We start from the raw sequence: 226019 nt of genomic DNA on the forward strand, positions 1-226019 counted from the left end.
CCTCCGCCGCTGGCTGGGCACCAGCGCTCGCACCGGCGAAGACCACTTGCCGAAGGCCACCACAGCGCCGGCTCACACAGACCGGGGCACGAGTGGTTACCAACTCCACGACGTACTCGTCGACTTCGACCTGTTCCGACGACTCCGCGCCCGAGGCCAAGCCCGCGGCTGCGAGGCATGACCGATCTCGTCACCGCCCTCGACCTGGTCACTGGCGAGCCCTTCACTGCCCTGCGCAGGGCAGGGTGGACCTGGTTGCTCGACGACGAGCGCCTCCACGAGACCGCCACCCTCGCGGTGGTCGACGTTTCGCACGTGGTCGTCACTGACGCACTCTCACGTGGAGATATCGCAGGAGCTCGTCGTGCGGCCGAGATAGGTTGTCTGGCCGCACCGTACGACGAGATCTGTCGACTGGATCTGGCCAAGGTCGCAGAGACCGACGGCCACGAAACTCTAGCGGGGCGGATTCTTAGGGAACACGTCTTCGACCGGAGCGACGACTACCTCGCTCCGGTGGACTTGTCAGAGCGCACCGAAGCAGTCAGGGGTCAAGGCTAGCCAGTCTGGGCGGTGGCGCCTCGGGACAGGCAGCCGATCCGATCACCCACGGAGCAGTACAACGCGGATGAGACCTCCCCCCGTGATTAGCGAGGAGCGATGTGACCCAGCCGCCTCGCCACACTCGTGAAGATGCGTGCTGCGTCTTGAAGGAACTCCCTGGCGTGACCGTCATAGTTGCTCGGCACGTCGACCCCCACGAGCACAGTTGACAGTCCTTCGAGCGCATCGGCAGCTGCGTGGATGTGGTCGGGGAGTTCGTCGTCGCCTTGTAGTTCTTCAGGAGTCCGCCTGAGCCAGTTGGCGAGTTCTCGGGGAGGTAGGTAGGTGAGGTGCTTCCTAAGCATCCCAGCCGCGCGCATGAATGCAGTCGCCGCCTCCATCGTTTGAACGTTGAGCGCGGTGGTCTCTTCCGACAGGGGAATCAGGTCTTGGTCCGCCCCGATGAGATCGCTGACAAGCGATGGGCCGGAAGGCGCCGGGGGTATCCGACCCTCGACAACTTCGGTATGAATCCCCCTGAAGGTCTCGATGATCTGTCCAACTGTCTGGCCCCGACGAGCCTCGTGTTCGGCCCACGCGGTAAGCGCCAGCGCGACCGGCGACCTCCCAACGAAAGAGATCTGCGAAGGGGGGAGGCCAGTCTCTCCGATGATCCACACGGCAGGAGTGGCATGTGTGGGGTCGTTTGCCAGTGCCGGTTGGTCACTGAACAGGATGGTATGGATGCTCGCGACTTCGGTGGCCGACATGTCTTCAACCGGGACCTTGGAAACGGATTCGCCCTCGGGCGCAGAGCGCCTAGACGCGACGCGCCTTTGCGAAGATCGAGTCGTGTCTCGTGCCGCATTCTGTCGCTCCGCTGCTGCATTCGCTGGCAACAGATAGCAGGAACCTCCGAAGCGGAGGCCGAGTTCTCTCGGAGTGAGCGGACCTTCAGACAGGTGTTTGAGTGCGTCTTCATGCTCCCAACCGGGGAGCCCTACGGGCTCGACCTCGATGACAGCGTCGGACAGACTCCGAGCGGTTAGTCGGAGGAACGGCTCGGGTGTTGGGGCGTCGCTCTCGTAAGCCCTGTGGTCGTAGGGGCTCGGACCCCACGCAAGGTAGTAGGCGGGCACGTCCGCCTTGGTTCCTTCGGTCATTATGTCGGTCCTGTCGGTTGTCGTGGGCCGTTCCAAAGGGGACGGATGAGGTGTGGTTACAGGCAGACCGGCGAGGTGTTTCCGATAGCCGAGCTCTGCCAGGGTGGCCGTGTCGATGCCTCGCTCGTCGGCGTACTGCAGGACATCGTGAGGGAAGCCATCAGCGACCAGCAGGCCGCGGAGAACACCGTTTGCGAGACCTAGAGACCGGAAAGCGTCCAGGTATCCCACGAGTTGGTCTACGGCCTCCAGATAGCCGCCAGTCGCTTTCAACTCGACGATCAGCGTGCCTGGCGACCCGTCGCTCTCGACCAGGTCGAATACCAGGTCGGGTCGTCGCCGGTCAGGCAGGACGAACTGTTGCCGCTTCAGCTGCACGTCGTACCCGATGGCAAGGAGGCACTCGGTGTGGTGGACAACCCAAGCCTCAAGATCGCGTTCCAGCCCGACACTGCTCAGTCGGTAGCGGCGTTCCTGCGCGAAGGTGTCGAACCATGCCTCGGCGATCGCAACGGCCTCCATTCCTTCTGGGCCGTCAGCGTCGTCTATGCCGAGCGCGTCGAGAAGGTCGATGAGCACCCGTAGGTCGCTGGCAACAGGGTGGCGCAGGTAGACCGGGAGCGGGATGCCGAGCCACTGCGCTGTGGCTTCCATATCGCCTAGGTTCCACGCCTCGATGTCGGCATCTGACGCGTCGTCGATGCGCGCGGCAAAGACGGGAGCGACGGGGTCGCTTGCGTAAGTCAGGCTGAACGGCGGAGCGAAGATCGTGTACCCGTCAAGAAACAAGCCGTCGATGGCGTCGCGCAGTGCAGCGACCACGGTAGCCGTCCTCTCCCGTGATGCGCCGGTCACCGCTTCGATGGTCTGGAGAACTGCAATGTCTTCTTCGATGCGTCGCATGGCGTTCTCCGTGTCCTCCAGAGACACCCTCGGTCTCCCTGCTAAGACGTATACGTATCAGACGTCACCGACACAGATGTGGCCATGACCTCGTTTGGTGGACCTCGGGTTATGCGGATTCTTGAACGGTCGCAGTCTGGTTGGAGTGCTGCATCTCGACGGCCACGGGACTGATCTGGCCACCCGAGGAGTGCCTTCGTCGGCGGTTGTAGCGGTCCTCGATCGAGGCCCCGACATGGCGCAACGCAGTTCCCTAACCTAACGCTCCAGCTCGGCGGTCGCTCTCCCGATCGCTCGCTCCCGAAGCTCGTCGGTACCTCGTCGGGTTCGCCCACGACTTCATCTGCCGTGGAATGTGGGCCTCCATCACTGCCGGCGCGCGACAGCCGTCTCAATACCCTGGGCCCGGCTGCGACTCGCCACCGCTGGTGTCGGCTCGCCCGTGGTGACCTCTACGCGCCCGTGGGCGAGTGACCCGAGACCCGTCAGGCGGCCACGGGCGAATTTTGGTGCCCCCCGAGGCGCACGCTCGGGGCATGGAGCACACAGCACAGCGGCGGCCCGCGATCTCGCGGTGGGATCCGATGCTGCCAGTCCAGTTGTCCGAGGCACCTGACCTCGTCACCGCGTCCACGATGCTCGCGTCGCGCGACATCCCCGTCTTCCCGTGCGTGGCTGGCGGCAAGCAGCCGCTGACCAGGCACGGGTTCCACGATGCGAGCGCCGACCTCGCCACGGTGCACGAGTGGTGGAGTCGGTGGCCGGACGCGAACATCGGCATGCCGACAGGGATCGCGTCGGGGGTCGACGTGGTCGACATCGACGTCCACGCAGGCGGCAATGGGTTCGACTCATTTGAACGGGCCCGCGGGGAGGGCCTGGCCGAGGGATGGGCCTGGCTCGTGCGCACCCCATCCGGTGGCGTGCACGCCTCCTACCTGCGGGACACCTCCGCCGACGCTGCCGCCACATCGCTGACCGAGCAACGCTCCTGGCAGGCACCCTCACGGCACATCGACTTCCGCGGCGACGGCGGCTACGTGGTGGTCCCGCCCTCCCGGACGACGGCCGGCGCCGACGAGGCGGGGAGGTACCGGCTGCTCGCTGTCTCCCAGCATCCGATCTCGCCGGTGGACGCTGCAGCACTGAGGGCGTTCCTCGAGCCACCTCGGGCGGATCTCCCGTCCCCTGCAGCGGCGCAACTCCTGACGCGGCCGGACCGTCTGGCGGCGCAGGTCGAGCGGCTGCAGCAGGGCGAACGCAACCGCGGATTGTTCTGGGCTGCCTGCCGTATGGTCGAGGACGGTCACGCGTTCGACGCGACCGCCGACGCCTTGGGCCCCGCCGGACGCACCATTGGTCTGGAGGACCGCGAGATCCTCGCCACGATCCGATCGGCCTACCGCAGCACCTCACCCCGACCCACCTCTGCCACGAGGACGTCGCGGCTGTCTGAGGTGGTGGCGTTGTGAACACTCTCCACAGCTACCGGCACCACGACCACCGTGTGCTCCCCCGGCCCGACCACACGTCATTCCAACCCAGCTCTGGGGTGGCGTGGGTGCGTCCCACCGAGCTGGCCACCCTGGCGGGGTCGAGAGTGGCCGGACGTGGGATCGACCTGCAGGCCGACCTGGCCCGACGAGCGCGGCGAGCCCCACTGACCGCAGCCCAAGCGGTGCGGCGAGCGACGCGGACGCCCGCAGATACCCCCGACGTCCCCTCACCTTCATCACGCGGACAACGGCCAAACCACGGGGTGTCACTGTGAACGCCGTCGTGGACACCCCGGTGGACTTCACCACCGCGGAAGGGTTGCGGTTGATGTTGGTGCGGCTGCGCTACTGCTCCACCGGTTGGGCTCAGGACCCTGAGGCGTCGGAGTTGATGCAATACGTCATGGACAAGTACGCCGCCTTGGCCCGCAAGTACGGCTACGAACCAGTGGAGGCCGCGGTCGCTGCCTTCGAGGCCATGCACGCGCGAGCTGTGCGTGTCGCGGATGACCCGTGGGCTGTCATCACCCACGCCGTCGAGCTCACCTTGATCTACGACCGGCGCGCTGATGGGTTGCTGTGCTCGAACCACCAGGCCCGACGCGAGACTGGAGTGGAGCGTCACGACGCCGACCGGTTCTGCGACCGCAGAGGACATCCTCGACTACCACCCGGCCTTCGCGATCCCGGCACCGCAGGACGCGATCGACTTCGATGCCATCGACAGGGCCCGCGGCAGCGGTTCCGTCGACGGCCTCGGCTCCACGGACGACGAGGATGAGCCCACGAACGCGTGGGACGCGGTCGATGACGCGGTCGCGGTGTTCGTGGCGTTCGACTGGCCTGAGGACGTCGCGCGATCCGCGATTGAGTACATCTGTACGCGGCTGATGCGCGCCGGCAGCCGGCGTACGGCCTTCGAGGCCCTGCGTCGCGACCGCAGCGTGGAAGCGCTGATGGATGTTGACCACCGCGCGTGGCTGGTGATCCTGCGGGTGGTGCTGGGCAACCCACACCCCGACCGGCAGCACACCACCGCGGGTCGCGGCATGCTCCTGCGTCTCGTGGTGGGCGACTTTCCCGAGGACCTGATCCATGACCCGGCGCTCGCGGCCGAGATCGCGAGCATCAGGCACCCCCGACGGATGTGGAGGGGAGACGTCCATGTCTGAACACGACGGTCACATCGAGCTGGAGCGCAGCGTCAACTCCATCCGCGTCGGGGCCCGCCACCGCCACCACCCCGACGAAGGGGTCGAGTCCTTGATGGCGTCGATCAAGAACCTCGGCCTGCTGCAGCCGATCACCATCACGCCTGATGGAGTCCTGGTCTGCGGAGCCCGTCGATTGGCGGCGATCAAGCAGTTGGGGTGGCGCACCGTAAAGGTGTGGGTGCGCTCGGGGATCTCCGACGACCTGTCGCGGCTGCTGGCCCAGCAGGACGAGAACACCGAACGCAAGGAACTCACCCCCCGGGAACAGGCCGCCCTCTTCACGGAGCTGCGGCGACTGATGAGCGAGGACGCGGCACGCCGCCAGGAGGCTTCGCGTTTCGGCGCCAACACCACGGTCACCGACGGCGCGGAGCCCGGCGACGCAGGCGGGGTCCCCGGTGCTGCCGAATCGGCAGCACCGCGCGGACACCTCACCAGTCGCCACCAAGCCGCACTGGAGGTCACGGGGAAGGCTTCGTACTCGTTGCTGGAGCAGATCTCCAAGATCGAGCGGGTCGCCGCCGACCGGTCCTTGCCGGAAACGTTGCGACGCCTCGCCGAGGCCGAGCTCGAAGCCATCGACGACGGGGCGGCCGTGAACCCGGCCTACCAGCGGCTGCTGGCGGCCCACGACCTCCTCGCCGTCGGCAACGCCCGGCCCGGGCCTTCCACTCCAACGGAGAAGGATCAGCTCGACAACAAGGCGGCCGACACGTTCGTTCCTCACAGCCAAAAGCGCGCCAGGATCGCCCGTGGCCCTGGGACGTCGAGGCGGTCTCTGCGGGCCTTCGTGTTGACCTGGAGCGATCTCGACGGCTGGTCGCGGTTCTACGACCCGCGCGAGATCGCTGCCCAGCTCTCCGCCGAGAACTGGCAGATGTTCGAACGCGTCCTCGCCGAGACCATCACGTTCGCCGACGAGGTCCGGACTCTGCGCGCTGCCCGCGTCTCCGCATGAGCACCGGGGGCACGCGTACGCACCTGTCCGATGTCCCCTCACATCTGGGAAGCCACGATGCCCACTCTCTCTCCCCTTCGCTCCCCCACCCGCCGACTGCTGGCCATCGCCCTGGCCATCTCCGCGGCCGCAACGACGTTGATCGCGTACGCCGTGTGGCGCGGCGCGTCCGGGCCTTCGGGGTCGCCGTCCCCTCCCCGCTCCGACCAGACGATCCCGCTCCTTGTCGAGGCGCCGGCCGCGCGTACGCCCCAGCAACTTCGCTCCTTGAGCCGCACGGATGACCCCCAGGCTTTCGTCCGGGAGGTCGCGTTGGCCCTGTTCGGCTTCGACACCACCACGGTGATCACCCGCGCCGACCACCTCGCTCAGCTCGTGGAGGTGGCGGACCCGACCGGGGAGTCCGCCCCCGGCCTCGTCTCGGACCTCGACAACTACCTCCCCACCCCGCAGGCGTGGACGCAACTGGCGCAGTACGAAACCCGGCAGTGGCTCGCGATCGACTCGATCACCACACCGTCAAAGTGGTCAGAGGCCCTGGCGCAGGCCGGCGACGAACTGCTGCCCGGTACGACCGCGCTCACCGTGCGCGGTGTCCGTCATCGCGAGGGCGTCTGGGAAGGCGAGCACGTCGCCTCCGACCACGAGGTGGCGTTCACGGTGTTCATTGTCTGCGCCCCGGCCTACCCCCAGTGCCACCTGCTGCGGTTGTCCCTGCTCGACCGGCCGCTCGAGTAGCCAGGGGCAAACATGCTGAAGGTCGTGTTCACCGGGCTTCTTGCCCTGCTCTTCGGTCCCGCGATCCTCCTGATCTCGATGGGGACGGTGCTCAACCCTGCGGCGCAGGCCAACTGCCTGCCCTCGGCCGCCGCCTCTGGCACGGACGCAAGTGACGCGGCGAGTGTTCCGGAGTCCGCCCGGGTGGTGTTTCCCCTTCCCGCGGGTACGTGGGTGCGCACCAGCGGCTACGGCATCCGGGTGCACCCGATCACGGGGGAACGGAAGCTGCACAGCGGTGTGGACTTCGCCGCCACCGTCGGGACCCCCATCGTGGCGGCAGCCGATGGGCGAGTCGTATTCGCCGGCCCCGCCACCGGATACGGGCACTGGATCGTCATCGAGCACACCGTCGCCGGGAGGCGCGTGGCCACGGGGTATGCCCACATGTACGCCTCCGGCCTGCACGTCGCGGCGGGTGAGACCGTCACCGCCGGCCAGCACATCGCGGACGTCGGCAGCGACGGCTACTCCACCGGCGCCCACCTCCACTTCGAGGTTCGCCCCGGCGGCGCGGGCGCAGACCCAGCTGACCCGGAGCCGTGGCTCGCCGCCCAAGGTGCAGACGCCGCGGCCGTCGATGTCGAGGCAGTGGCCGCGGGGTGCGCGTCGCCGACTGCGGGTCCGGCGGCACCGTTTCCCGGCCAGGATCCCGGCGCCATGGTTGACGACCCCACCAGCGACGGGCGCATCACCGCCCGTACCGCCCACGTGCTGGCCCAAGTCCGCACCCGCTTTCCTGCCTCGTCGTGGGCGTGCTGGTCGCTACGTTCGGGACCGTCCGAACATCCGCTGGGTCGTGCCTGCGACGGCACCTTCGGCAACGCCATCGGGATTCCGGCCACCGGACGTTCCCTGGACCTGGGGTGGAGGGTGACCAACTGGTTGAAGACCAACGCTTCCGACCTCGGGGTGGAGTACCTGATCTGGCAAGGCCGGATCTGGTCTCTGGCCCGCGACGGCGAGGGCTGGCGGTCCTACAACGGCGGCGGGATGCACGACCCCGGCAACGTCACCGGCGGGCACTACGACCACCTGCACTTCACGGTCGCCGTCTGACGACGACCTGGCTCCCGGACCAGCCCCTGGCCTCTCAGCGGCGACGCGGCCGCACCTACCGGTCGTGAACCTCTCCCAACTCCCGCTCCCCGTCGTACGCCCGACTTCGGCGCCGTGGGTGGCACCAGTGAGCTCAACGCCGTCGTCGGCGCGCTGCTGACCTACGGGCTGATCGTCGCGGTGCTCATGGTCATCGTCTGCGCGACCGTCTGGGCGTTCGGCTCGGCCCAGGGCAGTTGGCAGGCAGCCAGCCGCGGCAAGACCGGGCTGCTGGTGGCACTCGCCGGCGCGGTCCTGACCGGCGGCGCGCTCGCCTGGGCCAACTGGCTGATCGACCTCGGAGCAGGACTCTAGGGACGGGACCCACACCTGACCCACAGGGCCATCCGGTCCATTGATTCAGGAGGAACCCGCGATGCAATTCACCGTCTCGAGCTTCGCCGCACACGCGGTGACCGTGCTTCCCCACGAGGTCACCATCAGCCCGAACTCCAACGGGCTTCCCGGCATCAGCCAGCTGCGCTCGATCGTCGGGGCATCCATGACCGTCGGGTTAATCCTCGCGGTCCTCGCGCTGATCATCTCCGCGGTCGTGTGGGCCCTCGGTGCCAACTCCTCCAACCCGCACCTGGCGGGCCGTGGGAAGGTCGGCGTCCTCGTCGGTCTGGGGGCCGCCGTCGTCACCGGGGCGTCGGTGGCGCTCGTCAACTTCTTCTGGAACGTGGGCCAGCAGGTCTGAAACCGACCTGACGAATCCGAGCTAGGAGGTAGCGACGATGGCCGATGTCTGCGAAGTTCCCGTCATCTCCGGGGTGTGCGAGAAGGCCGGCGAGGCCGCCGGAACCCTGGTCGCAGCCCCCTTCGACTGGTTAGCCCAGTCCCTCGCACACGGTGCGGGCTGGATGTACCAGGCCGTGTGGTCGACCATCGACTCGACCACCATGGTCGATGCCACCAGTGGGGAACTGACCGGGTCTACAACATCCTCTTCGGCGTCGCGGTCTTCGTGATGCTCGGCTTCTTCATGCTCCAAGTCATCGGCGGCATGATCCGCCGCGAGCCCGCCGCCCTCTCACGCGCCGCGCTGGGGTTGGGCAAGTCGATCCTCGGTTCGTTCGTCGCCCTCACCCTGGTCGCCGCCGCCCTCGAGATCACCGACCAGCTCTGCGTCGGCATCGTCCACGCCAGCGGCACCACCATGAGCGAGATGGGTGAACGCGTCGAACTCCTGGCCCAGGGCCTGCTGACGCTTCACATCGCAGCGCCCGGAGCCGGCGCGATCATCACGATCTTCGTTGCCGGACTCGCGATCGCCGCGGCCGTCATCGTGTGGATCAGCCTTCTCGTGCGTAAAGCACTGCTGCTGGTCGCGATCGTGTTCGCCCCCATTGCCCTGGCCGGGGCGAGCTGGGACCACACCGCGGCTGGGTCAGCCGATGGGCAGCGTTCGTCCTGGCACTGATCCTGTCCAAGGTCGTGCTCGTGGTGATCTTCCTGATCGCCACCACCCAGGTCTCCGCACCCATCGACAGCGATCTGCAGTCGGTCAGCGACCCCATCGCCGGAGTCGTGCTCATGCTGGTCGCCGGCTTCGCGCCGTACCTGACCTACAAGGCCATCAACTTCATGGGCTTCGACACGTACCACGCGATGTCGAGTGAGCAGGAAGCCAAGTCCGCGCTCAACCGCCCTCTGCCCATCCCCCTGAACCGACGCGCCGGAGCCGAACCCAGCAAGGTCCTCAACGGCGCCTTCGGCAACAGCAACGGAGCAGGTGACGGCAGCACGGGTGCTCCACGGCCCGTGCCCACACCTCCGGTGTCCCCCACATCAGGCGCCGGCGCCCGCACAGCAACCGGTGCAGCGGGGGCCGGCGGCGCCACTGCGGCCGCCGGCGCTGCCACCGGCGGCCTCGCAGCTGGCGCGGCCCTTGCGACCGGGGCCGCAAGCGCGGGCGTACGCACCACCCAGAGCATCGGCGGAGCTGCGGCCGCGCAGGCTGACGCCGCCCAGTCATCGGCTCCCCCGCGATCTGGTCCCGTTCCCTCCCACGTGCCGGACGCCGTGCCCCCGGTGTCCGTCGCCGACCGGAGGAGGTGAGTCATGGCCAGCCACGCGCCCAGCGCGGAACACGAACTCGCGCCGGTGAAGTTCTCTCGTCTCGCCCGCCGCGGCATCCTGCTCGGACTGTCGGGTACACAGCTCGTGGTCGTGGGTGCCGCGGCAGTCAGTGTGGTCGCATCCCTGTACAGCGGTGGCGGCGCCTCCCTCGCCTACGTCACTCCGCTCGTCCTGGGTGCTGCCGTCGTGACCTTCGTCGGGATCGGCGGCCGCAAGTTGATCGAATGGCTCCCCATCCTGACGCGGTGGGCGTGGCGAACGGGCGGCGACCAACGCGTCTACCGGCGCCGCGTTGTGACTCCACGCCCCGCAGGGACCCTCGCCCTGCCCGGCGATGCCGCCCGACTCCGTCAGTGGTCGGATCCCGACACCGACGCAGTCATGGTGCACGACCCCCACGCCGGGACCCTGACCGCGATCGTCGGTCTTACCCACCCGGCGTTCATCCTGCTCGATCCCCTCGAGCAGCAGCGCCGCGTCACCGCCTGGGGACGGGTCCTGGCCACGGCATGCCGCTCTGGACGCCTCGCCTCCGTGCAGGTGATGGAGCGGACCTTGCCCGACTCCGGCAAGGGTTTGGCGCAGTGGTGGACCGAGCACGGCCAGCACGACGGCTCCTGGACCTCGAGGACCTACGCCGAGCTCATCGAGCGCGCCGGCCCCGCCGGCGAGCGGCACGCCAGCACCATCTCGATCTCCCTGGATATGAAGGCTGCCCGTCGCGCGATCCGTGCCGCAGGTGGCGGTCATCGCGGCGCCGCCGCGGTGCTACGCCAGGAGATGTCGACCATGACCGCCGCGCTCCGCGCCGCCGACCTCGCCCCCGGCGACTGGCTTTCCCCCGGCGAGTTGGCCGTGATCCTGCGCCAGCGCCTACGACCCGGTCGTCGCCGGTGCGCTGGAGCGCCACGGCAGCCTCGGCAGTGACCTGGCCACCGCCGGCCCCGTCGCCGTCACCGAGACCTGGTCGTCGCTGCGCAGCGACTCCGCCCACCACTGCGTGCTGTGGATCAGCGAGTGGCCGCGTTCCCTGGTCTACCCCGGTTTCCTCGCACCCGTCCTGCTCTCCTCAGGCGTCCGGCGCGCCTTCACCCTGCTCTACACACCGATGCGTACCGACCAAGCCGCGCGCGACATCCGCAGGAAGAAGACCGAGTACCTCTCCGACGCCACCCAACGTCAACGGATCGGCCAGATCGAAGACGCCCAACAGTCCGCCGAATACCACGACGTCCTCCAGCAGGAAGCCGACCTCACCGCCGGCCACGGCATCCTGCGCGTGACCGGGTTCCTGACCGTGAGCGCGACCGATCCCGAGGAACTCGAGCGAGCCGTGGCGGACATCGAGCAGGCCGCCATCCAGACCTCGTGCGAGACCAGGCGGCTGTGGGGTCAGCAGGCTCAGGCGTTCACCGCGGCCGCGCTGCCACTGTGCCGCAGGCTGTGAGTGGCGAGACTTCGCCCCTTGGAGCGATCCGCGCGGCCGGAATCATGCGTTCTGGACTCTCCTGTCGGTGCGCGCTGCCACACTCGTCGCCATGACCGAGACCATGGACCCCATCCGGACGGAGTTGGAGCGGCACGACTGCTGGTTCCCCAGCACCGACAGGGTCGCACGCCGTCCTGACGTGACCGCCTTCAAGCAGACCGCCCGTCTGCAGCAGTCGAAGTGGCGCGAGGCCCAGGGCTACCCGAAGGGCCGGTCCCAAGGTGGCGGACGCCTCTCCGACAATGGCTCGCGACTCGCACCGGTCGAGCCCTTGGGCGGAGACTTCCGCAATTTCCTGTCCAGCCCTGCGATCCGGGCTGCCGTCACGCATCGCTCCTCTTCCGAGGCGAAGGCTGCCGAGCGCGGGCAGCAGTTCAACGAGACCAGGCTGCGTCAGGACCTTCTCTCCTCGATGCCGATGTGCTTCAACCTCTTCGGTGAGCTCCACGGCGATCCCGAGCGACTGACCCGCTTCGGCAAGGAACTCGGTCTCGATCGGCCGGGACTGGAGGTGAGGTTCGAGCACTCCCCCGGACGACGCGTCCTCGAGTTCACCAACGACGGCACCGCATTCGACGTGGCGCTGTTCTTCGGCGAACCCGACGGCCCCCGCACGGTGGTCGGGATCGAGACCAAGTTCCACGAACACGCCCTCAAGGAGTCTGCCCCTGACGCTGTCTCGCGGATGCCGCGCTACGCGGAGATCTCCGAGCGTGCGGTGGCCGACGGGATCCTCAAGCCGGGCTGGCAAGGACTGCTCAACACCGAGCTGCAGCAGATCTGGCGTGACCACCTTCTCGTTCTGTCCATGCTCCAACACCCCAGCGGCCTGTGGGATGAAGGGCTCTACGTCCTGGTCCACCCTCAGGGCAACCCCTCGTTCGCGGAGGCCGGCGCACGCTACCGCGACGAGTTCCTCGCCGACGACAGCACCTTCGCGGTCAAGACCGTCGAGGAGCTGCTCGACTACGGGGTGCTGCACTCGCCCGAGGTCGAGCGCGAGTTCCGCAACCGCTACCTCTGGTGACCCTTGGCATGCGTGCACTGCCACCGGCCGCTCTGGTCGAGGCCGCCTCGTGGGCTCTGGCCCGGGACCTGACACGGCGTCACCCCGAGTTGTCGATCCTCAAGTACCACCCCGGCGGTGGACAGTACGACTGCTTGGCCATCCGTTCCGCGTCCGGCCTGCACATCGATCTGAACCGTGTCGGCCGGATTCATGTCCACGCTGACCACACTGGCGACAGCGTCCGCACTGAACCCGTCGAGTGGAACGACTACCTCAAGACAGACCCTCGTGAGTTCGTGGAACGTCTCGAGCGGATCGTGGGCCTGCCACACGTGACGTCCATCCCCGTCACCACCCCTCGGGTGCTGACCTACCGGGTGCTGGCCGCGTTTTCCCACCTCCACGCGTTCGGTCGCCACGCCGACATCTCCATGAGCACTCTCGACTCCTCCGGCGGCATGGGCGGCGGCCCCGCAGCTTGGCCGTCCGACTACCCCACTGTCCTACGTGCCATGGACGCTGACCCGTTCGGCTTCTGGCGGGCAACGTCCACGACTACCGAACTCGTCCTCGAAACCGAGGCCGCGACCCTGCATCGACAGGACGGTTCGACGGCGTCTCCCCGGGATCTACGCCACACATGAGCGCGACTTCGGCCGGCTCTTCGGTCACCTGTTGGCTGGGATCTGACGCCTCAACTGGGTCACCTGCAGACACCTCCTTCTCATCCCGCGAGCAAGGAGACCGTCGATGTACGACAACCCCTCAGTTGAGGCCCACCAGGTGCAGGACGCCACGCGCGCTCTCGCTCACGCATCCCGGAGCGTTGAGGATCCACGTCAGATCTACTCGGTACTCGGGTCTCTGACCGCGGCAGTGGCGTCGTTGAGTCAGACACTGCACCAACTCGGCGCCGCGCACGACAGCCCAACCCTCCACGCCACGTGGGAAGCCGACGGGTCCCGCCGCGACCGCGCCACCACGTACCGGGTGTCGTGGGAACTGCATCGTGCCGCCGAGATGCTCAACCAGGTCGGTGAGGTCATCGCACGCGCCCACAACGCCGAAGCCACCATCACCTACGCTCCCTGCGACCCACTCGCCGCGCCCCGGCGCGTCGCGTCGGGTCGACGACCCTGGGCTCTCACTGTGAGCGGCCCCGACCAGACACGCTTGCACAGCACAGCGCTGGTCTCCCCCGGGCGGGAGAAGCGCCGCGACCGGCGTACGCGTCGCGCAGCTGCAGCAGCGCGCATCGCGGCCGACCGCGACGCCCGCAAGACCATGGAACGGACCAAAGCAGAAGCGTTGCAGGCCGAACGCCGCGCCACCGTGGTCCTGCCGAAGGCCGGCGAACCCGGGCCCGCGGCACTACGCACCCCGGGACGACTCCGTATCCCCAAGCACCAGGACACCTCGGCCACGCTGGCGGGGGCCTATCCGTTCCTCGCCGAGGGTGGCCTCGGGAGCGACGGCGTGTTCGTCGGACAAGACCTGTACTCGGGGTCCTCGTTCGTCTACGACCCCTGGGTGCTGTACGCCCGCGGCCTAATCACCGCACCCAACATGGTGCTGGCCGGGATCGTCGGCTCCGGGAAATCCGCACTCGCCAAGAGCCTCTACACCCGATCCATCCCGTTCGGGCGTCGCGTCTACGTCCCCGGCGATCCGAAGGGTGAACACACCGCCGTGGCGGAGGCAGTCGGCGGCAAGGCCATCGCACTGGGCCACGGCATGACCACGCGCCTCAACCCGCTCGACGAGGGCCACCGCCCCCGCGGGCTCGACGACGTCCAGTGGGCCGCGCAGGTCAACGCCCGGCGTCGCGACCTCGTTGGTGCGCTCGCCGAGACCGTCCTCGACCGCCGTCTCACTCCGCTGGAGCACACCGCTGTCGACGTTGCGCTGGCCGACACGGTCCGTACCTGCCAGGTACCGGTCCTGCCGATGGTCGTGGACCGCCTGCTCGCACCCGACACCACCGCCGACATCGACGGACGGCTGACTGACGACGGACGGCTCGTGGGCCACGCTCTCCGGCGACTGGTCGCGGGTGACTTGGCGGGCCTGTTCGACGGGCCCTCGACGGTGCGGTTCGACCCATCGCTGCCGATGATCGCCCTCGACCTCTCCCGGGTCACCGAGAACGCCACGCTGATCAGCGTGCTGATGACGTGTGCCTCGGCGTGGATGGAGTCCGCGCTGCTCGACCCCGACGGCGGCCAACGCTGGGTCGTGTACGACGAAGCCTGGCGCCTCATGTCTCACCCGGCGTTGCTGCGACGCATGGACGCCCACTGGCGTCTGGCACGCCACTACGGCATCGCGAACATGCTGATCTTCCACAAGCTCTCCGACCTCGACAACGTCGGCGACTCCGGCTCCGCGATGCGCGCTCTGGCCTCCTCGCTCCTCGCGAACGCCGAAACCCGTGTGGTCTACCGCCAGGAGTCCGACCAGCTCGGGGTCACGGCGGCTGCCCTCGGACTCACCGGCACCGAGCGCTCGCTCCTGCCAACCCTGGGAACCGGACAAGGGCTGTGGCGGATCAAGGACCGCTCCTTCGTGGTCCAGCACCAACTCCACCCGGCTGAGCTGGGGTTGTTCGACACCACCACTCGGATGACGGCTGCTCGTTAGAAGTTCGCGCGAATTTTGACGGTTCTGCGACGAACTTGAGCATACGCAACGTCCTCGAGCCTGTGCGGACACTCAGGTTCAGAGAAGCCGCGATGGGAAGCTGTCGCGTGCCGGATGGGGAGCCGTCACCGAGAAACTCACCGGACGGGCTATCTGGAACTCTTGAGCGGCGGCGAGCGCGCCGGGCCGCAGCTTCACCATTGGAGGTTCGGCTCTCGGAACGACCAGGTCGGAGAGCGTATGTGCGGTGCCACTGAGGGACAACGACCTCAACGCTCCCTTCCAGCGACGTCGCGGATCTTGTCGGTATGGGCTGGGGTCAGGGAAGGGCCAGTTCGATGTGCTGGTCGGGTTCGAGCTGGAGGTTGGCGGGGTCGCCGGGCACGGGGGTGCCGTTACTGGTCACCGTCACCTCCTCACCGGCGTTTGCCTTGGCGCCACCGATCTGGGTCGGCGTGAGGGCGACGCCCCACTGGGTGAACAGCTGACCGAGGGTGAACTTCTCCCCGATGGTGTGCGCTTCGATGTGGATGGTGCCGTCGCCTTCGTGGGTGTGGAGCGCGGACATGGCTCCGGTATCGGGATCGACGCCGATGTTGGGCGGGACGGGGACTGGCTGGCCGTCGATGGTGATGGCGAGCGTGGGGTGGTAGTGCTCGGCGGTGCCCATCGGGCCTAGGTCGAGTCCGGCGGCGGCGACTCTTGCGGGAACGTCGCCGGGTGCTGGCCATGGCGGGAGCGACGTGTCGTCGGGTACAACGCCGGAGGAGCTCGAGATGGTGTCGCTGGTGTCATCGGTGGCTGTCGGCTCCGTGCCGCATCCGGTGGCGGTGAGGGTGAGGGTTGCTGTGATGGCGGCGGCCGCCGGCCGAGCGGGGGTGGGTGTCTTCACGGGGTGTTCCTCTGCTGTGGTGGCGTGCCTCGCGCCTCGGTGCGGTCCCTGGGGCGTGCCGGACGTGGGGCGCACGAGCAGGCGGACGCCACCGGCGCGGTGGCGTCCGCCCGCGCTGCGGGTTCAGGAGTCGAGGAGGCCCTGCATGGTGTCGATCTCCTGCTGTTGGGCGTCGATGATCTGGCCGGCGAGGTCGACGGCGTCGTTGAACTGGCCGTCTTCCTGCTCGGTCTCGGCCATTTCGATGGCGCCCTCGTGGTGCTCGATCATCATCTCGAGCCACATGTCCTGGAACTCGGCGTCGGAGGCGTTCTCGAGGGCTTCCATGTCCTCGGAGGTCATCATTCCGGGCATGTCGTCGTGGCCCATGTCGTCCATGGTGTCGGACATGTCGCCCATGTCGTGGCCGGAGTTGACGTGGTCGCGCATGGTCGCAGGCACGTCTTCGCCCCACTGGGTGAGCCAGTCGGCCATGGTCTCGATCTCCGGGCCTTGGGCGTCGCGGATGTCTTCGGCGAGGGCCTGGACCTCGGGGTCGAGGTCGCGGTCGAGGGTCAGGTCAACCATCGACAGCGCTTGGGCGTGGTGGGTGATCATGTCGCTCGCGAAGGCGACGTCGGCGTCGTTGTGCTCGGTGGTGCTGACCTCGGTCTGGCTGGCCGAGTCGGGGGTGTCGTCGCCGCAGGCGGTGACGCCGGCGCCGAGGAGGAGGGTGAGCGCGACGGCGCCGAGGGCGCGGGTACGGGTCTTGGTGTCGGTGTGCATGTGAGTTCTCCTGGAAGTCAGGTAGTCAGGTGGGGTGTTGCGGGCAGGCGGGAGCGACACCCGTCCGGGACGCTGGTGTCGACCTCGCGGTCGAGGTCAGCGGTGGCGGGTGGTCGCAGGGCCTGTCAGCACCTGATGACGGAGAATTGCCATTCATGGGGTGGCCCGGTGCCACGCACCCAGCGCAGGGCCCGTTCGCGGAAGGCTGCGGGCTTGAACGCCTTCGGCTGCAGCCGCCGGAGGAAGCCGGTGGCGAGGAGCGTCAGCAGGGTGAGTGCTGCAGCGGCGAGCATGACGACGCACAGGATCACCATGCTCGCCATGCCGTGACCCGAGCCGGAACCAGGGTCAGCACCGGCCTCAACGCTGGACCCGGGGGGTGCCGTCGAGGACTGCGTCGCGGTGGAGTGGGTGTGTCCGTCGTGCGAGTCTCCCGAGGCCATCGCCGCCTCGTGAGCAGAGGTCGCGGCCGCCGCACCCGTCATGCTCATCGTGCTCGAGGCAGTCACGAGAGGTGCGGGAGCGCCGTGGTTGGCAAGGGCGTGCATGCCGAGGATGCCGAGGACCAGGGCCGCTACGAGGACGGCCACTGCGCCGCGGCCGGTGACCTGCGCAGCCATCCGCACCCCCAGGGAGTTGCGGGTGCGTCGGCTGGTCGCGGGCACGGGGCTCATCGGCTTCGATGGTACGGAGACGCTGGTGTCAGCCCAGCTTCTGGGTCCGCAGTCTGAGCGCGTTGATGATGACGCTGACCGAGGAGAGAGCCATGGCGGCCGCGGCGATGACCGGGGACAGCAGCCACCCGAACACCGGGTACAGCACCCGGCGGCGATGGGGATGCCGGCGGTGTTGTACCCGAACGCCAGCACCAGACCGCGGCGGACGTTGCCCATGACGGCGTGGGAGAGCGCGCGGGCGTGGGCGATGCCGTTGAGGTCGCCGCGGAGCAGGGTGACCCCGGCGGATTCGATGGCGACGTCGGTGCCGGTGCCCATCGCGAGTCCGACGTCGGCTGCGGCGAGCGCTGGGGCATCGTTGACGCCGTCTCCGGCGAACGCGACCACGCGGCCCTCGGCACGGAGTCGGTTGACGACGTCGGCCTTGTGGTCGGGCAGCACCTCGGCCTCGACCCGGTCGATGCCGAGGTCGGCGGCGACCGCGGCGGCGGTGATCTGGTTGTCGCCGGTGAGCATGATGACCTCGATGCCCTCCTTGCGCAGCGCCGTGAGCGCGGCCGGGGTGGTGTCCTTGACCTGGTCGGCGATGCCGATGACGCCGGCTGGGGTGCCGTCGATGGCGACGAGGACGGCGGTCGCGCCGGTGCGGCGCAGCTGGTCGGCCCGCTCGGCCAGGGCGGCGGGATCGATGTCCTGGCTCGTAAGGAACCCGGCGGTCCCGATAAGAACCTTGCGGCCCTCGACGACGCCGAGGACGCCCTTGCCGGCGGGTGCGTCGAAGTCAGCGACCTCGGGCAGCCTGGCACCCTCAGTTGCGTCGCCGGTGGCCTTGTCGACGATGGCGCGAGCCAGCGGGTGCTCCGAGGCGTTCTCCACCGCGGCCGCGAGCCACAGCAGCTCTTCGGCCGTGTGGCTGGTGTATCCGTCGGCGAGCTCGAGGGCGACGACGGCGGGTTGGCCCTCGGTCAGGGTGCCGGTCTTGTCGACGACGACGGTGTCGACCTTCTCCATCCGCTCGAGCGCTTCGGCGTTCTTGATGAGGACACCCATCTGGGCGCCGCGTCCGACGCCGACCATGATGGACATGGGTGTGGCCAGGCCCAGCGCACATGGGCAGGCGATGATCAGGACGCTGACCGCGACGACGAGCGCGTGAGCCAGCTTCGGGTCGGGGCCGACGATGGCCCAGATGATGAATGCGAGCACGGCGACGCCGATGACGGCGGGTACGAACACCGCTGAGACGCGGTCGACGGTGCGCTGGATGGGTGCGCGGGAGCGCTGGGCTTCGGCCACCATGTTCACGATGCGGGCCAGCATGGTGTCGTGGCCGACCGCGTTGGCGCGCACCAGCAGCGCGCCGGTCTGGTTGAGGGTGCCGCCGATGGCGTTGTCGCCGACGTTCTTGGTGACGGGCATGGACTCGCCAGTGACCAGCGACTCGTCGACAGCTGACTTGCCGTCCTCGACGAGCCCGTCGACGGGGACCTTCTCGCCGGGACGGACGCGCAGCAGGTCCCCGATCTGGACCTGGTCGAGGGTGACTTCCTCCTCGGTGCCGTCGTCGCGGACGCGGCGTGCGGTCTTGGGCGAGAGATCCAAGAGGGCCTTGATGGCGCCGGAGGTCGCTTCGCGCGCGCGGAGCTCGAGGACCTGCCCGAGAAGAACGAGGGTGGTGATGACGGCAGCCGCCTCGAAGTACACCTCGACCGCCCCGCCCTCACGGAACGCGGCAGGGAAGATGCCGGGCGCGACGGTGGCGACGACGGAGAACAGCCACGCGACGCCTGTGCCCATCGCGATGAGCGTGAACATGTTGAGGTTCCGGGTCCGCACCGACGCCCAGCCGCGGACGAAGAACGGCCACCCGGCCCAGAGCACCACCGGGGTCGCAAGCACGAGCTGGGTCCACGCCGACGCGGTGGCGGAGATGTTGTCGTGCAGCCACGGGACCAAGTCGCGGCCCATGCCGAGGATCACGACCGGGACCGACAAGACGACGCCCACCCAGAAGCGGCGAGTCATGTCCCGCAGCTCCTCGGACGGGCCGGTATCCGCGGTGACGATGACGGGCTCGAGGGCCATCCCGCAGATGGGGCAGGTTCCCGGGCCGTCCTGCCGAATCTCGGGGTGCATCGGGCAGGTGTACTCGACCGCCTCGCCCTCACTCGGGGTCGGCTGCCCATGTCCGGGCTCAGTTGCATGCCCGGCGTGGTCACCTTCGGCGTGGTCTGAGAAGCCACGGTCGATGTATCGGTCAGGGTCGGCGAGGAACTTGCCCTTGCAGCCAGCTGAGCAGAAGTAGAACTGCTCACTGCGGTGCTCGACCGTGTGCTCGGCCACTGCGGGGTCGACCGTCATGCCGCACACCGGGTCGGTGACCTGGTCCGTGGTGGCCGCGTCCGAATGATGGGTGTGCGTGTTCATGCCTTCACTATACCCCCCTGGGGTATCCGGTCAAGGAAGCTCTACGCCGAGCAGGGCCAGCATGGCAAGGGCATCGCTGACGTCTTCGAGGTTGCCGGCGGCGGTTCCCTCAAAGTCCGGGACGGGACGCTGCTCGGCTTCTTCCTGAGTGGTGGCCGGGCCGTTCTTCTCGATGTCCTCGATCAGCCAGTCCATTTCCTTGATCTCTTTGCGCTGGGCCTTGATGATCCCGTCGGCGAGCTCACGAACGCGAACGTCGTCGATGTCGGCCCGCTCACTGGTCAAGATGGCGATCGAGTGGTGCGGGATCATGCCCTTCATGTACGCCTGGTCATCGACCAACGCCTGGGAACGCGAGAGGTACAGCCCACCTGCACCCAGCAGCATCGCCAGCCCCACGAGCACGACGTTGTAGGCGCGGTTCTTGTACATCATGCTGCGCATGAACGCGAACATCACCAGCGCCATGGCGCCGCCCATCAACAGCGCCATGTAGAAGCGCTCCTCGCTCCACCGCACGTGGTCGAAGGCGAAGACATTGGAGTACATCAAGACGAACATCACCACCGTGGAGGTGGCGATCATCAGCCCGAAACGCAGGTACATCTGCCGCTCGTGGGTCTTGTGCTCCTTCTGCTGGTCGGGCTCCTCCTCCCGGCTGCTGGGCTTGCTGGCACCGGACGGCTCCTGCGTGTGATGCGATGACATTGGGGATCGTCCTTCCCGCGGGTGTTGGGTAGCGGTGGTTGGTGTCGCTCAGAGTGGCGTCAGCTGTCGTCGTCCTCGATCGGAGCGCGAGACATCTCGATGAGCTGACGTAGGCAGTGCTGTCGAAGTGGCTCGGGAAAACCCTCTGCGAGCCGGTAGAACACGATCCGGCCCCCTTGCGTCGCGTCACCAGCCCGGCGGTACGCAGCACCCGCAGGCCGTAGGAGACCGCGTCCTCGCTCACCGACAACGCAATGGCGAGGTCGCCCACACAAAGCTCCTCTACCACGTCGAGGGCGTACAACAGTCGAGCACGAGTGGGATCTGCCATCAACGACAGCACGCTGGTGAGCCGATCCCCCTCCTCTGCCGATGGCAGGCGCTCGCGGGCCATGGCAACCCGTCTCGCGTCGACCGGGTGTTGGTGCCGATCGCCGCCACCGGTGATCTGGTCGGGTTCGTTTCCGCGAGCACGCACCGGGTGGTCCTCAGTCACCCCACAAAAGTACCCAATATCCGTGCGGCTATGCGGATGACGCTGTGTCGGGTGGGTACAAGCCGGTAGCAGAGTGGCGGATTTCAGGGTCACCAGCCGGATGACCCGCTGCCGTAACCAAGAGGAGGAATCATGGCTCACACCAAAATGCTGGAGGCTTACCCGAAGGACCTGGGGAACATCGACAAGGAGAAGCTGGCCGAGTGCATCGCAGCCTGTTTCGAGTGCGCCCAGGTCTGCACCGCGTGCGCCGACGCGTGCCTGTCGGAGGACATGGTCGCCGAGCTGGTCAAGTGCATTCGTACCGACCTTGACTGCGCCGACATCTGCCTCGCCACCGGGAACGCGTTGTCACGCCACACCGGGTACGACGCGAATGTGACCCGAGCGTTCCTGGAGGCTTGTGCCACTGCCTGCAAGGCGTGCGGCGACGAGTGCGAGAGCCATGCCGACATGCACGCTCACTGCCGCATCTGCGCCGAAGCCTGCCGACGCTGCGAGCAAGCCTGCCGCGACCTCCTCGCCAATCTGGGGTAAAGGCCGGTTCGGTGACCTTCTTGGCCATCGCTCCGCAGCGACCGGTGGGTGCGTTCGTTCCAAGCTTGGCACAAGGGGCCGACGCGCAGATCAGCGTGGCTCAGTCGGTCGAAACTGCGACACACAGCACTGGCGCACAGAGAGCTCGGAATTATGGTCGACGACGCGGGCTCCGGCTGACCTGGGGGGTCCGCGTCGCGTCCTCGCGCCGCACTCTTGGCCGGTCACTTAGCAGTGGGAGCAAGCCGACGATGCTTGCGGTCGCGGCAAACTGGTGTCGCTCTTACAACATGATCGCGGTGACGCCTGCAGCCCGAGGCCACGGGCCCCATCACCCCATGGGAACCCTTAGTTGGCGAGGCGCCCTTCAAGCCAGGTGCGTGACCTGACTCAACGAGCGCCTCAGGCTCACTATCCGACACGGAGCTCGCGGTGTCCACGGTCTCGGCCATGCCCGCCACCGATCCGTGCTGGTCACGTGGCCGGTGACCGATCCGCTTGCGGGCTCCTCCTTCACCGTCCGAGCGACCAGGTCTCAGGGATTTCCCTGGTTTTTGGGGGGACGCTGTTTGACCTGCGCAAACGTGGCGCAGGCTGCCGCGTCCCCCGGGCTTGGACGGCCCGGGGGACGGATGGGGGGACGCTGAGCCGCCACGCTGCGGCCCGTGACAAAAGTCAGTGGCGTCAAGGTTTCCGATTCGTGCGCGTCGCGGTTGCTTATCCGTGGCGTGAGGATGTTGCGAGGACTCTCTGGCCGCGCCGCGCGGTCCGAAAGGACATGGTCATGGTCGCTTGCCGGGGTAATCCTTGTTCCTCAGGTCGGGGTGCTCGATCGTCTTGAGGTAGCGGGTGGCGCCTTCGACGCTGAGTCCGAAGAGGTCGTATATGCGGCGTACGTCGCCGCCGGTGGCGTGGATCTCGTGCAGGATGCGGTCCTCTCGCAGGGCGCGCGGGCGGACGCGGCTGTCCCTCCAGGGAAAGGACGGGCCGCCGGGGACGAGACGCGGCGCGGTGCGTCGGTTGATGAGCAGGTGCGGGTTCGCGGTGGCCGGCCAAGTGCGGTGGGGTGGTCCAGCCAGGCGCTCAGCCGTGTCCTCACGGGTGCGGCGAGTGGGATGTCGCGGCCGCCGAGGTGGAGCCGGCCGTCAACGATGTCGCTCAGCTGCAGCTCACGGACCTGCTTGCCGGTCAGCCCGTGAAAGGTCACCAGCGCGACCGCGAGCGCGACGGCCGGGTTCGGCGAGTCCAGTTCGGCGCGGATCAGGGGGGGTCGAGCGGCAGCGGAAGGTTCGTGGCGATGCGGGTCAGGTCGATGCCGCGCATGGGGTTGGTGAAGACGAGTCGGCGGCCTTTGAGGATCTTGAACAGCGACTTCAGGCCGTTCTCGGCGAAGTGGCGGTGGCTGGTGCCGGCGGGCAGGGCCGTGAGGGCGGCCAGGATGTCGTCCTCGCTGATCTCGGCGAACGACTGGCGCCCCGCTTCGACCCATGCCTGTACGACGGGCGCGAGACCTTGGATGTGGATCTCGACGGTCTCGGGTTCGCGGGGCAGCTGGCGTGGTGCGTGTCGAGATCCGCCGAGCATGATCTGAAGCCACAGCTGGAGGTGCTCCCGCATGGTGTCCGGGAGGGCTCCGGACTCGATGAACTTGGCGTTGAAGTACCGCTCAACCCGGGTCGGGACGTCCTCGATCAGGAGCCCAGCTTCGGCGAGGACGTCGAGGGTGGAGGTGATGGTGCCGTCGTAGCGGCGCAACGACACGACGTCACTGGCGCGGACTTTCGCGGTGGGAGTAGGCCGCAGGATCTGCAGCACCCGCAGGGACTGGATCACGGCATTGCGCTGCCTGACGCTCCAGCCGTAGCGGCGGGCGTGGTCGGCGACGATGGCCGCGCAGTACCGGGTCAGTTCGCTGTCCTCGACCAGGAGGCGTTGGCGCAGCGCCTCCGGTTCGGGGTCCATCTCAAACAGGGTCAGCTGTTCGAGCGCGTGGGCGTCGAAGCTTGCGCCGGGTTGGTTGGGCAGCTGGTTCTTGTTCTTCTTCGACCACCGGCGATCCCTGCGGACGTAGTCGGGCAGCGGTGTCACGCGCCGCTTGAAGACCATGTTGGCGAAGAACAGCTGCTGGCTGTCGTTGTTGGCGCTGGCCAGGTCGGGGGCACGGGCGGGCTCTTGTTCGAGTCGGGCGTTCTCGAGGCAGAGGCGACAGGCTTGTCGGTCGCTGACGTGGCCTGTGCGGCCGCAGTAGGCGCAGGTGCCCTTCGGGTAGTGGCTCTGCCACCAGCGGCAGGACCAGCAGGTCCAGTTGTGGCGCGGGTAGACGCCCCAAGCCAGGCAGCCCTTGCACGATCCGATGTGCTCGGGGCTGCGGGGATGGCACCGGCTGCACAACTCCTGACTGAAGTAGTCGGTGCGGGCGCGGCAGCGGTTGCACGGTGGAGCTACGAAGGGGCCGCCGGGCAGGCACTGATAGCAGAAGTCGACCCGGGGGCTCGTCCACGCGACCCGGTTGCTCTGGCAGGCGCTGCACTTGGGCGGCAGCCGCAAGGGCGCGTCGGGGCCGGCGCGGGCATCCTGATCGTCTCGTGCTCGTCGTGTCGTGGGCGATGCGGGTGCGGACTACAGCGGTGGGGTCGAGCGGGGCTTGCCGAGCCGCGGTGTGACCGCCCGCGGCGTGCCACCGTTGCCGTTCGGATCCCCCTCCGCGTCGCCGCCATTGCCGCTGGCTGCGTCGGCGGTGCGGCGACGCCGCGCAGCGACCTTGTCCGGCTCGGGTGTCATCAGGTCGTTCGGGGTGCACTCGAGCACGACGCACAGCACGTCGAGCTCTTCGAGGCGCATCGTCGGCGGGACCCCGGCCCACCACGACGACATCTTCCCGGCCGAGATCTCGAGCCCGGCATCTGCCAGCATCCGCCGCAGTTCTGCGGACTTCCAGATCCCTCGTTCGGCGGCCCGTAGCCGCAGACTCCACTGCATCTGGATCCTCTCCTTCGGTTCGTCGGTCGGGTCAGTCGCTACGAAGGCCCAGGCGGGCTTCAACGCGGTCGCTCGCGCTGTTCCACGCCCGCTCGATGTGGTCACTGCGGACGTGGAGGTAGCCCGAGGTCGTCGCCAGCCACTGGTGGCCGAGCAGTTCCTGGAGCGCCTTGATGTCCATCCCGGCCGCGTACAGCGACGAGGCGCAGTAGTGCCGCAGCACGTGTGGCGTCATTCGCCCCGACCACGCCGGCAACCACTCCTCGACGTGGATTCCCAGCGCGCGGCGCAGCGCGTTCGCACCGACACGTCCACAGCGGTCCAGGTCCTGTCGAACCGCTCAGAGGGCAGCAACGGCGCGTCCGGGTCGGCCCAATCCTCGCCGTACTGCGGACGGGCCTCGGCCAGCCACCAGTCGAGCAACTGGTTCGAGCCGTTGATCGCCGGTACCAGCCGCGGCTTGGGTCCGCGGCCGCCCGAGCCCTTGCCGTGGCGGACGTGGAGCTTGCCGAACTCACCCAGATCCGGGCGCCAGTCGCGGATGTCGAGCATGACGGTCTCGTTGATCCGCAGCCCGAGCCGACGCCACAACGAGGCAGCGAAGTAGTCGCGGGCCGCGGGACGGTACTTGCGCGCCTGTGCGACGGACCCGCGCCAGGCGGTGAACAGCGAGTCGATCTCCTCGTCCGACGGCGGCACCCGGACCTTGCCCAGCGATGCCCCCGACTGGCGATTGAACTCATCGATCGGCTGCTCGACCAAGACACCGGTCGCGCGGCGGATCGTGCCCTCGTAGCGGGCGATCACGAAGTCGTAGAAGCCCGCCAGCGCGCCCGCCTTGCCTGCGCGGGTCGACACGCTGAGTCCTCGCCGGCGCTGATGGGCCAAGAAGGCGTCCGCGTCCGCACAGGTGGCCTCCCACAGGGGAGTCGACAGCGAACGAGCGAACTCGATGACGATCGCCCTGGTCGAGCCGATGTGGCGGTCAGTCAGACCTGCCGCGGACATCGCCAGCGCGTACTGGTCGACCAGCTCCTGCTCGAAATCCGCGGCCGCCTGCGCACCTATCAGTGCCGGATCAGCAGCGTTGCCACCCGGCAACGCCACCAAGCCCATCAGACACCAACTTCAAGCGAGGCGATCGTGGTCGACACTACAACGAAACCGGCAGCTACAGTGACGTGGCATCATCTCAGGGCCTATTGAAGGCTGAACCGACGCCACCTGCACAAACGCGGATCGGACCGCATGGACGCCCGATCGAACCTGAGTTCCTAGAGATTGCCGACCCGGGCCGCTCATGAGGCTCCGACGGCGTCACCGGTGCACCTGTCCTCTGTAGAGACAGGAGACCAGCCATGAGGACCCAGACCCGCGATGCCGCCACCCGTGAGGCGAAGCTGCAGGCAGTGCACACCCAGCTGACCGCCGCGGTGTCGGCTCTGGTGTCGGGCGAGGACTGGAGACGTGCACTCGAGTTCGCGGCCCGGTTTCGTTCGCGCTCGTTCAACAACACGATGTTGATCCACGTCCAGCACCACGCCGCCTTCCAACAGGGCAAGGTGCCGGACCCTATGCCGACATACGTCGCAGGGTTTCGCCAGTGGTTGTCGTTGAACCGTCTGGTGATGAAGGGGCAGTGCGGGTACGCGATCCTGGCCCCGGTCACCGCCCGCTACGCCTCCTCCAGTCCGGGCGACCCGGCGTCGTGGCGTCGCCTCGGACGCGGCGAGAAGCCCCGCGCGGGTGAGGCGGTGCGCACGAAGCTCGTCGGGCTCAAGCCCGCGCACGTGTGGGACGTCTCCCAGACCAGCGGGGACCCGATCCCCGAGCCACCCCGGCCCACGCTGCTGCGTGGTCAGGCACCCGAGGGGTTGTGGGACGGGCTCGCCGACCAGATCACCGCACGCGGCTACGGCCTACGGTTGGTGTCCACCGCGGCCGCGATCGGTGGCGCCAACGGCCTGACCGACTTCACCACCCGCGAGGTCTCTGTGCGCGTGGACATGGACGACGCGGCCCAGGCCAAGACGTTGGCCCACGAGCTCGGCCACGTGATGCTGCACGGCCCCGACGTCGAGGATGCGACGCTCCACCGTGGGATCGCCGAGGTCGAGGCCGAATCCGTCGCCCTCATGGTCGCCGCCGCCCACGGGTTGTCGACCGAGGACTACACCATCCCCTACGTCGCCACCTGGGCCGCGTCCGTGCCCGACAAGACCCCGGTCGAGGTGGTGCAGGCCACCGCCGAACGCGTCCGTGGCGCCGCGGTCACCATCCTCGGCGGCCTCGACACCACCCAGGTCCCCCACGGCAGCCCACCGGGACTGGACGCAGTCGTGCCGCACCGGCGGCGCACCCCACCCGGCCTCCCGAACCTGCCTGCCCCGGCACGACCGGTCGAGGTCCTGGGGCTGGGACGAGGCACGGGGCGATGACCATGCACCACACCTCCCTAGCCTCTGGGCGCCCCTATCGACGCGAGGACCGTCGCCCGGTCCGTGTGCCCGTGGTCCTGCCCATCGTCGACGTCACCGTCGACGACTACGGGTCCCTGACCGTGACTCTGGACGGGGACCCGTGCACCGCTGATGACACCCTGGGACGCAGCGACCTCCGGGCACTGGTGGACACCATCGCCCACGACCTCGGCTCCCCGGTCCGCGTCGAGGTCCACGAACACGACGGCAGCTCGTTCACCGACATCGTCACCCCCGCCCCCGTCGAGCCGGCCCCGCAGAGACCCGGGCCTGCCCGCGACGCCGCAGCCGACGAGCCTCCCCCACCGGTTCGCAGCGGGACGCCTACCGCGTTGGCCTCCGTCTTCGGGATCTCCGGTGAAGGGTTCACTGCAGGCGAGGAGGTCGAGATCTGCCTCGTGTTCGCACGCCAGGTCGCCGACGAGCACGGCACCACCCAACTCCGCCTCCCTCCCGCCGCCCTCGCTGCCCACCCTCGGGTAACACTCATCGGCCGAACCTCCGGGGTCATCGCCATCAGCGAGACCGCGTCATGAACCTGGCATCCGGATGAACTCCCAGACCGGGCGGGTGGACGACTCACTGGTCAACCTCGGACTCATCGGCATCGCCGCCCTCGCGCTCCTGGCTGCAGTGCTGCGAGGAGCCGGCGCCCTCACCGCCTGGGTCACCGGCGCCACGGCCCCGCGGACGGGCTGGGCCGGCGGTCTCGCAGTGTTGCGCCATCCCGGCGACCCGGCACACGCCCTCGACGCAGAGCACCTCAACGTCTGGGTCTACTGGAGCGTGGTGGTCGTCCTGCTGGGCGTCACCGTGACGTCGGTGGTGTGGGGGTGGGCCCGGTTCAACTCCACGGGGCGTGTCTCACGGCCCGACCCGCGGCGCCTCGCCGGAGTCGCGACCCGCAGCGACGTGCGTACGACAGCCTCCCGACGAGCACTCTTGGCCCGCGGCCGCACCCTGCGGCCCTCCCTCATCCATCCGCGCGCCGCCGACGTGGGCTATCTCCTCGGACGCTCGCAGGGACACGAGGTGTGGGCCTCGGTTGAGGACTCGATGCTGCTGCTCGGACCACCTCGTTCCGGCAAGGGCTTGCACGTGGTGATCAACGCGATCCTCGACGCCCCCGGGGCGGTCATCACCACCGCGACCCGCCCCGACAACATCGCCGCACCCTCACCGCCCGCCAAGCCAGAGGGCCCGTCGCGGTGTTCGACCCCCAACGCCTCGCCGAAGGCCTGCCCGCCGGCCTGCGCTGGTCCCCCGTCCGCGGCTGCGAGGACCCCCTCACCGCGATGATCCGCGCCACGGGCCTCGCGTCTGCCACCGGACTTGGGTCCGGGAGCGTGGAGTCCGGCGGGTTCTGGGAAGGCAAGACTCGCACCGCCCTGCAAGCGCTCCTTCACGCAGCTGCGTTGGACGGACGTACGCCCCGCGAACTGTTCGGCTGGACTCTCTCACCGTCCTCAGCAGCTGATGCAGTCGCGATCCTCTCCAGCCACACGGGCGCGGCCGCCGGGTGGGCTGACTCGTTGGAGTCGATGATCCACGCCGACCCACGCACGCGCGACTCCATCTGGATGGGCGTCTCCCTGGCGTTGTCCTGCCTGGCCGACCCCCGTGTCATCGAGACCGTGTCACCGCGCGAGGGCGAGGAGTTCGATCCCGTCGAGTTCCTCACCGAGCACGGCACGCTCTACCTGCTGGCCACCGGCGCCGGCGCTGGGGCGTCGTGGCCGCTGGTCGCTGCCTTCATCGAGGACCTCGTCGAAACCGCCAGACACCTCGCCGCCACCTCACCCGGTGCCCGCCTCGACCCACCCTGCTGATGGCACTCGACGAGATCGGGAACCTGTCACCACTCCCCTCGCTGCCGGTCTTGATGGCCGAAGGCGGAGGGACCGGGATCACCACCATGCCGGTGCTGCAGTCCCTGTCCCAGGCCCGCGACAAGTGGGGGGACCACGCCGCCGGAGCGATCTGGGACGCCTCCATCGTGAAGGTCATCCTCGGCGGCACCTCCTCCGCCCGCGACCTCCAAGACCTCTCCGCCCTCATCGGGAACGCGACGAGACCACCGACACGACCTCCATCGGTGACTACGGCTCCCGATCCCTGCAACGCTCCACCCGCCGCGTCCCCGTGATGCCGCCCGAGACCATCCGGACACTGCCGTTCGGCACCGCGCTGGTCCTGCTGCGCAGCGCACCACCCCTGGTCACCGACCTCCGCGCCTGGACCAGGCGCAAGGACGCCGACCTCATCGCGACCCAACGGGCGGCCGTCGAGGCATCACTCCGCCGCCGCTAGGTCGTCGACAGTGGGCGCAGGGTCCTCAGGACGATGACGCGGTACGCCGCCCCGCCTTCCGGTTGGCGAACGGGCGTGCACCCCAGGCATCGACGAAGCGACCGATCAAGTCGGACTCGACGTCCTCAGGGTCCGCCTCGGGGGTCTCCAGCCAGGCGACGAGCAGATCCCCCGCGTCCTCCAGGTGCCACAGGTAACGGCCACCCCAGTGACCCACCGGCCGCCTCCGTGACGCCGGAACTCGTCCAGACGTTTCGCCAAACCCCGCCGCCCGGTGGCCCCGGCCGCGGCCTTCCCGATGTAGAGCACATGCGCGCCCTGCACCCACGCGGCTTCCAGCAAGGCGCCGGTGACCGAGGGGTCCTTGCCCTTGAACCACCCAGCCGGACTGACGTCGAGGAACACCGGGTCCCCAACGTGCTCGCGGATCACCACGTAGACACCGGGAGCCCGCGGCACCCCCGCGGTGGGTAGTGCCGAGAACGGCACGAATCCGGTAAACCCCACTGCTTCGAGACCCTCACGCGTCCACTCCATGACGCGAGTCTGCCCGAGCCCACCGACAACGACGCCGAGCCCAGACGAGACGCAACTGCCCCGGTCTCCTGCGCACACCTGACATGTACCGGCGGTCGTGATCCACACCAATCGCCCCAGCACCAGGAGCCAGTCATGACGATCCCCCCAGATGAGCCTGCACGGCTTCATCGCCACCACCCCGCAACTGCACTTCACCAGCACCGGGCAGGCCCGCTTCTACGCCCGCGTCGGGGTCGAGCACTACCGCCGCGAGGCCGACCACACCTTCACAAAGCTCGACTCGACCTTCCACGACCTCGTGGCCTACGCCAAGACCGCCGAACGTGCCTACGACCGGTTCCGGGTCGGCGACAACTTCCTCGCCTCGGCTACATCACCGAGTACGAGGTCGAACGGCACGGCGACGTCACCACCCGCGAGGAGTTCGTCGCGCGCCGCATCGGCCACGACCTCGCACGCACCACGTACACCGTCGAACGCGCACCCAACCGCCAGCTCGACGCTCCCCCTGCAGACCTGACCAGCACACCCGACGTGCCTACCCAGCCGTCGAAGGCTGCCGCCAACCAGGCACTGGGCATCTAAGCGGCAGGCCTCCGCGATGGACGCACCAGACCCCTCCCACGCCACGGCCGGACAGAACCCCGCCACCGAATCCGGCAGGGTCAGTTCCTGTTCGCCGAGCCCGACGACGACCTGCCCGCACACCGCGGCCCCCAGCCGACGGACGCCCTCGGCCTCGGGGAGCCACCGCCCGGGCCGGTGAACTGGAACCTGCTCACCGCAGCCGAAGCCGCCGCGGAATGGCTCGACCTCGACGCCTGGGTCGACTGGCTTCGCCACACCTACGGCCTCCCAGCCACCGTCGTGCCACCGCTGTGGCATCGCCACGACGAACTGGTGTGGGAACTCTCCGCCCTCCACATCGCCTGGCTCGCTGCCTACGACCCGAAGGCCACCCCCGGCCCGCTGAGCTGGCACCGCGAGTTCACCGAAGCCCGCCACCGGCTCCGCGAATGGGTCTCCACCTGCGGCACCCGCCTCGACCGTGACCGCCCCACCCGCACCACAGCCTGGCCCGGCGACCCCCCCCGCCGTACCTCGAGAACCAGATCACCGACCGGCGCGCCGACTTCCTCGAGTTCGTCCACGACGACATCGCCACCCGCCGCCACATCGAAGACCAGGTCCTCGACACCGCCTGAGCGGACGTCCGCGCTCGGCACTCAGACGGACCGAGCCATCCACAACGCCGCCCCCGTCACGACCCGAGGCGCCGATTCCAGTCATCGTGAACACGACCCCAGCCCGGAGCCCGCTGATGCTGATCGCCCACACCCACACCCTCGCACTGGCTCGCTCCTGCATCGCCGAGCTCGCCGACACCGCGTTCACTGCCGACGCCTCCAGCGCCTACGAGCAGGCCCTCGCCGCGCTCGATCTGATCCACGCCGACCATGTCCCCGCGATCGACACCACGCTGGTCTGCGCCGAGACCGAGCGGCAATTGTTCGTCGATGCCCTCGAAGCGGTCACCCGGCTGCGCGCCTACGGCCTCGACGTCCTCCACATCGACCTCGTCCTGGCCATGCTCGGCACCGCCCACGAACTGGACCACTGTTGATGTACGGCGAAAACACCCACCTCACCCGCAGCCACCTCGACGAGCTCCTGCGCCACCACCGCCACGCCCAACACCTCGCCGGCGCCCCCAGTCCTGGAAGGCCCCGTCCCACACCCGACGAGACCGCAACCTTGGTCCAGCAGTGCGTGCGGTACCGCAACAACGTCCTCACCTGGTGCCTTCAAGCCATCGAAGCCGTCGCCCGTACGCCGTCCCCGCCGCCGCGACACCCCCACCCGACCCGTTCAGCCCGTACGCCCCCACGCACGGCGCACTCATCGCACTGCGCTACGCCCTCACCCAGGCCGTAGCTGCCGCCGGTGCACGCGCGGACCTTGACCAACTCACCACGTCGCAGGACCACCGGCTGGTCGAGTGCTGGCGCAACGCCGCCCGCGGCGCCGCCCTCGCCGAGCACGACCACGCCGCCGACCTCACCAGCCTCCACCTGACACCCGCAGCAGCAGACCCTCATCGGTGATGTCGCCGCCGTCACCCAAGCGCTCGTGATCCTCGACCGTCGAAACCACCGTCAGTCCGGCTGGACGGCGCTACCCCAGCCGCAGCGGCTCGGGTGGGCGGCCCTGGCCTGCGCCCTGGATGCCGCCATGGGGCCAGCCGACTACTCCATCGACATGCGCGGCTGGAAGCCCCGCGCCCGCATCCTCAGAACCGCAGCCCCACCCGGACTTCCTGGCGTGATCCACGCCCAACACAACCTGCTGGTGCGGCTCAACCAGTTCCCTACCGCCCTCAACCTGCGCCTCATCGCCGACGGCCAACACCAGCTCTCGACCACGCTCGCGGGCCTCGCCGACCGTTACTCCCCCACGCTCGCGGCGCGGTGGACCACCCGCGCAGCCACGTACCGCGACCTCCAGCGGCTACTGCGCGACATCGGCGGCAACCTCGGCACCGGCCATCACGCCGCCACCGAAGCAGCGAACGCCCTCACCCGCGCACGGGCACTCTCACCCAACAGCGAGATCCAGCTGCGGTTGCTTCACTCCCTCGATCACCTCTTCGACCTCACCGACACCCACATCAGCGACCTGATCGACGAGGGCCTCCGCCGCCACGCCTACCTGCCCCGCCACACACTCGACGAACTCGAACACCGCGACGGCAACGTCATCGCAACACCCAAGACGGCGTACGCCCCCGCCCTGACCACCGGGACCTCCCCGTCATGGAGCTCATCGAGAACGGCCTACGCCCCGCGCCCGCTGCCCAGGCCTCCGCGAGCCCATCCGCAGTCGCGCAGCACTGCACGCCAGCCTCGTCCACTTCCCCTACGACCAGACGGATCGTCGGCCCTCCATCTGAGCGGCTGAAGAAGCACGAAGGCCAGCCGGCCACTCGATGCACTCCACCCAGACTGCAGCAGCTTCCAACGTCATTGGTCTGGCTGAATGCGGCCACGAACCGTGAGAAGGATGGCCCACCCCGCCAGGGCACCCGACAAGCCCATGTGTGCTGCTGGTCCGTTCCTTCCCCGCAACGACACCGCGAGTGTCATTCGTGTATACGCTTTCTGGCCTGACGATTCGGCGCGATGTTGAACGCTGGTGTGAAACTCATCCTTACCTCTTTCACGAGGACTCGATCCGCGTCACGCGCCACGAAGGTAATGCCACCTTCGGCTTTCCTGCTCGCCAGTGTTGACGCCAGCGCCGCCCTCTGGCCTAGCGTGACGTTATGACCCGGGTCGGAGTGCTGTTCGTCCACGGGATCGGCAACCAGGCACCAGGTTCAACCTTGCGCTCGATGGGTGACGCCCTACTGGACACGATGAAGCGTTGGGAGGCCGCCCGCGGCGGGTCGATTCGGATCCACGCAGTGGCAGCCGATACGAATGGGCCAACCCGGCTGAACCTAGACTGGCTACGCCACGACCGAACGGCCATACAGGTCACGCTTGCCGAGAGTTGGTGGGCGGACTGCTTCACTCCTCCGTCCCTGGGCCAAATGCTGCGGTGGGCGCCCGTCGTAGCATGGCGTGCGCTGTTTCGGCTCTGGCTGTTCTTCGGTCTGACCCTCGCCGTTCTCCTTGTGTTCTCGTTGATCTTCACACCGGCAGCCCTGGTGGCCATGGCGACGCTCGCCGCGCTTGCGATCCTCTCGGTCGTCCTGCCGATCCTGGTGGTCGCGTTCTACGTTGTGGCGAGGGTCGTGCCCGGCCTGCGCGGAATTGCCAAGTCCATGTCCGGCTGGCTCATCCTCGCCGACGGCGACGCTTACGCACTTGTGCGCAGCCCGGTCAGCTTCAATGCGATGCGGTCACGCCTGGTGGCGGATCTCGAGTGTCTTTCGTCCGAGTGCGACCAGATCATTCTGGTGGCCCATTCCCAGGGCAGCGTTATCGCTTTAGAGACCGTGATCGCAAGACCCGACCTGCAGCCCCATACGATGTTCACGCTCGGCAGCGCGATCGGCCTGTTGCGGCTGTCCCGAGAGGATCCGTCGGCGCGCGTTAAGGCCGCCTGCCCTGAGCTCCGTTGGTTCAACCTCTACAGCCAGCTCGACCCGGTCAGCGCCGGCCCCATCGATGCGGACGGCATCCACCCCGTCGAGATTATCGTCCAGAACGGTGGCGAGCCCTGGTCAGCGCACACAACCTACGTTTCCAATGTCGACCAGGTGATTGTCCCGATCATGGCAGCGATCGGGTTTGCGGCAGATGGCGAACCTTTCTTCTCCACTGATGACGTAGGGCTGATGCACCATGCCATGCTCGATCGTGAGCATCGCAGTGTCCGGCTCGGCGAGCGTCTGATCGAACTCGCCGCGATGGTCGCGGCCTCGTGGGTGCTGTGGCGCTGGGGCGATCTCACCTCCTCCGCCGCTTGGGCGGCCCGCACGGCGCACCTTCCCGACTGGCTGCGCCACGAGGTCGCTTCGACAAGTGACGAGACTTGGCAACGCGGGACGCTGGCAGGCGTTGCTGCGGTGGCCGGGGTAATCGCGTACGCAGTCGTGGTCCTCACCCCGTTGCACTCCGCGTTGCATCGTCGTGGGGAACGACGGCTGCTGGAACGAATGGCCCCGCCACGACGACTCGATTTAGCTGCGCTGCCCTATGGACTCGCTCAACTGCCGCTCCTGGCACTCATCGCGTGCGTTGCTATACACGCCAACCACGAGCGGGATCAGGTGATCGCTCTACTCGCCACCTGTGCCGGTGCGGTCATGATCGGATTCTCGCTCGTGCGCCCCGTCGAGACCGGCTTGCCGGCAGCGGCTGCGACGCCGCTGTGGCCGGCGTACCGTCACCGCCTGGCCCGCGGTGCACATAATGCCGCGAACTGGGAGGCCACCCAGCACCAGCTCGCATTCTTGAGCTGGGTAACCGAGCAGATCTGCGCTGGCCGTTCCGACGCAGCGCTTCAGATCATCGAACGACCCAGGTACGCGGACCTCGTGGCCGAGGACGTGACCGTTCTCCGCGTCTTCGCACTTCATCGCCACGACGCTGCGACCACATGGGAGGGAGGATACGAAGCGTTCGTCACCCAGGACCGGGACACTCCGACTCCGCCGCGAGCGCTAGCCTTCCTCCTTTGCGCCGACGCGGACTTTCCACCTCCCGACGCCGAGGCATTGCTCATCCGCCCCGAGAATTTGCCCCCGCCCACGTCAGAATTGGATGAGTGGATGGGACGGATTGTCCCTCTTAATTTCCTCGCCGAGCACTGTCAACGGTCCTCGCTAGACGAACTGCTGTTGACGGTCGAGCGGCTCGGATCCTGATCCTGACCCGCTGGAGCTTGCGTCACTGCTGACATCCGACACACGCAATCCGGTGGGCTCGTCTTTCTGCTGAAGGCGCGCACATGCCACTCGCCCATGATCCCGGAGAGCGGAGTCAGGAGCTGGCTCCAGTGTCGCCTAGGTGTGATGTCCAGGGAGGTTGTTCAGCCAGGCGCGGTGAGTCGACCTGACAGGTGAAGGCCTCCGGTTGTGGAGTGGAGCTGTCTAGTTCACCGCTCCCGCAACCTGGAGGCCTTCGTGTCCCACGCTAACGCTGCCCTGACCCCGCGCGCCCGTTTGCGACTCGCTCGACTCGTCGTCGACACCGCGGTTGGACCTACGGCGCCGCTGCGAAGATGTTCATGGTGTCCCCACGCACCGCGAAGAAGTGGGCCGTCCGCTACCGCACCGAAGGCCCAGCGGGCATGGGTGACCGGTCATCGCGGCCACACTCTTGGCCAACCAGAACCAGCCCTGCGGTCGTGCGCCAGATCGTGCGCCTGCGGTGGCGTCACCGCCTCGGTCCGGTCCAGATCGCCGGCCGTCTGGGGATGCAGGCATCGACTGTGTACGCAGTGCTGGTGCGGTGCCGCATCAATCGGCTGTCCCACATCGACCGCGTCACCGGGGAACCCCTACGCCGCTACGAACATCCGCATCCGGGGTCGCTGATCCATGTCGATGTCACCAAGTTCGGCAACATCCCCGACGGCGGTGGCTGGCGCTACGTCGGTCCTCAGCAGGGCAACAAGAACAAAGCCGCCACGGCCCTGAGGACCGGCCGCACAGTCAAGGGACACCCCAACATCGGTACCGCCTTCGTGCATACCGTGATTGACGACCACTCGCGCGTGGCTTACGCCGAGATCCACCCTGACGAAAAGTCGGCCACCGCGGTCGAGGTCCTGCACCGCACGGTGGCCTGGTTTGCCGAGCGAGGAGTCAACGTCGAACGGGTCCTGTCCGACAACGGCAGCTGCTACCGCTCCTTCGCGTGGCGCGACGCCTGCGCTGCCCTCGAGATCACACCCAAACGGACCCGCCCGTACCGGCCACAGACCAACGGCAAGATCGAACGGTTCCACCGCACCCTGGCCGACGGCTGGGCCTACGCCCGCCTGTACGAGTCAACCGAGCAACGCAACAACGCGCTACCGGGCTGGCTCCACTTCTACAATCATCATCGCGTCCATTCCGCCATCGGAGGCCGTCCGCCCATCACCCGGCTGACCAACGTGCCTGGACATCACACCTAGGCACTCCAACGGTCCCGCTCGCGGCCAAGCACTCACGCGTATCCCAGAAGACGATTCTCTGCACTGGCGCGCCCCGCGAGCCGATTCGGGGGAACCTCACCCTGTTATTTGTGGCCAGCGAAGAGATAGTAGACGCCTTGTAAATTTTCATTGCGCAGGTCGGCGGACCCCTGTTGTATAGCACCGGAGAAGATCCGGCTGCTGGATTCTCGGGCCGTTTATGGGGGTTAGGAATGAGTGGTGTACAACGTGCGCTGACCGCGGTGGCGACTGTGGCTGCGCTCGTGGTCTCGACGATGGGCGTGACTACCTCAGCAGTCTCCCTGGACTCATCCAGCGTGGTTGGTGGGAGCGCAGCCTCGGCGCGGGCAGGCAAGAGTTTCCTCCTGTCTCCGACATCGACTGCACCGGGGGGGACGGTCTCGGTCAAGGGAAAGGTGCCCGGCAAGGTCAAGCGGCCGGTGATCGTGCGGGTCGCTTTGGGCAAGAAGTGGACCACGGCTGCGAAGGCCAAGACCACCAAAAAGGGCACCTACAAGGTGTCGTTCGCTGCCCCTGCCAAGGCCGGGGTGGAGGGTCGGCATCACCGCGCCGAAGACGAAGGTCAGGGGCAAGCGGTACAAGAAGTTCACCACCAAGACCCGGACCCTCACCGTCACCACGCCCCCCACGCCGACTCCGCCGCCGACGCCCACCCCGACGCCCACGCCGCCCCCGATGCCGGACACCACGCCTCCGCCTGTGCCGGCGTCTCTCGATGCGTCTGCGGGTGACACCTCGGTGCATCTGACGTGGGCGGCGGTGAGTGCGGCCGACTTGGCTGGTTACAACGTGTATCGGGCGACGTGGTCGGATGGTCCGTGGACCAAGCTCACGGGCTCGACCATAAGCGCCAGGTCGTACGACGCGACGAATCTCACCAACGGGTCGACCTACTTCTTCGCCGTGACGTCGGTAGACACCACGGGCAACGAGTCAGCGAAGTCCACAGCGGCCAGCGCGACGCCTGCCGCCGCAGATGACACAAGGCCGCCACCCGTCCCGAGGGACCTCGATACGACACCGGGCGACACCTCGGTGCATCTGGCCTGGGCGGCGGTGAGTGCGGCCGACTTGGAAGGTTACAACGTCTATCGGGCGACGTCGTCGGGTGGCCCGTGGACAAAGTTGACGGGTTCGCCGATCAGTGCGAATTCGTATGAGGCTACGGAGCTGACGAACGGGACGACCTACCACTTCGCCGTGACATCGGTGGACAACGCTGGCAACGAGTCGGCGAAATCCGCTTCCGCCACAGGTTTGCCGACGGCAACCCGCCCAGGGGTCTCAGAACACTGCGGCCAGCTTGGCGGCGATCAGACCTGGTCGCAAGACGGAGGCGTCCACCGATTGACCTGCGACGTCGTAGTTCCCGCCGGAGCCACCCTGACCATATCTGCCAAGACGATCATCAAGGCCGACGCCAACACGCGTCTGTACATCCAAGGCTCGTTGGTGGCGGTGGGTGCCGAGAATGCGCCGGTGGTGTTCACCACGACTCTGGATGACTCGGTGGGGGTCGATCTCAGCGGGAATTCTCCCGAGGCGCCAACCCCGTCGTCTTGGGGTGGCATCCACGTGGCCGATAGCGCGTCGGCGACCTTGGAGCGAGTCGAGGTGCGGTATGCCGATCGTCTGTACGTCAACGGTGGCAGCTTTCAGCTGGTTGATTCGCTGGCGTCGACCCGGGCCGGGTTGGATGTGACTGTGGGGTCTGCTGACCTGCGAGTATCGGGCTCGGCGGTGAGCGCGGTGAACCGCGGCACGGCCATCGCGGTATCGCGGGGATACACCGGCACCGACGTTGGTGATGTGGTGGTTTCAAACAACGAGCTGGTGGGCGGCCTCTACTACTACTCCGCGAATGAAACTTCTGCCGCAACGGCAGATCTTCGAAACAACCAGGTATCGGGTGCGGCGCGGCCGTTCCAGTTCTGGGATAAGAAGTTACGACCTACGTCGTGGACTGGTAGCTCATTCACTGACGCGACGTATCCGGCGTTTTATGTGGCCGGCGAACTGGTTGAGGACTGGCGAATCTCGGCGGAAGGGCCTACGTACACCGTGGGCATTACGACCTCCGGGAGCGGGGGTGACGGTCTATCCGTGCCGTCTGGCCGGTCTCTGAAGTTGGATCAGGGCGTCGTCTTGAAGTTCCACCGGGCTTATAACAACTACGCAAACCTGCACATCCAAGGCTCGTTGGTGGCGGTGGGTGCCGAGAATGCGCCGGTGGTGTTCACCACGACTCTGGATGACTCGGTGGGGGTCGATCTCAGCGGGAATTCTCCCGAGGCGCCAACCCCGTCGTCTTGGGGTGGCATCCACGTGGCCGATAGCGCGTCGGCGACCTTGGAGCGAGTCGAGGTGCGGTATGCCGATCGTCTGTACGTCAACGGTGGCAGCTTTCAGCTGGTTGATTCGCTGGCGTCGACCCGGGCCGGGTTGGATGTGACTGTGGGGTCTGCTGACCTGCGAGTATCGGGCTCGGCGGTGAGCGCGGTGAACCGCGGCACGGCCATCGCGGTATCGCGGGGATACACCGGCACCGACGTTGGTGATGTGGTGGTTTCAAACAACGAGCTGGTGGGCGGCCTCTACTACTACTCCGCGAATGAAACTTCTGCCGCAACGGCAGATCTTCGAAACAACCAGGTATCGGGTGCGGCGCGGCCGTTCCAGTTCTGGGATAAGAAGTTACGACCTACGTCGTGGACTGGTAGCTCATTCACTGACGCGACGTATCCGGCGTTTTATGTGGCGGCGAACTGGTTGAGGACTGGCGAATCTCGGCGGAAGGGCCTACGTACACCGTGGGCATTACGACCTCCGGGAGCGGGGGTGACGGTCTTTCCGTGCCGTCTGGCCGGTCTCTGAAGTTAGATCAGGGCGTCGTCTTGAAGTTCCACCGGGCTTATAACAACTACGCAAACCTGCACATCCAAGGCTCGCTGGTGGCGGTGGGTGCCGAGAATGCGCCGGTGGTGTTCACCACGACTCTGGATGACTCGGTGGGGGTCGATCTCAGCGGGAATTCTCCCCAGGTGCCAGGCCCGTCCGCTTGGGGTGGCCTCTACGTGGCCGACGGCGGGGAAGCTGTCCTTCGGGACACGACGATCACGTACGCCGCCACGGGTCTGCACACAAGTTCCGACGGCAACGCCGAGATTCACGGCGCAATTCTCAACAGCTCAAGCGGGCTCGTTGCTCATGGCTTCACCGATGCCACAGACGTGGACTGGGGATCCGCAAGCGGTCCGTCGCCGTTCGGGACAGGCACATCGGTCTCTGGGACCGGGGCTGTCGTCTTTCCGTGGCGCGGCTACGTAGCTCCGCCACGACCGCCCGCAGCGCCGGCGCAGCCAGCACCAGCCGACAATGGGTGCAAACAACTAGTGATCTACGGGCTCCGGGGCTCCGGCGAATTGCCACAGGGCCCGAACGAGACGACCTTGCCGACCTTCGGTTCCGACACGTCTGGATTCGGCCTCGACAACCTTGTGATTGCGGGCGCCATACGTGACCGAGTGCTTGAGCTCAAGCCGTCCGCCACGACCAAGTTCGTCGCGATTCAATACCTGGCCCTTCCGGTCCCCTACCTCGAGCCCCGAGTGTCCGGCGAGGAGTTCATCGACAGCATCTGGCAGGGAGTGGACAAGTTGCTCGCAGCGATGCGTGCCGAGTCAGCACTCTGCCCAAGCTCCCAGTTCGCGCTCGTGGGCTACTCACAGGGGGCGTTATCGATCAACATAGCCCTGCGGAACATGGACTCGTCTGAGAGGAGCCGGATTGGTGGAATCGCGCTGCTAGCTGATCCCGGCAAGCTAGCGAATCCCACCGAGACACTCTGGGAAGGTGCATATACCCCTGCGGTCGACGGAGTGCGCGACAAACCGGGCGCGTATGTTGCGCTCAATTTCGCTGGTCATGGCCCGATACCGTCCGACGTGAGTGGACGCACGATCTCCATGTGCCACCAGCGAGACATCGTCTGCGCTCCAAAATGGAACGCCAGGATCGCCTTCCACGAGAACTACACCTACGAGGAAGACCAAGCGATGGGCGTCTTCGTGGGTACTCGAGCCGCAGCGCTACTTCCGTAGTCAACGCGGAATCCGAGTGACTCCGACGTGGACACGGAAGGGTGCCTTGCCGCCGGGGGTGCAGATGACCGTCTCGAGGAACGGCAACATGGTGAAGTTCTACGGCAAGTCGAAGCGTGCAGGTCGCTACGCCGTGACGGGGTCTGCCCCCAGTTGAGTTGACACCTGACCTCTGAGGTTTCGGCCTCAGGCGGAAGGATGTCCCCCGTGGCAAAGCCCTACCCCCAAGAGTTCCGCGACGACGTCGTGGCTGTGGCCCGGCAGGGCCAGTCCTCGTTGAAGCAGATCGCGAAGGACTTCGGGATCTCCGAAGGCTCCCTGGCGAACTGGATGAAGCAGGCCAACATCGAAGACGGCCGGCGTTCCGGTCAGACCGACGCCGACCGTGAGGAGCTGCGGGCGCTGAAGCGGCGCAACAAGCTGCTGGAGCAGGAGAACGAGGTCCTGCGACGAGCTGCCGCCTACCTGTCCCAGGCGAACCTGCCGGGAAAATAGTCTTCCGCTCGTCCGAGAGATGGCCGCGGCCGGTGCCCCGATCAGGGTGCCTGTCGCGGTGGCGTTGCGGGTCCTGGGCTTGTCCAGGCAGGGGTACTACCAGTGGCTCAAGGACCCCGTGAGTCAGCGGGACTGGGACGACGCGCACGTCATCGACGTCCTGTACGACCTGCACACCGACGACGCGACGCTGGGGTACCGGTTCCTCACCGACGAGCTTGAGCTCGAGCACGGCATCAGGGGCGGTGAGAACCGCGTGCACCGATTGTGCCGCATCGCCGGCATCACCGCCAGCCACCCCAAGAAGCGCAGCAAGCCCGGCTCGACCGGCCCGGCGCCGCACGACGACCTGCTCGCGGTCGTCGACGAGCACGGGGTCGTGCGGCACGCTTTCGCCGCTACTGGCCCCAACCAGCTGTGGCTCTGGGATATCTCGGAGCACCCGACGCGGGAAGGGAAGCTCTACATCTGTGCGATCAAGGACGTGTGGTCGAACAAGATCGTCGGATACTCGATCGACACCAGAATGAAGTCGTCTCTGGCACGTGCTGCGATGCGCAACGCCATCGCCCTACGCGCCCCCGTCGGCACCGTGTGTCCCAGCGACAGAGGCGGCCAATTTCGCGCCAACCGCACCCAGCGGCTCCTGGCCAACAACGGCCTGGTCGGCTCGATGGGCCGCTCCTACGGAGCCGGCGACAACGCCAGCATGGAGAGCATCTTCTCGCTGTTGCAGAAGAACGTGCTGAACACCCGCCGCTGGGACACCCGCGACGAGCTACGCCTGGCGATGGTCACCTGGATCGAAACGAAGTACAACCGCCGCCGTCGCCAACGAGCCCTCGGCAAGCTCACGCCGGTCGAGTTTGAGATGATCTACGCGGCCGCAGACGCGGCCTGACTACTGCAATCCCCGAGTGTCAACAAGACCGGGGGCAGACCCTATCCTGCTGCACCTCTAGGTTGCCGCGCAGGGAGCACCCGCTGAGGCAGCCACCCATGATTACCGTCACGGCGCCGCACCCCCTCGGCTCCGCGGTCCGCGTCGTACCCCCGAGAAAGCCGCGCGGCCCGACTACAGACGCTGGCGCCCACCTACAGGGCATGAAGTTCTCCGTCCGCTCCCCTGATGAGCTGATCAGCGTCATCCCGCACGTCCTGGGCTTCACACCACAGGACTCACTCGTACTCGTACCCCTGAGTTCTGAACTACCGGCTGCCCGAGTCGACCTACCGACGTCGGCTCGGGAACGTGAACAGGTCTGGGAGTCGATCGGCGGTGTGTACGCCCGGCACACCCGCCCCGGTGCGCAGATCGGGCTCTTCTCCTTCTCCGCTGACCGCGACTACGCGGACAGGCTCGGCCAGGACTTCGCCATTCGACTCCAGGCCATCGGTGTGGACGTTCCCATCCGGCTCTGGGCCAGCGACACCCAGTGGGCCGACCTCGACACCGGGGCTGCCGGTCCCCTCACGCCCGAGACGCGCCAGATCGTCGCCGCACAGACCGTCCTGAACGGCCTCGCGCAACCCGCCCCCAGCCGTGAAGCGCTCGCCGCTTCGCTGGTGGGCGACGACAAGTCCATCGCGGCACTCCTCGCGGACGCCCGCACCGCGACAGCAGCCAGCACCACCCACGTCGATGCCACACTCGCGCTGGACCGGCTCGACACCTTCCACTCCACCGGCATCCGCCTCGACGACCCCGAGGCGGCTCGGCTCCTCGTGTCGGTGAAGTCCATCCCGATCCGCGACCAACTCTGGCACGACATGAACGCTGAGAACGCCACCTCGCACGTGGCGCTGTGGAGCGACCTGACTCGCCGGGCACCGGATTCTGTCCGGGCTGCCCCGGCCACGATGCTCGCGTTCGCCAGCTGGCTCAAGGGCCACGGCGCCCTCGCCTGGTGCGCCCTGGACCAGGTGCCGCAGGGCCAGCCCTACCCAGCAGCGGAGCTCGTGACCGCCGTCGTACAAAACGGTGTGCGCCCCAGCAGATGGCAAGCCATCAAGACCGCCGTCGCCACCGAAGGCCACACCCGCGGCCTCGACGGGCTTGCCTCGTGGGCTAAGAACCCGCCCGTCCCCCGCCCGCCGACGATCTGAGACACGTCATGCACAACGGATACCGACGCCACCCCACACCACGGAGCCAGATCGAGCAGCTGCTCACCCGACTCGCCGGCCGGCGGCTCGAACTTCCGGCTCCGTGGCAGGTCGACGTCATCCCGGACGTCCAGGCCTCGATCGACCACGGGGACGCCTGACCCCACGGGCTGAACGCGGGATGGGAGTCACACCTATCCAGCACGGGACACGGAGCACCAGACCCGGCCTCGCCCCGACCTACCCACCTCGCGCCTAGGAGCAACGCCATGACCCAGCACAGGAACCTCCCGACCTACCTGAGCATCGAGGAGGCCGCAACCGTCATGTCGGTCTCGACCAAGACGATCCGACGCCGGATCAGCGACGGCACGATCCCCGCCTACCACTGCGGGAACCGACCGATCCGCATCAAGCTCGACGACCTCGAGGCGGCCCTCGAACGCATCCCGGCCGTCAACTGGTGACCCGAGGACCACGAAACGCCGAGGATTCTGAGGACTACGTAGGGACTACGCCGGCGAAAATGAAAACCGCCTCCGACCCGTGTTTCCGCAGGTCAGAGGCGGTTTAGCATGCGGTGGGCGATACTGGGTTCGAACCAGTGACCTCTTCGGTGTGAACGAAGCGCGCTACCACTGCGCCAATCGCCCGCGTGGTACGTCGCGAAACATTAGCGCATGACCCACCGCGACACACATCGGGGGTTCATCGTGGCATCCCTGGCAGCTCGGGGACGACCCCGGAGAGCCCCTGCACCCAGTCCCAGCCCTCGACGGCGAAGTGCGGCCACCCGTGGGCGTCGATGACGGCGTACACGAGCAGCCCGACCAGCAGCGCGGTCATCGCGAGCACCGCGACGCGCTTGCGGCGTACGACCGGGTCCATCTCGCGGGCCTTCTCCGCGGCCCGGTGCGCGGCGTCGCGCGCCGCGTCCAGCCACCGGTCGGCCCACCGCCACTCGGTCGACAGGATCGCCAGGCCGAAGATGAGGCCCAGGATCCCAGGGCCGGGGGCCACCATCATCACGACACCGGCCAGGATCACCAGGACGCCGACCGTGGTGACCACGATCTTGGTCAGGATGCTGGTCACCGGGTTCTGGTGGAGACGCGCATGGATCCGGGCGAGGAACCGCGGGCCGAAGTACTCCTGCTCGGCCCGCTCGAGGTCCCGCTCGGTGTCATCCATCACGTTGCTTCCCGCCACCCCGCTGAGCCTAGCCAGAAGGGGCAACAAAACTTTCCCCAAAATAGTTGATGAGAAACCGCGTCATGGCACATTGGCACCTGCGTCTCTTCACCAACAGAGACCAAGTTGGAGGGGTCACCATGGGCAGTCGTCACGACCGCGTCACCGAAACCGTCGTCACGCACGACATCACCATCCAGTGCATCGACACGTCCGGTCGCACCCACGACCTCGACACCGTCTTCTCGTACTCGAAGACCGACCCGTTCGCGGTCACCGTCACCTTCCTGACCCCCGAGGGCGACCTCCCCTGGACGTTCAGCCGCGACCTGCTGCTGCGCGGCCTCACCGCCCCCATCGGCGACGGCGACGTCCACGTGTGCCCGAGCATCAACGACCACGGCCGCGCGGTCGTGATCATCGAGCTCAGCTCCCCCGACGGCCACCTCGTCACCGAGGCGCGCACCGACGCGGTCTTCACCTTCGTCCAGCGCTCGCTGGCGCTCGTCCCCGAGGGCGAGGAGTCGCAGCACCTCAGCATGGACGCCATGATCGAGCAGCTGCTCGCCGTCTGATCTCTCGTTCCCGGTCCTACGGATCGAGCTGCGCGTCCCGACGCGCAGCGAACGTCCGCACCACCTCAGTGGTGAGCGGCCCCGGCGCGGCGTACGTCCACGCGTCGCACGACGCGACGGCCTGCACCTCGCGCGTGCTCGACGTCAGGAAGACCTCCTCGGCCTCCTCCAACACCCCGAGCGGCTCCTCGACCTCGCGCGCACCCACCCACTCCAGCACGAGGGCACGGGTGATGCCGGGCAGGCAGCCGGTGACGAGCGACGGCGTACGCAGCTCTCCCCCGACGACGTAGAACACGTTGGTCGCACTCCCCTCCGCCAGGTTTCCCCCGCTGTCGGCGAGGAGCACCTCGTCGGCGCCCGCGGCCACGGCCTCGCGCAACGCCACCAGGTTGTCGACGTAGTCGGTCGACTTGTGACCTCCGGCGCCCGCACCCCGGCTGCGGCGCCACGACGTCGTACGCACGTGCAGCGCTCCGTCGGCCGGCGGCAGCTCGCTGTGCGCCACCTGCAGACCGCCAGCGCTCCACAGCAGCCGCAGCCGAGCGACGGGGGCAACCCCTCCCCCGGCCTCGGCCACCTCGCGCAGCACCTGCTCGCGAACGTCGTCCACGACGACCTCGGGCAGTCCCAGGGCTGCGGCCGAGTCGGCCATCCGTCGCAGGTGACGGGTCAGGGCGAACGGCACCCCGTCGACCATCCGCAAGGTCTCGAAGACCCCGTCCCCCGTACGCATGGCGTCACTGTAGAGGGGCCTCCGCCGCGGAGCGGCATCCCCGTGTGGGCCCCTGCGGCACCCCTACGACACCCCCGCGACACCCCCGGTTTTGCATCACTCGACCCATCGGCTAATGTTCCTTTCGCAGCAACCGACCGGGGCAACTCGGGCGGAAGTCGCAGTGCGGACATAGCTCAGTTGGTAGAGCGCAACCTTGCCAAGGTTGAGGTCGCGAGTTCGAGTCTCGTTGTCCGCTCGGTCAGGTCTTTCCACCGGGTCCTTCCATGGGAGGACCACCACGGTGGGTTGGCCGAGAGGCGAGGCAACGGACTGCAAATCCGTGTACACGGGTTCAAATCCCGTACCCACCTCGAGCACCACAACTGAAGAGCACCACCACGGGCGATTGGCGCAGCGGTAGCGCGCTTCCTTGACACGGAAGAGGTCACTGGTTCAAACCCAGTATCGCCCACCACCACGAAGGCCCCGGTCAGTTGACCGGGGCCTTCGACGTGTACCCCGGGCCTGGCCGATGCGCCCCGGAGGGCTCACCAGGGGCCGCCCCCAGCCACCCTGACAGGGTCGCTGCCAGAAAACCGACCCCCCGTTTCGGACCCACCTGCACCATCCGTTACTGTTCTTCTCGCACCACCGGCCGGATCACGGCCGAGGGAGCAGTGCGGACATAGCTCAGTTGGTAGAGCGCAACCTTGCCAAGGTTGAGGTCGCGAGTTCGAGTCTCGTTGTCCGCTCCAAGGGCCTCACGGCCCAGCTCCACCGCCGTGGGCCTCGCAGGGTGGGTTGGCCGAGAGGCGAGGCAACGGACTGCAAATCCGTGTACACGGGTTCAAATCCCGTACCCACCTCGAACGACAACTCCACATGCACCACCCCGGGCGATTGGCGCAGCGGTAGCGCGCTTCCTTGACACGGAAGAGGTCACTGGTTCAAACCCAGTATCGCCCACCGAGCCTCGTGACTCCCGCTCCGCAGCCTCCAGCTGCACCGGCCTCAACCGCCGCCCTCCGCGCTCCACCGCCGGCCCACACGCAAACGACCCGCCGGCCCAGCCGACGGGTCGCCTCCTCCGAGGTCAGCGGAGGATCGGGTACTTCTGGACCACGGGCACCTTCTCCCAGTAGCTGCCCAACCCCAGGTGGCGTCCTGCTCCCATCAGGGCCAGCAGGCCCAGGACCAGCGCGTAGACCAGGTGGTCGTCCATGAAGGGGTTGTTGTCCAGCGGAAGCACCGCGGCCCACATCAGGACCAGCATCACAGCACCGCTGGCTGCCGCCAGGTTGGTGAAGACCCCCAGCATCAGGGCCACTCCGATGCCCAGCAGCCCGATCATGAAGAGCCAGTCGGCCCATGCCTGCCCGGCCATCGAGTTGAAGGTGCCGGCGAACGGCCCCTCGACCCCGCTGAGGAAGCCGCTGGTGGGGCTGCCGCCCTCGAGCCATGCCCGGTCGGCGGGCGTCGCGAAGCCGAGGCCGAAGGTCTTGTCCAGGAACGCCCAGAGGAAGACCCAGCCGATGGCCAGTCGGGTCAACCCCGCGGCGATGGCCACACCGACGGGGTGCCGGCGGGTCGTGGGCTCCTCAGCGGAGTCACCGACGGTGAGGTGGGCGACGATCTCGCTGAAGGCGTGGTGGTTCTGTGCCTCTCGTGTGCTGTGGGTGGCGTTCATGACGGCCTCCGGGTCGGTGTGCACCCGATCTCGGAGGGCCCTGTGTCCTCCACGGGAACACGTTTTCTTTCACTTCCACGATGCGCCTGCGGGGGCCCGGTGACTAGGCCGAAAGGCGTCTCTCGCGTCACACAGGCAGGCTGTCCTGAGAGGCCTCCGTGCGCTGGGACCCCACCTGCCGCACCCGGCCGGGCCACCTAGACTGGCTCGGTGACTGTTGCTGCTCCCGACCCCCATGTCCGCGCCGACGCAGAGGCCCGCCTCCTCGGGCTGGCCACCCCTCCCGGCGCGCTGGGTCGACTCGGCGAGCTGGCCTGTTGGTTCGCCGCCACCCAGGGGCAGGTCCCGCCGCCCGAGCTGACCAACGTCCGCCTGGTCATCTTCGCCGGTGACCACGGCGTCGCCGCCCACGGCGTCTCCGCCTTCCCGTCCGAGATCACCGGCGCGATGGTGGGCACGTTCCTGGCGGGCAAGGCCGGGGTCAACGCCCTCGCCTCCGCCCACCAGGTCGCCGTCCGCGTCCTCGACCTGGGCGTCGACTCCGACCTGGGCGAGGTCCCGGCCGACGTCGTCGCCCACAAGGTCCGCCGTTCGAGCGGCGCCATCCACCTCGAGGACGCGCTCACCGACGCCGAGCTCCAGCGGGCGTACGCCGCAGGTCGCGCCGTCGCCGCCGAGGAGATCGCCGCCGGCGCGCAGATGCTGATCTCCGGCGACATGGGCATCGGCAACACCACCCCCGCCTCCGCCATGGTCGCCGCCGCGCTCGGGCTCCCCGCCGTCGAGGTCACCGGGCCGAGGCACGGGCATCGACGACGCGGCGTGGCAGCACAAGGTCGCCGTGGTGCAGCAGGCACTCGACCGCGTCGGGGAGCGGACCGACGACCCGATGGAGACCCTGAAGGCGCTCTCCAGCGCCGACCTCGCTGCCACCACCGGCTACCTCGTCGCGGCGGCCGAGGCGGGCGTACCGGTGCTCCTCGACGGCCTCATGTCCGTCGCCTGCGCGCTGACGGCCGAGCGCATCGCCCCGGGCGCCTCTGCGTGGTTCGCCGCCGGCCACCGCTCCACCGAACCGGGTCAGTCGCTGGCCCTGTCGAAACTGGGTCTCGAGCCGCTGCTCGACCTCGGGCTGCGCCTCGGCGAGGGCAGTGGCGCCGTGGCCGCCGTCCCGGTGCTCCGCAGCGCCATCGCGGTGCTGCGCGACGTGGCCCTGCTGTCGGAGATCATGGGGTGATCCGCGACGGCTGGCGGCTGGCGCTCGGCACGCTGACCGCCCTGCCGACGGCGCCGCCCACGGTGGTCAACGGCGCGAGTGCGCGTGCTGCCGTCCTGCTCGCACCCTTGGCAGTCCTCCCCCTCGGCGCGGGCGTCGTGGCGCTCGGCTGGCTCGGTGAGCGTCTGCTGCTCTCCGGCCTCACGCTGGGCTTCCTGGCGCTCGGCTGGCTGGCGCTCACCACGCGCATCCTGCACTGGGACGGCCTCTCCGACACTGCGGACGGCCTCACCGCGTCGTACGACCGAGAGCGCGCGCTGCAGGTCATGAAGTCGGGCACCTCCGGCCCCGCGGGCGTCGTGGCCACCGTGGTGGTCGCCGGGCTCCAGGTCGCCGGATTCGCCGCCCTGCTGACCTCGGTGCGCGGCGCGGTCGCCGCCGGCCTGGCTGTCTGCCTCTCGCGCCTCGCCCTCTCGATCGCCTGCCTGCGCGGGGTGCCGCCGGCCCGTCGTGACGGACTGGGCAACCCGATGTCGGGCGTGGTCGCCCCCTGGCAGGCCGCGATGCTGTGGATCCTCTGGGCCACCGGCGCCACGGCGGTGGCGTGGTGGCTCGACCTGCCGCTGGCCGTGATGACCCCGGGCATGGTCCTGGCCGCCGCGACCGTCACCGCCCTCGTCGCACACTGCGTACGACGTCTCGGCGGCGTCACCGGCGACGTGTTCGGCGCCGGGATCGAGCTCGCCCTCGCGGCGGCCCTGCTGGGGACCACCGCGGCGCTCTAGAGCACCAGGACGCGACCGGCCACCACCAGGTGCACCTCGTCGCACACCTGCCCCACCCGTTGGTTGACCGTGCCAAGCAGGTCACGGAAGAGCCGGCCGGAGCGGTGCACCGGCACGACACCGAGCCCCACCTCGTTGGTGACCAGGACGACGGGGCCGGGGTGGCTGCGTACGGCCTCCACCACGCCCTCCAGCGCCTGCTCGACGAGTGCCTGCACGTCGTCCGACGGCGCCTCCCACGCCTGGGCGACGTCGATCGTGCTGGTGAGCCAGGTGCCCAGGCAGTCGACCAGGACGGCGCTGGGCGCCTGCGCGAGCGCGGCGGCCAGGTCGTGCCCCTCGACGGTGGCCCAGTGGGCGGGGCGCCGGGCGCGGTGGGCCTCGATCCGGGCCGTCCAGTCAGGGTCCTGCTCCACGTCCGGCGTGGGGCCGGGCGCGACGTAGGTCACGTGCCCGGCGTCGGCCAGCAGCTCCTCCGCGTGACGGGACTTGCCCGAGCGGACTCCCCCGGTGACCAGGACGGCGCGGGCAACCATCAGACGTGCACCTCAGGCGTCCTCGGCGAAGTCCTCGTCGGCGTGCGTGCCGGGACGCGGTGCCCACGGCAGCTCCTTCGAGGGTCGCACCACGATCAGGCGGTCGCCGCGGGCGAGCTGGGTGACCACCGGGTCGTAGTAGTGGTAGGTCTTCTCGTCCCGCACGACCGCGATCACCTGGTCGGAGACTCGCTGTGGCTGCATGCCGACCTCGCTCAGGAGCAGGTCGCGCTCCCCCACCTCGAGGCCGGCGCCGGAGGTGAGCAGGTCCTCCATCACGTCACCGAGGTCGGGCGAGAGGGTCGAGAGGCCGAGCAGCCGGCCCACGGTCTCGGCGGTCGTGATCACGGAGTCGGCGCCGGACTGCTTCATCAGCGGGACGTTGTCCTCCTCACGCACCGCGGCGACGATGTGGACCTCGGGGTTCAGCTGACGCACCGTGAGGGTGGCCAGCACGTTGGTCGCGTCCTGGTTGGTGGTGATGATGACCTGCTGCGCCTCGTGGACGTCGGCCGTCAGCAGGATGTGACGACGCGTGGCGTCACCGGTGACCACCGCGAATCCGTCGGCGTGGGCGTCCGCCAACGCCGTGGGCGAGGGGTCCACCACGACGATCGAGCCGCGGTCGAGACCGTTCTTCACCAGCGTGAGGGCGGCGCTGCGGCCCTTGGTGCCGTAGCCGATGACGACGACGTGGTCTCCCATGTACTTCCTCCACCGGGCAACCCGGAACATCTCGCGGCTCTGGCTGGCCAGCACCTCGAGGGTGGTCCCGATCAGCAGCACCAGGAAGGCGATGCGCGCCGGGGTGATGATGAACGCGTTGATCATGCGGGCCCGGTCGGAGACCGGGACGATGTCGCCGTAGCCCGTGGTGCTGAGCGTGACGGTCGTGTAGTAGATCGAGTCCAGCAGACTGACCTCGCCCGTGGGGTCGTTGCCGTCCTTGTAGCCCGAGCCGTCGAAGTAGACCAGCAGCACGGTGCCGACCAGGATTGCGACAGCTGCGAGCAAGCGCTTGCCGAGCGCCGCCCACGGCGACTGCTCCGGGTCGGGAAGCCTGACCGAGGCACTCCCCCCGACCGGCCCCACTGGGATGTCACTCACGCGGCCGAGTCTTTCACGCCGATGCGGACCTTGACGCGTTGCACGAGGTCACGTCGCGCACGCGTCGTGGCCGACTGCGGGAAGACGCTGTCGAAGGCAGCGTTGACCGCGGCTCCGACGAGCACCGCGATGGAGAGCAGGTAGAGCCACAGCAGCACCGCGATCGGCGCGGCCAAAGGCCCGAAGACCGAGCTCGACTCCGACGCCGTCTCGGTGAGGATCCAGCGCAGCAGGTAGGAGCCGGCGATCCAGCTGACCAGGGAGAAGACCGCCCCCGGGAGGTTGAAGCTCCAGTTGGTCCGCACCGGGACCGACACGTGGTAGAGCGTGGCCAGGAAGAGGACGCAGAGCAGGATGACGACGGGCCAGTAGAACTGCAGCAGAGCGTCGAAGGAGTCGGGCAGCCACTTGTTGAGCAGCCCCGGCCCGGCGACGACCAGCGGCAGCGCCAGCGCCCCCATCAGCATCGCCAGCAGGTAGAGGGAGAAGGAGAGCGCCCGGGTGCGCACGATCCCCCGGTGCCCACCGAGCCCGTGCATGATCGTGATGGTGTCGACGAAGACGTTGAGCGCGCGCGAGCCCGACCACAGGGCCAGGAAGAAGCCGAGCGACATCACGTCGAAGCGGCCCTCCCTCAGCACCTCGTCGATCGTGCGCTCGATGACACGCACCGCGTCCTCGGTCAGTGCCCGCGAGGCGAGGGACAGGATCGAGTCCTGGAGGTCGGCCACCTGGGCCGGCGGGTAGCGCTCGGAGATGAAGCCGATGCCCCCCACCAGGGCGAAGATCAGCGGCGGCACCGAGAGGATGGCGAAGAAGGCGGCCTCGGCCGCGAGACCTGTCACCCGGTACCGCAGGCAGGCGCCGAAGGTGGTGACGACCAGGCGCCACACCACGTGCCCCCAGCTCGACACCCGGCCACGAACCCACGGGATCACACGATCCCACTGGTTCTGTGACGGCATGCGCCTACGGTAGCCACATGCGCGCCGATCTCCGGACACCTGCGAACCAGACACCCGCATTGGTCGGGCACGACGTGGTCTCGTGTGACGCAGCCCTCAGCGAAGGGGTGCTCCGCCACGGCGGCGAGGACGTGCTCGCGAGCCTGGTCGACCTGGGTCGCGAGGCGGGCAGCGAGGAGGCGCGCGAGCACGGACTGGCAGCCAACGAGCACCCGCCGCGACTGGTGTCGTACGACCGGCACGGGCACCGCGTCGACGAGGTCGCCTTCCACCCCTCGTGGCACTGGCTGATGGACCGGGCCGTGCAGCACGGACTCCAGGCCGCGCCGTGGGTCGCCGGCGACGACCATGCGCACCTGCGCCGCGCCGCCGGCTTCCTCGCCTGGTCGCAGACCGAGCCGGGCCACGGCTGCCCGATCTCGATGACGTACGCCGCCGTCCCCGCCCTGCGCGTCGACGAGGCGATCGCCGCCGAGTGGGTGCCGGGGCTCGCTGCGACGTCGTACGACTTCGGGGTGCGCGACCCGAGGAGCAAGCGCGGCCTCCTCGCCGGGATGGGGATGACCGAGAAGCAGGGCGGCTCGGACGTCCGCACCAACGTGACGCAGGCCGTGCCGACCGGCGAGGACGGCCTCTACACGCTGCACGGGCACAAGTGGTTCACCTCGGCGCCGATGAACGACGTCTTCCTGGTGCTCGCCCAGGCGCCCGGCGGCCTGACCTGCTTCGTGATGCCCCGGGTCCTGCCCGACGGCACGCGCAACGCCTTCGACGTGGTCAGGCTCAAGGACAAGCTGGGCAACCGGTCCAACGCGTCGGGCGAGCTCGAGTTCGACGGGACCCTCGTACGACGCCTCGGCGACGAGGGTCGCGGCGTCCGCACCATCATCGAGATGGTGGCGGCGACGCGGCTCGACTGCGTGATCGGCTCGGCCGCACTGATGCGTCACGCCCTGGCGGAGGCGTCCTGGCACGTCGCGCACCGCAGCGCGTTCGGTGGGGTCCTGGCCGACAAGCCCCTGATGCGCAACGTGGTGGCCGACCTGGCCCTGGAGTCCGAGGCGGCGACCGCGCTCGCGCTCCGACTGGCGACCGCGGTCGACCGGACTGACGACCCGCACGAGGCCGCACTGCGTCGGATCGCCCTGCCACTGGCGAAGTTCTGGGTCTGCAAGCGGACCCCGGCCATGGTCGCCGAGTCGTTGGAGTGCCTGGGCGGCAACGGGTACGTCGAGGAGTCCGGCCTGCCGCTGATGTATCGCGAGGCGCCGCTCAACTCGGTCTGGGAGGGCTCCGGCAACGTCAATGCGCTCGACGTGCTGCGGGCGCTGGGCCGCGAGCCGGAGACCCTGGGGGCCTGGATGACCGAGGTCGGTGCGGCGCGCGGCGCCAACGCCCACCTCGACCGGGCGGTGGATGAGACACTGGTCCTGCTGGGCGAGTCGGGGGCCGTCGAGGGCTCGGCCCGCCTGCTGGCCGGACGGATGGCGACCTGCCTCCAGGGGTCGCTGCTGGTGCGCTTCGCCCCTGCGGAGGTATCCGACCTCTTCTGCGCCTCCCGCCTCGCCGCCGGGCACCACGGAACCTTCGGCATGCTGACGGGTGGCGACCAGGCGTACGTCGTGGAGCGCGCCACGCCCGTCATCGACTGACGTCTTCTGTGTGCGCGAACCGGCCCGAACACCGGCGTGGCGGGCCAGTTCGCGCACACAACCTCCGGGCGCTCCCCAGCAAATGACCCGGCGCTGATTCTGCGGACCGTTCACACGCCACGCTGCTGCCATGGACGGACGACGGACACGGGTCACCCCGGCGCCTACCGACGGGTCGACGCGGCCGACGCCGACCACGCCATCCTCAGCGCCTGGCTGGGAGTGCTGCCTGCAGGGACCGCCTTCACCCACGTGACGGGCCCCACCTGCTTGGACTGTGGCTGCCACCTCTCCCGCCCCAGCCCGTCGTGGTGGTGCAGCTGCCCCCGGGCGCGCACCCGGTCCGCCGTCGTGGCCTACGGGCGTTGCGCAGTGAGTCCGAGGGCCCGTCCCGATGGGCCGCAGGCTTGCCGGTGGCCCCGGTGACCGACGTACTGCTCGGGCTCTGCCGGGACCTGGACGACCTCGGTGCCCTGATGGCGGTGGACTCCGCGCTCCACCTAGGTCTGGCCAACACCGACGAGCTGGAAGAGGCCAGCAGGTCACGACGGCACGGGGCCCCACGGCTGCGTCGACTCCTGCCCAGGGCCGACGCACGCACGGAGTCACCGTGGGAGACCGTGCTGGGCCAGTTCCACCGACAGGTCGACGCACCGGTCACGCCGCAGTTCGAGGTCAGGTGCACCCAGGGGCAGTTCGTGGCACGAGGCGACCTGCGGGTCCGCGATGCGCGCGTCCTGCACGAGTACGACGGTGGCGTCCACCGCGGTGTCGAACAGCACCGGACCGACCTGCAGCGGGACAGGCGACTGGAGGAGGCCGGATGGAAGCGCCGGGGCTACACCTCTCGTGACCTCGTCCACCAGCCAGTGGGCCTCCTCCGGGACGTGGATCGGACGCTGGGCCGCACCCATGACCCCGAGCGGCTGGCCGCGTGGAACGCGACGCTGCAGGCGTCGACCCTCACCAGAGCCGGACGCGCGCTGGACTGGCCCCGCCTCATGCAGTGAGCCGGGGTTGTGTGCACGAATCCGCCACCACGACGGCGTGTCGGGCCAGTTCGTGCACACAACGCACGAGGCCCCTGCCGCAGCGGCAGGGGCCTCGTGGTCGGACTCGGCTCAGGCGAGCTCCAGACCCGGGTAGAGCGGGTTGGCGTCGAGCAGCTCGGCGCTCGCGGCGCGCACGCGGTCGGCGACACCGTCGGCCACGACGTACGACGCCTTCGACGGCTCCCCGCCCTTGGTGGTGCCGGGCTTGGTGTTGGACAGCACCTCGACGATGAGCTCGGCGACCTTGTCGAACTCGGCCTGGCCGAAGCCGCGGGTGGTCAGCGCCGGGGTGCCGAGCCGGATGCCGGAGGTGTACCAGGCGCCGTTCGGGTCGGCCGGGACCGAGTTGCGGTTGGTGACCACGCCGGCGTCGAGGAGCGCCGACTCCGCCTGACGACCAGTGAGGCCGTAGGAGGAGACGTCGACCAGGACCAGGTGGTTGTCGGTGCCGCCGGTGACCAGGTTGGTGTCGCGCTTCAGGAAGCCCTCGGCCAGGTGCTGGGCGTTGTCGGCGACCTGCTGCGCGTACGACTGGAACTCCGTGGTGCGCGCCTCGGCGAAGGCGACGGCCTTGGCGGCCATGACGTGGCTGAGCGGGCCACCGAGGACCATCGGGCAACCGCGGTCGACGGAGGGGGCGTACTCCTCCGTGGCGAGGATGAAGCCACCGCGCGGGCCGCGCAGCGACTTGTGCGAGGTGGAGGTGACGACGTCGGCGTAGGGAACCGGGTTCTCTTCGCCGGTGAAGACCTTGCCCGCGACCAGACCGGCGAAGTGCGCCATGTCGACCATCAAGGTGGCGCCGACCTCGTCGGCGATCTCGCGCATCTTGGCGAAGTTCACCCGACGCGGGTAGGCCGAGTAGCCGGCCACGAGGATCAGCGGCTTGAACTCCTTGGCCTTGGCGCGCAGCGCGTCGTAGTCGATCAGGCCGGTGGCCGGGTCGGTGCCGTACTGGTTCTGGTGGAACATCTTGCCGGAGATGTTCGGGCGGAAGCCGTGCGTCAGGTGGCCACCGGCGTCCAGCGACATGCCGAGCAGGCGCTGGTTGCCGAGCTCGTGGCGCAGCTTCTCCCAGTCGGCCTCGGTGAGGTCGTTCATGTTCTTGACGCCGGCGTCCTTGAGCCACGGGCCCTCGACGCGGTGGGCCAGGATCGCCCAGTACGCGGTGAGGTTGGCGTCGATGCCGGAGTGCGGCTGGACGTAGGCGTACTCCGCACCGAACAGCTCGCGGGCGTGCTCCGCGGCGAGCGACTCGACGGTGTCGACGTTCTGGCAACCGGCGTAGAAGCGGTGACCGACCGTTCCCTCGGCGTACTTGTCGCTGAACCAGGTGCCCATGGTGAGGAGCACGGCCGGGGAGGCGTAGTTCTCGGAGGCGATGAGCTTCAGCGAACCTCGCTGGTCGGCCAGCTCCTGGCGGGTGGCCTCGGCGATGCGGGGCTCGACGGAGGCGATCACCTTCAGGGCGGAGTCGTACGCAGCGCTCGCGGTGGCGGCAACAGAGTCGGTCATGGGGCCAGCCTAATTCGGTCCCGAGCCCTTCCCGCTCTCGGGGAGCGAGGGGGATGTGACCTGCGACTCACAGCCCCTCGGCGCCCCGCGTGCAGTACCCCATTTGGGGTCCACATGTTGATACAACGTTCCGCGATATGAGATTCGAAGTTGTGGCAACCCTGTCCGCACGATGAGACTCGGTCGGGTGATCAGCCGAGCAACCCACATCCACCTCGTGGCACGACGCCACGTGGACCTGATGCGCATCGGCAGCATGACCTGTTGGCCCCGCTGACCTTTCGACGACCCGACGCCTCGCCCGCGCCCCCTCAGCGAATCTAGGACCACGTAATGACTGCCACCCCTGCTCCCGCTCGTCCACGCCGCAAGCGCGGTGAAGGCCAGTGGGCCCTGGGTTACACCGAGCCGCTCAACAAGAACGAGCAGAGCAAGAAGGACGACAACCCCCTCAACGTCCGGGGCCGCATCCTCAGCACCTACTCGAAGCGCGGCTTCGACTCGATCGACCCGGCCGACCTGCGCGGCCGCTTCCGCTGGATGGGCCTCTACACCCAGCGCGCGCCCGGCTTCGACGGCGGCAAGACCGCGACGCTCGAGGAGGAGGAGCTCGACGACCGCTTCTTCATGATGCGCGTCCGCACCGACGGCGCCATCCTCGACGCCGCCGCGCTGCGGGCCCTCGGCATGATCTCGGTGGACCGCGCCCGCGGCACCGCCGACATCACCGACCGCAAACAACATCCAGTACCACTGGATCCAGATCGAGGACGTCCCGGAGATCTGGGAGCGTCTCGAGGCCGTCGGGCTGACCACGCTGGAGGCGTGCGGCGACTCGCCGCGCCCCTTCCTCGGCTCCCCCGTCGCCGGGATCGCCAAGGACGAGATCATCGACGGCACGCCTGCGATGGACGAGATCAAGCGCCGGGTGCTGGACAACCCCGAGTTCTCGAATCTGCCCCGCAAGTTCAAGACCTCGGTCAGCGGCCACCCCAGCCACGACGCGGCCCCGGAGATCAACGACGTCTCGTTCGTCGGCACCGTCCACCCCGAGCACGGACCCGGCTTCGACCTGTGGGTCGGCGGAGGCCTCTCCACCAACCCGATGCTCGCGGTCAAGCTGGGCGTGTGGATCCCGCTCGACGAGGTGGCCGACGCCTGGGAGGGCGTCTGCGCGATCTTCCGTGACTACGGCTACCGTCGCCTGCGCTCCAAGGCCCGTCTGAAGTTCCTGGTGGCCGACTGGGGCAAGGAGAAGTTCCGCGAGGTCCTCGAGACCGAGTACCTGCAGCGCGCGCTGGTCTCCAACCCCTCGCCGGGCGTCCCCACCCGCCAGGGTGACCACGTGGGCGTCCACGAGCAGAACGACGGCAAGTTCTACATCGGCGCCGCCCCGGTCGTAGGCCGCGTCAACGGGGAGCTCCTCGTCGCCCTGGGCGACCTGGTCGAGAAGTACGGCGCCCGCGGCGTACGCCTCACCGCGTGGCAGAAGCTCGTGGTGATCGGCGTCGACGGCGCCGACGTGGAGTCCTTCGTCGCAGACCTTCGTACGATCGGCCTCGACGCCCGCCCCTCGAACTGGCGCCGCAACACATGGCCTGCACGGGCATCGAGTTCTGCAAGCTCGCCATCGTCGAGACCAAGGCACGCGCCGCCGACCTGATCAAGGTCCTGGAGCAGCGCTTCCCCGACCTCGACACCCCCATCACGGTCAACGTGAACGGCTGCCCCAACGCCTGCGCCCGCACCCAGGTCGCCGACATCGGCCTCAAGGGCCAGCTGGTGATGGACGCCGACGGCCAGCAGGTCGAGGGCTTCCAGGTGCACCTCGGTGGTGCGCTGGGCCTGCAGGCCAACTTCGGCCGCAAGCTGCGTGCCCACAAGGTGACCAGTGCCGGCCTGGACGACTACGTCACCGCGGTAGTCACCAACTACCTGGCCGACCGCACCGAGGGCGAGCAGTTCGCCGAGTGGGCGGCCCGCACCGACGAGGCCAACCTGCGGGGCGACCTCGTGCTGGAACGGGCCTGACATGACCGAGCGATCGCAGCCCAACCACTGCCCGTACTGCGGCGACGACAACCTGTGGCCGCGTGAGGCCGAGCAGGGCCTGTCGGCGTGGGAGTGCCGCTCGTGCCTGCGCTCCTTCGGCCTGAAGATGCTGGGCATGATTCCCCGACCTGAGGTGAAGTCATGACGACCGAGACCACGAGTGCCGCGCGTGCCTTCCGCGGCACGCACACCGAGGGCCGCTCCCCCGAGGAGCTGCGCGAGCTCGTCTCCCACATGGGAGCGGAGCTCGAGCTGGCCCCTGCCGAGCACATCATCGAGTGGGCCTTCGCGACCTTCGGCGAGCGGTTCTGCATCACCTCCTCGATGGGCGACTCCGTCCTGGCGCACCTCGCCTCGCGGGTGGCCCCGGGCATCAACGTCGTCTTCCTGGACACCGGCTACCACTTCGCCGAGACCATCGGGACCCGCGACGCGGTCGAAGCCGTCCTTGACGTCAACCTGATCACGATCAAGCCGCCGCTCACCGTCGAGCAGCAGGACGCCGAGTACGGCAAGGACCTCTACCGGACCAACCCGGACCTCTGCTGCAAGCTGCGCAAGGTGCAGCCGCTGCAGGAGACCCTGGACGGCTTCGACGCCTGGGCCTCGGGCCTGCGACGCGCCGAGACCTCCAACCGGGTCATCGCCCCGGTCATCGGGTGGGACGCTCGCCGCGGCAAGGTGAAGGTCTCCCCCATCGCGCGCTGGAGCGACGAGCAGGTCGAGCAGTACATCGCCGAGAACGGCGTCCTGGTCAACCCGCTCGTGTACGACGGCTACCCCTCGATCGGCTGCTGGCCCTGCACGCGACGCGTTGCCCCAGGTGACGACCCGCGGAGCGGTCGTTGGGCCGGCACCAACAAGACGGAGTGCGGAATCCACTCCTGAGCACCACACAGCACCACCGGCACCACACAGCAACACCTGCACCACCCAGCACCACCTGTACGGCACCACCACACCCAATCGACAACGGCGTCGATGCACGGCACACCACTGGAGAAATGGGAGGTCTCTGATGGCTGCTCCTGCGTTGGTTGCACTCGCCCACGGAAGCCGCGACCCGCGGTCCGCGGCGACGGTCAAGGCACTCGTCGAGGAGGTCCGCCGCATGCGGCCGGACCTCCGTATCGACCACGCGTTCCTCGACCTGGCCAAGCCCTCGTTCACCACGACGGTGGACAAGCTCGTCCGTGCGGGACACGACGAGATCGTCGTCGTCCCCCTGCTGCTCACCGAGGCCTACCACGCCAAGGTGGACGTCCCCGAGGCCGTCGCGGAGGCCATGAGCCGCCACGCCGGCCTGCAGATCCGCGCCACGTCGGTGCTCGGGCTCGAGTCGACCTTCCTCGACGTGCTCGACATCCGGATGCGTGAGGCGCTGAAGGAGAGCCGCGTACGCGAGCTGGACGCACTCGTCCTGGCCTCCGCCGGCTCCTCCGACCCGCTCGCCAACCAGTCCGTGGCGCGCCTGGCTCGACTGTGGGCGCGCGGCACAAGCTGCCCGTCACGGCGGCGTTCGCGTCGGCCGCTCCGCCGGCCACGGGAGAGGCCGTCCGGCAGTTCCGCGCCCAGGGGCGACGCCACATCGCGGTCGCCTCGCTCTTCCTCGCGCCGGGCTTCCTGCCCGACCGGGCAGCCGAGCTCGCCCTCGAGGCCGGCGCGGTCGCCGTCTCCGAGCCGCTGGGCGCCCACCCCGAGGTGGCACGCACGATCCTCGCCCGGTACGCCGTCGGCGCGGTCGAGCTCGTCCCGGTCTGACCGGCCTCGCCCCACCGGGCTCCGGCACGACACAGCACGCCCCACGCAGCCCCCGGTCGACGACCGGGGGCTGCGTGCGTACGCCGGTGCCTGACGCCCGGGCCTGCCTCACCCCACCAGGTGGGAGCGCAGGCGGGTCAGTGCCGCTGCGGGGTCCTCAGCGACGCCGCCGTGAACGGGCCCGGGCTGGACGACCGTCGACTTGGGGGCCTTGAGGAAGCCGAACCGTTGGCTCAGCGAGCGGGTGGAGGCCTCTCCCCCGCGCTCGTCCCCCGCGCAGACGCCACTGACGAACTCCAGGGCCGCGCAGACCGGTCAAGGTCCAGCCCCGGGGCGAAGGCAGCGAGCCGGACGCGGTCGACGTCCCACTCGACGGCGAGGAAGTCGATCTCCTGGCTGTAGAGGACGACGCCGACGTTGACGAACTCCTCGCGGTCGGGGCGCGGCACGCAGCGCAGGACGACGTACTGGTAGGTGTGCGCGCTCATCCCTCGACCTCCGGGAGCCAGGCGGTGCTCTCGAGCCGTGCGGACAGGAAGTCGACGTAGGCGGCTCGCAGCTCGTCGGGCGTCACGTCGGGTGTGGAGTTGAGCCACTCGTCCGGCACCTCGGCCACGACCTCCTCGAAAACGGCCCGCGAGAGCACCTGGCGGGCGCGGACGTCCGCTCCCCCCACCTCGGAGAGGTGACGACGCAGGACGTGGTCGGAGGAGTCCCAGGGCTGCGCGGCGAAGCGGGCAGGATCGGTGACACCGCGGCTCCAGGCGTGGTGGAAGTAGAGGGACGCCCCGTGGTCGATGACCCAGACGTCTCCGTGCCAGACCAGCAGGTTGGGGTTGCGCCAGCTGCGGTCCACGTTGGCACAGAAGGCGTCGAGCCACAGGATCATGCCGTGGTCGGTGGCCGACGCCTCCACGTCGCCGTCGAAGCCGAACGAGCCGGGCAGGAAGTCGACGCCCAGGTTGAGCCCGACGCTGGCGACGAGCAGGTCCTGGACCTCGTCGTCCGCCTCGTACCGTGCGATGGCCCGGTCGAGCTCGAGAGGCGACGAGCCGCGGCGTACGCAGCCCGAGCCGGGTGGCCAGACCGCTCGCGATCACACCTCGGCCACGAGCACGCGCACTCCCTGGCCGGCACCGGCGAACTTGCACACGTACGTCCCGAGGTCGTCGGCCTCGACGATCCCGGGCAGGCTGCCGCCCTCGCGCAACGGCGTGACGTACCGGGTGACCTCCACGCGCGGGATCACTCGACCACCAACGCCTCGAGGCGGGCGCGCTCGCCTGCACGTCGAAGTCCGCCTCCGGCCACTGCAGGTCCATCCGGGCGAGGGTGTCGCCAGCAGCGCGGCCACCGCGAGGTTGCGGTACCACTTGCGGTCGGCCGGGATCACGAACCACCCGGCGTCCGCGTGGTTGGTGCGCTCGAGCGCCACCTCGTACGCCTCCTGGTACTGGGGCCAGAGCGCCCGGTCGTCGACGTCACCGGGGTTGAACTTCCAGTGCTTGTCGGGGTTGTCGAGGCGCGCCATGAGCCGCTTGCCCTGCTCGGCGGCGCCCACGTGGAGCATGCACTTGAGCACGGTGACCCCCTCGGAGACGAGCTCCTGCTCGAACGAGGTGATCTCGTCGTAGCGGCGCTCCACCTCCTCGGGCGAGGAGAGCCCACGTACGCGGTGGATCAGGACGTCCTCGTAGTGGCTGCGGTCGAAGACGCCGATGTGCCCGGCAGCCGGCAGCGCCTTGCGGACGCGCCACAGGAAGTCGTGCTCGAGCTCCTCCGCCGTCGGCGCCTTGAACGCCTTGATCGACAGGCCCTGCGGGTCGACGAGCCCCAAGGCCTTGCGGATCACGCCACCCTTGCCGCTGGTGTCCATGCCTTGAAGGACCAGGAGGATCCGCCGGGTCTCGCCGCCCTCACGGCTGGCCCACAGGCGCTCCTGCAGGTCAGCCAGCTCGGGGGCGACAGCCGCCAGCGCAGCCTCGCCAGCCGCCTTGTCCCCGGTGAAACCGGGCGTGCCGTCCGTCGGGATCGAGGTCAGGTCGACCGGGCCGGGCGGCAACGCGAGCTGCGTCGTGTCGAACGTCTTCTCGTCACCCATGCCCCCATCATGGCTGACCGTCGTCGAGCTCCTCCTCGCGCTCCCCCAGCGCGTCGCGCACCACCGCGTACGCCAGGCCGCTGGAGTAGCCCTTGCGCGCCAGCATCGAGACCAGTCGTCGGGTCGCGGTCTGGTGGCCCACCGACCGCAGGGAACGCATCTTCTTCGCCACCAGGGCCTCCGCCGCGGCACGCTCGTCGTCGGGGTCGATCTCGCCGATCGCCTCCTTGACGATCTCGTCGTCGACCCCCTTGCGTCGCAGCTCCTGGGCGAGCGCGCGCCCAGCCAACCCCTTGCCGGGCTGTCGCGAGGCGATCCACATGCGGGCAAAGGCCTCGTCGTCGATCAGCCCGACCTCCTCGAAGCGGTCGAGCAGTCGGGTCGCGATCTCCTCCGGCACGTTGCGCTGGGCGAGTTTGTCGGCCAGCTGCCGGCGGCTGCGCGCCTGGCCCGTCAGCTGGTCGAGCAGGATCTTGCGCGCCACCTCTTCGGCGTCCGCAGGCGGACCGGTCTGGACCGGGTCGACGGGGATCTCCCCGGTCCAGGCGGCCACACACCCGCGTGCACGTCACCGACCCACGGGTCGTTGGCGTGCGGCTCAGAAGTCATCGACCCCGATGGGCTCGTCGGACAGGTCGTCCGCCGGAGCGTCCACCTTGGCGCCCACGCCGAGCTTCTCGAGGATCTTCTTCTCGAGCTCGTTGGCGAGGTCAGGGTTGTCGCGCAGGAAGTTGCGGGCGTTCTCCTTGCCCTGGCCCAGCTGGTCGCCTTCGTAGGTGTACCAAGCACCGGCCTTGCGGACCAGGCCCGCCTCGACACCCACGTCGATGAGGCCACCCTCGCGGCTGATCCCCTTGCCGTACATGATGTCGAACTCGGCCTGCTTGAACGGCGGAGCGACCTTGTTCTTGACCACCTTGACGCGGGTGCGGTTGCCGACCATCTCCTGGCCGTCCTTCAGCGTCTCGATGCGACGCACGTCCAGACGCACCGACGAGTAGAACTTGAGCGCGCGACCACCGGTCGTGGTCTCGGGCGAGCCGAACATCACGCCGATCTTCTCGCGCAGCTGGTTGATGAAGATCGCGGTGGTGCCGGAGTTGTTCAGGGCACCGGTCATCTTGCGGAGCGCCTGGCTCATCAGTCGCGCCTGGAGGCCGACGTGGCTGTCTCCCATCTCGCCTTCGATCTCGGCGCGGGGCACCAGCGCCGCCACGGAGTCGATGACGATGAGGTCGAGCGCACCCGAGCGGATCAGCATGTCGGCGATCTCGAGGGCCTGCTCACCGGAGTCGGGCTGGGAGACCAGCAGGGCGTCGGTGTCGACGCCGAGGTTCTTCGCGTACTCCGGGTCGAGCGCGTGCTCGGCGTCGATGAAGGCCACGATGCCGCCGGCCGCCTGGGCACTCGCCACGGCGTGGAGCGCGACGGTCGTCTTACCGGAGGACTCCGGGCCGTAGATCTCGACGACACGGCCGCGCGGCAGGCCGCCGAGGCCCAGCGCGACGTCGAGCGCGATGGCGCCCGTGGGGATGACCTCCAGCGGAGCGCGGGTCTCGTCGCCGAGACGCATCACCGACCCCTTGCCGAAGGACTTCTCGATGTTGGCGAGAGCGGCGTCGAGGGCCTTGCCGCGGTCGCCGCCGCCACCCTTGTTCGTGTTCTTCGGTGCAGCCATGGTGTTCGTTTCCCATCCGGTCGTCGGTGATGCAGGTACGTCTCCGACGCTAGAGCGAGCCACCGACAAAAAGCCTGATCAGCCTGTCGAGCTGTGGACTACCTCGCCCTGCGTCGTACCTGTGGAGACGACAGTACCCGAACAGGTGTTCGACACGGATCAGTGGTGCCGGGCGTGTCGCAACCCGGCAACACCCGCCAGCAGGACCGCCAGGGCGAGCACCGCCGCGTACGCGTTGAGGGCCCCGTAGCCCCACGTCCCGACGATGACGCCGGCGAGCGCGCTCGCCGCGGCGGCGGCCAGGGACATGGTCATGTCAGCGGCTCCCTGAACGTCGGCGCGCACCTCCAGCGGCGCGTGCTCGGCGAGCAGGGTCGAGGCGGCGATCGTCGAGATCGACCACCCCAGCCCCAGCAGGAAGAGCCCGGAGAAGATCTGCCACGAGCTGCCCTGCGGCGAGAGGCCACTCAGCAGCAGCGCCAGCAGCAGCACCCCCGCCCCCACGACCAGGAGCCTCGCCCGCCCCCACTGGTCGGCGGCCCACCCCGCGACGGGCGCAAACGCGAACATGCCCAGCACGTGGAACGAGATGACGAAGCCGATCACCCGCAGCTCCGCACCGCCGTGCTCCATGTGCAGCGGCGTCATGACCATCACCGCGACCATCGTGGCGTGCGCCCCGGCCAGGCCCAGGGTGGCGGCGACCAGCAACGGGTGGCTGCGCAGCGCCTTCCACACCTCGCCCAGGGAGGGCGCGGTCGGCACCTGCCCGACACGCGCCGAGGAGTCGTCGCTCAGTTGGCGCGCCAGGACGAGCGGGTCCGGGCGCAGCAGCAGGGCCGCCAGCAGCGCTGCCGCCGCGGTCCCCAGCGCGCCGAAGACGAACGGCCCGGTCAGCTCGGGCACGCGCAGCGCGTCAGCGACGTCCGCGGCAGGCCCGGTGAGGTTGGGGCCGACCACGGCACCCAACGTGGTGGCCCAGACGACCACGGAGAGGGCACGCGCCTTGTGCGCCGGCGCGGCCAGGTCGGTCGCGGCGTAGCGCGCCGCGTTGTTGGAGGCGGATGCCGAGCCGAGCAGGACCATCCCGACCAGCAGCAGCGTGATGGAGCCCAGCGTCCCGGCGAGCACCGCCAGCAGGGCGCCACAGGCCGCGGTCAGGTAGCCCGTCACCAGACCGGTCCGGCGACCACGGCGTGACATCAACCGGGCGATCAGGAAGGCGGCGACGGCAGTGCCGAGCACCTGGAAGGTCTGCGCCAGCCCGGCCATCTCCTCCGACCCCGAGAGGTCGCGGGCGAGCAGCGACGAGGTCGCGATGCCGATGGTGATGCCCAGTGCGCCGGTCGCCTGGACGGCCACGAGGCTGCCCACGGTGCGGCGTTGGACCGCCGCGACGTCCAACGGCGCCTCGGTACGAGGAAGCGTCACCGCAGGCGCTCGGGCAGCTCGAGGGTGCGCCACACCGCGCGCCAGACCTCCTTGGGCGCCACGCCCGCGGCCAACGCCTCGGAGGCCGTGCGGGAGCCGAGCTCAGGGATCACGAACAGCTCTGCCCAGCTGCGGGAGGAGGCCTCACCCAGCGCCTCGTCCATCCGCGTCCAGAACTCCGTGTGCCTCATCGTCCGTCGCCCTGGGCCCGCGGGACCGGGCGACCCACGTCGTGGAGGTGGTGGAGCACGTCGTGGAGGTGGTACTGCCCCAGGGTCCTCACCGTGAAGAGGCTGCCGTTGCTGCGGCGTCCGGGACGGTCGTACGCCTCGGGGGTCACGCTGGCCCACAGCCCGGCGGCGTGCCCCGCGGCCTCCACCAGCTCCACGTCGACGACGGCCGGGTCCTGCTCCCAGTAGCGCTCGGCCACCGCGGTCTCGTCCTGGTCCCAGTTGTCGAAGACCGGGTCGTCCTGCTCCAGCATCAGGTCGAGTCGGGCCGCCATGGTGCGGTGCACGTCGCGCACGTGGCAGGCGTACTCCAAGGCCGACCAGGTGGTCGGCGCGGGCCGCTGGGTGGCGTCCGGAGCCCTGAGCGCCTCACCGAACTCGAGCGCGGAGTCGTGGAGCAGGCCTGCGAGCGCAGGGACCTCGAGGTCGCCGGAGGCGACGCCGCACTCCTCGCACGGGCGCTCCAGCACCCACGTCCAGTCCTTGGTCTCGGGGGTGATCGCCTGGGGGTCGGGGGTGGGGCGCTCGTCTGCCATGGCCACATGGAACCAGCCCGCGGTCGTCCGGGACAAACAGGTTCCCCCGCGCGACCAGGTGTAGGTGTCGGACCTCGGTGACAAGATGACGCCGTGCCCGCGCTCGACGCCTTCAGCGCCCCGACCCGTGAATGGTTCGAGGCTGCGTTCGCCGCGCCCACCCCCGCCCAGGAGGGTGCGTGGGACGCGATCAACCGCAGGCAGCACGCCCTGGTGGTGGCGCCGACCGGTTCGGGCAAGACGCTCAGTGCCTTCCTCTCCGCGCTCGACCGGGTACTGACCCAGGAGCCGGAGGCCGACGCACCGGCCTGCCGCGTGCTCTACGTCTCGCCGCTCAAGGCGCTGGCCGTCGACGTCGAGCGCAACCTCCGCGCTCCGCTCGCCGGCATCCGGCACACCGCGGACCGCCTCGGCGTCCCCGTCCGCGACGTACGCGTGGGGTTGCGCTCCGGCGACACCGACGCGGCCGAGCGTCGTCGTCAGGCCACCAAGCCACCGGACATCCTCATCACCACCCCCGAGTCGCTGTTCCTGATGCTCACCAGCCAGGCGCGCGAGGCGTTGCGGGGGGTCGACACGGTGATCCTCGACGAGGTCCACGCCGTCGCCGGGACGAAGCGCGGTGCCCACCTGGCCATCAGCCTCGAGCGGCTGGACCACCTGCTCCCCCGCCCGGCTCAGCAGCGGATCGGCCTGAGCGCGACCGTGCGCCCGATCGACGAGGTCGCCCGCTTCCTCGGCGGCGCGGCACCGGTCGAGGTGGTGGCCCCGCCGAGCCACAAGGAGTGGGACCTCAAGGTCGTTGTGCCGGTCGAGGACATGACCGCCCCCGGCGAGGTCGGCGGTGCCGACGACCCGGACGCCCCCTCCTCACCCTCCCTGTGGCCGCACGTAGAGGAGCACGTGGTCGACCTGGTCGAGCAGCACCGCTCGACGATCGTCTTCGCCAACTCCCGGCGGCTGGCCGAGCGCCTCACCGCGCGGCTCAACGAGATCGCGACGACCCGCGCCGGCGGCGACCTGACCGAGGGGCACCGCCCCGCCAGCCTGGTGGGCGGATCGGGCGTGGCCCAGGGCGGCGCGGAGGTCGTGATCGCCAAGGCCCACCACGGTTCGGTCTCCAAGGAGCAGCGGGCCCTCATCGAGGACGACCTCAAGAACGGGCGCCTGCCCTGCGTGGTGGCGACCAGCAGCCTCGAGCTGGGCATCGACATGGGTGCGGTCGACCTCGTCGTGCAGATCGAGTCGCCCCCCTCGGTGGCCAGTGCCCTGCAGCGCGTCGGTCGTGCCGGGCACCAGGTCGGCGAGGTGAGCCGGGGCGTGCTGATGCCGAAGCACCGCGGCGACCTGGCCCAGACGACCGTGGCGGTCAGCCGGATGCGCTCCGGTGGCATCGAGGCGCTACGGATCCCTGCGAACCCCCTCGACGTGCTGGCCCAGCAGGTGGTCGCGGCCGTCGCCATGGACGAGTGGGAGGTCGATGACTTCTACACGCTCGTCCAACGCGCCGCGCCGTACGCCGCCCTGCCGCGCAGTGCGTACGAGGCGACGTTGGACCTGCTCAGCGGCCGCTACCCCAGCGAGGAGTTCGCCGAGCTGCGCCCCCGTCTGGTCTGGGACCGGGTCGCCGACACCTTGACTGCCCGGCCCGGCGCCCAGCGACTGGCGGTGACGAGCGGTGGCACCATCCCCGATCGCGGTCTCTTCGGCGTCCACCTCGTCGGTGAGGGGTCGGGTCGTCGGGTCGGCGAGCTCGACGAGGAGATGGTCTACGAGTCGCGGGTGGGTGACGTCTTCGCGCTGGGCGCCACCAGCTGGCGGATCGAGGAGATCACCCACGACCGGGTGCTGGTGTCGCCGGCGCCGGGCATCCCGGGGCGCCTGCCCTTCTGGAAGGGCGACACGCTGGGTCGCCCCGCCGAGATGGGCGCGGCGATCGGTGACCTCGTCCGCACCCTGACGACGCTCTCGCCCGAGGCCGCCCGGCAGCACGTGCGCGACGAGGGGCTCGACGCGTACGCCGCAGACAACCTGGTGCGCTACATCGAGGAGCAGCGCGAGGCCACCGGGGTCGTGCCCACCGACTCCCACGTGCTCGTCGAGCGGTGCCGCGACGAGCTCGGCGACTGGCGCCTGGTCCTGCACTCGCCGTGGGGCACGTCGGTGCACGCGCCGTGGGCGCTGGCGATCAACGCCCGGCTGCGCGAGCGGTACGGCGTCGAGACCCAGGCGATGGCGAGCGACGACGGCATCGTGATCCGCGTGCCCGACACCGACGCCGAGCCGCCCGACGCCTCGCTCGTGGTCTTCGACCCCGAGGAGATCGAGGCCATCGTCACCACGGAGGTCGGTGGCTCGGCGCTCTTCGCGAGCCGCTTCCGCGAGTGCGCCGCGCGTGCGCTGCTCCTGCCGCGCCGCGACCCCGGACGCCGCTCCCCGCTGTGGCAGCAGCGCCAGCGCAGCGCCCAGCTGCTCGAGGTGGCCGCCCAGTACCCGTCGTTCCCGATCGTCCTGGAGGCGGTGCGCGAGTGCCTCCAGGACGTCTACGACCTCCCCGCCCTGGTGTCGGTGCTGCGCTCGATCGAGCGGCGCGAGGTCACGGTCACCGACGTCGAGACCCAGCACCCGTCCCCGTTCGCCGGGTCGCTGCTCTTCGGCTACGTCGCGCAGTTCCTGTACGAGGGCGACTCGCCGCTCGCCGAGCGGCGCGCCGCCGCCCTGTCGCTCGACCCGGCCCTGCTGGCCCAGCTGCTGGGGCGCAGCGAGCTGAGAGAGCTGCTCGACCCCGCGGTGATCGACGAGGTCGAGAGTGAGGTGCAGTGGCTGGCCGAGAGCCGCCGCGCGAAGGACGCCGAGGCGGTCGCCGACATGCTGCGCCTGCTCGGCCCGCTCACCACCGAGGAGGTGGCGCAGCGCAGCACCGAGCCTGACTCCGCCCTCGGGTGGCTGGAGTCGCTGGCCGGGTCGCGCCGCGTCGCCCGGGTCCGGATCGCCGGTGTCGAGATGTGGTGCACGGTCGAGGAGGTCGCGCGCCTGCGCGACGGGCTGGGCGTGCCGGTGCCCGCCGGGGTCCCCGCCGTCTTCACCGAGCCGTCGGAGGACCCGCTCGGTGAGCTGCTCGGTCGCTACGCGCGTACGCACGGCCCCTTCACCCCGTCGGAGCCCGCGACCCGCTTCGGCCTGGGCGTGGCGGTCGTACGCCAGACCCTCGCCCGCCTGGTCGCACGGGGCCGGCTCGTCGAGGGCGAGTTCCGACCCGACGGCGAGGGGCAGGAGTGGTGCGACGCCGAGGTCCTGCGCCGCATCCGCCGACGTTCCCTGGCCGCGTTGCGGCAGGAGGTCGAGCCGGTCTCCCCCGAGGCGTTGGCGCGGTTCCTGCCGGTGTGGCAGAAGGTGGCCGGGAGCGCGACCCGCGTCGGGCTCTGGGGCATCGACGGCGTCCTGACCGTGGTCGACCAGCTGGCCGGCTGCCCGGTCCCCGCGAGCGCGCTGGAGTCGCTGGTCCTGCCCGCGCGTGTCCGCGACTACGAACCCTCGTACCTCGACGAGCTCACCGCGTCCGGGGAGGTGCTGTGGGCCGGCCACGGCGCCCTCCCCGGGACCGACGGATGGATCAGCCTGCACCCGGCCGACCAGGCCCACCTCACCCTGCCGCCGCCCGACGAGACCGAGCTCGACCCGCTCGCGCTCTCCGTGCTGGAGGCGCTCGCCCCCGGCGGTGCGTGGTTCTTCCGCCAGCTGTCTGACCTGGTCAAGAGCACTGACGACCGGGCGCTGAGCACGGCTCTGTGGAGCCTCGTGTGGAGCGGGCACGTCTCTGGTGACACCGTCGTGCCGCTCCGCGGCCTGCTGCGCGGCGGCTCCACGGCCCACCGCTCGCGTCGCAAGCCACCGCGTGCCGCCCGGATGCCGTCACGCACCGGCCCACCGGAGACGGCAGGACGCTGGTCGCTCCTGCCGCAGCGGGAGACCGACCCGACGCGGGTGGCCCACGCCCGGGCCGGGCTCCTGCTGGAGCGGCACGGCGTCGTCACCCGCGGGGCGGTCGCCTCCGAGCGGGTCCCGGGCGGGTTCGCCGCTGTCTACCGGGTGCTCGGCGCCCTGGAGGAGAACGGGCGTTGCCGACGCGGCTACTTCGTGGAGGGTCTCGGCGCCGCACAGTTCGGCACGGCCGGCTCCGTGGACCGGCTGCGCACCTTCGCCGACGCGCCCGAGGAGCGGGCCGCTGAGCCGGTGGCCCTGGCCCTGGCTGCGACCGACCCGGCCAACCCCTACGGCGCCGCGCTGCCGTGGCCGGAGTCCACCGGCCACCGCCCCGGACGCAAGGCCGGCGCCGTGGTGGTGCTGGTCGACGGCCGCCTGGTCCTCTACGTGGAGCGCGGCGGCAAGACCCTGTTGACCTGGGGCGAAGAGGAGCACGACCTCCGCCCTGCGGCCGCTGCCCTGGCCGACGCCGTACGACGCGGCACCCTCGGCCAGCTGACGGTGGAGAAGGCCGACGGGGAGCCCCTGCTCGGCTCGGGCGAGTCGGCGCTGCGCACGGCGATGAACGAGGCCGGCTTCGTCACCACGCCACGGGGGCTGAGGATCCGTGCCTGAGGGCGACACCGTCTGGCGGGCCGCCCGCGCGCTGGAGACGGCGTTGGCCGGCCAGACGCTGGTGCGATCGGACTTCCGGGTGCCTGACCTGGCGACCGTCGACCTGGCGGGTGGCCTCGTGGCCAGCAGCGTCGCCCGCGGGAAGCACCTGCTGATGCGGCTCGACCACGACCAGCAGTGGACCCTGCACACCCACCTCAAGATGGAGGGCGCGTGGCGGACCTACCGCCCCGGCGAACCGTGGCGGCGCCCTGCCCACACCGCCCGGGTGGTGCTGGAGACGGCCACGACGACGGCCGTGGGCTTCTCACTCGGGATCGTGGAGCTCGTCCCCCGCACCCGGGAGTCGGCACTCCTGGCGCACCTGGGGCCGGACCTGCTGGGGCCTGACTGGGACGAGCAGGAGGCGCTGGCCCGGCTCGTCGCCGACCCGGCCACGCCCCTGGTGCAGGCGCTCCAGGACCAGACCCTGATGGCCGGCGTGGGCAACATGTACTCCTGCGAGCTCTGCTTCCTCGCCGGTCGCTCCCCCTTCACCCCCGTGGGGGAGGTCGAGGGGCTGCCGCGCCTGGTACGACGGGCGCACCAGGTGCTGATGCTCAACAAGGAGCGCGCCGTTCAGTCCACGACCGGGGACCTGCGGCCGGGACGGCGTACGTGGGTCTACCGGCAGCGCGCGTGCCGACGCTGCGGAGGCATGATCGAGGTCGACCAGGTGGGCAAGCAGATGCAGGAACGCACCACGTACTGGTGCCCGCGCTGCCAGACCTGACCCGCGGGCCCTCCCACCGTCAGGCGGCGGAGGCCACGACCTCGGCGGCGGAGGAACGAGCCGTCTCGAGGGACGCCATGCGGCCCATCGCCTCCTCGCGGGCGACCACGTCGCTGGCCTCGCGCAGGACGTAGGAGAGCGGCATGTCGAGGGCTGCGCACAGCGAGGCGAGGAGCTCGGAGGAGGCCTCCTTCTGGCCTCGCTCGATCTCGGAGATGTATCCGAGGGAGACACGGGCCTCGGCCGACACCTCGCGCAGCGTCAGACCACGCTCCATCCGGGCGGCACGCAACACCTCGCCCAGCGTCCGGCGAAACAGCACCATGCGTCCTCCTCGATCAAGCAGTGGTTCGACGTGGGGGCAACGCTACCCGACGGCTGGTTCTTCCCTGCGGAGGATTCCCAGCAACAGGTCCAGGACCGCCTCGACGGTGGCGCGCTGGATCTCCGGACGGCCGCCGTCCAGGGCCAGCTGTCGGGAGACCACCCCCTCGGGGGAGGCGACGGCGACGTGCACGGTCCCCGCTGCTTTGCCCTCCTGCTCGTCGGGCCCGGCGACCCCGGTGGTCGCGACGCCGTACGTCGTGGCGAGCAGGCTGCGTACGCCCTCGGCCATCGCCTCCGCGCACGGCGACGAGACCACGCCGTGGTGGACGACGACGTCGGACGGTACGCCGAGGACGTCGACCTTGACGCGCGTCGCGTAGGAGACGACCCCTCCGACGAACGTCCGGGAGGCGCCCGGCACGCCCGTGACCGCGGCAGCGACCTGTCCCCCGGTCAGCGACTCCGCGGCTGCCAGCGTCGCGCCGGCGCCCACGAGCTCGGCGACCACCTCGGCCGCGCGGTCGGTCAGCTCCGCGTCGATGGGCGACGACTCCACGGTGCCTCCAGCCGGGTCAGGGGCGCGTCAGGACGGGGTCAGGACTTCAGTGCGGCGCGCTGGCGCCAGACCTCACGGTAGAACTCGTAGCCCGACCACACGGTCATCACCACGGCACCGGCCAACGCGGCCTGACCGAGGTAGAAGACGCCCTCGCCGACGATGCCGAGCCCGTCGAAGGCTCCTCCGTGGGCGCCACCGTGCGGGAGCGGCATGACCAGCAGGCCGAGGGCCAGGCCCTGCAGCGCAGTCTTCACCTTGCCCGACTGGGCGGCCGGCATGACGACCTTCTTGAGCACCGACAGCCGCAGGATCGTGACGCTCCACTCGCGCAGCAGCACGACGATGGTGACCCACCACCAGATGTCCCCGGTGACCGAGAGGCCGATGAAGGCCATCCCGGTGATCGCCTTGTCGGCGATCGGGTCGGCGATCTTGCCGAAGTCGGTGACGAGGTTGTACTTGCGCGCCAGGTCACCGTCGATCTTGTCGGTGATCATGGCGCCGGCGAAGATCCCGAAGGCGATCCAGCGCCACATGGTGGAGTCCCCACCGTCCATGAGCAGCGCCCAGCCGAAGACCGGGACGAGCAGGATGCGCAGCGTGGTCAGTGCGTTGGGCACGTTCCAGTTGCTGGGCTTGGTGACCACCTCGGTCATCGTGTCTCTCCGTTCTCCGCCTGCGCGACCAGGTCGACGCCCTGGCTGTCCACGACCTCGGCCCACAGCAGGTCTCCGATGCGTACGTCGTCGGGAGCACCCACCAGCTCGGTGGTGCCGTCGACCTCCGGGCCCTGGTGTTGGGCACGTCCTTCGACGACACCGTCCTCCAGGCGCTCCACGAGCACCTGCACGCGCTCCCCGATGCGCTCCTCGGCGCGCTGCGTCGTCAACTCCTCGACCAGGGCGTTGACGTGCGCGACGCGGGCCGCGACCTCGTCGGGGTCGAGCTTGCCGTCGTACGTCGCCGCCTCGGTGCCGTCCTCGTCGGAGTAGCCGAAGACGCCGGTGACGTCGAGGCGAGCGGCCTCGAGGAAGTCGCAGAGCGTCTCCAGGTCTTCCTCGGTCTCACCGGGGAAGCCGACGATCACGTTGGAGCGGATGCCGGCCTCGGGTGCCTCGGCGCGCACCTGCTCGAGCAGGGTGAGGAAGCTCTGCGGGTCGCCGAAGCGACGCATGCGGCGCAGCACCGACGCGCTGGCGTGCTGGAAGGAGAGGTCGAAGTAGGGCACGACGCCGGGCGTACGCGCCACGGCCTGCACCAGCCCGGGCCGCGTCTCGGCCGGCTGCATGTAGGAGACGCGCACCCACTCGATGCCGTCGATCGCGGCGAGCTCCGGCAGCAGGGTCTCCAGCAGGCGCAGGTCGCCGAGGTCCTTGCCGTAGGAGGTCGAGTTCTCGCTGACCAGGAAGAGCTCCTTGACGCCCTGCGTGGCGAGCCACTGCGCCTCGTGCAGCACGTCGCTGGGACGGCGCGAGACGAAGGAGCCGCGGAAGCTGGGGATGGCGCAGAAGGAGCAACGACGGTCGCAGCCGCTGGCCAGCTTGAGCGGGGCCATCGGTCCGCCGTCGAGGCGGCGGCGCATGGCACGGGGGCCGCTGGCCGGCGCCGACGCGGCGTCCAGGTCGGGGGCCTGGATCACCGGAGCCTCGACCAGGGGGGCGTGGCCGGGGACGCTGATCGTGCTGGCGTCACGGTCGACGGGCGAGATCGGCAGCAGGGCACGGCGGTCGGCCGGCACGTGCGGCTCGTGCTTCTCCCCACCCAGGATCGAGCGCAGGCGCGCGGCGATGTCGGGGTAGTCGTCGAAGCCCAGGACGGCATCGGCCTCGGGCAGCGAGTCGGCGAGCTCCTTGCCGTAGCGCTCGGCCATGCAGCCGACGGCGACGACGGCCTGCGTACGCCCCTGCTCCTTGAGGTCGCTGGCTTGGAGCAGCGTGTCGACGGAGTCCTTCTTGGCGGACTCCACGAAGCCGCAGGTGTTGACCACGACGGTGTCGGCCAGGTCGGGGTCGTCGACGAGCCGGAAGCCGTCGGCCTCGAGGCGACCGGCCAGCTCCTCGGAGTCGACCTCGTTGCGGGCGCAGCCGAGGGTGACCACGGCGACGCTGATCGGCCCGGCGGAGTCGGGGGAAGTAGGCGTGTCCATCGGGAGACGAGTATGCCCGCCCGGCCACCGAACGGCCGCATCCCCAGGTGGGGTGTGCGACACGTCCGGAGCCGGACGGGCAGGGCTCGGGCAGCGGGCTGTCCCGGGCGGGGTCTCAGTCGGCGTAGGTGCCCTGGGCGGGCTCGCCGGCCTCGCCGACGGCGCCACGCTTCTTGCCGGCGACACTCACGGTGACCGACCCGTCGCTGGCTTGGACGCGGACGGGCGGGGCGGCCTTGACCTCGGTGCTCTCGCCGATCGCCAGGTCTCCCTGGAAGACGATGGAGCCGCCGGCGTCGCGGACGACGACCTCGGCACCGCTCGTCGGGGCCGCGACCTTCACCTTCACCGGGTCGGCCAGCGAGTTGCCGACACCACCCGGGCCACCGGATCCGTTGAGCACCGGGGTGCCGTCAGTGCCCTGCGGGGCGTCCATGACGAGGCGGGCCACCGACCAGGCGAGGACCAGGGCCATCACCACGGCGACCAGGATCGACCAGTTGGGGCCGCCCTTGGTGCCGCGGATCGAGCCGTGCGACCCGGTGGCCAGCTCGGCCTCGAAGACGCGGCGCGGGTCGATCGGGGCGTTCGCGTAGCGCTCGTCGTAGGAGACCAGCAGCGGTGCCACGTCGATGCCGAGCACGCGGGCCAGCGTGCGCAGGTGGCCGCGGGCGTAGAAGTCGCCGCCGCACGGCACGAAGTCGTCGACCTCGATGGCCTCGATGACGTGCGGACGGATGCGGGTGCGCTCGGCGAGCTGGTCGGTGGTGAGACCCAGCCGCGTCCGGGCGGCGCGCAGCTCGGGGCCGACGACGGGGTCCTGGGCGGGCTCGACCACGAAGTCGTCGACGACCACCGGGGCGACCGGCTGACCCTCGCGGGCGATCGGGCGGACCCGCTCACCCCAGGTCTGGTCCTCCTCGAAGAAGTCGACCTCGGCGCTCTCCATGAGCTGGGTGTCGTCGGAGGCCGGGGCGGACACGCTGCTGACGGCCTCGCTGCGCGACGGCGCGACGATCGAGCGCACCGGGGCCGGGGTCTCACTCGGCTCGACGTCGCGGGCGAGGACGTCCTCGACGGGCCCCTCCACCACGACGGCCTCGACCGGCTCGACGTCGGACCCGGAGTCGTCACGGCCGCGTCGGGTGACCAGGGCGGTCACGCCGGCGCGGGCACGGTCGAGCAGACCCGCCGAGCGCGTACGCGGTGTGGTCGCGCTCGCCTCGTCGTCCGACCGCTCGACCGGCTCGAGGGACTCAGCCGGCTCGTCGACGTACGTCGGAGCGAGCTCCTCGGCCGCCGCCGGGGCGTCGACGGCGCCGACGGTGTCCTGGCTCTCCCAGGTCTCCGACGTGGTCTCGTCCTCCACGGGGGCGGCCTCGCCCACGACGACGACCTCCGCACCGCGGCTGGCCAGTCGGTCGAGACCAGCGGTCAGGTCGTCACCGGCGCCGACGACGCGGGTGCCGAGCCCGAGCGGCAGGGCGAGCGGGCCGCCGTACATCCGCGGCGGCGACGCGCGCGTGCCGGGCGGCCGCGGGGCCGACCTCGGCGAGCAGGCGGTCGGGGTTGTGCGGGACGACGTTGAGCACGCCGTCGCGCAGCAGCCCGCGCCGGGGACGGTGCTCGACCCGCTCCACGGCCGACCAGGGCAAGCCCACCCAGGCGCGGCCCAGGCGCAGGCGCACCCCTGGTCGTCGGCGACGAGCAGTGGCGTGCGCGCGTCCACCAGGGTCGCCAGCCAGAGCGCGCCGAGGCCACCCATCAGGGCCACCAGGATCCAGTCGCCGACCGAGGCGGAGCTGATCGCTCGCCCGAACCAGGCGATGGCGACGCCGGAGGCGAGGGTGCCGACCACGGCGGCGACCGCGGAGTTGCGGCGCACCTCCACGATCTCCCCGGCCAGGCTCAGCCCGGGCGTGTCCTGGACGACGTGGTCGTCGTGGAGCTGCTCGGCCGTGTTGTCTGCAGTGTTCATCGCTCCCCCTCGAGCGTCGCGATCACTCCGTCGATCTCGTCAGGCTTGACCAGCACGTCGCGGGCCTTCGATCCCTCGCTGGGTCCGACGACGCCGCGGCTCTCCAGGATGTCCATCAGGCGTCCGGCCTTGGCGAAGCCGACGCGCAGTTTGCGCTGCAGCATCGAGGTCGAGCCGAACTGGGTGGAGACGACCAGCTCGATGGCCTGGATGACCAGGTCGAGGTCGTCGCCGATGTCGTCGTCGAGCTCGCGCTTGGCGGCCGCCGGCGCGGTGACCTCCTCGACGTACGTCGGCTCGAGCTGGTTCTTGCACGCCGAGACCACCTCGTGGATCTCCGCCTCGGTGACCCAGGCACCCTGCACGCGGATCGGCTTGGAGGCACCCATCGGCAGGAAGAGGCCGTCACCCTGGCCGACGAGCTTCTCAGCGCCGGGCTGGTCGAGGATGACGCGGCTGTCGCCGAGGCTGGAGGTGGCGAAGGCGAGGCGCGAGGGCACGTTGGCCTTGATCAGGCCGGTCACGACGTCGACGGACGGACGCTGGGTGGCCAGCACCAGGTGGATGCCGGCCGCGCGCGCCAGCTGGGTGATGCGGACGATCGCGTCCTCGACGTCGCGCGGGGCGACCATCATCAGGTCGGCGAGCTCGTCGACGATCACCAGCAGGTAGGGGTACGGGGTCAGGACCCGCTCGGAGCCCGGGGGCACCTCGACCTTGCCGGCGCGGACGGCCTTGTTGAAGTCGTCGACGTGGCGGTAGCCGAAGTTGGCCAGGTCGTCGTAACGCATGTCCATCTCGCGCACGACCCACTGCAGCGCCTCGGCGGCCTTCTTGGGGTTGGTGATGATCGGGGTGATCAGGTGCGGGATGCCCTCGTAGGCGTTGAGCTCCACGCGCTTGGGGTCGACCATGATCATCCGGACCTCGTCGGGCGTCGCGCGCATCATGATCGAGGTGATCATCGAGTTGATGAACGACGACTTTCCGGAGCCGGTGGCACCGGCGACGAGCAGGTGGGGCATCTTCGCGAGGTTGGCCACGACGAAGCCACCCTCGACGTCCTTGCCCAGGCCGGCCACCATCGGGTGGTGGTTGTTGCGCGCCACGTCGGAGCGCAGCACGTCACCCAGCGACACGATCTCCTTGTCGGCGTTGGGGATCTCGACGCCCACGGCCGACTTGCCCGGGATCGGGCTGAGGATGCGCACGTCGGCCGAGGCGACCGCGTACGCGATGTTGCGCTGGATGTTGGTGATCTTCTCGACCTTGACGCCGGGGCCGAGCTCGACCTCGTACCGGGTCACCGTCGGGCCACGCGTGTAGCCGGTGACGGCCGCGTCGATGCCGAACTCGTCGAGCACCTGGGTGAGGCGTCCGACGACGTCGTCGGAGGCCTTCGTACGCGCCTTGTGCGGCGAGCCGGGCTGCAGGACGGTGCTGGCGGGGAGCGTGTAGGTCACGTCGCCGGACAGGGCGAGCTGCTCCACGCGCGGCGGCAGCGGGGTGTGCGGCGGCGGCTCGACCACGGAGCCGGGGCTCGGCGCGTCGGCCACCACGGGGGCGAAGATGCCGACGCCGGCGTCGGTCTGCTCGGCGTCCTGCTCGAGGGCGACGTCGATCGGGTCGGGGCGCCGGCGCCGCTTGGTGATCTCGCGGTCCTCGACCAGCGGGGTGTCGTACGCCGGGTCCCCCATGTCGGGGTCGATCTCGTCGTCGGCACGCCGGCCGCGACGACGGCTGGTCGGCTCGTCGGACTCGTCCTCGTCGTAGTGGCGACCGAGCAGGCGGTCACGCAGCTCGGCGAGCCGGGTCGGCACCTGGTAGATCGGCGTTGCGGTGATGACCAGCACGCCGAAGACGGTGACGAGCACCAGGATCGGCACCACGACGAAGGGGGTGCGCAGCAGGTCCAGCAGGAGGCTGGAGACCACGAAGCCGACCGCTCCCCCGGCCTGCTGCAGCTCGCGGGCGTCGCCGAGGCTGGGCTGCGGGTTGCCGTTGGCGATGTGGACCAGGCCCAGGACGCCGAGGAGCACGGCCGTCCAGCCGATGACCTGGCGTCCGACCGGACCGTTGCGCTCGGGGTCGCGCAGCGTGCGCCACCCCAGGTAGGCGAAGGCGAGCGGCACGGCCCAGGCGACCTTGCCGACGGTGCCGGCGGTGGCGGAGCGGACCAGGTCCATCACCCCGCCGGGTGGCTGCCACCAGACGGCACCGGCCACCACCATCGCCAGGCCGAGCATGAAGAGGCCGACCCCGTCACGCCGCACCTCCGGGTCGAGGTCACGGGCGCCGTGGCCCAGGCTGCGCGCGACCGCGCCCACCCCGTGGGCCATGCCCATCCAGGTGGCGACCAGCGCGCGCCCGAGGGCGGCGAAGGTCCTGCTCACCGGTCCGGGGCCGTTGCGGACGGCTCGAGGTGCCGGACGTCGCGCCGCCTGGGCGGGGCGCGACGAACCACGTCCTGCCGACTTGGGGGCAGGACGTGAGGCACTCTTGCCGGCTCCGCTCGAGCCAGTACTCCGTGATCGGGTGTTCGAACCCTTGCCTGAAGTGCTCGAACTCCGCGACCGCGGCGGGGAAGACGTACGGGTCGCCATGCTGCGACCCTAGTTGATTCGCCTCACCAGTCACATGAACCACAGGTGCGTGTCGCTGCCCGCCCGCCTCGGCGCGGCGGGCTGACACTCGGATCGGGACACGGTCCAGAACTCGGAGTTGAAGGATCTTCGCGCTCACCCTTTACGCCCGAACATTTCTCTCCTTAGGGTGACGACACCCACACAATCTCGGGTGGCGTAGACACAGTTGTTCTCGGAAGGACACGACGTGAAGCTCCTCTCCCAGGGGCTTGCGCTGGTGGTGATCGGAGCCGGCCTCGCAGCCGCTCCCCTGACCGCGGCCCAAGCCCGCCCCGTCACACCCACACCCCCGGGTGTGCAGTCCATGAAGTCACAGGCCCAGGGCACCACCGCGGTCTCCGCCGAACCGGCCACCGGCCGTGTCGGCTTCATCCGGGTCAAGGGGTCGGGCGACCTCCTCCCCGCCCGTCCCGGCAAGGGCAAGGACGCCGCCGTGGCCAAGGCCGAGGCGTACGTGGCCCAGCACGCCACCGCCTTCGGTGCCCGCGCCGCCGAGCTCGAGCGCACCGGCGTCATCTCGTCGAAGACCGGCTGGACCGTCGACTTCGAGCAGGCCTACAAGGGCGTCCCGGTCTTCGGCTCCAAGCTGCGGGCCCACGTCGACGCCCAGGGCGACCTGGTCTCCGTCAACGGCTACGCCGCCCCCGACCTCAACCTCTCCGTCGAGCCGCGCTTCACCGCCGCCCAGGCCGCCGAGCGCGCCGTCACCACGGTGCGCCAGCAACCTCCCGGTGAGAACGGCAAGGCCGACACCACCGGCATCAAGGCCGCCTCCAACGACCTGGTCGTCTACCGCGTCGGCTCCACCCGCGGCGTCAAGGGTGAGGCCACCCTGGCGTACGTCGTCGAGGTCAGCAACGAGCGCAACGTGCGCGACGCCGTCTTCGTCGACGCCACCACCGGCAAGCTGCTCAACCGCTACTCGATCATCCACGAGGCGCTCGACCGTCGCCTGTACGAGGCCGACGAGGACCGCAACCTGACCCTGGTGTGGAAGGAGGGCGACCCGCTCCTGCCGGACCCGGCCGCCACCGTCAACGAGGACCAGGACTCGATGGTGAAGAGCACCGGCGAGAGCTACTGGCTCTTCCGCAACGCCTTCGGCCGTGACTCCTACGACGGCGAGGGGCGCGGATGAACACGATCAACAACGACCCGTCCATCTCCTGCCCCAACGCCAACTGGAACGGCGTCACCACCAACTACTGCGACGGCGTCTCCTCCGACGACGTCGTGGCGCACGAGTGGGGCCACGCCTACACCGAGTACACCTCCGGGCTGATCTACCAGTGGCAGTCGGGCGCGCTCAACGAGTCCTTCTCCGACATCTGGGGCGAGACCGTCGACATGGTCAACGGCCGCATGGACGAGGACGAGGGCGACCTCACCACGCCGCGTACGCCCGACCAGTGCTCGGCCTCGACCCGCGGCGACATCACGATGACGATCGACGCCCCCGCGGCGATCGCCGGTCCGTGCGCCGACGCCAGCCCGGCGGCCTTCGGCCCGACCTTCAGCCAGAGCGGCATCACCGCCGAGGTGGTCGTCGCCCAGGACGCCGTCGAGGGTGACGGCTACACCGCGACCGACGCGTGCTCGCCGTTCTCGAACGCGGGAGCGGTCTCGGGCAAGTTCGCCTACGCCGACCGTGGCTCCTGCACCTTCGCGGTCAAGGCGGCCAACGCCGAGGCCGCCGGCGCCACCGGCATCGTCGTCGGCGACAACGCCCCGGCCCGCCTGCCCATCCAGATGTCCGGCACGGCCGACATCTACGGCGTCATGGTGCGCCAGGAGGACGGCGCGAAGATCAAGTCCGCGACCGCGCCCGTCACCGTGACGGTCAAGGACGCCGGCACCACCCCGAAGGAGGAGAGCCTCCGCTGGCTCGTCGGCGAGGACTCGTCGGCCTTCGGCGGCGCGATCCGTGACATGTGGAACCCGACCTGCTACGGCGACCCGGGCAAGGTCACCGACGCCGAGTACCACTGCGACACCTCCGACGCCGGCGGCGTGCACAGCAACTCGGGCGTGCCGAACCACGCCTTCGCGCTGCTCACCGACGGCGGCACCTACAACGGCGTCACGGTCGAGGGCATCGGCCTCGACAAGGCCGCCGCCATCCACTGGCGGGCCCAGTCCAACTACCTCACCCCGGTCTCCGACTTCGTCGACCACGCCGACGCCCTCGAGGCGTCGTGCACCGACTTGGTCGGGTCCAGCGTGAACAAGTTGACGACGGCTCCCGACGCGACGCCCGTCGTCTCGGGCCAGCTCACCGCCGGCGACTGCACGCAGGTCGCCAACGCCGTCGCGGCGACCGAACTGCGTACGCCGCCGGAGCAGTGCAACTTCCAGCCGCTGCTCGACTCCGACACCCCGTCGCTCTGCGGCGACGGCCTGACCACCGACACCGTGTGGAGCGAGGACTTCGAGGACGGCCTGGCCGGCTGGGAGACCTCGCAGGAGATCGTCTACGAGGGCGGCTTCGGCGCACCCTGGGAGTCCGTGGCCGACGCGCCCGGGGCCAACGCCACCAAGGTGGCCTACGGTCCGGCCCCCGACCGCGGCGACTGCCAGGGAGGAGCCAACGACTTCTCCAGCCGTGACTCGATCACCAGCACCACGATCGAGCTCCCGGGCGCCGCGAACCGCTTCCCGAAGCTGTCGTTCGACCACTACGTGGCGACCGAGTCCGGCTACGACGGCGGCAACGTGAAGATCAGCGTCAACGGGGGTGGCTTCGCGCCGATCCCGGCCGAGGCCTACGTCTTCAACGCGCCCCCACGCTGGCCACCTCGGCCACCAACACCAACCCGCTCGCCGGGCAGCCGGGCTTCACCGGCACCGACGGCGGCGAGCTGACCGGCTCGTGGGGCACCTCCGTCGTTGACCTCGCCGCAGCCGGCGCCGGGGCGGGCGACTTGGTGCAGTTCCGCTTCGACATCGGTCGTGACGGCTGTGGTGGCGTCGACGGCTGGTACGTCGACAACGTCAAGGTCACCACCTGCCTGGTGGCGGTGGACGTCGAGGCCACCCACTCCCCCTCCCCGGTGGAGCAGGGCAAGCCCTCGAAGGTCACCGTGAAGGTCTCGCGTGACGGCACCGCCGGCTCCACCCCGACGGGTGAGGTCAGGCTGACCGGTCCGGGCGGAAAGGGCTTCGGCACCAAGACGGTGAAGAACGGCAAGGCGACGTTCGACCTGCCGAAGAACCTGCCTCTGGGCAGCCACACCTTCACGGCCGCCTACCTCGGCGAGGGGCAGTTCGCCCCCGCCAAGGACCAGGTCAAGGTCATCGTGAAGGCCAAGGCGAAGGCCGGGTCGACGACCCGCGCCAGCGTCGCGCCGAAGTCCTTGCGACCCCGTCAGGACTTCAAGGTGACGGTCACCGTGAAGTCGCGGGCCGTGAAGACGGTCAACGGTAAGGTCGTCCTGCGCGTCAAGGGCGCGAAGGTCGGCCAAGGCACGTTGCGCAATGGCAAGGTGGTCATCAAAGTGACGCGCAACTTCAAGCCCGGCAAGTACTCGCTGGTCGCGGCCTACATGGGCTCGGCGAAGGTGAAGGCGAGCCGGACGACCGTGAAGTTCACGGTCCGCAAGAGGTGAGGCCCAGCGTGAGCTGAGCTCCCACCCGCCGACAGGCACAGCGCGGGGCCCCGTCGACCACCCGGTCGGCGGGGCCTCGCACGCGTAACGGCGCCTCGTCGCCCGTCTACAGCTCGTTGAGCCAGGGCGCGACGACCAGCGCGGTCGGGGCCACCAGGAGGGCCCACGACGTCGCCAGGAGCAGGAAGACCTGCAGCGGTCGCGGTCGCAGCTCGCCGAGGACCCGGACCCGCTCGACCAGGTCGACGGTGCCGGCCCCCATCGCCCCCTCAGGGGCCCGGCCACCAGCCATGGTCAGCAGCGCGTGGCCGAGGTCCTTCGCGCTCCCCACCTTGAGGGCGGCGCGGTCGGCGAGGATCTCCACGAGCAGCTGGACCTCGCGCAGCGCGGCGCAGGAGGAGACCCACGTCGGGAAGGCGCGGTGCAGCACCGTGAAGGCCTCCAGCACCAGGTCGTGGCGCGCCTTGAGGTGGGCGCTCTCGTGCGCGAAGACGGCGTTGAGCTGGCGTTCGTCCAGGCGTTGGAGCGTCGCACCGGAGACCACCACGCGCGGGTTGCCCACCCCGGGCACGCAGTAGGCGACCGGCACGTCGTGGTCGAGCACGCGTACGCGGCCGTGGGCACCGAGACGCTCGGCGACCAGGTCGAGCTGCTCGCGGTGGCGCCTGCGGGTCGCGCGCAGGGAGGTGCCGACCCGGTGGCCCGAGAGCAGCAGGCGTACGACCACCGACACAGTCAGCAGCCCGGCCAGCACCGCGGCCGCGAGCTCGAGCGGTCCGTGGTCCTTGTTCCAGGTCGAGTCGGTGATCAGCGAGAGGCCGGCACCGACGGCCGAGAGCACGGCAGCCAGGGCCACGGCCTGCCACAGCACCATGGCCGTGAAGGGCGTGTGGTGCAGGCGCCGCCAGCGGGCCAGGAGCGCGGGCACGGGGCCCGCCAGCAGGACCGCGGTGGCCCCGAGGACGAAGGGTGTCATCGGCGCCGGGTCAGCTGGCGTCCAGCGCCGCGAGCGCACGACGCAGTGCTGCCAGGTCCTCGGCGGAGGCCTCCTCGACGAAGGCGACGAGGGCGGGCTCCCGCTCACCGGAGCCGAGGTCCGAGAGGGTGCCCCGCATCAGGTCGGCCGTCATCTCCGCGCGCGTGGTGCGGGCGAGGTAGCGGTAGGCACGCCCCTCCTTGTGCTGGATCGTCATCCCCTTGCGGGCGAGGCGATCCATCACCGTCATCACGGTCGTGTAGGCGACGTCCCGCGTCTGCGACAGGGCGGCGTGCACCTCGCGGACAGTGACCTCCTGGCCCTCGTCGAGGTCCCAGAGCACGTCCATCACGGCACGCTCCAGGTCGCCCAGCTGCGCCTTGCCGGCGGTGCGGGTGGTGGTCGTGGAGCGTGCGGCGGAGAGCTTCTTCTTCACTGTCACCCCCCAAGTGTACCTACGAGTCAACACGTACTACTCTCCGTAGTAATTCGTACTACCGTGTGTAGTAGTTCGGGCGGACCGACGAGTGCCGAACCGCCCCTGAGTCCCACACCTGTTGGAGGAACCGTGGAAGTCCTGGACATCGCGAGATGGCAGTTCGGCATCATCACCGTCTACCACTTCCTGTTCGTGCCGCTCACCATCGGACTGACCATGCTGATCGCGGTCATGGAGACGATCTGGGTGCGCACGCGCAAGGAGGAGTACCTGCGCCTGGTGAAGTTCTTCGGGAAGCTCTTCCTGATCAACTTCGCACTCGGCCTCGTCACCGGCATCGTGCAGGAGTTCCAGTTCGGCATGAACTGGTCGGACTACTCGCGCTTCGTGGGTGACGTCTTCGGGGCTCCCCTGGCCGTGGAGGGCCTCCTCGCCTTCTTCCTCGAGTCGACCTTCCTCGGACTGTGGATCTTCGGCTGGGACAAGCTGCCGCGTGCCCTGCACGCCGCCTGCATGTGGCTCGTCCACCTCGGCACGCTGGCCTCGGCCTGGTTCATCCTGGCCGCCAACAGCTGGATGCAGCACCGGTCGGGCACACGTACAACCCGGAGACCGGGCGCGCGGAGCTCGTCGACTTCGCCGCGGTGATGTTCAACAAGGTCCAGCTGGTCACCTTCCCGCACGTGGTGCTCGCCGCCTACATGACCGCTGGCGCGTTCATGGTCGGCGTCGCGGCCTACCTGTACGTCTCGAAGCGGCACCAGCACGACCGCGCGCTCTACCACAAGGCGATCCGCATCGCGCCGTCGCGGCACTGGTCGGCGGCCTGGGGGTCGCGGTCTCGGGCGACATCCAGGGCAAGATCATGACCGAGGTCCAGCCGATGAAGATGGCGGCCGCGGAGGGTCTCTACGAGACCACGACCACCGCGCCCTTCTCGGTGCTGACCATCGGCCGCCTCGACGGCTCGGAGGCACTCGGCATCATCGAGATCCACGGACTGACCTCGTTCCTCGCCACCGGGTCGTTCAACGGCACCGTCGAGGGCATCAACCCGCTGCGTGAGCGCTACATCGAGACCTACGGCCAGGACCCGGCGCGGCGTACTACAGCGCCACCGACTACGTGCCGGTCATCCCGATCACCTACTGGTCGTTCCGCTTCATGATGGGTCTGGGCATCTGGGTCGCCCTCGGCGCTGCGGTCCTGCTGTGGGCCACCCGCAAGGGCCGGGTGCCGCACGGTCGGCGCTGGCCGGCCGTCCTCGGCCTGTCGCTGCCGATCACCGCGGTCGCCGCGAACTCGTTCGGCTGGATCTTCACCGAGATGGGTCGTCAGCCCTGGGCCGTCTACGGCCTGATGACCACCGAGAACGCGGTCTCGCCCGGCGTCAGCGTCTTCGAGGCGGCCACCTCGCTGATCGTCCTCACGCTGCTCTACGCCGTGCTCGCGGTCGTCGAGGTCGCCCTGCTCGTCAAGTACGTGAAGCTCGGCGCCGAACCGTTCACCGAGCCCCCGGAGGTCCCTCTGGGCGGCCACGACGACGACCGCCCCATGGCGTTCGCCTACTGAGAGGAGAGGGACCATGGAACTCACCACCGTCTGGTTCGCGCTCATCGCGATCCTCTGGATCGGCTACTTCACCCTCGAGGGTTTCGACTTCGGCGTCGGCATGCTGCTGCCCAGGCTCGCGACCAACGAGAAGGAACGACGCGTCATGTACAACACCGTCGGCCCGGTCTGGGACGGCAACGAGGTGTGGGTGCTCGTCGCGGGCGGCGCGACCTTCGCCGCCTTCCCCGAGTGGTACGCCACGCTCTTCAGCGGCTTCTACCTGCCGCTGCTGCTCATCCTGGTCGCGCTCATCGTGCGCAACCTCGCCTTCGAGTACCGGCACAAGCGTGACGACGACACCTGGCGCAAGCGCTGGGACATGGCGCTGATCGTGGGCTCGTGGCTCCCCGCCGTGCTGTGGGGCGTGGCCTTCGCCAACATCGTGGCCGGCGTGCCGATCGACGCCGACAAGGAGTTCACCGGCACGCTCTTCACCCTGCTCAACCCGCTGGGCCTGCTCGGCGGACTCGTCACCGCGAGCCTCTTCGCCACCCACGGTGCCATCTTCGTGGCGCTGAAGACCGATGGCGAGATCCGCTACCGGGCCCGCGAGATGGCGACGAAGCTCGGTGTGGTGGCCGCCGTCCTGGCGGTCGTCTTCATGGGCTGGATCCAGGTGAAGACCGGCGACACCGCGTCGGCCGTCGCCTTCGTCCTGGCCGCCCTGGCCCTGGTCGGCGCACTCGTCGCCAACCTCCAGGGCCGCGAGGGCTGGGCCTTCATCGGCACCTTCGCGACCATCGCCCTGGCGGTCTCGGGGCTCTTCCTGGGCCTCTTCCCCGACGTGATGCCGTCGACGACCGACGCGGCCTTCTCGTTGACCACCACCAACGCCGCGGCCACCGCGTACACGCTCAAGGTGATGACGTGGGTGGCGGTGATCTTCACGCCGATCGTGCTGATCTACCAGGGCTGGACCTACTGGGTCTTCCGCAAGCGCATCACCGTGGCGCACATCCCGGACCACGTCGAGCACACCCTCCCCACCCACGAGATCGCGGAGAAGTGACCTGAGATGAAGCCCTTCGACCCTGCGCTCGTCCCGCACCTCCTGCCCGCACGCCGACCCCTGGTGGTCGGGCTGGTGGCCGGGACGGCGCAGGGTCTGCTGGCCGTCGCCCAGGCGTGGGCGGTCGGTGTGCTGATCGTCCGGCTGGTCACCGACCCCACCGGCGACGACTGGCACTCCCCCGCCCTCTGGCTCGCCGGCGTCGTCGTGGCGCGGGCCCTGGCGACGTACGTCGTCGACGTGAGCGGGGCGCGAGCCTCGGCCATCGTCTCGACCACCCTGCGGCGCCGGCTCCTGACGGCCGCCTCGCAGCTGGAGGCCGTCGACCTCTCGCGCCGTCGCACCGGCGAGATGACCGCGCTGGCCACCCGCGGCATGGCCGCGGTCGAGCCCTACCTGACCCGCTACCTGCCCTCCCTCGTGCTGGCCGCCGTGCTGCCCGCGGCGACGGTCGCGACCATCTTCTGGCTCGACTGGTTCTCGGGCCTGATCGTGGTGCTGACGCTCCCGCTGGTGCCCGTCTTCGCGATCCTCATCGGCCTCAACACCCGCGACCGCGCCGACCGGCAGTGGCGCGAGATGGCGACGCTGTCGGGGCACTTCCTCGACGTCGTACGCGGCCTGCCCACCCTCGTCGCCCACCGTCGGGCCGGGGCCCAGTCGCGCAGCATCCGAGCGGTCACCGACCGCTACCGTCGAGCGACGCTGGAGACCCTCAAGATCGCCTTCGTCTCGTCGGCTGCGCTGGAGTTCATCGCGACGATCTCGGTCGCCCTGGTCGCCGTCGTGGTCGGCCTGCGGCTGGCCGCCGACGGGCTCGACTTCGAGACCGCTTTGATCGTGCTCCTGCTGGCGCCGGAGGCCTACTGGCCGTGGCGCCGGGTGGGCGCGGAGTTCCACGCCGCCGCCGAGGGCACCGCCACCTTCGAGGCGGCCTCCGCGCTGCTCGACGGCGCGGAGCCGACGCTCCGCCCCGGGACCACCCCCGCTCCCCTGCCCCTGGGTCGCGGCCTGGAGGTGCACGGAGTCGGATTCACCTACCCCGGGCGCCAGGACCCTGCCCTCGCGCCGCTCACCGCCGACCTCGGCCAGCGCGGGCTCGTCGCCGTGACCGGCCCCTCGGGTGCCGGCAAGTCGACCCTGCTCGCCCTGCTGCTCGGCGAGCTCACCCCGACCGCTGGCGCGGTCACCGTCGACGGAGACCCGCTCACCACCGACCAGCTCGCCGCCTGGCACGCGAGCGTGGCCACCGCTCCCCAGCGGCCCTGGCTGACCGCCGGGTCGATCGCCGACAACCTGCGACTGGGGCGACCCGCCGCGAGCCGCGGAGCTGTGGGCCGCCCTCGACGCGGTGGACCTGCGTACGGTCGTCGCCGCCCTCCCCGCTGCCCTCGAGACGCCGCTGGGCGAGGACGGCGCCGGACTCTCGGCCGGGCAGCGTGCCCGTCTGGGTCTGGCCCGCGTCGTCCTGGCCGCCCGGCCGGTCGTGCTGCTCGACGAGCCGAGCGCCCACCTCGACGCCGAGTCGGAGGCCGTGCTGCTGCGCACGCTGCGCCGCCTGGCTGAGCAGTCGCTGGTCGTCGTCGTCGCCCACCGCGACACCGTGGTGGCCGCCGCCGACCGCGTGGTCGAGGTCGCTGCTCCCGTCCGTGGCGCCGACGCCGAGCCAGCGGCCGCCATCGACGCCCCGGCGCGCGCGGTGGTCGCCCCGCCCCCGTCGAGCTCGACGACGAGCCGGCCCGCTACGGGCTGCGCACCGGCATCGTGCTCGGGGCGCTCTCGGTGGCCTCGGGCGTCGCCCTCACCGCCACCGCGGCGTGGCTGATCACCCGCGCCTCGGAGCACCCGCCAGTGATGTACCTGATCGTCGCCATCGTCGGTGTCCGCACCTTCGGCCTGGCCCGTCCGGTGCTGCGCTACGTGGAGCGGCTGGTCTCGCACGACGCCGCCTTCCGGCTGCTGGCCGAGCGTCGCGCCCAGGTGTACGACGCCCTGGTCCCGCTGGTGCCGGGCCGCCTCGGCGTCCGCCGGGGTGACCTGCTGACCAGCGTGGTCGACGACGTGGACGCCCTGGTCGACGAGCAGCTGCGGGTGCGCCAGCCGCGCTTCACCGCGGCCCTCGTGGTCGCCGTCGCGCTGCTCTTCACGGTGCTCGTGCACCCCGCGGGTGCCCTGGTGGTCGCCGGCCTCTGCCTCGCCGGCCTCCTCGCCCACGTGGTCCCCCTGGTCGGCGTGCGCTCGGCCGAGGGCGACTTCGTGGCCGCCCGCGCCGCGGTGTCGACGCAGGTGGAGACCTACCTGCACAGCCTGCGTCAGTGGGTGCTGTGGCAGGCACGCGACCGCGTCCTCGACGACGTGGACACCGCCTCTGACCGACTCGGTCGAGCCGCCCTCCGCTCGACCCGGGCCAGCGCCCTGGGCCACGCCCTGGTCGTCCTCGTCTGCGGCCTCGGCCTGGTGCTGATGGCCCGGGTGATGGCCGGGCCGCTGGCCGACGGAGCCCTGTCGCCGGCCATGACCGCCCTGCTGGTGATGCTGCCACTGGCGCTGGCCGACGTCTTCGTCCCGTTGGTAGACGCGGCCCCGGTGGCCGTGCGTACGCAGGCCGCCCGCGAACGGCTCGACGCCCTGACCGGCATGGCGCCGGCCGTCGTGGTCACCGCCGCGGCCTCGACCGCGGAGCTGAGCGCGCACCCCGACGGCGGCCTCGAGCGGGTCTCGCTGGCCTGGGGCGAGACCCCCGCCGTGGTCGACCTCGACCTCGCCCTGCCGGCCGGTGCCCGCGTCGGCATCGTCGGCCCCAGCGGTTGCGGCAAGTCGACGGTCGCCGCGGGCCTGCTGCGCTTCCTCGACCCCAGCGCCGGACGCGTGGTCTGGGACGGCACGGATGCCCGCAGCCTCCACCCGGACACGATCCGCGAGCGGGTCGGACTGGTCGACGACGACCCGTACGTCTTCGCCTCGACCGTGCTCGAGAACGTACGCCTCGCGCGGCCCGAGGCCGACGACACCGAGGTCCTCGACGCGCTCACCCGGGCGCACCTCGGCCCGTGGGTGGCCGCGCTGCCGCACGGCGTCGAGACGATGGTCGGCGAGGGGCACGCCCACGTCTCCGGCGGTGAGCGCGCCCGGCTGGCGATGGCCCGGGCACTGCTGGCCGACCAGCCGGTGCTGGTGCTCGACGAGCCGACCGCCCACCTCGACGCCGAGACCGCCCGAGCGGTGGCCGGCGAGCTGCTCGACGACGCGGGGCGCACGGTCGTGTGGATCACCCACGGGACCATCGGGCTGGACGCGATGGACCGGGTCCTGGAGCTCGGGAGCGGGGCGCCTGCCGACCTCACGTCGGCGCGCTGACCCGCCGCTCTCCCGGCAGGACGCCAGCGGCCCCGGACACCTCAGGTGTCCGGGGCCGCTCTCCGTACGTCGTGGGGCTCAGGCCTCGATGACGACGGGCACGATCATCGGGCGGCGGCGGTGGGCCTTGTTGACCCAGCGGCCGACCACCCGGCGCACCACCTGCTGGAGCTGGTAGGTGTCGACGACCCCCTCCGACATCGCCGTCTCGATGGCCTTCACGATCTGCGGCTTGACCGAGTCGAAGGTGGAGTCGTCCTCGGCGAAGCCGCGGGCGTGCATCTCCGGCCCGGAGGAGACCTTGCCGGTGACCGAGTCGACCACCGTGATGATCGAGATGAAGCCCTCCTCGGCCAGGATGCGGCGGTCCTTGAGCGAGGTCTCGGTGATGTCGCCACCGATCGTCGTGCCGTCGACGAAGACGTAGCCGCAGTCGACCTTGCCGACGATCCGGGCGCGACCGTCCTCGAGGTCGACGACGACGCCGTCCTCGGCGATCACGATGTGCTCGTCGGGGACGCCGGTGTCGCGGGCCAGGTCGGCGTTGGCACGCATGTGCCTGATCTCGCCGTGCACCGGCATCACGTTGCGCGGCTTGACGATGTTGTAGCAGTAGAGGAGCTCGCCGGCGCTGGCGTGACCGGAGACGTGGACCAGCGCGTTGCCCTTGTGCACGACGTTGGCGCCGAGCTTGGAGACGCCGTTGATGACGCGGAAGATCGCGTTCTCGTTGCCCGGGATCATCGACGAGGCGAGGATGACGGTGTCGCCCTCCTCGAGGTGGACGAACGAGTGGTTGCGCTGTGCGATGCGGCTCAGCGCCGAGAGCGGCTCACCCTGCGAGCCGGTCGAGATCAGCACCTGACGCTCGGGCGGCAGCTTCGCGAGCTCCTTGGCGTCGACCAGGACGTCCGGCGGCACGTTGAGGTAGCCGAGGTCCTTCGCGATCTGCATGTTGCGCACCATCGAGCGACCGACGTACGCGACCTTGCGGTCGTGCGCCACGGCGGCGTCGAGGGCCTGCTGCACGCGGTGCACGTGGGAGGCGAAGCAGGCGACGATGATGCGCTGCTTGGACTTGTAGAACGCACGGTCGAGGACCGGGCCGATGTTCTTCTCGTGCGTGGTGAAGCCGGGCACCTCGGCGTTGGTCGAGTCGGTGAGGAAGAGGTCCACACCCTCCTCGCCGAGGCGGGCGAAGGCGCGCAGGTCGGTGACGCGGCCGTCGAGCGGCAGCTGGTCCATCTTGAAGTCACCGGTGTGCAGGACCATGCCGGCGCCCGTGCGGATCGCCACCGCGAGCGCGTCGGGGATCGAGTGGTTGACCGCGACGAACTCGAGGTCGAAGGGGCCGAACGCGATGCGGTCGCCCTCACGGACGACGTGGTGCACGGTCTCCTTCAGACGGTGCTCGCGCAGCTTGGCGCCGAGCAGCGCCAGGGTGAGCTCCGAGCCGACCAGCGGGATGTCCTCACGCTCGCGCAGCAGGTAGGGCGTGGCGCCGATGTGGTCCTCGTGCCCGTGGGTGAGGACGAGCGCCTCGACGTCGTCCAGGCGCCCGCGGATGGCGTCGAAGTCCGGGAGGATCAGGTCGACGCCGGGGTGGTGCTCCTCGGGGAAGAGAACGCCGCAGTCGACGATGAGCAGGCGCCCGTCGTACTCGAAGACGGTCATGTTGCGGCCGACCTCGCCGAGGCCGCCCAGGGCGATGACACGAAGGGCTCCCTCGGCGAGCGGGGGAGCTTCGTCGAGTTCAGGGTGGGGATGCGACATGCAGTTCCTCAGATCAGGCCTGCGGCGGTGAGTCCTTCGCGCAGGGCTTCGTACTCGGTGTCGTCCAGCGGCACCAGCGGGCCACGGACGTTGCGGTTGTCGAGGACACCTGCGAGCTGCAGGGCCCCCTTCGCGGTGGTGGCGCCATAGTTGGCGACGCCCATGACGGCGTCGAAGGCCGGCGTCAGGCCTCGGAAGATGTCGAGGGCGGCAGCGTGGTCGCCGCCCAGGAAGGTGTCGATCATGGTCGCGAGCTGGCGGCCCGCGACGTGGCCGACGACGGAGACGAGCCCGCAGCCACCGTGGGCCAGGAAGCTCAGCGTGGCGACGTCGTCGCCGGAGTAGACCGCGTATCCCATGTCGGCCAGGCGCGTCGTCCGGACCATGTCGCCGTGGGCGTCCTTGACGGAGATGACCTTGTCGGACTCGAAGGCCCGCTCGTAGGTCTCCATGGCGACGGTGATGCCGGTGCGGCCGGGCACGTCGTAGAGCATGACCGGCAGGTCGGTCGCGTCGGTGACGGTGGTGAAGTGGTGGAGCACGCCACGCTGGGACGGCTTGTTGTAGTACGGCGCGACGAGCAGGACGCCGTCGACGCCGATCTTGGCGGCGTTGCGGGCGAGCTCGACGGAGTGCTGCGTCGCGTTGGTGCCGACGCCGGCGATGACGGTGGCGCGGCCACCGACCGCGTCCTTGACGGCGCGGAGAATCTCCGCGTCCTCCTCGACCGTGGTGGTGGGTGACTCGCCCGTCGTGCCGGAGACGACGACACCCTCGTTGCCGTTGTCGACCAGGTGGGCGGCGATCCGCGCGGTCCCGTCGAGGTCCACCGACCCGTCGTCCTTGAACGCGGTGGCCATGGCGGTCAGCAGACGTCCGAAGGGGGCGATGGGTGCGGTGCTCATGGAGGCAAGGCTATCCCGGCCCGGTCCGCGGTCCGCGACAGGTGAACCGGTGTGGTCACCTGTCGCGTCCGCGGAGGCGTCAGCGCACGTGCGGCATGACCTGCTCGGCCACCAGCGCCAGGTGGTCGAGGTCGGCCAGGTCGAGCACCTGCAGGTAGAGGCGCTTGCTGCCCAGGGCGGCGAAGCGCTCGATCTTCTCCACCACCTCTTCGGGGGTGCCGGCCAGGCCGTTGGCGCGCAGCTCGTCGGCCTCACGGCCGATCGAGGCGGCCCGGCGGGCAACCTCGGTCTCGTCCTGGCCGACGCAGAGCACCAGCGCGTTGGACCAGGTCATGGTCGCGGGGTCGCGGTCGATCTTCTCGCAGGCGGCAGAGACGCGGTCGAACTGCTCGCGGGTCTCCTGCTCGTCGACGAAGGGCAGGTTGAACTCGTCGGCGAAGCGGGCCGCGAGCGCCGGCGTACGACGCTTGCCGCGACCGCCGATGAGCACCGGGGGCTTCTCCTGCGTCGGCTTGGGCAGCGCCGGGGAGTCGGTGAGCGTGTAGTGGTCACCCGCGAAGGAGTACGTCTCCCCCACCGGCGTGCCCCACAGGCCCGTCACGATCTCGAGCTGCTCGGCGTAGCGGTCGAAGCGCTCGCGGGTGTCGGGGAACGGGATGCCGTAGGCCGTGTGCTCCTCGGTGAACCAGCCGGCTCCCAGGCCGAGCTCCACACGGCCACCGCTCATCTGGTCGACCTGCGCCACCTGGATGGCGAGCACGCCGGGGTGGCGGAAGGTCGCCGACGTCATCAGCGTGCCGAGGCGGATGGTGCTGGTGTCGCGGGCCAGGCCGGCCAGCGTGGTCCAGGCGTCGGTCGGACCGGGCAGGCCGTCGCCACCCATCGTCAGGTAGTGGTCGGAGCGGAAGAACGCCCCGAAGCCGAGCCGCTCACTCGCTCGGGCGACAGCGAGGAGGTCGTCGTAGGTGGCGCCCTGCTGGGGTTCGGTGAAGATGCGGAGTTCCATGCCTTTACCTTGCCGCACCCGTCCGCGCCTGGCACCCCAGGGGCCACGGCCGCGGGAGCTCGGTGCGCCGATGGTCACATCACGCTGCGGCCAGCTGACAGGCGAGCTCGCGCCTGCAGCGACCCCGCCGTACCGGCCCCGCCTAGGCTTGTGGCGTGACGGTCTCCCTCAAGCACCACTTCGTCGACGCCCTCCCCGAGCTCGCAACCCCCACGCAGGCGCACCCGTTCGCCGAGCCGCAGCTGGTCGTGCTCAACGAGCCGCTGGCGGCCGAGCTCGGCCTGGACGCCGAGTGGCTGCGTACGCCGGACGGCACCCGGTTCCTCGTCGGCCAGGGCCTCCCCGACGACGCGAAGCCGGTGGCGCAGGCCTACTCCGGCCACCAGTTCGGCGGCTACTCCCCACGCCTGGGCGACGGCCGTGCCCTGCTGCTCGGTGAGGTCGAGACCCCGCAGGGACTCCGCGACATCGCCCTGAAGGGCTCCGGCCCGACGACGTACGCCCGGGGCGGCGACGGGTTCGCCGCGCTCGGGCCGATGCTGCGCGAGTTCCTCGTCAGCGAGTCGATGCACGCCCTGGGCATCCCGACCACCCGTTCGCTGGCCGTGGTCGCCACCGGTGAGCCGGTGCTGCGCGAGGAGGGCGCCCTGCCCGGCGCGGTCCTGGTCCGGGTGGCCGCCAGCCACCTGCGCGTCGGCACCTTCCAGTACGCCCGTGCGAGCAACCAGATGCGGGTGCTGGTGAAGCTGGCCCGCTACGCCCTGGAGCGCCACCACACCGACGACCTGCAGCCCGAGAACCCGCCGCTGGCGCTCTTCGAGCACGTGGTCGACGCCCAGGCGCGGCTGGTGGCCCAGTGGCTGACCGTCGGCTTCGTGCACGGCGTGATGAACACCGACAACGTCGCGATCTCGGGCGAGACCATCGACTACGGCCCCTGCGCCTTCCTCGACTCCTACAACCCCGGCGCCGTCTTCAGCTCCATCGACACGGGCGGCCGCTACGCCTACGGCAACCAGCCGACCGTGACCCAGTGGAACCTGGCCCGCTTCGCCGAGGCGCTGCTCCCGATCATCACCGACGCGGAGGCGGAGGCCGTGGAAGCGGCGACCGCCGTCCTGGACACCTTCCCGGCGCGGTTCAACCAGGCCTGGATGGCGGCGATGGCCGCCAAGCTCGGCCTCGCCCCCGACACCGACGGCCTGGTCGACCTCGTCACCGAGCTCCACGGCTACCTCGAGGCGAGCGGGGTCGACTTCACCACCTTCTTCCGTGACCTCGCGACGGCGGCCCGCGGCGACCGGGAGCCGGGTCGCGGTGCCACGCTCGAGCTGCAGCAGCTCGACGCCTGGCTGGAGAAGTGGCTGGCCCACTCCCCCGACGCCGACGCGATGGACCGGGTCAACCCGGTGCACATCCCGCGCAACCACCTCGTCGAGGAGGCACTGGCCGCATCGCTCTCCGGTGACCTGGCTCCGTTCGCGGCGCTGCTCGACGCCGTACGCCGCCCCTACGACCCGATCCCGGGTGGCGAGCGCTTCACGCAGCCCGCGCCGGCCGGCTTCGCCGAGACCTTCCGGACCTTCTGCGGGACCTGAGGCGTCAGGCGGTGCGTCGCTGCCGCGCCCGCAGCAGCGGCATGACGTTGAACTCCAGCATCGGGGCCAGGTCGTCGTACGTGCCGTCGAGGTCGGTCCAGCGCAGCTCGGCGATCTCGCCGGCCAGCACCGGCTCGCCGGGCAGCTCGGCGGCGTAGACCGTCGAGTGCAGCTGGTGGCCGGGCTCGTTGGCGGCCTCGGAGGTGAACTCGCCGAGCAGCTCGAGGTCGGTGATCGTCAGCGACACCTCCTCGGCGGTCTCCCGCACGGCGCAGTCGAGCGCGCTCTCGCCCGGCTCGGGCTTCCCACCGACCAGCATGAAGCGGCTGGTGCCCTGCTTGCGGACGGTGAGCACGGCGCCGTCGCGCACGAGCGCGACGGCTGAGACGACGATCTGGGGAGCCACGCCGCCATTGTGCCGGGTGGCGACGTCAGCCCAGCGCGCGACGTACGTGGGCCAGCACCTCGTCGTCGGAGAGACCGAGGTGCCGCGCCTGCACGACGTACGCCGCCGTTGCCGCCCGCGCTGCCTGCTCGGTGCCGAAGCCGAGGACGACGGTGCCCGCACGGCCGCGGGTGGCGACGAGCCCGGCCGACTCGAGCTCCTTGTAGGCGCGGGCGACCGTGTTGGTGGCCAGCCCGAGGTCGGTGGCGAGGGTGCGCACCGGTGGGAGCTTGTCGCCGGGGACGAGCACCCCCTGGGTGACCGCCTCGCTGACCTGGCGGCGCACCTGCTCGAACGGGGGCTCCTCGCCCCCGTGGTCGACGACCAGCTCGAACGGGAGCGTCACGTGCGGTCCCACCAGACCCACGAGAGCGGCGGGTCGAGGTCGGGGCGGGAGATTCGGCGGACCTCCACCCACTCGTCCGCGTCGAACTCGGGGTAGTGCGCGTCGCCGGGGACGTCGACGTCGACCTCGGTGAGGATCTGCCGGTCGGCCAGCGGCAGCGCGGCGGCGTAGATCTGGGCGCCACCGGCCACGAAGACCTCGTCGTCACCGGCCATCGCGATCGCCTGCTCGATGGAGTGGGCGACGTCGACGCCCTGGTCGCGCCAGGCGGGGTCGCGGGTGACCACGATGGTGCGACGGCCCGGCAGGGGGCGCCCGATCGACTCGTGGGTGACCCGGCCCATCACCAGGGTGTGGCCCAGCGTGGTGGCCTTGAAGTGGCCGAAGTCCTCGCTGCTGTGCCAGGGGATGTCGGGCCCGTCGCCGATCACCCGGCCCCGCGAGTGCGCCGCGATGAGGGTGACCCGGGGCTGTGCGGCGGCGCTCATACCGCGATCGGCGCCTTGATCACGGGGTGCGGGTCGTAGCCCTCGACCTCGATGTCCTCCAGGTCGAAGGCGTCGAGCTCGGTGACGGCCGGGTTCAGCCGGAGCGTCGGCAGCGGTCGGGGCTCGCGGGTGAGCTGGAGCCTGGCCTGGTCGAGGTGGTTGGAGTAGAGGTGCGCGTCACCGAACGTGTGCACGAAGTCGCCGACCCTCAGCCCGGTCACCTGGGCGACCATGTGGGTGAGCAGCGCGTAGGAGGCGATGTTGAAGGGCACGCCCAGGAAGACGTCGGCGGAGCGCTGGTAGAGCTGGCACGACAGCTTGGCGGGCCCACCGTCGTCGACGGGCTGCACGTAGAACTGGAAGAGCGTGTGGCACGGCGGCAGGGCCATGTCGTCGACGTCGGCCACGTTCCACGCGGAGACGATGTGCCGCCGCGAGTCGGGGTTGGTGCGGATCCCCTCGACCAGCTTGGCGACCTGGTCGACGTGGCGGCCGTCCGGCGTGGGCCAGGAGCGCCACTGGTAGCCGTAGACCGGACCGAGGTCGCCGTTCTCGTCGGCCCACTCGTCCCAGATCGAGATCCCCCGGTCCTGGAGCCACTTCACGTTGGTGTCGCCCCGCAGGAACCACAGCAGCTCACCGAAGACCGACCGGGTGTGCACCTTCTTGGTGGTCACCAGCGGGAAGCCCTCGGAGAGGTCGAACCGCATCTGGTGGCCGAAGATCGAGCGCGTGCCGGTGCCGGTGCGGTCCGACTTGTCCGTGCCCTCGTCGAGGATGCGTTGCAGCAGGTCCAGGTAGGCGCGCATGCGCGTCACCCTATCGCCGGCAGCGCCGGCCCGTCCGGCCGCTGGGCACTTCTCGGTGGCTGGGCCGTGTCCTGCGCGTCAGGGCGGCCCACGCCGTCGCCCGGAAGCAAGTCACTCAGGAGCGCGGCGTGCCGGCGGGACGAGCTTCGCCTCGGCGGGGACGCTGACCTTCCTGGTGCGGATCGGCGGGTCCAGGACGGAGAGCGGCCGCCCCACGGTGCGCTCGAAGAACTGCCGCCACCACGGCAGCTCCTCCCACTTGTGGACCAGGGCGGCGAGCCCGAGCGCAGCTGCCACGGTCAGCGGGTAGACGATCCACTTGTTGGCGTCGGTGATGAGGAACGACATGGCGACGTACCCCATGCGCGCGTGCACCAGGTAGAGGGGATAGGTGAGCGCCCCGGCCAGACGAGCCTTCGGCAGCCGCAGGGCCGCCACGCGTGGGATGAGCATGGAGGCGACCAGGGCCACCCACAGCAGCACGACCCCGAGCAGGATGGCCTCGTTGAAGGTGGTGTCGTCGAGCTCACCCTCGGCGCGCCCGCGGACCACGGCCCAGCGCAGCACCACCCCGAGGCCGACCAGGAACCCCGTCGCCTGCAGCGCGTTCCAGCGCCCGGTGTGGCGCACCTCGGCCAGGATCGCGCCGATCGCGAAGTAGCCGTAGAAGTTGCCCAGGAAGGGCCCCGCCTGGAGCTGGGGCGCGACGAGCAGGACGACCCCCATGCCGATCGCCCAGAGCGGGATCAGCGTCGGGATGCGAGGGCCGAGGCGCAGCACCATCAGCACGAAGACGCCCGCGTAGAAGAGCAGCTCGTGCACCAGCGTCCAGTAGACGCCGTCCACGGCCGGTTGCCCCAGCAGCGTCGGCACCATGGTCAGGTTCACCAGCACCTGTCGGGGCGTGACGCTGAGGTCGACGCGGTCGCCGAAGAGGGCGATGACCGCCGCGGTGACCAGCATCGCCACCCAGAAGGCCGGGAGCAGCCGCCGGGCCCGCGAGACCGCGAAGCGGCTGGGCGCCTTGCCGCGGGCTGAGTTCATGATGACGAAGCCGCTGATCAGGAAGAAGAGGTCGACACCCAGGTAGCCGTACTTCACGACCTCGGCGAGCGGGGTCAGCGTGACGTCGATGCGGTCGAACTGGATGCCCCAGAAGAGGTAGTGGAAGAGCACGACCATCATGGCCGCGGCGAACCGCAGGTAGTCCAGCAGGTCGAGGCGGCCCGACCCTGCCGCATCCTGAGCAGGTCCCATGGCTGTCCCCCGTCCTCGGCCCGCGCGGCGTTCAGACTAGCCCGTCGGCCGGGTCCCCGACCAGTGACTCCTCAGGCGTCAGCTGTCCGGATGACCGCCCGGTCAGGCGCCGAACGAGACGGTGCCGCGCACCGACGTGCGGGTGGTGCCACCGATCCAGAGATCACCGTCGCGGCGCTGCACGTGGACCCGTCCCGAGCGGCCGATCGCGGTGCCCTGACGGGCGACGTAGGAGTCGGGCAGCACGCCCGCCCCCACCAACCACTGCGCCAGGCCTGCGTTGAGGGAGCCGGTGACCGGGTCCTCGGTGGTGCCGAAGAGGGCGCGCACCTCCACGGCGTACTCCCCTCCGGCGGGGTGGAGCCCGGCCAGTCCCACTGCGAGGCCGGAGAGTGCGGCCACGTCGGGGCGCACGGCCAGCACGGCGTCGGCGTCGCGCAGCAGCACCCCGATCCAGCCTGGCCCGTTGTCGACCCACTGCATGGCCTCGACGTCGTCGGTCTCCAGCCGGAGCGCCGCTCGCACCCCTCCTGGGTGGAGGCGTCGACGTCACCGCTGCGCAGCAACGGCGGCGCGGCGAACGAGAGCACCTCGCGGCGGCGTACGGTCACCAGCCCGACGCCGCACTCCTGCACGACGTCGTCGCCGGCGGGCGCTCCCCCGGCCTCGAGCCAGGCGTGCGCCGAACCGAGCGTGGGATGACCGGCGAACGGCAGCTCGCCGTCGACCGTGAAGATCCGCAGCCGGTAGTCGGCGCCCGGGTCACGGGGGGTGAGCAGGAAGGTCGTCTCGCTCAGGTTGGTCCAGCGGGCGAAGGCAGCCATCTCGGCGTCGTCGAGGTCGTCCGCGCCGTGCACGACGGCGACCGGGTTGCCGCCCCACAGGTCGGGCGAGAAGACATCAACCTGGGAGAAGTCGTGCTCCCCGGACCCAGCGCCCACCTCAGGCACCGAGGGCCTTCAGCGCCTCGGTGTCGAGGCGGTAGGTCGTCCACTCGTCCTGCGCCACTGCGCCCAGCGACGCGTAGAAGGCGATCGACGGGGCGTTCCAGTCCAGGACCCACCACTCCAGACGGGTGTAGCCCCGCTCGAGGCAGACCTGGGCGAGCTGGCGTAGCAGGGCCTTGCCGAGGCCGGTGCCGCGGTGCTCGGGAAGCACGAAAGGTCCTCGAGCCAGATGCCGTTCTTCCCGGTCCACGTGGAGAAGCTCAGGAACCACACGGCGAGACCGACGACCTGCCCGTCGACCTCCGCCACGTGGCAGAAGGTCGTGGGTGAAGCGTCCTCGAAGAGCACCCGGCGGAAGTCGGCCTCGGTCGCCTCGACCGCGTCGGGCTCCTTCTCGTACTCGGCCAGGGCGTGCACCAACGCCAGGATCGCCGGGACGTCGCCCTCGACGGCCGGACGGATGCGGGGGTCGCTCATGCGTGCAGCGACATCGGGCCGTAGACCTCGCGCCCGCCCTCGAAGAGGGTGACGGAGTCGACGCCCTCGGCAGCGAGGTCGGCGAAGAACTCCCCCACCCACGCCTCGGCCTCGGCCTGGTCGGCGAAGGTCCGGTCGGCGAAGTCGGCCGAGACCTGGACCGGCGCACCGGAGGCGTCGTTGAGCGTCCAGTACCACGCGTTGCCTGCCATGATCAGCCCTCCCGGACGGACGTGTCGACGAACGGCGGCTTGACCACCGTGAAGATCTCGCGGCGCCCACGGACGTCGACGCCGACCTCGGCGCCGACCTCGATCGAGGTGGGCAGCAGGGCCAGGCCGATCCCCTTCTTCAGCGTCGGGCTGAAGGTGCCGGAGGTGACGTCCCCGAGCGGCACGTGCTCGGTCAGGGTCACCGACATGCCGGGGCGCGGGATGGCGCGGCCGGTGGAGAGCAGGCCACGCAGCACGCGCGGCGCGCCCTCCTCCTTCTGGGCGGCGAGCACGTTCTTGCCCCAGAAGCGCTCCTTCGACCAGCCGACCGCCCACCGGACACCGCCCTCCAGGGGCGTGGTCTCGAGCGAGATGTCCTGGCCGTGCAGCGGGTAGCCCATCTCGGTGCGCAGGGTGTCGCGGGCACCCAGGCCGCAGGGCACGATGCCGTGGTCGGCACCCGCCTCGAGCAACGCGTCCCAAACGGCCAGCGCCTGGTCGTTGCGCACGATCAGCTCGTAGCCACGCTCGCCGGTGTAGCCGGTGCGGCAGACCACGACCAGGGAGTCCGGCGACGCGACCTCGCCTCCCCCCACGCGGCCTCGACGAACGACATGTAGCCGTGGCCGGCGGGCAGGCCAACGGCCGTCAGCACCTCGTCGGACTTCGGCCCCTGGACGGCCAGGACCGCGTAGTCCTCGTGGTGGTCGGTGAGCTTCACCCCGTCGGGCAGCTCGGCGGTGAGACGGCGTACGACCTCGGCGCTGTTGGCGGCGTTGGGCACGAGCAGCACGTGCTCGTCGTCGCTGAGGTAGGCGATCAGGTCGTCGACGATGCCGCCGGTCACGTCGTCGCAGCAGAGCGTGTACTGCGCCTGGCCGGGCTCGATGCGGCCGAGGTCGTTGCTCAACGTGGAGTTCACGAAGTCGGCCGCGCCCGGGCCGCTGACCAGCACCTTGCCGAGGTGCGAGACGTCGAAGACGCCGACCGCGTCGCGCACGGCGGTGTGCTCCTTGACGATCCCGGTCGAGTACTCCAGCGGCATCGACCAGCCGCCGAACTCGGAGAACTTCGCACCCAGCGCCGCGTGGCGCTCGTGCAGCGGCGACTGCTTCAGACCCTCGTCGGTGGACATGGGGCGACCTTAACGCAGCGCAGCCGCCCACCCGCGTGCCGCACGCATCGCTATCCTTCCGGGGTGACGACGACGTACACCCTGCGCACCGCCAGCCCTGCCAAGACCCGCACCGACGCCGTGGTCGTGGGGGTCCTCCTCGACCGACCAGGGGCGACGCTCGCTCCCGGGGCAGAGGACGTGGCCACGGCGTACGGGCGCAAGCTCCGTCCGATGCTGGAGACGATGGGGTGACCGGCAAGACCGGTGAGGTGGTCAAGGTGCCGACGACCGGCACGATCACCGCGCCGCTGCTCGTCCTGGTCGGCCTCGGCACCGAGGTCACCCCGGTCTCCGTACGCCGTGCTGCCGGTGTCGCCGCGCGCAACATCCCCAACGCAAGCTCGGTGGCGCTCGCCCTGCCCGCCACCGACGAGGCCCTGGTCAGCGCGACGCTCACCGGGTTCGTGCTCGGCGGCTACACGTTCACGACGTACAAGAAGCCCGGCAAGGACACCCGACCCAGCGAGGTCGGCGTGCTCTCCCCCGTCGCGCGGAGCGAGGCCGCGAAGGCCGCCTTCGAGAGCGCCCGGGTCGTCGCCGACGCCGTGCTCTCAGCCCGCGACTGGGTCAACGAGCCGCCCGGCGACTTCACCCCCGAGCGTTTCGCCGAGGCCGCCACGGCCGCCCACGCCGAGGCCACGAAGGGCCGCGGCGCACCAGAGGTGACGCTCGAGGTCTTCGACGAGAAGCAGCTGGCCGAGATGGAGTGCGGCGGGATCCTGGGCGTGGCGCCGCCTCGGCCGCTCCCCCGCGCCTGGTCAAGCTCACCTACGCTCCCCAAGGGGCCTCCACGCACCTCGCGCTGGTGGGCAAGGGCATCACCTTCGACTCCGGCGGCCTGACCATCAAGCCGGCCGGCTCGATGGGCACGATGAAGTCCGACATGGCCGGGGCCGCGGCCGTCGTGCAGTCGATCCTCGCCATCGCCCGCCTGGGCCTGCAGGTCAAGGTCACCGCCTGGGCACCGCTCGCCGAGAACATGGTCTCGGGCAACGCCACCCGGCCCGGCGACGTCCTGACGATCCGCGGCGGCACGACCGTCGAGGTGCTCAACACCGATGCCGAGGGCAGGCTGGTGCTGGCCGACGCGCTCGTCCTGGCCGTGGAGGAGGAGCCGGACGTGGTCCTCGACGTGGCCACCCTCACCGGCCACATGGTCCTGGCGCTGGGCGACAAGGTCACCGGCGTGCTCGGTGACGACGAGACCGTCGCAGCCGTCGTCGCAGCCGGCGAGCGGGCTGGTGAGGCCCACTGGCCGATGCCGATCCCCGAGGAGATGGACGAGCGCATCCGCAGCAGCAAGATCGCCGACCTCGCCCAGCACGACTGGGTCCGCTGGGGCGGAGGGCTGTACGCAGCCGCGTTCCTGCGCGAGTTCGTCGGCGACGTGCCGTGGGCCCACCTCGACATCGCGGGCCCGTCGTTCAACTCGGGCGGACCGTTCGGCGACTGGACCTCCGGCGGCACCGGCGTGTCGGTGCAGACGCTGGTGGAGTACGCCCGCACCCTCGCCGAGGGCTGACCCAGAGCCTCAGCTGGTCCGGAGCCCGGGTCAGACCTCGCCGGCCTTGCGGCGACGGTTCCACTCGCGCATCCGCTGCGGCACGCCGACGACGGCGGCGTCGTACGACGGGATGCCGTGGTGGTTGCAGAAGTCGTGCGCCCACTTGACCGACGGGACCCGGCGTCGGGTCCACTCGCCGTCGTGGGCGACGAGCAGCAGGGTCACGTCGTTGACCGCCGTGCGCGGCTCGACGAACCCCTCCACGCCGCGGCGCTGGACCACCCACTCGTTGAGGTGCCTGGCGTCGGAGGAGGAGGCAGCACGCACCGTCGTGGAACCCGTGCGCGACGCGTCGCCGGCAGGTCGACGCATGCGCGCGGAGCCGCCGCTGCGGAACCGATCGAACAAACCCATGGACACAGTGTGACGGGTGGGTGGCGACCGGGTGCTGCGCAGTCCGGGTCGAAGTGAGAAGATGACAGGAGAAATCACGATCTCGACCTAGCGAGGGATTGACCACAGTGGCGGTCGCCGAACACGACGCACCGGTCCTCCGGACCAGCTTCGACGGTGGTTCCTGTCAGGGAGCCGTCGGAGGCCGTGGCCGCCCGGTCCCGCGTCGACGTGGCCCCTCGCCCGTGGTGCATGCTCATCCCACCGGCACCACGTCGCTCGACCAGGCACCCCTGGTCATCCCGGGCGACCCCCAGCACCCCCTCTCCTGACCCCGACCCACACCTCACGAGACGACAGGACACCCATGGCCTCCGAAGTCACCCTCCCCGCACTCGGCGAATCCGTCACCGAAGGAACCGTCACCCGCTGGCTGAAGCAGGTCGGTGACACCGTCGCCGTCGACGAGCCGTTGCTCGAGGTCTCCACCGACAAGGTCGACACCGAGATCCCCTCGCCCATGGCCGGCGTGCTGCTCGAGATCCGTGCCAACGAGGACGACACCGTCGAGGTCGGCGCCGTGCTGGCCGTCATCGGCGAGGAGGGCGAGGGTGGCGCGTCCGCCGAGGCCCCCGCCGAGGAGGCCCCGGCCCAGGAGGCGCCCGCCGAGGAGGCCCCGGCCCAGGAGGCGCCCGCCGAGGAGGCTCCGGCTGCCGAGGCTCCGGCCGCCCAGGAGGCTCCGGCCGCCGAGGCTCCCACCGCTGACACGTCCAACGCCACGTCGGTCACGCTCCCCGCGCTGGGCGAGTCGGTGACCGAGGGCACCGTGACCCGGTGGCTGAAGCAGGTCGGTGACGAGGTCGCCGTCGACGAGCCGCTGCTCGAGGTCTCCACCGACAAGGTCGACACCGAGATCCCGTCGCCCGTCGCCGGCACCCTGCTGGAGATCAAGGTCTCCGAGGACGAGACCGTCGAGGTCGGCGCCGAGCTCGCGCTGGTCGGCTCGGGCTCGCCCGCCGCTGCCCCCGCAGCCGAGGAGAAGCCCTCCGCTCCCGCCGCTCCCGCAGCCGAGGAGAAGCCGGCCGCTCCCGCGGCACCTGTCGCCGAGGAGAAGCCCGCAGCGCCTGCTGCCGAGGAGAAGCCCGCAGCTGCTGCCGAGGAGAAGCCGGCCGCACCCGCCGCTCCCGCCGCTCCCGCCGCCGAGGAGAAGCCCACCGCTCCGGCCCAGCCGGCTGCCCCCGCCGAGTCGAAGCCGACCCGCGACGAGGACCAGAGCGCCTACGTGACCCCGCTGGTGCGCAAGCTCGCCGCCGACAACGGCGTCGACCTCTCCACCCTCACCGGCACCGGTGTCGGTGGGCGCATCCGCAAGCAGGACGTCCTCGACGCCGCTGCTGCCGCCAAGGCCCCGGCTGCCCCGGCCGCCGAGTCCGCCCCGGCCGCTGCAGCGCCGAGCGCCCCCGCCGCCGCGGCCCCGTCGCCGCTGCGTGGCCGCACCGAGAAGCTCAGCCGCCTGCGCAAGGTCATCGCCTCGCGCATGGTCGAGTCGCTCCAGACCGCCGCCCAGCTCACCACGGTGGTCGAGGTCGACGTCACCGACATCGCCCGCCAGCGCGACGCGATCAAGGCCGACTTCGCCGCTCGCGAGGGCGTGAAGCTCTCCTTCATGCCGTTCTTCGCCAAGGCCGCGATCGACGCCCTCAAGGTGCACCCGGTCCTCAACGCGCAGATCGACCTCGAGAACGGCGAGGTGACCTACTTCGACAAGGAGAACCTGGCGATCGCCGTGGACTCCGAGAAGGGCCTCCTCACCCCGGTCATCAAGGACGCCGGCGACCTGTCGGTGGCTGGTCTCGCCCGCAAGATCGCCGACGTGGCCGACCGCACCCGCAACAACAAGATCGGTCCCGACGAGCTCTCCGGCGGCACCTTCACGCTGACCAACACCGGCAGCCGTGGCGCGCTCTTCGACACCCCGATCCTCAACCAGCCGCAGGTCGCCATCCTCGGCACCGGTGCGGTCGTGAAGCGCCCGGTCGTCATCGACGACCCCAAGCTCGGCGAGACCATCGCGGTGCGCCAGATGGTCTACCTCGCGCTGACCTACGACCACCGCCTGGTCGACGGCGCCGACGCGGCTCGCTTCCTGAGAGACGTCAAGCAGCGCCTCGAGGCGGGTCAGTTCGACATCTGATCCACCTGTTCCACCACGACGCACGGGGCCAGCCGACCAGTCACCTGACAGGCTGGCCCCATGCGCGTCGTGATCGCCGGTTCGTCCGGCTTCCTGGGCACTCACCTCCTCCGACTGCTGCGCAGCCACGGGCACCAGGTGAGTGCCCTCGTGCGTCGTCCGCCCGGCCCTGACGAGATCCAGTGGGACCCGTACGCCGGCCCGCTCGACCCGGCCGCGCTCCAAGGGGCGCACGTCGTCGTCAACCTCGCCGGCGCGCCCACGATGGGCAACCCGCACTCCGAGAAGTGGGCCCGGGCGCTGCGCGAGAGCCGGGTCACCACCACGGCCGTGCTGGCCGAGGCGATCGCCGCGTGCGAGCGCCCGCCGGCCTTCCTCGCCGGCAACGGCATCTCGTGGTACGGCGACCACGGCGACGACCCGGTCACCGAGCAGTCCGACAGCCGTGGAGACGCGCTCCTGACCCGCGTGACACGGGAGTGGGAGGCCGCGACGGCACCCCCCTCGAGGCTGGCGCGCGGGTCTGCCTGCTGCGGACGGCACCGGTGCTCGACCGCCGCTCCGCTCCGCTCAACGTGCTGGCGCCGCTCTTCCGGACCGGCCTGGGAGCCGGCCTCGGCTCGGGCCAGCAGTACTTCCCGATCATCTCGCTGCGCGACTGGACCGCTGCGGCCGCCTTCCTGGCCGAGTCGCGCGACCTCTCCGGGCCCTTCAACCTCTCCTCCCCCGTGACTCCGACGAATGCCGAGTTCACCGACGCGCTGGCCGCGGCCGTCGGACGGCGCGCCTTCCTCCGTGTGCCCGCCTTCGCCCTCAAGCCCGCGGCCGGCGCGATGGCTCCCGAGGTCCTCGGCTCGATCCGCGCCGTCCCGGCCGCGCTCGAGTCGGCCGGCTTCGACTTCTCCGACCACACGGTCGCCGACGTCCTGGCAGCCGGTCTGGCGAAGTGACGCGGGTCCCGCCCCCCGGCTCCGGTCAGGTCTCCCCGCGGGCGGTGCGGTGGACCACCTTGGCGACGCGCCACGTCCCGTCGCTGCGTCGCAGGGTGACCCTTCGCCGCGAGGGCGCGTCGCGGGGCAGTGCACGTCGTACGTCCGGGCCGACGACGGTGCCGGCGTACAGGCGGTCGGTCACGTCGAGCACGACGAGGTCGGCCTCGACCCTGAGCTCCTCGACCTCGAGCAGCTGCGTGGTCATCCCCTCGACGACGAGCCCGCGCTCGACGTACGCCCGGAGCATCGCCGCGTCGGTGCGCCCGACCCGCGCACCGTCGACGTAGAGGCGGCGCAGGGCGTCGACGTCCCCCTCGCGCCACGCCTGCGAACGGGCCTCGTCCCAGGCGTGGAGCAGCTCGACGGGCGTACGCGGCTGCTGCTGCGCGGGTGCCGCAGGCGAGACGTCTCGCTCCCCCGCCAACCAGATGACGAAGGTCCCGACCACGCACAGGACCGCCGCCACGAGACCTGCTGCTGCCACACGAGTGAGTGCCATGGATCCACCCTGCCCGCATCGGGGCCCGGACGTCGGCCGTCATCCACAGGGTTACATTGGCCACATGACGCTGGAGTTCGTGGAGGCAGGATTCGGCGAGGCCGCAGTGCCCTACCTCGAGGCCTGGGAGCTGCAGCGCGACGTGCACGCCGGCGTCGTCGACGGCTCGCGGCCGCCGACGGTGCTGCTGCTCGAGCACCCTCCGGTCTTCACGGCCGGCAAGCGCACCGACCCGCACGAGCGCCCCGCCGACCCCGGTGGCGCCGACGTGATCGACGTCGACCGCGGCGGCAAGATCACCTTCCACGGACCGGGCCAGCTCGTGGGCTACCCGATCGTGGGGCTGCCCGACCACGTCAAGGTCGTCGACTACGTACGACGCGTCGAGGAGGCCCTGATCCACGTCTGTGCCGACCTCGGTGTCGCCACCGCCCGAGTTCCGGGGCGCAGCGGGGTCTGGCTGCAGGCCGACGCCCGCGGCCCGGAGCGCAAGATCGCCGCGATCGGCATCCGGGTCAGCCGCGGCGTGACCATGCACGGCTTCTCGCTCAACTGCGACGTCGACATGTCCTGGTACGGCCGGTTCGTGCCCTGCGGCATCGCCGACGCCGGCGTCACGTCGCTCAGCCAGGAGCTGGGCCGCGACGTCACCGTCACCGACGTCCTGCCGCTCGTACGCCGCCACGTCACCGACTACCTCGCGTGGGCGCCGTACGACGCCACCCCCGACTACGAGCCGCGGCCGGAGCCCGGGCGTACGCCGCGCATCGAGCTCGTCACGCCCGGCGCGTGAACCCCGGGGCCAGCGCGGTGTGACCGTCGCGACGTCCCACGATTGGGCCGGACCCACCCGCGGCGTAAAGTTGCCCCCGTGACGTCACCTCTTCCTGATGGCCGCAAGCTCCTCCGCCTCGAGGTCCGCAACGCGGAGACCCCGATCGAGCGCAAGCCCGAGTGGATCAAGACGCGCGCCAAGATGGGTCCGGAGTACACGGCGCTCCAGAGCCTGGTGAAGTCCGAGGGCCTGCACACGGTGTGCCAGGAGGCCGGGTGCCCCAACATCTTCGAGTGCTGGGAGGACCGCGAGGCCACCTTCCTCATCGGCGGTGACCAGTGCACCCGTCGCTGCGACTTCTGCCAGATCGACACCGGCAAGCCCATCGACCTCGACCGCGACGAGCCCCGCCGCGTCGCCGAGTCGGTGCAGAAGATGGGCCTGCGCTACGCCACCATCACCGGTGTGGCCCGCGACGACCTGCCCGACGGCGGCGCCTGGCTCTACGCCGAGACCGTCCGCGTCATCCACGAGCTCAACCCCGACACCGGCGTCGAGAACCTGATCCCCGACTTCAACGGCAAGCCCGACCTGCTCCAGGAAGTCTTCGAGTCGCGTCCCGAGGTCCTCGCCCACAACGTCGAGACCGTCCCGCGCATCTTCAAGCGGATCCGTCCCGCGTTCCGCTACGAGCGCTCGCTCGACGTGATCACCCAGGCTCGAGACTTCGGCCTGGTGACCAAGTCCAACCTGATCCTCGGCATGGGCGAGACCCGCGAGGAGGTCACCCAGGCGCTGGAGGACCTGCACGGCGCCGGGTGCGAGCTGGTCACCATCACCCAGTACCTGCGCCCGTCGGTGCGCCACCACCCCGTCGAGCGCTGGGTCAAGCCCGAGGAGTTCGTCGAGCTCCAGGCCGAGGCCGAGGAGATCGGCTTCTCGGGCGTGCTGTCCGGCCCGCTCGTACGTTCGTCCTACCGCGCAGGACGCCTGTACCGTCAGGCCATGGACGCCCGGGCGTCCGCGACCGCCTGAGCGGTCCCCCGTCACGTTCCACCACCCGGCCCCGGCCGTCGAGTCAGCAGAGGCACCACATGTCTACCCCCGTCACCACCGACCTCTCCCGTCGCCAGCAGCTGGTGCGCTCGTACCAGATGGCGAAGAAGTCCGACCCCCGCCTGGGCCTGTTGACCCTCGGCGCCGGACTCTTCGGTGCCCTCATCGGCTTCTTCGGCGTCGCGGCCCTGCCCGGCGGCGGCCCGCTGTCGTGGATCATCGCCGTGGTGACCGGCATCCTGCTGGGCCTCCTCCTCGCCATGATCGTCTTCGGCCGTCGCGTGCAGCGCGCTGCCTACGACCAGATGGACGGCCAGGTGGGCGCCGCCGCAGCAGCCCTGGGCATGCTCCGCGGCAAGTGGAAGGTCGACCCCGCCGTCGGCTTCACCAAGCAGCAGGACGTCGTGCACCGCGTGGTCGGCCCTCCCGGCATCGTCCTCGTGGGTGAGGGCTCCAGCCCCGCTCGCCTGAAGGCCCTGATGAGCACCGAGCGCCGCAAGCACGAGCGGGTGCTGGCCGACACCCCGATCCACGAGGTCGTCTGCGGCAAGGGCGAGGGCCAGGTGCCGCTGGACAAGATCCTGCGCCACGTCCAGAAGCTCGGCCGTCAGGTCAAGCCGGCCGAGATGACCGACATCCTCAACCGCCTGCGGGCGCTGGACGCCAACCGCTCCAACATCCCGCTGCCGAAGGGCCCCGTGCCGACCAGCATGAAGGGCATGCGCGGCCAGATGCGCGGTCGCTGAGCGGCAACCCACGACGTACGACGAGAGCCCGGGCACCTGCCCGGGCTCTTGTCATTGTGGGGTGCGGCGTCACCGCCGACGGGGGTCAGCCCTGTGGCGAGTCCGGCATGTCGGGGCGCTCGATGACGTCGCTGGCCGGCGGGGCGGTGATCTTCACCGGAGCGCCCCAGGCGTCGTAGGTGACGGTGGTGCCGCCGAGCTTGCCGATCTTCATGGCGATCTGCGGACCAGCCTCTCGTCGTCGAAACCAGATGTCGTAGTCGATGGTCTTGGGGTACTGCGCCAGGACCGACTTGTCGATCTTCATGCGGGCCGGGTCCAGCTTCATGGAGTAGCGGTGGAACGCGTCACCGTCGACGTCCTCCTGGCCCGCGTACTCGATGCTCTTCGCGGCCTTGGTGAAGACGTCCACGGTCGAGGAGGGGTCCAGCGCGCTCAGGTCGAGACCCATGCCGGCGGTCTGCTCGGCGGGGATCTTGACGAACTTGCCGCCGCTCATCCCGGTGTTCATGTAGAGCGCACCGTCGACCAGGCGTACGTCGCCCTCGGTGCCGTCGGGCAGCGCGCCGCCCGACATCGTGATGGCGAGCTCGGGCTCGTCCTGGGTGAAGTCGATGTCGCCCGAGAAGCTGGTGGAGAACTGGTCGGACTCGGTCGTCATCGCCACCTTGGCGGTGGTGGCCTTGTCGAAGGCGGCCGCGAGCAGCGCGCCGAACTCCTTGGCGCTGATGCTGGCGCCGGGCTCGGAGGCACCGACCGCGGGCCCCTGCGACGGCGAGGAGGTGCTGGTGTCGTCGCCGTCGCTGCTGGCGGTGGGCGCGGGGGCCTCGCTGGCGTCGGCGTCCGGGGACTCCGTCTGCTGGGAGGCCGACGCGCTCTCGGCGTCCGACTTCGAGTCGTCGTCGCCCCCGCAGGCGGCCAGGCTCAGCGCCAACGGCAGGGCGAGGGCTGCGCCGGTGCGGCGCAGGGTCATGGTTCGACGCACGGGAGGGCCTTTCGAGCGTGGGCGGCGGTCGCCCCCGACACTACTGGGCGGGGGAAGTCAGGTCCTCGAGTCGTACGACCGCTGACCCGACCGCCAGGTCGTGCAGTCCGCGACCGTCCGGTCGGAAGACCAGCGGCGGGATGACCAGGGCGACCAGCACCTGGCGCAGCAGTGCGGGCAGCAACGTGATGGGGCGCGGGGTGCCGTCGAAGCGCACCACCCGCAGGCGGGTGACGAGCTGGCCGAAGGAGCCGCCGGCGAGCGCGACCAGGAAGCCGGACTGCAGGACGAAGACGCCGAGGGTGTAGAGGCCGGAGGACGGGTTGTCGAGCCATCCCTGCCAGCCCAGGAGGAGCATGACCACGCCGATGCTCGCGAACCAGTCGACGAGGAGGGCGAGGATGCGGCGGGTCCACGAGGCGGTCTGCACCGGGCAAGGCTACCGAGGGCGTGCGTACGCTCCTGAGTGCGGGCGGTGTTACGTCGTTGAAACAATGGGGATACGGTCAAGAAACTGCCCCCGCATAGGTTGCGGGGCACCTCGGTGCACCGTCGCACCGACTGCCACTCCCCGGATCTGGCGGCCACCACCCGAGTGGATGGCCTAGGAGGATGAATGTTCGCGAATAGCGATGAGCTGCTCAAGTACATCAAGGACGAGGGCGTCGAGATGGTCGACGTCAGGTTCTGTGACCTTCCCGGCATCATGCAGCACTTCACCGTGCCGGCTTCCTCGTTCGACGAGTCCGTCTTCAAGGACGGGCTGGGCTTCGACGGGTCGTCGATCCGTGGGTTCCAGGCGATCAACGAGTCGGACATGAACCTGTTCCCGGACCCGTCCACGGCTTACCTGGACCCGTTCCGCGCAGCCAAGACGCTGGTCGTGAACATGTTCATCCACGACCCGATCACCGGCGAGCAGTACAGCCGCGACCCGCGCAACATCGCGAAGAAGGCTCTGGCCTATCTCGCCTCCACCGGCATCGCCGACACCGCGTACTTCGCCCCCGAGGCCGAGTTCTACATCTTCGACCAGGTCCGCTACTCGACCGGCGTCAACGAGTCGTACTACCACATCGACTCCGTCGAGGGCTGGTGGAACTCCGGCAAGGAGGGCGACAACCTCGGCTACAAGACCCGGCTCAAGGGTGGCTACTTCCCCGTCGCGCCGTACGACCACTACACCGACCTGCGCGACACGATGGTCAAGAACCTCGAGGCGTCCGGCCTGCAGGTCGAGCGTGCGCACCACGAGGTCGGCACCGCCGGCCAGGCGGAGATCAACTACCGCTTCGACACGCTGCTCAAGGCCGCGGACGACGTGATGAAGTTCAAGTACATCATCAAGAACACCGCATGGGAGGCCGGCAAGTCGGTCACCTTCATGCCGAAGCCGATCTTCGGCGACAACGGCTCGGGCATGCACGTGCACTCCTCGCTGTGGAACGGCGGCCAGCCGCTCTTCTACGACGAGACCGGCTACGGCGGCCTCTCGGAGATGGCCCGCCACTACATCGGCGGCATCCTGAAGCACGCCCCCTCGCTGCTGGCGCTGACCAACCCGACGGTCAACTCCTACCACCGCCTGGTGAAGGGCTTCGAGGCCCCGATCTCGCTGGTCTACTCCTCGCGCAACCGCTCGGCGTCGATCCGCATCCCGCTGACCGGCACCAACCCGAAGGCCAAGCGTGTCGAGGCCCGCTTCCCCGACCCGTCGGCCAACCCCTACCTCGCCTTCTCGGCGCTGCTGCTGGCCGGCATCGACGGCATCAAGAACAAGATCGAGCCGCCGGACCCGATCGACAAGGACATCTACGAGCTGCCGCCGGACGAGATGGCCGAGATCGAGCAGGTGCCCACCTCGCTCGGTGCCGTCCTCGACGCGCTCGAGGACGACCACGACTACCTGACGGTCGGCAACGTCTTCACGCCCGACCTGATCGAGACGTGGGTCGACTACAAGCGCACCCAGGAGATCGAGCCGGTGCAGGCGCGTCCGCACCCGCACGAGTTCGAGCTCTACTACGACATCTGATTCGCACAGTTGGCTGACCAGTGGTTTTGCGGCTACTGGTCAGCTGACCAGCGGAAACGTCGTTCGACGCTTTCCATCAGTTTCCATCCGTGAGCGCCGTCTCGTGCGCCCAGGGTGCGCCAGTGCTAGACGCGGCCGCGTCGGGCCTCCGGCCCTGTCCGAGGGCCGTGTCTAGCGCTTGCCGCGCCTTGTCACCAGAGCTCGGCATCACATGGGTGTAGACCCTGAGCGTGAAGCCTGGATCGGCGTGGCCCAGGTACTCAGACACCGCCTTGATGCTGACGCCGTGCTCCAACCACAACGATGCACAGGTATGCCGTAGCGCATGCATCCCGTTGTCTCGCTCGGCAACGAGTCCGACGGCCTGTTGAGCAGGACGCCACACGGTTTGGTTGAAGTAGTTCCGGTTGAGCGGCTTGCCCTCACGACTGTAGAAGACCAAGCCCCGAGGGAGGGCGTGGTCCTGCGCTCCCCCGAGAGAGGCTGCAGCGACCCGAGATGCCGTTCGAGGTGTTCCAGGACCCAACCACCGACTGGAACCGAGCGCACACGTTGGTACTTCGGCAGAGCTGGAACCGGCTTGCCCGCCTCCAAGCGAATCTGTTGCCTCACATGGAGCGTTTCTGCAGCAGAATCAATGTCATGGACCCGGATACCGAACGCCTCCCCCTGGCGGAGTCCGCAACCTGCTGCGACAGCTACGAGGGCGCGAAAGCGCTCCGGAACCGCGTCCACCATCCCGAGAACCTGCTCTGGGGTCCACGGCCGGACCGCCCGCGTGGGACGCGAAGGCAAGCGCACAGACGCGGATCGAGCAGGGTTCCGAGGAATCAAGCCGTCATCACACGCGCCTTGAAGAATTGCGCCGAAGTTTGTCAGGAGAAGCTGCACGTACCGAGGTGCCAGCTCGTCGCTCAATCGCCTCAACCACCCCTGGATATCTGCTGGCCGGATCTGACGCAGCTCCCAGGCGCTCCACTGAGGCAGCAGGTGGACCCTGAGCCGCACGTCCATCGCCTCGCGGGTGGTGGGCGCAACGATCTGACGCTCCATCCATGTCACGGCATAGTCCGAGAAACGAGAGCGACCCGCGTTCACGTCGATGTACTCACCGCGGTTGAGTTGCCGCTGGAGCTCTACAGCGAAGCGGTCGGCGTCCACCTTGCGCTCGAACGACCGATTCCGCGATGCGCCTTCAAGATCCCGGTACCGCACTTGCCACCGCTGCCCCCGGCCGTAGCGCGGAGTCTTCGTTCGCTCCCCCGTCGCTTTGTCAACCGCCCACCAGCGGTCAGCCACCGACGCCACGAGTCAGCCCACCGCGCGGCACGCGGGGCTTTGGAGCCACGCAAGCACCGCTCGCGGGTCGTAGCGGCAATGACGGCCAACGCGAAAGAACGGCGGTCCCGTGCGCTTGTGATTCAGCTTGTAGAGAGTCGCCACCGGGATAGCCAGGAACTCAGCCGTCTCTTCCAAGGTCCACAGCCTCTCCGGAAGACCGCGGGTCATGCCATCACCCCGAGGCGCTTCTCTTGGAGCAAGGCAGCGAAGGCGCGCCCCGTCTCTTCTTCGTCCAACGCCAACTGTCGACCAACTCGCCTCATCGTCTGTTCGAGGTCCTCCGCTCCCAGCAGGGCGCCGCCCTGGCCACGTAGCCACGGAGTGCAGGCATGATGCGTCGCAGATCGCCTGCCACTGCGCCAGCGCGGACACGGTCAAGGCCGACAGCGCCTCCGCGCAGGGAGGCCTGTTGCACCTGTTGCCATTCCGCCGCAACGGGCCATCGGCTACGCGTCTCGTCTTCAGTCGGGATGCGGCAGGAGAGCCACTTCTCCGTGAGGTAGCCCCACAGCTCAGGCGCGTGCTCCAACGCCTGCTCGGGTTTGTCGATGCCGCATTCCTTGAGTACCTGGCGCCCAACCTGAAACTCAACCCGAAGTACCCGAGTCCCAGGGCGATAGGCGTCCCCCCACACGGACGGCCACCAGTCGGTGCCCTTCTTGGCAATCTCCGCCGTCTTGTCGTAGATCCGTGCCTTCACGGGCGACTTAGCCGACCCGAACATCAGCGTCTGCATCTCCGCGTCGTTCTCGTACATGACCGTCTGAGCGGATCTGGCAACGAAAGCGGCTCGATCCTCGGAGCTCAACAGCCACCCCTGAGAGTCCATGTAGACATCCAGCCGGGAGACCTTCCACTCCACGGCGCCAAGCAGCAGCTCCACAAGGTCGCGCCACCAGGACAGGGCCGCCTCCACGCCGACGGCGTGCAAGAACGCCGCTCGCGGCTGAACCTGAACCGTCGGAAGCGCGGCGCTCGTCGTGAGCCCCAGGAGTCCGTGCTGGTGCTCCAACCTAAACGGATAGCGGTTCAGGGACGTGCCGGACACCTGCAACAACACTCCCCCGGCGTCCAGCAGCTCAGGCCTGCGAGTCTCGCGGGCCACTGCCTTGCTCTGTTCGAGGTCAGCGAGCAAGCAAGGCCGCAGAGATGACCCCGCGGCCAGAGAAGTACAACGAGTCAATCCCGGAGGCCAGCTCCGTCACTGTAGTCACATCATCCCGAAGTCCCATATCTGAGACTTTAGACGCGCCCCATTCTGTTGTCCAAGATTTGCGACTAGCCGGTCTAGTCCTCTTCCTGGCTCTGGGTCAAATACTCCGCAACGTCGATAGAAACCCCTGGCAGCGTGAACTCGTCAGGATGCTGTTTGAAGACCTTCCGGAAGGCAGCGACCTTGCGGAAGATCGATGAGCGGCTCATGCCTAGGCTCAGCAGACCCTCGAAGCCTCCGTGAAGCTGCCAGACCAGCCAGAAGCCAAGAAGGTCCGCGACGCTGTTCGCTGAGATGCTTCGAAGCCCGTCACCCACCGGCGTCCGCTCGATCAGCGGCTTCGTGATCACAGTGTTGACGGCCTTTGCGTACGCGTCCCAGGCGGCACGTGCCATCCCTTGACCTTCAGCGGACGGCATGCGCTCGGATCGGAAATCGTTCACCGGGACACGGTATCGACTTCCACCGACACTGACCGCATGACGGTCCAGACCGCTAGCGTTCGGCCCATGAGCCTGAAGGACATTACCCAGCCAAGAGCCGTCACGCAGGCGCTCAACGAGGCGCAGAAGCTTGGCCGCGCAGGGTTCCTCTCGAAGTACGGCTTCGGGAAGGCTCACAGGTACTTCGTCCTGTGGCAGGGCAGACACTTCGACTCGAAGGCGATCCTCGGAGCAGCCCACGGCTACCAGCACGGGACGCCACTCAAGCCGGCCGATTTCAGCGGCGGAGAGGACACCGTAGCCTCGCGTTTGCGAGCTCTCGGTTTCACTGTAGCTACCGACTCAGACTGGGTATACGACGAGGGTGACGTGACTCTTGGCAGCAACATTGCTCAGCGCTACGGGGGCAGCGACCAAGGCGGGATCCGTCCGTCCACCTCCACCCCGAACATCTTTCTCTTCACCGACCCTGAAGAGGGCGTGAAGAGCGGCTACAACTTTGACCGCTGGGACGACGCGAATCCTGATCTGTTTCACTACACCGGCGGCGGCCAATACGGCGATCAGAGCCTGAGCCATCGAAACGGATCCATCCTCAACCACGCGGAGGCCGGCCGTACCCTTCGCCTGTTCCACACCCTCGACTCGAAGAAGCGGCGGGGCGGCAAGCGCCAGGAGTACCTAGGTGCCTTCTACGTCGATCCATCGAACCCCTACCGCGGGGAGGACGCCGTCGGACGGGACGGCCTCATGCGCAAGGTGGTTGTCTTCCACCTGTTGAAGGACTCGGCCGCTCCAACGCCCGGCAAGAACACCGCTGGCCCCGAGCTCGCCAGCACGGCACCAACGGATCAATCCCTAGAGTCCGCGCCTGACAACACGCCAACGGGAATCCTCCCACCGGGAACCACTGTGGAGCCAGGACCGAACGCGACCAGGGGCGCGGACATCACCGTAATCGACTCCGAGAACCACAAGGAGATGGAGTTTCTGGTCCCCGCTCAGGAAGCGACCATCGCCAAGAAGGTTGAGGCTGAGCTGGTGGAGGACTTCCAGTCTTGGCTTCAGGACCAGGGACACGCGACGCGTCGCGTGAGGATCAAGGTGGCTGGCGAGAAGTACACGCTCGTCACCGACACCTATGACGTGACTGCCAACCACCTCTTCGAGGCCAAGGCAAACGCGGACCGCAACTCTGTGCGCCTGGCCATCGGCCAGTTGATGGACTACATGCGCTTCATGCCCGAACCAGAACCCGAGGGCTACATCCTCCTGCCGGAAGCTCCCATCATCGATCTGGAGAAGCTGATCTTCGTGGCCGGCTTCGGATACGTGTACCCAGAGGGTGACGAGTGGATCTACGAAATCTGACCAATGCAGTTTGAGGGTGCTGTGTTACAGCGAACGCACCCCACACGGAGGTAACTGATGTACGAGCACAACCCGCCACCCACACCTCAACGCTTGCACGCTCTTTCCCTCACGCAATGGCGCCAGTTTGAAGACTTGGAGCTCGACCTAAGTCATCGCGTGACCATCTTGACGGGCGAGAACGGGACGGGGAAGACAACTCTGCTTAAATTGATAGGGAAACACTTCCAAGCCCCGTCAAGCTTTATAGCTTCCCCCAGACGGGAAGCCGATGGGACCATGAGTTGGCTCGCGGACCCGGACTCCAGATCAAACGAGCGCTCCGTGGGAACCTTCACCTATGGAACGGAGTCAGGACAACTAATTTCCGCGCCCGCTTTCATTCATTCAGCTGGAGTAAACCACAACGCCAACGTTCCCGCATTGCTTCCCGGAATCTTTATCGCGTCACACAGTCGCGTTGGAGCACACCACGGATACGGGGCAATTCCCCTAACTTTTCCCTCCACATCGGAGATCTTAGAACGCGGCAGAGGAGCTGCCGCCGTCCTCTTAGCAGGCGATTCGTACGGCGGCCCTACGATTCAATCGACCATCAAGGAAACGCTCATTTCAGCCGCGATTCTCGGCTACGGGAATCAGGCGATGCAGCCAGATCCGAGGGCACTCGATATTTGGGTGAACTTCCAGGAGGTCCTCCGCTCTCTCCTGCCTTCGACGCTCGGATTTAAGCAACTTGCAATTGCACTTCCGGAGCTCATGATTGAGCGCGACGAAGGAGAGGCATTCCTACTCGAAGCCAGCTCCGGTGGAATAACGAAACTGATAGAGATCGGATGGCTACTTTATCTCCAAAGTCTGGAAACCCCTGAGTTCACCGTGTGCATTGACGAACCAGAGAATCACCTCCACCCGAGCCTTCAACGCACCCTGCTGCCAGGACTACTCCGGGCCTTTCCAGGGGCACGCTTTATCGTCGCGACACATAGCCCGTTTGTAGTAACCGCCTCACCCGACGGGCATGTATACGCCCTCGAGTACGAGGAGGGGTCGGTGCAAGCAAGATCCCTTGACTTCCGCGGCAAAGCTGCCAGTGCCGACGCCACATTGCGCAGAGTCCTTGGCGTGCAAAGCACCATGCCAGTCTGGGTAGAGCAGCGTCTGTCCGAGGCCCTTAACAGGGCGGCCACACAAGGCTCGACACAATCGCTCCTATCCCTTCATCGCCAAATGAATGAGCTGGGCCTCAACGACGAATTCCCCGCTACCCTAGAATCTCTCAAAGAAATCGCTGAGGCTCGCGATGAGGAAGATTGAGCGGTCATCCAAGCCGGCCACGTTGGTCAAAAACTCAGACCTTTGGACTGAGAATTATCTTAACGCCGTCAAAGGTGCGAAGAAAGATCTTCCCACCCCATGGAAGCATCCGGAAATAAGGTCGGCCCTAGAGGGCGACACGTTCAAAAAGTGCGCTTACTGCGAAGTGCTTATCAGCGACTGCGCGTACGCCCACATAGAGCATATCGAGCCCAAGTCCAAAGTCCCATCCAAAGTGGTCGAGTGGGAGAATCTCACACTGGCGTGCCCGCGGTGCAACCAAAACAAGTCAGACTATTATGAGCCTCAGGAACCACTACTCAACCCCTATGCTGATGAACCCAACGAGCACTTGGAGTTCTTAGCCGGCGGCGTGTACGCGCGCCCAGGGAGCTTGCCCGGTCGAAGAACCGTACTTCATCTGGATCTCCAACGTGCCGATCTTCTGTGGTCACGCATGACTGTCTTTGAGTCCTTCAAGCGACTTCTTCGCCTTTGGGAGGAGGCCGACGGCGAAGACAGGCAACTGGCGGCACTAGAAGTTGGCCGAATGCTTCACCCAACAAATGAGTTCAGCGCCTTCCTAGTAGCCGAAGCCCGACGGGTCAACTTCCCCGTTACTTAGCCACGGGGTGGGCGGGAAGCGCCCCTCCACACTTCGCTCCGCTCAGCGCGGAGCCTCTGCGCACCCGAGAATCCCACCCACCCCTCCCGTGCGCCCACCGTGCGCCGGCGAGTAGGGACACCAGCCATCGACGCAGCTCAGGACGGCAATCAACTCAGTCTCTCCCCCTACTACGACATCTGATCCACGCCTGAACCACGAAAGGGCCTCTGACCTGCAGGTATGCATGATCAGGGGCCCTTTCGCTTGGGCTCTGGAGGCCCAAATACCGCAGGAATACCGCAGAAGATCCGCGGGAGCGATCTTCGACGGCTCCTGACGGTTCTGCGCGCACCCGCCGTGGACATGAATAGGCTCGCGCCGTGGTCGATATCGAGGCGAACCTCAACAGGTTCCTGGGTACGCGCGAGCCGACGCTGCGCTATGCATCGTTCGACTACTGCTTCAACTACTTCCAGTCCCACAGTCAGGACCCGGGCCGGCTGGTCACCTCCGGAGGCTTGGAGACAAGTTGCCTCCAACTTGGCTTCTACCTCGCAAGTTGGGGCATGCTGCGTGGATCCTCGGCCCTGCTCTGGCGTAGTTCGAAGCACCTCGTGCCGCTCGTCGATCTGATCGCCAACGACCTCGACTACCTCTGGGGGTTGGATGTCGATGGATACGACGCAGAAACGATCGCCAAGCTGTCGGTTGCTGGCGAAGGTAAGTGAGCGACCGTGCGCGTGACGCTGCCCTCTTCACATCCGATCTCGCACATCAAGCTCATCGCGATTGACTACGATTCCGGGCACTGCTCGATCGTCGCGGTGGACGGACGCATCCTCACCGAGCAGATCCCGGTCCCGAGCAAGCGCGGCCTGGTGTCACGATGCACCTTCATCCCGGTCGACTCCCTCCTGGAGATCGTGGCCGGTGGAGAGACGATCACCATGAACATCGGGACGGTTCTAGAGACCATCTCAGTGCCGGTGATCTATCTCGACCAGAACCACTGGATTGATTTCGCGAGATGGCGAAAGAATCCGGAGGCGCTTGAGGCAACCAAGAGACCGTTCTTCGACTTGCTCGCTCAGGCCGCCACCGCCGAGCGTGTGATCATCCCGCTCTCGAGCGCCCACCTGTCGGAATCGTCGAAGCGCGGGGGCCCGAGTCGGCTCGAACTCGCCGCAACGATGCTCCAGTACTCGCGCGGATGGCAGCTTCGGTCCGTCCTCGGCCTTCGCCGGGCAGAACTGAGGGCCCTGTTCGGCGGGACGCCCTTAGTCAAGCAGGACGCAATAACGCTCGCGCCTGAGGCGATCCTAGACAAGATGCCCGACAGAACCATCGGCCAAAAGTTGGGGCCCGAAGTCGCCGGACTCATACGACGCCAGGTCTGGGCCACCGTCTTGGTAAGCCTCCTGCTAGACCCCGAGGCCCGTGAAGATGCTGGTAGCGAACTAGCGACCCGTTGGGCGATGTCCTTCGCCCCTCTGGCCAACCACATGAGAACCAACCCCAAGGCGAAGGCCTGGTCTCGCGACCTGACCCGCACGAGGTTCTTTTCGGACCTGGGCACCGACCTCCCCGCTGCGGCCAACGAATCTGGAATGAGCCCGGAGCGATTCGGCGAGTGGCTTCTGCACGACGCTGAGGCCGCGATCTCGACAACTCCTGGGTTGGGTCGCCTTCGTGAGGTACTGCACCTGCGCCTGTCGAACGCCGATGACAAGTGGGAGCCCAACGACCTCAATGACTGGCTGCACCTGTCCTACGCTGCCGGCTACAGCGACCTGGTTCTTGGAGAGAAGAAGACCATCAACTACCTACGGCGGTCGGCGCACCGGGTCCCGCCGGGGGCCTTGCTGCACCGCCGCGCAAGCGAAGCCATCGGCGACCTCGCGGCACTGCTCGACGGCGCGCCCGCCGAAAAACCGGTGGCGTAGGCCAGTCTGCTGCCCCCACCAAATACCGCAGGGATACCGCAACGAGCTCTACTACGACATTTAGTCACTTGTGCACGTAGAGCTCGAGCTCAACTGATTCGAGTACGAGGGCTCCGGCGTCGCCGGAGCCCTCGTCGCATCCCGGGCACGGCGAGAGGTACAGGCGCCGGCACTCCCCCGCGGCCGCTTCCCTTGTGCACGCTCATGACGATGAGCGGGCGGGGTGTGCACTGGGTGAACAGGGAAGGTCTTGTTGATCCATACCTCAACCTACGCTTGCCCTTGCCAGTCGGCTGCCGCGCACAGAAGGACCCGTGGATGCTACGTCGAATGGATCGGGAGCCTATTGCTGTGGCTCACCCAGGCGCGCCCCCTGCTCGAGCTCGGCGGCGAGACCTTCACCCGTCGCGGCTCGGGCGAGAGCGCGCCCCAGCGCAGGTGCCTGCTTGAACAGATTGTGACCGGCCACGAACAGGACAGAGCCTGCCTCCCACACGGCCACGCCGTCCTCGCTCCATGGGAGGTCGGTCACCCAGCAATGAAGGAAGTCGCGCGGCTCTGGGTGGAGACCGGGCAGCGCCCGTGTCACGTATTCGCGCGCGCGTTCGTCCAGCGATCGAATCGCCGCAGGGTCGATGAACGTTCCGTCGTCGCGGACGCCGACGGTCTCGCTGAGTCCGACCGAATAACTGCTGTTGCCCGGTAGCGGCGTCGCGTACACGCCGACTTCGCCGAAGACGCCGCTGCTGTCCTGCAGGCACGCGACTCGTGCCGGGGCGGCGGCTTTCACGTCGAAGGTCAGCCGGACGTGCGCGGCAAGGCGAACCGGCAGCGACAGGCCGACGCTGCGGGCCAGGCGGGCGGTTTCGCGGCCGGCGCACACGACCACTTTGGAGTAGACAGCCCGCTCGGTGACGCTGCGCACCTCGACCGTCCCATCGGCGCGGGGATCGATGGAAATGACCTCTGCGGTGGTGACGGCATCTGCGAGGGCACCCGCGAGTGCCGTGATCGCGGTGCGGGTGCGGATCGCGCCGCCCGACTCGTCGAGCACCGCTGGCCCCGAGTACCCAGCGAGCAGCGGCATCCGCTGGGCGAGCTCGGCTGCATCGATCTCGTACGCTTTCACGCCGCCGACCTGGTCGAGCACCCGCAGCCGCGCCAGGGCGCTGTCGCCGATCGCCACGACACCGTCTGAGGAGACCAGCTCGACGTCGAAGTGTTCGGCCCACTCATCCCATACGCCGCGGCTTTCGCGCGCGAAAGCGACGAGTCGCGGGTCGTCGTGGGCATGCCGGAAGATCCGCGACTCGCCTGCGGACTGACCCATTCCGGGCAGACCAGCCTCGTACAAGCGCACCGGCACGCCCTGCTCCCGCAGCGCGTACGCCGTCGACAGACCGACGATCCCGCCCCCGATCACTGCTACCTCGGGTGAACGTGTCGTGGCAACGCCGTCGTCAGTTCCTGTCATCGCGGTTCCTCGATCTGCTGGTGATTTGCGATAGGCCGCAAGAGAAGGGGCCGCTGCCACGACGTCAGCGGGCTGTGTCAGCCCGAAGTCACCGCGTGCAGCGACCCCTCCTGTCTGGCCCAGTACTCCCGGTCTGTGGTGTCAGGCGGGGAGTTTGGAGCCCAACACGTCGAGCTTCTCGATCGTCGGTTCGGAGAACAACGTACCGGTCTGCTCGCCGAGTGCTACCGCAACAGGGCCGGACAGGTGGGCGTCACGTCCGGCGTCATCGGGGAACACGTCGAAGATCCCGAACGAGGTCGGCCCGAGGCGGATCGCGAACCACGCGGTGGTCGCCTGCTCGTCCTCGACAAGCGCACGGCCGCTGTCAAGGAACTCCTTCACGTCGTCCTCCTTGCCGGGCAACGCGTCAAACCTGACCAGCAATCCCTTGGTCACACTCATGACTTCTCCTCTTCCTTTGTCGTGGTGCCCGCGAGTTGGGACACGATCGCCTCGGAGAACGCCGGCAGGTCCTCCGGCGAGCGGCTGGTGATGAGATTCGTGTCGACCACGACCTCCTGGTCAACGACGTTCGCGCCGGCATTGCGCAGATCCGTGCGGATGCTCGGGAAGGACGTCAGGGTGCGACCGGTGGCCACGCCGGCCTCGATCAACGTCCACGGCCCGTGACAGATCGCAGCCACTGGCTTGCCGCTCTCGACGAAGTCGCGGACGAAGGAAACGGCGCCCTCGTCGACCCGGAGCTGGTCGGGGTTCACCGTGCCGCCGGGAAGCAGCAGCGCGTCGTAGTCATCCACCGAGGCGTCGGCGACCAGCCCGTCGACGGTGAACGTGCCCGCTTCATCCAGGTCGTTCTTACGGGCCTTGATCTCGCCGTCGTGGATCGAGAGGACCTCGGTCTGAGCGCCCGCGCGGTCCAGTACTTCGCGGGGTTGCTCGAGCTCAACGCGCTCGACCCCGTCCGCGGCGAGGATCGCGACCCTCTTGCCCTGAAGATCTGCTGCCATATCAGTTTGCCTTCTTTCCGTCGGACATACCCGGCTTGATGACGACCTTGGTCCAGCCCTCGGACCTGGAGTCGAAGTTCCTGTAGGCGTCCGCGGCCTGGTCCAGCGAGATCTCGTGGGAGACGATCCAGGACGGCTTCGCCTTGTCAGCCGCGATGAGGTCTCGCAGTCGGCGGTTGTACTTCTTGACCGGGCACTGACCGTTGCCCATGGTCTGTCCCTTGAACCAGTGGGTGCCGAAGTCGATGGCCGCCTTGCCCTGTTTGGCCAATTCGCCCTTGGCCCCCGGGTCCTCGGGGACGAACACACCGACGGTGCCGATCCCGCCGGTGAAACGCACCGAGTTGATGAGCATGTTCAAGGTGGCAGCCGGGTCTTCGTTCCCCTGCGGGTCGTGGGCCTGGTAGCCGACACACTCGCAGCCACGGTCGGCCCCGAGCCCCATGGTCTCGTCCAGCACAGCCTGCACGGGGTCGACCTTGGAGTCGTCGATGGCGATCGCTCCGATCTGCTCGGCCAGCGCGAGCCGGTCGGGGTGGCGATCGACCACCATCACCTTCGAGGCGCCCTTGATCGTCGCGGACAGGGCGGCCATCAGTCCCACGGGGCCGGCCCCGGCGATCACGACGCTGTCGCCCGGGATCACGCCGGCCATCTCGGTGGCGTGGTAGCCGGTGGGGAAGATGTCGGAGAGCATGACGTAGTCGTTCTCCTTGTCCTGCGCGTCTTCACCCAGGCGCAACGCGTTGTGGTCGCCGAAGGGCACCCGGAGCAGTTCTGCCTGCCCGCCGCCGTACGGGCCCATTTCGGCGAAGCCATAGGCCGCACCGGCGGCCGACGGGTCAGGTTGCGTCGTCAGGCAGTAGTTCGTGAGGCCGCGCTCGCAGTTCTTGCAGAACCCGCACGAGATGTTGAAGGGCAGCACGACCCGGTCGCCCACCTTGATCTTCTCTACTCCCTTGCCGATCTCCACCACCTCTCCCATGTTCTCGTGGCCGAACGTCCGGCCCTTCTCGAAGGAGGTCCGCCCCTCGTACATGTGCAGGTCCGAGCCGCAGATGTTGGTCGTTGTGATCTTGACCAGCACATCGGTGGGCCGTTCGATCTCGGCGTCCGGAACGTCCGTGACCGCGACATCTTTGGGTCCCTGATAGACGACAGCCTTCATGGCGAATCTCCAATCGTTGTGTGACTCCGACCAGTCCACACTCGTCGCCGACCACCAAGAAGTCATGGGCGCACCAGGCCAAGTCCCGGGGCATGATTTGGTCCGAGTGCACAACTCCCCGCGGGTGGTTGCGCTGGGCAAGGGGTACGGTGAACGCGACGCTGCCCCCGAGAGTTGATGAGGACCGATGAGCTCTCACGGACTCGGACTGGATCCCGGGATACATCCGTGCTGCATGTACCGAGGTGTCGCCGCTCAGGGCGACGACCTGTGGGGTTCCTACGGCACAGGGGGATCCCGGGCGGGCCGGCCAGGGATCAAGAGATGACCGTCTGCGAGCCCGCCACAACCGGAACCGATGTGCCAACCGGCGAGCTGGATCTGCGGCGTGCCCTCACCGGCCTCGATGGGCTGCTGGCGATGTCCACGGCGATGATGCAACGTCACGACGTGGACGAGGTCATCAACGTCCTGAAGCGTGAGGTCGAGTCGGTGACCGGCTGCCAGTTGGTTCACGTCACCTTCCAGCGGGACCGGGAGTGGATCACCCTGCCACCCGGGGAGCCAACGAAGCCGGCGGAACCGAGCCCCTCAATCGGTGAACGGGTATTCGTGCAGGACCACGGCGACTCCTGGACGTCGACGACGGCTGTGGCGGTCTTGAACGGCGCCCCGGGCCAACTGGTCCTTCGCAGCTTCGCCCGGCCCGACCCCGAACAACTGTTCGTCATCGAACGGTTGGGCGATCTCCTCGGGACGGCGCTCGCGGACGCGCAGGTGCACGAGCGCCACCGCCGACGCGCCCACGAACTCGATGCAGCCAATAACGAGATGGCGCGCACCGTCGCGGCGCTGCAGCACCGTGAGGGGTGCTTGAGGAGTTCGCCCGACTATCCACGACCGGGACTGAGCTCGACGTGGCTACTTCACTCAGCCGGCTCACTGGCTCCGCTGTCGTGCTGCGGGACAGATTCGGGCACGAGACGACCCGGATCACGGTTGCCGGCCGGTACCAACCGGTCCTCGAGCGAACCTCGCTCGAGGAGGTCATCGGCGGACGCCCCGAACTCGGCACGATCGAAGTGGAGGTGCCACCGGACAAAGACCGAGACGACGCATCATTCGCTCTGCGGTACGCGGGCGTCGCACTGGGGCTGCTGAGGGCTAAGGCCGCAGCGATGAATGAACTGGAGAACCGACTGAGTCGAGACCTCCTCGACGACCTTCTTGGAGGGCTCCCGGCTGACGTTGCCGTGGACCGGGCATCCGCTCAGAGCCACGACCTTGGCGTTCCGCACGACCTGATCGTGTCCGCGTGGTCCTCCGAGCGGGGTCACCGCGGGCACGACCGCGACGTCGATCACCTCCGGATGGCCATGGCTCGTCAGCGGCTGCCCTGCTTGGTAGGCCGGAACCAGGGGCTGGTGGTCGCTCTCACCCATCGAGGTGTCGACATCGGCCGCTTGTTCGACGACTTGTCCCACGGTTACGGCGACACCAAGGGTGTGATCGCCAAGGGGGAGCCGGCCAACTCGCCGGAACAGATCCCACGTGCGTATGAGCAAGCCCAACGAGCACTCAGGGCTCGTCAGCAGTCCCACATCCGTATGGCTTCATCGCCTACGCCGACTTGGGAGTAGACCGGCTGCTCGCCCTCGACGGCAACGCTGAGGAGGTCGAGCGCCTCATCAGGGACTGGCTCGGCGACCTATTGAGCTACGACCGCCGCCACGGCACCGAGCTCGTCCCCACGCTAGCGGCCTACCTTGACCACGGGGGCAAGTACGCCGACACGTCAACGACGCTCGCCATCCACCGCAACACGCTGCGCTACCGAATCAGCCGCATCACCGAGATCTCGGGCCACGACCTCAACGACGTCGAGGCGCAACTCAACCTCCACCTGGCGACACGCGCGTGGCGACTGCGCCAAGCCCCCGTCGGCGAGCCCCTGCGAAACGCCGTCCGATGAGGTACCCCCAAGCCGTAGGTGCGAGAGTCTGCGCGGCGATGGCACTGGACGATCAGGAGTCGTCGACCGGGCCGATCGCCGGGTGGTGCCAGAGTTCCCAGCTGGTGTGCAGCAAGCAGACGAGGGTTAGCCCGGCGAGCGCCGCCGAAGCAGGCGCCACCACCGCGACCGGGATCAGCGAAGCAGCCCCCACTGCGGCCACCAGGCGACCGGTGGCGAGCTGGTGGTGGTCGCGCCATCGGTAGGCGACGTCGCCGACGTAGAACATCGCGACGCCACCGGCCAGGGCGACGGCCGGCAACAAGTGGAGTGGTTCCCCCGGTGCCGCGACTGCTTCGTGCACCCCGAGAGCGAAGAACACCACCCCGGCCACGAGCGGCAGATGAAGGTAGCTGTAGGAGTCGCGCGCAAGCCTTGACCGCTCCCGATCAGTGGTGCCGCGCAGCCGTCGTTCGGCACCGCCGCGCAGATAACCGAAGTAGGACCACCACAGACCGGCCGCGATCAGCACGGCGAGGAGGACGGCCGTCACCACACTCGGGCGCGGAAGATCGGCTTCGGCGCCAGCGCCTACCCCGACGATCGCCTCACCCAGCGCGATGATGATGATCAGCCCGTGCCGCTCCACGAAGTAGGCAGGTGTCACGCTCCAACCGGTGGTCCCGACCAGGACCGGCCCCGACAGATCCATCACCGCGGCGACGATCCACAGCAACTCTCGTTCTGGTGTGTCGAAGAACGCCGCGGCCACCAGCACTGCCGGGCCGGCGAGCAGGGTGGGGACTAGTCGCAGCGCGGCCGAACCCACGTCCGCCTCGCCCCGCACGTCAAGAGCCAGCAGCACGACGTGGATCAGTCGGACCGCCAGGAATGCAAGCGCAAAGACCAGCGCCCGCGCGCCGAACGCCTGCGGCAGCGCGACCGCGGCCATCAGCATGGCCGCCATCGCGAGAAAGAGCAGCAGGCGAGGCCCGGGTCCGTCGTGGTCGGAGGTGTTCGTCAGCCAGGCGTAGCAGGCCCACGCCCACCACACAGCAGCGAGCGCCAGAATCCCGCGGCCGAACCCCGCCCAGGAGATGTCCGCGAGCATCAGGACAGTGACCTGCGACATCGCGTAGACGAAGACCAGGTCGAAGAACAACTCCAGCGTTCCGACCGACCGATCTGCTGTGTCTTCGGCTGCTTGCTCATCCGCATTGCCGAGACCATCGTCACGCATACGGTGCTCCTCACCCACTCGCCGACCTTGATGCTTGCGTACACCAACTCACAGTGGGCTTCGGAGGGCGGGCCCGTTTCGCCGTGGGAGTCTCAAGCACTCTTCGGGGAACGCGATACTTTGTTGTAGAGCAAACCGGGAGCGACCGACAGGGGCAGCACGTGACCACCGATGCGACCGATGGCTTTGTGCGTGTCCGCGGTGCCAATGAGAACAACCTGCGCAACATTGACGTGGACATTCCTCGCAACGTGATGGTGGCGTTCACCGGGATCTCTGGGTCGGGGAAGTCGTCGCTGGCCTTCGGAACGCTGTACGCCGAGGCGCAGCGCCGCTACTTCGAGTCGGTCGCGCCCTACGCGCGCCGGCTGCTGCAGCAGGTCGGCGCCCCGCACGTCCAGGAGATCACCGACCTGCCGCCTGCGGTCGCGCTTCAGCAGCGCCGGGGCGCGGCCACCTCGCGCTCGTCGGTCGGCACCATCACCACGCTGTCCAACCTGCTGCGGATCCTCTACTCGCGGGCCGGCGACTACCCGGCCGGCGCCCAACACCTCGCGGCCGAGGCCTTCTCGCCCAACACCGTCGCTGGCGCGTGCCTGCGCTGCCACGGCCTGGGCGTCGTCCACGACGTCACCGAGGAGCTGCTCGTCCCGGACCCGTCACTGAGCATTCGTGAAGGGGCGATCGCCGCCTGGCCGGGCGCGTGGCAGGGCGCCAACCTGCGCAGCATCGTGATGGGGCTCGGCATCGACGTCGACAAGCCGTGGCACAGTCTCAGGAAGCGGGACCGCGACTGGCTGCTGTTCACCGACGAGCAGCCCTCGGTGCTCATCGAGCCGGAACCAGGTCGCGTCGACCACGGCTACTACGGGAAGTTCTGGAGCGCGCGCAAGCACGTCATGCACGTGCTGGCCGACTCCACGAGCGAGCGGATGCGCGAGCGAGCCGGGCGGTTCGTGGAGGAAGCGCCCTGCCCGGACTGCCAGGGCAGTGGACTGCGGCCCGAGGCCCTCGCGGTGACCTTCCGCGGGTGTTCGATCGCCGAGGTCAACGACCTACCCTTCACAGCGCTGGTGGCTCTGCTGCGTCCGGTCGCTGAGCGGCCCGCGGGTGCCGACGAGGTCGCGGCGCGGATCTGCACTGACCTGGTCGCCCGCGTCGAGGTGCTACTCGATCTGGGCCTGGGTTACCTCAGCCTGGGACGGAACTCGACGACGCTGTCGCCCGGAGAGGCGCAGCGCCTGCGGATCGCCACCCAGCTGCGTTCGGGTCTGTTCGGAGTCGTCTACGTCCTCGATGAGCCTTCCGCCGGCCTGCACCCGGCCGACGCGGAGCCGCTGCTGGATGTCCTGGACCGCCTCAAGGCGTCCGGCAACACACTGTTCGTCGTGGAGCACGACCTCGACGTCGTACGACGAGCAGACTGGGTCGTCGACATCGGCCCCGGTGCGGGCGAGGCCGGAGGCCGAGTGCTCTACAGCGGCCCTGTCGCGGGCCTCGAGGATGTCACGGAGTCGGCCACCAGCGCCTACCTGTTCGGTCGCGCCGAGCGGCTCGTGCACGACGCGCGCCCCCCGCAGGGCTGGCTGCGGCTGGACGGAGCAAACAAGAACAACCTGCGCGACCTGTCCGTCGACATCCCGCTCTGCGTCCTGACCGCCGTCACCGGGGTGTCCGGCTCCGGCAAGTCGACCCTGGTCACCCAGGTCCTGGCCGAGGACCCGACTGCCCTTGAGTCGTTCGACCGACTGGTACTAGTCGACCAGCGCCCGATCGGCCGGACGCCGCGGTCCAACCTCGCGACGTACACGGGGATGTTCGACGCCGTGCGGAAGCTGTACGCCGCCACGGACGCGGCCCGGGCCCGCGGCTACGGCGCCGGCCGCTTCTCCTTCAACGTCCCCGCGGGCCGGTGCGAGACCTGTCAGGGCGAGGGTTTCGTCTCCGTCGAACTGCTCTTCCTGCCTGGCACCTACGCACCATGCCCGACGTGCCACGGCGATCGCTACAACTCCGAGACGCTCGAGATCACCTACCGCGACAAGAACATCGCGGAGGTCCTCGCACTGACCGTCGACGATGCCGCGACGTTCCTCGCCGACGTGCCGGCCGCCGTACGCAGCCTTCGGTCGCTGCGCGAGGTGGGCTTGGGCTATCTGCGACTGGGACAGCCTGCGACCGAGCTGAGCGGCGGTGAGGCACAACGCATCAAGCTCGCTACCGAGCTCCAGCGCGCGCACCGAGGCCATACGCTCTACCTGCTCGACGAACCCACCTCAGGACTGCACCCCGCCGACACCGCGCTCCTGCTGCGTCAGCTGCACCGGCTAGTCGACGCCGGCAACACGGTGGTTCTCGTCGAGCACAACCTCGACGCGATCGCCACAGCCGACTGGGTCATCGACCTCGGCCCGGGCGGAGGAGACGCCGGCGGTCGGGTCGTCGCGACCGGCACGCCGGCCGACATCGCGAGGGCCGAGGGCAGCGCGACCGCGCCCTACCTCTCGCGGCGGCTCGAGCGGACATGAGCTGGGTGCGGGCGGCCGGTGTGCCGTCAGGCTGCCGCGCGGGTTCGGAGGCATCACGCCAAGAAGAATCCGTAGATGTCATGAAAGATGAAGGCATGACTGTGTATCTCGCTTGGACCTCGGAGAACCTGCCTGACCTGGAGGGGCGTGGCACGAGGCTCGGCTTGTGGCGCCCGGGCTGGTCGCCGTGGACAGCACCGAATCGCTGTCAGCGGTCTATCACGCCATCAAGTGGTCCCTGGAGGGTGAGGCTTCGCTGATCGTGGTCCCCGTGCACCAGACGCCCAAGTCGCGGGGCATGGCTGCTGGCACCACTAGGTGGTTGCGTCAGCGGACTGCAAGGCAACCGCCCGGTGCGAACATCCGGGGCGTCACGTCATCCGATTGAGCTGTCCAGGCTCCCAGACCACGAGGGCTGCCAGGTTGGCTCTCCCATCTCAGGGAACGAGGATTCACATAGGTGGGTGATGGACACGGGAAGATTGAGACCGGGGAGCGGCGCCCGCAACCGGGAAGACCCCGCGCGGACGCCCCTGCCCCGGGGACGCCGCCCGATCAGCGAACCTCAGTTGGCGTAACCCGACCTCGAGTTCGCGCCGAGCGTGCTGCGTGTCGCAAGACCAGTCCAGACGACGCGTCCGCCTGGGAACGGAGCGACAATGGGCACGTAGTTCACGCTCAAGGCAACGTCGTCGCAGCGGCGCGACCGCACATCGGCAGGACCGCGCATTCAGCGGCATGAGCGGCCACGCTGTGCCGTACTAACAGCGGCTACTTGTTTCCTTGACCGCGGGAACGGTGCTGGCGAGTGTCGGTCCTGGTGCCTGGCTCGTCGCTCTCGCTGCCCACGCTGCCCACGCTGCCCGGTGACGGGCCCGTGTGGCAACGCAGCGGGCCCGGTGACGGGCCCGTGTGGCAACGCAGCGGGCCCGGTGACGGGCCCGTGTGGCAACGCAGCGGGCCCGGTGACGGGCCCGTGTGGCAACGCAGCGTGGCGTTGCGTCGCGACCTGGCGACGGCTCGGCGGGGCGCGATCGTCTCGTGCGTTGGCGGACTACGGGAGCTTGGACGCGAGGACGTCGGCCGGCAGGATCTCGGGTGCTGCGCTGAGGAGGTGCTGGTTGGCCATCAGGGCTGCGACGATGGCGCCGTTGGCGTGGGCGTCGCGAGCGGCCTCGTCGGGGAATGCATCGAAGATCCAGAAGGTGTCGGCGTGGGTCCTGACCGCGAACCAGACAATCGTTCCTACTTCTTCGTTGGCGAGCGCGACAGCGCCGGCGAGCAGATCGGCGAGCGCGTCGTGCTGTCCATCGGCCGCGACGATCTTGGCGACGAAGGCATACGGAAGTGATGCGGGTGCAGACATGAGGGGTTCTCCTGGGTGTCGAGGTTTCTTGGTGAAGCGAGTTGAGCCTATGACGAGCAAGGGCATGTGAGAAGTGGCGTATACGGCAGTATTGCTATTGTTCGCGCCATGCGTATCGGACTGATCGCGATCGACGGCTGCTTCGGTTCGGCTGTCGCGTCGCTCATCGACATCGTGCGGGTGGCCGACGGAGCCCGCGGCGATGTCGACCCGCGGATCGAGCCGATCGAACTCGCCATCCTCGGACCGAAACGGAGAGTGACCACGACGGCATCGATGACCCTGTCGGTGGACCACCCGCTGTCGGAGTCCGCAGAGTTCGACGTGGTCGTCGTCCCTGCGCTTGGAACCCTCACGGCCGCCGCTACCCACGACGCCCTCCAGAGCCGAGATGTTCGTTCGGTCATCGCCTCGCTCGGGCGCCTCGACGAGGCGACCACCCGGATCGCCGCGGCGTGCACCGGCGTGTTCGCTGTCGCCGAGACCGGACGGATGCATCATCGGCGGGCGACGACCAGCTGGTTCCTGGGGCCGGAGTTCCTGAAGCGCTATCCGACCGTCGCCCTCGATCTCGACACCATGGTCGTGGTCGACGGGAACCTCGTCACCGCCGGCGCCGCGTTCGCCCACATTGACCTCGCGCTCTCACTCGTGCGATCGATCAGCCCCGACCTGGCCCAACATGTCGCCAAGCTCCTCATCATTGACGAGCGTCCGTCGCAGGCGGCCTTCGTCGCCTACGAACATCTCCGGCACGAGGACCCGATCGTCGTCGAGTTCGAACGCTTCGTGCGCGCCCGCCTGGACGAACCGTTCAACGTCGCCTTCGTCGCGCAGTCGCTCGGCACCAGCCGGCGCACCCTCGAACGACGAGTCCGTGCGGCGCTCAACCTCACTCCGCTCGGCTTCGTCCAACGGCTTCGCATCGAACGAGCTCGGCACCTCTCAGCAACCACGGACCTCACCTCCGCCGAGATCGCGCTACGGGTCGGCTACGCGAACGCCGAGACTCTGCGCTCCCTCCTGCGCAGGGAGCGACGCCGTTCCTGACCTATCGCCATGCCTGTAGCCGGTGTCCTAGTGCTCGACTGGAACCACCTCTCAGCACGTCGAGTCGACGCTTCTGCATCGCTCCTGGACGACCCACTCGACACGCCCGCAGCACAGGCCATGTGACGTGTCCCGGCTTCCCGGACGGTCGGGGTTGGGTGGCTGTGATGTCGCTGCGTTCTCGTCGAGGGGGTCAGCAGACTCGATCAGGGTCGATTGGGATGAGACGCGAAGGCGACCGGGGCGGCCGAAGCCGGCCGGCGGGGTAGCGTCGGTCACGTCGAGGTCTTTTGGATGGATGGCGTAGGAACCTCCATCGTCGGGAGACCTCGGCGTCTACCTGCGGACCGACGCGCCCGGCCGACCTACACCCTCATCTGGGAAGAGCCGAGTAGTTGCTTCGCACTGTCCGGTGGGTGCCCTGCGCCGCGGCGAGGCTTTCGCGAGTGACCATGCACCGACCGTCGTGGACGCGTTCGTCTGAATCGAGCGTCCCGTCCTCCACCAGGCGCTCCACGACGGCAACCGTCGTGCCGAGTGAACCGCCCCGGCAAGTCCGGAGACCCCGTTCCTTGGGAAGGATGGAGTCATGTCAGGGAGTACGTCGAAGAGGTACCCGGCCGAGCTGCGTGAGCGGGCGGTCCGGATGGTCGTTGAGATCCGCGCCGACCACGAGTCGGAGTGGGCAGCGATGGCCAAGATCGCCGAGTTGCTCGGACTGACGGACTGACCGCACCGCTCTGGTGTCGATTCCATGACCCGCTTCTTCTCCATTCCGCCTTGCGCGCTGCACGGTCGACAAGTCTCGTCGCCGGCGCTGCCCTTGGGTCCCGATATGCTTCGCGCATGACGAGTGGGCAGATGGAACGGCGCACTAGTTGGCGAACGATTCGCACGGAGTCGGGTGCGGCTGTGCTCTTGGTCGTCGTCGCAGTGGTCGCCTTGCTCTGGGCGAACTCGCCACTCTCCGAGTCCTATTTCGGGCTGTGGGATGTCGAGATCGGGTTCAGTGTCAGCGGGTTCGGCCTGCACATGAACCTGCACCACTGGATCAACGACGGCCTCATGGTGGTCTTCTTCTTCGTCGTTGGCCTCGAGGTGCGACAGGAGTTCGCGCATGGGTCGCTCCGAGACGCCAGCCGCGCGCGTCTCGCGTTGATCGCTGGCGTCGCTGGCGTGGCACTGCCCGCAGTTTTCTACATCTTGATCGTGGCCGCCGCGGGCGGCGACGGGCTCGGTGGATGGGGCGCGGTGGTCGGTACCGACACCGCGTTCCTGTTGGGTGCCCTCGCACTCTTCGGCCCGAAACTCTCCGGCCAGTTGCGGGTGTTCCTACTCACCCTCACCGTTGTCGATGACTTCCTCGCCGTCTCCATCATCGGCATTGTCTACAGCGACGAGATCCGGCTCATTCCGCTGCTGATCGCAGTTGCTTGCCTCGCCGGGTTGTGGCTTCTGGGTCGTTCGCGGCAATGGAGCGCCACACCGTACGTGCTGCTTGTCATTGTGCTCTGGTTCGCGACCGTTGATTCCGGAGTCCACGCCTCCCTCGCGGGCATGGTCGCAGGACTCCTTATCCCCGCCTACCCGACACGTCGGCACAAGGTGGTCGCGGCTCGTCAGCTGTTCCGCGACTTCTGGCAGTCGCCGAGCGCGGCATCGGCCCGCGCAGTCGATCGAGGCTTGGCGCGAGGTATTTCGGTAAATGAACGCATGCACGAGGTCTTGCGCATGCCGACCGCGCTCGTCATCGTCCCGATCTTCGCGCTCGCGAACGCTGGCGTCGACCTGCGCGGCGGCGTGCTCGTCGATTCCTTCCAGTCCTCCGTGACGTGGGGAGTCATCGTGGGTCTCGTGCTCGGCAAACTTCTCGGCATCGGTCTCGCCACCTTCGTCGCTGTGAAGCTTGGAGCCGGTCGGCTACCCGAGGGTGTCGGGATGGGCAGCGTGTTTGGCGGCGCGGCACTGTCGGGGATCGGGTTCACCGTGTCGCTCCTGGTGATCGGCCTCGCGTTCGGCTCGACGTCCGACCTGGGTCGGCAAGCGACCGTCGGCGTGTTGGTCGCGATGGTGCTCGCTACCGCGCTTGGTTGGCTTATTTTCCGGGTTGCTGCGAAACGCTTGGGAGAGGAGACGGCAGATCTGCCGATGGTGCTCACACCACCCGTTGATCCTGAAGTCGACCACATCCGCGGACCAGAGGACGCCCAGCTCACGCTCGTCGAGTACATCGACTTCGAATGCCACTATTGCGCGCACGCAACGGGTTCCTGGGAGGACCTTCGCAGCCGGTTCGGGGATGATCTCCGGTATGTCGTTCGCCAGCTGCCACATCACCCTCACGGCCCCATAGCCGCACGAGCGTCGGAGGCGGCATCGAATCAGGGGATGTTCTGGCCGTGGCTGGACTTCGTCTTCACGCGGCAAGATGCGCTCGAGCGCGAAGATCTGATCCGCTACGCCGAAGAGCTGGGCCTGGATGTCGCCCAGTTCACGGCTGACCTCGACAGTGCCGCCGTACGTGCCCGGGTGGAGCGGGATCTCGAAAGCGCCGATGCAAGCGGGGCGCACGCCACCCCGACGTTCTTCGTAGACGGCCGACGGCTGCTGGGTAGCTACGACGCTCGAACGCTCACCTCAGCCCTCGAAGCCAGCCGCCGAGGCACACGAACCCAGGAAGTGCGCTCCTGAGTCGTCAGGCGTCGCGGGGCGCGTCGGTACACCTGTCCGAGCGAACAAGAACACCCGATGGCAGGGCGCTCGTCGCCCTCGACAGCGCTGGCGCGGGAATGTACCTCCCCGTTGCGGCTCTTTTCCTCATCCCAGTTCGCGGATTCTCGGTTGCGGACGCGGGCCTCGCATTGGACATCGGGGCAGGCGTCGGGACTGCTGTTCCCCGTGCTCGCCGGGACGCTGGTCGACCGAGTTGGCCCTCGCAGGGTGATCGGCACCGGACAGTTGCTCCGAGCCATCGCGATGCTCGTCTACCTACTCGTACCCGGGTGGCCCGGGGCGATTGCCGGGAGCGCGATCTGCGCCGCCGGAATGCAGCTGCACTACGGATCGCTATACGCCTTCCTGACAGCATTGCGTCCCAGCGACGGGTCTCACGATGCGCAGGTCAGCATGGGTCAGTCAGTCAGTACCACGACATCTGATCCACGTCGTACGCCTGAAGGGCCCCTCACCTGTCATCGCAGGCGAGGGGCCCTTCTGCATGCGCTGGCACCACGGTGGCCCACCTGTGTGGGCACGAATCGGGCGCACACGCCGCTCGTACGACGGTTTCGCGCACACAGAAGACGGTGCGGAGGTCAGACGTCGCCGTCCAGCGCCACGTCGTACGCCCAACGGGCCTCCTCGATGGCCGACATGTGGGTGCGGGCCCAGTCGAGCAGCTCGCGGTGGGGCGCGGCGATGCGCAGCTCGTCGTGCGTCTCGACGGACTGGCCGGGCGGCGAGGTATCCATGGCGAAACCTGGTCTCGTTGAAGTGTCCTGCGACTGACAGGTATCAAAGGTGTCAGGGCATCGGCGGTCGATCTAGAGGTACAGCGCTGCTGCCCGCTTCGACGACCTGTGGGCCGAGGTCGCGATCATCACCGTGATCACGCTGGTGCTCTACAACCTCGTGCAGGTCGTGGAGAACGTGGTGCTCGCACGCATGGGGATGAGCCAGCAGCAGGTCTGAGCGCCGCGTCAGCTCGCCCTCGCCCTCTTCACCATCGCCAGCTCGACGGCCTCGTCGAACTCACGCTCCACCTCGTCGTCGGGCTGGTGGGTGAGCTTGCTGACGACCACGGAGACCAACAGGTTGACGGCGAAACCGGGGATGATCTCGTAGAGGGTCACGCCGTAGACCTGCGGACCGAACCAGCTCCACACGAAGACGGTGACCGCGCCGGCGACCATGCCTGCGAGCGCACCCCAGTTGGTGAGGCCTCGCCAGAAGAGGCAGAGCAGCACTGCCGGGCCGAAGGAGGCGCCGAAGCCGGCCCAGGCGAAGGCGACCAGCTCGAGGATGGTGCCCGAGGGCCTGACGGCGAGCAGGCCGGCGACGAGCGCGATGACGAGCACGCAGGTTCGGCCCAGCACCAGCAGCGTGCGTTGCGAGGTCTCGGGCCGGAAGACCTTGAAGAGGTCCTCCACGAACGCGGACGAGCAGACGATCAGCTGGCTGGAGACGGTGCTCATGATCGCGGCGAGCACGGCTGCGAAGACGAGCCCGACAACCAGTGGGTGCAGCAGCTCCTGGGCCATCGTCAGCACCACGAGCTCGGGGTTGTCGAGGGAGTCACCGGCGCCGGTGAAGAAGGCGACGCCGATCAGGCCGCAGGCGACCGCCCCGACCAGGGTGAGCGCCATCCAGCTGATCCCGATGCGCCGGGCGCTGGTCGCCGACGCCGCGTCACGCATCGCCATGAACCGGACGATGATGTGCGGCTGGCCGAAGTAGCCGAGCCCCCAGGCCGCCGCCGAGACGATGCCGACGAAGGTGGCTGCGTCGAGGGTGCTCCCGGCGAGGAAGGAGAGCCGGTCCGGGTCGACCGCCCGGATCTCCGCGGTCGTGTCGCCGGGACCACCCAGGGTGGAGACGGCGATCACCGGGATGACCAGGAGGGCGATCAGCATCATCGTGCCCTGCACGACGTCGGTCAGCGACGCCCCGAGGAAGCCACCGAAGAGGGTGTAGGCGAGGGTCACCCCGACCACGATCACCATCCCGGCGACGTAGGGGGTCCCGAAGGCGAGGCGGAAGAACTCGCCACCGGCCACCATCATCGACGAGACGTAGAAGGTGAAGAAGACGAGCACGATGCCGCCTGAGGCGATCCGCAGGGCACGCGTCCGGTCGTGCAGCCTGTTCTCGAAGAAGCTCGGGATCGTGATCGAGTTCCGGGCGACCTCGGTGTAGGCCCTCAGGCGCGGAGCCACGAACTTCCAGTTGAGCCAGGCGCCGGCGGTGAGGCCGATCGCGATCCAGGCCTCGATGAGGCCGGCGACGAAGATGGCCCCCGGGAGCCCCATCATCAGCCATCCGGACATGTCGGAGGCGCCGGCGCTGAGCGCCGCGGTCCACGGCGGCAGCTGCCGCCCGGCCAGCATGTAGCCCTCGTGGTCGGAGGTCTGGGTGTAGGCGTAGTAGCCGATGCCGATCATCGCCGCGAAGTAGATGACGAGGGCGGTGATCTCGAACGCCTGGTCACTCATGGGGGCCTCGGTTGGCTGCATGGGGCACGTCGGGGGAAGGGACCCGGCCGCTGTCATGCCGGGTCCGGGACTGCGGGTGGGATCGGGTGGGTGCGAGGTGTGCCGAAGCGGTGGGCGGTGACGGAGACGGCCTGCTCCCGCAGGAAGGTGAGCAGCTCGACCCGACCCGCGCTGACCACGTCGCCGGCGTGCACGGCCAAGGCGGGCGAGCCGTCGGTGGCCTCGGCGAGAGCCTGGGCCGAGCCGCCGACGAGGCGGACGCGCGCTCCGTCGCGGGCCAGTTCCCGGGCGTGGCGGTGCCATGCCTCGGTGTCTTCGTGGCGCAGCTCGGCACCGTAGGAGGCCGCGAGCTGCTGGACGGGCTCCGGCAGCACGGTCGCAGTGCTCAGCGTCATCGCCGAGCCTGCGCGCGCCCCGGCCGCCAGCAGGCGTACGAGCTCGACCACCCGCTCGCCCTCGTGACGCAGCGTCACCGGGACGGGGTGGTAGCGCAGCGCGTTGTGCTCGGCGGTGAGTCCGGAGCGGTCCCGGACGACGCCGAACTCCTCGGCCCACGCGAGGGCGTCGTTGTGCAGGGCACCGCTGAGCCACTGCAGGTCGGCGTCGCCGACCCCGGCCGTACGCGCGGCGTCCAGCGCGGGGCGTCCGACCCGGTCGGTGGGTTCGGGTCCGGTGACCGGCCGGTCGGTCCACGAGCCGAGGCCGAGCAGGTAGTTCGGCCCCCCGGCCTTGGCGCCCGTGCCGACCGAGGAACGCTTCCAGCCTCCGAAGGGCTGGCGCTGCACGATCGCCCCGGTGGTGCCGCGGTTGACGTAGAGGTTGCCGGCCTCGACCCGCCGCAGCCAGGTCGAGATCTCGTCGTCGTCCAGCGAGTGGAGCCCGGAGGTGAGCCCGAAGTCCACGGCGTTGACCAGGTCGATCGCCTCGTCCAGCGTCTCGGCGGTCATGATCCCGAGGACGGGTCCGAAGTACTCGACCCGGTGGAACTCCGAGCCGGGCCGGACGCCCTCGCGCACCCCCGGCCGCCACAGTCGCCCGCGTCGTCGAGCTGCTCGGGCTCAATGACCCACCGCTCCCCCGGCCCGAGCGTGGTGAGGGCGCGCAGCAGCTTGCCCTCCGCAGGGCCGATGAGCGGGCCGACCTGGGCCGTCTCGTCCCACGGGCGCCCGACGCGGTACGAGGTGACCGCGTCGACGAGCTGGCTGCGGAAGCGCTTCGACGTGGCCACCGAGCCGACGAGGATCACCAGCGACGCCGCCGAGCACTTCTGGCCGGCGTGGCCGAAGGCCGAGTAGGCGACGTCCTTGGCGGCCAGGTCGAGGTCAGCGCTGGGCGTCACGATGACGGCGTTCTTGCCACTGGTCTCGGCGAGCAGGGGCAGGTCGGGCCGCATCGAGCGGAAGAGCTCAGCGGTCTCGTACGCCCCGGTCAGGATCACTCGTTCGACCGACGGGTGGGAGATGAGCTGCGACCCCAGGTCGCGCTCGCTGACCTGGACGTAGCGGAGCACGTCGCGGGTGACCCCGGCGTCGTCCAGCGCGGCCCACAGCGCCTCGACCATGACGGCGCCGCTCCGCCTCGCCGACGCGGCGGGCTTGATCACCACGGGTGAGCCGGAGGCCAGCGCGGCCAGCGTCGACCCGGCGGGGATCGCGACCGGGAAGTTCCACGGCGGGGTGACGACGGTCAGGCGTGCGGGCTCGTACGCGGCCCCCTCCACCGTCTCGAGGTGGCGGCCCTGCTCGGCGTAGTAGTGGGCGAAGTCGACGGCCTCGCTGACCTCGGGGTCGCCCTGCTCGAGCACCTTGCCGCACTCCGAGCCCATGACCTCGAGGAGCTCGGCCCGACGCGCCTGGAGGGCGTCACCGGCGGCGTGCAGGATCTCGGCCCGCCGATCGGCGCCCAGGTCGCGCCAGACCTGACCCGCTTCGACGGCACGCGCGAGGACCTCGTCCAGCTCGGCGGCGTCGTGGACGACGCCCTCCTCGGCGGTCCGGTTGCCCAGCTCGGAGGTCGGCATCCGGTCGCGGATCCGCGCGCCCCACTCGCGGTTGGCGGCGACCGAGGTGTCGGTGTCGGGCGTGTTCTCGAAGTGGTCGCGCGGAGCCGGCGACGGCGGCTGCGTACGGTCCTGGACCCGGTGCGGTGCGGGAGGGGACGACGGGACGATCGCCAGGGAGGCGAGGAATCGGTCCCGCTCGCGGGCGAAGAGCTCCTCGGACTGGTCGAGGTCGAAGACGGCCGACATGAAGTTCTGCTGCGACGCGCCCTCCTCCAGGCGCCGGACCAGGTAGGCGATGGCGACGTCGAACTCCCGTGGGTGGACGACCGGCGTGTAGAGCAGCAGGGAGCCGACGTCCTTGCGGACCGCGGCGGCCTGGGCGGTGGCCATGCCCAGCAGCATCTCGATGTCGATGTCGTCGGAGCAGCCCCGTCGCTGCGCCAGCAACCAGGCCAGGGCGACGTCGAAGAGGTTGTGGCCGGCGACGCCGACCCGTACCGCTCGGGTGTGCTCGGGCCGCAGGGCGTAGTCGAGGACCGCCTTGTAGGAGGCGTCGGTCTCCTCCTTGCTGCCCCACGTGGCGAGCGGCCAGCCGTGGAGCTCGGCGTCGACCTGCTCCATCGGCAGGTTCGGCCCTTGACCACCCGCACCTTGATGGGCGCTCCGCCGGCGGGGACCCGGGCGGCGGCCCAGCGCTGCAGCTCGGTCATGGCACCGAGCGCGTCCGGCAGGTAGGCCTGCAGCACGATGCCCGCCTCGAGGTCGCGGAGCTCGGGGCGGTCGAGCAGGTTCGTGAAGACGGCCAGGGTGAGGTCGAGGTCCTTGTACTCCTCCATGTCGAGGTTGATGAACTTCGCGCCCTGGGGTGCGGCCTTCGCCTCCCGGTAGAGCGGCAGCAGCGCCTCCACCGCGTCGGCCACCGCCCGGTCGAAGGACCACGGGCTGTGCGGGGCGACGGTCGAGGAGACCTTGATCGAGACGTAGTCGACGTCGTCTCGGGCCAGCAGACGGCGGGTGCCCTCCATCCGGCGTGCTGCCTCCTCCTGCCCGAGGATCGCCTCGCCCAGGAGGTTGACATTGAGGCGGACGCCTTCCTGCTCCTCGCGGATCCGCGCGATGGCCGGCCCGAGTCGACGGTCGCTGGCGTCGATGACGAGGTGGCGGACCATGCGGCGCAGCGCGAGGCGGGCGGCAGGCACGACGAGCCAGGGCGCGACGCGGCCGACGACAGCTCCGGTGAGCACGGCCGTACGCAGCGGCAGCGGCAGGAACTGCGGCACCAGGGGCGTCAGCGTCGCCAGGTGGCGGGCCGCGGCCTCCGGGTCCTCCGGTCGGATCACGCCGTCGACGAAGCCGACGGTGAAGGCGAGCCCGTGGGGGTCCTTCAGAACTCCGGCGAGGCGTTGTGCAGCGGCGTCGACCGGCTCGTCGCGGCTGGCCTCCAACCAGCGGCGGACCAAAGCGATCGCCTCGTCGGCCAGCTGCTGGTCGATCCCGGCGCCGGCAGGGTGGTGCGCTTCCACGGTGATCGAGTCCTCTTCAGGTGAGCGGGTGGACCACCTTCACCCTTCCCTCGAGTGTTGCGCGTCACACATGACGAACGGGTGACGGCGCAGTACTCACCGCTCGTGCCTCTCGCCCTGTCGGTCGCCAGGTCAGCTGCGGCACAGAGCGACGAAAGCTCCCAGCTCCGCCACCCCCGTCGCGGTGCTCGGCATGCACGAGGTCAACGCGCCGGACCGGAGCACGATCGCCTTCCACTGCGCCCTCGACACCGCGACGTTCACTCGGTTGCGGTTGAGCGGGAAGCCCATGCCGCCAAGGAGAACCGCCCGGCTTCGCGAACTACGACCAGGTCGCGCCACTCCGCATTTCTGCTGGCGGCCGCTCGCGCGCCGCTAGTCGGCACTTATCGCGGAGAACCACGGACGCAAGTGCTCGCGGAGGGCCGGGTCGCATACGTAGACGTAGGTACCGCGCATACCGCGCGTCAGGAGAACGGCATAGATGTTGCGGACAAACCTGAGAATGTCGTCGTCGGAGTAGGTAATGCCAAGCATCCGGTTGTTCGTGGCACCCCGCGGATCGTGGTAGTGGCGTCGATCAAAGATGATCCGTCCCGAGGAGGGGTCGAAGCGGAGATCTCTGCCGATGATGACGCCCGCGTAGTTGAGGTCGTAGCCCTGGATGGTGTGGATGGAGCCCACCTCGTGGATCGATGTCGGCGAGTTGACCCAATCCACGTCGGTGGTGTTCCACTGCAACGCCAGACCGTCGACGGTCACGTCCCGGGCATCGGGGTCATGCTTGCCCGTCCAGCGCCAAGCGAATCCGGCCAGCAGGCGAGCGAGACCATGCTCCGCCTCACGGTCAAGGATCGTCTGCTGCATCTGCGCCACATCGTCGAAGAACCGCAGGTCATAGCCCTCAAACGGACGCGGGACGTCAGCGGTACCAGCGAGCACGTCGCGGACGTATCCTACATAGTCATCACCCGCTTTGACTCGCATCTGTGAGCTGAGCGGGTAGAGGCGGCCTCGAGAACGTACGTCCGACACGAGTGCCACCGCAGTCGTCTCAGAAAGGTCCGCGGGTCGCACCGCTTGGTCCTTGTCGAGCAGGTAGATCTGATGGTCGCTGACCGCTCGATCCAGTCCAATTGCGTCAATGTGACGTCGTCCTGTCCGAAGAGCCGTGCATTGATCTCAGTGAACTTCCGGTTCAGCGGGCCAGCTGCCTGGGCCGCTCGCTGGTTGAGTCGGTGGGCCTCATCCACGATGAGAAGACTGAACCGTTCCTTGGAATTGCCCACCTCGAAGGGGCCCAGCACCTGCTTGGGGGAAAGCCCCGGGGTCTTTCTGAACACGTTCTTGATGGATTTGCGCAGCGAAATCTGCGGCACCACCAGCGCGGCGTGGAAGTTCTCGAGGAGTTCGGGGTATCCCGCCACAAAGAACTCTGACAGCAAGGAGTCACTGTCCGGTGGAGCAGTGACGTCAGCAGACTTGATGTCCATCAGCAACTTCATCAAGAAGATGCCGACCACCGTCTTGCCCGTGCCCGGAGCACCTTGAATGACGATCCTGCTCTGCTGTCGGGCTTCAAGGTCCTCGAAGAGTCCGCTGAGAATATCGTCGACCGCGATCGCCTGGTCCTGGGTCAACGCCTTGAACGGAGAGAGCTTGAAGAGGTCGGTGTTCTCAATTTCCTTGATGGGCCGAGTAAAGGCACCCCGGCGGCGCAACTCTTCGAAGATCTCTTCAAAGGTGCGCCGATACTCGAGCCGACCGTAGTAGTCAGCGTCGGTGATCCCGTGGTTGCCGTTGAGCACGTGGAACTTCCCGTCCCGGCAAACAGGCGGATTAGATAAGACTCGAGATCCAGGCAGACTGACTTGTTGAAGGTCTCGTCCACGACGACTCTGGCGCTCCTCAGGGTGCGCTTGTCGGCAGAGTCAAGATGCTGACGGAACCTTCCGGCAACGTTGAGAGACTCGCCGACATAGATCTTCCCGTCGCCATCCAAGGTGTAGACCACCGGCCAGTTCCTGAACTGAGGCTGGAGAGGCGCCCACACGGAGAGTTGGTCCGCGGTGAACCGTACTCCTCAATCCGAAAGCCGGTCATACTTCTCACTCCGCCCCCGTGCTAGGCCCACCGGATACTTCGCACGCGTCACCTCAAGCTTGTCAAGCACAATCTGATCGGGGTCGAGCCCGAAATGCATCGCCAGTAGGTGGCAGTAGGTCAGGACGTCTGCCAGCTCGCCGGTCACATCCTCTTGATCGCCTTCAGCGGACCACTGAAAGCACTCAAGGAGCTCGGCAGCTTCTATGACTATGCTCTTGGCCAAGTTTTCAGGAGTGTGGAACTGCCGCCACTCCCGCTCCGCCATGAATTCGCGAAGGGCCGTCGGGACGGAATGTGCAGACATGAACGTCACTGTACTGATACCGAGCGCCTGAGCTGACGCTCTTGGGTCTCCGAGGCACAGCCGACAAGACCTTCAACCCGCCAGGAACGAGAACCGCACCTCTCGCTCCGCGTTGTCGACGTTGAGGTCGACCAGGCAGATGCTCTGCCACGTGCCGAGCGCGAGCCGACCGCCGAGCACCGGCACACTGGCGTACGGCGGAATCAGCGCCGGCATGACGTGGGAGCGGCCGTGCCCACGGGAGCCGTGGCGGTGGAGCCACCGGTCGTCGACGGGCAGCAGGTCGCGCAGGGCAGCCAGCAGGTCGTCGTCGGAGCCGGCGCCGGTCTCGAGGATCGCAATCCCCGCGGTGGCGTGCGGGACGAAGACGTGCAGCAGTCCGTCACCGCGACCGGCGACCCAGCTCGCGACGTCGGAGGTCAGGTCCAGGACGCGCTCGACGTCGCCGGTGCGGTAGTGCTTCACGTGCGAGTCCATCCCACCATCGTGACAGGTGGCCCGAACGACGGACGGCGCTGACGTCAGTGCGCCAGTGCGGCGGTCGTGACCTCGGTCCGCCGGAGGCGCCGGTGCAGGCTCAGCGCCCGCAGCGCCGACAGGATCGCGAGCAGGTCGACGACCTCCTGCAGCAGCGCCCCGGCCACGGCCGGCAGGTGGCCGAACGCAGCCACCATCATCAGCCCGATCGAGATGACGATGCCCATCCAGATCGACTGCAGGGCGATCTTCACCGTGCCGCGCGAGACCTCGACGACGTCGGCGACCCGGAGAGGTCGTCGGAGGTGACCACCGCGGAGGCCGACTCACTGGCCGCGGTCGCTCCACGCCCGGCCATCGCGATGCCGACGTCGGCGGCGGCCAGCACCGGGGCGTCGTTGATGCCGTCGCCCACCATCATCACCGGACGCGGCTGCAGGGAGGCGACGACGTCGACCTTGCCCTGCGGCGTGGTCTCGGCGTGCACCGTGGTGATGCCGATGCCGTCAGCCACCGACCTGGCGGTCGGGGCGACGTCACCGGTGACGAGCACGAACTCGCTCGCGCCGAACGAACGCAGCCGCTCGATGGTGTGGCGGGCGTGCTCACGCACCGGGTCGGAGAGCACGATGACTCCGGCGAGCTCGTCGTCGACGGCGACGTAGACGGCCGTCTCCCCCGCCTCCAGCGTGGGCCGCGCCAGGGCGCCGACGACCTCCTCGACGAAGGCCGGCTTGCCGACCCGCACCTGCTCGCCGTTGCCCAGGACGGCCAGGACGCCGTTGGTCGCCATCTCCTCGGCCTCCAGCACCGTGGGCAGGTCCAGCTGCCGGCCGTGCGCCGCCTCGACGACGGGCGCCGCGAAGACGTGCACCGAGTACTGCTCGGCGGCGCCGCCGCAAGCCTCAGGACGTCTTCCGCGGAGCGGGCACCCGGCTCGATCCGGCTCACCGTCGGTCGCCCCTGGGTCAACGTGCCGGTCTTGTCGAACGCCACCGACCGGACCCCGGCCAACGTCTCGAGGGCGCCGCCCTCCTTGATGATCACGTTGAGCTTCGCCGCCGAGCTCATGCCGCCCATGAAGGCCACCGGCGCCGCGATCAGCAACGGGCACGGGGTGGCGACCACGAGCACCTCGGCGAAGCGCACCGGGTCACCGCTCAGCCACCACGCGATGCCGGCGATCAGGAGCGAGACGGCCGTGAAGGGCACGGCGTACCGGTCGGCCAGACGCACCATCGGCGCGCGCGACGAGACCGCGGCCTCGACCAGCTGCACGATCGTGGCGTACTGCGACTCCCCCGCCGTCCTCGTGGCCCGCATCGTGAAGGTGGCGGTGCCGTTCATCGTGCCCGACAGCAGCGCCGCCCCGGCGTCGTACGTCACCGGCACGGGCTCGCCGGTCACCGACGACTCGTCGATGACGGCGCGCTCGGAGAGCAGCACCCCGTCGACGGGCAGGATCTCCGAGGAACGGACCAGCAGCGCGTCGCCGACCTCGACCTCGCCTCGACCGGGATCTGCACGACCTCGCCGCTGCCCGGCGTGATGCGCATGGCGTACGCCGGTGCCCGGTTGAGCAGGGTGTCGAGCTCGCGCGAGGCCTGCCGCGCCGCCCACGCCTCCACCGCCTCACCGCGGTGAGCATCACCGCGATGATCAGCCCGGCGACGTACTCCCCACGGCCAACGTCGCGCCCATGGCGATCATCGCCAGGATGTCGAGGCCCCAGTGGCCCTCCATCAGGTCGCGCACCATCTCGACCGCGGTGACCGCGATGACGATCCCGAGCACCACGAAGGCGGTCAGCGCCAGTGCCGCAGGCTGGTCGAGGGCCCAGAGCACGACTCCCACGACGAGGCCGGCGACCGCGAGCAGGGTCAGCGCCCGCTGGATCCGGAAGGCGAAAGTCTCAGGCACGCAGGTTTCCTTCGGTGCGGCGCCAGCACGGGCAGGCCCATGATGGCACCCGTCTCCGACGTCAGCGCACGGTCCTCAGCGCACGGTTCAGAGGAACGCCTTCGCGAAGAGCTCGACCGAGCGCAGCCGCTCCTCCAACTGCGGGCCCTGGTGGGTGACGATGAGCTCGTCGACGCCGGTGCGGTCGACGAACTCGGTGACCTTCGAGGCAACCGCCTCGGGCGTCCCGGCCGCCGTGTAGGTCATCATCTGGTGCAGGTGCTGCGCCTGCGGGGTCGCGAGCAGCTGGTCGGCCTGCTCGTCGGTGTAGGAGACCCCCGGACGGACGAGCAGAGCCACGCGCTGGCGCATGATCTGCTGCAGCTGCCGGTCCGCGTCCTCCTGGCTGTCGGTGACGACGACGTTGTAGCCGGCGATCACGTAGGGCTTCTCGAGCTGCTCCGACGGCGTGAACTCACGCCGGTAGAGCGCAATCGCCTCGTGCAGCGCGGCAGGGGCGAAGTGGGAGGCGAAGGCGTACGGGAGCCCCAGCGCCGCGGCCAGCCCGGCGCCGAAGAGCGACGACCCGAGGATGTAGAGCGGCACGTCGGTGCCCTTGCCCGGGTAGGCGTCCACGCCGGGGATGTGCGACTGCCCGCGCAGGAAGCCCTGGAGCTCGAGCACGTCCTGGGGGAAGGAGTCGGCGGAGGCGTTGGTACGCCGCAGCGCACGCAGCGTGTTCTGGTCGCTGCCGGGCGCACGACCCAGCCCCAGGTCGATCCGTCCCGGGTGCAGGGACTCGAGGGTGCCGAACTGCTCCGCGATCGTCAGTGGGGAGTGGTTGGGCAGCATGACCCCGCCCGCACCGAGACGGATGCTCTCCGTGTGCGCCGCCACGTGGGCGATCAGCACCGAGGTCGCGGAGGAGGCGATGCCAGCCATGTTGTGGTGCTCGGCGTACCAGACCCTCCGGTAGCCGCTCCGCTCCGCCTGCTGCGCCAGGGCCACGGTGCCACCGAGGGCGTCGGCGACGCTCTGGTCACGCGCCACGGTCGCGAGGTCGAGGATCGAGACGGGGAGGGACATCAAGGGCCTTTCGTCGACACGACGACGCGGGAACGCGCCGTCACGGGGTCAACGCCTGCACGCCGCGAATCCATCCCGGTGCGCCGATTTTGCGGTGGCTCTGCTGAACTCGGCGACGGCTGTCGGTGGGTCCGGCTAATGTGAGCGCCGTCCAGACCACAGGCGAGACGGGGAGCACCCATGGGACTCATTCAGGCAGCGATCGGGGCCATCGGCGGAAGCCTCGCCGACCAGTGGAAGGACTTCTACACGGTTCCGGACGGCCTGGCGCCCACCGCAGCTCTCTTCGCTGCTGCCCCGCGCGGCACCAACGCCGGCCGGGGGTCGAACACCAAGGCCTCCGACGGCGTCATCACCAACGGCAGCAAGATCGTCGTCCCCGAGGGCTACGGCCTGGTCCTGATGCAGGACGGCGCGATCACCGGCTTCGCAGCCGAGGCCGGCGCGTACGAGTGGAACTCGGACGCCCAGGACTCCACCTCGATCTTCGCCGGTCACGGCATCGTCAGCCCGCTCATCACCACCTCGTGGGAGCGCTTCAAGTTCGGCGGCCGCCCCAGTGCGCAGCAGCGTGCCTACTTCGTGGCGCTCAAGGAGATCCCGAACAACCGCTTCGGCACCCAGTCGGAGATCTACTGGGACGACGCCTACATGAACGCCCAGGTCGGGGCGGTCACCCGCGGCACCTACACGCTCCGGATCACCGACCCGATCCTCTTCGTCAAGGCCTGGGTGCCGGCCTCCTACCTCGAGCCCGGACGCGTCTTCGACTTCACCGACATCGACAACGACGCCGCCTCGCAGCTGTTCAACGAGGTCGTCGGCTCGCTCGCGCCCGCCTTCTCGATGTACACGAACGACCCCTCCAAGGGAAACCGGATCACCAAGATCCAGCAGGACTCGGTCGGCTTCGCGCAGAGTCTCTCCGCCGCCGTGGAGAGCAACTACCAGTGGAGCACCGGGCGTGGCCTGGAGATCGTCTCGGTGGCGATCGTGTCGATCGAGTACGACGAAAACACCCGTGAGCTGCTGCGCAACGTCCAGCGTGCCGACGCGCTCTCCGGCGCCCGCGGCAACTCCAACCTCCAGGCCTCGGTCGCCGCAGGCTTCGAGTCGGCCGGCGAGAACGCCGGCCCCGGCGGCCTCATCGGGATGGGCATGGCCGCTGGCTCGGCCGGCATCGGCGGGCTCCAGCAGCCCGTGCCCGGCGTCGGTGGCCAGTCGACTCCGGCAGCCCCCGCTGCTCCCCCGGCCCCTGCCGCGCCGGCCGCGGCCGCGCCGGCAGCCGAGGACCCGGTCGCCGTGCTGACCCGCGCGAAGCAGATGCTCGACGCCGGGTTGATCACCCAGGAGGACTACGACGCGGCAAAGGCCAAGGCCCTGGGCCTCTGACCGACCGACGACGACCACCATGACCGAGAGCGCCGGCGTGCCCGACGACGCGTCCGTCGTCCCCGACCCGGGGGCGGCGGCCGCGGCAGCGTCGGCACCACCGGTCATCGACACCGCCAACCAGCGGCTCGACGACGGCGTCAACCGGTGCCCGAAGTGCGGGGCCACCGAGATCCAGCTGCGGGTCTCCACCGGCCTTCTCATCTGCCTCTTCTGCCGGCACGAGTGGGCCGAGGCACACCTCGAGCCGATCGTCGCGGGCGAGGGTTCGCTGCGCGACCTGGTCGGCACGGTCATCACCTCCGGCGCCGCCGACATCGTCGCCGACGCCGGGATGCTCACGATGAAGTGCTCCGGCTGCGGCGCCGAGGTCGTGGTCAACACGTCCGAGGCCACCTCCTCGCGGTGCCACTGGTGTCGTCACGTCCTCACCGTCAACGAGCAGGTCCCCAACGGGGCCGTGCCCGACGCCGTGCTGCCCTTCAGCGTGACCCGCGACCAGGCGGTCGAGCACATCCGGGCGTTCGCGAGCAGCCGTCGTACGTTCGCCCACCGCCAGTTCGTGAAGGAGTTCACCCCGGAGAACGTGGTCGGCGTCTACCTCCCCTACATGGTCGTGGACAGCAACGCGAGGGGCGACGTCTACGGCATCGGCGAGATCAAGACGCGCCAGTACACGCGCGGCAGCGGCGACAACAAGACCACCGTGTACGACGCCGACGTGTACCGCATCGAGCGTCACGTCGACTTCACCGTCGACGACCTGACGCTGGAGTCGTCGACCGAGCGCGCCAACATGAACGCGTTCGTCAACACCAACAACGTCATCAACACGATCCTCCCCTTCGACACGAAGAACGCGGTGCAGTGGAACGCGAGCTACCTCGTGGGCTACACCTCCGAGCGACGTGACTCCGACGTCGCGGCGCTGGTTCCCGAGCTCGAGGACCAGCTGCTCTCGATCGCCCGCTCGGAGGCCCGCTCCTCGGTGCGGGCGTTCGACCGCGGTGTGCGCTGGGAGTTCGAACGGCTGACGGTCCACGGCACCCGCTGGGTCTCGATGTACCTCCCGGTGTGGCTCTACTCCTACTACCACGAGGAGCACGGCAAGGCGATGGTCCACTACATCGCCGTCAACGGTCGTACGGGCGAGACCATGGGCAGCATCCCCGTCTCGCAGTGGCGGCTCATCACGGCGGCGCTGGTCACCGGCACGTTCCTCGAAGGCATCGCCATCGGATTGCTGGGGCTGTGGTGACCGCCGCGCTCCTGTCGCTTGCTGCGTACGCCGTCGAGGTGCAAGCCGAGTCGGGGACGCCGTGGATCCTGCTCGCAGCCGGCCCCGTCGGCGCGGTCGCCGTCTACTGGGGGCTCTTCCGCTACTACCGCAACACCGACAAGTCGCACTCGTTCGAGCGCGAGACCCTGATCGAGTCCCAGCCGATCGTCGGCCACGAGACCAAGTTCGACACGGTGCGTGGCACCGAGCGCCGCGAGGTGTCGGGCAACAACGTCTCCAAGCACCGCCAACGGGTCCGTCGCCTGGACTGACCCGAGGCGTGGGCCAGGCGCGGGGTTCAGGAGCGAGGGTCAGGGACGGGGCTCGTCGCCGTCGTGCGCTCCGCGGTTGCTGGGGCAGTCCGGGTTCGTGCAGACCCGGACGTCGACGCTCCCGTCGGGGTCCGCGCCTTCACGGGGCGGCTCTGCGTCGTGGGCACGAAGCTCCACCCGCGACCCGCACACCCGGCACTCCTGCTGGTCGAAGTACATGCTCGCTCCCTCGTCGTCGTCGTCGCTGCACCCTCTCTACCCACCTACGGGGCGGTCCGCACATCGATGCGTCGACGACCCGTCAGGACGCCTCCGGGTCGAAGACCCGCGTCTCCAGCACCGTGCCGGCCAGGTCGGTGACGAGGTAGCCGTACTCCTCGAAGTCGTTGTGGACGTGGATGGTGACCCGAGGCTGGTCGCTGTCCCTGGCGCGTTCGACCACGAGGGTCGTACGTCGGGTCCGGCACCCGCAGGCCCTCCCACGCGGCGTCGAGGTTGGCGTCGAGGGCCGCGAGGTCCACGTCGGCCAGGTCGAACTCCCGGTACTCCCCCGCGTCCCGGACCTCGCCTCCCGCCTCGAACCCGCCTTCGCGGGTGGGCCGCCACTCCTGGTAGCGCCCGCTTCCCTCGTCGACCGGAGCGCGCACCACCGACAGTGCGGCCTGTAGGCTCACGCCGTAGCTCCGGCTGGTGCCGAACTGGGCCACGTGGTCCGCGACCAACCGCTCCAGGTCGTCGGCCGTGGCGGGCACGACGTACCCGGCGCTCGTGGCGGACGGGGTGCCGTCGTCGTCCCCCCAGATCTGCACGGCCCCGACGACGCCGCCGACCAGCGCGAGCGCCAGTCCCACCAGCACGACCCTGACGCGCAACGACGCCCGTTCCCACCAGCCCGCCGGCTGGTCGGGCCGACCTCCCGAGTCGATCACCTCGCCACCGTACCCATTCCGAGGGACGCTGGGGCTCACTCCCGGGACGTGGCGTCGACGATCTGCGTGCCCGCTGCCCCGTCCACGGCCAGCGCGAGCGACTCGAGGGCGGCGATCACGGCCCGACGCCCCCGTCGCCCCTCGACGAACCGGGCGCACGCCTCGACCTTGGGTCCCATCGAGCCGGCGGCGAACTGGCGCGAGCGCAGCTCCTCGGGCGTCGCCCGGGGCAGCACCTGCGCCTGCGGCGTGCCGAAGCCGTCGATCACCCCCTCGACGTCGGTGAGGACGACCAGCAGGTCGGCCGCGACCCCGTCAGCGACGAGGCCGGCGACCAGGTCCTTGTCGACGACTGCCTCGACCGGGGCGTACGCCCGTCCCTCGCGCAGCACCGGCACGCCCCCGCCACCACCCACCACCACGACGCGCCCCGCCTGCACGAGCACCCGCGCCGCATCCAGGTCGACGACCTCCAGCGGCCGCGGGGACGGCACGACGCGACGCCACTCCTCCCCGTCAGGGCGCACGGTCCAGCCGCGCTGCTGCGCGAGACGCCGCGCGGTGGCCTCGTCGTAGGTCCCGCCGATCGGCTTGGAGGGGTCGCTGAAGGCCGGGTCGTCACCGTCGACGACGACCTGGGTGACCAGCGCCGTGGCCGGGCAGTCGTGGCTGAGCAGCTCCTGCTGGATCCACGACCCGATCAGTCCTTGGGACTCGGCGACCAGGTCGCCCAGCGGAAACGGTCGCGACAACCTCGGATCAGCCTCGGTCTCCATCGCCAACAGCCCGACCTGCGGGCCGTTGCCGTGGACGACGAGCACCTCGTGGTGGGCGGCCAGCGCGGCAACCGCGCGGGCGACCGGGCGTACGCGGCGTCGTTGCACCTCCGACTCGGGCACCTCCCCGCGGCGCAGCAGGGCGTTGCCGCCGAGGGCCACGACGATCCTCACGACCCGAACTCCGGGCCACGCGCGATGCGGATCGGGCCGCGGGCCCGGTTGGCGACCACCGGTTCCCCCTTCTGGGTGGCGACGACGACGTCACGCTCCGCCAGCGCGGCGACCACGCGGCGTACGTCGTCCATCCGGCCCCGCCATCCCTCACCGCCGACCACGCGGGCCACGTCGCTGGGGCAGATCGTCGACCCGCCGCGGTGGCGCAGCAGCGCGCGGACGGTGGCCTCGGCGCGCGCGGAGAAGTCGTCGTCCGACAGCTCCTCCCACCACGGGGCACCGCGCTCACCGAGCGCAACCTTGGCGTCCCCGACCCGGGTCCGCGCGTCGGGCTCCTTCGCGCGCACCGCCCGGCGTGCACTCATCAGCTCGTCGACGAGCTCCTGGCGCAGACCGTCCGGGATCGCGGGGTCGGAGGCTCGCCAGCGGCGGCCGTCGATCACCAGGTGGCGCCCGTCCGGCGTGCGCTCGACCTCCTCGGAGTCCGCCACCCTGCCTCCCCTCGACGTTCGGCCCTGGACCTCGACCCTAGCCTCGGCGGGAAACTCCGATTGAGAAGCCCGGCGGGAAGCCCGGTGAGAAGCACACCGCCCCGCCGACCACGAGGGTCGACGGGGCGGTACGTCAGCGTGACGGGGTCACTTGATGAAGAGCAGCTCCCGGTACTTGGGGAGCGGCCAGGCGGCGTCGTCGACCTCGGTCTCGAGGGTGTCCACGTAGACGCGGGCGGCCTCCATGAGCGGCCGGATGACGGTCGCACAGTGCTTCATGTGAGCAGCGGTGTCGGCGAAGTCGTGGCGAGCCAGCTCCGTGGAGAGCTGGGCGACGGTCTCGAGCAGGCCGTTCGCGTTCTCGGCGATGACCTTGACCTGACCGGCGTCGAAGCTCGCGTCCAGGGCCTGGGCGGCGCTGATCGTGGTGGCGAGCTCCGAGGCGTACTTGAGGGCGGCCGGGTAGATGACCGTCTTCGCCAGGTCGATGACGAGCTTGGCCTCGACGGCGATCGAGTTGATGTACTGCTCGGAGTAGACCTCGTAGCGCGAGTTGAGCTCGACGGCCGAGAGGACGCCGCTCTTCTCGAACAGCTCGACGACCTCGGGCTCGGTGAAGACCGGCAGGGCGTCGGCGCTGGTCGGCAGGTTGCGCAAGCCGCGCTCGGCGACCGCTGCCTCGTGCCACTCGGACGAGTAGCCGTCGCCGCCGAAGACGGCGTTGCCGTGCAGCTCCATGAGCTCCTTGAGCACGTCGGCCACGGCCGCGGCGTGGGTCTTGCCGGCCTTGAGCTCGACCTCGAGCTTGTCGGCGATCCAGTGCAGCGAGTCGGCGAGCATCGTGTTCATCGCGGTCAGCGGACCGGTGATCGACTGCGAGGAGCCCACGGCGCGGAACTCGAAGCGGTTGCCGGTGAAGGCGAAGGGCGAGGTGCGGTTGCGGTCGCCCGGGTCGCGCTTGAAGTTGAGGATCTGCGACAGGCCGAGGTCCATCTCGCCGCCGTCGGCCGACGGGTTGACGCAGCCGTTCTTGATGTCCTCGAAGACGGCCTCGAGCTGGTCGCCCAGGTAGACCGAGAGGATCGCCGGCGGGGCCTCGTTGGCACCAAGGCGGTGGTCGTTGGAGGCGGTGGCGATGACGGCGCGCAGCAGCGGGCCGAACTTGTGCACACCGCGGATCACGGCGCCGCAGAAGAGCAGGAAGTTGAGGTTCTGCTCCGGGGAGGTGCCGGGGTCGAGCAGGTTGCCCTGGGTCTCGTTGCCGACCGACCAGTTGACGTGCTTGCCGGAGCCGTTGAGGCCGGCGAACGGCTTCTCGTGCAGCAGGCAGAGGAAGCCGTGCTCAGCCGCAGTGGCCTTGAGGACGGTCATGATGAGCTGCTGGTGGTCGGCGGCGATGTTCGCGGTCTCGTGGTAGGGCGCGATCTCGAACTGGCCGGGCGCGACCTCGTTGTGGTGCGTCTTCGCGGGGATGCCGAGGCGGTACAGCTTCTCCTCGACGGCCTGCATGTAGACCTGCACGCGCTCGGGGATGGCGCCGAAGTAGTGGTCGTCGAACTCCTGGCCCTTGGCCGGGGGCGCGCCGAAGAGGGTGCGACCGGCGAGCAGCAGGTCGGGGCGCTGGGTCGCCAGGTGCTGGTCGATGAGGAAGTACTCCTGCTCGGGGCCACAGCTGGCGTTGAGCGGGGCGATCTCGGTCTCGCCCATGAGCTCGAGCACGCGACGCGCGGCGGCGTCCATCGCGGCGTTGGAGCGGAGCAGCGGGATCTTCTTGTCTAGGGACTCACCGGTCCACGACATGAAGACCGACGGGATCATCAGCGTCGCGCCGTTGGCGGTGTGCATGATGTAGGCCGGGCTGGTCGGGTCCCAGGCGGTGTAGCCACGGGCCGCGTTGGTCATGCGCAGGCTGCCGTTGGGGAACGAGGAGCCGTCGGGCTCACCCTTGATCAGCAGGCTGCCGGTGAACTCGGTGATCGCGTTGCCGTCGGCGTTGGTGATGATGAAGCCGTCGTGCTTCTCGGCGGTGATGTTGGTGAGCGGGTAGAAGACGTGCGAGAAGAACTTGGCGCCCTTGCTCATCGCCCAGTCCTTCATGGCGGCGGCAACGATGTCGGCCGTGGCGGGGTCGAGCGGCTCGCCCGTCTTCACGGTCTTCTTGACAGCCTTGAAGGCGTTCTTGGAGAGCGCCTCCTCCATCTTGTCGAGATTGAAGACGTCGGTCGCCCAAATCTCGCTCAGGGGACGGATCTCGGCGGTCGGGGCAGCGCTGCGGTTCAGGACCTCAGTGATGGCGGCGCTACGGACTTCGTTGGCAGTCATGTTCAACTCACAATCGTCGATGTTCGTTGGCGAGAGCCTAGGCAGGTCCTGTTACCTGAATCCGCCGCAATGTTTCGGGGAGGTTAACGTTCCTCCGGGATGCTCGACGCTCCTCCGCGGACGCCGTTCCACCGGGTCCTGGCGATCAGGGCGTGAGGCGTCGCCGAGTCGGGCGTGGGCACCGATCAGCGGTATCGTCGGCCGGTGCTCGACACCCGCCCTCGCCGTACGTTCGCCGTCATCAGCCACCCTGACGCCGGAAAGTCCACCATCACCGAGGCGCTCGCCCTGCATGCGCGGGCGATCAACGAGGCCGGTGCGGTGCACGGCAAGGGCGACCGGAAGGCCACCGTCTCCGACTGGATGGCGATGGAGAAGGCGCGCGGAATCTCGATCACCTCGGCGGCACTCCAGTTCGAGTACCGCGACCACGTGATCAACCTGGTCGACACCCCCGGCCACAGCGACTTCTCCGAGGACACCTACCGCGTGCTCTCGGCCGTCGACTCGGCCGTGATGCTGGTCGACGCCGGAAAGGGCCTCGAGCCGCAGACCCTGAAGCTCTTCCGGGTCTGCGCCCTGCGCGGCATCCCGGTGATCACCGTGATCAACAAGTGGGACCGTCCCGGCCTCTCGCCGCTCGAGCTGATGGACATGATCGAGCGTCAGATCAAGCTGCGCCCCACTCCCCTGACCTGGCCGGTCGGCGAGGCCGGCGACTTCCGCGGCGTCCTCGACCGGCGTACGGGCGACTTCATCAAGTACACCCGCACCGCCGGTGGCGCGACCATCGCGCCGGAGAAGCGGATGGCCTCCGACGAGGTCGAGGAGAACGACCTCCTCGTGTGGCACAACGCCGTCGAGGAGCACGAGCTGCTCGAGCTGGACGAGGCCGACCACGACCAGGAGCGCTTCCTGGCCGGCGAGACCACCCCGGTGATGTTCGCCTCCGCCCTGCAGAACTTCGGTGTCGCCCAGCTGCTCGACCTGCTGCTCGAGCTGGCCCCGGCACCCGGCCCGACCGAGGGCGTCGACGGCACGGTCCGCCAGCCCGAGGACGAGTTCAGCGCCTTCGTCTTCAAGGTCCAGTCGGGCATGAACAACGCCCACCGTGACCGGCTCGCGTACGCCCGCATCGTGTCGGGCGAGTTCGAGCGCGGCATGGTCGTCACCCACGCCTCCACCGGCCGCCCCTTCGCCACGAAGTTCGCGCAGACGGTCTTCGGCCGGGAGACGACGTCGGTCGAGCAGGCCTACCCCGGCGACATCATCGGCCTGGTCAACGCCAACGCCCTGCGCGTCGGCGACACCATCTTCACCGGCCCGAAGATCGAGTACGCCGGCGTACCCTCCTTCGCGCCCGAGCACTTCCGCACCGTCAGCGCCGGCGACATCGGCCGCTTCAAGCAGTTCCGCAAGGGCATCGAGCAGCTCGACCAGGAGGGCGTGGTGCAGGTGCTGCGCTCCGACCTGCGCGGCGACCAGAACCCGGTGCTGGCTGCGGTCGGCCCCCTGCAGTTCGAGGTGGTCGAGGACCGGATGCTCAACGAGTTCAACTCGCCGATCCGCTTCTCACGCCTCGACTACCAGGTCGCCCGCCTCACCGACGCCGCGGGCGCCGAGGCGCTCAAGGGGATGCGCGGCTGCGAGGTGCTGCAGCGCAGCGACGGCACCCACGTCGTCCTCTTCACCGACAACTGGCGCGCCAACGCGACCGCGACAACCCGTCGATCACGCTCGAGGCGCTGCCGGCCGGCGGGGTCTGAGCGAGTCCGCTCGAGAGCCTGCCGCGATCAGCTCCGCGGCGCAACCCGTCGAGCACCACGTCGACGAGTCGTTGCGGCAGCTCGGGTGCCGCCTCCAGGACGGCCGCGGGCTGCGGCCGGGTGAGGGTCCCGACCAGCACCACCAGCTCCAGCGCCTTCACGTCACCGCGTACGCAGTGCGCCTCGCGCCCCGCTGCCAGCACCTCCTCGACCCCGCTCAGGGTGCTGGCCTGGGTCTCGCGCACCTCGTCTGAGAGGTGCTGCGCGGCGTGCTCGGCGAATGCTGCCGTCAGCGCGCCCAGGTCCAGGGCGACGAGACGGCGTACGAAGCGCTCCCACGCCGCGCCTGCCTCACCCCCGGCGCCCTGGAGCTCTCCCACCGCCTCGTCGGCGGCCACGCGCAGGTCTCCCAGGATCGTCAGGACCACGGCGTCGCTGAGCGCGGCCCGTGACTCGAAGTTGCGGTAGAGCGTTGCGATGCCGACGCCGGACGCCTCGGCCACCGCCTCGAGGGCGACGTTGCCGCCCTGCGCGGCGAACAGTCGGCGCGCCTCCTCGACGATCCTCGCCCGTCGTCGGGCTGCGTCCGCGCGCATGGGTGCTCCTCGGTCCGTCGTGATTTGGCGGTCCGCGACCGCGACGTGGTCGGCGGCTTCGTGGTCGACCCCGAGGGCGTCCGGGCGGTCGTGGCCAGCGCCGGTTCCACCGCCATCTCCGCCACCCTGGCCTCCACCGCCGACGCCATGGCCGAGACAGGCGGAACCACGGCGACGGTCACCGACCTCGTGCCGCTCCCGGAGGAGGCCCCCCGGGCATCGGCATCGGCGGCCTGGCCTTCCCGCTGGTCTTCGGCGGCATCGTCCCGGCGGTCGCCTTCCGAGCGGCCTTCCCGGGCCGCGACCGGTGGAAGCTCGCCGGACTGGTCTCCTTCGCCGCCCTGGGTGGCGTCGTGGTCGCGGCCGTCCTGCGATTCCTCTTCGGGAGCATCGAGGAGGCGCTCTGGCCCGTGGCCGGAGCCATGGGGCTGGGCATCGCCGCCCTCGCCGTCCCGCTCACTGACCTGCAGCAGCTCTTCGGCGCGAAGGGATTCACCCTCGACGCGATGACGATGATGTTCCTCGGCAACCCCTTGGCCGGCATCGCCACCACCGGCGACTGGCTGCCCAGCGGCCTCGGCGAGCTCGGGCAGGCCCTGCCGCCCGGCGCCGCCGGGAGCCTGGTCCGGTCGACCGCCTACTTCGACGGTGCGGGCGGCCTGACGGCGGCCCCACCCTCGGCACCTGGGTCGTGGTCGGGGCGCTCCTGCACACCGTCGGGACCCGGCGCACGACACGGGCCGCAGCGCTCGCAGACTGACGTCGCCGGGCCCTCGCGCCACGCCGGAGAAGGAGACGCAGGAAAAAACTGTGACGCCGAAGAGCCAAAACGCCCGGACACCCGCTAGGGTCGTAGGTGTTGAAGGGGCGACCCCGGTCGCCCTGGCCGCGGAAGACGCGCGGCTCGTATTTCGTACTCCTGGTTTTCGGTTCGCTGAACATCAGCACGGTTCGATGTTCTTCAGCGGCTGGCGGGCACAGTGTCCCCAGCACCGAACAAGAAGGAAAAGATCATGGCTCAGGGCACCGTCAAGTGGTTCAACGCTGAGAAGGGCTTCGGCTTCATCGCTCAGGACGGCGGCGGCGAGGACGTCTTCGTCCACTACTCCGCGATCCAGACCAACGGCTACAAGTCGCTCGACGAGAACCAGAAGGTCGAGTTCGACCTCGCCCAGGGCCCCAAGGGTCCCCAGGCTGAGAACGTCCGCGCCATCTGACGTCGTCTCCGAAAGGCCCCGACCGCTCCTGCGGTCGGGGCCTTTCCCTTTCTGCGGCCCTCGGCGCGGTCGCTCCGGCACCGTGTGCCGGCCGGCGGTCACAAGTTGTCGTGTCATGTGGTGGCCACCTCCGCGTGTCGCCGACGGATCCGTGGGAGCGTGACGTCCGAACGCGTGTCTCATACGCCAGACGGGGTACCGACACCTCTCAGGGCCCCAGCAGCTTCAGCAAGCACGCGAAGGGAGGACGACGATGGACGAAGGTCTGGAGTCATTGGAAGCCCTTCTGCCCTCGACCCTTGGCCTCTTCCCCTCCCTCTGCGTCTCCGGCAGGTATGTCCTGGGGGGCCACGACCGCGAACACAGTGGCAGCGGCCTCAAGGCCACCCACCTGCCTGACGGCCGCATCGCGCTCGCGGTCACCGAGGCGTCCGGCGGCGGAGCGGTCGCGGCCACCACGACCGCCCGACTCCTGGCCGTGCTGTACGCCCGCCTCGAGGACGGCGCCAACGTGCGAGCCGCCCTGGCGGCCGTCGACCGCTACGCGCGGCGTACGCCCTTCGGCCCCGGGGCCACGATGGCGGTCGCGGTGGTCGACCCGGCCAACGGCGTGACGGAGGTGGGGATCGCCGGCCACCCGGCACCGCTGCGCCTCACCGACTCCGGTCAGACGTTGAGCTACCTTCTCTCCCCCAGCCGGCCCCTGGGGACCGGGGGTGTCGCCAGCACCGACTCCTTCCGCCTCGAGGTCGGTGACACCCTCCTCCTCTTCACCAACGGGCTGTTGACCGCCTCCGACGGTCTCGTCCGTGACGGCATCACCCGCCTCGAGGAGGCCCCCGGGGCCCTCGAGCCTGACTGCTACACCGACCAGGACGCCCTGGCCGACCGCCTGCTGAGGACCATGCAGCGGCCCGCCGGCTTCGTGGAGGACGTGGCCATGGTGGTGGCGCAGCGGTGTGCCCCCATCGACGACTTCCACTTCGGCGGCGACCTCGCCCCTGGCGAGCCGCAGCGGTGCACCGCCGCTCTCTCGACCTGGCTGGACGACCTCGGGGTCAGCCTGGTCGACCACGTCACGCTGCAGCAGGCGGTCAGTACCATCGTGAGCAGCGTCGTCGACTCGCACCCCGAGACGGTCCGCGCCGGCCTCGAGGTCACTGGCACCCTCACCGACGAAGGGGTGGTCGAGATCCGGATCCACGACGCGTCCGGCTGGCAGCCTCGTGGCAGCGCGCACGAGCACGGTCTCGTGGTCGCCGGCGGCCTGGTCGACCACCTCCGTCTCTTCCATGACGACCACGGGACCGTGGTGGTGCTGCGCCAGCCCGTGGGACGCACCGTCCCCCTGATGCGCTCGGTTGCGCAGGCGCGCACCAACGGGACTCCCACCGGCGCAGCGGGGACAGCCATGACGAGCGAGCTGCGCTCCGACACCCTGCGGGTCAGCGGCGCGGTCACAGCCACGGACGACGTGGAGTTCCGCGAGGCCCTCCACGAGGTCACCTGCTCATGCACCCGCTCGGCCACGGTGGACCTCTCCGGAGTCACCCGGATGCCCGGCCACGTGGTCCGCACCCTCTTCGACTACCTCGAGCGGGCGTCGTCCTCACAGGTGGACCTCACGGTCGTGACCGGCGAGGACTCGGTGGCCGCCCAGGTGCTGACGCAGGCGGCACTGCCCCACGTCACCACGTGAGACAGGTGAGGCAGGTGAGGCAAGTGAGGCACGTCAGGAGACGTCGCCCACCTCGGCACGGACCTTGTCGTAGATGCCGGTCAGCAGCCGCGAGACCTGGGTCTGGGTCACGCCCAGCTCGCGGCCGATCTCGGCCTGGGTCATGTCCTCGTAGAAGCGCAGGTAGAGGATGCGGCGGTCGCGCAGTGGCAGGTTGCGCACGACCGGCGCCAGCGTGAGGCGCGCCTCGGTCTCGTCGGTGTGCGGGTCGTCGGCGACCAGGTCGGCCCAGGTGCTGCTCCCGTCGGCACCGCGGGGCTGGTCCAAGGAGGCGGCGCGGAACGAGCCGTACGCCTGCACGGCCTGGTCGTACTCCTTCTGGCTGATGCCGACCTCGTCGAGCACCTCGTCGACGGTCGCGTCGCGCCCGTGCTCCTTGGCCAGCTCGTCCGTCGCCCGGGTCACCTGGGCCTGGACCTCCTGGATCCGGCGGGGCGGGCGGACAGACCAGCCGTGGTCGCGGAAGTGGCGACGGATCTCGCCACGGATGGTGGGGACGGCGTAGCTGAGCAGGTCGCGGTCGAGCGACGGGTCGAAGCGGCGTACCGCCTTGATCAGTGCCTCGTAGGCGACCTGGCGCAGGTCCTCCGGCGCGATGCCGCGACCGGCGTAACGCATGGCGATCGACTCGGCCACGCACTGGTTGAGCAGGACGATCTCCTCGAGGAGGTCGTGACGTTCGGCGCCGGTCGTCGACTCGGCGCGGGTGAAGAGCTCGGCCACGAGGTCCATGCGGGCCTCGCGCGGCATGGGGTCCGACGTCGTGGTCGGGACGGGGTGGACCCCGTCGAGCTGGGTGGAGGGAAAAGCTGGGTCGTGCTGCATGGTGACACCTCGCGATCCACGGTGCAGTGCGGTGATCAGGCACGTGCAGGTGCCGCCACGCGGCACCCCTCCCTCCACCATGCCAGCCCTCTGGTGGAAAGACCACCGGGCTACTTCTCGGGAGAACGGGTACCCACGCGACGCAGGGCGGCGCAGACCGGCCCGGGCGCCCGCCTCAGCGGACGGGTCGCCGGCCCCTCGATGACCTCTCCGTCGGTGTCGAACCGGGAGCCGTGCAGGGGGCAGTCCCACGACGACTCGGCGTCGTTCCACGACAGCGGCCCGCCGAGGTGCGTGCAGACCATCAGGTGCCCAGCCTCGTCGACGGGCGCCTTGAGGGTGGAGAGGTGGCGCACCGCCATCTCCCCGGCCACCATCGCGTTGAGGCGGGCCAGCGAGGGCGCCCTCCCCCAGACCTCACGCAGGCCACTGTGTGGCAGCGGGTCGGAGGTCTTGCCCGTCAGCGCACCGGCGACGGTCAGCGCCGCGGCGACGCCGTTGCTCAGTCCCCCTTGTTTGAAGCCGGTGGCGGCCCAGATCTTGTCGTCGCTGCCCGGCAGGGCGCCGACCACGGGAAGTCCGGTCCACGGCTGGTAGTCCTGGGCACCCCACGCGTGCGTCACGGTCAGGTCGCCGAACCAGCGCTGGCTCCACCCCCGGAGGGCCTCGAACCGCTGCTGCACCGACCCGCCGCGACCGGGCACGTTGCCCTCCCCGATCACCATCAGCAGCTCTTGCGCCGTGCCCCGCGAGGGGTCTGCCGCGACGTCGCGCACGGAGTGGTTGGGCGAGCCGGCCGACACGAACATGCCGTGGTCGAGGGTGTCGGCGAGGCCCGAGGGGGCAGTGAGCGCGACACCGTACGAGCGGTGCGGCTCGACGCGCGAGAAGTGCAGCGCGCGGTCGGCGATGGATGCACCGGTGGCCAGGACGACGGTCTCCGCCGCGATGGTCGTCCCGTCGGCAAGCTCCACCCGGGGGCTGCCGAGCAGGGAGACCGACCGCACCCTGCATCCCTCGTGCACCGTGACCCCGAGCTGCCCCAGCTCGCGGGCCCAGGCCAGCACGAGCGCAGCCGGGTCGATCTGGAGCTGGTCGTCGAGGGTCACGCTGACCTGGCTCGGGAAGGGAGTCACCAGGTCGTCGGTCAGCCGCACGGGCAGGCCGGCGGCGCGTGCTGCCTCGTACTCCTCGCGGACCGACGAGGCCTGCTGCGGGGTCTCGGCGAAGGTCACCGCGCGACGCCGCTGGTGGGAGGTGCCGGTCGCCTCGAGCTCACCGAGCAGCCAGTGCTGGGCGGTCTCGTTGGCACGGACGTACGCGCGCAGCGTCTCCGACTTCCAGTGCCGCCCCATGGAGGAGAGCACCGTGCCCTGGAGCAGGCTGACCTTGCCGGTCGAGCGTCCCGTGGTCAGGGCGGAGACACGCCCCGCCTCCACCACGGTCACGCGGCGACCGGCCCGGGCCAGCAGCAGTGCCGTGGCCAGGCCGGTGATGCCCGCGCCGACGACGAGCACGTCGACCGTGCCGGGCGCGGGCAGCGGGTCGTCGAACGTGGGGACGGTCCGGTCGAGCCACGGCGAGACGGTGAGCGGGGTCTCCCCGGGCAGCGGACCGGGAGCCCGGTCCTCGCCGGGCTTCTCACTGGGCTTGTCGCTGGGGTTGTGGCTGGGATCGAGCGGCACCTCACGCACCTCCACGCGTGTCGACGGACGACGCCACTGTGCCCAGCCGGTCGCGTTCCATACCCGGTGCAACCAGTTGCCCGCGGCGAGGTGTCAGACCGACTGGTCGCGGGTACTGGGGGGTCCCCTTATCTCCTGGAGTGACCATGACGCTGCGCCCCGACGTGATCCCCGCGTCGACCTCCCCCGAGACCGCCGCTGCCCCCGTGGCCGACGACGCGTCCGCCGCGTCGCCGGTGTCCATGGACTTCGGGCCGTTGACGATCTCCTACGACGGACGCGTGCTCACCCCGCGGCCCTGGACCCAGATCCAGTCGTCGTGGGCGGTCGAGCTGCTGGCTGAGCTGCCCGAGGGCCCCGTGCTGGAGATCTGCACCGGCGCCGGCCACATCGGCCTGCTCGCCCTGGCCCTTACCGACCGCGACGGGTGCTGGTCGACGCCGACCCGGTCGCCGCCTCGTACGCGGTCAAGAAACGCCGACGCTGCCGGCCTGGCCGACCGGGTCGAGGTGCGCACCGCCCTGGCCCAGGACGCCGTGGCACCGGGCGAGACGTTCCCGCTGGCCATCGTCGACCCCCCGTGGGTGAAGTCGCAGGAGGTGACGCGCTTCCCCGAGGACCCGCTGCTGGCGATCGACGGCGGCGACGACGGCCTCGCGGTGGCCCGCCAGTGCCTCCACGCCGTGGACGCCTGCCTGCACCCCGACGGCGCCGTGCTGCTCCAGCTCGGCACGTTCAACCAGGTCGCGGCCCTGGAGGAGTGGCTCGAGCAGTCCGGTCCCCCGCACCTGCGGGTGCGTGGGCTCCGCTCCTTCGAGGACCGCGGCGTCGTGGTCCTGCTGCGCCGCCCCGAGCCGGGCACCCGCCTGCTGTCCTGATCCGCTCTGCCTGACCGTTCGCCGTACTCCCCGCCACCACTTGCACCAGAGGAGCACCTTCATGAAGACACCCCGACCGTGCGGGCCCCTGAGCACCTGGGTCAGCCTCACGCTCACCGGGGAGGACCCGGGCCCCGCGCCCGCGGTCACCACACGAGACCCCCTCCTGGACCGCGACCTCCAGCTCGCCCTGTGGACGCTCTACGAGCTGCACTACGCGGGCTTCGACGACGTCGACGACGCCTGGGAGTGGAACCCCGAGGTGCTCGCCTTCCGTGCCGAGCTCGAGGCGCCCTTCGAGGCTGCGCTCCGCTCGCTGGCCGCCCCCCTCGTCCCGTCGGTCACCTCGGTGCCCGAGGGCAGTGACGCGCTGGTCGAGCTGCTGGAGGAGATCATCGAGGCGGCGCCCTCCTCTGGGCTGGCCCAGCACCTCCAGCGCCGCGCCGACCTCGACCAGTTCACGCACTTCATGCGCCTGCGGAGCATCTACCACCTCAAGGAGTCGGACCCCCAGACCTTCGTGGTCGCCCGGGTGCCTGGTGACGTGAAAGTCGCGGTCTCCGAGCTGCAGTACGACGAGTTCGGTGCCGGTCGCACCGAGATGCTGCACCAGACGCTCTTCGCCGAGGCGTTGAAGGCCTGTGACCTGGATCCGACCTACGGCGTCTACATCGACGAGGTCGACGCGGCGACCCTCGCGGTCAACAACACCATGTCGCTCTTCTCCCTGCACCGTCGCCTGCGCGGCGCGAGCCTGGGCCACCTGGCTGCCTTCGAGGCCACCAGCACGATGCCGTGCCGGCGCATCGCCGGCGGCGTACGACGCCTGGGGCTGCCCGAGGCGGCTGCCGCCTACTTCGACGAGCACGTGGAGGCCGACGCGGTGCACGAGCAGATCGCCCTGCGCGACATCTGTGGCCGCGCCGTCACCGCGGAGCCCGCGCTGGCCTCCGACATCGTCTTCGGGGCGGCGGCCTGCCTGGCCGTCGACCACCTCTCCGGGTTGCACCTGCTGCGCACCTGGGGCCTCGACCTCGACGCGGAGGGCGCGGCATGAGCGCGGGCGAGGACGTGCGTACGACCGTCTGCCCCCACGGGCCGCTGCTGGTGCGTGGCGCCTCGTCGTGGCCCGACGCCGACGGCGAGGAGCACCCCGTACGTCGTCCCGTCGTCGCCGTCTGCCGGTGCGAGCGATCCCGGTTGGCGCCCTGGTGCGACGGCACCCACAAGGCTCTCCCCCGCGGGTGGGACACCGAGGCGACTGCGGCCGACAGCGGCTCGTAGCCACACACTCGAACGAACGAACGGGCGCGGCGCCCGGGCTCTGAAGCCCGGGCGCCGCGCCCGTTCGTGCTCAGCTCACTCCTCTGACTCGGCCTCCGCGAGCAGCTTGCGCTGGAGCTCGTCCTTGGTCATCCCGGAGGTGCCCTCGAGCTCCATGTTGCGGGCCTGCTGCTGGACCTCGGCACGGGTGATGTCGCCCGGTCCGGCGCCCAGATGCTCCTCGCGGGACGTCAGGAACGCCTCGCCCAGTTCCTGGAGGCGGTCGTCGTCGAGCCGCTCACGCAGGTGCGGCAGGACCGTCTCCTCCTCCTCCTCGAGGGGTGGGTGACGGCCTCGGCGACCTCGGCCAGCAGCTCGGCGAACTCGGCGCTGTCGGGGTCGCACGCCTGCAGGCGCTCGACCAGGCGGTCGGCCTCGACGTGCTCCTCCTGGCTGTGCGCCACGTCGTCGGCGCCGTCGGCCGCGGAGGCCGCCGGGTAGACCTCGTTCTCCTCGGCGCGGCTGTGCGCGGTGAGCAGCGTGGCGAAGACCGGCAGCACCGTCGCCCGGCTGGTGGGGTCGGACTCCATCTGGGCGAGCATCCGCTCGAACTCGCGGTGGTCCTTCATGATCAGTCGACGACATCACTCATGGCTGTTCCTCTGTTCATCGGGGCGCTGCGTGCGACTGACGGCTTCCTACCCGCGCTCCGGCACCCTCATGCCTCGGAACGCTCATGCCTCGGAGCTCTCAGGGCCCAGCACCCTCGTGCCTCGCGGAGTCCCCGCGGCTCCTGCGGGCGCGGGCGTAGGCAGGGGCCCGCAGGAGGGCCACCCAGGGGTAGATCCCGAGCCCGGGCGGGGAGGACAGGACCGGGTCGAAGGAGACGTGCGCCTCAGAGCGCTGCACCAGCTCCAGGTGGGCGAAGTCGACCCAGCCGCGCAGGCCCCGGGCGTACGCCAGCGTGTAGCGGGTGCTGGTCTCGGATCCGCTGCCACCCTCGGGCACTGCCCGCAGGAACAACGGACCCACCGGGGTGCGGTAGGGAAGCAACGTCGTCAGTCCGCTCTGGTGGGCGGCCAGCGTCGGCAGCAGGACGAAGCGGGTGAGGGGACCTGCTCCGGTGGTGGCGAGGAGGACGTCGGCGTCCCCCTCGTCCGACAGGCGGATCGCCAGGCCGGCGATGTCCCACGTCAAGGACGGCAGCCCGATGGCGGCGGAGAGCCGGACGAGGACCGCGTCCTCGCCCGGCTCGTCCAGCCAGACGACGCCCGTGGCCGAGGCCGGGTTGCCGCTCCGGACGAGGCGGCCCTGCCAGACCTCGCCCCGGGGGTGGAGGGGCTTGGCCCGGCTCCGCAGCGCGGCCAGGCCGGCGGTGGCGCCCGAGAGGACCCCACCACCCAGCCTGGCCACGGCCAGAACGGCGTCACGCATGGCGGGTCAGGCCACGCTCGGCGGGAAGCGGTCCCAGACCCGGTGCTGGCCGAGCAGGGTCTGCAACTCGGCGAAGACCTCGTCGGGTCCGTCACCGCGCACCACGCCGGGCGTGGCGGCGGACGGGTCGGCCTCGCCGAGGGCGGCGACACCGGCGCCCCAGGCACCGATCGCCTTGGCGTGGCGCCAGCACTCGTCGATCATCAGCGACACCCGGGGGTCGAGCGCCCCGCCGCCCGGGGCGCCCGCCTTGGCGTCGCGCGCCGGCACCGCGTCAGGAGCCGGCACGGGAGCCGCGGCGAGCACCAGGGCGTCGAACTCGACCGAGCGCGCGGTCGCGAACGTACGCTGCACCGTGCTGCCGGCGACCTCGCCGCCGTGGGGAGCCACGACCAGCGGCACCATGCCGGCCCCGAAGACCGCGGCGCGCATGCTCTGCAGCTCACCGGCGTCGACGGTGTCGTCGACGACGATGCCGATCATGCGCCCGTCCGCCGGCCAGGTGCCGTTGAGCTGCGAGAGGGCCGGGCTGGGCGCGACGTCGGCAAGCGGCTCGGTCGGCTCCGGCGCCGGGAGGCCGAGACCAGTGGCCACCTCCTGGCAGAGCACCGGGTCGATGTTGGCCAGGCACTGGAGCTGACGCTGCTTGATGGCGTCCTCGTAGCACTTGCCGAGCTCGAAGGTGTACGCCCGGATGATGTGCTCCTTCTCCACCGGCGACATGCTCAGCCAGAAGAGCCGCGCCTGGCTGAAGTGGTCGTCGAAGGAGGCGGGGTTCTCCCGCACCTTCGTCGACTCCGACACCCTCACCGGCACGTCCGCGAAGGTGGCCTCCATCGTCCCGGCCATGAACGGGCACCCGCCGTCGAGGGAGTTGGGCTTGTAGGGCGCGACCCCCTCGTGGTCGGCGTGCTGGTGGAAGCCGTCGCGCAGCATGTCGTTGACCGGCGCGTGCGGCCGGTTGATCGGGATCTGGTTGAAGTTGGGTCCGCCCAGCCGCGAGAGCTGGGTGTCGATGTAGGAGAAGAGCCGCGCCTGGAGCAGCGGGTCGTTGGTCACGTCGATGCCCGGGGGAAGGTGGCCGGGGTGGAAGGCGACCTGCTCGACCTCGGCGAAGAAGTTCTTCGGGTTCGCGTCCAGCGTCAGGCGCCCGATCGCCTGGACCGGCGCGAGCTCCTCGGGGACGAGCTTGGTGGGGTCGAGGAGGTCGATGCCCTCGAACTGCTGCTCCTCGTTGTCCGGGAAGACCTGGATGCCCAGCTCCCACTGCGGGTAGGCGCCGGCCTCGATGGCGTCGTACAGGTCCCGGCGGTGGAAGTCGGGGTCGACGCCGTTGATGAACTGCGCCTCCTCCCAGTCCAGGGAGTGGACGCCGAGGACCGGCTTCCAGTGGAACTTCACCAGCGTCGTGCCGCCCTCGGCGTCGACCAGGCGGAAGGTGTGGACGCCGAAGCCCTCCATCATCCGGTAGGAGCGCGGGATGCCCCGGTCGGACATGTTCCACAGGGCGTGGTGCTGGCCCTCCGTGTGCAGGGAGACGAAGTCCCAGAAGGTGTCGTGGGCGCTCTGCGCCTGCGGGATCTCACGGTCGGGGTGCGGCTTGCCGGCGTGGATCACGTCGGGGAACTTGATGCCGTCCTGGATGAAGAAGACCGGCATGTTGTTGCCCACCAGGTCGAAGGTGCCCTCGTCGGTGTAGAACTTCGTCGCGAACCCGCGGGTGTCGCGCACGGTGTCCGCCGAGCCCCGCGAACCGAGGACGGTCGAGAAGCGGGTGAAGACCGGCGTACGCACGCCCTCCTGCAGGAACTTCGCGACGGTGAGCTCCGAGGCGGTGCCGTAGCCCTCGAAGTAGCCGTGGGCGGCGGCGCCGCGCGCGTGGACGACGCGCTCGGGGATGCGCTCGTGGTCGAAGTGGGTGATCTTCTCGCGCAGGTGGTGGTCCTGCAGCAGGGTCGGGCCCCGGCTGCCGGCCTTGAGCGAGTGGTCGGTGTCGCGCAGGCGCGTGCCGGTCGAGGTGGTCAGGTGGGCGCCCTGCTGGGCGCGGGCGCGGTCGGGGGCCTCCGTCGCGGCGCCGGTCGCGGTGACCGTCTCGGCCCCGCGCTGGTCGGGCTTCGGGGGCAGCGGCTCGCGCGGCTCGGTGGGCTCCTCGACCGTCGCCGGTTCCGAGCCGGGGCGGCCCGGGATGGTCTCGCCGTCCGGGGTGAGGGCGTCCTTCGCCTCCTTGAGTCCCTTGCCGAGGGCGTCCGCGGTCTGGCTTGCGGCCTTGCTCATGTCCATGCTCGTGCCTCCGTGTGTCCCGGGGGTGCCGGGGTGTCCGAGTTGGTCCGGTGGATGTCCGGGTGATGGGCGATGGTCGAGCGGTACCCCCTCGAGGGGAGGCCAAACCACACGCTGCGGTCGGCCCGGGGAAGGGCTGGCCCCGGTGGCGCTCCGCCCGCGGGGCTTGATTGGGTGGGGCCCATGCAGTGCCTGATCCTCATCGACCTCCAGGAAGACTTCTTCAACCCTCCGCCCATGCGGCCGCAGCGCGCCGGCGTCGTGGAGGCCGCCCACGAGTGGGTCGCCTGGGCGCGCAAGCGGTCACTGCCCGTCATTGAGGTGCGGACGGTCAACCCGCTCGACCCGGCCACCTGGGCGCTCAACATGCGCGAGGACGGCCAGCCGGTCGTGCTGGCCGGCACCGAGGGTGCGATGCGGCTCCACGAACTCGACTTCGAGCCGGACGCGATCGTCGAGAAGCGTCGCGACGACGCCTTCCACGACACCGGCCTGGGCGACCTGCTCGCCCGCCCACTCTGTCGACGCGGCGGTGATCGGCGGCGTCTCGACCGAGGCCTGCGTCGCGATGACCGCGGCCTCGGCCTACGCCCACGACATCCGGGTCGCGATCGCGGGTGGCGCGGTGGCCTCCCCGGACCTGGAGGCCCACCACCTGGCCCTCGACTGCTGCGCGGGCAGTACCGGCAGCAGGTCATCACCCCGACCTGAGGGCCGCCGGTCAGCTGCCGGGGATGCCCGGCAGCGGCGGCTCGGCGATCCTGACCACGCCGACGACGTGGGTGTGCGGCCCGAGCCAGAGGGCACCGAGGTCGGTGCGCAGCACCGGTCGGCCCCGCTCGAGGCCGAACTCGCCGGCCACCAGCCGCTCCCCCAGGCGTACGACGGCCAGCGCGCCACGGTCGGCGCGACGGGAGGGCTCGTAGTGCAGGACCGTGCCGCTCGCCCACCCTCGGCTGAGGAACTCGTCGCCCTCGACCACCGTCTCGCGCAGCTCGACGCTCCCGGCGCGTCGCGCTCGCGCAGGGCGCGCAGGCTCGTCGGCCGGCCCCTCCCACAGGGGCGCCTGACCCGGGTCGGGCCTCCTCGACTTCGAACGCACGTTCGACACCCTACCGTCGGTCGGCTGGGTGCGGGTTGCTTGGATGGCTGCATGCACCATGTCGTCGACCTCGCCCGCCCCGCGCCCGTGGTGGCGCCGGAGCTCCTCGGCTGCCGGCTGACCAGCCACAGCCCCGACGGCGACGTGACGCTCGTGCTCACCGAGGTCGAGGCGTACGAGGGCGCGTCGACCCGGCCTCGCACGCGCACCGCGGGGAGACGCCGCGCAACGCCGTGATGTTCGGCCCCGCCGGCCACGCCTACGTCTACCGCTCGCACGGCCTGCACTGGTGCCTCAACGTCGTGACCGGGACGCCCGGGGCCGCGAGCGCCGTCCTGCTGCGCGCCGGGCGCGTCGTCGACGGCGAGCTCCTCGCTCGTACGCGGCGCGGGGCCCACGTGGCCCACCGCTCGCTGGCGCGCGGGCCCGGCAACCTCGGACAGGCCCTCGGCATCACCGGGGACGACACCGGGAGCCATCTCCTGGAAGGGCCACGCCTCCGTCTCCAGCTCACTCCCGACCCGGACGAGGTCAGAGCCGAGGTGCTCAGCGGCCCGCGCGTCGGGGTCAGCCGGGCCGCCGACCTGCCGTGGCGCTTCTGGTGGGCAGGTGAGCCGACGGTGTCGGCCTACCGGCGCTCGCCCCGCGACCGCGGTAGAGCCCACCCCACGTGCCTGACACGGGGTATTCCGCAGGCCCGGCGACCGTCCTACTGTCGAGGCATGAGCCTGGTCGTCCACTTCGAGATCCACGCCTCCGAGCCCCAACGGCTGATCGACTTCTACAGCGACGTCTTCGGCTGGTCCTTCAGCCGGTTCGGCGACTCCCCCTACTGGGTGATCGACACCGGGGAGCGCTCGATCCGCAACGAGGGTGAGCCCGGCTTCGGGATCAACGGCGGACTGGTGCAGCGCGAGGGGCCGGCCCCCGAGCCGGGTGCACCCGTGGCCGGAGCCAACCTGGTGGTCGGCACCGACGACGTCGACGCCCTGCATGCCAAGGCGCTCGCCGCCGGCGCGACCGAGGCCATGGGGTTGACCGACATGGAGGGCGTCGGGCGGCTGGGCTACGTCATCGACCCCGACGGCAACATGATCGGGATGATCGCGCCCACCATGTGAGTCGCCCGGCGCCGCGCCTGTCGCGCGCCGTCAGTTGGCGAGCGCCCGGGCGACGAAGTCGCGGATCAGCTCTGACGACTTCTCCCCCGGCGCGACCTCGACGCCGCTGGAGACGTCGACGCCCCAGGGACGGACGGTCGCGACGGCCTCGGCGACGTTGTCGGGCGTCAGTCCACCGGCGACCAGCCAGTGCCCGTCTGGGGCCCGGGAGGCCAGGGCGGAGAGGTCCCACCGCTCCCCCGAGCCCGGCTTCGGCGCGTCCAGGAGGAGCACCTCCTCGCCCAGCGCCCCCACCTCGAGCAGCGGGTCGAGGTCGAGGGAGGTCGCCCGCCACACCCGCGGCACGATCTCCAGGGCGGCGGCGAAGTCGGCCTCGTCGTAGGCGGGACCGTGCAGCTGGACCACGTCGAAGCCCAGTCGCACGGCCGTGCGAGCCGCCTCGACGGCAGGCATGTCGTTGACCACGAGGACGGTGTCGACCCGCCCGCCCGCCTCGGCCAGGACCGCCCGGGCCTCGTCATCGGTGGCCCGGCGCGAGCTGGTCGCGTTCATCACGACGCCCACCGCCTGCGCCCCCGCCTCGACGGCGACACGGGCGTGCTCGGCGGTGCGCAGGCCGCAGATCTTCACGTACACGTCGCCCATCCTCTCAGGCGCGTCCACGCGCCCCGTCACGTCGTCGTCGCCGAAGCGACCACCCCCATTCACCTGGGTCATGCCACCGGGACACCCGCACCCCCGACGGTGGCTCCAGACACCTCACCTAGGAGAAGCATGTCCAGACGCATCAGTCGCGGCCTCGCCGGAGTAGCCGCCGCGGCCCTCGCCTCGTCGCTCGTCCCGACGCTGGCCTCCGCCACCGCCCACGGCTCCCCCGGCGGTGACCGGCCTGCGGCCCAGGGTGCCGACGCCGGCGCCGGCACCACCGCGGGCGCCGGCACAGGCACAACGGCCTTCCACCGCACCGCCACCTACGCCGTGCACCAGAACCTGCCCGCCGACGTGCCTGCCTCCTCCGAGACCGTCGCGGAGATCTCCGCGGTCTCCGAGGACGGCAACACGCTGGTCTACACCGACGCCCCGGGCAAGCGGATCGGCTTCCTGGACATCACCGACCCTGCCCGCCCCGAGGGCCAGGGCAGCGTGGCGCTCTCGACCTTCGGTCACGCCGACGACCAGCCCACCTCGGTGGCGGTCCACCGCGACCACGTGCTCGTCGTCGTCGACTCCAGCGGCGGCGACTTCGCCGCTCCCTCCGGCCGTCTCGACGTGGTGCGGATGGGCGACGGCCGCCGGGTGGCCAGCATCGACCTCGGAGGCCAGCCCGACTCGATCGCGATCAGCAAGGACGGGGCATACGCCGCGATCGCGATGGAGAACCAGCGCGACGAGGAGGCCAGGCCGGTCGGCGGAGCGAAGGGCGACCTGCCCCAGGCGCCGGCCGGCTTCATCCAGGTCGTCGACCTGACGGGCGCCCCCTCCTCCTGGGCAGCGACGCCGGTCTCGTTGACGAACCCCGACGGCAGCGCGCTGCCCGCCCTGACCTCCGCCGGGCTCGACGCTCCGCAGGACCCCGAGCCCGAGTACGTCTCCATCAACGGCGACAACGTCCTGGCCGTGACGCTCCAGGAGAACAACGGCGTCGTCCTGGTCGACCTCCCCACCCGTCGAGTGACCAGCGCCTTCACGGCGGGCACCGCGTCGGTGTCGGGCCTCGACACGAAGAAGGACGGCAGGATCGACCTGAGCGGCTCGATCACCGACGTCCCCCGCGAGCCCGACGCGATCGGCTGGATCGACGACCGCTACGTCGCCACCGCCAACGAGGGCGACTGGAAGGGCGGCACCCGCGGCTGGACGGTCTTCGACACCACCACGGGCAGGCCCGTCTGGGACGCCGGCGCCTCGTTCGCCGACGAGGTCGTGCGACTGGGGCTGCACAACGAGGACCGGGCCGGCAAGAAGGGCCCCGAGCCCGAGGGACTGACCCTCGGAACCTTCGGCGGTGTGCGCTACGCCTTCGTCGGCTCGGAGCGCTCCAACGTGGTGCTCGCCTACGACATGACCGACCCACTCGCGCCGCGCTACGTGCAGGCACTCCCCGCCACCAACGGCCCCGAGGGCCTGCTCGCCATCGAGTCGCGCGACCTCCTGGCGATCTCGTCGGAGACCGACGACGCCGCGGCCGGGGTCCGGGCCGCGGTCCAGCTCTACGAGCGCGGGCCCGGCGAGGCCGCCTTCCCGTCGATCCGGTCGGCTGACGTCCAGGGCAAGCCCGTCGGCTGGACGGCTTTGGGCGCGCTGGCCGCCGACGTCACCCGCCCGGGCACGGTCCACGCGGCCTCCGACGCCGCCCTCGGCGTGGCCCAGCTCTACACCGTCGACGTGACCCGGACCCCGGCCGTCATCACCGACGCCCGCGCGGTGACCGTCGGTGGCGCGCCCGCCACGATCGACGTCGAGGGGCTCGCCGCCCGCTCGGACGGCGGTTTCTGGTTGGCCGTCGAGGGCGCGAAGGGCGCCGACAACAAGGTGCTGCGTACGAACGCCGCTGGCGAGGTCGTCGAGACCGTCGCGCTCCCGGCCGAGGTGACCAGCAAGGTCGGGAAGTGGGGCCTCGAGGGCGTGACCACGACCCACGACGCCGAGGGTGAGCACCTCTGGGTCGCGTTGCAGCGCCCGCTGTGGACCGACGGCGCGTCACCCACCGAGCCGCTGGAGGGCGAGAACACCGTCCGCCTGGGTCGCTACGACGTCGCCGACGCCTCCTGGCACTGGTACGGCTACCGCCTGGAGTCGCCGCGCCGTGACGGTGGCGACTGGATGGGCCTGTCGGAGATCGTCGCCGTCGACGCCGACACGCTCGCCGTCATCGAGCGCGACAAGCTCAACGGTCCCCGGGCGAGGGTCAAGCGGATCTACACCGTCGACGTCCCCGCCGGTGACCCGACCGGCCTCCCGGTGCTGCGCAAGGAGCTCGCGTACGACGTGCTCCCCGACCTTCGCGCGACCCGCGGGTGGACCCAGGAGAAGCTCGAGGGGCTCACGATTGCCGCCGACGGCCAGGTCTACGCCGTCACCGACAACGACGGCCTCAAGGACGCGACCGGGGAGACCGTCTTCCTCCGCCTGGGCGCGGCGCGGGACGTCTTCGCCCGCACCCTGGCCACGACCACCACGCTGGAGGCGCCGCGGACCGTGCGTGCCGGCAAGGCCCTCACGGTGACCGCGTCGGTGAGCGCCGGTTCGGGCGTCCCGACCACCGGCACGGTGACGCTGCGCGACGGCACCCGCACGCTGGGCACGGCGCAGGTGAAGGACGGCAGGGCGGTCTTCACCGTCACCGACCTGCCAGCCGGTCGACGGGCGCTGCGGGCGACGTACGCCGGTGGCCCGCGCAGCGGCGAGAGCTCGGCGACGGCGTCGGTCACCGTCACCAAGGCACCGGCCCGGCTGCGGATCACCGCACCCAGCACGGTGAAGGTCGGCGAGCCGACCAGGGTCACGGTCCGTGTGCACGCCCCCGGCCTGGTGCCGGGCGGGCGGGTGCGGATCACCGACGGCGGCAAGGTGCTGGCCACGGTGAGGCTGCACCAGGGCTCGGCGTCGGCGAAGGTGCGGCTCACGGGGAAGCGGCTGCACCGGGTGAAGGTCACGTACGCCGGTGACGCGCGCACGAAGGGTGCCTCACGGACCGTGCGGATCCGGGTGCGGTGAGGCAGGCGTACCGGTGATGCGCGACGACCCCTCGGGCAGCCGCCCGAGGGGTCGTTCCACGTGGTGGTGCGGCGTCCGCCTCAGCGGCCGAGCAGCCCCAGCGCGGCGTCGACGACCGCAGCGGTGTCGATGCCGTGCAGCGCGTAGGCGTCCTCCAGGCTGGAGGACTGGCCGAACTCGCTGACGCCCAGGCACCGGATCCGGTCGCCGCGCACGCCGGCCAGGTAGGAGAGCGTGTGCGGGTGGCCGTCCATGACGGTCACGATCGGGGCGCGGTGCTGCTCGGGGAAGAGCACGTCGACGATGTCGTCGCCCTCGCTGCGGGTGCCGACGCTCCCGCGGCGGTTGAAGGAGCGGAAGACCAGGTCGGGGCTGGTCAGGCAGACCACGCCGGCAGTGATCCCCTGCTCGCCGAGCAGCTCGGCGGCGCGGATGACCTCGGGCATGATTGCGCCGACGCCGACCAGCGTGACCTGCTCGGTGGCGGGGTCGTGGTGGGTGAGGCGGTAGCCACCGGCGACCGCGTGCCTGCGGCGGCGCTCCAGCAGGGTGGGGTCCTCGGGCAGGTTGGCCAGCTCCTGGGGCAGTGGTCGGGTTGTGAGGCGGAAGTAGGACGACGTGCCGCCCTCCACACCGACCTGCTCCATCGCGGCGAGCATCGTCCACTCGAGATCCTGGGCGAAGGCCGGCTCCCAGGCGATGCACTCGGGCTGCTCGAGCCCGATCGAGGGGGTGTAGATCGACTGGTGGGCGCCACCCTCGGGGGCCAGCGTGACGCCGCTCGGCGTGCCGATGATGATCGACTGGCCGCCGGAGTAGATGCCGTACGACCACGGCTCCAGCGCGCGTGGGATGAAGGGGTCGTAGAGGGTGGCGATCGGGATGAGCCGCTCGCCCCAGCGCGACCAGGTGGCGCCCAGCTCGCCCAGCAGGCAGACCAGGTTGACCTCGGCGATGCCCAGCTCGATGTGCTGGCCGTGCGTGCCCTCGGCCCACTTCAGGACGCGCTCGGCGTCGTCGGCGAACCAGTCACGTCGGTCGTTGACCGACCAGACGCCGGTCTTGTTGATCCAGCCGCCGAGGTTGGTCGAGGAGGCGACGTCGGGGCTGCAGGTGACCACGCGACCGGCCACCTCGGGGGCCTCACGGGTCAGGTCGGCCAGGAAGCGGCCGAGGGCGGCCTGGGTGGAGATCGGGGCGCGGTGGGCCCGGGTCATGGCCGACGGGACGGAGATCTTCGGCGTCGGCGTGACCGCGTCGCGCGTGAGCTCCTGACCCCGCGCACGGCACAGGGCAGCGGCGGCGGAGTCGGCTGGCAACGGTGCCCACGGGTCCTCGGGGTCGACGCCGGAGGCGGCGGCCAGCTCCAGCATCTGCGCCTCGCTGATGAGGGCGGAGTGGTTGTTGGGGTGGCCCTCGGTGGGCAGGCCCCGGCCCTTGACGGTGTAGGCGAAGATCACCGTCGGACGGCCCGGGTCGACCGTGCGGTAGGCGTCGAGGAGCAGGCCGATGTCGTGGCCACCGAGGTCGCGGACGGCCACGGCGAGCGTCGCCGGGTCGATGCCCGACAGGAGGTCGCGCAGGGCCTGCGAGCCGGTCTCACCCACGATCCGGGCAGCGATCTCGTCGGGAGCCACGCGGAGCATCCGCTGGTACTCCTCGTTGGGCATCTCCTCGAGCCGGGTCCGCAGCTCGTCCCCGCCGGGCAGGTCGAAGAGACGCGAGATCGTGGAGCCCCACTTGAGCGTGATGACCTGCCAGCCGGCGGCCTCGAACATGCCCTGCAGGCGCTGGGTCTGGATGTCGGGGACCACGCGGTCGAGCGACTGGCGGTTGAGGTCGACGATCCAGAGCAGCTCCCCCAGGCAGGCGACGGCCGGGTCGGCGACGGCCTCCCAGATCGCGCCCTCGTCGAGCTCGGCGTCCCCCAGCAGGGAGATGAAGCGGCCGGCCTTCGGCGCCTCGGGGAAGCGGGACTTCACGTAGCGGTGCGACATCGCCGCCCACAGCGCGGCGGTCGGGCCGATGCCGACGGAACCGGTCGAGAAGTCGACGGTGTCGGGGTCCTTGCGGCGGCTCGGGTAGGACTGGAGCCCGCCCTTGGCACGCAGGGTGGTGAGGTACTTCGGGTCGAGGTCGCCGAGCAGGTGGTTGATCGCGTGCAGCGCGGGCGAGGCGTGCGGCTTCACCGAGACCCGGTCGTGCTGGGTGAGCTCGGAGAACCACAGCGACACCATGATGTCGATCATCGAGGCGCTGGAGGCCTGGTGGCCGCCGACCTTGACGCCGGAGGTGTTCTCGCGGCCGCGGTTGGCGACGTTGATGATCGCCGAGGACAGCCAGAGCACCCGTTGGGAGATCTCCCGCAGCACCTCCAGGTCGGCCGGCGAGGAGGCCCCGTCGGTCAGGTGGGGCGTCAGGTCATGGGACTCGACAGGGGGGTGGGCGTCCACGGACATGGGGGTCTCCGATCTCGCTGCAGCAGGGACAGGATCGAACGCCCGCGACGCGATGGCAACTAAATGGCGTCATCGGGCAGCCGATGGGCGGATTCCGCCCCCTCCAAGCCCCCTCTGCGCTCGGATCCGCTTCACCGCGGCTAGATTCCTGCCCATGCCAGTCGCCGAGCTCGACGCCACCGACCGCCAGATCCTCGACCTCCTCATCGAGGACGGTCGCCGTACCGTGCGGGAGATCGCCGACCTCGTCGGCCTCTCCCCCAGCCCGGTGCGCCGCCGCATCGAACGGCTGGAGACCCAGGGCGTCATCGTCGGCTACACCGCCGTCGTCGACGAGAGCCGGCTGGGCAACACCTTCGAGGCGTTCGCCGAGCTCCGCTTCGCCGGCAACACCAAGGTCGCCGAGATCACCGCCTCGGCCAAGGAGATCCCCGAGGTCATCGCGATCTACACCGTCGCCGGCGACCCGGACGCCATCGTGCACTTCAAGGTCACCAACCTGCGCCACCTGCACTCGCTCATCGACCTGATCCGTCGCGACGGCCACGTGATCGGCACCAGGACCCTGATGGTGCTTGACTCGTGGCAGCGGGGAGCCCCGGCTCCCTGACCTCCTGCCACGCCGAGCCCTGAGGAGTCCCATGCCCGTCCGCAGTGCCGGACTGCTGCTGCACCGCACCGGTGCCGACGGCGTCGAGGTCCTCCTCGTGCATCCCGGTGGCCCGTTCTGGGCGCGCAAGGACGCCGGCGCCTGGTCGATCCCGAAGGGCGAGCACGCCGAGGACGAGGAGCCGCTGGTCGCTGCCCGGCGCGAGTTCGCCGAGGAGCTCGGGCTGCCCGCCCCCGACGGCCAGGTCGTCGACCTGGGCAGCCTGCGACAGCCGAGTGGAAAGGTGGTGCAGGCGTACGCGGTCGAGGCCGACCTGGACCTGGCCGACTTCCGCAGCAACACCTTCGAGCTGGAGTGGCCGCGCGGGTCGGGCCGGGTGAGGGAGTTCCCGGAGGTCGACCGGGCCGCGTGGGTCAGCGTCGCGCGCGCCCGCGAGCTGCTGCTGCGTGGTCAGGTCCCCTTCCTCGACGTGCTGCTGGAGCGGTCCGGACCGGACCAGCCCTGACGTCGAGGCTTCACAGTCGTCGCGTCGGGGTACCACTCGAAGATGGTCGAGGACGGGCGTGACGAGTCTGCCGCCGAGCGGGCGGACCGCAACTGGAACGAGCTGCTGCAGGAGTTCCGGGTGCTGCAGACGGGCGTGCAGCTGCTGAGCGGCTTCCTGCTCACCCTCCCCTTCACCCCCCGCTTCGACGACCTCGACGAGCCCCAGCTCGCCCTCTACCTCGTGCTGGTCGTGCTGGCCGCGGCCACCACCGCCGTGCTGCTCGGCGCCGTGGCGCTGCACCGGCGCTTCTTCCGCGAGCAGCGCAAGGAGGCGCTGGTGACGGTCGGCCACCGGATGGCCCAGGTCGCACTCACCCTCGGTGCGACGTTGGCCGTCGGGGCCACCGTCTTCGTGCTGGACGTGGTGCTGACCCACGTCATCGCCCTCGCCACCGGCGCAGGGATGGTCACCGTCGGGGCGGTCACCTGGTTCTTCCTGCACCGCACCGTCGACGCTGCCGACCGGACGCGGTGACCTCGGGGGGCGGCTCACCAGCCCGGGGCTAGCGTGGACAAGCCCGTCCCCCGACCGAAGGAGCACCTCCATGCAGGTCCCCGCGTACGCCGCCCCCTCCGAGGGCGCCCCGCTCGCCCCGACCACGATCGAGCGCCGCGAGCTCGGCGCCAACGACGTGCTGATCGACATTCAGTGGGCCGGCATCTGCCACTCCGACATCCACACCGTGCGCGGCGAGTGGGGGCCTCAGCCCTACCCGGTGGTCCCGGGCCACGAGATCGTGGGCGTCGTCGAGGCGGTCGGCAGCGACGTCACCCGCCACGCCGTCGGTGACCGCGTCGGCGTGGGCTGCATGGTCAACTCCTGCGGCGACTGCGACAACTGCCGCAGCGGCGACGAGCAGTTCTGCCTCAACGGCGCCGTGATGACCTACGCCGCCCAGGACCGCGACGGCACCACGACCCACGGCGGCTACTCGAGCCACGTCGTTGTCGACGCCGACTTCGTGCTGTCGGTCCCGGAGAGCCTCGACCCCGCGGGCGCCGCTCCCCTGCTCTGCGCGGGAGTCACGACGTACGTCCCGCTGAAGCGCTGGGGCGCCGGCCCAGGCACCAGGGTCGCGGTGGTCGGCCTCGGCGGGCTGGGCCACATGGCGGTCAAGATCGCGGCCGCGATGGGTGCCGAGGTCACCGTGCTGTCGCAGTCGCTGAAGAAGCAGGAGGACGGGCTGCGGCTGGGGGCCACGCACTACCACGCGACCTCGGACCCCTCGACCTTCCAGGACCTGCGCGGGCGCTTCGACCTGATCGTCAACACCGTGAGTGCCGACCTCGACGTCAACGCCTACCTCTCGCTGCTGACCGTCGACGGCACCATGGTCAACGTCGGCGTCGCCCCGCACCCGATGGAGGTGAAGGGTGGCGTGCTGAGCGCGCGTCGCAGCCTGGCCGGCTCCATGATCGGCGGCATCGCGGTCACCCAGGAGATGCTCGACTTCTGCGGCGAGCACGGCATCACCTCCGAGGTCGAGGTGATCGGCGCCGACAGGATCAACGAGGCCTACGACCGCGTCGTCGACTCCGACGTGCGCTACCGCTTCGTCATCGACGCCAGCACCATCGGCTGACGCCCGACGGGCTCACTCCTCCCCGTCGAGCAGGCGCAGCACCGCCAGCTCGAGGGGGCGGGAGCGCTCCGTGCCCTCGAGCTGCGCGCGAGCGACGGCTCGGGGCACGGTGCGGCCCTCGTCGAAGGCGTCGACGACGCGCGGGTCGACGTACGAGGTCCTGGCCTGCGTGGGCGTGTTGCCGAGCAGCTTCGAGGCCTCTTCCCACGTGCGGGTGAGCGCGATCCGACGGTCCTTCTTGGTGGTGGCCGGCCCTTCGTCGCCGAGGACGGCCGCAGCGATGACGGTGGCGTGCCAGGTGCGGAAGTCCTTGGCGGTGGCGTCGATGCCGGTGATCCGGCGGATGTAGTCGTTGACGATGTCGGAGGTGAGCGGCGCCCACGTCGGGCCGTTGCGGGAGGCCAGCAGGCAGTGGTCGCCGTCGCGGCGGCGGCGCATCGTGCCGAGCGCTGCCATCAGGTCGGCGTCGGCCAGCTCGACGTGGTGCTCGACGCCTGACTTGCCGATGAAGTCGAAGTGCAGGACGCCGCGCTTCTGCTTCACGTGGCTGCGCTCGAGGGTGGTGAGCCCGAAGCTGCCGTAGGTGTCGGTGTAGACGTCGTTGCCCACCCGGAAGCAGCCGAGGTCGAGGATCCGGAAGGCCACGGCGCAGGCGCGGTCGGTGGGCATCCCCTTCAACGCGAGGTCGCGCGAGACCCGCCCGCGGGCGCGTCCCAGCGCGCGCCCGAGCTCCTGGCAGCGCTCGAACTTCTCCGCGTCCTTCTTCTCCCGCCACGCCTGGTGGTAGAGGTACTGGCGCCGACCGGCGTCGTCGGTGCCGACCGCCTGCAGGTGGCCCTTGGGGTCGGGGCAGATCCAGACGTCCTTCCACGCCGGGGGGATGGCCAGGTCGCGCACCCGCTGGCGGTCCTCCTCCGGCAGGGGGCGCCCCTCCTGGTCGAGCAGCGCGAAGCCCTTGCCGGCCCGGCGCCGGGTCCACCCCGGACTGTCCTGCGAGACGTGCTTCAGTCGCATCTGCCCACTCCTGTCGCTGGCGCGATCACCCCACGGTCATCCGGCGCTCGTTGCACACCGTTCCCACTGATCGCCGCGACGACACACGAGCCCGGCCCGCTCGAACTCCTCCAGCCAGCCGCGCATCGGCCACTCGCCCCAGCGGGCGGCGAAGACGGCGCCGTTGCGCAGGATCGCGTCGAGGTGCTGCACCGGCGGGCTCTGCGTCGGGTGGTGCTGGTGGTACGCCCTCGCGCTGCCGTCCCAGCCCAGCTCCAGCCCGACCTCGCGGACGACCCGGGCGAAGTCGGTGTCCTCGCCGCCGTAGCCGACGTACTCGCTCCAGAAGCCACCGGTGCGCTCCCAGGCCGAGCGGCCGAGCGCGAAGGAGAGCGACCAGAAGAGGTCGGGCTCCGCTCCCCGCTGCCGCTCCCCCGGCGCCGGGGCCGGACGCGCCGGGTGCGGGTCGTCCAGGGCCGCCAGCTGCGTGGGGTCGCTGACGTCGGCGCCGGGTGGCAGGTAGGTGACCGGCCCCGACCAGACGACGTACGGCGACTCGACGACGGCGGCTGTGTAGGCCGCGACGAGCCCCGGCGCCGGGACGCAGTCGACGTCGAGGAAGACGAGCACGTCGGCGCCGCGGGCCAGCGCCGTGCGGGCTCCGGCGTTGCGGGCCGCCGCCAGCGGCAGCCCCTCGTCGGGCACCTCGATCGGGACGACGGCGGGGGCCGGGCCCGCCTCCGGTCGCCAGTCGTGGAGCTCCGGGTCGCCCATCGCGACGACGACCCGGTCGGGCGGTGGACCGTCGCAGACGGCGAGCGCCCGTTGCTGGTGGGCCAGGTGGTCGTGCCGGCCGTGGGCGATGGTGACGACGGCGACCTTCGGCTCCTGCCGCACGCTGCTCACGGCGCTCACTCGGCGCCTCCGAGCCCCCGGACCAGGGCAGCGAAGCGGGCCGAGGCGCGGCCGTCGTGCCACTGCCGCCAGTCCTGGCCGTCCAGGGCGGCGGCCGCGGCGACCACCTCGTCCCACGGCGCCCGCTCAGGGTCGTCCACCACGACGACCGGCCACGGACCGTCGCGCAGGACCTCGGCCGTGCAGCGCTGCTCGCCGTGGGGGCGCTCGGCAGGGATGACGACGGCCGGGCGGCGGGCCACCGCGACGTCAGCCAGGGCGCCGAGTCCGGCGTGGCTCACCACCACGTCGGCCCGGGCGATCCACTCGGTCGGGTCGGCGACCCACCGCTCGGAACGGCCGCCGAGTGCGCTCCAGCGCCATCCCGGCGTCAGCGTCTCGGCACGGGTGATCGCTCCTGCGGAGAGGCCACCGCCGCCCCGACCGCCGAGCACGAGGGCGGTCCGGGGCTCGACGGGCACGTGCGGCGCCCCGCCGGATCGGGACTGGACGGCCCCGAGGCAGTGCAGGCGGGCTGCGTCACGCTGGTCGAGGCCCTGAACGGCGCTGCGGGCGCCCTCGGGCACGAAGGCCACGAGCAGGTCGCTGACCCCGTGGCCGAGCCGGTGCGCGGGGTCGTCGCGGAGACCGGGCTGCACCACCCCCACCACCGGGACGCCGAGCAGGCGGCAGAGCAGGGTGACCTCGACCGACACGTCACAGACGACGAGGTCGGGTCGGGCGGCGTCGACCCAGCTCGCGATCCGCGCCATCCGGGAGGTCAGTCCGCCGTGCCGGCGCGGCACCCAGTGCAGGCGACCACGCGCGGTCGGGTCGACCACGGGCGTCCCGTCGTCGTCGGGGTCGAGCCGGACCCAGTCGCCCACCCAGTCGTCGGGGCGCGGCAATGAGGAGAGCCCGGTCACCTGCGTGCCGAGCTCGGCCGCCAGGCCCAGCGCCCGGGTGACGTGCCCCTGGCCGTGGTGGTGCACGTAGTAGCCGATCACACCGCCACGCCCATCTCGCCACGCAGGTCACGGCCCCGGATCGCCTCCCGGTAGACCTCGACGTAGCGGTCGACCATCGCCTCGAGCGAGAAGTGCTGCTCGACCCGACGGCGTACGCCGGCACGGTCGCGCCCGGCGGCCTCGAGGATCGCGCGGGCCAGGTCGTCGGGGTCGCCGGGCCGGGCCAGCGCGCCACCCTCGACGCCGACCACCTCGGGGAGGCCGCCGCGGGCGTACGCCGCCACCGGGGTGCCGCAGGCCATCGCCTCGGCCGCGACCAGTCCGTAGGGCTCGTCCCACTCCGGGCTGACCACGGCGACGCGGGAGCGGCCGAGCAGGTCGCCCAGCTCGTCGTGGCCGACGTGCCCGCGGTAGGTGATGCCGTCGCCCAACCGCGGCGCGACCTCGTCGGCGAAGTAGGCGGGGTCGTGGCACGGCCCCACGAGCACCAGCGGCATCCCCGCCCGTCGGGCCGCGATGATCGCGTGGTGCGGCGCCTTCTCCGGCACGAGCCGACCCGACCAGACCGCCGCGTCACCTCCTGGGCCGACCGGCCAGCGGTTGGTGTCGACCCCGTTGTGGACGGTCCTGGCCGCGACGTGCGGCGCCCAGGCCCGGCCGGTCGCGTCGCTCACCGCGACGAAGACGCTGCGTGCCGGCGCGAGGTCGATCGCAGACTCGAGGAACGCCAGCGGCGGGGTGTGCAACGTCGTCACGACCGTCGGGGCCAGCGCGGCCGCCATCGCCACCGGCAGGTAGTGCAGCGAGTTGTTGTGCACCACGTCGAACCGCTCTCCGCCCGAGGCAGCGAGGTCGAGCATCAACGAGAGATAGGCGTGGTGCTCCTCGACCCACTCGCGCGGGGTCGCCCCCACGTCGGCGCGCGCGGCCGGCGACGGGTCACGACGGCGTACCGGCAGCTCGCGCACGTTGAGCGTCGGGTCGGAGCCCGGTGCCGCGAAGAGCGACACCTCGTGGCCGCGACGTCCCAGCTCACGGGCCAGCAGGTGGGTGTGGGCCTCGAGGCCGCCGACGAAGGGCTCACGGATGGCGAACCGGCTGCTGGCGATCAGGCACACCCGCAACGGCCGCGTCACACCAGGCTCCGGTAGATCCGGGCGTGGGCGCGAGCAACCTGGACGCGCTCCGCCCGCCGCAGTCCGACCCCCAGCCCACGGACCGGTCCGGCACGGTGGGCCCGGGTCACGGCCTCGACGAGCGAGTCGGGGTCGAAGAGCTCCTCGGCGTGGACGTACGAGTGCACCGGCCCCTGGTCGGCGTAGTGGCCGCAGCTCGGCGCGACCACCGCGGTGCCCACGTCGCGACAGGCCTCGAGCCAGCCGGAGTGGGTGCCGAAGCGGTAGGGCAGGACGCAGACGTCCAGCGAGGCGAGGTAGTCCCACAGCTCGGCGTCGGAGAAGTAGTCGTGCACGCGCAGGTCGACCTGGCCGGCAGCGGCCGCGTCGTCCAACCAGCCGGCGAGCTCGTCGTCGCGCCGCGCCCCGTCGGGGTCCAGCACGTCACGGTGGCCGTTGACCTGGAGCACGCCACCCGGAATCGCGCGCACCGCCTCCAGCAGGGGCGGCAGGAGCCGCATCGGCGCCATGCTGGCCCGCAGGCTCTTGACGTGGAGGCCGACCCGGAACTCCTCCGGGTCGCGCTGGCGGGCCCGGGCCTGGGATCGCACCATCTCGTCGAACTCCAGGACGTGCGGGTGCGGCACCACGTGCGCCTCACGTCCCCAGCGGCGGCGGATCTCCGCAGCGGCGCCCGGGGTCAGCGTGATCAGCGCGTCGGCGGCCGGCACGAGCACGTCGAGCTGGGCGTCGTGCAGCGTGCGGTCGAGGTGGTGGGGGTTGCGCAGGTCGTGGACCGTCAGGACCAGCGGCTTGCCACGCCCCCGCAGCACCTCGACCAGCTCGTGCAGCTCCTCGGGCGTGCAGGCGTCGAAGCCGAACTGGACGTGCAGCACGTCGAAGTCGGCCTCGCGGGCCCACTCGGGGCGCAGCATGACGGGCGGCCACCACTGCTGCTCGGCCGAGCGGCGGTGGTCGTCGGGGTGCGGGTCGGGCAGGCGGCGTACGCCGTCACCGCTCGTGGACAGGTGACGGACGTAGACGTGTGAGGACGGCACCGATGCGACGGTGACGGTCCGGCCGTGAACTCGCTGACGCACGGCCGCAGAACGGTGGCACATGGCCGCGCGGTACCCCGTACCGGCCCGGTCGATACGGGTGGGCGTGCGACGAGGGGCGCTGGGTACCCTCACCGGCATGGCGCTGATGGTCACCGACACGTTGCGAGTCGTCGCAGCCGTCTGCCTGGTGCCCGCCGTCGTGCTCGACGGTGCGATCGGTGGCGCGCTGATGTTCCTGGTGCTCGGCGGTTGCATGGTGCCGCGCGCGCTGGGCAGCTCGCCGACCCTCGACGGGCTCTACTGCACCACCCTGCTCGTCGCCGCCTGGGCGGCGCTCCTGGACTGGTACGTCGCGGTCAGCTGGCTCGACCTCCTCGTGCACGCGCTCGCCACCGGTCTGGTCGGCGTGATGGCCTGGGACCTCCTGCACCGCCTCGGGGTGCTCGCGCCGGGCACGGGGCCGGGCGCGGTCCGGGTCGCAGCGCTGGTGGGCATCACCTCCCTCGGCGCGCTGCTCGCGGTGCTGTGGGAGTTCGGCGAGTGGTTCGGCCACACCGTGCTCGACCCTGCCATCCAGGTCGGCTACGACGACACGGTCACCGACCTGGCCGCCGGGCTCGTCGGGGCGTTCCTGGCCGGCGTCGCCGCGCGGGGGCTGGTCAGCGCCGAGGTGCCCGACCAGGTCGAGGCCCGCCGATGAGCGCCTCCTCCGCACGATCGACGCCCAGTGTCTCGGTGGTCATCCCGGTGCTCGACGACGCCGTCGAGCTGCGCGAGTGCCTGGCCCTGCTGGCCCGCCAGGAGCAGCCGCCGCTCGAGGTCGTCGTGGTCGACAACGGCTGCACCGACGACTCCGTCGAAGTGGCGCTGGCTGCCGGCGCCCGCGTGGTGCGCGAGCCGCGGCCCGGCATCCCACGGGCGGCAGCTGCTGGGTACGACGCCGCCCTCGGCGACGTGGTCGCGCGCCTCGACGCCGACTCGCGCCCCGAGCCCGACTGGCTCACCCGACTGACCGCGGCGATGACCGAGGAGGACGTCGACGCCGTCACCGGGCCGGGACGTTTCCACAACGTCGCCTGGCCGCTGCGCGCGCTGGCCGGGCTGACCTACCTCGGCGCCTACTACCTGCTGACGCTGCTGGCCACGGCCAACACCCCGCTGTGGGGGTCGTCGATGGCGATCCGCCGCTCGGCCTGGGAACGCACCCGTCACCTGGTCCACCTCGACGCCGACGTGCACGACGACATGGACCTCTCCTTCGCGCTCGGCCCCACCGCCCGCATCCGGTACGTCCACGGCCTGAGCGTGGGGGTCTCGGGACGCTCGCTGGTGGGCACGGCGCAGCTGCGGCGCCGCTTCGCCCGCGCCTTCACGACGCTCCGCCTCAACTGGGCGGTCTCCCCGCCGTGGGAGCGGTGGCAGCAGCGACTCAGCGCAGGGCGTTCAGGATCAGCACCTGCGTCACCAGGAAGCCGCTGACGAAGTTCAGCACCAGGAAGCGTCGCCACCCCGCGTTGGCGCGCTCGCAGTCGGCGTCGGTGATCCGCAGGTAGGGGGCGAGGTTGGCGGCGTACGGCAGCACCAGCGCGGCCGTCAGCCAGCCGGGCCACGGCACCGCCAGCAGCGCGGCCCCGCCGGCCAGGTAGAGCGCCAGCGCGACCCAGGTGGTCGCACGTGCCCCCAGGACCGTGCTGATCGAGCCGATGCCGGCCTCCCGATCGGCCCGCACGTCCTGCACCGCCCCGAAGGCGTGGGAGGCCATGCCCCAGAGGAAGAAGCCGCCCAGCGCGGCCCAGGCCCCGAGCGGCCAGCCGTCCCAGCCACCGAACGAGCCGCCGCGCTCCCCCGCCAGCACCAGCCCGTAGAGGGCGGGCGAGACGAAGTGGGTGCTCGAGGTGACCGAGTCCAGGAAGGGGCGCTCCTTGAAGCGCAGCACCGGCGCGGAGTAGGCGATGACCGCGAAGAGGCTCACCGCCAGGACCAGCGCACCGGTCCCGGAGCCGAGGAGGAGCAGCGCCAGCACGAACGGCACGCTGGAGCCGACGGCGGCCAGTATCGTCGCCCGGTGCAGGCCCCGGTCCAGGACCACGCCCTCGACCCCGCCCTTGCGCGGGTTGCGCAGGTCGGACTCGTAGTCGAAGACGTCGTTGAGCCCGTACATCAGCAGGTTGTAGGGCACCAGGAAGAAGAGGCAGCCGACCCAGAAGGCGACGTCGGTGCCGCCACCGGCCACCAGGTAGGCGGCGCCGAAGGGGAAGGCGGTGTTGACCCACGACAGTGGGCGCGACGAGCCGACGACGGTCGCCACCCGCGAGCGCGCGGTCACTGCTGCTCCCGGTCGTCACGGGTGAGCAGCAGGACCACCGCCGGCACCACCAGGACGGCGGCGACCGGCCAGGCGAAGTCCTCGACCGGCGCGAGGCCGACGAACCACCCGACCAGGCGGCTCTCGTCGAAGCGGAAGAGGTCGGCGGCGATCATGACCGAGTCGAAGACCGCGGTCAGCACCACCAACGAGGCCAGCGTCAGCCCGGTGGCGGCCCACCACCGGCGCGACGGCCGACGCCACAGCACCGCGACCAGCATCAGCGGGGTGCAGAGCGCGACGAAGAGCGCCGAGAGGCCCAGGTAGGTCATCGCACGGCCTCCCGTCGCGTCGCGCGGTGCGCGAGCAACCGCGTGAAGAGCCCGTGGAGCACACCGGTGATGTAGCAGAGGAACGTGATGAAGAAGAGCTCCTCCAACGGCAGGTGGGGAGCGACGTCGACGCCGGACATCGCCGGGGAGGCACCCTTGCTGTAGACCTCGATCTCGATGGCGACCAGGTCCCACGCCAGGAAGAGCGCGAAGCCCACCGCCACCGCGGCGAGCGCCACCCGGGGGCGGTCGAAGAGGAAGAGGCGCCATCGGTGGTCGACCAGCCCCATGCACACCATCGACGTGACGATGCTGGCCAGGTAGAGCCAACTCACCTGGCTGCCTCCTTCGTGATCGGTGCGGCCACGCGGCCGGTGGAACGGTCGCCGCGCAGGCGCTTGAGCACCAGCTCGGCACTGATCAGGCACATCGGCAGGCCGATGCCGGGGATGGTGCTCGACCCGGCGTAGAGCAGGCCGTCGACCTTCGTCGAGGCGTTGCCCGCGCGGAAGAACGCGCTCTGCGTCAGCACGTGCCCCGGGCCGAGCGCGCCGCCCGACCAGGCGTTGAGGTCGGCGGCGAAGTCGGCCGGGCCGACGGTGCGGCGCACCACGACCCGGTCGGCCAGGTCGGGCACCCCGGCCCACGCCGCCACCTGGGCGACGGCGGCGTCGGCGACCTGCTCGACGGCCGCGTCGCCGCTGCCGTCGACTCCACCGTGGCCCAGGGCCACGTCGGCCGGCACCGGCACCAGGACGAAGAGGTTCTCGTGGCCCTGCGGAGCGACCGACGGGTCGGTGGCCGACGGACGGCAGACGTAGGACGACGCCGGGTCGGGCACCTGCCTGGCGTCGAAGACGTCGTCGAAGTTGGCCGCCCAGTCGCGGGTGAAGAACATCGTGTGGTGGGCCAGCTCGGGCAGCTCACCACGCACGCCGAGCATGACCAGGACCGCGCCGGGGCCGGGGTCACGCCGCGCCCACCAGCGCTCGGGGTAGGTCTGCAGCTCAGCAGGGAGCATCCGGGTCTCCAGGTGGTGCAGGTCGCAGGATCCGACCACGACGTCGGCCTCGACGACGCGCTCCTGCCCCGAGGCGTCGCGGCAGCTGACGCCGCGTACGGTCGCCCGGGCGCCGCGGCGCGTGGGCGGCTCGGTGAGCACGGCCGTCACCTCGACCTGCGTACGCAGCGTGGCCCCCGCTTCGCGCGCCAACCCGGCGACCGCGTCGACCAGGGTGGAGAAGCCACCCTGGGGGTAGAGCACGCCGTCGGCCAGGTCCATCCGGCTCATCAGGTGGTAGAGCGCCGGTACGCGGTCGGGCGAGGAGCCGAGGAAGACGGCCGGGTAGCCGAGGACCTGCCGGATCCGGGGGTCGTCGAAGCGGGCGGCGACGAACGACTCCAACGACTTCAGCAGCAACGGCGCCAGGCGTCGCCCCTTGAGCAGCACGCGCCGGCTCGCCAGCGAGGTGAACTCCTCGAAGCTGGTGTAGAGGAAGTGGTCGACGGCCATCGCGTAGGCCTCGTCGGCCGAGTCGAGGTAGGCCTCCAACGCCTGACCGGCGCCCGGCTCGAGGGCCTCGAAGCGGGCGACGTTCTCGGCGCGGACGGCGCTGACCTCGAGCGGCTGCTCGTGACCCTCGAAGAAGACCCGGTAGCCCGGGTCGAGCAGGCGCAGGTCGAGCTGCTCGGCCGCGGAGGTGCCCATGAGCGCGAAGAAGTGCTCGAAGACGTCGGGCATGAGGTACCACGACGGTCCGGTGTCGAAGCGGAACCCCTCTGCGCTCCACGAACCGGCCCGGCCGCCCAGCTCGGCGTGCTGCTCGAGCAGCTCGACGTCCCACCCGTCCTGTGCGAGGAGGGCGGCCGTGGCGAGCCCAGCGATGCCTCCCCCCACGACGCAGACCTTGCCCCTCGTCGCCGCCGTCATCGTCACGTTTCCCCCCTTCGCGACGGCCTGGGCGATGATCTGGGCCTTGCGGGGACCGGGCACCCGGACCCGCTGCGTCCGGATCACCGACGGAGGAGTGTCGCGCAGCCGCTGCGCCAGCTCGGCGAAGAGGGCGTGGGCCGCCGCCACCGCACGACGACTGCTGGACGGCAGCTCGACCACGGCCACGGCGGCCGCGGCGAGGTCGGCGTCGATGTCGTCGAGGAGCCGGTCCCGGTCGTGCTCGTCGAAGCTCGTGATGTCGAAGTCGGGGAAGTAGGTCCGCCCGAGATGGTCGTGGTCCTGGGCCAGGTCCCGCAGGAAGTTGACCTTCTGGAAGGCCGCCCCGAGACGTCGGGCACCCTCGCTGAGCTGGACGTAGCGGGCCTGCGGGTCGGGCTCGTCGACCAGGAACGCCTTCAGGCACATCAGCCCGACGACCTCGGCCGAGCCGTAGACGTACTCCGCGAAGCTGGCCGCGTCGTGCTCGGCACGCTCGAGGTCCATCTGCATGGAGGCGAAGAAGGGGTCGACAAGGTCGGCGCCGATGCCGCAGTGGCGGGCGGTCCGCGCGAAGGCGTGCACGACCAGGTTGGCGCTGTGCCCGGTGCGCAGCGCGGCGCAGACGTCGGCGTGCATGCCGTCCAGCAGGAGGGCCTGCTGCCCGGCGTCGCCGTCGGGTCGGGGCGCGTCCACGAGCTCGTCAGCCACCCTGACCATCGCGTAGACGTTGCGCACGTGGACGCGGACGTCGCCGGCGAGCAGCCGGGAGGCCAGCCCGAAGGAGGTCGAGTAGCGGCGGATCACGAGGTCGGCGACCTCGTCGGCCACGGCGTCGAGAGCTCGTGGGGCGCGGGCTCGGGCTTCATTCCTGCGCTGCGCCTCCCCGGCCGCGCGCAGCGGGGGCGGCAGCGTGGGCGGCCAGGGTGGCCCACCCGTCGGTCGCCTCGAGCGCCTCGGCCTGCTCCCGCATCCACGGGCTCAGCGCCCAGGGCGAGACCTGCAGGGCTGAGCGCACCTCGTCGAGCGGCACCCAGGCGTGCTCCATCACCTCGTCCGGCGCCGGGTCCACCTCGCCGACCACGCGGGCGGCGAAGACCGGACAGACCTCGTTCTCCACGACGCCGCTGGCGTCGACCGCGCGGTAGGCGAAGTCGGGCACGAGCGGCACCAGGTCGCTGATCGCCACCCCCAGCTCGCGCTGTGCGTAGCGCGGCACTGCGTCGTCGAAGGTCTCACCCGGGCGCGGGTGCCCGCAGAACGAGTTGGTCCAGACCCCGGGCCAGGAGCGCTTCGTCAGGGCGCGCCGGGTGAGGAGCAGCCGACCGTCGGTGTCGAGCAGCCAGCACGAGAAGGCGAGGTGCAGCGGGGTGTCGGCGTCGTGGACGCTCTCACGCGGAGCCGTCCCGCAGAGCTCCCCGGCCTCGTCCAGGAGGACGACCAGGTCCTCGGTCTCCTCGTGCGTCGCCCGGTGGCCGGACGGGGTGGGCTGTGGGGTGGTGCCTGGCACGGTTGTCTCCCGTACTCCGGTGGGATGGGCGTCACAGGAGTCTGCCACGACGCACCGAACGGACGCGACGGCCGTCCGGCCGCGCTGGTGTGGCGACCGGACGCGACGCACACTGGAGCGACCACACGCGACTGAACGAGGAGGGACCCATGTCCGAACTGACTCCCGACCCCACGGTGAGCGACCCCGAGCTCCCCGACCCCGAGGCCCCGGACCCGGAGGCGCCGGCGCACGTCGACCCCGACGCGGAGACCCAGGCCCACGACGGGGACCTCGACCCCGAGGCGGTCGTCGACGAGACCGAGAGCCCCGACCACGTCAGCGACGACCCCGAGGTGCCCGAGCCCAGCGCCGGCTGAGCCCACTCAGCCTGGCTGGACCACTCAGCGCGCGCCGCCGCCGACCAGCGCGACCAGGTCGGCGGCGGACGTGCGGTCGAGGCCGGAGGCCAGCGCGAGCACCAGGGCCAGCCGTGCCTTGGCGCCGTCGAGGCGTCCGACGCCGACCAGACCGCGCCCGAGCAGGTCGATCTCGGCACCGGGGTAGCCGTAGGTCCGGGTGAGGGTCTCCCCCGCGCCGGTGCGCGAGGCGAGCAGCACCGGGATCCGCCCGGCGAGCCGCGCCAGGACCGGCACCAGGGCGCGGGGCACGTGTCCACCGCCCACCCCCTCGACGACGAGTCCGTCGAACGAGGCCGCCTCGACGGCCTCCAGCAGGTGGGCGTCGTCGCCCAGGCCCACGCGTACGAGTGCCACGCGCGGCACCGACTCGACGGCCCCCACCGCTTCGAGCGACAAGGCCGGCGAGGACCAGGCCGGTCGCGTCACGACGGCCACCCGCCCCTCGCTCACCAGCCGAACGGACCAGCCCCGGGCGAGCTGAAGGCTGCCGGGTTGCTGCTGTGGGTCTTGCGCACCAGCCGTGCGGCGTGGACCTCATCGTTGAGGACGGCGACCACGCCCAGCCCGCGGGCCTGCTCGGCGACCGCGACCCGGACCGCGGCGAGCAGGTTGGCCGGGCCGTCGGCGCCCGGGCTGTCAGGCGTACGCAGCGCGCCGGTGAAGACGACGGGCTCGGGGCGGTCCCACAGCAGGTCGACGACGAAGGCGGCCTCCTCCAGGGTGTCGGTGCCCTGGGTGACCACGACGCCGGTGGCCCCCGCGTCGACCGCGGCACGCATGGTGGCGACCAGGGCGACGAGGTCGGGCACCGTCACCTCGCACGACGGCACCTGGAGCACCTGGGTGGCGCGCACGTCGGCGACCTCGGCCAGCGCGGGCACCGCCGCGACCAGGGCGTCTGCCCCCACCGTCGGCAGGGCCCCGGCGTCCCGGCTCCCGGGCACGGACGCGATCGTGCCGCCGAGGGCGAGGAGGTCGACCCGCGGGAGGGACGACGGGGCTGCGGCGGCTTCGGTGCGGTGGTCCACGGCGTCACCCTCTCCCCCGCCGCTCGCGGGGGTCAAACCGGGCACGACGACAGGGGCCGGAGCCCGGTACGCACCGGACCCCGACCCCTGCCGCCTGGCGCAGGTGGCGTGGTCAGCGGACCACGCGGAAGGTCACCCGCTTCGACGTCGAGCCGCGCAGCGACCTGTCACCGGCGTACGTCGCCACGACGGTGTGCTGGCCGCGCTTCAGCTTCGGCAGCCGCACCTTGACGGTGCCGCGCTGCGAGGCCTTGAGCACGACCGTGCGCACCTTCTTGCCGTCGACCTTGATGGTGACCTTGCCCGTGGCCCGCGGGGCGCCGGTCACCTTCACGGTCACCGTCGCACGCTGCGAGGCCTTCACCCGCTTGGGCACCGACAGGGCGACCCTGGAGGCCTTCCTGGTGACCACGGGCTTCTCGGCGGCAGGCACCTCGAAGGCGGCCGAGCGGACGACCACCGGGTCGTGCCCGACGACCTTGGCCGAGACCTGGACGGTGAGCGTACGTCCCTGGTCGGCCGCGGTGACGAGGTGCGAGTTGTCGCGCGCCCCGGCGATCTCGACGCCGTTGCGGAACCACTGGACCGTGACCTCGGCGGGGTCGAGGTTCTCCCACTGGCCGTTGCTGGCGTGCAGCACCGAGCCCAGCGCTCCGCTGCCCGCGATCGAGGGCAGGTGGGTGTTGACCGGGGCCGGCGGCGCGACGACCTCGACCGTGCGGGTCACCACCGTCTGGTTGCCGTTGGCGTCGGCGACCGAGTAGACGAGCGTGTAGGTGCCCACCCTGGTCGTGTCGACCTCGCCGACCACCTGGACGTCGGCGGTGACGACGCCGTCGGTGTTGTCGGTGGCACCCACCCCGGCCAGCGGGTCGAAGGTGGAGCCGTGGGTCACGGTGGCAGGGTCGACGCCGAAGACCACCGGGGCGACCTTGTCGGTGCCGGCGCCGTTGGCGGTGAAGAGCGCCATCTGGCCCACCGACCCGGGCAGCTCGTCGCCGCTGGAGGCGTCGGAGCTGACCGCGTACCAGGCGTAGGTCGTGCCGTCCTCGAGGCCGCCCCACGTCACCTCGGCGGGCCAGCCGGAGCGGGCCGTGTCGGTGCCGATGACCTCGTCGGTGGGTCGGACGACGGTCAGGCCCGTCGTCGCCAGGGAGTTGGTGCGGGTCTCCAGCTGCACCGGCAGCCGGAAGTCGTCCTCGTGCCCGTTGTAGCGCTTGTTGTTGTCGTACTCGGTCGCGCCGAACTCGTCGAGCAACGCCGAGTAGGTGTCGACGCTGACCTCGGCCCGGTCGACGTCGAACTGCAGCAGGCGGAAGAACGAGGAGCCGAACTGGAGCCGGGTGTCGTCGGCGTAGCCGCTCATCCCGGTCATGCCGAGCTGGCCCGCGGAGACCGTGTAGAACTGGTAGTCGGCGAGCATCTCCACCACGTGGTTGCCCTTCGAGCCCAGGTTGCGCACCGTCTCGATGTTGACGCCGTGCTCGTGGCCGGCGAGCACCAGGAAGACGTTGGGGTTCTTCGCCGCGACCTGGTTGCGGACCTTGTTGCCGTCGTACGACAGGTTCCCGCCGCGGCCGTCCGGGTTGGACGACGGCGTGACGTGCGCGTGCGTCTGCACGATGGCGTTGCGGTCCTTGTACTGCTCGAGGACCTGGTTGGCCCAGGCGGTCTCCTCCTCGTCGACACCGAAGCCCAGGTTGACCACGATGAAGTCGAGACCCGAGGCCGAGAAGAGGTTGAACGAGTTGGAGTTGTCGCCCGGCTTCCACGGGTGGTAGCTCGCGTCGTGGACGCCCCAGCTGGGCCTCGACTCCAGTGCCTCGTAGCGCTCCGGGCCGAACCAGTCGTTGTAGAGCGCGTCGGGCCCGGTGTCGGTGCCGTAGAGGTTGTCGTGGTTGCCGGGCAGGACCGAGTTGACGACGCCGGCGTCGTCGAGGATCTTCTGCGCCTCGTCGGCGACCTTGAACTCCTCCACGGCGTTGGCCCGGTAGGCCGGGTTGCTGCCCGAGGTGGCGTTGTGCCAGTTCTCGATGATGTCGCCGGTGTGGGCGGCGAAGGCGATCTTGCGGCCGGCGGCGTTGTCGGCGATCCACTGGGTCGCCGAGGTGTATGCCTCCTTCCACCTGGCCCGCTCCTCGGGCGTCTCCTGCTCGACCGCGCCCTCGGAGAGGTACTGGGTGTCGGTCAGGTGGGCGATGGAGAAGTCGTAGTCGTCGGGCTTCTCGAAGGCGTCGCGGACCGGCTCGTCGAGGTCGTCGGCGAAGGCGTCCTCGGCGGTCAGCAGCACCGGGACCTTCCCGCCGTGCACGTGGGCGGGGCGCAGGTCGGCGCGCAGCACCGTCGCGCCGTTGGCGACGCCGCGCGCCTCGGTGGCGACGACCCACTTCGTACCGTTCCACAGCCGCAGGACGGCGCTGCGCGTCGGGTCGACGGTTCCGGTCCAGGTGACCTCCTCGCCGTCGGCGGCGGAGCCGACCTCGAGGTCGAACCGCTGGTAGGACAGCGCCCGGGCCGAGGGGCTGTCGACCAGGAGAGAGTCACCGGGCACGAGGTCGCCGGTGATCGGCGCGGCGTCCGGGGTGGTGAAGTCGACGGTCGTGGGGATCGCGTCGAGCGTGCCCTGCGTCCCGCCCTCCGCGGTGACGACCTCACCGCGACGGAACGTGGTGGTGACGTCGCCACCGCTGGGGTTGGTGGCGATGGCGGAGAGCGTCACCTCGCCGCGGGCCTGACCGGTCTCGGTGCCGCCGCTGGTGGGGATGTTGGCGGAGGTGAACTCCACCCGCTCGGCGATGACGTTGCCGAAGTGGTCCTTGCCGTCCACGGTCAGCGTGTGGCGCCCGGCCTTGAAGCCGGCGCCGACGAGGTCACCGGGCTCGACCTCCCGGCCGTCCACGGCGTAGGTGACGTGGCGGCTGACGGCCTCGGCGTTGTTGAGCTCCACCGCCACCTCAGTCTGGGCGGTGAGTCGCTGGCCGGCGGCGGGCACCGACGACTTCAGCGTCACCAGGGCGGAGGCGTCGCGCTGGCCGAACGCCTCGGCCTGGAGGGCGAGCACGTCCTTGAGCGGCAGGGCGCGGGAGAAGATCCGTGCGGAGGCGATGTGGGCGGGGGCTGTCATGCCGGGCTTGCCGTTGGAGGCGTCACCACCGACCACCATCATCTCGGCCCCCGCGGGGGTGGGGCGCGAGACGGTGCCGGTCACCGGGGTGGTGGCCTTGAGCGCACCGTTGACGTAGAGCCTGACCGCGGTGCCGTCGTACGTGCCGACGACGTGGTGCCACCGGTCGGTCTCGGTGATCCTGGTCTTGGTGTTGCGGTAGGCCCCGCCGACGTGAGGGTTGAAGGCGATCTCGTCGCCGTAGAGCGTGATCGAGAAGCCACCGGCCTCCTTGCTCGCGCAGAGGTTGCCACTGCTCTCGGCGCCCCCGGCCTGGAAGGCGTCGGCGTCGTACTTGAAGACGCACTCGATGCTCATCGTGTTCTTGATCGCGTCGTACTTCTCCGAGAACGGGTAGTAGTACGCCGAGCTGCCGTCGAAGCGACCGACCTTGCGGCCCAGGGGCGCGTAGTCGACGACCTCGGGGTTGTTCCAGGCCTGCGGGGTGAGTCCACCGGCGACGTCCTTGGCGGTCCCGTCGGCGAAGTCGACGTCGAACACGTCGGCGGCAGGAGCCTCCGGGACGGAGGTCGCGGCGTCGGCGAGGGCCTTCACCGCCGTGGCGTCGATCGGCTGGGTGTAGATGCGAGCGGTCTGGATGCTGGCCTGGGCCCGGAAGTCGACGCCGTTGCCCGGCTGGGTGTCACCGCCCAGGACGAGCGAGTCCGCGCCCGCGGTCGGTGCCTTGTAGGCACCGGCGGCGGCCGTGGTCCTGGCCAGCTCGCCGTTGACGTAGAGCTTGACCGAGGTGCCGTCCCACACCGAGACGGTGTGGTACCACTGGCCCGGCGTGAGCGGCGCGGAGGCGTTCTTGTAGCCGCCTCCGACGTGGGTCATGAAGGTGACGCCGGCCGTGTTGGCGACCAGCGCGAAGCCGCCGCCCTCCTTGGCGGAGCAGAGCGCCTTCTCGCTGGTCGGCTTCGTGGGGGCGTCGTAGCGGAAGACGCACTCCACGGCGAAGCCCTGGGCCAGCTTGGCGTGCTCGGCGCGGAAGGGGTACTTCACCGCGTCGGTCGAGCCGTTGAACGAGATGATCGACCGGGCGCGCGAGGCGTCGGCGGTGAAGACGGGCTCGCCCACCAGCTCGGGCTTGAGGGCCTGGGCGCGGTCGGTCGCACTGCCGTCGGCCAGGTCGACGTCGAGGACGTCGGCACCGGGCAGGGAGGCAGGGGCCAGCGTGAGGGCAGAGTGCGGGGCGTAGGTCGACGGGGCGACCGCCGCGACCGCGAGGCTGGGGACGAGGGACAACGAACCAGTGAGGACTGCGCCCGCGACGCACACGGTCGCGGCAGAGCGGAACGCTCGAGTCTTTCGCATGGACCTTCTCAACTCCGTGGATGGATGTGGACTTGGCGCCGCCATCGTGGGCAGGACAAACGACCGTGAGGCTTTGCGCCGATGAACGTCGGGGGCGGAGCGCCCGACGATCAGGTGAAGAGGTCGAGCAGGGCGGACGAGGTGAGCACCAGGCCGAACGTGGTGATCCCGAGCGCCGCCAGGAGCGGGCCCACGAGCGACAGTCGTGTGGTCCACCGCGCGCCGCCGGCCCAGCGCAGGACGAACGTACGACCGCCCAGCGCGAGCATCCCGACGGCGAAGAGCACGACCGCCATCCCGAGGCCGAAGCAGGCGACCAGCACCAGCGCCAGGCCGCTGCGGCCGGAGAAGATCCCGGTGACGAGCAGCAGGAAGGCCGCCGGTGAGGGCACCAGGCCGCCCGAGACCGCCAGGAGGGCGAGCCCGGGGCGGTCCACCGCGTGGCCGTGTCCGTGCCCGTGGCCGTGCCCGTGGCCGTGACCGTGGCCGTGACCGTGGCCGTGGCCGTGGCCGTGACGCCGGCGCCGGCGCCGGTCCCACCCACGCAGCATCCAGACGCCCAGCACCACGACCACCAGGCCGGCCACCACGTCGAGGCCGCCGGTGAGCGCGTCCAGGGTCAGCCAGTCAGAGAGCGAGAAGAACGTCCAGGCGACGGCGATGGCCAGCGCCGACAGCGTGTGCATCACGGCGACGCTGCCACCGAGGTAGGCAGCGTCGCGGACCTTGCCCTGCGTCCCCACCAGGTAGGCCGCGGCCAGGGTCTTGCCGTGGCCGGGTTGCACTGCGTGGGCGGCGCCCGCGCCGAAGGCGACGGCCAACGCCACCGCCGGGAAGCCCGGGGTCGCCACGAAACCGGTGAGCCGGTCGGCCAGTCCGGCCGGGTCGACGAGGGCGACGACCGCGTCGGCGCCCCTCACGCTCGACCTGCTCGCGCACGGCGTCGGAGCACCCACCAGCCACCGGCCAGCGTGGTGCCGGCCGTAGCCACGGCACCCAGGGTGAGTGCGCTGCGCGCCAGGGTCGGGCCGCCTACCTCGGCGTCGAAGGTGTGCGCCGAGGAGTCGGCGGAGAAGACGTGGGTCGCTCCCCCGGGCCCGGTGGCGAGCGTCGTGTAGGCGGGGTGCAGGTCGACGAGCGGTGCGGCCGTGACCTCGACCGACCCCACCACGTCGGGGCAGGCGTACGTGAGCGTGGCACCGGAGGCCAGGTCGACCGGGGTGACGAGCCGTCCCTCGCACGGCTGACCGTCCTGCGCGACCCGGACCGTGGAGAGCAGGTAGTCGGCCAGGGCCGGGCTCTCGGCCAGGCGCTGGGCGTCGCGCGAGTCGACGGTCTCCGGCGTCATCGCACCGTCCCGGTAGACCATCCGGCGCGGCCCCTCGACGGCACCGAGGCGCATGGCCAGCGACGTGTAGTCGTCGGCAGCGGCCTGCCAGACGAGCGTGACCTGGCTGCCCTGCAGCGAGAGGTCGAGGGTCTGGGGCTCCCCGAACGGGTGGGCGACGGCCGGGCCAGAGGAGCAGGCGACAGCGCCCGCGGCCAGGACCAGGGCAGCGTACGCGCGACGGGACGAGAAGTTCATGGGTCCTCACGGGGTGGGGGCAGGTGCGCCGTCATCGTGGAGGTCGTGGATGGCGCGCAACCGACCCGTCCGTGTCCACCAGACCTGCCCCCGGTGAACGGAGCGTGGCAGAACCGCCGTTCACTTCTCCCTCGTCAACCGCCCCGCGCTCCCCTACGGTGAAGGGATGAGTCGTGACCACTGGAAGCGGCGCAACGACATGCTCGACCCGCACCGCGACTTCGTCGAGATCTACCGCAACGTCGTGATGCACGAGTTTCCGTGGGACATGGAGCAGGCCCTCAGCTTCGCCCTCTTCCGCACCTACGCCGTGCCCGGCATCGGCCGCCTCCTGGCCGAGACCGGCGCCTTCACCGAGCAGGTGCAGAAGCGCTACGACGACACCGTGCTCCTCCTCGAGCCGCCCACGCGCTTCGGCTTCGACCACCCCCAGGCACGCGCGGCGATCCGCCGGATCAACCAGATGCACCGCTCCTACGACATCCCCCAGCACGAGTACCTCTACGTCCTCAGCACCTTCGTCGTCGTGCCGAAGCGGTGGCTCGACGCCTACGGGAAGCGTCCGCTCTCGCCCCACGAGGTGGTCGCTTCGGTCGAGCACTACCGCGAGCTCGCGCGGCACATGGGCATCCGGGACGTCCCGACGACGTACGCCGGCTTCGAGGCGCTGATGGACGGCTACGAGGCCGAGCACTTCGCGTACGACGCCGGCGGTCGCGCCGTCGCCGACTCGACGCTGGCGCTGATGGCGACCTTCCAGCCACGGCCCGTGCAGGCGTGGATGGACACGTTCGCCCGCTGCTTCATGGAGCCGGAGCTGCTGGCCGCCTTCCGCTACGACGCCCCACCCCGGGCGGTGGTGGCGGCGGCCCGCGCCGGGCTGCGGCTGCGAGCGCGCGCGCTGCGGGCCTTCCCGGCCCGTCGGCGACCGGTCACCGCCCAGGACCGGCCCACGATCCGCAGCTACCCCGACGGCTACCGGGTCGAGGAGCTCGGCACCCTGCCGGTGCCGGGGCGGGCAGGGTGCCCGGTGCGCCACACGGCCTGAACGGCCCGGTGCGGTCGGTGTGGCCGGATAGTGTCCCCAGCACGATCCCCACAGCACGATCCCTGCGACGAGGTGGCAGCCAGATGGACAAGATCAGCGAGGCCTGGGTCAAGCGGACCCTGGCGGACCGGTGGGCCGAGCACGCCAACCAGGTGGGCAGGTTCAACCTCGCTCTCTTCGGCAAGACCGGCGTCGGCAAGAGCACGCTGGTCAACGCCGTCTTCGGGCAGCAGGTCGCCGAGACCGGGGTGGGGCGCCCCGTCACCCAGGGCCACCACCTCTACCTCTACGCAGGCGACACCCTCGGCCTCTACGACACCCAGGGCCTCGAGCTCGGCCGCGACGACGAGACCCTCTTCCGTGAGGTCCGCGAGCTCGTCACCTCGTTGCGCCGCAAGCCGGTCACCGAGCAGGTCCACGTGGCCTGGTACTGCGTACGCGCCCGCGACGGCCGCTTCGAGGACTCCGAGGCACGCTTCGTCGAGCTGCTCAACGACCTCGGGGTGCCCGTGGTGCTGGTGCTCACCCAGGTGCCGAGCCGGGACGGCCGCTACTCCTCGCGCGCCGAGGAGCTCGCGGCCGACATCCGCACGCGCGGGCTGCGTCTGGTGGGCGACCGGGTCTTCTTCACGATGGCGATGGACGACGACTTCGACGGGCCGGCGCACGGCCTCCAGGAGGTGTTGGACGCGACCTTTCGCGTCACTCCCGAATCAGCCCGGGAGGCCCTCGCGAGTGCCCAGACGATCGACTTCGCGCTCAAGCGGAAGCAGGCGCGCACCTACGTGGCTGCCGCGACGAGCTCCGCGGCAGTGACGGCGGCGAGCCCGATCCCCTTCTCCGACGCCGCCCTGCTGGTGCCGCTCCAGCTCGGCATGCTGGCGAAGATCGCCCACGTCTACGGCGTCTCGGTGGAGAAGTCGACGGCCCTGGCGCTCGCCTCCACGGCGGCCGCCACCACCGCCGGGCGCAGTGCGGTCGGCAACCTGCTCAAGTTCATCCCCGGGGCCAACGTCGCCGGCGGCGTGCTCAACGCCTCCGTCGCCTCGGCGCTCACCCTGGCGATGGGCGAGGCGTGGATCCAGGTCTGCGACCTCATCGCCCGGGGCGCCGTGCGACCCGAGCTGGTGCGGGACACCGCAGCTCTGCGCGAGCTCTTCATGAAGGCCTTCAAGGAGCAGGCGACCAAGGCGGTGCGCCGCAGCGCCTGACGCCCGATGGCACGTGGCACCCGTTGCCCTGTGGGCAATCCCACACCGCCGCAGAAATGACGACGGCGGGTCTCGTCCCTCACTGTGGAAGGCAGGCAGTCCTCTGCTGAAGTCCTCGCCGACATGGGCGGGGCCACCCGGACCGCGCCGAGGCTCGACACGTCGCCGGGGTGACTCGAAACGCAAGAATCGAGTGGTGTCGAGCACGGCTGACCCAGCAGCACTGCCGCCCTCCGGGGGGCTCGGGGTGAAGGCGAGCGATCGCCCGGGCACGGCAAGCCCGAATCCGACAGGTCATCAGTCGCAGGCGCGTGCCGGAGACCCCCCACCATGCGACAGGTCATGTCGTTGTTCAGTGGTGCGCTCGTCAGCACCCTCCTCGTGGCGACGCTCGCCACGGCCCCCGCCCAGGCGGCCCCCTCCTCCCCCACGCCGGCCCCGTCGCCGGCGAGCAGCACCACCCAGTCGGTCAGCACCACCACGACCAGCGCGAAGCAGGTCGCCGACACGAGGACCAGCGCCACCAAGGCCAAGAAGAAGGCCAAGAAGCGCAAGCTCCCCGTGTGGCGTCGCGCGCTCCTCAAGGCCCGCAGCCGCACCGGGATGGCCTACCGCTACGGCGGCAGCGGCCCGAGGGCCTTCGACTGCTCCGGCCTCACCAGCTGGGCCTACGGCAAGGTCGGCAAGAAGCTCCCCCGCACCTCCAGCGCCCAGGCCGGCGCCGTGAAGCGGGTCAAGAAGCCCAAGCGCGGCGACCTCGTCTTCTTCCACAACGGCGGCCGCGTCTACCACGTGGGCCTGTACGCCGGGAAGAACCGCGTCTTCCACGCCTCGCGCCCCGGCAAGCCCGTGGGCCAGGAGAAGATCTGGACCAGGAGCGTCTTCTTCGGGCGCGTCTGACCCGACGCCTCCGACACGCACGAAGGGCACCCGCCATGGGGCGGGTGCCCTTCGTCGTCCGTGCAGGTGGGCCGGGTCAGCGGCGCATCACGCGACGCGCGGCCAGGTTGCCGAGCCCCTGCCCGACCTGGACGATGGCCACGATGATGACGACGGCCGTCCAGGTGACCCACGGGTCGAACTGGCGGTAGCCGTACTGCTGGGCGAAGGCGCCCAGCCCGCCGCCGCCGATCGCGCCGGCGATGGCGGTCATGTCGACGATCGCGACGAACGCGAACGAGTACCCCAGGATCAGCGGTCCGAGGCCCTCGGGGACGACGACGGTGAAGAGGATCCGCCAGCGCGAGGCACCCATCGAGCGGGCGGCCTCGATGACGCCGGGCGGCACGGTGACGAGGTTCTGCTCGACGAGGCGGCTGATGCCGAACATCGCCGCGAGCACCAGCGCGAAGATCATCGCCCGGTTGCCGATCCCGATCCCGACCACCAGCCGCGCCAGCGGCTGCATCGCGGCAATGAAGATGACGAACGGGATCGGGCGGAAGAAGTTGACGAAGAGGTTCAGCACGCCGCTGACGAGACGGTTCGCGAAGAGCCCCCCGGGGCGCGTGGCGTAGAGCAGCACGCCCAGCAGCAGCCCCAGCACCCCGCCGAGGGTCAGGGTGATGCCCACCATCATCAGCGTCTCGAGGACCGAGGTCCACAGCAGGTCGGTGAGCTCCGGCAGTCGGGTGTCGATGTTCACGCCAGCACCTCCACCCCGGGCAGTCCGGTCACGGCGCCCACGGCCGCGTCGGCACCGTCCCCCTCGAGGGCGAGGGTGACGTGCCCGAACGACGAGCCACGCACCTGGTTGACGCCGCCGTGCACGATCCGCAGCGCCACGTCGTGGCCGGCCAGGGTCGCGAAGACCCGCTCCTGGGTTCCTTCTCGGTCGACGTCCACCGAGAGCAGCCGCCCGGGCACCCGTTCGCGCAGCGCGCTGAGCGCCTCACCGCTGGGGACCTCGTCGACGAGCGTACGCACGAAACGCCGCGTCACGTCGGCCTGCGGGTGGGCAAGGACGTCGCGGACGTCGCCCTGCTCGACGACCTGCCCGGCCGACATCACCGAGATCCGGTGGGCGAGGCTGCGCACGACGTCCATCTCGTGGGTGATCACGATGATCGTCACCCCGAACTCCTCGTTGACGCGGCGCAGGAGCGCCAGGACCTCACGGGTGGTGTCGGGGTCGAGCGCGCTGGTGCACTCGTCGGCGAGCAGGATCGCCGGGTTGGTGGCCAGGGCGCGGGCGATGCCGACGCGCTGCTTCTGGCCCCCGGAGAGCTGGTCGGGGTGGGCGTGGGCCTTGTCGGCCAGGCCGACGAAGTGGAGGAGCTCGGAGATGCGCACCCGGCGCTCCTCGGCCGGCATCCCGGCGAGCTTGAGGGGGAACTCGAGGTTGCCCCACACGGTGCGCGAGCTGAAGAGGTTGAACTGCTGGAAGACCATGCCGATGCCGCGCTGCACGCGCCGCAGCTCGGTCTCGCCGAGGCCGACGACCTCGGTGCCGTCGACGACGACGCTGCCGGAGGTCACCTGCTCCAGGCCGTTGACCAGCCGGACCAGCGTCGACTTGCCGGCACCGGAGTAGCCGACGATGGCGTGGATCTCCCCCGCCTCGACGCTGAGGTCGACGCCCCGCACCGCGGCGACGGGCTCAGCGCCCTTCTTCGTGGGGGCGTACGTCTTGTGGACGTCGCGCAGCTCGACCAGAGCCATCCGTTCCTCCTGGTTGAACGCCGAGACGGGCGCCGACGTGCACGGTCGGCGCCCGTCCCCACGCTACGGGTCAGTCCTTCTCGGGTCCGCCGGCAGCCCGGGTCGCGTCCTCGGTCTCGGCGAGCGAGTCGGCGAGGTCGGCGGCCGGGATCTTGACCAACGAGGCCGTGTCACCGGAGACCTCCATGACACCGTCCTGGACGGCCTTGGTGTCCTGGTAGATCTCGATCAGCTTGAGGTAGGTCTCGTTGTCCTTGTCCTCCGCACGGGCGGCGAAGATGTTGACGTAGGGCAGCGCGCTCGGGTCGGTCGGGTCGTCCTGCGCGATCGCGTCGGAGAACTTCAGTCCCGCCTTGGCGACGAAGTCGTTGTTGACGAACGCAGCGGCCACGTCGGGCAGCGAGGTCGGGGTCAGGTCGGCCTTGAGGGCCTTGACCTTCACCTTGGAGGCGCCGGTGTCGACGTCAGCGACGGTCGAGTAGATCGAGCCGCCGTCCTCGAGCTCGATGAGGCCCTGGCTCTGCAGGATGAGCAGCGCCCGCGCCTGGTTGGACTCGTCGTCGGGCACGACGACGGTGTCGCCGTCCTTGATCTCCTCCACCGAGTCGACCTTGCTGGAGTAGAGACCCATCGGGTAGATCGCGGTCGAACCGAGGGCGACCAGGTCGTCCTTGTTCTTCACGTTGTAGTCGGCCAGGTAGATGATGTGCTGGAACTGGTTGAGGTCGAGCTCGCCCTCGCTGAGCGCCGGGTTGGGCTGCGCGTAGTCGGCGAAGTCGATGATGTCGACGGTGATTCCCTCGTCAGCCGCAGCGTCCTTGAAGGTCTCCCAGTAGGGGTCGCTGGCGCCGACGACGCCGATCTTCACGACCGGGCCGGAACTGGCACCGCCCTCGTCGTCGCCACGGGTCAGTGCGAAGACGATGGCGCCGACGACCAGCGCCAGCACCACGACCACGGCGGCGATGACGGGACCGCGGCTCTTCGGAGCCTCGATCAGCGTTCCGGCGGAGCCGGAGACGGAGTCAGACATGGGGGGTCCTCTCTGCAAGGGGCAACCCGGCGGGAGCGTCGGGCTGCGGTGGGCATGGTGGTGCCCGGCAGTCCAACCGCCAGGTCGTTCAACTCATTCCTCGGCGGACGGTCCGCCAGGATTTGTCTACTGATCCTATGGACAATCGGCAGGCTAAAGCCCTTCCTGAGACAGTCCGTGGCCGTGGGACTCGTCACAGCCGCCGGGACGCCCTACATTGGCTCCGCACTCCACCTCGGGGCCGACGGAGGGACCAGCCATGAAGGTGCACCACCTCAACTGCGGCAGCATGAGCACGCCGTTCGGTCCGTTCGTCTGCCACGTCCTGCTGCTGGAGACCGAGCGCTCGGGCCTGGTCCTCGTCGACTCGGGGTTCGGGACCGCCGACATCGCCGACCCGCGCCGACGCCTCGGGCCGACCCGTCACCTGCTCCGCCCTGCGCTCGACCCCGCCGAGACGGCGTTGCGGCAGGTCGAGGCACTCGGGCACTCCGCGGCCGACGTGCAGCACGTCGTGGTGACGCACCTGGACTACGACCACATCGGCGGGCTCAGCGACTTCCCGCACGCCCAGGTGCACCTCACCGCGGCAGAGGCGCAGGGCGGCCTGCGTACGCCCTCCCTGCGCGACGCGCGACGCTTCCGGCCCCAGCAGTGGTCGCACGGCCCCCGCTTCGTGGAGCACGCCGACTTCGCCGACACCTGGCTCGGCTTCGGCGCGGCCAAGCAGCTCGACCAGGTCGCCGACGGGCTCGTCCTGGTTCCGCTCCCTGGCCACACCCGCGGCCACACCTGCGTGGCCGTCGACACCGGTGGTCGCTGGCTGCTGCACGTCGGCGACGCCGCCGAGCACCGCGGCTGGTTCGAGGACGTCCCGGTGCCGCGCGGCGTACGCCTGGCCGAGTGGATGCTGGCCACCGACCGCAGCGTCCTGGGCGACAACCGCCGGCGCCTGCGTGAGCTGGCCCGCCACCACGCCGCCGACGTCGACATCGTCACCGCCCACGACCCGGTCCAGCTCGAGCGGTTCCGACCCGCGCCCTGAGGATGAGACCGCTGGCGCCTGCGCTCCATAGAATCCCTGCCCGTGGACGCCGTACCCGTGGCCGTGGACCCCGTGCTCAACATCTCCGCCTACCTCTTCACCCCGATCAGCGATCGCGAGCAGCTGAGGACGACGCTGCTCGCCCGGGCTGACGCCGCCGGCCTCAGGGGCACGGTCCTGCTGGCGCCCGAGGGCATCAACATGTTCCTGGCCGGGGGCGCCGACGAGCTGCGCGGCTTCCTCGACGCCCTGCGCGAGGACGCCCGGTTCGCCGCGCTGGAGGCGAAGGAGTCGTGGTCGGCGACCCAGCCCTTCCGCAAGATGCTCGTCAAGCTGAAGAACGAGATCATCCGGATGGACCACCCGACCATCCGCCCCGCCGCCGGTCGGGCGCCCGCCGTGCCACCCCTGACGTTGAAGCGCTGGCTCGACCAGGGCCACGACGATGAGGGCCGCGAGGTCGTCCTGCTCGACACCCGCAACGCGTTCGAGGTCTCCTACGGCACCTTCTCGAAGGCGCTGGACTGGAAGATCGACAAGTTCACCGAGTTCCCCGACGCCGTGCGCCGCAACCGGGCGGCTCTGGAGGGCAGGACCGTCGTCTCGTTCTGCACCGGCGGCATTCGCTGCGAGAAGGCCGCCCTCTTCATGCAGGACGAGGGCCTCGACGGCGTCCTCCAGCTCGAGGGCGGCATCCTCAAGTACTTCGAGGAGGTCGGCGGCGACCACTACGACGGCGACTGCTTCGTCTTCGACGACCGCGAGGCACTGACGCCGACCCTCGACGTGTGGGAGCAGCAGACCCGGCGCGAGCCGCGGCGCAGCGCCCTCGCCGGCTGACCGACGCCACGACGCGTGGCACGCTGGATCCATGGCACGTGACGACCCGCGCTACACCGTCAGCGGCGTCGCCGAGGCGCAGAGTGCGCGCCTGAGGCGACGCAAGCGCTGGTACTTCGCGCTCATGGGGACCTGCGTGCTGCTGATCGTCCTGGCGTGGAACGTCGTACGCCTGTGGTCGACGACCGCGGCCGTCGCCATGTCCGTGGTGGCCGCGGTCATCCCGCCGGTGGCCGTGATCATCGCCAACTGGGGCGAGGACCACTGACCCCGTCGGGGCTGGCCCACGGCGCTCAGCCGCGCTTGCGCAGCAGGCCGCCGACCATCCCCAGCACGCCACCGATGACCACGGCGCGCACCCAGAACGCCCACGTGACCTCGACGTGCGGCAGGGACGTGTCCCCGCCGGTGAGCAGCAGGGCCCCCACCAGCGTGGAGACGTAGACGAGGCCGCCGGCCAGGCCGCGTACGAAGCCCCGGAGGCCGCCGACGTGCTCACTGCCGCCCAGGACACCGGCCAGCAGCGTCACGACCAGCATGAACCAGTAGCCGGGCGTGAAGACCCCGGCGAAGAGACCGGAGAGCACGCCGAGCACCACGGGCGCAGTGACGAGGCCGAAGACCCGCTGGCCGCGGGACTGGCGGGCGAAGTCGCGGGGACGCGCGTCGAGGTCGATCGGCGGCAGTGCCTGGGCGTCGGTGGGCGTGGTCATGGCTGGTCTCCTCGGGGTCGGGTGCTGCGGGCTGACTCGATGTGGTGCAGGACGTCGTCGGCGACCCCGAGGGCCAACGACGCGGGAAGGTGGTGGCCCATGCCGGGCACCTCGACGTGGCGTGCGCCGGGGATCGCCTCCGCCGTCGCACGACCGCCGCTGGGATGCACGATCAGGTCACGGTCGCCGTGCACGACGAGGGTCGGCGCGACGATCCGGGCGAGCTCGCGGGAGCGGTTGCCGCTGGCGGCAATGGCCTGGACCTGGCGCAGCACTCCCCCGGGCGACGGCCTCTCCAGCCGGGCCCAGGCCAGTCGCGCGTGGGCGACTTCCTCGTCGACGTCGACGGGGTGGGCGGTGCCCGAGAGGTGCCGGGTGACGGCCAGGTGCTGGCGCACCCACTCCTCCTCGGTGCGGGCCGGCGGCCTCATCATGTGCCGCTTGGTGGAGAGCGCGGTCGCGCCGACCCTGCGGGCGCCGGTGGTGGAGTAGATCGAGGTGAGGCTCGCCACCCGGTCGGGCTCGCGGGCCGCGACGATCTGGGCGATCATTCCGCCCATCGAGCGCCCCACCAGGTGCACCTGCCCCAGGCCGAGGTGGTCGAGCAGCGCCACGGTGTCGTCGGCCATGTCGTGCAGCGAGTAGGCCCCGGGCAGGGGTCTGGCCGCGGCCAGGCGCCACAGCGGCGGCGCGGGCGACGGCACCCGCGACGAGCGACCGATGTCGCGGTTGTCGAGGCGGACGACCCGGTGACCGCGTTCGAGCAACCGCCCCACGAAGGCCGGCGTCCAGGCCGTCATGTCCTCGGACATCCCCGCGACCAGCACCACTGGGTCACCGTCAGCAGGTCCGTCGACGCGGTGGCAGATCGTCATGCCGGTCGGCAGCTCGACGAGCTGCTCCGCCTCGTGGTCCCACGTCGAGTCGTGCCAGGTCGGCGCGCTCATCCGGTGACCTCCTGGTGCGACGGCGCGGAGGGGACGGGCGTACGAGCGGAGAAGAAGCGCAGGTGCTCGTCGACGACGGGCCCCTTGGTGAGCAGCCGCCGGTCGGCGTAGAAGTCCATCGGCACCGTCCACGGACGTACGTCGCCCTGGCGCGGCAGCGACGCCGCCGCGCGCTTCACGTAGCCGGCGTCGAAGTCGAGGGCGGAGCGGGCGGCCACCGCCGGGTCGGGCTCCACCACGACGGCCTCGTGCCCGGTGCGCTCCATGTGCTCGAGGAGCCGGACGAACCAGTCGCAGACGAGTCCCAGGCGCAGGGTCCACGACTGGTTGGTGTAGCCCATCGCGAAGATGAAGTTGGGCAGCCCGGTGAGCATGCAGCTGCGGTAGGTCATCGCTTCGCGCAGGTCGACCGGCTCGCCGTCGACGGCCAGCTCGATGCCACCCATGAGCTGCACCTCCAGGCCGGTGGCGGTGATGATCACGTCGGCCGGCAGCTCGGCGCCGGACGCCAGCCGGATCCCCGACGGCGTGACGCGATCGATCCGGTCGGTCACCACGTCGGCGCGTCCCGAGGCGACGGCGGCGAAGAAGATCCCGTCCGGGTCGGCGCAGAGCCGCTGGTCCCACGGGCCGTAGGGCGGCTTGAAGTGGGTGTCGACGGGATAGCCCGCCGGCAGCGAGGCCACGTTGGCCTGGCGGATCACCTTGCGCAGGATGCCCGGCCTCTTGCGGCTGAGGTTCCAGATCCACTGACCGCGCGCGATGTTCTTGGCCCGGACGATCCCGTGTGCGCGCTCCGGCCCGAGGAGCTTCTTGAGGGCGAGCGCGACACGGTCACGGCGCGGCAGGGGCATGACGTACGTCGGGGTGCGCTGCAGCATCGTGACGTGCGCGGCAGCGTTCTCCCCCGACGTCAGTGCCGGCACCAGGGTCACCGCGGTGGCGCCGCTACCGATCACCACCACCCGCCGTCCGGCCAGGTCGAGGTCGCCGGGCCAGTGCTGCGGGTGCACCACCGCGCCCCGAACTCCGCCAGGCCGGCCAGCTCCGGCGCGTACCCACGGTCGTAGCGGTAGTAGCCCGCAGCACAGAAGAGCCACCGCGCACGCCACGTGCTCACCTCGCCGCCCGCCTCACCCGGACCGACCAGCGGGCCGTGGCGGAGTCGAAGTCAGCGGCAAGCACCCGGTGGCCGAGGTGCAGGTGGCGGGCAAGGTCGTTCTCCTCGACGACCTCGTGGAGGTAGTCGAGGATCTTGTCGCCGTCGGCGATGGAGTCGTCGTCGGTCCACGGCTTGAACGCGTAGCCGAAGGTGTGGAGGTCGGAGTCGGAGCGGATGCCGGGGTAGCGGAAGAGGTCCCACGTGCCGCCGATCGCGTCGCGCGCCTCCAGCACCGCGAAGGTCGTGCCGGGTCGGTCCACGAGCAGGTGCCGGGCCGCGCCGATCCCGGAGAGGCCGGCGCCGACCACCAGCACGTCGACCTCATGGCGCGCAGAGGTGGACGGGGCCGGGACCTGGGGGTCGGACGGGACCATCGGGCGTGCTCCTGACGTGGGAGATCGGGTGACGGGTGCACGCACGCGGCGTGACGTGTCCCACTCTGGCAAACACGTCCATCCCGTCCACAGGGCAATCGACACACCAAAGCACGCCCCACAGGTGCAGACTGCACACATGACGACCTCGACCCGTCGGGCGCCGTGGCCCCCGACCTCGGACCGCATGCGCGAGCTCTTCCGTCAGGGCGCACTGCTCTTGGCCCACCCGACGCCGGCCCTGCTGGAGCGCGTCAACCACGACGTCCTGGCCAGCCTCGGCCCCGGGTTCAGGCTCGAGGACCCGACGCTCGACGCCGCCTTCCAACGGGTCAACGAGACGGTCGTACGTCGCTGGGTCGAGGCCAACGCCCACCGTCCCGGTGAGCGGGTGGAGCCCTACCTCGGCGCGGAGGCCTTCGACCTGGCCCGCGACCTGGTCCGCCACGGCCTGGACGCCGGAGCGCTCGACTCCTACCGGATCGGCCAGAACCACTCCTGGCAGTGGTGGATGGCGGTCGCCTTCACCCTCACCGACGACGTCGAGGAGCTGCGGGAGTTCCTGGCGCTCTCCTCGCACTCGGTCTCCACCTACCTCGACGACACCATCGAGGCGGTCGCGATGCGCGTCGCCGCCGAGCGCGACCAGCTCGTCCGTGGCACCCACGCCGAGCGGCTGGCCACCGTCAACCTGCTGCTCGAGGGGGCCCCACCCCCCGTGCCGTCGCCGAGCAGCGGCTCGGTCATGCGCTGACCGGGCCGCAGACCGCCGCGGTGATCTGGTGCGACGAGCCGCTCGACTCGGCCGAGCCGTTGGAGCAGGCTGCCGACGCGCTGGTCCGTGCCGTCGGCGCCGCTCGCCGACTCTCGGTGGTGATCAGCGCCAGCTCGGTCTGGGTGTGGTTGCCCGGCGACGCGTCGGGCTTCACCGAGGAGGACCTGGCGCGGGTCGCGCCGACGACGTCGGCCCGGATCTCCCTGGGGCGTCCGGGGCACGACCTGGCCGGCTTCCGGCGCAGCCACCTCGACGCCGTGGCGACCCAGCGCCTGCTCATGCGCCTGGCCTCGCCCAGCCGCGTCGCCCACTACCAGGAGGTGCAGATGGCGGCGCTGCTCACCCACGACCTGGCCGCCGCGGAGGAGTTCGTGCACGAGACCCTCGGCGACCTCGCCACCGCCGACGAGGAGGTGCGGCGTACGGTCGCCGCCTTCGTCCGCGAGCAGTTCAACACCTCCCGCACCGCGGAGCGGCTCTTCACCCACCGCAACACCGTCATCCGTCGGCTGGCCCGCGCCGACGACCTGCTGCCCCGCCCGCTGGCGAGCCACGCCGTGGCCGTGGCCGCCGCCCTCGACATCGTGCGGCTGCGGGGTGGGCTGTGACCGCCCACCCGACCACCGCGTGGTCGCCCTGGCGCACGGTCACCGCCTTCGGGCTGGTGAGCCTCGGCGCCGACATGGCCTACGAGGGGATGCGCTCGGTCAGCGGCCCCTACCTCGCCTCGCTCGGCGCGACCGCGCTCGTGGTCGGCCTCGTCACCGGGGCCGGCGAGGCGATCGCCCTGGTCCTGCGCCTCTTCTCCGGCCGTTGGGCGGACCGGTGGGGCCGGCACTGGACCCTCACCACCCTGGGCTACGCCATGACGGCGGTCTGCGTGCCGATGCTGGCGCTCGCGCCGCTGCTCGGCGGTGCCGGGCTCACCGTGGCGGCCGTGCTGATCCTGCTGGAGCGCACCGGCAAGGCCGTACGCAGCCCCTCGAAGTCCGTCCTGCTCGCCGACGCCGCGGCCGGCGTGGGCCGCGGCAAGGGGTTCGCGGTGCACAAGGCGCTCGACCAGGTCGGTGCCTTCGCGGGGCCGCTGGTGGTCGCCGCCGCGATCGCCGCCTTCTCGTCGACTGCGCTGGGGCTGGCCGTGCTGGCCGTGCCGGGTGCGCTGGCGATGCTGGTGCTGGCCGCGGTCGCGCGGCACACCGCCCACGACGCGGTGGGGCAGGCAGCCCGGCCTGTCTCGGCGCCCCCTTCCTCGGCGCCCACTGCCCCGTCGCCCGCCGACTCCCCGAAGCGCCTTCCCCGCGACTTCTGGCTGCTCGCCGCGGCGGTGGCCGCGAGCACGGCCGGGTTGATGACCTACGGCGTGATCGGCTTCCACCTGGTCGAGGCCGACCTGGTCGGCGACGCCGGGGTGCCGGTCGTCTACGCCGGTGCGATGGCGGTCGCCGCGTTGGGTGCACTGGCCAGCGGGTGGGCGTACGACCGGTGGCACACGCGGGTGCTGCACGTCCTGGCACCGCTGGCGGCGGTCGTGCCGCCGTTGGTCTTCACCGACTCGCTCGCCCTGGCCCTGGTCGGCGTCACCGCCTGGGGGTTGGCCTCCGGCATCCAGGACTCCTCGGTCAAGGCCGCCGTCGCCGACCTGGTCCCCCGGGCCCGGCTCGGCGGCGCCTACGGCTCCTTCGCAGCCGTCCAGGGGGTCGCTGCCCTGGTCGGGGGCGGCGCCGCCGGGGCGCTGTACGCCGACCACCTCACCACGCTCGTCGTCGGCGTGGTGCTCCTCCAGGTCTTCGCCGCAGCAGCACTGTTCCGGGTGCTGGGGGCAGCACCCGACCCGCGGGCCGGCTGATCAGAGCCCGCGCTCAACCGCCCGGGTCGGGTCGGTGATCGGGGTGATCCACGACTGGTGGGTCTGCGCGTTCTTGGTGATCGCGAGCAGGTCGTCCATGTGCGGCTCCAGGCCGGTCACCTTGTCGAGCGGGACACCGATGATCAGCTGGAAGCCGAGCCCCTTCCACGCCTGCACGGCTCGTCCGGCGAACTCGGAGTCCGCCTTCACGAAGCCCTCGTCGAGGAAGACCGGCGCGAAGCGCGGCCGCGAGCGCATCTCGTCGCCGAGGCGGAAGCGCAGCGCCGAGCCGACGATGAAGGCGACCAGCTCCTGGCTCTCGCCACCGCTCTTCTCCCCCAGCGTCCGGTAGGTCGCCCGGAGCTCCCCGGTGGCGTGGTCGTAGCGCTCGGCGCTGATCTCCACGTGACGGCGCACGTCGAGCAGGCGGTCGCGGTCGGAGGTGCCCTCGGCGGTGTCGCTGGGTCGGCGCAGCTGCTTCATGAAGCGGCTCAGGTCGTTGAAGCGTTTCTCCAGGTCGACCTCGTCGAGCTCGGCGGTGCCGCCGCCGGCGAGCGTACGCAGGTCGCGCATGAAGGCCTGGACGTGTGCGGGCGCCAGACGACGCAGGCGGATCCGCAGGCGGTCGCCCTCAGCCCCGAACTCCAGGCGGCGCAGGATCGCGTTGATCGGCTCGAGACGGTCCTCGATCTCCTCGATCGAGCTGGCCATCGCGCCGACGAGCGGCACCAGGTCCTGGCCGCTCCACTCGGTGAGCCGGCGGCGCCACTCCGAGCGTCGGCCGGCCAGGCCGGTCCCCTTGATCTCGTCGAGGATCCGGGCGTAGTCGGCGTAGGAGTCGGCCGTCGCCCCGAGGTTGGGCGAGTCCCACTGCAGCTTGTACATCCGGAAGATCGCGGCCAGCTCCTCGTCGACCCGGCGGCCCTCCGCCTCGGCCTCACCGACGGCGTTGCGCAGCCGCTCGGAGAGGCGCTGGGAGTGCTCGGCGAACCGGTCGAGGTCGTGCGGGTCGGCGGGCGCGACAGCCGCCGCGAACTCGGCGGTGAGCGCGGCGTCCTGGGCCTCGTCGAGGGCCGCCCGGCCGCTGCGCTCGAGCGCCTCGAGGCGGTCCTTGACCATGTCCTCGGAGTCGACGAACTCTGCGTGGGCGCGGCCCAGCTCCTTCTGCCGGCGCTCGAGGTCGTAGCGCTCCTTGCGGGTCGACTCGAGCTGGGCCTGGAGCTGCTCGATCTGGTCCTGCAGCACCTGCAGCTCGTCGTCGGAGCTCAGGATCTCGTCGCGGCGACGCTCCAGCTCGGCGATGCGGCGCTCGCTGCCGGTCACGTCGAGGTCGTCGTAGCGTGCGGCGGCGATCGCCTCGTACGCGGTGCGGCGCAGCTCCAGGACGCTGGTGCGGCGGTCGAGCTCGGCGACCTCCTCGTCGATCTCGACGAGCTGGGCCTCCAGGGCCTCCAGCTCCTCGTCGATGTCGGCGAGGGCGTCGTCGTTGGAGAAGCCGATGACGCTGCGCAGGTCGTTGAGGCCGTGCGCGCCGCGGCGCCCCTGGCGGGTCTGGCCGGCGAGCGTCACCCGCAGGCCCTCGCCGCTCAGCCCCTCGGGGCCCTCGACGCACAGGGCGTTGCGCGACGGGTCGGAGACGTGCTGCTGGACCCAGCCGGAGAAGGGCGACTCCTTGAAGACGAGCTTGCCCGCGACGTAGTCGGGGTCCTCCGGGTCGGTGTCGGGCAGGTGGGTCTCCGCGCCCTCGAAGGTGATCCGGCCCCGCAGCTCGAGGCCGTCGATCGCGCTGGAGAAGTCGTCGAGCTTCTCGATCGGCACGAGCATCATCCGCGCCGACGAGCCGAGCACGGTCTCCACGGCGAGGCGCCAGCGGGACTCGTCCGGGGCGACGTCGAGCAGCTCGGCGACGAACGGAAGCTCCTCGACCGAGAGGCCGCTGGCACGGGCCACCTCGGCGCGCAGCTCGTGCATCCGCACCGGCATGCGGCCGGCGCGGCTCTCCATCGATCCGCGCTCACGACGCAGCTCGCCCTGCCGCACGTTGATCGGGTAGCGGCGGTCGCGGGCGGCGTCACGGGCAGCCTTGAGCTCCGCGTGGTCGCCCTCCCAGCCCTCCAGCCAGGCACGCGCCCGCGACTGGAGCTCGGCGAAGTCACCGGCGGAGTCGAGCGCCGGCCCGACCTCGACGCCCTCGACCGTGAGGTCGGCGCCGGCGTCCTGGGCCTCGGTCACCTGGACCAGCGGCAGCAGGCGGGACTGCAGCGTGGCACGACGACCGAGTCGGTCCTGGCGCACCACCGCCTCCTGCTCGAGGGCCAGCGCCAGCGACTGGAGCGTCGAGCCGCCGGCCGCGCGATGGGCCTCCTTCGCGGCCTCGAGGTCGCCGACCAGCGCGGCCTCGGCGGAGGTCGCGGCGGCGTACGCATCGGTGGTGGTCCGCCGGGCGTCGCGGTTCTCCGCGATCGCCTTCTCCAGCAGCCGCAGGTGGGTGCGCAGCAGCCACGTCCTCAGCGGGGTGTCGCCGCCCAGGGTGACGCCGAAGGCGTCGAGCTCGGTGAGCCGGCGGGCGGCAGCGACCTTGCGCTCGTGCAGCGCGGTGATCGGCTCGAGGAGGTCCAGCTTGGCCTCCTCGGTGCGCATCGCGGCGTACGAGGCGTCGAGGTCGTCGAAGTGCGAGATCGCGCGGTCGGCGGCGGCGTAGGTCGCGGGCCGCTCGAGCACCATCTCCTTGTAGAGCTCGTCGACGCTGCGCACCTGGTTGCCGGCCTGGATGCGCGCCAGAAGCCGCAGCGCCTTCGCGCCGTCGCTGTTGGCGCCGATGCCGAGGCGGGCGTGGAGGACGGCGGCGAACTCCGCGTAGGTCCGGTGCACCCTCACGCCCGGGTAGAGCTTCTTGAGGGTGTTGGCGTGGAAGCGGTCCGGCACGGCGGCCTCGAGCGTCTCCAGCCCGAGCGCCTCCTCGTGGGTGACGAGCTGCATCTGCACGTCGCTGGAGCGGGTCGCGCGCCGCGGCACGTAGTAGGTGCGCAGCGCGGTGAAGCGTCCGCCCTGGTCGTTGACGAAGGTCATCGCCACCGCGCCCCAGGTGTCGGAGCCACGGCCGCGCAGCAGCTTCTCCACAGGGCGCCCGGTCTTCGGGTCGTCGACCACGTCGACCGCACCCCGGAGGTAGGAGAGCAGGTTGCGCGCTGGCCGACGCTGCGGGCGCGACCGGAGACGGCGTCGTTGGAGGCGCCGTTGAACTTGGTGTCCGACGGCATCATCAGCGCCGTGTAGGCGTCGAGGATCGTGCTCTTGCCGACGCCGGAGGCGCCGGAGATCATCGTCGTGTCGCCACGCAGGGGGACGCTGGTCAGACCGCTGAAGCCGCCCCAGTTGACCAGCTGCAGCAGCGCCGCACGCCACTGCATGGTGTCGTCGCTCGGGGTGGTGACGACGGAGGCGTCGAAGAGCCCGTCGGTGCCTGCGACCACGTCGCTGCTCATGCCCAGTCCTCCTCGTCGTCGATGCCCGCGTCGTCGCGGTCGTCGCCCTCGGTCGCTGCGTCTCCGAAGAGGTCCTCCACGCGGGCCGGGCGTTCCTCGACCGAGTTGGCCCGGCGCAGCGCGTCGAGCAGCTCGGTGAGCAGCTCCAGCGGCAGCAGGGGCTCGACGGCCTCGCTGATCTCGTAGCGGTCGTCGCCGGCGGCGCCGATCAGCAGCCCCGACTTCACGATGCTCAGCACTGCGTTGCGGGCGCGCTTCTCGTCACCCGACTCGTCGGTGGCGTGCAGCGGGCGGAAGGAGGCGACGTGCTCGACGATGTCCTCGCGGTCGATGAAGACCCGCGCCTCGCCGCTCGCGTAGCCGGCTCGGAGCCGGTCGCGCAGGTGCACGAGCACCAGCGTCTCCTCACGCGACCACGGCACGTCGTGCAGCAGGGTCGGGAAGCGGCCGCCGGTCTCGGAGGAGGCCTGGCGCTTCCACGCCACCTCCCGCTCGCGGTCGACCAGCAGGTCGAGGAAGAGGTCGTTGAGGCGCGAGCGCAGCAGTTGCTCGTCCTCCACCAGCACCTCCCATTCGCGCGGGTGGGTGCGCGCGCTGATGAAGCGCGACTTCAGCAGGGTGACCAGCGTGCGGCGCCGGGTGAACTCCAGCGTGCCCTCGTCGCCCTCGAAGAGCGAGACGGAGGCGGAGTCCTCGAGGGCGTCGTACGCGGCGTCGTCGCGGTCGTCGTACGCCGCGTCGTCGGGGTCGCTCACGGGCTCGGCCACGGAGTCGCGGGCCCTGTCAGTCGCAGGGTCGAGGCCCTGCTCGAGGTCCTGCTCGAGGTCGCTCATGCGGGGCTCTCGCTCTCGTCGAGGTCGGGGTCGGGCAGGGGCAGTCGCGGCACCGTGAAGGTGCGCCCCGTCCCGTCGTTGCGCAGTGCGGCGTAGGTCTCGGTCTCGTCGGTGACCGCCCAGCCGCGGTCGGCCGCGAGGTGCAGCAGGCCGAAGATCTCGACCGGTCGCCGCAGCGACGGCTCGAGGCTGTCGAAGAAGTCGCCCAGCGAGGCCGCCGGGGAGAGACCGGCCAGGGCCTCGTCGAGGCGCTGCCGCAGGGTCCCCAGCTGGGGGCCACCCTGGGCCATCAGTGCGGAGAGCGACACGGTCGGCGCGTCGGGCACCGGGTCACGCTCGATGCGCTCGGGCAGCACGTCGTCGGCCGGGTCGTAGAACTTCTCGCGCAGGTGGTCGATCGAGGTGCGCTGCGGCAGCATCGGCACGTCGTGGGTGGCACGCGGGCCGGTGTTCGCCATCCACGTGGTCATCTCGGCCTCGACCTGGCGCAGCGTCTGCTCGAGCTCACGGTCGCGTGCCGCGTCGTGGGAGACGATGTACTCCTTGAGGGTCGCGGTGACCCGCGAGCGCTGGGTGAGCACTCGGTCGAGCCCGTCGCGCACCAGCTTCACGGTGCCGCGCAGCTCGGCGCGGTCGACGTCGCCGAGGATCCGGTCGGAGAGCGGGTGGTCGAGCAACGCCCCGAGGTCGTCGCGCAGCTGGGCCACGAGGGCGTCGTCGCGCAGCAGAGCGAAGGCTCCCTCGAAGGCGCGGCCCTCGTGGGTGGCGGTCATCAGCGCGTCGGCCCGCTCCAGGTAGGCGTCGATCACCTCGCCGGCCGGGCGGTCCTCGGCGCGGAAGGCGGCCAGGATCTCGGTCCTGATCTGGGCGAAGCGCTCCTCGACGCGGGCGAAGTCGCTGGGCAGAGCAGAGATCAGCGAGAGGAGCTCGGTGAAGCCCTCACTCATCCAGTCCTCGGTCGCCGAGACCATCTCGGCGCCGTCGACGAGGCGGTCGCGCTCAGCCTGGAGCCGGGCGATCTCCTCGTTGAGGATGGTGACGCGGGTGGTGCGGTCGGGGTTGGCCTCGGAGTTGAAGCGGCGCACCGTGCCCAGGATCGTGGTGATCCGGTGCTCGCTGAGCGTGGCCCGGTCACGGGTGAGGTTCTTGACCAGCTCGAGGGCCTGCTGCGCGTGGGAGGTGAGGGTGTAGACCTCGTTGCCGCGCTCGTCGAGCGAGCGGACCAGCCACTGACCGCGCATCCACTTCTGGCACAGGTCGCGGCCGCTGCCGGTCGGCACCTCGGTCTCCCCCGCCAGCGCCAGTGCAGCGAGGTGCTCCTCGACCTGGGTGTGCAGACGGGCGGTCGGGATCGGGCGGTTGTCGCGGCCGAAGGCCGAGCGGAAGAGGGTGATGACGACGGGCGCCTGGCGCTGGTGCAGCAGCGTCAGCGTCGGCTGGTCGAAGGCACCGTTGACCCTCGCCAACTCCCCGGCGATCTCACTCATCTGCTTCCGTTGCCTCCTGACCCGTGGCCCACCTCGACCGACGCGCCGGGGCAAGCATCCCAGAGGCGGGCCCGCAACGCCGAAAAAGCGGTGACGTCCCGCATTCTGCCGCGTGCCGCCGGGGGCCGTCCGCGGCCATCCACAGGCCCTGGGTCAGGCGGCGACGCCGACGCGCCGCACCACGAGGGCGTGCACCACCAGTCCCACCACCAGCGACCAGAAGGCAGCCCCCAGGCCCAGCACCACGACCCCGCTGGCGGCGACCACGAAGGTGAGCACGGCCGGCAGCCGTGAAGCCTCCTGCGCCAGGGCCCCCTGGAGCGCCGAGGCGAGCGTGCCGAGCAGCGCCAGACCCGCCACGGCCGCGACCACCGTGGCCGGACCGAGCGCGACGAGCGTCGCCAGCGCGGTCGAGGCGCCGGCCAGCACGACGTACGTCCACCCCGCGGCCCGCGCTGCTCGCCAGCGTTGCGCAGGGTCGGGGCCGGCCTCCTCGCTCGCGACCAGGGCGGCAGTGATCGCCGCCAGGTTGACGGCGTGGCCGCCAGCGGCGGCGCCCAGCGCGGTGAGGGCACCGGTGGTCAGCATCGAGTCCCGCCACGGCGCCCGGTAGCCGTGCGCCGCGAGCACGGCGACGCCGGGGACGTTCTGCGAGGCCATCGTGACGACGTACAACGGGACGGCCAGCGAGACCACCGCTCCCCAGGTCAGGCTCGGGACGACGAGGTCGACCTGCGGCGCCACCGGTCCGCTCCAGCCGCCGGACCGGGCCACCTCCGCCCCCATCACGGCCAGCGCGACCATGAAGGCGAGCGGGGCAGCCAGCCTCGGCCGGAGCGCCGTGCCCAGCAGCCACACCACGACGACGGGCGCGACCAGCAGCGGCGTCTCGGCCAGGCCCCGCACCGGCCCCAGGCAGAGCTCGAAGAGCACACCGGCCAGCATCGCCTGCGCCACGGGGACCGGGATCGCCGCCATCAGGTCACCGAGGCGCGGGACCAACCCGGTGAGCAGGACGAGCAGGCCCGTGACCACGAAGGCCCCGACGGCGGCGGGCCAGCCGCCGGGGACGTCGCCCCCGGTGCTCGCCAGCAGCGCGGCCCCGGGCGTCGACCAGGCCAGCAGCACCGGCACCCGGTGCCGGCTGCTCAGCCACAGGGTCCCCAGGCCGCTGAAGAGGCAGAGCACGAGGAGGCCGGAGGCGGCCTGCGAGGGCGTGGCGCCCACGGCGTCGAGTCCGGCCAGGACGACGACGGCGCTGCTGGTGAAGCCGACGACCACGGCCACCGCCCCGGAGGTCCACAGGGCTCGTCGTTCCATGGGGAGCACGCTAGGACACGTCGAGGCCCTGCGTGGCTCGGCTAGCATCACGGCGTGCCCGACGAGACCAGCGACGCCTCGTGGTGACGCCCGCGGACCGTCCTCGCCGGCTCCTGCTCGCCGTCGACGCCCCCTCGCTGCTGCACCGCAACCACCACGCCCGGGCGCACACCCGCCTGATGGACCGGTCGAACCGCCCTGCCTGGGCGCTGCACGGCATGCTCCGGCAGATCATCGAGGCCATCGACCGGTTCGCGCCCGACGCGGTGATCTTCGGCCTCGACGACCGCGAGTCGTCGGTGCGGTCGTCCTTCTACCCCGACTACAAGGCCGGTCGCGCGGAGAAGGACAGCGACCTGGTCGACCAACTCGGCCGCGCCGGCGCCCTGCTCGACGCCCTGGGCCTGGCCACCCTCACTCCCCCGGGCCTGGAGGCCGACGACGTCAACGCGTCCGCCGCCACGTGGGCGGTGCGCAACGACTGGGACTGCGTCATCATCACCTCCGACCGCGACTCCTTCGCCCACATCAGCGACCACACCCGCGTGCTGCGGCTGATCAACGGCGGCATCCTCAACTCCCCGCTGCTCACGCCCCAGCGCCTCAAGCTGATGTATGGCGTCGCGGCCGAGCACTACCTCGAGTTCGCGGCGCTGCGCGGGGACGCCTCCGACAACCTGCCGGGCGTGGCCGGGATGCGGCGAGAAGACGGCGCCGGTCCTGCTCGAGCTGATGGGGTCGATGGACGCGGTGTGGAGCGACATCGACCACTGCCAGGGGCGGACGTTGCTGGCGGTGCTGGACGACTGGGCGGCCGAGACCGGCAGCCGGCGGATCGGCCCGACCCTCGTACGACGTCTCAGCGCCCCCGGCGCCCGGGAGCGGTTCGAGTTCAACATGGCGGTGATGTCCGGCCAGGACGACCTCGACCTCGGGCTGACCCCGGACGTCCCCGGGACGCCCGGGTTGCTGCCGCTCGACGTGGCGCGCGTCGAGCACGTCGTCGGCCACCTCAACGTGCCGTCGACGACCGACCTGGCGGTCCGCGTGCTCACCGGGGAGCCGGCGTCGCGCCAGGTCGGCTGAAGCCGCGCCCTCGTCCGGTCAGCGCCAGTCGACGGTCAGGTACTGGGTCTCGGTGAAGGCCTCCAGGCCCTCGTGGCCGCCCTCGCGGCCCAGGCCGCTGGTGCGCGTCCCGCCGAACGGAGCGGCAGGGTCGGAGACGATGCCGCGGTTGATGCCGACCATCCCGATCTCGAACTGCTCGGCCATCCGCATCGCCTCCTGCAGGTCGCCCGAGCAGATGTAGGACGACAGCCCCATCTCGGTGGAGTTGGCCTGGGCGATCGCCTCCTCGACGTCGTCGAAGACCACCACCGGCGCGACCGGGCCGAAGAGCTCGTGCTGCACCAGGTCGGCGTCGGGCGCCACCCCGGTGAGCAGCACCGGTGCCACGAAGTGGCCGCGCCCGTCGGGCACCTTCGCCCGGGCGGCCACCTCGGCGCCGTCCGCGACGGCTGCGTCGACGAGCTCGGTGAGGTTCTTGGCGGCGTCGGCGGAGATCATCGGCCCGATCGCCGCACCGTCGATCCCGGGCCCCACCTCGAGCGCCTCGATGCGCGCGGCGAAGCGCTCCACGAACTCGTCGTGCACGCTGCGGTGCACGTGGAAGCGGTTGGCGGCCGTGCAGGCCTGGCCGCCGTTGCGGAACTTGGCGACCATCGCAGCCTCGACGGCCAGCTCGAGGTCGGCGCTCGCGGTCACCACGAAGGGGGCGTTGCCGCCCAGCTCCATCGAGCAGTTGAGCACCCGCTCGGCCGCCTGCTCCAGCAGCAGCGACCCGACCCGGGTGGAGCCGGTGAAGGAGAGCTTGCGCACCGCCGGGTGGGCCAGCAGCGCGCCGACGCTCTCCCCGGCCTGGTCGCTGGTGACCACGTTGACCACGCCGGTGGGCACGCCGGCCTCGAGCAGCAGGCCGCCGAGCGCCAGCGCGGTGAGCGGGGTCTGGGAGGCGGGCTTGACCACGACGGTGCAGCCCGCGGCGAGGGCCGGCGCCACCTTGCGGGTCATCATCGCCGCCGGGAAGTTCCACGGCGTGACGAGCACCGAGACGCCGACGGGGCGCCGCTGCACGAACGTACGGGCGCCACCGGCCGGGGCGACCGAGAGCTGGCCGTCGTTGCGCACGGCCTCCTCGCCGTACCAGCGGAAGAACTCGGCGGCGTACGCGACCTCGGCGCGGGCGTCGGCGAGCGACTTGCCGTTTCCAGGACCATCAGGGTGGCGAAGTCGTCGGTGCGCGCAACCATGAGGTCGTACGCCCGGCGCAGCGCCTCCGCCCGCTCACGCGGCGCCCGCGCCGACCAGGCCGGGAGCGCGGCGGCCGCGGCGTCCGCGGCCTCCTGCGCGTCGGTGACCGTGGCGCCGGTGACCTCGACCAGGGTGTCGGTGGTGGCCGGGTCCTCGACGGCGAAGCCGTCCCGGCCCGAGGTCAGCCAGCGGTCGCCGATCAGCGACCCGGTGGCGGGCACCAGCTCTTCGATGACCTGCTCGGCCACCTGGCGGGTTGTGGTGTGCACGGCGAACCTCTTCTCCTCGCGAGCGGACAACACGCCCCTGAGGGGCGTCCTCAACACTAGGCTCTCGCCCATGACTGCTCATGCCTCCGTCGTGGCCGACGAGCGTGCCCGCTTCGTCGCGAGCGTGCGCGACCTCACCGACCCCGTCAAGGGGACGACCCGCCACCGGGTCGCCACCGAGGCCATGTCGCTCTTCGCCCGCAAGGGCTACGGCGGGGCCTCGATGCGCGAGATCGGCGCAGCGGTGGGGATGCAGGCCGCGAGCATCTACGGCCACTTCCCCCTGGGCAAGAAGCAGATCCTGATCGACGGCCTGCTCGACATCCTCGACGACTTCCTGGTCGTGGTCGTCGAGCCGGTTGCCACCGGTCGACCTGCCCGCGAGGAGCTGGTCGACCTGGTGACGCGCCACGTCGGCTGGCGCCTCGACAAGGGCGACATGTCGCTGGCCTGGGACGCGGCCTACTTCGGCCTCGGCATGACCGAGGTCCTGGAGGACCGGCACATGGCGGCGCTGATCGCGGTCGTCGACCAGTACCGCAGCTACATCACCGCGCTGGTCGGCGAGGTCGGCGACCCCGCGGAGGCCGCCGGGACCGCCCGGGCCGTGATGTCGCTGTGCGACACCAGCGACCGGCTGCGGCTGGGTCCCGACGAGCCCCGCGAGGACGTCGTCGCGCGGGTGGTCACCCTCGTGCTGCGGTGCTGCCGCGCGGAGTGACCGACCCGGTCACATCCGCCAGCAGGAGGACGCCGCCGGCAGCCCGGCGAACCGCGCCTCCAGGAAGGCGTAGATCTCCGTCGCGTGGTTGAGCATGCCGCCCACGTGCAGCGGTGAGAGGTTGCTGCTCAGCCGCACCGTCGCGCCGCGGTTGCACCAGTCTTTGGTCAGCTGCGTGGCCACCCGGTGGGGCACGACGTCGTCGAGGTGGCTGTGGGTGACCAGCACCGGCGCGTTGGGCTTGATGGTGCCGATGCGCTGGTCGGCGATCATCCGGTCGAAGGGTGCCCGCTTGATCAGCTCGGCCAGCCCGGCGCCGTCCGCGGTGTAGTCCGACGACTTCGTGAAGGCCGCCCCGAGCAGGTCGAAGACGCAGTCGTCGGCGATCTTGGCGAACATCTCGGTGCCCTTGGCGTTGAGGTAGGGCGTCATGTCGATGCCGTAGCTCGAGGTCAGGCCCGCGATGGCGAACCAGGTGAAGAGCGAGTAGAGGCTGCCGTCGATGGCGTCCGGCAGCGCACGCAGGTCGGCCGGGACGGCGCTGGCCACCGTGCCCTTCACCTTCATGCCGGGGGCGTAGGAGCCCGCGAGCTCGGCGGCCGACGCGGCACCCGCGCCACCCTGGGAGTAGCCGGCGAAGGCGACCGGGCTGGTGGCGGTCAGGCCGGTGGAAGGCATCCGCTGCGCGGCGCGCACGATGTCGATCACCGCGCGGCCCTGGGAGACGCGGTCCATGTAGGTGTGCATCCCGGCGGTGCCGAGACCCTCGTAGTCGGTCATCGCGATGGCGTAGCCGCGGGCCAGCAGCCCGGCCATGAAGAACGACTCGTACTCGAAGAGCTCGCTGAAGACGCGCGACGGGGCGCAGGAGTCGCCGATCCCCTGGGTGCCGACGGCGTAGCCGATGACGGGCCGGGTCCCCGGACCCACCCACTTGGCCTTCGGCACGAAGATCGAGCCGGAGACCGCGACCGGCTTCCCGGTGCGGTTGGTGGAGCGGTAGAGCACGCGCTGGGCGTCGAAGGCGACGGTGTGCCCGTCGACCGGGTCGAGCAGCAGGTCGAGCTTCTCGCTGCGGATCAGGTCACCGTTGGCGGCCGGCAGGGTGGCCGGCGCCTCGTAGAACGCGGGGCGCGGCTCCTCCGCGGACGCCGTGGGCGTCGCGGTGAGGGGCAGGACGGCCAGCACGGCCGTGACGACGACGGCCGCCGTGGAGCGGGCATGACGAATGGGGTTCACGCAGGGTCTCCCTCCCGAGGTGAGGACCCCCGAGCGGACCCTCACAGTGCTGGTGTCACAAAACCAGTGATCCAGGTCACACGCAAGAGTCGTCCCACCGGAGGGTCCCGGAGCAGGCCGGAGCAGGCCGGAACTCCTCGACGATCCGAGGCGTTCACACCACGCATGACACACTTGACGCCCACGGCGTCACGCCGTGCACGGCGAACCCCTCGTCTCCCTCCCCCACCTCGATCCAGGAGAAGTACATGTCCGTGAGCCCGCTCGTGTGGGGCCTGACCGTCGTCGCCATCTTGGGACTGCTGGCGTTCGACTTCTTCTTCCACGTGCGCAAGGCGCACGTGCCGACGCTGAAGGAGGCGGCGATCTGGTCGGCGATCTACGTCGGCTTCGCGATCGTCTTCGGCCTGGCGTCCTGGTCTTCGGCGGCGGCCAGATGGGGTCGGAGTACTTCGCCGGCTACATCACCGAGAAGGCGCTGAGCGTCGACAACCTCTTCGTCTTCCTGATCATCATGGCGAGCTTCAAGGTGCCCCGTGAGGACCAGCAGAAGGTGCTGCTCTTCGGCATCGTCTTCGCGCTGATCGCGCGCACGGGCTTCATCCTGCTGGGCGCCGCGCTGATCAACCAGTTCGCCTGGATCTTCTACCTCTTCGGCCTGATCCTGCTGCTCACCGCCGGCAACCTGCTCAAGGGTGAGGACGAGGAAGAGGAGGTCGACAACTTCGTCATCCGCCTGGCCAAGCGCTTCCTGCACACCTCGGACCACTACGACGGCGACAAGCTGTTCACGGTCGAGAACGGCAAGAAGGTCATGACCCCGATGCTGCTGGTCATGGTGGCCATCGGCGGCACGGACATCCTCTTCGCCCTCGACTCGATCCCCGCGATCTTCGGCCTCACCCAGAACACGTTCATCGTCTTCACCGCGACCGCGTTCTCGCTGATGGGTCTGCGCCAGCTCTTCTTCCTGATCGACGGCCTGCTGGACCGCCTGATCTTCCTCTCCTACGGCCTCGCCGCGATCCTCGCCTTCATCGGCGTGAAGCTGATCCTGCACGCGCTGCACGAGAACAACCTGCCCTTCATCAACGACGGCGAGCACGTCAACGTCGTCGAGGTCAGCATCGGCCTGTCGCTCTCGGTCATCCTGGGTGTCCTGCTCGTGACCGTCCTGGCGTCGCTGCTCAGCCCGGCGGGCAAGGCCCACGCGGTCATCGCCAACGCCCGTCGTCACGCCGAGGCCTACCTCGACGCCGACTACACGCAGGACGAGAACGAGCGCGAGCGCCTCTACGCCGAGCTGATGCAGGCGCGCGAGCAGGTCAAGACCCTCCCGGAGAAGTACCAGGAGAAGGCCCGTCAGGAGACCCCGCTGGTCGACCTGCTGCGCCAGGTCGCGGAGAGCCACGACGCCGCCGCCGAGCGCGGCGAGGTGCCGCCCACCACGCACCAGCCCCTCTGACGCTCCTTCGCACGTGACACGAGCGCCGGCACCGACGGGGTCGGCGCTCGTGCGCGTCGTGGGGTGCCTCAGCCCCAGAAGATCCGGTCGACGACGGCGTGCGCGCGCCGCGTCGTACGCAGGTAGTCGTTGACCATCCGGTCGGTGTCGTCGAGGTCGTAGCCCAGGAGGCTGGCCAGGGCCGCGCGCTCCTTGGGGTCCTTGGGCAACGAGTCGGTGCCCTTGCCGCGTACGAGGGTGGCGGCGTTGCGCATACGGCTCGCGAGCCGCCACGCCTCCCGCAGCACATGCGCGTCGTCGGGGTCGATGAGGTCGGCCTCGACCGCCGCGTCGAGCGCCGGGAGCGTCACCGGCGTCCGCAGCGCCGGCACCCGGCCCGCCCACTGCATCTGGAGCAGCTGCACGGTCCACTCGATGTCGCTGAGGCCGCCGCGGCCCAGCTTGAAGTGGGTGTGCGGGTCGGCGCCGCGCGGGAGCCGCTCGGTGTCGACGCGGGCCTTGATCCGGCGCACCTCGACGACGTCGTCGTCGCTGGCCCCCTCGGCGGGGTAGCGCAA

214 protein-coding genes, 7 tRNA genes and 20 pseudogenes (2 of these 241 cut by a window edge) are annotated in these 226019 nt (G+C 70.1%); 120 read left to right on the forward strand and 121 right to left on the reverse strand.

The genetic code is table 11. The features are described 5' to 3' along the window. Positions 1–181: the 3' portion of a LysM peptidoglycan-binding domain-containing protein gene (locus E2C04_RS09900; protein WP_135832462.1), read on the forward strand. It extends 2417 nt beyond the left edge of the window; 181 of the gene's 2598 nt are visible here — the last part of the coding sequence; the start codon falls outside the window, past its left edge; its stop codon occupies positions 179–181. Then, positions 178–561, forward strand: coding sequence for a hypothetical protein (locus tag E2C04_RS09905; protein ID WP_135832463.1), 384 nt, complete (start codon positions 178–180; stop codon positions 559–561). Before E2C04_RS09900 ends, E2C04_RS09905 begins: the two co-directional genes overlap by 4 nt. A gap of 86 nt (positions 562–647) precedes the next feature. On the opposite strand, the gene E2C04_RS09910 is transcribed toward E2C04_RS09905, so the two are convergent. Further along, positions 648–2636, reverse strand: coding sequence for an endonuclease NucS domain-containing protein (locus E2C04_RS09910; RefSeq protein WP_135832464.1), 1989 nt, complete (start codon positions 2634–2636; stop codon positions 648–650). Positions 2637–3145: 509 nt separating this feature from the next. Between E2C04_RS09910 and E2C04_RS09915 the strand changes: the two genes are divergently transcribed. The 14 genes and pseudogenes from E2C04_RS09915 (at position 3146) to E2C04_RS09975 (ending at position 15372) form a co-directional block, all read left to right on the forward strand. Then, the gene (locus tag E2C04_RS09915) at positions 3146–4081 is read left to right on the forward strand and encodes a bifunctional DNA primase/polymerase (RefSeq protein ID WP_135832465.1); all 936 of its coding nucleotides are present in this window, start codon (positions 3146–3148) and stop codon (positions 4079–4081) included. 593 nt (positions 4082–4674) lie between these two features. Next, entirely contained in the window at positions 4675–5277 is a 603-nt protein-coding gene (locus E2C04_RS09920; RefSeq protein ID WP_135832466.1) for a hypothetical protein, read from the forward strand. Then, positions 5270–6277 (forward strand): ParB/RepB/Spo0J family partition protein, encoded by a 1008-nt coding sequence (locus E2C04_RS09925; protein WP_135832467.1) that lies wholly within the window; start codon positions 5270–5272, stop codon positions 6275–6277. The genes E2C04_RS09920 and E2C04_RS09925 overlap by 8 nt, the downstream gene beginning before the upstream one ends. Before the next feature lie 57 nt (positions 6278–6334). Continuing rightward, positions 6335–7015: a cell wall protein gene (locus E2C04_RS09930; RefSeq protein WP_135832468.1), complete on the forward strand. Its 681-nt coding sequence runs from the start codon at positions 6335–6337 to the stop codon at positions 7013–7015. A gap of 12 nt (positions 7016–7027) precedes the next feature. Continuing rightward, positions 7028–8113, forward strand: a complete 1086-nt coding sequence (locus tag E2C04_RS09935; RefSeq protein ID WP_135832469.1) for a M23 family metallopeptidase — start codon at positions 7028–7030, stop codon at positions 8111–8113. Between the two features lie 111 nt (positions 8114–8224). Beyond that, positions 8225–8467, forward strand: a pseudogene (locus E2C04_RS09940) (DUF6112 family protein); the annotation flags it as partial. Positions 8468–8528: 61 nt separating this feature from the next. After that, a complete protein-coding gene (locus E2C04_RS09945) occupies positions 8529–8852 on the forward strand; it encodes a DUF6112 family protein (protein ID WP_135832471.1) in 324 nt (107 codons plus the stop codon). 270 nt (positions 8853–9122) lie between these two features. After that, complete coding sequence (locus tag E2C04_RS18685; RefSeq protein WP_135832472.1) at positions 9123–9575, forward strand: hypothetical protein; 453 nt, start codon at positions 9123–9125, stop codon at positions 9573–9575. A 20-nt stretch (positions 9576–9595) separates the two neighbouring features. Beyond that, positions 9596–10213, forward strand: coding sequence for a hypothetical protein (locus tag E2C04_RS18690; RefSeq protein WP_158630657.1), 618 nt, complete (start codon positions 9596–9598; stop codon positions 10211–10213). Positions 10214–10258: 45 nt separating this feature from the next. After that, the gene (locus tag E2C04_RS22325; RefSeq protein WP_238694231.1) at positions 10259–11161 is read left to right on the forward strand and encodes an SCO6880 family protein; all 903 of its coding nucleotides are present in this window, start codon (positions 10259–10261) and stop codon (positions 11159–11161) included. Between the two features lies 1 nt (position 11162). Further along, positions 11163–11681, forward strand: coding sequence for an SCO6880 family protein (locus tag E2C04_RS22330; RefSeq protein WP_477529303.1), 519 nt, complete (start codon positions 11163–11165; stop codon positions 11679–11681). A gap of 91 nt (positions 11682–11772) precedes the next feature. Further along, complete coding sequence (locus E2C04_RS09965) at positions 11773–12750, forward strand: PGN_0703 family putative restriction endonuclease (protein ID WP_135832473.1); 978 nt, start codon at positions 11773–11775, stop codon at positions 12748–12750. Positions 12751–12758: 8 nt separating this feature from the next. Further along, the gene (locus tag E2C04_RS09970; RefSeq protein ID WP_420873077.1) at positions 12759–13376 is read left to right on the forward strand and encodes a TY-Chap2 family putative peptide chaperone; all 618 of its coding nucleotides are present in this window, start codon (positions 12759–12761) and stop codon (positions 13374–13376) included. 529 nt (positions 13377–13905) lie between these two features. After that, positions 13906–15372, forward strand: a complete 1467-nt coding sequence (locus E2C04_RS09975; protein WP_188421933.1) for a TraC family protein — start codon at positions 13906–13908, stop codon at positions 15370–15372. A 319-nt stretch (positions 15373–15691) separates the two neighbouring features. Here the strand turns inward: E2C04_RS09975 and E2C04_RS09980 are convergent, their stop codons facing one another. The 5 genes and pseudogenes from E2C04_RS09980 to E2C04_RS22005 all read right to left on the reverse strand — a co-directional run. Next, the gene (locus E2C04_RS09980) at positions 15692–16264 is read right to left on the reverse strand and encodes a hypothetical protein (RefSeq protein ID WP_238694233.1); all 573 of its coding nucleotides are present in this window, start codon (positions 16262–16264) and stop codon (positions 15692–15694) included. Positions 16265–16387: 123 nt separating this feature from the next. Next, on the reverse strand, positions 16388–17029 hold the full coding sequence (locus E2C04_RS09985) for a DUF305 domain-containing protein (protein ID WP_135832476.1): 642 nt from the start codon (positions 17027–17029) through the stop codon (positions 16388–16390). A gap of 125 nt (positions 17030–17154) precedes the next feature. Then, the gene (locus E2C04_RS09995) at positions 17155–20133 is read right to left on the reverse strand and encodes a heavy metal translocating P-type ATPase (protein WP_275106487.1); all 2979 of its coding nucleotides are present in this window, start codon (positions 20131–20133) and stop codon (positions 17155–17157) included. Positions 20134–20163: 30 nt separating this feature from the next. Beyond that, the gene (locus tag E2C04_RS10000; RefSeq protein ID WP_229721594.1) at positions 20164–20841 is read right to left on the reverse strand and encodes a DUF305 domain-containing protein; all 678 of its coding nucleotides are present in this window, start codon (positions 20839–20841) and stop codon (positions 20164–20166) included. Between the two features lie 196 nt (positions 20842–21037). After that, a pseudogene (locus E2C04_RS22005) lies at positions 21038–21235 on the reverse strand (ArsR/SmtB family transcription factor); the annotation flags it as partial. 234 nt (positions 21236–21469) lie between these two features. Here E2C04_RS22005 and E2C04_RS10010 point away from each other — a divergent pair. Then, entirely contained in the window at positions 21470–21874 is a 405-nt protein-coding gene (locus E2C04_RS10010; protein ID WP_188421929.1) for a four-helix bundle copper-binding protein, read from the forward strand. Between the two features lie 1260 nt (positions 21875–23134). Here E2C04_RS10010 and E2C04_RS10015 read toward each other — a convergent pair. The 4 genes from E2C04_RS10015 to E2C04_RS10025 all read right to left on the reverse strand — a co-directional run bounded on the left by E2C04_RS10015 (position 23135) and on the right by E2C04_RS10025 (position 25969). After that, positions 23135–24421 carry a hypothetical protein gene (locus E2C04_RS10015; protein WP_202977739.1) on the reverse strand — a complete coding sequence of 429 codons (1287 nt, stop codon included), beginning with the start codon at positions 24419–24421 and terminating at the stop codon, positions 23135–23137. Positions 24422–24493: 72 nt separating this feature from the next. Beyond that, positions 24494–24853, reverse strand: coding sequence for a helix-turn-helix domain-containing protein (locus E2C04_RS10020; protein WP_135832479.1), 360 nt, complete (start codon positions 24851–24853; stop codon positions 24494–24496). A 31-nt stretch (positions 24854–24884) separates the two neighbouring features. After that, positions 24885–25088, reverse strand: coding sequence for a tyrosine-type recombinase/integrase (locus E2C04_RS19800; RefSeq protein WP_238694234.1), 204 nt, complete (start codon positions 25086–25088; stop codon positions 24885–24887). Beyond that, positions 25085–25969: a site-specific integrase gene (locus tag E2C04_RS10025; protein WP_238694235.1), complete on the reverse strand. Its 885-nt coding sequence runs from the start codon at positions 25967–25969 to the stop codon at positions 25085–25087. The genes E2C04_RS19800 and E2C04_RS10025 overlap by 4 nt, the downstream gene beginning before the upstream one ends. A 242-nt stretch (positions 25970–26211) precedes the next feature. Here E2C04_RS10025 and E2C04_RS10030 point away from each other — a divergent pair, with 242 nt between their 5' ends. The 6 genes from E2C04_RS10030 to E2C04_RS19820 all read left to right on the forward strand — a co-directional run bounded on the left by E2C04_RS10030 (position 26212) and on the right by E2C04_RS19820 (position 29643). Beyond that, entirely contained in the window at positions 26212–27291 is a 1080-nt protein-coding gene (locus tag E2C04_RS10030) for an ImmA/IrrE family metallo-endopeptidase (RefSeq protein ID WP_135832480.1), read from the forward strand. 71 nt (positions 27292–27362) lie between these two features. Continuing rightward, positions 27363–27869, forward strand: coding sequence for a hypothetical protein (locus E2C04_RS10035; protein ID WP_135832481.1), 507 nt, complete (start codon positions 27363–27365; stop codon positions 27867–27869). A 13-nt stretch (positions 27870–27882) separates the two neighbouring features. Then, the gene (locus E2C04_RS19805) at positions 27883–28632 is read left to right on the forward strand and encodes a hypothetical protein (protein WP_238694236.1); all 750 of its coding nucleotides are present in this window, start codon (positions 27883–27885) and stop codon (positions 28630–28632) included. Positions 28633–28874: 242 nt separating this feature from the next. Then, entirely contained in the window at positions 28875–29162 is a 288-nt protein-coding gene (locus E2C04_RS19810; RefSeq protein WP_238694237.1) for a type IV secretory system conjugative DNA transfer family protein, read from the forward strand. Then, positions 29162–29479 carry a TraG/TraD/VirD4 family protein gene (locus E2C04_RS19815; RefSeq protein ID WP_238694238.1) on the forward strand — a complete coding sequence of 106 codons (318 nt, stop codon included), beginning with the start codon at positions 29162–29164 and terminating at the stop codon, positions 29477–29479. Before E2C04_RS19810 ends, E2C04_RS19815 begins: the two co-directional genes overlap by 1 nt. Then, positions 29479–29643 carry a hypothetical protein gene (locus E2C04_RS19820; protein WP_238694239.1) on the forward strand — a complete coding sequence of 55 codons (165 nt, stop codon included), beginning with the start codon at positions 29479–29481 and terminating at the stop codon, positions 29641–29643. Before E2C04_RS19815 ends, E2C04_RS19820 begins: the two co-directional genes overlap by 1 nt. A 25-nt stretch (positions 29644–29668) precedes the next feature. On the opposite strand, the gene E2C04_RS18695 is transcribed toward E2C04_RS19820, so the two are convergent. Continuing rightward, positions 29669–29860 (reverse strand): hypothetical protein, encoded by a 192-nt coding sequence (locus tag E2C04_RS18695; RefSeq protein WP_202977740.1) that lies wholly within the window; start codon positions 29858–29860, stop codon positions 29669–29671. 471 nt (positions 29861–30331) lie between these two features. Between E2C04_RS18695 and E2C04_RS10050 the strand changes: the two genes are divergently transcribed. From E2C04_RS10050 to E2C04_RS10105, 13 genes and pseudogenes are all read left to right on the forward strand, one after another. Then, positions 30332–30703: a single-stranded DNA-binding protein gene (locus E2C04_RS10050; protein WP_135832482.1), complete on the forward strand. Its 372-nt coding sequence runs from the start codon at positions 30332–30334 to the stop codon at positions 30701–30703. Positions 30704–31504: 801 nt separating this feature from the next. After that, positions 31505–31807, forward strand: coding sequence for a hypothetical protein (locus tag E2C04_RS10055; RefSeq protein WP_145965134.1), 303 nt, complete (start codon positions 31505–31507; stop codon positions 31805–31807). Positions 31808–31982: 175 nt separating this feature from the next. Continuing rightward, the gene (locus E2C04_RS10060; protein WP_135832484.1) at positions 31983–32288 is read left to right on the forward strand and encodes a hypothetical protein; all 306 of its coding nucleotides are present in this window, start codon (positions 31983–31985) and stop codon (positions 32286–32288) included. A 127-nt stretch (positions 32289–32415) separates the two neighbouring features. Continuing rightward, positions 32416–33141, forward strand: a complete 726-nt coding sequence (locus E2C04_RS10065) for a hypothetical protein (RefSeq protein ID WP_135832485.1) — start codon at positions 32416–32418, stop codon at positions 33139–33141. A 364-nt stretch (positions 33142–33505) separates the two neighbouring features. Next, a complete protein-coding gene (locus E2C04_RS10070) occupies positions 33506–35557 on the forward strand; it encodes a hypothetical protein (RefSeq protein WP_135832486.1) in 2052 nt (683 codons plus the stop codon). A gap of 258 nt (positions 35558–35815) precedes the next feature. Then, positions 35816–36813: pseudogene (locus E2C04_RS10075) on the forward strand (IS481 family transposase). 437 nt (positions 36814–37250) lie between these two features. Beyond that, a complete protein-coding gene (locus tag E2C04_RS17745; RefSeq protein ID WP_158630658.1) occupies positions 37251–37586 on the forward strand; it encodes a hypothetical protein in 336 nt (111 codons plus the stop codon). 28 nt (positions 37587–37614) lie between these two features. Continuing rightward, the gene (locus tag E2C04_RS10085; RefSeq protein WP_238694240.1) at positions 37615–39729 is read left to right on the forward strand and encodes a fibronectin type III domain-containing protein; all 2115 of its coding nucleotides are present in this window, start codon (positions 37615–37617) and stop codon (positions 39727–39729) included. Between the two features lie 20 nt (positions 39730–39749). Next, positions 39750–40955 (forward strand): cutinase family protein, encoded by a 1206-nt coding sequence (locus tag E2C04_RS10090; RefSeq protein ID WP_158630659.1) that lies wholly within the window; start codon positions 39750–39752, stop codon positions 40953–40955. Positions 40956–41162: 207 nt separating this feature from the next. Continuing rightward, positions 41163–42351, forward strand: a protein-coding gene (locus E2C04_RS10095; RefSeq protein ID WP_420873078.1) for an IS3 family transposase whose coding sequence is annotated in 2 segments (ribosomal slippage) — positions 41163–41441 and positions 41443–42351 — 1188 coding nt in all. Because the reading frame shifts where the segments join, the coding sequence is not laid out codon by codon here. A 203-nt stretch (positions 42352–42554) separates the two neighbouring features. Next, a complete protein-coding gene (locus E2C04_RS10100) occupies positions 42555–43556 on the forward strand; it encodes a DUF4192 domain-containing protein (protein WP_158630660.1) in 1002 nt (333 codons plus the stop codon). 8 nt (positions 43557–43564) lie between these two features. Further along, complete coding sequence (locus tag E2C04_RS17750) at positions 43565–43717, forward strand: hypothetical protein (RefSeq protein ID WP_158630661.1); 153 nt, start codon at positions 43565–43567, stop codon at positions 43715–43717. Between the two features lie 108 nt (positions 43718–43825). Next, a complete protein-coding gene (locus tag E2C04_RS10105) occupies positions 43826–44023 on the forward strand; it encodes a helix-turn-helix domain-containing protein (RefSeq protein WP_135832491.1) in 198 nt (65 codons plus the stop codon). A 114-nt stretch (positions 44024–44137) separates the two neighbouring features. On the opposite strand, the gene E2C04_RS10110 is transcribed toward E2C04_RS10105, so the two are convergent. Beyond that, a tRNA-Val gene (locus E2C04_RS10110) sits at positions 44138–44209 on the reverse strand. A 55-nt stretch (positions 44210–44264) separates the two neighbouring features. Next, a complete protein-coding gene (locus E2C04_RS10115) occupies positions 44265–44765 on the reverse strand; it encodes a PGPGW domain-containing protein (protein WP_202977741.1) in 501 nt (166 codons plus the stop codon). A 122-nt stretch (positions 44766–44887) separates the two neighbouring features. On the opposite strand from E2C04_RS10115, the gene E2C04_RS10120 reads away from it, so the two are divergent. Then, positions 44888–45322, forward strand: coding sequence for an SsgA family sporulation/cell division regulator (locus E2C04_RS10120; protein ID WP_158630662.1), 435 nt, complete (start codon positions 44888–44890; stop codon positions 45320–45322). A gap of 16 nt (positions 45323–45338) precedes the next feature. On the opposite strand, the gene E2C04_RS10125 is transcribed toward E2C04_RS10120, so the two are convergent. After that, on the reverse strand, positions 45339–46058 hold the full coding sequence (locus E2C04_RS10125) for an aminotransferase class IV (RefSeq protein ID WP_135832493.1): 720 nt from the start codon (positions 46056–46058) through the stop codon (positions 45339–45341). Between the two features lie 165 nt (positions 46059–46223). On the opposite strand from E2C04_RS10125, the gene E2C04_RS10130 reads away from it, so the two are divergent. The 6 genes from E2C04_RS10130 (at position 46224) to E2C04_RS10155 (ending at position 47006) form a co-directional block, all read left to right on the forward strand. Beyond that, positions 46224–46296, forward strand: a tRNA-Gly gene (locus E2C04_RS10130). A 44-nt stretch (positions 46297–46340) separates the two neighbouring features. Next, positions 46341–46411: transfer RNA gene (locus E2C04_RS10135), tRNA-Cys, on the forward strand. 29 nt (positions 46412–46440) lie between these two features. After that, a tRNA-Val gene (locus E2C04_RS10140) sits at positions 46441–46515 on the forward strand. Positions 46516–46719: 204 nt separating this feature from the next. Then, positions 46720–46795: transfer RNA gene (locus tag E2C04_RS10145), tRNA-Gly, on the forward strand. Positions 46796–46835: 40 nt separating this feature from the next. Then, positions 46836–46906 (forward strand) — tRNA-Cys (locus E2C04_RS10150). 28 nt (positions 46907–46934) lie between these two features. Continuing rightward, positions 46935–47006, forward strand: a tRNA-Val gene (locus E2C04_RS10155). A 127-nt stretch (positions 47007–47133) separates the two neighbouring features. Here E2C04_RS10155 and E2C04_RS10160 read toward each other — a convergent pair. Then, positions 47134–47727 carry a DoxX family protein gene (locus tag E2C04_RS10160; RefSeq protein ID WP_135832494.1) on the reverse strand — a complete coding sequence of 198 codons (594 nt, stop codon included), beginning with the start codon at positions 47725–47727 and terminating at the stop codon, positions 47134–47136. 210 nt (positions 47728–47937) lie between these two features. Between E2C04_RS10160 and E2C04_RS20920 the strand changes: the two are divergent. The 3 genes and pseudogenes from E2C04_RS20920 to E2C04_RS10170 all read left to right on the forward strand — a co-directional run. Continuing rightward, positions 47938–48435, forward strand: a pseudogene (locus E2C04_RS20920) (nicotinate-nucleotide--dimethylbenzimidazole phosphoribosyltransferase); the annotation flags it as partial. A gap of 100 nt (positions 48436–48535) precedes the next feature. After that, entirely contained in the window at positions 48536–48964 is a 429-nt protein-coding gene (locus tag E2C04_RS20925) for a nicotinate-nucleotide--dimethylbenzimidazole phosphoribosyltransferase (protein WP_275106585.1), read from the forward strand. Further along, a complete protein-coding gene (locus tag E2C04_RS10170; protein ID WP_229721714.1) occupies positions 48961–49728 on the forward strand; it encodes an adenosylcobinamide-GDP ribazoletransferase in 768 nt (255 codons plus the stop codon). Before E2C04_RS20925 ends, E2C04_RS10170 begins: the two co-directional genes overlap by 4 nt. On the opposite strand, the gene cobU is transcribed toward E2C04_RS10170, so the two are convergent. The 3 genes from cobU to E2C04_RS10185 are packed head-to-tail and all read right to left on the reverse strand — an operon-like array spanning position 49725 to position 52336. Further along, positions 49725–50264: a bifunctional adenosylcobinamide kinase/adenosylcobinamide-phosphate guanylyltransferase gene (gene cobU, locus E2C04_RS10175; RefSeq protein ID WP_135832495.1), complete on the reverse strand. Its 540-nt coding sequence runs from the start codon at positions 50262–50264 to the stop codon at positions 49725–49727. The genes E2C04_RS10170 and cobU overlap by 4 nt on opposite strands. A 12-nt stretch (positions 50265–50276) precedes the next feature. Further along, complete coding sequence (locus tag E2C04_RS10180; protein ID WP_229721713.1) at positions 50277–51371, reverse strand: potassium channel family protein; 1095 nt, start codon at positions 51369–51371, stop codon at positions 50277–50279. Then, positions 51368–52336 carry a YihY/virulence factor BrkB family protein gene (locus E2C04_RS10185; protein ID WP_135832496.1) on the reverse strand — a complete coding sequence of 323 codons (969 nt, stop codon included), beginning with the start codon at positions 52334–52336 and terminating at the stop codon, positions 51368–51370. Before E2C04_RS10185 ends, E2C04_RS10180 begins: the two co-directional genes overlap by 4 nt. Positions 52337–52353: 17 nt before the next feature. Between E2C04_RS10185 and E2C04_RS10190 the strand changes: the two genes are divergently transcribed. Continuing rightward, positions 52354–53988, forward strand: a complete 1635-nt coding sequence (locus tag E2C04_RS10190) for an acyl-CoA dehydrogenase family protein (protein ID WP_135832497.1) — start codon at positions 52354–52356, stop codon at positions 53986–53988. A 422-nt stretch (positions 53989–54410) separates the two neighbouring features. Then, the gene (locus tag E2C04_RS10195) at positions 54411–54998 is read left to right on the forward strand and encodes a hypothetical protein (protein WP_135832498.1); all 588 of its coding nucleotides are present in this window, start codon (positions 54411–54413) and stop codon (positions 54996–54998) included. Between the two features lie 111 nt (positions 54999–55109). On the opposite strand, the gene E2C04_RS10200 is transcribed toward E2C04_RS10195, so the two are convergent. Next, positions 55110–56555 (reverse strand): glycine hydroxymethyltransferase, encoded by a 1446-nt coding sequence (locus E2C04_RS10200; RefSeq protein WP_135832499.1) that lies wholly within the window; start codon positions 56553–56555, stop codon positions 55110–55112. A gap of 333 nt (positions 56556–56888) precedes the next feature. Here E2C04_RS10200 and E2C04_RS10205 point away from each other — a divergent pair. From E2C04_RS10205 to E2C04_RS22335, 4 genes and pseudogenes are all read left to right on the forward strand, one after another. Beyond that, a pseudogene (locus E2C04_RS10205) lies at positions 56889–58586 on the forward strand (nitrite/sulfite reductase). 1 nt (position 58587) lies between these two features. Continuing rightward, entirely contained in the window at positions 58588–58752 is a 165-nt protein-coding gene (locus E2C04_RS18090) for a hypothetical protein (protein WP_170213504.1), read from the forward strand. Then, a complete protein-coding gene (locus tag E2C04_RS10210) occupies positions 58749–59495 on the forward strand; it encodes a phosphoadenylyl-sulfate reductase (RefSeq protein WP_135832500.1) in 747 nt (248 codons plus the stop codon). The genes E2C04_RS18090 and E2C04_RS10210 overlap by 4 nt, the downstream gene beginning before the upstream one ends. A 130-nt stretch (positions 59496–59625) precedes the next feature. Further along, positions 59626–60462: a sirohydrochlorin chelatase gene (locus E2C04_RS22335; RefSeq protein ID WP_477529286.1), complete on the forward strand. Its 837-nt coding sequence runs from the start codon at positions 59626–59628 to the stop codon at positions 60460–60462. A gap of 14 nt (positions 60463–60476) precedes the next feature. Here the strand turns inward: E2C04_RS22335 and E2C04_RS10220 are convergent. The 8 genes and pseudogenes from E2C04_RS10220 to E2C04_RS10255 all read right to left on the reverse strand — a co-directional run bounded on the left by E2C04_RS10220 (position 60477) and on the right by E2C04_RS10255 (position 66344). Next, positions 60477–60856: pseudogene (locus E2C04_RS10220) on the reverse strand (DUF3037 domain-containing protein). After that, positions 60853–61284 (reverse strand): hypothetical protein, encoded by a 432-nt coding sequence (locus E2C04_RS19840; protein WP_238694556.1) that lies wholly within the window; start codon positions 61282–61284, stop codon positions 60853–60855. Before E2C04_RS19840 ends, E2C04_RS10220 begins: the two are co-directional and overlap by 4 nt. Before the next feature lie 180 nt (positions 61285–61464). Next, positions 61465–62469: a PPK2 family polyphosphate kinase gene (locus E2C04_RS10230; RefSeq protein WP_338088742.1), complete on the reverse strand. Its 1005-nt coding sequence runs from the start codon at positions 62467–62469 to the stop codon at positions 61465–61467. 7 nt (positions 62470–62476) lie between these two features. Beyond that, a complete protein-coding gene (locus E2C04_RS10235) occupies positions 62477–63022 on the reverse strand; it encodes a regulatory protein RecX (protein ID WP_135832501.1) in 546 nt (181 codons plus the stop codon). A 45-nt stretch (positions 63023–63067) separates the two neighbouring features. Beyond that, the gene (recA, locus tag E2C04_RS10240) at positions 63068–64147 is read right to left on the reverse strand and encodes a recombinase RecA (RefSeq protein ID WP_135832502.1); all 1080 of its coding nucleotides are present in this window, start codon (positions 64145–64147) and stop codon (positions 63068–63070) included. 159 nt (positions 64148–64306) lie between these two features. Continuing rightward, positions 64307–65578 (reverse strand): MFS transporter, encoded by a 1272-nt coding sequence (locus E2C04_RS10245; RefSeq protein ID WP_229721711.1) that lies wholly within the window; start codon positions 65576–65578, stop codon positions 64307–64309. After that, positions 65575–65769 (reverse strand): DUF3046 domain-containing protein, encoded by a 195-nt coding sequence (locus E2C04_RS10250; protein ID WP_135832503.1) that lies wholly within the window; start codon positions 65767–65769, stop codon positions 65575–65577. Before E2C04_RS10250 ends, E2C04_RS10245 begins: the two co-directional genes overlap by 4 nt. After that, positions 65766–66344: a DinB family protein gene (locus E2C04_RS10255; protein WP_135832504.1), complete on the reverse strand. Its 579-nt coding sequence runs from the start codon at positions 66342–66344 to the stop codon at positions 65766–65768. The genes E2C04_RS10250 and E2C04_RS10255 overlap by 4 nt, the downstream gene beginning before the upstream one ends. A gap of 93 nt (positions 66345–66437) precedes the next feature. On the opposite strand from E2C04_RS10255, the gene E2C04_RS10260 reads away from it, so the two are divergent. Both E2C04_RS10260 and E2C04_RS10265 read left to right on the forward strand, forming a co-directional pair. Next, positions 66438–70943: an ATP-dependent helicase gene (locus tag E2C04_RS10260; protein WP_135832505.1), complete on the forward strand. Its 4506-nt coding sequence runs from the start codon at positions 66438–66440 to the stop codon at positions 70941–70943. Continuing rightward, positions 70936–71715 carry an Fpg/Nei family DNA glycosylase gene (locus tag E2C04_RS10265; protein WP_135832506.1) on the forward strand — a complete coding sequence of 260 codons (780 nt, stop codon included), beginning with the start codon at positions 70936–70938 and terminating at the stop codon, positions 71713–71715. Before E2C04_RS10260 ends, E2C04_RS10265 begins: the two co-directional genes overlap by 8 nt. A gap of 19 nt (positions 71716–71734) precedes the next feature. On the opposite strand, the gene E2C04_RS10270 is transcribed toward E2C04_RS10265, so the two are convergent. The 6 genes from E2C04_RS10270 to E2C04_RS10295 form a co-directional block, all read right to left on the reverse strand. Further along, positions 71735–72040 carry a helix-turn-helix domain-containing protein gene (locus tag E2C04_RS10270; RefSeq protein ID WP_135832507.1) on the reverse strand — a complete coding sequence of 102 codons (306 nt, stop codon included), beginning with the start codon at positions 72038–72040 and terminating at the stop codon, positions 71735–71737. 42 nt (positions 72041–72082) lie between these two features. After that, on the reverse strand, positions 72083–72598 hold the full coding sequence (locus tag E2C04_RS10275; protein WP_135832508.1) for a CinA family protein: 516 nt from the start codon (positions 72596–72598) through the stop codon (positions 72083–72085). A 38-nt stretch (positions 72599–72636) separates the two neighbouring features. Beyond that, positions 72637–73257, reverse strand: a complete 621-nt coding sequence (gene pgsA, locus E2C04_RS10280) for a CDP-diacylglycerol--glycerol-3-phosphate 3-phosphatidyltransferase (RefSeq protein ID WP_135832509.1) — start codon at positions 73255–73257, stop codon at positions 72637–72639. Beyond that, positions 73254–74711: a 30S ribosomal protein S12 methylthiotransferase RimO gene (rimO, locus tag E2C04_RS10285; RefSeq protein WP_202977979.1), complete on the reverse strand. Its 1458-nt coding sequence runs from the start codon at positions 74709–74711 to the stop codon at positions 73254–73256. Before rimO ends, pgsA begins: the two co-directional genes overlap by 4 nt. Positions 74712–74862: 151 nt before the next feature. Further along, on the reverse strand, positions 74863–76725 hold the full coding sequence (locus E2C04_RS10290) for a helix-turn-helix domain-containing protein (RefSeq protein ID WP_135832511.1): 1863 nt from the start codon (positions 76723–76725) through the stop codon (positions 74863–74865). Further along, complete coding sequence (locus E2C04_RS10295; RefSeq protein WP_135832512.1) at positions 76722–79328, reverse strand: FtsK/SpoIIIE family DNA translocase; 2607 nt, start codon at positions 79326–79328, stop codon at positions 76722–76724. Before E2C04_RS10295 ends, E2C04_RS10290 begins: the two co-directional genes overlap by 4 nt. Before the next feature lie 229 nt (positions 79329–79557). Between E2C04_RS10295 and E2C04_RS10300 the strand changes: the two genes are divergently transcribed. The 3 genes from E2C04_RS10300 (at position 79558) to E2C04_RS10310 (ending at position 82975) form a co-directional block, all read left to right on the forward strand. Beyond that, positions 79558–80508 carry a hypothetical protein gene (locus E2C04_RS10300; protein ID WP_135832513.1) on the forward strand — a complete coding sequence of 317 codons (951 nt, stop codon included), beginning with the start codon at positions 79558–79560 and terminating at the stop codon, positions 80506–80508. Continuing rightward, entirely contained in the window at positions 80505–82232 is a 1728-nt protein-coding gene (locus tag E2C04_RS10305) for a M4 family metallopeptidase (protein WP_135832514.1), read from the forward strand. The genes E2C04_RS10300 and E2C04_RS10305 overlap by 4 nt, the downstream gene beginning before the upstream one ends. 62 nt (positions 82233–82294) lie before the next feature. Continuing rightward, the gene (locus tag E2C04_RS10310; RefSeq protein ID WP_238694514.1) at positions 82295–82975 is read left to right on the forward strand and encodes an Ig-like domain-containing protein; all 681 of its coding nucleotides are present in this window, start codon (positions 82295–82297) and stop codon (positions 82973–82975) included. A 106-nt stretch (positions 82976–83081) separates the two neighbouring features. Here the strand turns inward: E2C04_RS10310 and E2C04_RS10315 are convergent, their stop codons facing one another. Then, a complete protein-coding gene (locus E2C04_RS10315; protein ID WP_135832516.1) occupies positions 83082–83951 on the reverse strand; it encodes a M56 family metallopeptidase in 870 nt (289 codons plus the stop codon). A gap of 10 nt (positions 83952–83961) precedes the next feature. Continuing rightward, positions 83962–84393, reverse strand: a complete 432-nt coding sequence (locus E2C04_RS10320) for a BlaI/MecI/CopY family transcriptional regulator (RefSeq protein ID WP_308632352.1) — start codon at positions 84391–84393, stop codon at positions 83962–83964. Positions 84394–84582: 189 nt separating this feature from the next. Here E2C04_RS10320 and E2C04_RS10325 point away from each other — a divergent pair. The 7 genes and pseudogenes from E2C04_RS10325 (at position 84583) to cydC (ending at position 90370) form a co-directional block, all read left to right on the forward strand. Then, positions 84583–85558: pseudogene (locus E2C04_RS10325) on the forward strand (cytochrome ubiquinol oxidase subunit I). Continuing rightward, the gene (locus E2C04_RS20930) at positions 85516–85962 is read left to right on the forward strand and encodes a cytochrome ubiquinol oxidase subunit I (RefSeq protein ID WP_275106488.1); all 447 of its coding nucleotides are present in this window, start codon (positions 85516–85518) and stop codon (positions 85960–85962) included. The pseudogene E2C04_RS10325 and the gene E2C04_RS20930 overlap by 43 nt, the downstream one beginning before the upstream one ends. Before the next feature lie 13 nt (positions 85963–85975). Continuing rightward, positions 85976–87013: a cytochrome d ubiquinol oxidase subunit II gene (cydB, locus tag E2C04_RS10330; RefSeq protein WP_135832517.1), complete on the forward strand. Its 1038-nt coding sequence runs from the start codon at positions 85976–85978 to the stop codon at positions 87011–87013. Positions 87014–87019: 6 nt separating this feature from the next. Continuing rightward, positions 87020–88336: pseudogene (gene cydD / locus E2C04_RS10335) on the forward strand (thiol reductant ABC exporter subunit CydD); the annotation flags it as partial. A gap of 28 nt (positions 88337–88364) precedes the next feature. After that, positions 88365–88463, forward strand: a pseudogene (locus tag E2C04_RS20935) (hypothetical protein); the annotation flags it as partial. A 36-nt stretch (positions 88464–88499) separates the two neighbouring features. Then, positions 88500–88838: a hypothetical protein gene (locus tag E2C04_RS18700; protein ID WP_202977743.1), complete on the forward strand. Its 339-nt coding sequence runs from the start codon at positions 88500–88502 to the stop codon at positions 88836–88838. Beyond that, positions 88778–90370 (forward strand): thiol reductant ABC exporter subunit CydC, encoded by a 1593-nt coding sequence (gene cydC / locus E2C04_RS10340; RefSeq protein WP_158630663.1) that lies wholly within the window; start codon positions 88778–88780, stop codon positions 90368–90370. Before E2C04_RS18700 ends, cydC begins: the two co-directional genes overlap by 61 nt. A 78-nt stretch (positions 90371–90448) precedes the next feature. Here the strand turns inward: cydC and E2C04_RS10345 are convergent, their stop codons facing one another. The 3 genes from E2C04_RS10345 to E2C04_RS10355 all read right to left on the reverse strand — a co-directional run bounded on the left by E2C04_RS10345 (position 90449) and on the right by E2C04_RS10355 (position 94054). Further along, positions 90449–92143 carry a ribonuclease J gene (locus E2C04_RS10345; RefSeq protein ID WP_135832519.1) on the reverse strand — a complete coding sequence of 565 codons (1695 nt, stop codon included), beginning with the start codon at positions 92141–92143 and terminating at the stop codon, positions 90449–90451. A gap of 8 nt (positions 92144–92151) precedes the next feature. Next, positions 92152–93048 carry a 4-hydroxy-tetrahydrodipicolinate synthase gene (gene dapA / locus E2C04_RS10350; protein WP_135832520.1) on the reverse strand — a complete coding sequence of 299 codons (897 nt, stop codon included), beginning with the start codon at positions 93046–93048 and terminating at the stop codon, positions 92152–92154. A 79-nt stretch (positions 93049–93127) separates the two neighbouring features. Next, positions 93128–94054 (reverse strand): LLM class F420-dependent oxidoreductase, encoded by a 927-nt coding sequence (locus tag E2C04_RS10355; RefSeq protein ID WP_135832521.1) that lies wholly within the window; start codon positions 94052–94054, stop codon positions 93128–93130. Positions 94055–94209: 155 nt separating this feature from the next. Between E2C04_RS10355 and E2C04_RS10360 the strand changes: the two genes are divergently transcribed. Further along, positions 94210–95652 carry a protein adenylyltransferase SelO gene (locus E2C04_RS10360; RefSeq protein ID WP_135832522.1) on the forward strand — a complete coding sequence of 481 codons (1443 nt, stop codon included), beginning with the start codon at positions 94210–94212 and terminating at the stop codon, positions 95650–95652. Between the two features lie 4 nt (positions 95653–95656). Here the strand turns inward: E2C04_RS10360 and E2C04_RS10365 are convergent, their stop codons facing one another. From E2C04_RS10365 to E2C04_RS20955, 11 genes and pseudogenes are all read right to left on the reverse strand, one after another. Beyond that, complete coding sequence (locus tag E2C04_RS10365) at positions 95657–96058, reverse strand: NUDIX hydrolase (RefSeq protein WP_202977744.1); 402 nt, start codon at positions 96056–96058, stop codon at positions 95657–95659. Positions 96059–96083: 25 nt separating this feature from the next. Continuing rightward, a complete protein-coding gene (locus tag E2C04_RS10370) occupies positions 96084–96443 on the reverse strand; it encodes a GntR family transcriptional regulator (RefSeq protein ID WP_202977745.1) in 360 nt (119 codons plus the stop codon). Next, positions 96440–96931 carry a dihydrofolate reductase gene (locus E2C04_RS10375; protein WP_135832523.1) on the reverse strand — a complete coding sequence of 164 codons (492 nt, stop codon included), beginning with the start codon at positions 96929–96931 and terminating at the stop codon, positions 96440–96442. Before E2C04_RS10375 ends, E2C04_RS10370 begins: the two co-directional genes overlap by 4 nt. Beyond that, on the reverse strand, positions 96928–97740 hold the full coding sequence (locus E2C04_RS10380; protein WP_135832524.1) for a thymidylate synthase: 813 nt from the start codon (positions 97738–97740) through the stop codon (positions 96928–96930). Before E2C04_RS10380 ends, E2C04_RS10375 begins: the two co-directional genes overlap by 4 nt. A gap of 111 nt (positions 97741–97851) precedes the next feature. Continuing rightward, entirely contained in the window at positions 97852–98997 is a 1146-nt protein-coding gene (locus tag E2C04_RS10385) for an acyltransferase family protein (RefSeq protein WP_135832525.1), read from the reverse strand. Between the two features lie 102 nt (positions 98998–99099). Then, positions 99100–99522: a PhzF family phenazine biosynthesis protein gene (locus E2C04_RS20940; protein ID WP_275106489.1), complete on the reverse strand. Its 423-nt coding sequence runs from the start codon at positions 99520–99522 to the stop codon at positions 99100–99102. Between the two features lie 128 nt (positions 99523–99650). Next, positions 99651–99947 (reverse strand): annotated as a pseudogene (locus E2C04_RS20945) (PhzF family phenazine biosynthesis protein); the annotation flags it as partial. Then, positions 99940–100155, reverse strand: a complete 216-nt coding sequence (locus E2C04_RS21460) for a GNAT family N-acetyltransferase (RefSeq protein ID WP_338088744.1) — start codon at positions 100153–100155, stop codon at positions 99940–99942. The pseudogene E2C04_RS20945 and the gene E2C04_RS21460, both read right to left, overlap by 8 nt. Positions 100156–100417: 262 nt before the next feature. Continuing rightward, positions 100418–100633 (reverse strand): hypothetical protein, encoded by a 216-nt coding sequence (locus E2C04_RS10400; protein ID WP_135832526.1) that lies wholly within the window; start codon positions 100631–100633, stop codon positions 100418–100420. Between the two features lie 2 nt (positions 100634–100635). Beyond that, entirely contained in the window at positions 100636–101190 is a 555-nt protein-coding gene (locus E2C04_RS20950; RefSeq protein ID WP_275106490.1) for a glycine cleavage T C-terminal barrel domain-containing protein, read from the reverse strand. Further along, complete coding sequence (locus E2C04_RS20955; RefSeq protein WP_275106491.1) at positions 101145–101768, reverse strand: aminomethyltransferase family protein; 624 nt, start codon at positions 101766–101768, stop codon at positions 101145–101147. Before E2C04_RS20955 ends, E2C04_RS20950 begins: the two co-directional genes overlap by 46 nt. Before the next feature lie 63 nt (positions 101769–101831). Between E2C04_RS20955 and E2C04_RS19850 the strand changes: the two genes are divergently transcribed. Together E2C04_RS19850 and E2C04_RS10410 are read left to right on the forward strand one after the other, a co-directional pair. Beyond that, positions 101832–102002 (forward strand): hypothetical protein, encoded by a 171-nt coding sequence (locus E2C04_RS19850; RefSeq protein ID WP_238694241.1) that lies wholly within the window; start codon positions 101832–101834, stop codon positions 102000–102002. Positions 102003–102028: 26 nt separating this feature from the next. Beyond that, positions 102029–103332, forward strand: a pseudogene (locus E2C04_RS10410) (leucyl aminopeptidase). Between the two features lie 30 nt (positions 103333–103362). Here E2C04_RS10410 and E2C04_RS10415 read toward each other — a convergent pair. Continuing rightward, on the reverse strand, positions 103363–103728 hold the full coding sequence (locus E2C04_RS10415; protein ID WP_238694242.1) for a hypothetical protein: 366 nt from the start codon (positions 103726–103728) through the stop codon (positions 103363–103365). A gap of 346 nt (positions 103729–104074) precedes the next feature. Here E2C04_RS10415 and sucB point away from each other — a divergent pair, with 346 nt between their 5' ends. The 3 genes and pseudogenes from sucB to E2C04_RS19855 all read left to right on the forward strand — a co-directional run bounded on the left by sucB (position 104075) and on the right by E2C04_RS19855 (position 106851). Beyond that, a complete protein-coding gene (gene sucB, locus E2C04_RS10420) occupies positions 104075–105901 on the forward strand; it encodes a 2-oxoglutarate dehydrogenase, E2 component, dihydrolipoamide succinyltransferase (protein WP_135832527.1) in 1827 nt (608 codons plus the stop codon). Positions 105902–105961: 60 nt separating this feature from the next. Beyond that, positions 105962–106327: pseudogene (locus tag E2C04_RS22010) on the forward strand (NAD-dependent epimerase/dehydratase family protein); the annotation flags it as partial. 53 nt (positions 106328–106380) lie between these two features. Continuing rightward, positions 106381–106851 (forward strand): DUF1731 domain-containing protein, encoded by a 471-nt coding sequence (locus tag E2C04_RS19855; RefSeq protein ID WP_238694243.1) that lies wholly within the window; start codon positions 106381–106383, stop codon positions 106849–106851. A gap of 25 nt (positions 106852–106876) precedes the next feature. Here the strand turns inward: E2C04_RS19855 and E2C04_RS10435 are convergent, their stop codons facing one another. Then, complete coding sequence (locus E2C04_RS10435) at positions 106877–107392, reverse strand: hypothetical protein (RefSeq protein WP_135832530.1); 516 nt, start codon at positions 107390–107392, stop codon at positions 106877–106879. Between the two features lie 64 nt (positions 107393–107456). Here E2C04_RS10435 and lipB point away from each other — a divergent pair, with 64 nt between their 5' ends. The 3 genes from lipB to E2C04_RS10450 all read left to right on the forward strand — a co-directional run bounded on the left by lipB (position 107457) and on the right by E2C04_RS10450 (position 109969). Continuing rightward, complete coding sequence (gene lipB, locus E2C04_RS10440) at positions 107457–108185, forward strand: lipoyl(octanoyl) transferase LipB (protein ID WP_135832531.1); 729 nt, start codon at positions 107457–107459, stop codon at positions 108183–108185. A 78-nt stretch (positions 108186–108263) separates the two neighbouring features. Beyond that, on the forward strand, positions 108264–109202 hold the full coding sequence (gene lipA / locus E2C04_RS10445) for a lipoyl synthase (protein WP_135832532.1): 939 nt from the start codon (positions 108264–108266) through the stop codon (positions 109200–109202). 59 nt (positions 109203–109261) lie between these two features. Next, positions 109262–109969: a DUF4191 domain-containing protein gene (locus tag E2C04_RS10450; protein ID WP_135832533.1), complete on the forward strand. Its 708-nt coding sequence runs from the start codon at positions 109262–109264 to the stop codon at positions 109967–109969. Between the two features lie 85 nt (positions 109970–110054). Here the strand turns inward: E2C04_RS10450 and E2C04_RS10455 are convergent, their stop codons facing one another. Together E2C04_RS10455 and E2C04_RS10460 are read right to left on the reverse strand one after the other, a co-directional pair. Further along, a complete protein-coding gene (locus tag E2C04_RS10455) occupies positions 110055–110942 on the reverse strand; it encodes an SCO4651 family lipoprotein (RefSeq protein WP_135832534.1) in 888 nt (295 codons plus the stop codon). A gap of 52 nt (positions 110943–110994) precedes the next feature. Next, positions 110995–111384, reverse strand: a complete 390-nt coding sequence (locus E2C04_RS10460; protein WP_135832535.1) for an RDD family protein — start codon at positions 111382–111384, stop codon at positions 110995–110997. A 186-nt stretch (positions 111385–111570) separates the two neighbouring features. Here E2C04_RS10460 and glnA point away from each other — a divergent pair, with 186 nt between their 5' ends. Then, positions 111571–112989: a type I glutamate--ammonia ligase gene (gene glnA / locus E2C04_RS10465; RefSeq protein WP_135832536.1), complete on the forward strand. Its 1419-nt coding sequence runs from the start codon at positions 111571–111573 to the stop codon at positions 112987–112989. A 76-nt stretch (positions 112990–113065) separates the two neighbouring features. Here the strand turns inward: glnA and E2C04_RS10470 are convergent, their stop codons facing one another. The 4 genes from E2C04_RS10470 to E2C04_RS10485 form a co-directional block, all read right to left on the reverse strand. Beyond that, a complete protein-coding gene (locus tag E2C04_RS10470) occupies positions 113066–113515 on the reverse strand; it encodes a tyrosine-type recombinase/integrase (RefSeq protein WP_135832537.1) in 450 nt (149 codons plus the stop codon). Between the two features lie 785 nt (positions 113516–114300). Next, the gene (locus E2C04_RS10475; protein ID WP_135832538.1) at positions 114301–114498 is read right to left on the reverse strand and encodes a helix-turn-helix transcriptional regulator; all 198 of its coding nucleotides are present in this window, start codon (positions 114496–114498) and stop codon (positions 114301–114303) included. 91 nt (positions 114499–114589) lie between these two features. After that, positions 114590–115465 carry a hypothetical protein gene (locus E2C04_RS10480; protein ID WP_135832539.1) on the reverse strand — a complete coding sequence of 292 codons (876 nt, stop codon included), beginning with the start codon at positions 115463–115465 and terminating at the stop codon, positions 114590–114592. Between the two features lie 152 nt (positions 115466–115617). Beyond that, a complete protein-coding gene (locus E2C04_RS10485; RefSeq protein WP_135832540.1) occupies positions 115618–115986 on the reverse strand; it encodes a hypothetical protein in 369 nt (122 codons plus the stop codon). 66 nt (positions 115987–116052) lie between these two features. Here E2C04_RS10485 and E2C04_RS10490 point away from each other — a divergent pair, with 66 nt between their 5' ends. The 5 genes from E2C04_RS10490 to E2C04_RS10510 all read left to right on the forward strand — a co-directional run bounded on the left by E2C04_RS10490 (position 116053) and on the right by E2C04_RS10510 (position 121224). Further along, on the forward strand, positions 116053–117357 hold the full coding sequence (locus E2C04_RS10490; protein WP_135832541.1) for a ScoMcrA-related endonuclease: 1305 nt from the start codon (positions 116053–116055) through the stop codon (positions 117355–117357). Positions 117358–117414: 57 nt separating this feature from the next. Further along, positions 117415–118674, forward strand: a complete 1260-nt coding sequence (locus E2C04_RS10495) for an AAA family ATPase (RefSeq protein ID WP_135832542.1) — start codon at positions 117415–117417, stop codon at positions 118672–118674. Beyond that, entirely contained in the window at positions 118661–119299 is a 639-nt protein-coding gene (locus E2C04_RS10500) for an HNH endonuclease (protein ID WP_135832543.1), read from the forward strand. Before E2C04_RS10495 ends, E2C04_RS10500 begins: the two co-directional genes overlap by 14 nt. Before the next feature lie 362 nt (positions 119300–119661). Next, complete coding sequence (locus E2C04_RS10505) at positions 119662–120009, forward strand: hypothetical protein (protein ID WP_135832544.1); 348 nt, start codon at positions 119662–119664, stop codon at positions 120007–120009. Positions 120010–120015: 6 nt separating this feature from the next. Further along, complete coding sequence (locus E2C04_RS10510) at positions 120016–121224, forward strand: hypothetical protein (protein ID WP_135832545.1); 1209 nt, start codon at positions 120016–120018, stop codon at positions 121222–121224. A 343-nt stretch (positions 121225–121567) separates the two neighbouring features. On the opposite strand, the gene E2C04_RS10515 is transcribed toward E2C04_RS10510, so the two are convergent. The 5 genes from E2C04_RS10515 to E2C04_RS10535 form a co-directional block, all read right to left on the reverse strand. Continuing rightward, positions 121568–122698, reverse strand: coding sequence for an NAD(P)/FAD-dependent oxidoreductase (locus E2C04_RS10515; RefSeq protein WP_188422491.1), 1131 nt, complete (start codon positions 122696–122698; stop codon positions 121568–121570). 141 nt (positions 122699–122839) lie between these two features. Then, positions 122840–123142 carry a putative quinol monooxygenase gene (locus E2C04_RS10520; RefSeq protein ID WP_075818624.1) on the reverse strand — a complete coding sequence of 101 codons (303 nt, stop codon included), beginning with the start codon at positions 123140–123142 and terminating at the stop codon, positions 122840–122842. After that, positions 123139–123708, reverse strand: coding sequence for a type 1 glutamine amidotransferase domain-containing protein (locus E2C04_RS10525; RefSeq protein ID WP_135832546.1), 570 nt, complete (start codon positions 123706–123708; stop codon positions 123139–123141). Before E2C04_RS10525 ends, E2C04_RS10520 begins: the two co-directional genes overlap by 4 nt. A gap of 1 nt (position 123709) precedes the next feature. Next, on the reverse strand, positions 123710–124876 hold the full coding sequence (locus E2C04_RS10530; RefSeq protein ID WP_135832547.1) for a glutathione-independent formaldehyde dehydrogenase: 1167 nt from the start codon (positions 124874–124876) through the stop codon (positions 123710–123712). 591 nt (positions 124877–125467) lie between these two features. After that, positions 125468–125737 (reverse strand): hypothetical protein, encoded by a 270-nt coding sequence (locus E2C04_RS10535; RefSeq protein ID WP_135832548.1) that lies wholly within the window; start codon positions 125735–125737, stop codon positions 125468–125470. 8 nt (positions 125738–125745) lie between these two features. Here E2C04_RS10535 and E2C04_RS10540 point away from each other — a divergent pair, with 8 nt between their 5' ends. Beyond that, on the forward strand, positions 125746–126516 hold the full coding sequence (locus E2C04_RS10540) for a hypothetical protein (protein WP_135832549.1): 771 nt from the start codon (positions 125746–125748) through the stop codon (positions 126514–126516). Further along, on the forward strand, positions 126507–126848 hold the full coding sequence (locus tag E2C04_RS10545) for a PucR family transcriptional regulator (protein WP_158630664.1): 342 nt from the start codon (positions 126507–126509) through the stop codon (positions 126846–126848). Before E2C04_RS10540 ends, E2C04_RS10545 begins: the two co-directional genes overlap by 10 nt. Before the next feature lie 52 nt (positions 126849–126900). Here the strand turns inward: E2C04_RS10545 and E2C04_RS10550 are convergent, their stop codons facing one another. Next, a complete protein-coding gene (locus E2C04_RS10550) occupies positions 126901–128085 on the reverse strand; it encodes a low temperature requirement protein A (RefSeq protein WP_202977747.1) in 1185 nt (394 codons plus the stop codon). Positions 128086–128120: 35 nt separating this feature from the next. Between E2C04_RS10550 and E2C04_RS10555 the strand changes: the two genes are divergently transcribed. Next, positions 128121–130595, forward strand: a complete 2475-nt coding sequence (locus E2C04_RS10555) for an ATP-binding cassette domain-containing protein (protein ID WP_238694244.1) — start codon at positions 128121–128123, stop codon at positions 130593–130595. Between the two features lie 1054 nt (positions 130596–131649). On the opposite strand, the gene E2C04_RS10560 is transcribed toward E2C04_RS10555, so the two are convergent. After that, positions 131650–131961: a putative quinol monooxygenase gene (locus E2C04_RS10560; RefSeq protein WP_135832552.1), complete on the reverse strand. Its 312-nt coding sequence runs from the start codon at positions 131959–131961 to the stop codon at positions 131650–131652. A gap of 108 nt (positions 131962–132069) precedes the next feature. Here E2C04_RS10560 and E2C04_RS10565 point away from each other — a divergent pair, with 108 nt between their 5' ends. The 3 genes and pseudogenes from E2C04_RS10565 to nhaA all read left to right on the forward strand — a co-directional run bounded on the left by E2C04_RS10565 (position 132070) and on the right by nhaA (position 135702). Further along, the gene (locus E2C04_RS10565; protein ID WP_135832553.1) at positions 132070–133011 is read left to right on the forward strand and encodes a GlxA family transcriptional regulator; all 942 of its coding nucleotides are present in this window, start codon (positions 132070–132072) and stop codon (positions 133009–133011) included. 589 nt (positions 133012–133600) lie between these two features. Beyond that, positions 133601–133732, forward strand: a pseudogene (locus E2C04_RS10575) (IS3-like element IS987 family transposase); the annotation flags it as partial. 140 nt (positions 133733–133872) lie between these two features. Then, on the forward strand, positions 133873–135702 hold the full coding sequence (gene nhaA, locus E2C04_RS10580; protein ID WP_135833767.1) for a Na+/H+ antiporter NhaA: 1830 nt from the start codon (positions 133873–133875) through the stop codon (positions 135700–135702). Positions 135703–136325: 623 nt separating this feature from the next. Here the strand turns inward: nhaA and E2C04_RS17755 are convergent. The 13 genes and pseudogenes from E2C04_RS17755 to E2C04_RS10620 all read right to left on the reverse strand — a co-directional run bounded on the left by E2C04_RS17755 (position 136326) and on the right by E2C04_RS10620 (position 147618). Next, positions 136326–136481 carry a hypothetical protein gene (locus tag E2C04_RS17755; protein ID WP_158630666.1) on the reverse strand — a complete coding sequence of 52 codons (156 nt, stop codon included), beginning with the start codon at positions 136479–136481 and terminating at the stop codon, positions 136326–136328. A gap of 228 nt (positions 136482–136709) precedes the next feature. Beyond that, complete coding sequence (gene putP, locus E2C04_RS10590; protein ID WP_135832555.1) at positions 136710–138221, reverse strand: sodium/proline symporter PutP; 1512 nt, start codon at positions 138219–138221, stop codon at positions 136710–136712. A 53-nt stretch (positions 138222–138274) separates the two neighbouring features. Further along, positions 138275–141752: pseudogene (locus tag E2C04_RS22015) on the reverse strand (bifunctional proline dehydrogenase/L-glutamate gamma-semialdehyde dehydrogenase). Positions 141753–142121: 369 nt separating this feature from the next. After that, positions 142122–142823, reverse strand: coding sequence for a DNA/RNA helicase domain-containing protein (locus E2C04_RS18705; RefSeq protein ID WP_238694246.1), 702 nt, complete (start codon positions 142821–142823; stop codon positions 142122–142124). Between the two features lie 149 nt (positions 142824–142972). Beyond that, positions 142973–143467: pseudogene (locus E2C04_RS19870) on the reverse strand (DEAD/DEAH box helicase family protein); the annotation flags it as partial. After that, positions 143383–143799 carry a GIY-YIG nuclease family protein gene (locus tag E2C04_RS22020; protein ID WP_420873079.1) on the reverse strand — a complete coding sequence of 139 codons (417 nt, stop codon included), beginning with the start codon at positions 143797–143799 and terminating at the stop codon, positions 143383–143385. The pseudogene E2C04_RS19870 and the gene E2C04_RS22020, both read right to left, overlap by 85 nt. A 30-nt stretch (positions 143800–143829) precedes the next feature. Further along, entirely contained in the window at positions 143830–144156 is a 327-nt protein-coding gene (locus tag E2C04_RS10605) for a nucleotide pyrophosphohydrolase (protein WP_135832556.1), read from the reverse strand. 72 nt (positions 144157–144228) lie between these two features. Then, positions 144229–144633, reverse strand: coding sequence for a YjbQ family protein (locus E2C04_RS10610; protein WP_135832557.1), 405 nt, complete (start codon positions 144631–144633; stop codon positions 144229–144231). Positions 144634–144677: 44 nt separating this feature from the next. After that, positions 144678–144887 carry a hypothetical protein gene (locus tag E2C04_RS18720; protein ID WP_202977751.1) on the reverse strand — a complete coding sequence of 70 codons (210 nt, stop codon included), beginning with the start codon at positions 144885–144887 and terminating at the stop codon, positions 144678–144680. After that, the gene (locus E2C04_RS20965; RefSeq protein ID WP_202977752.1) at positions 144884–145507 is read right to left on the reverse strand and encodes an HAD-IC family P-type ATPase; all 624 of its coding nucleotides are present in this window, start codon (positions 145505–145507) and stop codon (positions 144884–144886) included. The genes E2C04_RS18720 and E2C04_RS20965 overlap by 4 nt, the downstream gene beginning before the upstream one ends. Positions 145508–145599: 92 nt before the next feature. After that, a pseudogene (locus E2C04_RS22025) lies at positions 145600–146253 on the reverse strand (HAD-IC family P-type ATPase); the annotation flags it as partial. Positions 146254–146292: 39 nt separating this feature from the next. Next, the gene (locus E2C04_RS18735) at positions 146293–146553 is read right to left on the reverse strand and encodes a hypothetical protein (RefSeq protein ID WP_202977753.1); all 261 of its coding nucleotides are present in this window, start codon (positions 146551–146553) and stop codon (positions 146293–146295) included. A gap of 87 nt (positions 146554–146640) precedes the next feature. After that, positions 146641–147618 carry an LLM class flavin-dependent oxidoreductase gene (locus tag E2C04_RS10620; protein ID WP_135832558.1) on the reverse strand — a complete coding sequence of 326 codons (978 nt, stop codon included), beginning with the start codon at positions 147616–147618 and terminating at the stop codon, positions 146641–146643. 180 nt (positions 147619–147798) lie between these two features. Between E2C04_RS10620 and E2C04_RS10625 the strand changes: the two genes are divergently transcribed. Genes E2C04_RS10625 through E2C04_RS10635 form a run of 3 tightly spaced genes read left to right on the forward strand, consistent with a single transcriptional unit; the run spans position 147799 to position 150561 of the window. After that, positions 147799–149010 (forward strand): SPFH domain-containing protein, encoded by a 1212-nt coding sequence (locus tag E2C04_RS10625; RefSeq protein ID WP_135832559.1) that lies wholly within the window; start codon positions 147799–147801, stop codon positions 149008–149010. Between the two features lie 19 nt (positions 149011–149029). Continuing rightward, positions 149030–150268, forward strand: coding sequence for a TFIIB-type zinc ribbon-containing protein (locus E2C04_RS10630; protein WP_135832560.1), 1239 nt, complete (start codon positions 149030–149032; stop codon positions 150266–150268). Next, complete coding sequence (locus E2C04_RS10635; protein ID WP_202977754.1) at positions 150265–150561, forward strand: hypothetical protein; 297 nt, start codon at positions 150265–150267, stop codon at positions 150559–150561. Before E2C04_RS10630 ends, E2C04_RS10635 begins: the two co-directional genes overlap by 4 nt. 263 nt (positions 150562–150824) lie before the next feature. Here E2C04_RS10635 and E2C04_RS10640 read toward each other — a convergent pair whose 3' ends face one another. The 4 genes from E2C04_RS10640 to E2C04_RS10655 form a co-directional block, all read right to left on the reverse strand. Beyond that, positions 150825–151490: a hypothetical protein gene (locus tag E2C04_RS10640; protein WP_135832561.1), complete on the reverse strand. Its 666-nt coding sequence runs from the start codon at positions 151488–151490 to the stop codon at positions 150825–150827. 35 nt (positions 151491–151525) lie between these two features. After that, positions 151526–152440, reverse strand: coding sequence for a carbamate kinase (locus E2C04_RS10645; RefSeq protein ID WP_135832562.1), 915 nt, complete (start codon positions 152438–152440; stop codon positions 151526–151528). Next, positions 152437–152934: a DUF3253 domain-containing protein gene (locus E2C04_RS10650; RefSeq protein WP_135832563.1), complete on the reverse strand. Its 498-nt coding sequence runs from the start codon at positions 152932–152934 to the stop codon at positions 152437–152439. The genes E2C04_RS10645 and E2C04_RS10650 overlap by 4 nt, the downstream gene beginning before the upstream one ends. Positions 152935–153081: 147 nt before the next feature. Continuing rightward, on the reverse strand, positions 153082–155256 hold the full coding sequence (locus E2C04_RS10655) for a glutamine synthetase III family protein (protein WP_135832564.1): 2175 nt from the start codon (positions 155254–155256) through the stop codon (positions 153082–153084). A gap of 204 nt (positions 155257–155460) precedes the next feature. Between E2C04_RS10655 and E2C04_RS10660 the strand changes: the two genes are divergently transcribed. Beyond that, entirely contained in the window at positions 155461–157146 is a 1686-nt protein-coding gene (locus E2C04_RS10660) for a peptide chain release factor 3 (RefSeq protein WP_202977755.1), read from the forward strand. Here the strand turns inward: E2C04_RS10660 and E2C04_RS21465 are convergent. Beyond that, positions 157121–157618, reverse strand: a pseudogene (locus tag E2C04_RS21465) (TetR/AcrR family transcriptional regulator); the annotation flags it as partial. The gene E2C04_RS10660 and the pseudogene E2C04_RS21465 sit on opposite strands and share 26 nt — an antisense overlap. A 353-nt stretch (positions 157619–157971) precedes the next feature. Between E2C04_RS21465 and E2C04_RS10670 the strand changes: the two are divergent. The 3 genes from E2C04_RS10670 (at position 157972) to E2C04_RS10680 (ending at position 160534) form a co-directional block, all read left to right on the forward strand. Beyond that, on the forward strand, positions 157972–158466 hold the full coding sequence (locus tag E2C04_RS10670; RefSeq protein ID WP_135832567.1) for a hypothetical protein: 495 nt from the start codon (positions 157972–157974) through the stop codon (positions 158464–158466). 165 nt (positions 158467–158631) lie between these two features. Next, positions 158632–158835, forward strand: a complete 204-nt coding sequence (locus tag E2C04_RS10675; RefSeq protein ID WP_135832568.1) for a cold-shock protein — start codon at positions 158632–158634, stop codon at positions 158833–158835. A gap of 274 nt (positions 158836–159109) precedes the next feature. Beyond that, the gene (locus E2C04_RS10680) at positions 159110–160534 is read left to right on the forward strand and encodes a PP2C family protein-serine/threonine phosphatase (protein ID WP_158630667.1); all 1425 of its coding nucleotides are present in this window, start codon (positions 159110–159112) and stop codon (positions 160532–160534) included. 33 nt (positions 160535–160567) lie between these two features. Here the strand turns inward: E2C04_RS10680 and E2C04_RS10685 are convergent, their stop codons facing one another. After that, positions 160568–161398 (reverse strand): sigma-70 family RNA polymerase sigma factor, encoded by an 831-nt coding sequence (locus E2C04_RS10685; protein ID WP_229721705.1) that lies wholly within the window; start codon positions 161396–161398, stop codon positions 160568–160570. A gap of 110 nt (positions 161399–161508) precedes the next feature. Beyond that, positions 161509–163083 carry an FAD-dependent oxidoreductase gene (locus tag E2C04_RS10690; protein ID WP_158630668.1) on the reverse strand — a complete coding sequence of 525 codons (1575 nt, stop codon included), beginning with the start codon at positions 163081–163083 and terminating at the stop codon, positions 161509–161511. A 146-nt stretch (positions 163084–163229) separates the two neighbouring features. On the opposite strand from E2C04_RS10690, the gene E2C04_RS10695 reads away from it, so the two are divergent. The 3 genes from E2C04_RS10695 (at position 163230) to E2C04_RS10705 (ending at position 165245) form a co-directional block, all read left to right on the forward strand. Beyond that, positions 163230–163961, forward strand: a complete 732-nt coding sequence (locus tag E2C04_RS10695; protein WP_202977756.1) for a class I SAM-dependent methyltransferase — start codon at positions 163230–163232, stop codon at positions 163959–163961. A gap of 61 nt (positions 163962–164022) precedes the next feature. Continuing rightward, positions 164023–165018: an iron-containing redox enzyme family protein gene (locus E2C04_RS10700; RefSeq protein WP_135832571.1), complete on the forward strand. Its 996-nt coding sequence runs from the start codon at positions 164023–164025 to the stop codon at positions 165016–165018. After that, complete coding sequence (locus E2C04_RS10705; RefSeq protein WP_135832572.1) at positions 165015–165245, forward strand: CDGSH iron-sulfur domain-containing protein; 231 nt, start codon at positions 165015–165017, stop codon at positions 165243–165245. Before E2C04_RS10700 ends, E2C04_RS10705 begins: the two co-directional genes overlap by 4 nt. A 230-nt stretch (positions 165246–165475) precedes the next feature. Here E2C04_RS10705 and E2C04_RS10710 read toward each other — a convergent pair whose 3' ends face one another. The 3 genes from E2C04_RS10710 to E2C04_RS10720 all read right to left on the reverse strand — a co-directional run bounded on the left by E2C04_RS10710 (position 165476) and on the right by E2C04_RS10720 (position 168932). Then, positions 165476–165853 carry a hemerythrin domain-containing protein gene (locus E2C04_RS10710; protein ID WP_238694247.1) on the reverse strand — a complete coding sequence of 126 codons (378 nt, stop codon included), beginning with the start codon at positions 165851–165853 and terminating at the stop codon, positions 165476–165478. A 121-nt stretch (positions 165854–165974) separates the two neighbouring features. Beyond that, positions 165975–166658, reverse strand: a complete 684-nt coding sequence (locus tag E2C04_RS10715) for a hypothetical protein (protein ID WP_202977757.1) — start codon at positions 166656–166658, stop codon at positions 165975–165977. A gap of 6 nt (positions 166659–166664) precedes the next feature. Further along, complete coding sequence (locus E2C04_RS10720; protein WP_158630669.1) at positions 166665–168932, reverse strand: catalase; 2268 nt, start codon at positions 168930–168932, stop codon at positions 166665–166667. Between the two features lie 189 nt (positions 168933–169121). On the opposite strand from E2C04_RS10720, the pseudogene E2C04_RS22030 reads away from it, so the two are divergent. Then, positions 169122–169439: pseudogene (locus E2C04_RS22030) on the forward strand (cysteine hydrolase family protein); the annotation flags it as partial. Between the two features lie 220 nt (positions 169440–169659). Here the strand turns inward: E2C04_RS22030 and E2C04_RS18095 are convergent. Further along, the gene (locus tag E2C04_RS18095; RefSeq protein WP_170213472.1) at positions 169660–170040 is read right to left on the reverse strand and encodes a hypothetical protein; all 381 of its coding nucleotides are present in this window, start codon (positions 170038–170040) and stop codon (positions 169660–169662) included. 51 nt (positions 170041–170091) lie between these two features. Here E2C04_RS18095 and E2C04_RS21470 point away from each other — a divergent pair, with 51 nt between their 5' ends. After that, positions 170092–170277, forward strand: coding sequence for a DNA-3-methyladenine glycosylase (locus E2C04_RS21470; protein WP_338088746.1), 186 nt, complete (start codon positions 170092–170094; stop codon positions 170275–170277). Further along, positions 170277–171161: a DNA-3-methyladenine glycosylase gene (locus tag E2C04_RS21475; RefSeq protein ID WP_338088747.1), complete on the forward strand. Its 885-nt coding sequence runs from the start codon at positions 170277–170279 to the stop codon at positions 171159–171161. The genes E2C04_RS21470 and E2C04_RS21475 overlap by 1 nt, the downstream gene beginning before the upstream one ends. 30 nt (positions 171162–171191) lie before the next feature. Here the strand turns inward: E2C04_RS21475 and E2C04_RS10740 are convergent, their stop codons facing one another. Next, positions 171192–171878, reverse strand: a complete 687-nt coding sequence (locus tag E2C04_RS10740) for a phosphoribosylanthranilate isomerase (protein ID WP_202977758.1) — start codon at positions 171876–171878, stop codon at positions 171192–171194. A gap of 57 nt (positions 171879–171935) precedes the next feature. Between E2C04_RS10740 and E2C04_RS10745 the strand changes: the two genes are divergently transcribed. Continuing rightward, complete coding sequence (locus E2C04_RS10745; RefSeq protein WP_135832575.1) at positions 171936–174878, forward strand: esterase-like activity of phytase family protein; 2943 nt, start codon at positions 171936–171938, stop codon at positions 174876–174878. Positions 174879–174958: 80 nt separating this feature from the next. Here E2C04_RS10745 and E2C04_RS10750 read toward each other — a convergent pair whose 3' ends face one another. Beyond that, positions 174959–177331 carry a transketolase-like TK C-terminal-containing protein gene (locus tag E2C04_RS10750; RefSeq protein WP_238694248.1) on the reverse strand — a complete coding sequence of 791 codons (2373 nt, stop codon included), beginning with the start codon at positions 177329–177331 and terminating at the stop codon, positions 174959–174961. 160 nt (positions 177332–177491) lie between these two features. Between E2C04_RS10750 and E2C04_RS10755 the strand changes: the two genes are divergently transcribed. The 4 genes from E2C04_RS10755 to E2C04_RS10770 all read left to right on the forward strand — a co-directional run bounded on the left by E2C04_RS10755 (position 177492) and on the right by E2C04_RS10770 (position 180076). Further along, positions 177492–177947 (forward strand): Lrp/AsnC family transcriptional regulator, encoded by a 456-nt coding sequence (locus E2C04_RS10755; protein WP_135832577.1) that lies wholly within the window; start codon positions 177492–177494, stop codon positions 177945–177947. A 31-nt stretch (positions 177948–177978) separates the two neighbouring features. Then, positions 177979–178452, forward strand: coding sequence for an NUDIX hydrolase (locus E2C04_RS10760; protein WP_135832578.1), 474 nt, complete (start codon positions 177979–177981; stop codon positions 178450–178452). A 42-nt stretch (positions 178453–178494) separates the two neighbouring features. After that, on the forward strand, positions 178495–178968 hold the full coding sequence (locus E2C04_RS10765) for a DUF6328 family protein (protein ID WP_135832579.1): 474 nt from the start codon (positions 178495–178497) through the stop codon (positions 178966–178968). 70 nt (positions 178969–179038) lie between these two features. Then, positions 179039–180076 carry an NAD(P)-dependent alcohol dehydrogenase gene (locus E2C04_RS10770; protein ID WP_135832580.1) on the forward strand — a complete coding sequence of 346 codons (1038 nt, stop codon included), beginning with the start codon at positions 179039–179041 and terminating at the stop codon, positions 180074–180076. Positions 180077–180088: 12 nt separating this feature from the next. On the opposite strand, the gene E2C04_RS10775 is transcribed toward E2C04_RS10770, so the two are convergent. Genes E2C04_RS10775 through E2C04_RS10795 form a run of 5 tightly spaced genes read right to left on the reverse strand, consistent with a single transcriptional unit; the run spans position 180089 to position 185104 of the window. After that, the gene (locus tag E2C04_RS10775) at positions 180089–181090 is read right to left on the reverse strand and encodes a DNA topoisomerase IB (protein ID WP_135832581.1); all 1002 of its coding nucleotides are present in this window, start codon (positions 181088–181090) and stop codon (positions 180089–180091) included. A 36-nt stretch (positions 181091–181126) separates the two neighbouring features. Beyond that, a complete protein-coding gene (locus tag E2C04_RS10780) occupies positions 181127–181975 on the reverse strand; it encodes a glycosyltransferase family 2 protein (protein WP_202977759.1) in 849 nt (282 codons plus the stop codon). A 5-nt stretch (positions 181976–181980) separates the two neighbouring features. After that, positions 181981–182970, reverse strand: a complete 990-nt coding sequence (locus E2C04_RS10785; protein ID WP_135832582.1) for a glycosyltransferase — start codon at positions 182968–182970, stop codon at positions 181981–181983. Continuing rightward, the gene (locus E2C04_RS10790) at positions 182967–184067 is read right to left on the reverse strand and encodes a glycosyltransferase family 4 protein (RefSeq protein WP_135832583.1); all 1101 of its coding nucleotides are present in this window, start codon (positions 184065–184067) and stop codon (positions 182967–182969) included. Before E2C04_RS10790 ends, E2C04_RS10785 begins: the two co-directional genes overlap by 4 nt. Then, a complete protein-coding gene (locus E2C04_RS10795) occupies positions 184064–185104 on the reverse strand; it encodes a glycosyltransferase (RefSeq protein ID WP_202977760.1) in 1041 nt (346 codons plus the stop codon). Before E2C04_RS10795 ends, E2C04_RS10790 begins: the two co-directional genes overlap by 4 nt. 139 nt (positions 185105–185243) lie before the next feature. Here E2C04_RS10795 and E2C04_RS10800 point away from each other — a divergent pair, with 139 nt between their 5' ends. After that, entirely contained in the window at positions 185244–185807 is a 564-nt protein-coding gene (locus tag E2C04_RS10800) for a DUF2238 domain-containing protein (protein ID WP_202977761.1), read from the forward strand. After that, entirely contained in the window at positions 185804–186586 is a 783-nt protein-coding gene (locus E2C04_RS10805; RefSeq protein ID WP_135832585.1) for a glycosyltransferase family 2 protein, read from the forward strand. The genes E2C04_RS10800 and E2C04_RS10805 overlap by 4 nt, the downstream gene beginning before the upstream one ends. Here E2C04_RS10805 and E2C04_RS10810 read toward each other — a convergent pair. The 5 genes from E2C04_RS10810 to idi are packed head-to-tail and all read right to left on the reverse strand — an operon-like array spanning position 186537 to position 191184. After that, positions 186537–187433 (reverse strand): prenyltransferase, encoded by an 897-nt coding sequence (locus tag E2C04_RS10810; RefSeq protein WP_135832586.1) that lies wholly within the window; start codon positions 187431–187433, stop codon positions 186537–186539. The two genes, E2C04_RS10805 and E2C04_RS10810, sit on opposite strands and share 50 nt — an antisense overlap. After that, positions 187430–187744, reverse strand: coding sequence for a lycopene cyclase domain-containing protein (locus tag E2C04_RS10815; RefSeq protein WP_135832587.1), 315 nt, complete (start codon positions 187742–187744; stop codon positions 187430–187432). The genes E2C04_RS10810 and E2C04_RS10815 overlap by 4 nt, the downstream gene beginning before the upstream one ends. Next, complete coding sequence (locus E2C04_RS10820) at positions 187741–188079, reverse strand: lycopene cyclase domain-containing protein (RefSeq protein ID WP_135832588.1); 339 nt, start codon at positions 188077–188079, stop codon at positions 187741–187743. Before E2C04_RS10820 ends, E2C04_RS10815 begins: the two co-directional genes overlap by 4 nt. After that, positions 188076–190505, reverse strand: a complete 2430-nt coding sequence (gene crtI / locus E2C04_RS10825) for a phytoene desaturase family protein (RefSeq protein WP_202977762.1) — start codon at positions 190503–190505, stop codon at positions 188076–188078. The genes E2C04_RS10820 and crtI overlap by 4 nt, the downstream gene beginning before the upstream one ends. Positions 190506–190539: 34 nt before the next feature. Continuing rightward, entirely contained in the window at positions 190540–191184 is a 645-nt protein-coding gene (gene idi, locus E2C04_RS10830; RefSeq protein WP_135832590.1) for an isopentenyl-diphosphate Delta-isomerase, read from the reverse strand. A gap of 149 nt (positions 191185–191333) precedes the next feature. Here idi and E2C04_RS10835 point away from each other — a divergent pair, with 149 nt between their 5' ends. Next, a complete protein-coding gene (locus E2C04_RS10835) occupies positions 191334–191543 on the forward strand; it encodes a hypothetical protein (RefSeq protein ID WP_135832591.1) in 210 nt (69 codons plus the stop codon). A 24-nt stretch (positions 191544–191567) separates the two neighbouring features. Here the strand turns inward: E2C04_RS10835 and E2C04_RS18740 are convergent, their stop codons facing one another. The 5 genes from E2C04_RS18740 to E2C04_RS10855 form a co-directional block, all read right to left on the reverse strand. Beyond that, entirely contained in the window at positions 191568–192035 is a 468-nt protein-coding gene (locus tag E2C04_RS18740) for an L-asparaginase family protein (protein WP_202977763.1), read from the reverse strand. Then, entirely contained in the window at positions 192032–192613 is a 582-nt protein-coding gene (locus tag E2C04_RS18745) for an asparaginase domain-containing protein (RefSeq protein WP_202977764.1), read from the reverse strand. Before E2C04_RS18745 ends, E2C04_RS18740 begins: the two co-directional genes overlap by 4 nt. 112 nt (positions 192614–192725) lie before the next feature. After that, positions 192726–197024, reverse strand: a complete 4299-nt coding sequence (locus E2C04_RS10845; RefSeq protein ID WP_158630671.1) for a LamG-like jellyroll fold domain-containing protein — start codon at positions 197022–197024, stop codon at positions 192726–192728. 179 nt (positions 197025–197203) lie between these two features. Continuing rightward, positions 197204–198013 (reverse strand): HoxN/HupN/NixA family nickel/cobalt transporter, encoded by an 810-nt coding sequence (locus E2C04_RS10850; RefSeq protein WP_135832593.1) that lies wholly within the window; start codon positions 198011–198013, stop codon positions 197204–197206. Continuing rightward, on the reverse strand, positions 198010–198678 hold the full coding sequence (locus tag E2C04_RS10855; protein WP_135832594.1) for a hypothetical protein: 669 nt from the start codon (positions 198676–198678) through the stop codon (positions 198010–198012). Before E2C04_RS10855 ends, E2C04_RS10850 begins: the two co-directional genes overlap by 4 nt. A gap of 166 nt (positions 198679–198844) precedes the next feature. Here E2C04_RS10855 and E2C04_RS10860 point away from each other — a divergent pair, with 166 nt between their 5' ends. From E2C04_RS10860 to E2C04_RS18255, 3 genes are all read left to right on the forward strand, one after another. Continuing rightward, entirely contained in the window at positions 198845–199726 is an 882-nt protein-coding gene (locus E2C04_RS10860) for an oxygenase MpaB family protein (protein ID WP_135832595.1), read from the forward strand. An 83-nt stretch (positions 199727–199809) separates the two neighbouring features. Further along, complete coding sequence (locus tag E2C04_RS10865) at positions 199810–200937, forward strand: GTPase family protein (protein WP_135832596.1); 1128 nt, start codon at positions 199810–199812, stop codon at positions 200935–200937. A 342-nt stretch (positions 200938–201279) separates the two neighbouring features. After that, positions 201280–201837 carry a C40 family peptidase gene (locus tag E2C04_RS18255; RefSeq protein WP_229721703.1) on the forward strand — a complete coding sequence of 186 codons (558 nt, stop codon included), beginning with the start codon at positions 201280–201282 and terminating at the stop codon, positions 201835–201837. 76 nt (positions 201838–201913) lie between these two features. Here E2C04_RS18255 and E2C04_RS10875 read toward each other — a convergent pair whose 3' ends face one another. From E2C04_RS10875 to E2C04_RS10885, 3 genes are all read right to left on the reverse strand, one after another. Next, the gene (locus E2C04_RS10875; RefSeq protein WP_135833776.1) at positions 201914–202516 is read right to left on the reverse strand and encodes a methionine ABC transporter permease; all 603 of its coding nucleotides are present in this window, start codon (positions 202514–202516) and stop codon (positions 201914–201916) included. A 62-nt stretch (positions 202517–202578) separates the two neighbouring features. Next, positions 202579–203598, reverse strand: coding sequence for a methionine ABC transporter ATP-binding protein (locus E2C04_RS10880; RefSeq protein ID WP_135832597.1), 1020 nt, complete (start codon positions 203596–203598; stop codon positions 202579–202581). 70 nt (positions 203599–203668) lie between these two features. Next, entirely contained in the window at positions 203669–204631 is a 963-nt protein-coding gene (locus E2C04_RS10885) for a MetQ/NlpA family ABC transporter substrate-binding protein (protein WP_135832598.1), read from the reverse strand. A 259-nt stretch (positions 204632–204890) separates the two neighbouring features. Between E2C04_RS10885 and E2C04_RS10890 the strand changes: the two genes are divergently transcribed. Genes E2C04_RS10890 through E2C04_RS10900 form a run of 3 tightly spaced genes read left to right on the forward strand, consistent with a single transcriptional unit; the run spans position 204891 to position 206784 of the window. After that, positions 204891–205676, forward strand: coding sequence for an MBL fold metallo-hydrolase (locus tag E2C04_RS10890; protein WP_135832599.1), 786 nt, complete (start codon positions 204891–204893; stop codon positions 205674–205676). Between the two features lie 42 nt (positions 205677–205718). Continuing rightward, complete coding sequence (locus E2C04_RS10895) at positions 205719–206516, forward strand: sulfurtransferase (protein ID WP_202977765.1); 798 nt, start codon at positions 205719–205721, stop codon at positions 206514–206516. Positions 206517–206547: 31 nt separating this feature from the next. Next, positions 206548–206784 (forward strand): DUF3099 domain-containing protein, encoded by a 237-nt coding sequence (locus tag E2C04_RS10900; RefSeq protein WP_135832600.1) that lies wholly within the window; start codon positions 206548–206550, stop codon positions 206782–206784. A 25-nt stretch (positions 206785–206809) separates the two neighbouring features. Here E2C04_RS10900 and E2C04_RS10905 read toward each other — a convergent pair whose 3' ends face one another. From E2C04_RS10905 to E2C04_RS18755, 5 genes are read right to left on the reverse strand one after another with little or no spacing between them, the layout of a single operon-like run. After that, positions 206810–207229: a hypothetical protein gene (locus E2C04_RS10905; protein WP_135832601.1), complete on the reverse strand. Its 420-nt coding sequence runs from the start codon at positions 207227–207229 to the stop codon at positions 206810–206812. Further along, positions 207226–208176: an alpha/beta fold hydrolase gene (locus tag E2C04_RS10910; RefSeq protein ID WP_135832602.1), complete on the reverse strand. Its 951-nt coding sequence runs from the start codon at positions 208174–208176 to the stop codon at positions 207226–207228. The genes E2C04_RS10905 and E2C04_RS10910 overlap by 4 nt, the downstream gene beginning before the upstream one ends. Beyond that, entirely contained in the window at positions 208173–209189 is a 1017-nt protein-coding gene (locus E2C04_RS10915; protein WP_202977766.1) for a flavin-containing monooxygenase, read from the reverse strand. Before E2C04_RS10915 ends, E2C04_RS10910 begins: the two co-directional genes overlap by 4 nt. After that, a complete protein-coding gene (locus tag E2C04_RS18750; protein WP_202977767.1) occupies positions 209132–209296 on the reverse strand; it encodes a hypothetical protein in 165 nt (54 codons plus the stop codon). Before E2C04_RS18750 ends, E2C04_RS10915 begins: the two co-directional genes overlap by 58 nt. Beyond that, entirely contained in the window at positions 209293–209712 is a 420-nt protein-coding gene (locus E2C04_RS18755; RefSeq protein ID WP_202977768.1) for an NAD(P)-binding protein, read from the reverse strand. Before E2C04_RS18755 ends, E2C04_RS18750 begins: the two co-directional genes overlap by 4 nt. 139 nt (positions 209713–209851) lie before the next feature. Here E2C04_RS18755 and E2C04_RS19885 point away from each other — a divergent pair, with 139 nt between their 5' ends. From E2C04_RS19885 to E2C04_RS10925, 3 genes are read left to right on the forward strand one after another with little or no spacing between them, the layout of a single operon-like run. Next, positions 209852–210466, forward strand: coding sequence for an RsbRD N-terminal domain-containing protein (locus tag E2C04_RS19885; RefSeq protein WP_238694249.1), 615 nt, complete (start codon positions 209852–209854; stop codon positions 210464–210466). Between the two features lie 20 nt (positions 210467–210486). Then, positions 210487–211095 carry a PucR family transcriptional regulator gene (locus tag E2C04_RS10920; RefSeq protein ID WP_238694250.1) on the forward strand — a complete coding sequence of 203 codons (609 nt, stop codon included), beginning with the start codon at positions 210487–210489 and terminating at the stop codon, positions 211093–211095. Beyond that, positions 211092–212333 carry an MFS transporter gene (locus E2C04_RS10925; RefSeq protein ID WP_229721702.1) on the forward strand — a complete coding sequence of 414 codons (1242 nt, stop codon included), beginning with the start codon at positions 211092–211094 and terminating at the stop codon, positions 212331–212333. Before E2C04_RS10920 ends, E2C04_RS10925 begins: the two co-directional genes overlap by 4 nt. Here E2C04_RS10925 and E2C04_RS10930 read toward each other — a convergent pair whose 3' ends face one another. The 5 genes from E2C04_RS10930 to E2C04_RS10950 all read right to left on the reverse strand — a co-directional run bounded on the left by E2C04_RS10930 (position 212334) and on the right by E2C04_RS10950 (position 219458). Then, positions 212334–215483 carry an ATP-binding protein gene (locus E2C04_RS10930; protein WP_135832603.1) on the reverse strand — a complete coding sequence of 1050 codons (3150 nt, stop codon included), beginning with the start codon at positions 215481–215483 and terminating at the stop codon, positions 212334–212336. Next, a complete protein-coding gene (locus E2C04_RS10935) occupies positions 215399–215818 on the reverse strand; it encodes an ATP-binding protein (RefSeq protein ID WP_135832604.1) in 420 nt (139 codons plus the stop codon). The genes E2C04_RS10930 and E2C04_RS10935 overlap by 85 nt, the downstream gene beginning before the upstream one ends. Beyond that, positions 215815–216651, reverse strand: a complete 837-nt coding sequence (locus E2C04_RS10940; RefSeq protein WP_135832605.1) for a DUF4194 domain-containing protein — start codon at positions 216649–216651, stop codon at positions 215815–215817. Before E2C04_RS10940 ends, E2C04_RS10935 begins: the two co-directional genes overlap by 4 nt. After that, positions 216648–218138: a DUF3375 domain-containing protein gene (locus tag E2C04_RS10945; RefSeq protein WP_135832606.1), complete on the reverse strand. Its 1491-nt coding sequence runs from the start codon at positions 218136–218138 to the stop codon at positions 216648–216650. Before E2C04_RS10945 ends, E2C04_RS10940 begins: the two co-directional genes overlap by 4 nt. A gap of 153 nt (positions 218139–218291) precedes the next feature. Next, positions 218292–219458, reverse strand: a complete 1167-nt coding sequence (locus tag E2C04_RS10950; protein ID WP_135832607.1) for a benzoate/H(+) symporter BenE family transporter — start codon at positions 219456–219458, stop codon at positions 218292–218294. Between the two features lie 83 nt (positions 219459–219541). Between E2C04_RS10950 and E2C04_RS19890 the strand changes: the two are divergent. Then, positions 219542–219958 (forward strand): annotated as a pseudogene (locus E2C04_RS19890) (PIN domain-containing protein); the annotation flags it as partial. A gap of 250 nt (positions 219959–220208) precedes the next feature. Next, positions 220209–220544 (forward strand): hypothetical protein, encoded by a 336-nt coding sequence (locus E2C04_RS19895; protein WP_238694557.1) that lies wholly within the window; start codon positions 220209–220211, stop codon positions 220542–220544. Positions 220545–220562: 18 nt separating this feature from the next. Here the strand turns inward: E2C04_RS19895 and E2C04_RS10960 are convergent. Next, positions 220563–222109 (reverse strand): annotated as a pseudogene (locus tag E2C04_RS10960) (NAD-dependent succinate-semialdehyde dehydrogenase). Between E2C04_RS10960 and E2C04_RS10965 the strand changes: the two are divergent. Next, complete coding sequence (locus E2C04_RS10965) at positions 222108–222758, forward strand: TetR/AcrR family transcriptional regulator (protein WP_158630672.1); 651 nt, start codon at positions 222108–222110, stop codon at positions 222756–222758. The pseudogene E2C04_RS10960 and the gene E2C04_RS10965 sit on opposite strands and share 2 nt — an antisense overlap. 9 nt (positions 222759–222767) lie before the next feature. Here E2C04_RS10965 and E2C04_RS10970 read toward each other — a convergent pair whose 3' ends face one another. Beyond that, complete coding sequence (locus E2C04_RS10970; protein ID WP_135832609.1) at positions 222768–223997, reverse strand: lipase family protein; 1230 nt, start codon at positions 223995–223997, stop codon at positions 222768–222770. A 248-nt stretch (positions 223998–224245) separates the two neighbouring features. Here E2C04_RS10970 and E2C04_RS19900 point away from each other — a divergent pair, with 248 nt between their 5' ends. Continuing rightward, a complete protein-coding gene (locus E2C04_RS19900) occupies positions 224246–224479 on the forward strand; it encodes a hypothetical protein (protein ID WP_238694251.1) in 234 nt (77 codons plus the stop codon). Further along, on the forward strand, positions 224434–225462 hold the full coding sequence (locus E2C04_RS10975) for a TerC/Alx family metal homeostasis membrane protein (RefSeq protein WP_238694252.1): 1029 nt from the start codon (positions 224434–224436) through the stop codon (positions 225460–225462). Before E2C04_RS19900 ends, E2C04_RS10975 begins: the two co-directional genes overlap by 46 nt. Before the next feature lie 68 nt (positions 225463–225530). Here E2C04_RS10975 and E2C04_RS10980 read toward each other — a convergent pair whose 3' ends face one another. After that, positions 225531–226019, reverse strand: partial view of a bifunctional [glutamine synthetase] adenylyltransferase/[glutamine synthetase]-adenylyl-L-tyrosine phosphorylase gene (locus tag E2C04_RS10980; RefSeq protein WP_238694253.1) — the end only. The gene runs 1857 nt beyond the window's last position; the window shows 489 of its 2346 coding nt (coding positions 1858–2346); its start codon lies beyond the right edge, outside the window; it ends in the stop codon at positions 225531–225533.

The organism is Nocardioides daphniae, assembly GCF_004777465.1.
GTDB classification, from domain to species: Bacteria; Actinomycetota; Actinomycetes; order Propionibacteriales; family Nocardioidaceae; genus Nocardioides; species Nocardioides daphniae.

Bases quoted from the DNA above. Each gene is read 5' to 3' on its own strand.
- E2C04_RS09905 (WP_135832463.1), top strand. From the start codon at position 178: ATGACCGATCTCGTCACCGCCCTCGACCTGGTCACTGGCGAGCCCTTC.
- E2C04_RS09915 (WP_135832465.1), top strand. From the start codon at position 3,146: ATGGAGCACACAGCACAGCGGCGGCCCGCGATCTCGCGGTGGGATCCG.
- E2C04_RS09920 (WP_135832466.1), top strand. From the start codon at position 4,675: ATGGGTTGCTGTGCTCGAACCACCAGGCCCGACGCGAGACTGGAGTGG.
- E2C04_RS09925 (WP_135832467.1), top strand. From the start codon at position 5,270: ATGTCTGAACACGACGGTCACATCGAGCTGGAGCGCAGCGTCAACTCC.
- E2C04_RS09930 (WP_135832468.1), top strand. From the start codon at position 6,335: ATGCCCACTCTCTCTCCCCTTCGCTCCCCCACCCGCCGACTGCTGGCC.
- E2C04_RS09935 (WP_135832469.1), top strand. From the start codon at position 7,028: ATGCTGAAGGTCGTGTTCACCGGGCTTCTTGCCCTGCTCTTCGGTCCC.
- E2C04_RS09945 (WP_135832471.1), top strand. From the start codon at position 8,529: ATGCAATTCACCGTCTCGAGCTTCGCCGCACACGCGGTGACCGTGCTT.
- E2C04_RS18685 (WP_135832472.1), top strand. From the start codon at position 9,123: ATGCTCGGCTTCTTCATGCTCCAAGTCATCGGCGGCATGATCCGCCGC.
- E2C04_RS09965 (WP_135832473.1), top strand. From the start codon at position 11,773: ATGACCGAGACCATGGACCCCATCCGGACGGAGTTGGAGCGGCACGAC.
- E2C04_RS09970 (WP_420873077.1), top strand. From the start codon at position 12,759: ATGCGTGCACTGCCACCGGCCGCTCTGGTCGAGGCCGCCTCGTGGGCT.
- E2C04_RS09985 (WP_135832476.1), bottom strand. From the start codon at position 17,029: ATGCACACCGACACCAAGACCCGTACCCGCGCCCTCGGCGCCGTCGCG.
- E2C04_RS09995 (WP_275106487.1), bottom strand. From the start codon at position 20,133: ATGAACACGCACACCCATCATTCGGACGCGGCCACCACGGACCAGGTC.
- E2C04_RS10000 (WP_229721594.1), bottom strand. From the start codon at position 20,841: ATGTCATCGCATCACACGCAGGAGCCGTCCGGTGCCAGCAAGCCCAGC.
- E2C04_RS10010 (WP_188421929.1), top strand. From the start codon at position 21,470: ATGGCTCACACCAAAATGCTGGAGGCTTACCCGAAGGACCTGGGGAAC.
- E2C04_RS10020 (WP_135832479.1), bottom strand. From the start codon at position 24,853: ATGCAGTGGAGTCTGCGGCTACGGGCCGCCGAACGAGGGATCTGGAAG.
- E2C04_RS19800 (WP_238694234.1), bottom strand. From the start codon at position 25,088: ATGACGCCACACGTGCTGCGGCACTACTGCGCCTCGTCGCTGTACGCG.
- E2C04_RS10025 (WP_238694235.1), bottom strand. From the start codon at position 25,969: ATGGGCTTGGTGGCGTTGCCGGGTGGCAACGCTGCTGATCCGGCACTG.
- E2C04_RS10030 (WP_135832480.1), top strand. From the start codon at position 26,212: ATGAGGACCCAGACCCGCGATGCCGCCACCCGTGAGGCGAAGCTGCAG.
- E2C04_RS19805 (WP_238694236.1), top strand. From the start codon at position 27,883: ATGAACTCCCAGACCGGGCGGGTGGACGACTCACTGGTCAACCTCGGA.
- E2C04_RS19810 (WP_238694237.1), top strand. From the start codon at position 28,875: ATGATCCACGCCGACCCACGCACGCGCGACTCCATCTGGATGGGCGTC.
- E2C04_RS19815 (WP_238694238.1), top strand. From the start codon at position 29,162: ATGGCACTCGACGAGATCGGGAACCTGTCACCACTCCCCTCGCTGCCG.
- E2C04_RS19820 (WP_238694239.1), top strand. From the start codon at position 29,479: ATGCCGCCCGAGACCATCCGGACACTGCCGTTCGGCACCGCGCTGGTC.
- E2C04_RS10050 (WP_135832482.1), top strand. From the start codon at position 30,332: ATGAGCCTGCACGGCTTCATCGCCACCACCCCGCAACTGCACTTCACC.
- E2C04_RS10055 (WP_145965134.1), top strand. From the start codon at position 31,505: ATGCTGATCGCCCACACCCACACCCTCGCACTGGCTCGCTCCTGCATC.
- E2C04_RS10065 (WP_135832485.1), top strand. From the start codon at position 32,416: ATGGGGCCAGCCGACTACTCCATCGACATGCGCGGCTGGAAGCCCCGC.
- E2C04_RS10070 (WP_135832486.1), top strand. From the start codon at position 33,506: ATGACCCGGGTCGGAGTGCTGTTCGTCCACGGGATCGGCAACCAGGCA.
- E2C04_RS10100 (WP_158630660.1), top strand. From the start codon at position 42,555: ATGAAGTTCTCCGTCCGCTCCCCTGATGAGCTGATCAGCGTCATCCCG.
- E2C04_RS17750 (WP_158630661.1), top strand. From the start codon at position 43,565: ATGCACAACGGATACCGACGCCACCCCACACCACGGAGCCAGATCGAG.
- E2C04_RS10105 (WP_135832491.1), top strand. From the start codon at position 43,826: ATGACCCAGCACAGGAACCTCCCGACCTACCTGAGCATCGAGGAGGCC.
- E2C04_RS10120 (WP_158630662.1), top strand. From the start codon at position 44,888: ATGGGCAGTCGTCACGACCGCGTCACCGAAACCGTCGTCACGCACGAC.
- E2C04_RS10125 (WP_135832493.1), bottom strand. From the start codon at position 46,058: ATGCGTACGGGGGACGGGGTCTTCGAGACCTTGCGGATGGTCGACGGG.
- E2C04_RS10160 (WP_135832494.1), bottom strand. From the start codon at position 47,727: ATGAACGCCACCCACAGCACACGAGAGGCACAGAACCACCACGCCTTC.
- cobU (WP_135832495.1), bottom strand. From the start codon at position 50,264: ATGGTTGCCCGCGCCGTCCTGGTCACCGGGGGAGTCCGCTCGGGCAAG.
- E2C04_RS10185 (WP_135832496.1), bottom strand. From the start codon at position 52,336: ATGCCGTCACAGAACCAGTGGGATCGTGTGATCCCGTGGGTTCGTGGC.
- E2C04_RS10190 (WP_135832497.1), top strand. From the start codon at position 52,354: ATGCGCGCCGATCTCCGGACACCTGCGAACCAGACACCCGCATTGGTC.
- E2C04_RS10200 (WP_135832499.1), bottom strand. From the start codon at position 56,555: ATGACCGACTCTGTTGCCGCCACCGCGAGCGCTGCGTACGACTCCGCC.
- E2C04_RS18090 (WP_170213504.1), top strand. From the start codon at position 58,588: ATGACCGAGCGATCGCAGCCCAACCACTGCCCGTACTGCGGCGACGAC.
- E2C04_RS10210 (WP_135832500.1), top strand. From the start codon at position 58,749: ATGACGACCGAGACCACGAGTGCCGCGCGTGCCTTCCGCGGCACGCAC.
- E2C04_RS22335 (WP_477529286.1), top strand. From the start codon at position 59,626: ATGGCTGCTCCTGCGTTGGTTGCACTCGCCCACGGAAGCCGCGACCCG.
- E2C04_RS10230 (WP_338088742.1), bottom strand. From the start codon at position 62,469: ATGGGTGACGAGAAGACGTTCGACACGACGCAGCTCGCGTTGCCGCCC.
- recA (WP_135832502.1), bottom strand. From the start codon at position 64,147: ATGGCTGCACCGAAGAACACGAACAAGGGTGGCGGCGGCGACCGCGGC.
- E2C04_RS10250 (WP_135832503.1), bottom strand. From the start codon at position 65,769: ATGAGGCACACGGAGTTCTGGACGCGGATGGACGAGGCGCTGGGTGAG.
- E2C04_RS10255 (WP_135832504.1), bottom strand. From the start codon at position 66,344: ATGGCAGACGAGCGCCCCACCCCCGACCCCCAGGCGATCACCCCCGAG.
- E2C04_RS10270 (WP_135832507.1), bottom strand. From the start codon at position 72,040: ATGGTGCTGTTTCGCCGGACGCTGGGCGAGGTGTTGCGTGCCGCCCGG.
- pgsA (WP_135832509.1), bottom strand. From the start codon at position 73,257: ATGACCGAGGTGGTCACCAAGCCCAGCAACTGGAACGTGCCCAACGCA.
- E2C04_RS10290 (WP_135832511.1), bottom strand. From the start codon at position 76,725: ATGAACACTGCAGACAACACGGCCGAGCAGCTCCACGACGACCACGTC.
- E2C04_RS10295 (WP_135832512.1), bottom strand. From the start codon at position 79,328: ATGGCGACCCGTACGTCTTCCCCGCCGCGGTCGCGGAGTTCGAGCACT.
- E2C04_RS10305 (WP_135832514.1), top strand. From the start codon at position 80,505: ATGAACACGATCAACAACGACCCGTCCATCTCCTGCCCCAACGCCAAC.
- E2C04_RS10315 (WP_135832516.1), bottom strand. From the start codon at position 83,951: ATGACACCCTTCGTCCTCGGGGCCACCGCGGTCCTGCTGGCGGGCCCC.
- cydB (WP_135832517.1), top strand. From the start codon at position 85,976: ATGGAACTCACCACCGTCTGGTTCGCGCTCATCGCGATCCTCTGGATC.
- E2C04_RS10345 (WP_135832519.1), bottom strand. From the start codon at position 92,143: ATGTCGCATCCCCACCCTGAACTCGACGAAGCTCCCCCGCTCGCCGAG.
- dapA (WP_135832520.1), bottom strand. From the start codon at position 93,048: ATGAGCACCGCACCCATCGCCCCCTTCGGACGTCTGCTGACCGCCATG.
- E2C04_RS10355 (WP_135832521.1), bottom strand. From the start codon at position 94,054: ATGGAACTCCGCATCTTCACCGAACCCCAGCAGGGCGCCACCTACGAC.
- E2C04_RS10375 (WP_135832523.1), bottom strand. From the start codon at position 96,931: ATGAGCGCCGCCGCACAGCCCCGGGTCACCCTCATCGCGGCGCACTCG.
- E2C04_RS10380 (WP_135832524.1), bottom strand. From the start codon at position 97,740: ATGCGCGCCTACCTGGACCTGCTGCAACGCATCCTCGACGAGGGCACG.
- E2C04_RS10385 (WP_135832525.1), bottom strand. From the start codon at position 98,997: ATGGGACCTGCTCAGGATGCGGCAGGGTCGGGCCGCCTCGACCTGCTG.
- E2C04_RS10400 (WP_135832526.1), bottom strand. From the start codon at position 100,633: ATGGCAGGCAACGCGTGGTACTGGACGCTCAACGACGCCTCCGGTGCG.
- E2C04_RS20955 (WP_275106491.1), bottom strand. From the start codon at position 101,768: ATGTCCACCGACGAGGGTCTGAAGCAGTCGCCGCTGCACGAGCGCCAC.
- E2C04_RS10415 (WP_238694242.1), bottom strand. From the start codon at position 103,728: ATGGGTTTGTTCGATCGGTTCCGCAGCGGCGGCTCCGCGCGCATGCGT.
- sucB (WP_135832527.1), top strand. From the start codon at position 104,075: ATGGCCTCCGAAGTCACCCTCCCCGCACTCGGCGAATCCGTCACCGAA.
- E2C04_RS10435 (WP_135832530.1), bottom strand. From the start codon at position 107,392: ATGGCACTCACTCGTGTGGCAGCAGCAGGTCTCGTGGCGGCGGTCCTG.
- lipB (WP_135832531.1), top strand. From the start codon at position 107,457: ATGACGCTGGAGTTCGTGGAGGCAGGATTCGGCGAGGCCGCAGTGCCC.
- E2C04_RS10450 (WP_135832533.1), top strand. From the start codon at position 109,262: ATGTCTACCCCCGTCACCACCGACCTCTCCCGTCGCCAGCAGCTGGTG.
- E2C04_RS10455 (WP_135832534.1), bottom strand. From the start codon at position 110,942: ATGACCCTGCGCCGCACCGGCGCAGCCCTCGCCCTGCCGTTGGCGCTG.
- glnA (WP_135832536.1), top strand. From the start codon at position 111,571: ATGTTCGCGAATAGCGATGAGCTGCTCAAGTACATCAAGGACGAGGGC.
- E2C04_RS10475 (WP_135832538.1), bottom strand. From the start codon at position 114,498: ATGACCCGCGGTCTTCCGGAGAGGCTGTGGACCTTGGAAGAGACGGCT.
- E2C04_RS10490 (WP_135832541.1), top strand. From the start codon at position 116,053: ATGAGCCTGAAGGACATTACCCAGCCAAGAGCCGTCACGCAGGCGCTC.
- E2C04_RS10495 (WP_135832542.1), top strand. From the start codon at position 117,415: ATGTACGAGCACAACCCGCCACCCACACCTCAACGCTTGCACGCTCTT.
- E2C04_RS10500 (WP_135832543.1), top strand. From the start codon at position 118,661: ATGAGGAAGATTGAGCGGTCATCCAAGCCGGCCACGTTGGTCAAAAAC.
- E2C04_RS10515 (WP_188422491.1), bottom strand. From the start codon at position 122,698: ATGACAGGAACTGACGACGGCGTTGCCACGACACGTTCACCCGAGGTA.
- E2C04_RS10520 (WP_075818624.1), bottom strand. From the start codon at position 123,142: ATGAGTGTGACCAAGGGATTGCTGGTCAGGTTTGACGCGTTGCCCGGC.
- E2C04_RS10525 (WP_135832546.1), bottom strand. From the start codon at position 123,708: ATGGCAGCAGATCTTCAGGGCAAGAGGGTCGCGATCCTCGCCGCGGAC.
- E2C04_RS10530 (WP_135832547.1), bottom strand. From the start codon at position 124,876: ATGAAGGCTGTCGTCTATCAGGGACCCAAAGATGTCGCGGTCACGGAC.
- E2C04_RS10560 (WP_135832552.1), bottom strand. From the start codon at position 131,961: ATGTCTGCACCCGCATCACTTCCGTATGCCTTCGTCGCCAAGATCGTC.
- E2C04_RS10565 (WP_135832553.1), top strand. From the start codon at position 132,070: ATGCGTATCGGACTGATCGCGATCGACGGCTGCTTCGGTTCGGCTGTC.
- nhaA (WP_135833767.1), top strand. From the start codon at position 133,873: ATGGAACGGCGCACTAGTTGGCGAACGATTCGCACGGAGTCGGGTGCG.
- E2C04_RS17755 (WP_158630666.1), bottom strand. From the start codon at position 136,481: ATGGATACCTCGCCGCCCGGCCAGTCCGTCGAGACGCACGACGAGCTG.
- putP (WP_135832555.1), bottom strand. From the start codon at position 138,221: ATGAGTGACCAGGCGTTCGAGATCACCGCCCTCGTCATCTACTTCGCG.
- E2C04_RS10605 (WP_135832556.1), bottom strand. From the start codon at position 144,156: ATGTCTGCACATTCCGTCCCGACGGCCCTTCGCGAATTCATGGCGGAG.
- E2C04_RS10610 (WP_135832557.1), bottom strand. From the start codon at position 144,633: ATGGACTCGCACGTGAAGCACTACCGCACCGGCGACGTCGAGCGCGTC.
- E2C04_RS10620 (WP_135832558.1), bottom strand. From the start codon at position 147,618: ATGTCCCTCCCCGTCTCGATCCTCGACCTCGCGACCGTGGCGCGTGAC.
- E2C04_RS10625 (WP_135832559.1), top strand. From the start codon at position 147,799: ATGGGACTCATTCAGGCAGCGATCGGGGCCATCGGCGGAAGCCTCGCC.
- E2C04_RS10630 (WP_135832560.1), top strand. From the start codon at position 149,030: ATGACCGAGAGCGCCGGCGTGCCCGACGACGCGTCCGTCGTCCCCGAC.
- E2C04_RS10655 (WP_135832564.1), bottom strand. From the start codon at position 155,256: ATGACTGCCAACGAAGTCCGTAGCGCCGCCATCACTGAGGTCCTGAAC.
- E2C04_RS10675 (WP_135832568.1), top strand. From the start codon at position 158,632: ATGGCTCAGGGCACCGTCAAGTGGTTCAACGCTGAGAAGGGCTTCGGC.
- E2C04_RS10685 (WP_229721705.1), bottom strand. From the start codon at position 161,398: ATGCAGCACGACCCAGCTTTTCCCTCCACCCAGCTCGACGGGGTCCAC.
- E2C04_RS10695 (WP_202977756.1), top strand. From the start codon at position 163,230: ATGACGCTGCGCCCCGACGTGATCCCCGCGTCGACCTCCCCCGAGACC.
- E2C04_RS10700 (WP_135832571.1), top strand. From the start codon at position 164,023: ATGAAGACACCCCGACCGTGCGGGCCCCTGAGCACCTGGGTCAGCCTC.
- E2C04_RS10705 (WP_135832572.1), top strand. From the start codon at position 165,015: ATGAGCGCGGGCGAGGACGTGCGTACGACCGTCTGCCCCCACGGGCCG.
- E2C04_RS10710 (WP_238694247.1), bottom strand. From the start codon at position 165,853: ATGAAGGACCACCGCGAGTTCGAGCGGATGCTCGCCCAGATGGAGTCC.
- E2C04_RS10715 (WP_202977757.1), bottom strand. From the start codon at position 166,658: ATGCGTGACGCCGTTCTGGCCGTGGCCAGGCTGGGTGGTGGGGTCCTC.
- E2C04_RS10720 (WP_158630669.1), bottom strand. From the start codon at position 168,932: ATGAGCAAGGCCGCAAGCCAGACCGCGGACGCCCTCGGCAAGGGACTC.
- E2C04_RS21470 (WP_338088746.1), top strand. From the start codon at position 170,092: ATGCACCATGTCGTCGACCTCGCCCGCCCCGCGCCCGTGGTGGCGCCG.
- E2C04_RS21475 (WP_338088747.1), top strand. From the start codon at position 170,277: ATGTTCGGCCCCGCCGGCCACGCCTACGTCTACCGCTCGCACGGCCTG.
- E2C04_RS10740 (WP_202977758.1), bottom strand. From the start codon at position 171,878: ATGACCCAGGTGAATGGGGGTGGTCGCTTCGGCGACGACGACGTGACG.
- E2C04_RS10745 (WP_135832575.1), top strand. From the start codon at position 171,936: ATGTCCAGACGCATCAGTCGCGGCCTCGCCGGAGTAGCCGCCGCGGCC.
- E2C04_RS10755 (WP_135832577.1), top strand. From the start codon at position 177,492: ATGCCAGTCGCCGAGCTCGACGCCACCGACCGCCAGATCCTCGACCTC.
- E2C04_RS10760 (WP_135832578.1), top strand. From the start codon at position 177,979: ATGCCCGTCCGCAGTGCCGGACTGCTGCTGCACCGCACCGGTGCCGAC.
- E2C04_RS10765 (WP_135832579.1), top strand. From the start codon at position 178,495: ATGGTCGAGGACGGGCGTGACGAGTCTGCCGCCGAGCGGGCGGACCGC.
- E2C04_RS10770 (WP_135832580.1), top strand. From the start codon at position 179,039: ATGCAGGTCCCCGCGTACGCCGCCCCCTCCGAGGGCGCCCCGCTCGCC.
- E2C04_RS10775 (WP_135832581.1), bottom strand. From the start codon at position 181,090: ATGCGACTGAAGCACGTCTCGCAGGACAGTCCGGGGTGGACCCGGCGC.
- E2C04_RS10800 (WP_202977761.1), top strand. From the start codon at position 185,244: ATGGCGCTGATGGTCACCGACACGTTGCGAGTCGTCGCAGCCGTCTGC.
- E2C04_RS10805 (WP_135832585.1), top strand. From the start codon at position 185,804: ATGAGCGCCTCCTCCGCACGATCGACGCCCAGTGTCTCGGTGGTCATC.
- E2C04_RS10815 (WP_135832587.1), bottom strand. From the start codon at position 187,744: ATGACCTACCTGGGCCTCTCGGCGCTCTTCGTCGCGCTCTGCACCCCG.
- E2C04_RS10835 (WP_135832591.1), top strand. From the start codon at position 191,334: ATGTCCGAACTGACTCCCGACCCCACGGTGAGCGACCCCGAGCTCCCC.
- E2C04_RS10855 (WP_135832594.1), bottom strand. From the start codon at position 198,678: ATGAACTTCTCGTCCCGTCGCGCGTACGCTGCCCTGGTCCTGGCCGCG.
- E2C04_RS10860 (WP_135832595.1), top strand. From the start codon at position 198,845: ATGAGTCGTGACCACTGGAAGCGGCGCAACGACATGCTCGACCCGCAC.
- E2C04_RS10865 (WP_135832596.1), top strand. From the start codon at position 199,810: ATGGACAAGATCAGCGAGGCCTGGGTCAAGCGGACCCTGGCGGACCGG.
- E2C04_RS18255 (WP_229721703.1), top strand. From the start codon at position 201,280: ATGTCGTTGTTCAGTGGTGCGCTCGTCAGCACCCTCCTCGTGGCGACG.
- E2C04_RS10875 (WP_135833776.1), bottom strand. From the start codon at position 202,516: ATGATGGTGGGCATCACCCTGACCCTCGGCGGGGTGCTGGGGCTGCTG.
- E2C04_RS10880 (WP_135832597.1), bottom strand. From the start codon at position 203,598: ATGGCTCTGGTCGAGCTGCGCGACGTCCACAAGACGTACGCCCCCACG.
- E2C04_RS10885 (WP_135832598.1), bottom strand. From the start codon at position 204,631: ATGTCTGACTCCGTCTCCGGCTCCGCCGGAACGCTGATCGAGGCTCCG.
- E2C04_RS10890 (WP_135832599.1), top strand. From the start codon at position 204,891: ATGAAGGTGCACCACCTCAACTGCGGCAGCATGAGCACGCCGTTCGGT.
- E2C04_RS10900 (WP_135832600.1), top strand. From the start codon at position 206,548: ATGGCACGTGACGACCCGCGCTACACCGTCAGCGGCGTCGCCGAGGCG.
- E2C04_RS10905 (WP_135832601.1), bottom strand. From the start codon at position 207,229: ATGACCACGCCCACCGACGCCCAGGCACTGCCGCCGATCGACCTCGAC.
- E2C04_RS10910 (WP_135832602.1), bottom strand. From the start codon at position 208,176: ATGAGCGCGCCGACCTGGCACGACTCGACGTGGGACCACGAGGCGGAG.
- E2C04_RS18755 (WP_202977768.1), bottom strand. From the start codon at position 209,712: ATGGTCCCGTCCGACCCCCAGGTCCCGGCCCCGTCCACCTCTGCGCGC.
- E2C04_RS19885 (WP_238694249.1), top strand. From the start codon at position 209,852: ATGACGACCTCGACCCGTCGGGCGCCGTGGCCCCCGACCTCGGACCGC.
- E2C04_RS10935 (WP_135832604.1), bottom strand. From the start codon at position 215,818: ATGAGCAGCGACGTGGTCGCAGGCACCGACGGGCTCTTCGACGCCTCC.
- E2C04_RS10940 (WP_135832605.1), bottom strand. From the start codon at position 216,651: ATGAGCGACCTCGAGCAGGACCTCGAGCAGGGCCTCGACCCTGCGACT.
- E2C04_RS10945 (WP_135832606.1), bottom strand. From the start codon at position 218,138: ATGAGTGAGATCGCCGGGGAGTTGGCGAGGGTCAACGGTGCCTTCGAC.
- E2C04_RS10950 (WP_135832607.1), bottom strand. From the start codon at position 219,458: ATGGAACGACGAGCCCTGTGGACCTCCGGGGCGGTGGCCGTGGTCGTC.
- E2C04_RS10965 (WP_158630672.1), top strand. From the start codon at position 222,108: ATGACTGCTCATGCCTCCGTCGTGGCCGACGAGCGTGCCCGCTTCGTC.
- E2C04_RS19900 (WP_238694251.1), top strand. From the start codon at position 224,246: ATGTCCGTGAGCCCGCTCGTGTGGGGCCTGACCGTCGTCGCCATCTTG.
- E2C04_RS10975 (WP_238694252.1), top strand. From the start codon at position 224,434: ATGGGGTCGGAGTACTTCGCCGGCTACATCACCGAGAAGGCGCTGAGC.